Origin of the sequence: Tatumella sp. JGM118 (assembly GCF_018257515.1) — a bacterium.
Taxonomy (GTDB): Bacteria; Pseudomonadota; Gammaproteobacteria; order Enterobacterales; family Enterobacteriaceae; genus Tatumella; species Tatumella terrea.
Window position 1 is genome coordinate 115,343 of the sequence record NZ_JAERJR010000002.1, and the last position, 230,686, is coordinate 346,028.

Consider the following 230,686-nt stretch of genomic DNA (forward strand, 5'->3'; position numbering starts at 1 on the left):
TATCCTCGATACCCGCTATGGTGGCCCGGAGTACGGATTACCCAGCGAAGGGACGCTTGAAGCGATCCGCTTATGTGCCCGCACCGAAGGTGTGCTGACAGACCCTGTCTACGAAGGTAAATCGATGCATGGCATGATCGATATGATCCGTAACGGGGAATTCCCGGAAGGTTCCAAAGTGCTGTATGCCCATCTGGGCGGTGCTCCGGCGCTGAGTGCTTATAGCTATATTTTCCGTAACGGCTAATCCTACGGTTCCGGAAGGGGGGCGGTGACATGCCCCCATGCTCCTGGTGGTGCTGCAGCGCTGAATACTTATCGCTATATTTTCCGTAATGGCTAATCACCAGGTCGCAAAAGGGGGAAGGTGACATGCCCCCATGCTCCTGGTGGTGCTGCGGCGCTGAGTGCTTATCGCTATATTTTCCGTAACGGTTAATCCTCCGGTTCCGGAAGGGGGGCGGTGACATGCCCGCCATGCTCCCGACGATGCTGCGGTGCTGAATGCTTATCTCTCAATGAGTTATCTCAGCGATCACCCGGCCAGGGAATACCTTACGGTCAGCATATTTCTCCCTGGCAATGCCCCGGAAATGATTACAGGCCGCAGATAAACAGGTCTGCCGTCATTGACCATCCTTCACCGGGTCACCGGTCAGCGCCACAATGCTATAACGTAGCGCCTGCAGGCATCGTTTATTCTCTGAAAGACTTCCCTTAGCGCAGAGAGCGCCCCTGCGCTCAGTATTTCCCCTTCTGTTTCCCGGCGTGGGGTGTATATCCGCTACTCACGCGGGGACCGGAATACTCAGAGGTATCCCTGTTGCAGATCTGTCTGCTGTTCTGCCGCGCTCTGCGACGGGACAGAATGTCCAAGGGCGTGAGCAATTGTCTCGCCGATTTCCGCACTTACCGTCAGGCCCTGAATAAAAGGCCTGTCATGCATCAGGTAAGGTATTGCACCAAACGCAATACGCCCGCGGGCAACTGCAGGTTCAAGCAAGGTAAAATTGGCGGCCACCTGCGGTATTTCTCCTCCGTGGCATAACATCTGTCTGCGTAAACCGGGAAACGGCAGATCGCGCGTTTTCAGGGGTTTTTGCCCCCGCGCATCGATAAAGATATCGTAGGTATGGCGCGCCCCTCCGGCAAAAATCACGGTACGATTGCCGTCTTTGCGGGCGCGGTAATCCTGGCCTAGCGGCAGGAGGGTGAGAATACCGGCATCATGTAATGCCAGCAATCGCCGCAGCGATTGTGGCGGTATGGCCGCATAATTATCAATAAAGACCCGTGCCAGCCCGGACGCGAAACGGGTACTGTCTCGCGGGTCAAGATGAGGGACTATTCCGGCGATCACTTCATGCAGACGCAGGATCACATACCGCCAGGGCACCGTATATTTGGTCAGGGTATTCAGGCGAGTATCCTGCAGATTTTTTCTGGCGTGGATAAAAGGATCCTGCTGCTGCCGTGCCGCAAACCAGGCATCACAAAAATTATCGGCGTTCAGCCGGGCAAGCCCGGTCTGACGGCTCCACAGAGGGTCAGCGAGGGTGATTTCCTGCACCATCAGCCCGAACGCCCGGTCCAGTAATCCGGCACTTCCGTCGGCAATCAGGGCCGCAATCGCCTCCGGAGTCACCCGTTGTAAAGGCTGGTAGGGAATAGGGCAATAAAAATCGGCTTCAGGCAGCATGCCGGCACGTGACATCAGGACTATCTGCAAAGACCGGCTGCTGTCACGCAGAATAAATTGTGAGCCCCCGGCAGTGTTTTCGCAAAAATGACCGTGCTGTGTCACCACAGCCATTGCCGCATCGATCGCACTGAGCGATGTTCCGAGGATCCCCACCCGACAGGCCGGTACGCTGGCTTTCATCAGGCCGGACCAGGGGCTCGGGAAGAAGGTATGCGGTCGGGTATTTTCTGCAGGCCAGACATGGCCGGTGGCAATCACGACAAAATCGAATAATTCAGCCTGCGGACGGCCCTGCGCTGTCACGGTGACCCCGCCTCCGGCTGCCAGAATATCTGTGACCTGGCAGGAGGTATGAACATGCAGGATAAACCCCTGACTTTCCCCCTTGTGTAGCAGCTGTAAAAACTGCTGCCGGAAGTATTCACCCAGCAGGATCCTCGGTAAAAACTGCCGTTCATGAAGGGATCCGGCCGTCACACCAAACCCTGCCAGCATCTCAGGACATTGTGCCTGCAACCACGCAATGTAGGTCGTCATGACCGGTGGGATCTCAATACTGGCGATATTGGCCAGCATAATCGGTGAGCTGGCCTCCCGACGATAGGGCATGCCAACCCCGGCCTCGGCGGCCTGTTCAAAAATAGTTACCGAACAGGGCGGGTGATCGTTGACCAGCGATAGCAGCGTGTAGATGCCTGTCGGACCGGTACCGATAATTGCGACTTTTTTCATTCCTTTCCTCTGCTGTTCTTGCCGGAGAACCGGCGTTAACTGACCGTGTTGTCTGCCGCAATTCTGCTGAACCGGGTGGCTTATCCAGTAAGTGTGGCTGAAAAACCGGCATTGGAGGAAATATTTATCAGGGGTACTGTTTCCGGACCGACGGGCGGGGGGAAGTGATGAACTGCCGGCAGATTCCGACACTGACGAGCGGAAAAACTCACTTGTTATGATCAGTGTCGCGGCTCCCCCGGGATGATTAATACAGCTGCAGGCCAGGTCCCCGGGGAGGATGACAGCAGGCTCCGGCGGGAAACACGGCAGAATCCGGGAGAAGGCAGATTTTTAGGGTGCCCCGGGGCGGGCGGTGTGGCAAGCGGGGTGGCGGGAAAGGAAGTGCGTGAATGCCGGTACGGGGTGTACCTTTCCTGTCGTCTTACCTGCCACCAGACCTGCCACCAGAGATATTTACACTAAAATAAGCGTTTTTTTCGACATCGCTTATAACCGGAAGTTCCTGAATCCTTTATTGCAACACTAATTAAAATGATTATACTTCTCATTCTCTTTACATTCCGCATCTGTTTTTCCGGGTTGCAGGTCACTCAGAAAAGGCGTTATGTCAGCGTTCTCCGGACAGGGAGAGGCCTGCCTTACGATGTCGCCTTTCGGATACCCGTACGCTTCCGGCTTTCAGGCAGGATGAAATAATAAAATATATTTGAGGATGATAATGTTTGCTGCCAGTTGTTCCGCAAGGCGGGTTTCCCGCACCGGTCGTCTTACCCGTATGCCGGCTTTGTCTCTGCTGAGTGTTGTTATCGCCGCTGCGTTACAGGTGCCGGTCAGTACGGCTGCCGACAGCGACAACAGTCAATCCACGACGCTGGTAGTCACCGGCAGCGAAAATTCCATGGATACGCCAAAGTCTGCCGATTATGCGGTGCCGGTGACCCGGGCCGCGACCGGCCTGGCACTGACCAACCGCGATACGCCGCAGTCGGTCAGTGTGATCACTCAGCAGCGGATGCAGGACCAGCAGCTGGAAACGCTGAACGATGTACTGAATAACACCACCGGACTTTCAGAATCTAATTCCGGGGCTAACCGCAGTAACTTCTATTCCCGTGGCTTTATGGTGGATAACTATCAGGTCGACGGCGTACCGGTACTGGTGGATTCATCCTGGAATCTGGGCGATACCCTGTCGGATACGGCCATTTATCAGCGCGTGGATGTCGTGCGGGGGGCTACCGGCTTAATGACCGGTGCCGGAAGCCCTGCCGCGTCGGTGGATATGGTCACCAAACAGGCTGACAGTAAAACCTTTACCGGGGATCTGAATACCAGTTACGGCAGTTGGGGAAATCAGCGCTATGTCGCCGACCTTTCCGGGCCATTGAGTGAGTCCGGGAATGTTCGCGGGCGGGTGGTGGCCGGGTATCAGCACAGTGGCAGCTGGCTTGACGACTATCATACCCAAAAGAAATTCCTCTACGGTGTGGTGGACGCGGATCTGAACGATGCAACTACCGTGTCGCTGGGGTATGACTATGAAGAAACCCATGTTAACGGGGCGACCTGGGGCGGACTCCCTACCTTCTATCGGGATGGCAGTAAAACGGATTATGCCCGCAGTACCCATCTCGCGCCTGACTGGGCATACAATGATGTGCAGTCGAAACGGGTCTTCGCCGGTCTGAAACACAACTTTGCCAATGGCTGGCAATTCACACTGAATGGCAGCCATACGGAAGCGACCATGGACAGTAAGTTGCTGTATATCGACGGGTATTTTGATAAAAATACCGGGGTGGGTATCGGGCCTTATGCCGGATATGATCTGCTGGGCGGCACCGGATACAATACCGCGAAACGCAGGGAGAATGCCGCCAGCGCCGTGCTTAACGGCAACTATGAGCTGTTCGGACGTCAGCACGAACTGATGACCGGGGTGACCTATATCCGGCAAAATAACCGTTATTACAGTGCCTATACCAACCTGACGTCAGCAGACGTCGGTGACTTTAATGACTGGGGTAATTATCCGGAGCCGGACTGGGATCCGCAGACACTGGCCGGAGATGACACTATCCACCAGAAGTCAGCCTACCTCGCCACCCGCATTTCGCTGGCTGACCCGCTGCATATGATCCTCGGAGCCCGTTATACCCGTTATACGGCGGATACGATGACCGAGAATATGGTGAAGAATAATATCACGCCGTATGCCGGACTGGTGTATGACATCAATGACACCTATTCTGCCTATGCCAGTTACACCTCTATTTTCAAACCGCAGACCTACCGCAATGCCGACGGTGCGTATCTGAACCCGGTCACCGGGAAAAGTTATGAAACCGGGCTGAAAGGTGACTGGTTCAATAGCCGCCTGACGGCAACATTGTCTCTGTTCCGGATGGAGCAGGATCATTTAGGGGCCACAGATTATGCGCTGGTGAAAGGCAGTAATGATTATGCCTATTATGAGCAGAACGGCACCGTCAGCCGGGGGGTAGAATTTGAAGTCAACGGCGCAGTGACGGATAACCTGCAAATGACCTTCGGTGCTACCCGCTATATCGCCAAAGATGGCAGCGGAGCCGCACTGAATCCGACACAACCGCAGACATCGTTTAAACTGTTTACCAGCTACCGTTTACCTGTGTGGCAGGATCTGACGGTGGGTGGCGGTATCAACTGGCAGAACCATACCTGGGACAGCGTGGCAGGGCCTGACGGTGCAACAAACCTGTATGCCGACCAGGGGAGCTACGCGCTGGTGGATCTGTTCAGCCGCTATCGCGTGACCCGCAACCTGTCGGTACAGGCCAACCTGAATAACCTGTTCGACAAGACGTATAATATCGATGTCGGTCGTAATACTGTCTACGGAGAGCCGCGCAATATCTCTGTGTCAGCCAGCTATCATTTCTGATCTCTCTGTTAAATGCCCCGTCAGGGGCATTTTTATCTCAGGACGCGGGCTGGCTGACATTGATCAGCTTGTCGACCGGGAAGCCCAGTTCCTGTGCCAGCGCGATATACCGCTGTCTGACCGCCTGAGGCATATCAGGGGTACGGGATAACAGCCACAGATAGCTGCGGTTCGGTCCGCTGACCAGCGCATAGCGATAGTCATCATCAAGGGCAATGACGTTATAACCGCCGTAGAAAGGGCCGAAGAAGGAGACTTTCAGCGCGGCAATGTCACGGGCACCGGTGAAAAATGCTTTTCCTTCACTGGCTTTCCAGCGTTTCGATTGCGGATCGTAACCCCGGTTCACCACACTGATCCCCCCATCCCTGCGCTGACCGTAGGTCGCTGTGACCTGCTGCAGACCGTGCTCAAAGCGGTTGTCCAGCCTGGCCACTTCATACCATTTACCCAGATAGCGGCTGGCGTCGAAATTACCGATTGGCGTGACCCCTTTCGGCGGGACCGGGGACTGACATGCGACCAGCGTCAGCGATAAGGCAACCCCTGTCAGTACGGGCCATACTTTCATCATCACTCCTGTTTATTCCGGGATTATTGACCGCCATCACTGCGGTGCTCCTCCGTACAGCATAGCATCCGCAGCGCGCCGGGCCAGCGGAACGCGCTGAAAATCTGGCGTACTGCACGGGGTACGGGCTACCCGCCCCGGGGGTGGATCGCTCCGGCTTGTGACCCGCCACTCCCCGTGGCGGCGGACTGCGGACCGGTAAAAAACCGAACATCCACCGTCATCGCCCCTGACCGGAAGGCCGAAAGCGGCCCGTATCATGCAGATCATAAACTGAGTGCCCGACAGAAAAAGTATTTCCCCGGGGTCTCTCATCTTTGCCGGGACGACGGCCTGCATCAGGCCGTGGCCGGACCCGATGCCAGTCATGCCACGGTTTAAGATCTCCTCTGTTCTCAGCCGGTGGGGTGCCATAAGGAAAATCACCCTCCGTCGTCAGCGGGTAACCGCCGGGTTGTGCTGCTGACCGGAGAACAGCATCCGGTGGAATCTTCCTGTGCGAAACCGCCACACTGAGGAGAGACAGATTCCCGGAGGGTTAACGATGACAGACACTATTATTTCTCAGCAACTGACCGTAAACGTTCCTGCAGACTATGCGGATATCCAGTCGGCACTGGATGCGTTTGCAGACAAAATAATCACCGGGGGGGTGAATATCCAGGTCGCGGATGGGGAGTATCAGATAACCGCGCCCCTGGTCTCGCGTATTCGTGATTATGACAAACTCACCTTGCGGGGCAATGAGCAGGATTGTTCGAAATGCGTGTTATATATTGATAACTCAGCCAATAAAGACGGTTTTTTGTTTGAAAACGGTTTCGGAATTTCCTGGCTTAACGGGTTTACTCTGGCCGGGGTGAAGGGATGGACCGCGTCCGGGGTCTGGAATGATCAATGTTACGGGGCGGGGATTCGGGCTACCGGCGGGGGCACGGTGATCCTGGGGGCGGCGCTGAGTATTACCAAAATGTATTATGGCATCCGTGCCATGGACGGTGCATTTATCTCCAACGAAACCGTACCACAGTCCGGCCAGCCTGGAGGCGGGATTAAGGTCAGTAATGCGGGAGATGTGGCGTTTCATGCCTATGCGGCAACTCTGAAGGTAAATTGTGCCGAAGCCTGGTATACCTCGCACAGCAGTGAGTCGCTGGGGTTTGGGTTCTGCGCCGAAGCGGGAGGGTTCCTGCAGTGTGAGTATGCTGTTTCCGGGGGGAATGAACGTGCCGGTTTCTATGCTCTGACAAACGGCACGGTCTGGGCCCACGGGACGACGGCGCAAAACAATCGTTACGGTGTACTGGCCTGGGGAGGAACGATCGAATGTAATTCTCTGGGTGAGTCTACCTCCTCGTTTTCTCTCAACTCTGAGGCCGGGATCTATGCGACCTATAACGGGTTTATCGGCGCCAATACGGCCAGGTGCTTTCAGAATACCCACGGAGTGATGAGTGACAACGGCGGTCTGGTTGATATCACCTATCTGCGCAGTGAGAATAATAGCGGAAACGGATTTTACGCCCGACAGCGGGGAATGATGACCGGGGGATACTCCACGGCACAGAATAATCAGAATAATGGCTACCATTGTGAGTACAGCAGCTGTATGGCGGTGAGTCATGCGGTCGCGAACGGTAATACCAACCACGGATTTTATGCCCTGAAAAACAGCGGGATCTATTGCGAGGGGTTTGGCGGGACAGGTAATGGGTATTTTTGTTCTCCGGTGCAGATGAGTATCAGCGACAGCACCGGAAACAGTGAGGCTTATATCGACGATACCCTGTGAGCCGGCTGCGGCGGGAGGGGATCGGATATACTCTGTAGTCCGCGCCTGAGCCCCCGGTCAACTGTCGCGAGCCACCTGCGTGGCTTACGCGCATTTTCAGAGCCGGGGCGCATTGATGCCAGAGAGGAGGACGACCGTTCCCCGGATGACCTCCGCCCGGAGCCGGTTTGAGGTATCCCCATGAACGATGAAAAATGTTGCTGCGATACTTACCCGGCTGGCCTGCAAGCCAGCGGGCAATCAAGGGCGACGCTTTGAATGTTCTCCGTCGGGCAGTCTCTGTTACAGGTGCTGGCGGAAGATCCATTCGCGCAATGGTTCAATGGTATAGGCAATACGCCACGTATTACGATGGCCCGAAGCCCCGGCAGTGGACTCCCCGGCCGGGACGTTCAGCAGGCGGGAGAGGCCGTTCACGTCAGAACGGCCCTCTGCACCGGGCGGGGTTCTGCAGGATGCTCAGAACAGGACACCCAGCCTGATACTCACTGTTGAATCCTGTCTGAAGCCTTGTTCCACCTTCAGGTCACGCCCGCCGGAGATCTGCAACTGAACGGACGGCGTCAGAAAATGCGAGGCGGAAAGCCGGATATAACGGCTGTTTAGCCGGTCCTGTTGGCGTGTTCCGTTTACCGAGCTTTCAGCCCCGGTCACCCAGCCGCCGCCTGCCCCCAAACGTGTCGCCGGCGTCAGTTGATAACTGAGATAGGCCTGATACTCATAACGCGGGCTTTGCCGCAGAGTCGCGTTGCCCGGTCCGTACTGGTTATCCGGAGTGGTCCACGACACATCAGCACCACTCTCTAATGCCCATTTGTCGCGGAAATGGTGTATCCATACCCCTTGTAGCAGATAGCGCCAGCGGTTTTCTCCGATATTGAGTGCGTGCTGATTATCGTAGGCACCGGTAGGCGCATACACAAAGGGAGCCAGTGAGAAGATGTCACGTCCTGCGGATCCCGGCGAGAATTTGAAAGGAATGCCCAGAATAATGTCGCCGGCCCCGGACGCTTGCTCTGTAAAGGGGGTGTTCATCTCGGCACGAACCAGCGGTACGATAATCTGTGGTTCAATACTGAGATTATCCTGCGGACGAAAGCCATGAATAAACCTCAGTAATGTCGCTTCCGTCTGCAACCGGTTTTCACCGGGGACTTTTTTCCCTTGTGAATATAACGCATCACTGTGGGACGTCTGAAAATAGGCCAGCATCAGGCTTTTATTCGCCGGCAGCATTTCATAATCGCCCGGTGAAAATTCAAGCGCGGCTGCCGGGAAACAGAACGGTAGTGTCAGACCGCCGGCAATCAGTGCGCCTGTTCGTTTCATAATGTTCTCCCGTCAGGTTGTCTCAGCAGGCCGGTATCCGGATGACAGTTGATATATTCAAAGTGTTGGGCACTGGCGGGCACCACGATAATTTCGTGCCATAAACGAAGGGCAACCTTAAAATTCAGCGCCTGTACGTACTCGGGGGCTGCCCGGCAGCAGCCGTGTTTTTGTCTGCAGGGCTGCCGCAAAAGCAGGGCCACCGTTGTCATCTGCTTCTTTCTGGCTGACGGGATACCCCGGGGGATTGCCTGCCAGGGGAACAGGGCAGCCAGCCCCGGCATATCGGTGAAAAAGCATTGTGACAGAACGGGCACTGTTTGCCGGAAAGGTGCACCGCGTCTTATCGAAACACCCGGGCCCGGCGGCGGTGTCCGGCCTGTGAAAGATAGTGAAGGGGGGGATTTGCCGGACGTTCCGGTTATGAGTAATACCAGCGGATGGCTTTTTTAATTAACTCCTCCGTGGTATCGATATATTTCTCAGGCTGCTTTCGGCTCAGGTCATGGAGGATAAGCGGTATTTCTGTGCAGCCCATAATAAAATGTTTAGCCCCTGAATCTTCCAGTTTCACCAGGCAGGGGAGCAGGGTTTTATAAGCCAGTTCACTGTTGCCAGATTTATAAAGCAGGATGCTTTTCATTATTTCATCCTGGTCTTTTTCGTCCGGAAGTAAATAAGTTGCTGCGGATTTCGCCAGTTTATTCTGATAAAGCCGCGTGCGGATAGTGGCTGTCGTGGCTAATATAGCAACCGGCTGTTTATCTTCTGATATAATACGCTCGCAAGTGGATTCTATAATGCTGATAAACGGAATTCCGCTGTGTTTTTTAAGCGCATCATACCAGTAATGTGCTGTATTACAGGGCATGATAATACAGGAGGCTCCTGCTTCTTTTAATATATTCAGTGAATTGAGCATCGCCGGTAAAGGCGAGACTCCCGAATGAATAATATTTTCTGTCCGGTCCGGAATGTCCGGCAAAGAGGCGACAATCACAGGGATATGTTCCTGATCTTTTCCGGCAGGTGTCCTGGCAACCAGTTTTTCAAACGCATCCGCGGTTGCCCCCGGTCCCATTCCTCCGAGAATACCGATAATCTTTTTCATTACGACTGCCTCAAATAAAAAGGATCATGTCATAATTTTTCCGGGACGTAATTGCAGACTTTAAAAGCCTCATGCTAAAATTGCATAGTGAATATAACCCCGTCCGGAGTAAACAGATGTTAGGCAATATTGAAATTAAATGGATTTACGATATTCTTGCCCTTGAGGAACTCCGTAGTTTTACACTGGCCTCGGAACGCAGAAATATTTCTCAGTCCTCTTTCAGCCGGAGAGTACAGGCGCTGGAATCGGCCGTCGGATTTGAAATATTCAACCGGGGCTCGACGCCGCTATTGCTGACCTCTGAAGGGAAGAACTTCATTGTTTATGCCAGGAACCTTATCGATGATATGGATTTCCAGATCAATAATATCAAAGGTGTGAATAATATTAAGCAGAGGATCAATATTGCCGCCGCGCATTCTCTGGCGGTATTTGTCCTGCCTGAGTTTATCTCGGAATTTTCGGGAAAAAACGACAATATCTTCTTTGTTGAATCTATCAATGTGGATGAGGCGGTCTACAATCTGAAAGAGGGGCGTTGTGACTTTATTCTCTCTTTTTCCAATGAAGAACTGATGTCGTTCCCTTTTCTTCACCATGAAGTTTTCCAGACCCAATTGCATCTGGTTTCTCCCTGCCATAAAAACGGTGAACCAGTCTACAACGTTAGTGATGAAAATATTCCGTTAATGAAATATGCGGATGAAAGTTATATGGGCCGTCAGGTCAATCAGTTACTGACCCGGGAATCAGCGCTGTCATTTTCTCTTTCCTTTGTATCTTCCATGAGTGACGTTCTGAAAATGATGATTATGAAAGGCAATGGCGTTGGCTGGTTACCGGATTATTCTATCGCTCAGGAACTGGAATCCGGAAGTTTGTCCGTCATGGATCCTTCATTGTCCATCAGAATGAGCGTTTATATTTACCGGACCAGTGGCCGGTTAAACCTTTCGTCAGAACGCTTCTGGCAACAAATGAAATCCCGGATTTCATTGTGCTGATAGCGGGTGAAAAATTTATCCGCAGTTAGCGCGCCGCCCGAAATATCCGGGTCTGCCGGGGAGCATCTGTGGCTGATACTGCAACCTGCCATGTCAGTTGCCCGTCTGTCATTCCTGATGAAATAACAGACGGGCACGACCTACTCTGACCAGGCATTGCCGGAAGGATGTTTACCCTGGCAGGAATTACCGGACAGTATTTTTGGTTTTTTTTCTGTCTTCCAGTTTGGCAATCACGGCTGCTGAAATACTGTTGCCGACCACGTTTGTCGCTGTTCTTCCCATATCAAGGAACTGGTCGATTCCGAGGATTAATAAAATACCGGACTCCGGTAAATTAAACATGGGTAGCGTTGCGGCAACCACAACGACCGATGCACGTGCCACTCCTGCCATGCCTTTACTGGTCACCATCAGGGTTAACAGAATAAGCACCTGTTCAGTAAAGCTCAGCGGGATGTTATAGGCCTGAGCAATAAACAACACGGCAAATGCCTGATACATCATTGAACCATCGAGGTTAAAAGAGTATCCCAACGGTAATACAAAACTGGATACTTTTTTAGGTACGCCGAATTTAGTCAGTGCATCCATTGTCTTCGGATAGGCTGATTCGCTACTGGCGGTAGCAAAAGCCAGTGCCGTGGGCTCGTAAATCAGTTTTCCCAGCGTAAATACCGGTTTTCCCAGGAATAAATACCCTACGGCAAACAAACATGCCCAGAGTACAACCAGCCCCAGATAGAACAGACCAATTAATTTCCCGTAGTCATAAATCAGTCCCAGACCTTCAACCGTAATGGCAGCAGCAATGGCTGAGAAAACGGCAAACGGGGTGAACTTCATCACATATTCGGTCACACGAAACATAATTCGCGTCAGGTCTTCGATAAACACAATTATCGGATGGTTACCGTCTTTACTGATAAAGGAAAGTGCAGAACCAAAAAAGACAGAAAATACCAGGATCTGAATAATATCATTATTCGCCATCGCCCCGGCGAAGCTGGTTGGAAATATCTGGCTGATAAACGCTTTCAGTGAAAAGGCAGAGGTACTCAGGCCAGTGGCTACATCGGTATGGGGAATAACCATATTCAGGCCGACACCGGGCTTAAAAATATTGACCAGTGACATACCAATAAATAGTGAAATAATCGCAGCAGAAATAAACCAGGTCATGGCCTTCAGTGCAATACTGCCCACAGAAGAAGACCCTTTCATGGAAACAATACCTGAGACGATTGTTGCAAAGACCAGTGGCGCAATGATCATTTTAATCAGTTTCAGAAAAACATCGGTAATAATGCTGAAATAAGAAGCTATCTCTTTGGCATTGCCCGGCGAAGAAGCATAGTGATGACACCCCCAGCCTGTCACTATTCCGAGCCCGATCGCGAAGAGTATCTGTTTCATCAGGTTATTTCTGCTCATCTCAAAAGACCTCTGTATTGTAAGGATGATTTCGTTCACCTCCGGTGCGGATTACCGGTTCGGGTAAAAGAGTCTTCTGACAATATTCCCTTTTTCGCAGAGCATGAGAAATGCAAATGGGCGCATCGTCATGCAAAAAATGCATAACGGCACGTTTATGTACGTAATTGTTTTTAGGTATGATTTTCCCGATACCCATCTGGTTCCCTTATAGATGTTTTGCCTGCGTATGCATCCGCAGTCTGCCGATTGTTCTCTCAGTCAGCGAAACCGGGTCATATTCGCGTGTGGCAGGGGCGGGGCAAGCGATATTACTCCGCCGGAGAAATGATGCCTGTTGCACATTTTCAGAGGAAATAGCCCTGCAAAATCTGCTATAACTGGCCGAAAAATGTACCAGTAACAGGCGGGAAAAGCGGTTGAATCGGGGCTGCCGGTGGGGGGGAGAAAGTGGCGGATCTCTCCCGGCGGCGATGTTTTTGAACGAAGGAGGGCGGAAATCCCCGTCCAGAGTCAGACTGCAGGGCAGAAAAAGCAGGAATAATGGTATTATCGTCAGCAGCGGCTGCAGGCAGTCGCCGATATCCACTCTTACCCCGGGAACAGATTATGAATAACGACGTATCGCTTAAATATTATGACATCGTGGATGAGTACGCGACAGAGACCGAAAAAGCTGTTGCCGAAAATGAGCGTGATGCACTGGCACATTATTTTCAGTTGCTGATCACCCGTCTGAATGACAATGAAGAAATCAGTGAACAAGCCCAGCAAGAGATGGCCCGGGAAGCAGGCATCGCCGAAGAGCGAATCGATGATGTCGCAGATTTCCTCAATCGCTGGGGCAATGAGTAATCACTGTCTGCATAGCGGTTAAGCCGCGGGGGGTGACCTCCGCAATCCCTGGCCTGTCCTTACCAGGTATGGGCTGAGCCAGGCTATCCTGTCTTCTGTTGCGGGAGATCCCGGCGGGCTAATAGCTGTTTTGATGCAGCCAGGGTGAAGAGGATGCTGATTGACGGTGCATTTTCCCTAAAAATCACCGCTTACCGCCGATTTTCGTGGTACAGACGCCAAAGACGTGGTCATTAGCGGCATTGTATTTTACACTGCGCGCTACGAAACTGAGTAGACAGAAGATTAAGCAGGTACTGACAGCGATGAACGGAACGATCACAACATGGTTCAAAGATAAAGGTTTTGGATTTATCAAAGATGAGAATGGCGATAACCGCTATTTTCATGTGATTAAAGTCGCTAATCCTGATTTGATCAAAAAGGATGCGTCGGTAACTTTTGAGCCGACCACCAATAATAAAGGCCTGTCCGCGTATGCGGTGAAGGTGCTGCCGCCAAGCCAGTACCTTTATATTGCCGGTGAGCGGGTGAAACTGACGTCGATTCGCTCCTTTGTCGTTTATAACGAAGAAGTGCCTGCCGATGCTCCGCTGGATAAAGAAAAAAATGTCCTTTCTGTGGGCGCACTGCTGAGTAATATCCGGCCGAAATCTGATATCAAGCCAGGTGAAATGCGTTCACTGAAAAAGCTGGCGATCACCACCTTCCAGGGAAGCACATTGATCTTCTCGGAAGATGAAATCGATATCGATTACACCGTTAAACTGCTTAAAGTCTGATACGGACCTCCCGGTGTTGACCTTTGACGGCCGCACCGGGGGCGCTGAATCACAACCCGCCGCAGGATGCCACCTCTGTCCGCCGCGGCAGGGGCATTACGTTTATTCTGCGCTGACAAGGTGAAATCTGCAGGGAAAACTATCTCCTGTCACGCTTGCCTGGCAGCAACCGATTGATATTTTCCTGCCTGACTGCCTGACTGCCTGACTGCCTGACTGCCTGACTGCCTGACTGCCTGACTGCCTGACTGCCTGACTGCCTGCCAGGTTTAACCGATGGTCTGAACCGGACGGCGGTGTTTCTGTTCTGAAAGGTCTGAGTCAGGTCCGTAAATAACTGCGGCCCGTGAGGCCCTGATGACCGGTACAGGTTTTCTGCAGGCAGGGTGCAGGCGGGTCTGCGGGAAGCTTTGTTGCCAGGGGCAGGCTTCCGCCGTCAGAAGGGAGCGGGACAGTGGATCTGCAGAGGGGTGCCATTATCCGGGTGAATAATATTCAGGCCACTGGCGTGCAGCATCATTCGCGGGACATTTTCGGTGCCCGGCAGCTCTTTTCCTCCGTACAGATCACATCCCAGAATAGGATACCCTGCGGACTGACAGTGAATGCGTAGCTGATGTGTTCGCCCGGTTTCAGGCAACAGATCGACACGGGTCACCGGCACCCCTTGCTCCGGTGACAGTGGATAAGTAAACCGTCCGGTCACCCGGTAACGGGAGCGGGCAGGTTTGCCATGCACTTCACACAGCGTCATACGCGGAAACTGTGCCGGATCTTTTGCAATCGCGGCGGTGATCACGCCTTCATCCTCCGGCAGATGGCCGCAGAGCAGTGCCGTATAGCTTTTACTGACAGTACGTTCACTGAACTGCCGGCAGAGGGCCGCATTAATACGTTTATTACGTGCCACCACCATAATACCGGACGTCCCGAAATCCAGCCGGTGTACCAGCGTGCAGCCGGGAAACTGCTGTACCAGCCGGTAATGCACCGAATCATAGTTTTCCGGGTTTTTGCCGGACAGACTCAGCAACCCTGCGGGTTTATTGATCATCACCATCTGCTCATCCTGCCAGAGGATCTCAATCTCATCCGGGCATGGCGGGGCAATAAAAGTATCAGTAATTTCAGTCATCGGATCACCGGAAAAATCATCGGGGACGGAGTGTAACCAATTTTACAGAGTCAGGCGACTAATCCTCTTTTTCGGCCGTCGAACGGCAGAGACAGACCGGGCCTCAATGCAGCAAGATCATCGAATTACCGGAAATGCTAATGACTTCTATTGATTTGTCTTTCCCCTGCCAATCATCGATATTTTACTGAATATTATTCTCTCTGACAGGCGATATGGCAGATAAAAAGACGGTGTATCTGAACCTCCGGCAGCAGGTCTGGGTTAAACAACAACAGGAACGCTGGCTGTGGCGCAGTGAGCTTCCGACCTGGGGACTGATAGTCGCTATCTATGCGGGCTGGTTCGGGGTGTTTGCCCTGCACAAGACGCTGGGACTGTTACTTACCACACTTATTCTGATCTGGTTCACGGCCTGGTATATGTCATTACAACATGAACTGATCCATGGCCATCCCACCCGGTATCGCTGGCTTAACCAGTTATTCGGGCTAACGCCACTGACAGTGTGGTTTCCCTATGGGTTATACCGCGATTCCCATCTGGCTCATCATCGTAATGAATCGCTGACCCATCCCGGGACTGATCCGGAAACCTATTATTTTTCTGCCGGGGCGTGGCAACAATTTGGTCCTGTACAGCGGGCGCTTATCCGCCTGCGGAATACCTTTCCCGGCCGGTTACTGATCGGCCCGTTAATCGATATTGCCCGCACACTAAAACAGCTGTTATCCGATATCTGCGGCTTACGTTTCCGCGCGCTGGGGATGTGGGCGGTACATGGCAGCCTGTTACTGTTGGTGTTTCACTGGGTCAGGTTGCATGATTTTTCGGTGATCTATTATTTACTGGCGGTCACATATCCGGCGCTGGCACTTACTAAAGTTCGGTCGTTCTTTGAACATCGTGCTGCCGACGATCCGGCCGCACGCTCAGTCATTAATGAAGCGGGCGTGGTCTGGCGATTACTCTTTCTTAATCTGAACTATCATTCGGTACATCATGATCTGCCAGGAGTGCCCTGGTATGGGTTACGAAAACTTTACCAGCGGGACCGGGAAAATTATCAGCATAAGAACCAGGGGTTTGTGGTCGCCGGGTATCGTCAATGGTGTAAACACTATCTGCGTCAGCGGGTGAATGTTGAAGTCCATCCGGCAGAGCAGGGAGGGGAGCATGATTAGTCTGCCCATGTATGACGTCTGGCCGGAAGATACGCAGTCACTGACGCGTGAAATCCAGCACCGGTTGCGGCTGCAGGGGTTTGCGGATAACGAGACACGGCGCGTCCGGCCCGGGGATCTGCTGGCGCACTGGCAGTCCGGCAGGCTGTTACTTTCTCAGGCCTGTGGTTACCCGCTGGTGACGCGGCTGCGCAGTGTCCGTACCGTTGGCTGCTTTCATTATACGGCTGCCGGCTGCCACGGCCCGCAGTACCGTAGCTATTTTGTGGCCAGACTGGCTGACCGGCACAAAACGCCGGAAGATTTTGCCGGACAACGGCTGGTCTGTAATGCGCCGGACTCACAGTCCGGCTATAACGTGTGGGTCAGCCGGTTAACGGCGGAAAAACCGCTGACCGGCTTTTTCTCCGCGGTCAGCTTCAGCGGCGGCCACCGCCATTCCTTACAGGCAGTCCGGCGTCAGTCCGCCGATATTACCGCCATCGATTGTGTGTCGCTGGCTTTGCTGAAACGGCATTTTCCGCAGGAATCAGAAGGGCTGGTGATCGTCGGCGAATCCCCGTTGACCCCGGGGTTACCGCTAATCACTGCCGGCAATACGTCAGATCAGCAACTGGTCCTCTTAAGAACAACGCTACAGGCAATAGTCAGTGACCCGTCCTGCCGGCCACTGTGTGATCGTCTGCTGATTCAGGGCTTCAGCGCTATCGAACGGCAGGCGTATCCGGCGGTCCCGGGGGCGATTTAACCGCGGCGGAGTTTAACGGATGGTGGCTCAGGGGAAGGGGCATCGTTGTCCGTGAACATTGCCGGTACGCCGTGCTGGGAGGCCCGACATTTCTGCCGCCCCCGGAGAAGCAGATATAGGCCACCGCGTCCCCGTGATGGTGGCCGGGAAGACGGGCAGCGTGACCGCTGCCCTGGCGTTTAAAGATTGCTGTTGACCCAGTCACCGGCCACCGTTGCCGGATCGGCGTGCTCAATATCCACCTGTTGATTGAGTTTTACCAGCGCGCTGTTATTCAGTTTTGCCGACACCTCATCCAGAACTCCGCTGATTTGTGGGGTCAGGACCGCTTTTCTGACCAACGGCACCACGTTCTGGCTGGGTTGTTCCTGTTTATCATCCTGTAACACCACCCAACCCTCTTTCGCCAGGTTCCCCTGGGTGGACACCACGGTGGCGACATCAATGCGTTTAGAATTCAGCGCCATCCGCGATAACGGCCCGCCCATATCCAGCGATTCAAAATGCTTAAACTTAATTCCGTACACCCGGGCCAGACCCGGTAAACCCAGCGCCCGGGTGGCGACTTCCGGTGGCCCTCCCACCACTAACTGGTCAGACACTTTCGCCAGGTCTGACAGTGTTTTCAGATGGTATTTTTTTGCGGTATCCGGCCGTACCGCCCAGGCGGTGGTGGACTCCGCAGACGAGGCCTTCAGCAAGGTAAACTCTGACGGTAGTGCCTTCTTCAGTGCTGCCTCCACATCCTGTTGTCGGGTGACTTTTGCCTGCGGATCGTAGTAATTCAGTAATGCACCCAGATATTCCGGCACAATATCTATCTCGCCACTTTTCAGTGCCGGGATGATGATTTCGCGGTTGCCGAGATTCAGCCGGGTCTTCACCTCAATGCCTTTTTTTTCCAGCGCTTTGGCATAAATATTGGCCAGCACCGATTGTTCTGAAAAATTTGCACCACCGACTGTCAGGGGTTGCGCAAATACCTGCGCTCCGGTCAGCATCAGGCTGGCACCGAGTAACGACAGGCTGAATGTTTTGCCGGTTAACGACAGTTTTTTATTCATAGAGACCTCAGCAGTAAAGGGAACGGGGACAACCTGTTATTTCTGATAAGAAACGGGTGATGCATGTTTAAAAAACAGACGCCGCAGGGCCATCAGCAGCACATCGCAACCGATGGCCAGTAGCGAAACAATTAACGCGCCGGAGATGACCTGCGGGATATCCTGTTGTCCAAGCCCGTCGATCAGAAAGCGGCCCAGTCCGCCGGCCCCGGCATAGGCAGCTATGACTGCGGTAGCGATTAATTGCAGCAGAGCGGTACGAAATCCGGCAAAGATCATCGGCATCGCTAACGGTAGTCGCAAAAGGATCAGGCTTTGCCAGCCGGTCATCCCCATCGCCCTGGCCGCATCACATAGCCGTTTATCCGCATAGAAAATACCGGCATAGGTGTTGGTCACTATCGGCGGGATTGACATCGCGACCAGCGCGATAAATATCGGCAAATCGTTAAAACCAATCAGCAGAATAAACAGCAAAATCAGACCCAGTGACGGAATGGCGCGGCCGGCGTTAAACAGGTTGATAAACAGAAAGGCCATTTTAGGGCGGTAGCCGAGAAAAATGCCCACCGGCACGCCTATCGCCGTGGCGATAACGATACTTACCGACACGTACCAGACGTGTTCGGTGATCCGCTGCAGAATGCCGGATTCCCCTGACCAGTGTGAGACGTCGGTCAGCCAGTGAAAGGTAGTAATGAAAATAGTGGTTAATTGTTCCATGGCGTAATCCACTGACCGGTCCGTGCAATCACAAAGTCGAAAATAAACGACAGCACCAGGCTGAGCAGCAGGCTGACATAGATCGGGGTCAGGAAATCCTGGTTAAAGCCCGCCAGCAGTAACTGACCCAATCCCCCCTGGCCGATCAGCGAGGTCACGGTCACCAGTCCTACCAGGGTCACCGACGCGATTCTGAGTCCGCTGATCACGGCCGGCAGGATCAGATAAAATTCGACATCAATAAACCGGTAAATCCGCGTATAGCCCAGTGCCCTGCCGGATTCCAGCACATCTGCAGGGAGTTTTTCCATGCCTGCCAGTACATTGCTGAGAAGGATCAGCAGGGAATAGAGGGTCAGGCCTGTCACGGAGGTGGTAACGCTTAATCCGGTGAAGGGTATTAATAAAATAAACAGTGCCAGTGAGGGAATGGTAAACAGCACGCCGCAAAATGACACTATCGGCTGTGCCGTTTTCGGCCAGCGCAGGATAATCAGTAAAAACAGTGCGGTCAGCAACGTACCGAAGAACAGTGAATAGAGCACCATCTGTGCGTGCTGCCAGCTGAGCCCGAGGATCATTGACTGATTATCTGCAATCCATCGCCAGTCAATCATAGGTGTGTTGCTCCCCGTGGCGGTGCAATACCTGGTTCAGTAGCGCCAGTGACAGGACACCGCAATAGCGACCGAGGGCATCGGTCCTGACCAGCAGGCCAGCCGGTGCCGTCAGTAACTGGTTGCAGGCATAACGCAGGCTGTCATCGGGGCCGATGGTCTGCGGAACCTGTTCCGCGTCCTGCGTAGCGGGGGACTGCCAGCGGACAGGACGATGATCGTCATCCAGCACCAGGCCGAAATCGCTGTCAATCTGTGAAAAGGTCGCTGTGATGGGAGTCCCCCGCTGGGTCATCAGCCGGACATCATAACGGGGGACATCCGCGACCCGAAGGCGTTCAAGGCGACGCAGATTCGCCTCCGGCCCGATAAACTGGCGTACAAAGTCACTGGCCGGGTGAGCCAGAATTTCATCCGGGGGGGCAAACTGTACCAGCTCGCCGCCCTGCCGGAAAATAGCAATTTTATCACCCAGCCGGAGTGCTTCATTAATGTCATGGGTGACCAGCACAATGGTTTTTTTCAGCCGTTGCTGAATCTCTAATAATTCACCCTGCAGTTTATCCCGCACTATCGGGTCAATGGCCGCAAAGGGTTCATCCATCAGCAGAATAGGGGGGTCGGCCGCCAGCGCTCTGGCAATAGCTACCCGGCCCTGCTGGCCGCCGGAAAGTTCATGCGGATAGCGTTGCAACAGCCGCCTGTCCAGCGACATCAGGTCAACCAGCTCATCGATCCGGTGGCGGGTTCGTGCTTTATCCCAGCCGCAGAGGCGCGGGACAGTCGCAATATTCTGTGAGACAGTCCGGTGAGGGAATAGCGCGGCGCTCTGCATCACAAAACCGATATGTCGCCTGACCTGGATAATATTGCTGCCAGACAGTAAGACCCCGCCGACCCGGACCTGGCCGGTGTCTGGACTATCCAGCTGATTAATCATGCGCAGAATCGTGGTTTTGCCGCACCCGCTCGGGCCGACAAAGGTACAAAATTCACTTTCGTTGATCACCAGGTTTAAATTTCTGACCGCAGGCTGATCGCTACCCGGATACGTTTTAGATATTTGCTCGAGTCTTATCATGTCCCGGTGTCACTTATAAGGTGAATATAATAAACCAGTATAGGTGAGATAGTAGTGACGCGCTGCCCCGCGGCGAAATGCCGAATAGTTGTTTAGATATGCAGATAGCGGCAAAGACTGGCCATCGTAGAGACCGGACGGCCTGTCACCACAAGCTGGCCCGATAGCGGACCCTGTACGGAGATCTTATCGCCGACCGCAGGGACAGTTCTCAGGAACTAACTCATTAATTTAATATTATATTTTAGGGGGTTAATAAATATGGGTAGCAATGAATTAAAGGTGGAGCTTCATAAAATATCAAGGTTGCCCTGAAGAAATATCAATAATAATTTTCTAAAGCCTCAGGAAATCGGGTCGATAACCTCCGGATATATTATTCTGTTCTGATAAAAGGCTTATATGACTATCACACAGCGGTTATTACTGGCATTTACTTTGCTGGCGCTATCTCTCATCTCAATGGTTGCCGTATCACTTACCGTGATTTCCGGGTTTCAATCCCGCTTTGAATATGTTCAGCAGAGTGCGATACCGAGCATTAAGAATCTTAACGCATTGCTCAGTAACACGAATCAGCTGGCCATTGAATTATACCGTCATCAGACATCTTCATCGAAGGATAAGAAGGAAGTTTCCAGAAAAGCGCTTAATGGTCTGGTGGATAAACTTAAAACGTTGACGGCGTATTATGAGGCGAATGATATTTCCAGCGAAGAAGACCGGGTAATGATAAAGAAGGCTATTGTTGATGTCGACGCGATCCGTTCCACGCTGCCCGCTTTTTTAGCTGCTTCTGACAGAAATGACAATGTGGCATCACTGGCGGAGATGAAAGGTGAAAATGGGGTGGGGGCGCCGACGAGAGATTTAGAGGCGGGATTTAAAAAACAAATTGATTTAAATATTCAGATTGGCGACAAGCTGAGAGTAATCAATAAACGAATTTATGCCGAGACATGCTGGATAATGACCACGGTGTCTCTGGGGATCATTCTTGTGCTTGGATTCTTTTCGGTTCGTATCATCCTGGGGATCAGGTATAGCCTGAACAGTATGCAAAATACGATGGCCGACGTCAGTAATAGTCTGGATTTAACACGGCAGGTTCCGGTACTCAGAGATGATGAGATCGGGCAAACGGCTTCCGCATTTAACCAACTGCTGAATAAAGTCTCCGCAACACTGATATCGGTAAACCATTCCGCACAGTCTGTCAGCACGGGTTCTACACAAATCGCTGCGGGTAACGAAGACCTCTCATCACGTACCGAGCAGCAGGCGGCGTCTTTGGAACAGACGTCCGCAAGCATGGCGGCGTTAAGCGATACAGTCAGGCAGAATGCGCAGGGCGCAGTGCAGGCCAGTGAGCTTGCGAACAATGCGAATCAGTTATCCAGCCAGAACGGCGAGGCCGTCAGCCGGATGCTGGGAACGATGTCCGACATTCGCGGCAGTTCGGCTAAAATATCCGAAATTACCGGCCTGATTGAAGGTGTGGCTTTTCAGACAAATATTCTGGCACTTAACGCGGCGGTTGAGGCGGCGCGTGCAGGTGAACATGGCAGAGGATTTGCCGTAGTGGCTTCAGAGGTCCGTAACCTTGCACAGCGATCTTCATCTGCTGCGCGTGAAATAAAAGATCTGATTTCACTTTCTGTTTCTCAGGTTGAACAGGGACTTGAACAGGCCACTCAGGTGGGAGGTAATACAGAAAATGTCAGCACTGCTATTCAGCAGGTCGCTGACCTGGTCAATGAAATTGCCACGGCAACCTCCGAACAGAGTGCAGGTATTGAGCAGGTGCATCTGGCTATCGGGCAGATGGACGAAGTCACACAGCAGAATGCCTCGCTGGTGGAACAAGCCTCCACGGCATCACGATCGCTGCAGGAACAGGCGGAAAGCTTATCTGGCCTGGTCTCTTCGTTTACTCTCGAAGAAACCGTAAATTATGCCGCGGCAGCGGACGTGGTGCTGCTCTGACCGATGCGATATCGTTGTCAGACAGCGAATCGCCTGATAAGCAGGCCGGGTGCCGTCGGGAACAGGCGATATATTTAACCTCGCCCGGCGGCTTCCACCGGCGCTGATTGATCAGCGCTTTTCCGCGAGTTGCCGTCAGACCCTTCCTGTACCGGCATTCAGCCGGTTCACTTATCAGGTCTCTCCCGTAAAAAAGCCATTGCGATTTCCGGTTTTGCCGCCGGGGGTGCTGTAATGCGTGAAAGATCCCCCCGACAGGAACACCGAAATCTTTAACAGACCCGGCCACAGGCCGGGCAGGAATATGCGGCCTCAGTCCCTCAGAACATCAGAATATCAGAATACTGAGTTATCCTGCGGATCAAAGAGGCTGATTTCATCGGTGAGGTGGGTGTCAGGCCGGTGTCAGCTGCAGACGCTATGGCTTTCCTGCGCTGATTCAGTAACACTGGTCCCGGTTTAGTGTGGCAGTCTACGGTCAGGCGGATAGGGTCATAGTGAACAGAGACACGCTGTTGTCGGTAAGGGGTAATACCGGCAGAAAAGCAAAAAACCCGCCTAAGTTTCCTTAAGCGGGTTTCTTAAATATGGCTCCTCTGACTGGACTCGAACCAGTGACATACGGATTAACAGTCCGCCGTTCTACCGACTGAACTACAGAGGAATTGTCGTGAAGACGGGGCGAATATTAACGAGCCACGAGGGCCTTGTCAAAGCACTTTCGTCATCTTTGCGTCCGTATGCCGAAGATTTCACCAGAAAGGCCGTAAAACAGACTGTTTGTGTTTTTACTGTGCAGAACGGCGCAGGCTTGCCGGTGGCCAGTGAGGGAGGTATCCCGGCACGGCTTACCGTGGATATTTGTCACCAGGTCAGGGAGGGCGGTCGCCCGGGTCAGGCGAGCCTGATCCGAGCGCACTTTATTACCGCCGGGGACTTTCATAGACGGCGCAGTGTCTGCTGCGCGGCCTCAGGCGAACCTGCACATCCCTGGCTCAGAGGGTTTGCTGAGCATAGGCACAAAGTTTATTACCGTACGGGTCCCGCAGATAAGCGATAAATTTACCATCTTTACGCAGGTGGGGGGCGCTTTCGGCCGATTTTCCGCCGGATCCAACGCCTGCCTGGTGCCAGGCCTGAACATCTTCTGCACTGTTTAGCAGGAACCCGATAGTCCCGCCATTGGCATAGGTTGCGGGTTGACCGTTTATCGGCAGGGTAATAATGAACCGCTGGTCTCCCTTACGGTAAAAGGGACGATTAAGGGCGTCAATACCGGCATCATCAATGCCGGTAAAACGAAAAATAGCATCATAAAATTTTTTAGATAGCTGAAGGTCATCAGAACCCACGACCACATGACTGAACATAATTATTGTCTCCTGAAATGTCAGATCCGTTTTTTTTCACTGATTGCCGGGCCGCGATGATCCGCTATATTTCCGGCGGAACCTTTTTTCACCGCCTGTTGTACCCGTATTGCGTGCCCGGCCACACAGGACGCACTGTCACGCCTGTATTGTCAGGCAATGATGAATGACTTCCCCGGCAGGCGGAGACCCGTTACCGGGATAAATCTTCGGTGGCAGGGTTGCCGTCTGCCTGTTGTGCCATACGGATATATTGCAGCCCTTTTTTTTCGAACGGTGCTGAGCAAGGTGAAAAGCCCCGCTTCCGGTAGAAATCTGCAGCACTCAGTCTGGCATCCAGTTCAAAGCGCCGTGCGCCTTCCTCTGTGAGCAGTGCGATCACCTGGTTCAGTAACGCACTGCCGGCACCCTGGTGTTGCCATTCCGGCAGAGTGGCAAATTTACGTATCTGCCAGCAATGTTCCTGCTGATAAAAAACAGACAGGCAGCAGATGAGGGTCCCTGCATGGGTGATCCCGAAATGGCGGGCAGAGTCATCCCCCGGCACGCGGGAAAAGGACAAAGGTTTGTCCGGCCAGAGCACGCGTTGTCTGAGTGCCAGACAGTGTGTGTAGCTGACCGGACCCAGGGTGGTCGTGCTGTCAGAGAACGAATATTCACCGGTCCCGTTTTCGGCCCGGGGGGGTATTAACATCTGCCGGCTCCTTTCTGGCGCGGTATCACCGTCACGTGGCAGAGATCCCTGCTGTATACAGGCTGAACAGTCGATACCAGGCGGGTTGCTGATAGCTTTTAATATCAGTGCTGACGCCGAAAGTAAACCCGGGATCATGCACCGGTCAGGTTAACCAGAGCGGTGAGGGACAGGTAACGGTGTTGAGATGCCGGATGGTATGGGTAGCTGAGGGGACAAGGTACACCCGGCTACCGATATCTCCGGCTCGCTGCCTTTGCCTCGGTGCGGCAAAGGGATGACGTTGATGAAGTTCTCACCGTCTGACAGGGTCGCACGGCGACTGAGGGCGGAACTCAGCGGGGGACACGACGGTTGCGCCCGGTCAAGCCTGCCATGACGAAGGTCAGCCGGATTTTTCGCTGATACCTGCCATAAACTGTGAGCAATTCGAGCCGGCAGAAGCGGCATTGATCTGTTGCTGATCCAGCCGGAACGCGCTGATGACCAGTGAGTTCTGCAGTTTTTGGGCGGTTAACTGCCCCAGCGTACGGACCTGATCAGGGGCCAGCAGGTGGTTATCCACGGCAACATTCAGTACCGAGCAGGTAGAGTTAATAATATTAAACCGGGCAACGGTGGCATTATTCACAGAGAATCCCGCCACGCCGCCAATCACCATCAGCCCGACCCACAGTAATATTTTTTTCACTTTCATTGGTATAGCCTCTTCGTCGATAAGCTGACAATGTTACCTAAGATCTGTGCTGACGTAATAAAAAATCTTATATCTTTCCACTGCCCTGCGGAATATTCATTGCCCTCAGACAGCGGTACCGGCGGCTATTGAATATGACGGAGTACGTAGAAAAAATGCTGATTTATAGTGTGTTCGGACGATATATCGGGGTACGCCGTGAACAGGACCGCTGGCTGGTGTTTCGTATCGATATGACAGAGCGTAAATATTCAAGGCTGCGGGAGTGTGTTATTCCGGACACCCTGACGGAAGATGAAATCCCCCGCTGGCTGGACGATATATTCCATGAGTCAGCCACGGAAAAGCATCCGGGGGTTATTCGTATTGAATAAGTCAGGTCGTCCTGTGGCGGGGCCTTTCCCTCCGTGATGAAACGTGAGAGACAGGCCAGAGACCTGGCCCATCGGCGGGTCAGCGGCCGGCGGGTGACACCACTGGTGGCGGCAGGGGGTGTGTTGTCTGACGTCGCCCCGAATATATCCGTTCAGCGAGGTACAGTAATGCGCCCAGCGTACCGACAAAGAAACCTGGCGGCCAGTCAGTCAGCCATGAGAGTGCTATCGCACTCCAGACGATGATCAGAGCCACCGCGACGGAGAGCAGTAAGGCAGGGAGCGGCCGCCGGCTCAGTGAACGGGCAATCGCCGGAGGTGCAATCATCAGGCTGAATACCAGAAGCGATCCGACAACCGGAACGGCGATGCTGGTGGTCAGGGCCAGCAAGGCAAGAAAGCCGAATTCGGTCCCCCGCACCGAAACACCGCGTACCACCGCCAGCTCAGCGGAGAAGGAACTGAGCAGCAAACGCCGGAACAACAGAATAATCAGTAACAGGGTAATGGTGGCCGCAACCCCGAGCGGGACCAGCTGTGCCCGGCTGATACCCAGTAAATCGCCAAATAGCAGTGAATAGACCGAGCGGGAATAACGCCCGCTCAGGCTAAGCAGGAGAGTACCTGCCCCCAGTAACGTCACCAGGCAAAGCGCGGTCGCGACTTCATGACGGTGCTGGCGGCCGAAGCTATTGATCCCCAGTGCGCCAATCGAGGCAAACAGCAGAACGCCATAGAAGGGGTTAATCCCCAGCAATACCGCCGCAGCGGCACCGGGGAAGGCTCCCATCGGCAGGGCATGGGCGGTAAAAGATGCACCGCGCAGGATCACAAAAAATCCGACCATGCCGCAGACGATGGCGACCAGCGTCGCCGCGATCCAGCTGGTAAACATAAAACCGCTAAACATATTTTCTGTTCCTGAATCTCTGCCGGCGCGAACCGGCTTGCGGCACAATGATCCGTGCGAGGACGCCGCTCATCGCCCATGCGATAAAAATAATACTGACGATAAAGAAGCTGACCGGCCAGCCCTGACTGTGAGGCCAGTAGAAGCTTTCATACGCCAGCCATACGCCCAGCCAGACGGCTGACAACCCGGTAATAGCGGAGAGCACGACGGCAGACAGCGGCGAGCGGGCAAATTTAAGCGCAATCGCGGCCGGCCCGGTCAGTAACGCCGTGGATAAGATCGCTCCGACGGTCATGGACGATAAGGCGACGGCCAGCGCCAGCGCAGACAATTGCAATACACCGATCAGTCTGACATTGATGCCGCGTATCCTCGCCAGATCGGGGTCAATGGCACTCAGCAATACCGGGCGCCAGATGAGCGATAACAGCAGCAGCGCACATCCTGCCGTCAGCAGTATCCAGGGGATAATCGATGCCGGTAATGTCCAGATGGAGCCGAACATCACCGACAGCGTTGCGCCGGAAGCATTCTGTTTTTTGACCGCCAGCCAGAGAAACAGTGCAGAACAGCCCAGTCCGGCACCGAGGACAATGCCGGTGGACAGGCTCCGTTCCCGCTGGCGGCGCGTCGCACTGAGCTCGATACCTGCAGCCCCTGCCAGAGCCATCAGAATAAAACCGGCCAGCGCATTCATGCCCAGTAAAAAAGAGGCCGCGCCGCCGGCACTGCTGATGTCAGACAATGCATGCCCGGCAAAGGCATGACCGCGCATTAATGCAAAGACCCCGGTGACCCCGCAGACGATGGCGGCACCACCGCCAACGGTCAGTGCGGTCTGTACGGGAGTACTGCTGAAAAATCCGTGGCTGATAAATAAGGAGAACATCCGCGTCATCCTTCAGGGAACAGGAATAATATGTGGCGGCTGACATGCGTCCGCTTCAGCTATCGCGGGATCACCGGCCACCACCAGAATACGGCCGTGTACCCGGATAACATCGATATGATAGCCGTAGAGCTGACTCAGCACGCCGGTACGGATAACCTCGCCGGTCGGGCCACTGGCCGCCCGGCCGTTAGCCAGATACACCACCCGATCCATGGCCGGTAATAGCGGGTTGATATCATGGGCGGAGAGCAGCACAGACACTTGCTGCTCACGGACCAGTCGTCTGAGCAGACTGACTATCTCAGCCGCTGCGGCCATGTCCAGGTTCGCCAGAGGCTCATCCAGTAACAGCAGGCGCGGACGACGGATCAGTGCATGGGCAATTAACACCCGCTGTTGCTGCCCGCCGGAGAGGCGGCCAATCCGCTGTCCTGCAAAAGGCAGCGCATCCACCGCGTCCAGTATTTCATCGATACGCTGCCGGTCGCGGCGGGGACGCAAACTTATCCCGGGCCGGTGACCATCCAGACCAAGCGCAACGACATCACGGGCAGTGAGAGGAATATCCGGATCCAGACTATTCTTCTGGGGAACATAACCGACCGCAGAGATCCCCTGCCTGACATTACCACCATTGAGTGTGATCTCCCCGGCTGAAAAATCCTGTAAACCCAGTAGCGCGCGAAACAGGGTGGTTTTTCCGCAACCGTTCGACCCGATAAGGCCACAGAATTCCCCGTGGCCGATGTCAAAACTGACATCCTGAAGTACCCGTCGGCCAGGGTAGTTAACCCCCAGCTGACGGACACGTAATACCGGTGAGACGGGGATCATGTCACTGTTTACCCGCGATCAGTGATTCGGTAGACACCCGATCACTCAGCGCCTTCCGCAAGGCACTGACTTCAGCCAGCATCCATGACTGATAGTGATAACCGGGTTCCGGCATCGTCTCATACACACCCACCACCGGAATCTGGTTTTTGCGCGCCAGCGCCAGGAAATGGCTGGTGATCGGGTCGGTGACCTGCTGGTTATAGACAAAGACCCGTACCTTACGTTGTGCCAGCAATTCATTCTGTTCACTGACTAGCTGTGGCGCGGGGTCGATATCATTCATAATGCCGTATTCCAGTGCTGCAGGGGTGAGGTTCTGAGTCCCCATCGCTTTCAGCAGATAGTCGGCCACCGGCTCAGTCACGGCGACCGGGGTAGCAGGAAAATCGCGCTTAAAAGCAGTGATTGCTGCATTGACCGGTTCCATGGACTGACGGAATTTACCGGCATTTTGCCGGAACTCTGCCGCATGTTCCGGCATTTTACTCGCCAGTTGTTCAGCAATGGCATCGGCAACCACAGGCATGGTCTGAGGGTCATACCACAAATGCGGGTTGGCGGTATCCGCGGGTAATTTCAGCAGTGAGTGGACATTGATTACCTGACGCCCGGCATTCGGTGAAGCCGCAATCAGTTTGTCTGCCCAGTCATCATAACCGGCGCCGTTTTCGACAATCAGGGTGGCATGCGCTATCTGACGGGCAATGCCGGGGCTGGCTTCAAACGAGTGCGGATCGGTATTCGGATCTGAGATTAGCGAGGTGACTTCCACGTATTTGCCGCCGATCTGGCTGATGATATCTGCGTACTGATTTTCAACACCGATAGCATGGATATGAGGGTGAGGGGGCTCTGCGGCCAGGGTCTGCGGGCTGACACTCAGCAGAGCCGTCATGGCAGCCAGTACTCCCATCGCGTTGAGCCGCAGACGGCTCCCGCGCGGCGCTGTGTTTTGTTCACTCATTGCGTGTTTTGCTGATTTCCTGCTGATATGCATCGTGATCCCCATCCTGAATTCGCAGATATAAATGTAATGTTATAATATAACAATTGCTGTGCAGGCTAATGCTATACCATCCGGAGAGAGTGTCAAGGGTTTGACGATGTGGGCGAATAAATCTTTCACCTCCGGGTCGCGGAGCAGAAACGGTGCTTCACGGGCCCCGGCGGGCTCAGCGCACACAGCGTCGCGCTGAGCAGCAGTGTAACGCCTTTCGGACAGTGGGATTTTCTCCGCGACCTGTGGTTCGTAGCGATAAGGTCCGCATACGTCTGGCGGCGCAGAAACACCGGGTACCAGTGAAGTCTGCAGAGGTTTTTTTACGGGATAATGGCGGCGGGGCGGCGTAAGCCGGCCCCTTTCAGGGGCTGAGCAGTGTCCCTCTCCGTCAACCCGGCAGAAGATGTTTAAGACACATCCTGTACACACTGCATCAGTGTGCCATGACGGCGGAATATAACGGAACCCGTCCTGTGGAATGGCGATTTCTATGCGGTGAAGGACAGTAAAAACAGAAGCGGGAGAGAGATGACTCCCTCAGGCGCACAGGCCAGAGGGAGCAGGGCCGGGACTCGGGGTCAGGCGCGGCGGGGTTTCATAAAAATTGCGACCAGCAGGGAGATCAGACAACCGGCCGTCAGATAGAGTGCCACACTGTGCCAGGCACCTTCTGACCAGGTGACCAGCGCGGCGGCGATAAACGGTGTGAAGCCTCCGCCGACCACGCTGGCAACCTGATATCCGACGCCGGCGCCGCTGTAACGGTAGCGGGCACCGAACATTTCGGTAAACATTGGCTGCTGAACACAGACCACCATATCGTGAGCAATATTCGCCAGCATCAGGGAGAAGAAAATAATACCGGCCACCGAACGGGTTTCTAAGGCCATAAAGAACGGAATCGCGCTCAGGGTACCGATGAGCGCACCGGCGATATAAATGCGTCTTCTGCCATATCTGTCCGCAAGCCAGGCAAAGCAGGGAATGGTGATGCAACTGACCGCCCCCACCAGCAGACCGATATTCAGAAACAGCTCGCGCGATAACCCCAGACTCTGGGTGGAGTAGTTCAGGGCAAAGGTCGTCACGATGTACATCGTCAGTAATTCACATAACCGCAGCGCGATAATCTGCAGGAAGGCGCCCGGGTGACGAAGCATCGCCTGGATCACCGGCAGACCGGCAGAGGCTTCCGGGGCCGAGGTCTGCTGTAGTGTCGCCTGTTCAAACTCTTCAGACTCCTGCATACCACAGCGGATCCAGAGCGCGACGGCCACCAGTAATACACTGAAAATAAACGGCAGACGCCATCCCCAGCTCAGAAACTGCTGATCGCTGGTAAAGTGGCTGATCAGCGAAACCAGCCCGGTCGATAGCAGCAGTCCGACGCCGTAGCCCACCTGAACACCGCTACTGTAGAAGGCTTTCTTCTTCTCGGGGGCACTTTCGACAGATAACAGGGCCGCGCCTCCCCATTCGCCACCAACGGCAAAGCCCTGAATGGCGCGTAGTGTGACCAGCAGCACCGGAGCCAGCCAGCCTATCTGATCAAACGACGGCAGCAGGCCAATGGCTGCGGTCGCACACCCCATGATCCAGACGGTCAGCATCAGCATACGTTTTCGGCCCAGCCGGTCACCGAAATGACCGAAAATAATGCCCCCCAGCGGGCGGAACAGAAAACCTACGCCAAAGGTGGCAAACGCCGCCAGCGTTCCCATCGCAGGGCTTATCTGTGGAAAAAATGCATGGTTAAACACCAGAGCCGCGGTGATGCCGTATAACAGAAAGTCATACCAGTCGACAACGGCACCGGCGAAACTTCCCCAGGCTGCCCGCTTCGCCCGGGACAGCGCATGGAGAGTATCCCCCGGGCGCTCTGATGTAAGTGTTGAGTCCATAATTGTCCTGCCAGAAATTAGTTTTTATTATCACAGAGGCATGTTATTGGCCGTGGCATTCGGATGTCACTGAGGCCGGAAAGCATGCAGGGGTTAGAGACTAGCGCGACAAGCGGTCTGTGAAAACAGTTTTACTGAAGATTCAGGCAGAAAATATAAAATAAAGTTATAACGCCCCGCAAAATTGTGTGATCCCGCAGGCGTCAGTGTTTTTCGCTGGCTGAGATACGCTAACCGGCCGGAAATACAGGACAAATAACCGGCAGGATATTGAGTTTGTTACATTAAAAGTGACAGGATAGCAGGCTCAGACAGCAAAGCTGTCATATGCTTAATGCAGGACAGGAGTGTGATGGTCAGACAGAGGAGCAGCAGGATGAAAAAATTAAGTGACTGGCAATCAGCGTTTGACCAATGGTTTCGGCTTAACTGGGATCATGAAGATAAAGCACACGATCTGGCACATTTACAACGGGTATGGGCCAGCGCACGTAAAATTATGCAGGACAGTGATGCAGACCCGCTGGTGGTGCTGACGGCCTGTTATTTTCATGATGTCGTCAATTTACCAAAAAACCACCCTGAACGGCACCTGGCCTCGGGCTATGCGGCGCGCGAGACCCTGAGAATACTGGCGGCTGATTTTCCTGACTTCCCGCAGGCACTGTATGCGGCTGTCAGCCATGCGGTGGAAGCCCACAGTTTCAGTGCCGGAATCCCGGCCCGGACGGCCGAAGCGAAAATTGTTCAGGACGCGGACAGACTGGAATCACTGGGAGCCATCGGGCTGGCGCGTGTCTTTTATACGTCCGGGGCGCTCGGTCGTCCGTTGTTCGACAGTCAGGATCCGTTCGCCCGCGAGCGTCCGCTGGATGATACCCGCTGGGCACTGGATCATTTTCAGACTAAATTACTGGGGTTACCGGCGACCATGCATACGGACGCCGGCAGAGCACTGGCGGAGTATCATGCTGCCTTTCTGGTGGAGTATATGGCCCGTCTGAGCGATGAACTCTTTCCTGAACAGCAACCTGCCGGAGAGATCCGCCGGGAATTTATGGAACGGTTAAAACCCTCCTGAAATCCCGTCAGCCCCGGCCCATGGCCCGGGGCTGACGTCCCACGTCGGGCCTCCGTCAGCTTTTCAGCGATATCACATCTTAACGGACGCCATTTATCCCGGGCCGCCCGGACTTCGGCGGCAAAAACGACTATCCGGCGCCTGATAACAAGTGATTCCCGGGCACGATACTGTGACGGCCCGACCGAATATCAAACACAGCCTCTCAATACGACAGTTCAACACCAACGATACCCGGCCTGTTATTTATTGATTTTAGCCGGGCAGGTCATCCCCCGGGCACGATACTGTGACGGCCCGACCGAATATCAAACACAGCCTCTCAACACGACAGCGCAATAGCAACGATGCCCGGCCTGTTATTTATTGATTCTAGGCCGGGCAGGTCATCCCCCGGGCACGATACTGTGACGGCCCGACCGAACATCAAACACAGCCTCTCAACACGACAGCGCAATAGCAACGATGCCCGGCCTGTTATTTATTGCATGGGGTAACACCCCGCCCCTATCCGCAAGGGATAGCGCAGCAGAGAGATCACGACGCGGCTCCGGGCGATAAATCCTTTGCCGGAATTTGCGTGACCCCTTAACAATTGAGTAAAGTGACGAACGATAATCTACACTCACTCTCAGGATCTTAATGATGGCCAGTATCAAACTGACAGTCAGGCGGCTTTACGCCTTACAGAATGAGCGGATGGTGAGCACCCGAGCCACAGCCAGTATCTATGTGGGGGATCAGTTGATTGCCAGTGAGGAGATCAGCGGTCTGACGGAAAGCGCTGTCAGCAAATATATCCATCATGAGTTACCTGCCGGTCAGCCGGTCAGGGTTGAGTGGCAGACGCCAGGTATTGCCGATATGACGGTCACCGAAGTCGAGATCTGTCCCTGCTGCCGGCACGAACCTCCTGAGCTGTGAGCTACGACACTGCCATGATGACCGGTCCCGACATACACAGATCCTCTGCGCGAGCGGATAACAGATAATAAAGGAACATCCTTTGGCCGGAACCAGCTTACTTGCATTACTTGATGATATTTCTACCTTACTGGACGATATTTCCGTGATGGGAAAGGTCGCGGCAAAAAAAACGGCCGGGGTGCTGGGGGACGATCTGTCGCTCAATGCCCAGCAGGTGACCGGTGTTAAAGCTAATCGCGAGCTGCCGGTGGTGTGGGGGGTGGCGAAAGGCTCCTTCCTGAATAAAGTGATTCTGGTTCCGCTGGCGCTGGTGATATCTGCCTTTGCTCCCTGGCTTATCACACCGCTGCTGATGCTGGGCGGGGCTTATCTGAGTTATGAAGGGGTGGAGAAAGTTCTGCACTGGTTAACCGCGGATAAGCAACGTAAAAGCCCTGAACAACGTCGCAAACGCTTAGAGACACTGAGCCAGCAGGATGCGGTCAGTTATGAGAAAGACAAAATCAAAGGGGCGGTACGAACCGACTTTATTCTGTCTGCTGAAATTGTGGCGCTGACGCTGGGGATTGTCGCTGAAGCACCGCTGCTGAATCAGATTCTGATCCTGGCCGGGATAGCGATACTGGTGACGGTGGGCGTCTACGGTATTGTGGCGCTGATTGTCAAAATTGATGACCTGGGATACTGGCTGGAAGAGAAACGCTCTGTGGTCGCCCGCAAGATCGGTGCGGCATTGTTGTTTCTGGCGCCTCTGTTAATGAAGGTGCTGTCGGTTGTCGGGACGCTGGCGATGTTTCTGGTCGGCGGGGGAATTGTTATCCATGGCGTTCCCTGGTTGCATCATGTGTTAAGCGGGGTAACCCGACATACCCATGGCATGCTGCTGACCTTACTGAGCGATATTCTGGCCCCGCTGATTGTCGGTGCCATCATTGGGTCGATTGTGCTGTTACTGGTAAAACTGTTTGGAAAATTGACCGGTAAGCAGGTATAACAGCGCTCAGCAATCAGTACAGGAGAATGACGATGAGTGACGATATTTTTGAATTTGACATTGATGCACAGCTGGCCGACGCTGAAGCCAAAGCTCAGGAAAAAGCCAGTGCCGTTCCTGTCAGTACTGAAGATGAAGGCGACTGTGAAAGCTGTAAGATCTGATACCGGGACGCACTGAGTCAGCGTGCTATACTCACACAGGACAACCAGCCGGTTGTCCTGTGTTGTTTCCGGCGTCCGGCAGAGTGCAGGGGCGCTTTTCGGTAAGGAGAAACCGTCATGCAGGTGGATGAATGGGTCAGTGTTAAAACGGCCGGCGGATCACCACGGACAGGGAAAGTTCTCGCGGTCGAAACGTTCAGTGAAGGGATAATGTATCTGGTGGCACTGGAGGACTATCCGCGAGGTATCTGGTTCTTCAATGAAAACACGAGCGCTGAGGGGATCTTCGTTCAGCCGGCGCAGGCCCCGGCAGGGGGATAACCGGTGTCCTGCAGGGACACCGGCCAGCGTTCAGCAGCTGGTGTTCAGCCCGCCGGTCAGCGTTTCGCTGATTTTCATCAACTGATGGATCACCAGCTTATTACGCGTATTTATTTTCTTCTTAATATTCCCTTTATGTGAAGAGATTGTCTTCACTTTTATCTGCATCCTGTCTGAAATCTGCAGGGTATCGCAGCCTGACATCCACATCCGTAACATATCGGTTTCGGCCCGGCTGAGGGCAACCGGCTTAATGGCCTGCTTTCGCAACCGGCGCTGGTTATTCTTTACACTGTTCAGATGCGGGGAAAGCAGACGGTCCAGGTTTTCGCGTTCCAGCGCTTTGGAGGTGACGATAATGTTTTCCCGCAGATACAGGTAACCATTGAAGTGTCCGTTAGGCAGCGTCAGAAAGATAAAGAACAGAGTCTCCGGATGACGGGCGATGACGTCTTCCATCTCGCGGTTTTCAGGACAAAAATTATCCACACAGTGACCGGAAATAAAGACGAAGGAGGGCGTCTGTTGCCCAAGAATGTCACTGAAGTGTTTCGGTGTGTCTATTCCGTTATAGCATTGGCTATCGATACGATGGGAAAGCAGATATTCCCTCAAGCCCTGTCGGGTAAAACAACAAGGGTCAATGATAACACTTGACATACTGATTCTTCCTGCCTGGATCAATTATCGTTTCATGACACGCTAAGAGACGACGGATAATTATCATATCTGTCTTCTCCGCTGAAGGTCGTTACAGAATATCCGGTGTTAAAATATAAAACGCAAAATTTATTGCCAGGCCCGCCGAAAAATTACGGTCATAATAACGTTATCCGCAAGGCAGCTAACTGATTATCAGGGTGTTAATCTGCGACACCATCGGCATTGTTATCCTGATAACGCCTTATTTTAGCTGAGGATATCAGTCCCTGACGTCGAGCACCAGTCATTAAAGTAATAACTTTGTCAGCACACTGAATGTCTGGTTCATCAGCTGGTGGCTGTAAGAAATAAACCACGGAAATAACCAGCGACAGCTGAGGATCCCGAATGTCAGGGTCAGAGGAAAACCTATCACAAATACAGACAACTGTGGTGACATACGGTTCAGTAATCCCAGAGTCATATTCATGGTCAGTAATAAAAGAATAACCGGTAATGCGAGCCTGAGGGCACTGCTGAATATAAGCCCGGCCATATCACAAAGCCCGGTAAAAAAAGAGACCTGATGATTGTCGTTGCCGACAGGTAACGCGATAAAGGTCTCGGTCAACAGGCGCAGTAATACCAGATGCCCGTCAATACTGAGAAAAAGCAAGAGTGCCAGTGTATTCAGTATTCTCGCCAGCACAGAAACGGAGCCGTGACTGGCCTGGTCATAGAAAGACGCAAAAGATAACCCCATTTGCAATCCGATCACTTCGCCCGCCAGACGGATGGCCGCAAAGACCAGCGTCATCCCCCAGCCCAGCGCCATGCCCAGCATTAACTGGCAACATAATGTCAGCAAACCCGGCAGCGAGAACAGCGGGATCCCGCTGCTTTCGAGCAGCGGCGTGATCAGCATGCTGATGCACAGCGCCAGCCCGATCCTCACCCGGTTATTCACACTTTTGTCGCTGAGTATCGGCGCCGTGCTGAACAGCGCCAGAATCCGGCAAAAGGGCCAGAAATAATCACTGACCAGCGCCACCGCCGGGTACCCGGCAATGCCGGTCATCCTGCGCCGCTCCCGACAAACGCAATCGAGCTGAACATCACCTGAATATAGCCCAGCAGCAGATTCAGCATCCACGGCCCCGCGACCAGCAGAGTCAGTGTGACTGCGATGATTTTAGGAATAAAAGAGAGCGTTTGTTCGTTGATCTGGGTTGCCGCCTGTAACAGGCTTATCACTAATCCGCTGATAAGGGCGGCCAGCAGCGGCGGGGTTGCCAGTGAGAGTGCGACTTTCATCGCACCCTGGCCCAGTGACATCACAGCTTCCGGAGACATTGACAGTTCCTTATGCAGTCGCCGGCATCGGATACCGTCCGGCAGGGGCAGGATCAATGGACAAAACTTTGCGCCAGTGACCCGATTAACAGCTGCCAGCCATCAGCCAGCACAAACAGCATCAGTTTAAATGGCAGAGAGATACTGGCCGGCGGCACCATCATCATTCCTAACGCCATCAGGACACTGGCCACCACCAGGTCGACGATCAGGAAGGGAATAAACACCGTAAAACCGATGCGGAAGGCGGTTTGCAGTTCACTGGTGACATAGGCCGGGATCAGGATCCTCAGGGGGATATCCTCAGGGCGTTTAAACTCCGGGTGTTTAGCCAGTTGCATAAACAGCGCCAGATCCGACTCCCGGGTCTGTCTGAGCATAAATGCCGCCAGCGGTTTGCTGCCGGTTTCCAGTGCCTCACCGGCGGTGATCCGGTTTTCACTGAACGGTAACCAGGCCTGCCGATACACCTGATCCAGTGTCGGAGACATAACGAAAAAGGTCAGAAACAGGGCCAGCCCGAGCATCACCTGATTTGGCGGTGCCGAAGGCGTTCCCAGGGCATTACGTAACAGTCCGAGGACAATAATGATGCGTGTAAAACTGGTCATCATCAGTAATGCCGCAGGCAGCAGGGTCAGGGCACCGATAAAGACCAGAGTCTGCACCGGCAGAGGCCAGTCCGGGCTATTAATGGTCAGTGACTGAATGGGCAGGGTAGCAGCGTGCGTGGCAGCGTTTGCCAGCGCGGGGGCCGGAAGGGTGAAAGAGAGTAACCAGCGGGTCTGTTTCATTTGTGCAGCGCTCTTTTTTCCAGTAACGCCCGTAGCCTGTCGGCAAATGGCATGCCGGCCGCAGAGCCATCTTCCTTTCCCGGTGTCCCTTCCGCGGCCGGTAACGTATGAAGGTGGGTGATCTGTTGTGCGGTGATCCCCAGCAGTAACTGGCAATCCGGCAGCGCCAGTAGCACGATTTTTTCACGTGGTCCGACACTGAGGCTGGCAGTAATATTCAACGGGCCATAAGTCCTGCCCGGCCGTTGCTTTCTGATAAGCCACCCGACCAGTACCAGTAAGACGATGATCAGCAGGAGTGCGGTGGTGGTTTGCAGCAGCGGCACGGCAGAAAGTGCAGAACCGGCAGATGCGGTTTTTTCTGCGGGTAAGGTCAGTGCCATGGTCAGCGGCTCAGACGGCGGACACGTTCAGAGGGAGTAATAATGTCGGTGATCCTGACGCCGTATTTATCATTCACCACCACCACTTCACCCTGAGCAATCAGATAATTATTGATCAGAATATCCAGCGGTTCCCCGGCCAGCCCTTCCAGCGGCACAATCGACCCTTGCGTCAGACGCAGCAGCTCTTTGATTGTCATCCGCGTCCGGCCCAGCTCAACGGTCATCCGTACCGGAATATCCATGATCAGGCTGATGTCCTGTGCGCCTTCCGGCATCTCAGAAGAGGCAGACCCTTCAGCGCTGTCAGCCGCCGTCTGTTCCTCCATGGCTTCAGCCCACAGATCGTCTTCAGAAGTACGGGTTTCTGAAGGGCGCTGGCTATCACTCATCGGTTTTTTCCTCGTGCAAAGATTGTAATATCGGATTCATCAGTGTCCTGACACGAAGCGCATACTGGTGATTAACGATCCCGTGATCGGCAGTGAATACCGGGACATTATCAACGTGCATCGTGACATAGGGCGGTTTATCTATGGGCAGAATATCCCCGCAGGACAGGGCCAGGATCTGCGACAGAGGCAGGGAAAGGTCGGCAAAATGTGCGGTCAGTTCCAGTTCGGAATGCTTCATCTCGCTGACCAGTGTCTCCCGCCACTGATGATCTTCCATACGCGAATTTTCCAGCGGCGGATTGACCAGCAATTCGCGTATAGGCTCTATCATAGAAAAGGGGATACAGATGTTGAATTCGCCGACCAGATTGCCGATTTCGACCTGAAACGGCGTATTGACCACAATATCATTGGGAGAGGTAGTGATATTGGTGAATCTGACCTGCATTTCTGAACGTACATAGTCGATGGTCAGCGGGTAGATCCCTTGCCAGGCTTCACTGTAGCTTTCCAGCGCCAGTTTCAGCATCCGGTTGATCACCCGCTGTTCGGTATATGTGAATTCGCGGCCTTCCACTTTGGTCGGAAAACGACCATCCCCGCCGAACAGATTATCGACGGCGATAAACACCAGGCTTGGCGAAAAGACCAGCAGTGCTGTCCCCCGCAGGGGTTTCAGATGGATCAGATTCAGGTTGGTCGGAACCGGCATATTGCGGGCGAACGCCTGATACGGCTGGATATTAATCATCCCGACACTGATATCCGGACTCCGCCGTAATAAATTAAACAGCCCCATTCTGAACTGGCGGGCAAACCGCTCATTGATAATTTCCAGCGCCTGCAACCGTTCCCGCACCACCCGTCGCTGGGTGGAGGGATCATAGGTTTTGACGCTGTCTTCACCGGCTGACGCGGTATCTGCAGGGCCGTTGCCGGCGCTGTCACCGTTGAGCAACTGGTCGATTTCGGCCTGAGAGAGAATAGTATCCGCCATGGTGTTATCGCAGAATAAAGGAGGTAAATAACACGCCTGTGATCGCCTGTGGTGGCTGATTACTGGTAAAAGGCGGTGCCAGAACCTGTTTGATTTCGTTGATCAGAGCCTGTTTTCCTTCTTCGGTGGTCAGCGCCTTCTGGTCCTGTCGTGTCAGTAACAGCAACAGGCGGCTGCGGACTTCCGGCAAATACTGATCCAGCCGTTCGCGGGTAGCATCATCCGGCAGACGCAGTGTAAAGCCGGTATAGAGCACCCGATCATCTTCCTCAGGGGATCCGTGAAGATTGACCGTAAAAGGCTCCAGTTTCAGAAAAACCGGAGTTTGTGCAGGCTGGACCCCCATCGTATTCGTCAACGGTGACGCCGCTGCTGACCCCGGATTTTTCATCCGGTAATAACTGTATCCGGCGATGCCGCAGGCAGAGACGGTGATCAGCAGAAGTATCGGTATCAGGAGGGAGGTTTTGCCGCTTTTTTGTTTCAGTGTAGCCATGAGTTTCATCAATTCCTGTGATAAACAGCGTTTCCGGGGAGAATTATCCTGAGATCACCGGCAGCCAATGGCCGGAAAAGAGCCCATTTACGGCAGAAAATCCTGCGGAGTCATTACCGGTGGCTATCCCGGCGGGCAGCCACCGGCCGGGAATTCCCGGCTCAGGCGAAGAGATCGACCCCTGATATTGACGGCGGATGCCCCTGTAATGAGGGTTCGGGAGAAAGGTTGTGTCCGGCGAGACTCTCCGGTTCCTGCCGGGCAGCGGCTTTGGACTGCGGCTGGTCAGGTGAGTGATCGGACTGAGTAAAGCCGGAGGACGGAGAAGGGGGCTCACGCCCGATATGACTCTGCCCGAGGCTGATCCCGCTTTCGGCCAGCGCATGACGCAGATGAGGAAGAGCCGCTTCCAGTGCGCTCCTTACCTGACTATGGTCTGACATAAAGGCCAGGTCGGTCCTGTCATTATTCATCACCAGAGAAATCTTCAGGCTGCCCAGTTCACGCGGATGTAGCCGCAGTTCCGCGGTATGGACTCCATTACGCCGCATAAACAGAATCTGCTGGTCCAGCGGGGTCTGCCAGTACGACTGACCGTTAACCGGTGCAGAAAGACTGACGGCACTGCCGGCAGCGGGAGCATTCTCCGGCAGGCTTTCCGGTAACGTCCCCGGTGAAAACGGCGGTAGTGTTACGGTGCCGTGGGCCTCCTGCCGGCCCTGACGGATCCCGGTTGCCGGCGGCGATATCACGCCCGCAGGCAGGGAAAACGGCACATTGCGGGATGTCTCTGCCGTTGTTTTCTGCCGGGGGGGGATCGGCACACTGTTGTCATCCAGCCGGTTTCTCCGGGACGCTGACGTGGGCCGTGAGGACGGCCTGGTTTCGGGTGGGAGAGACGTGGCGGGTGGCCGCGCCCCGCCGGCGTGCTCTCCTGGCGCGGACAGAGGGGCAGGGAGCGGTAACTTTCCGCCAGGTCCGGCGTCGGTGGCGGGTTTTCCGGCCCCGGTAATCGCCGTGGCCGCTCGTCCGCGCAGGGCGCTGCCAGCAGCCTGTGCGGTCAGTGCCCGTAGCCCGCTCATATTCAGCCTGGAAGGTACGGGGGCACTGTCAGGCGTAATCAGCAGTATTTGCGGGGAAATGTCTGCCGGAGTGACGGCGGGTTTATGGTTTTTTTTGTTTTTTACCTGCGAGGCCGGTGTCAGCGCTGAGTCCGCCGGCACTCCGCCTTTTCCGCTTAACTGTCGTACCTGCTGAAACAGTGAAGCAAAGAGCGGCGACGGGTTGGAGGGCTGAGCCTCTGGCGAATCCGGCCGGGCCACAAGCAGCTCCGCCGGAGATGTCGCATGATTAATTACAGGCATAACGTGCCTCCGGCGGATCGGCGGGATGAAAATTCATCGGTCTGCTTCTGTTCCTGACGTGCTACCTGTAACGCCTGCCGTTTTGACTGACGTTTCAGCAGGGTTTCCAGCGCATGCAGACGCTGTTTCTTTTCATGCCATTGCCGGCGGCATTGTTCCAGCTGTTGCTCACTTTGTTGCAGGACCTGTTGCTGTAACTGTAATGAGTGCTGCAGAAAGGGCATAAACTGCTGATAATCTTTCCAGTGATTAAAAGTGATCCCCGGTAAGGCACGTTGACGGAGATGTTTCTGGTAATCCTGATGATAATTTTCCAGTAACACCTTCTGCTCAAACGCCTGCTGTTGGGCCTGTTGCAACCGGCCCAGCCTGACGGTCATCTCAGCCAGGGCTTCCCGGGCCAGGTCACAGACGGTTGTCAGAGCAAGATCGTTGTTCATTGCACATCCTCAGATGAAGTAAAAAGCTGCTGTAACTGTTCACAGGCTGACTGATAGCTGCAATGTTCACCGATCCCCTGCTGCAGATAGGCGGACAAGGCTGACTGATGAGCGATGGCCTGATCGAGCAACGGGTCGCTGCCGGCCACATAGGCGCCTACGTTGACCAGGTCGTGATTACGCTGCCAGACAGAAAGCAGTTGTTTACAGTAACGCGCCTGGTGCAGTCGCGATCCACTGACTAACTCATACATTACGCGGCTTATCGAGGCTTCAATGTCGATCGCCGGATAGTGACCGGCTTCGGCGAGCTGGCGGGAAAGCACAATATGTCCGTCCAGGATGGCGCGGGCGGCATCAGCGATCGGGTCCTGCTGGTCGTCGCCTTCCGTCAGGACGGTATAAAATGCCGTGACCGATCCCTGATCGGTATCACCGTTTCCTGCCCGTTCCACCAACGCCGGCAGGCGGGCAAACACCGAAGGCGGGTAACCTTTGGTGGCCGGGGGTTCACCGATGGCCAGTGCGATCTCACGCTGAGCCATGGCGTAGCGGGTCAGTGAGTCCATAATCAGTAATACGTGTAAGCCACGGTCACGAAAATCTTCCGCTATTCGCGTCGCGTAGGCCGCGCCCTGAAGCCGTAACAGGGGCGAGACGTCGGCCGGCGCAGCAATCACTACCGACCGGCGCAGCCCCTCCGCGCCCAGAATATTTTCGATAAAATCTTTGACCTCACGGCCACGCTCACCAATCAGGCCGACCACAATAACATCGGCCCGGGTATAACGTGCCATCATGCCGAGCAGAACACTTTTCCCGACCCCGGACCCGGCGAAAAGCCCCATACGTTGACCGCGCCCTACGGTTAACAACCCATTGATGGCCCGGATACCGGTATCCAGCACATGTCTGATCGGCGCACGCTGTAACGGGTTTAAGGGCCGGGTGGAGAGCGCCCCCTTGTCTGTATTTGCGGGTAAGGGCTGGTTATCCAGCGGGTGACCGGCACTGTCGAGGATCCTGCCGAGCAACTGCGGGCCGAGAGGTAATGTTTTACTCTGTGTCGCGTCCTGCTGTTCTGAGGCAAACACGCGCGCCCCGGGGGCCAGTCCGTCGGTTTCTTCCAGCGGCATCAGGAACAAACGATGTCCGCTGAAGCCCACGACCTCACAGATAGCCGGAGGGGCCGCCCGGCGTTCGACCCGACAGGAGGCTCCCAGCGGTAACGAGAGCCCGCTGGCTTCCAGCACCAGCCCGGTGGCCCGGGTGAGTGAGCCGCTGCGACGCACCGCAGGCAAAGATGCGAGTGACTGCTCGAAGCGGTCCAGCTGTTGCGGCCAGTTCAGGGGAGATGAGGTCATCAGTAGGCTCCTGACTGCGCCCGCTGGCAGAGTGCCAGCCAGCGGGTTGACAGGCTGCTGTCAAGTTCACCTTCCTCGCCCTGTAAACGGCAGTCTCCCGGTCGCAGGGTGGCGTCTGCCACCAGTTGCCAGCCGTGTTCGCTGATTTGCGTACCGAATACCTGTTGCGCGACATCCAGATCCTGCGGGTGAACACGCAGGCAAGGCGTGCCGCTGAACAGCGGGTCCTGCGCCAGCAGTTGACGGATGTTTTCGGTCAGCAACCGCGTGTCGCAGGCGACATTGTCACCGCAAATCTGCCAGGCAATCTGCAACGCCAGCTGCAGTAATCGTCCCGTCACCATGCCATCAAACATCGCCAGTGAACGGGAGAAACCAGCGGCCAGTCCGGATAATTGTTGTTGCATCTCTTCCGTTTTCTGCGCGCTTTCCTGCTGTGCCTGCTGCAACGCTTCGTCAATGCCACGCTGGTGGCCCAGCATTTCCCCCCGGGCCATGCCTTGCTGATAACCTTCCTGCCAGGCCTGTTGTTTCTCTTCTTCCGTCAGTGACACCGGACACGGCGCTGAGGGCGGCGGGGCGCTGTGCCGGGGGGGAGCCTCCCCTTCAGGGGCCGGGGCGGGCGGCTGCGCGATGTCAGGTTGCGGGAGGCTGGCCGTGATAATTTCGCCAGTCAGATCAAATTCCTCAGGCTGCCAGTTCTTCCACAGCTCAGCCGCAGGGATATCAGACATAAGTTTCATCCGCACCTCCGATAACAATATCACCGGCTTCGGCCAGACGACGGACAATCAGCAGAATGGCTTTTTGTTCAGACTCTACCGCAGACATACGCACCGGTCCCCGGCTGCTGAGATCATCACGCAGTATGTCGGCCGCCCGCACAGACATATTTTTCAGGAACTTATCGCGTAACGGCTGCTGTGCCCCTTTCAGCGCCACCAGCAACTGCTCGGAATCTACTTCCTGAAGCAAGCGCTGTATGCTGCGGTCGTCCACGTCGACCAGATTTTCGAACAAAAACATTTCATCGATAATTTTCTGTGCCAGTTCATTATCGAAATCGCGCACAGCTTCAATCACGGACTCTTCCTGCCGGGCATTCATCAGGTTCAGAATCTCTGCCGCGGTACGGACACCGCCCATTTTCGCCCGCTTGAGATTTTGTCCGTCCAGCAGGTTGTTCAGTACCTCAGTCAGCTCGGCCAGCGCCGCCGGTTGCACCCCCCCGAAGGTTGCGATACGTAACATTACGTCATGGCGCAGACGCTCATCAAACAGCGCCAGAATATCTGCAGCCTGTGACCGTTTCAGATGGACGAGGATCGTGGCGATGATCTGCGGATGTTCGTCACGGATTAAATCGGCTGCCGAAGGCGGATCCATCAGGTTCAGGGTATCCATACCGGAGCTGGTATCCCGTGTATCAAAGATATCTTCCAGCAGGCTGCTGGCACGTTCCTCACCCAGGGCTTTGATCAGCACCGAGCGCAGGTAATCACTGTTATTCAGGCTGAGAGCAGAATACTGTTCTGCATCCTTCTCAAACTGCTGCAGGACCTGGGTCAGTTGCTGATGTGAAATCTGTTTCATTGCAGCCATGGCCGCGCTGAGATGCTGAATTTCACGCTGGTTCAGGTGGCGGAAGACTTCCGCTGCCCGCTCTTCGCCCAGCGTCATCATCAGGATGGCGCTTTTATCGGTACCGCTAAGAGTCATAATTCATTCCCCATCCATCCGCGGATCACCAGGGCGACTATCTGAGGATCATTTTCTGACATCTCGCGTACGCGCTGGCTAAGGATCTCGCTGTTAATTCGTTGTTGTGCCTTACGTGCCGTCTCCTGCATGCCATTGTCCTGAGGTTCCTCAGGTGGCGGAGTTGTTTCAGCTGCGGCATTTTCCTCGTCTCTGATCTGTTTCTGCTTATCAATGACTGGTCGTACAACTTTGCGATAGAGCAGAAAAGCGACCAGCGCCACGACCAGCCAGCGACCTGCAGAGATCATCTGCGTCATAAATTCCGGCTGCTCCCAGAACCGGCCGACCTTATCTTCATCCGGGGTGAACCGGGCATTGACCAGGTTCAGCGAGTCGCCGCGTTGTTCGGAAAATCCCATGGCCTCCCGGGTCAGCGCCTCGATCTGCTTCAGCACCCCGGCCGGCAGAGGGCGTGGGGCGCCTTTGTCATCCTGCTGATAGTTCACCACCACCGCCACCGAAAGCCGCCGGAGGGTTCCACTGTTAAGCTGGGTGTGCAGCACGGTTTTATCCAGCTCATAATTAGTGGTGGCGTCATGACTGGATTGCTGATTGATCGCGACGGGATCCTTCGCCGTGGTGGACGTTTTCACGGCCGGCGTAGCTGCTTTCCCCTGCGCACTGGCTGCGCCAGTTGCGGGTACAGGCGTAGTGATGGGGGCCGTCGCGGCCGGTGACGGCTGATTCGTTAATGCCCCCGGAACACCGCCCGGTAATGCGCCCCCGTTTTGCTGATTGTCACTGGTCTGTTGCGAACGGATGGCTTTTTTATCCGGCGTCGCGTTGGGGCCGTAGCGCTCTTCCGTCTGTTCCTGACGGTCAAAGTTGATTTGCGCGGTGACCTGTGCCCTGACATTGCCGGCACCGACCACCGGTGCCAGAATATTCTCGATACGCTGGCGGATATTTCGCTCGACTTCGGCCGCATATTTCAGACGTACCCTGTCGGGTCCCTGACCGTTGAGACCGGGGCTGGTCAGCAGGTTACCATTCTGATCAATAACAGTGACATTACCAGGCGGTAGCCGGCTGACACTGCTGGACACCATATGCACAATGGCATTGACCTGACCGTCATCCAGTGCCCGCGCAGGGCGCAGTTCCAGCGTCACCGAGGCCGACGGGAGTTGTTCTTCGCGGATAAAGACCGACGGTTTGGGAAGAGCCAGATGGACCCGTGCCGTTTTTACGGCGGAGAGACTCTCGATAGTCCTCTCCAGTTCCCCCTCCAGCGCACGCTGAAAATTAACCTGTTCGCTGAACTGACTGATACCAAACTTTTCATTATCCAGTAATTCGAACCCGTTTGACCCGCCTTTCGGCAACCCTTGCTCTGCCAGTTTCAGACGCAACTCACGTACACTTTCGGCCGGAACCATCAGCGCACCACTTTTATCATCCACTTTATACGGGACATTCATCTGATTCAGGCTACTGATAATCAGCCCGCCGTCCTGGTCTGACAGCGTGTTGTACAGCGCTTTATATTCCGGTGCCTTAGCCCACAGAGCCAGTACCACGACCAGTGCCACGGAGAGTGCTCCGGCAAAAATGAGCGGGATCCCTGGCAGGGTACGTAGCTTTGACTGGAGTTGTTGTCGCCAGGCGTTAAATGATGAGGTAACGGTGGCCGGACTCAGGGTCATAGGATCTTCCTGTCGGCCCGAAGAGGACAATATTCAATTAACAACACGACATACTCCCAAAAAACACAGAAAAGTTGCGGAGAAATATCGCGCATTATTGACTTCCTTCCCGTGAATGATGGCTGAAACAGTCAGTATTTTAAGGGTTAGTTTTCCGCTTCATTCCTGTCGCGGCAGGGTAGATTATGAGGCTCATCGGGCAGAGAGGAGATAAGGTATGAATAGTCTGCTTCAGCAAATCGACCGCGGGATTATTCCGGTATCTGCCGGGACAGGGCGTCTGTCAGGCGTCGATACGCAGGCGGGGGAGTTTTCCGGCATATTGCATCAGGCGCTGAATAACCTGAGTGAACGCTATCAAAAAGCGCAAAACAAAGCAGAGGCGTTTGAAGCCGGTATCCCGGGTGTGTCATTGAATGATGTGATGATCGACCAGCAAAAGGCTGCGCTTTCTTTACAGATGGGGGTTCAGGTTCGTAATAAACTGGTGAGCGCTTATACCGACATTATGAATATGTCTGTGTGATGTAGTTAATGTATTGTTTTAACTCGTTAATTATTCATTGCTATTCCATCGTGGAACAGTGTGGGACTAAAAATATTTAATTTTTCGTTCAGAGTCGCTCTCTGTGACTTCTCGTTATCCGGCATCGCTATCCTGTGACCGTAGTCTGCCCTCCGGACAATGGCAGGGTACGCTTCGCGCTATGCGGCGATCAGAATCTGTTCCTGCATCTGACTACCCGCCGGTATAAAAACAGCTGCACGAGTAAACCTCTCTGGCTGTTGTCCCTGCCTGGTCAAGGCTGCTTTCCGGACGACGGAGTGATTGCCGGTGGCGTGCGTTACCCCGATGATCGACGACAGAATAAGAATACGATAATCATCGTCCTCCCACACGACACCAAAAAAGGGTCGTCTGCGGGCGACTGTTCCCGGCTGGTGCAGCGATCCCCAGGGGCTTCCGCTCTGACACTTTTCCCGGGGCCGGCATTATTCCCCGTACCGCCGGATAGCCCGGGATATCAGATCCTTTCTGAACATGAGGGGCTGGTTTATATCTCCGGTGACTCATCTAAGGGATAACGTCACCGGCCCGTCGACGAAAACGGTAACTCACCGGAGAATCAAATAAATTCTTACCCGGTAAATGTTTGTCTGATAAAGGCGGACACTCCGCGGTGATGCCGGAAGGTGTACAGGATTTTCTGTATTATCTGATGCTGAATCCGCGTCAGCAGCAGACCACAGGATAATGCTATCAGATACTTCAGAATAAAATGCATGTTGCTTTGACTCATGGAGAAATAAGTCACCACCGGAATATGCCAGAGATAAATCCATAGCGTGTTGGATGAAATAAAACGAATAATCTCTGGTGGTGATTGTTCTTTATCAGTGAACCGGTATAAAAAGTGATAAACCAGGCAGGTCATTGGGATAGCATAGGAGATAAAATAGAATCCGGGCGGATATTTATCATCCTGAGGATAGGGGAATGTGCCGTGAACCACTTCGCGGTACACAATGAATCCCAGGGTGGTTGCGGTAAAAGTTATAAAGCAAAACATCCGTTCACTTCGCTGCATTGTCAGCCACTTAACACCTGAAATAAACATCGCGCCATAGGTCAGTGACGGGATAATCATCTCCGTGATCAGATAATTAATCATATCCGTACTGATATTATCCCCGTGCGGTTGCAGGGCAGGGAGTATGCTGGCTGTCAGCAGAGAGATCAGTACCACTATCGTCAGACTAACGCCGGAAAGGTACTCTGACGCCCTGAAATACAGAGGAGAAAGCACTGAGAGTAGAATGAAGATTTTTATTATCCAGAAAAACCCAAACCCGCTCAAGGCAGCGGAGCTGATGATGGTCTGTAACGACACCAACGGATACAGGGAGGCAGGTTTTACAATGAAAAGAGCCAGGAAAAAAAACAACTGAAATGCCCAGACGGGATAAACGAGCCTTTTTACTCGAGAAAGGGCATAAGATGTAAATTTAACTTTTTGTTTTTCCGCGCAGTAAAATGCCATGCCGGAAATAAAAGCCATCATCGGAACGTCAAACGTTCGTAACTGGAACAAAACGAGAGGCGGGGAAATATGAGCGAAGATAATTAAAGCCATCCCTAAACAGCGCATATAATCAATAACAGGGTTTCTTTTTATTTCCATTATGACGTTATGTCCGGTGATAAGATCAGCAGGGGATATTACCGTATTTATCTGTGCCCTCGCCGGATGAGTATTATTTTTTTGATCTGCGTAGGGTAATTTTAATTAATTTATGGATGCCGGCGACCTGCATCTGAATATGACTATACTCTCCAGGCCGTTTATTGTTTTGTGACTCCTGACTCCTGACTCCTGACTCCTGACTCCTGACTCCTGACTCCTGACTCCTGAACCCTGAACCCTGAACCCTGAACCCTGAACCCTGAACCCTGACTCCTCAACCCTGAATCCGCGTTTGACTAAGACGCAGCGGTCTTAACATACCGGTACGGTAAAAAAGTACGGCATTTTGATGGCGATATTCCCGTATCCCCGCCTTAGCCGCAGTACCCTCTGCCGGTAGCAGATATTTGCGGCGGATACGGAAGCTGGTTATGCTACTGCGAATGAACTCAGTCCCGGGCGAAAAAGCGACAGGTCTTTTATCGGTCCTGCCAGATTCTCCGGGCGAAAAACAGGTTCAGGAAGATACCCTTGCTGCGATGCGCGGGTCAGATCATTTACCGGCTGCCTGAGCCATCCTGCCCCGGTGTATATGGAGATCCCCAATGGTTATGCTGCCGTGCGGCCCGTTTTCCCTGTCCAATATCCCTGTCCTTACCAGGCTGTCGTCCTCCGGCAGTCATCACGATGCAGACCCTTCCGTGGCAGTGGCAACGGCAACGGCCGGGGGCGGGTACGGAGTGGCCGGATGAACAGAGCCTCTTCCCGTATTCCGGGCCCGCTCCGCTGGTTGCTGCTGGTCCTGTGCTCTGCAGGGGCCGTCATCGTGCTGGAGTACTTTCATCTGCCGGCGGCCTTGCTGCTGGGGCCGATGTTTGCGGCGATAATTTTTGCAGCGTCCGGCCAGCCGTTGGCGTTAGCACCCCGCTGGCAGCGACTGGCACAGGCTGTTGTCGGCAGTATGATTGCCAGGGCGATGCCGTCCGGTGTATTTACTGAAATGCAGCATCACTGGCCTCTGTTCATCCTCAGCGTTTTCAGTGTCATTATCGCCAGCACCTTGCTGGGCGGAATACTGGCAAAACTCAGGGTGCTGCCGGGCAGTACCGCGTTATGGGGCTCTTCTCCCGGCGCGGCAACCGCCATGACCCTGATGGCCGGTGATTTCGGGGCCGATACCCGGCTGGTTGCGTTTATGCAATATCTGCGGGTATTGATGGTGGCATTACTCGCGACGCTGGTAAGCCACTTCTTTACCGAAAACAGTGGCCAGGCGATACCGGTACCGGTGTTTTTCGCGCCACTGGATCTGCATGCCTTTCTGCTGACTCTGGCACTGATCGCGGGTTGTACCTTACTGGCGGGAGTTATCCGTCTGCCGGCAGGCCCGATGCTGTTAAGTATGTTCTTTGCCTGCCTGTTGCAGAATTTTTTCGGATTCCGGATTGAGCTGCCGCTTTGGTTTCTGGCTTTGGCCTATACGGTCATCGGATGGGCTATCGGATTCCGGTTCACGCGACAGATCCTGCGCTACGCGCTGCATGCATTACCCGGCGTTCTGGTATCGGTCTGTACTTTATTACTGATTTGCTGTGGTTTTGCATGGCTGCTGGTGCATTACGCCGGTATTGATCCGCTGACAGCCTACCTGGCCACCAGCCCCGGCGGGGCGGATTCGGTCGCTATCATTGCGTCATCGAGTCATGTGGATCAGCCCTTTGTGATGTCGATGCAGACAGGGCGGTTTATTGCGGTGTTGATCCTTGGGCCGCTGATGGCAAAGTGGATGGTTCGCTGGGTGTAGGTGAAAGGTCACAGGCGGGTGATTGCCTGTGACCTTATCCGCTTTAGCGGAAGGCGTAGCTAACGTTCAGACCGACACCGTAATTACGGCCCGGCGCAGATTCGTAATAACGACCATTACTTTCGTTAACAATGACTGAACCGACATACTTGCGGTTAAACAGGTTGTCGATGCGCCCGGAAAGATCCACCGTCCAGTTGTCGACCAGCCATTTATACCCGGTGTTTAGCGAGCTGACGGTGTAAGACGGGGCACTGACGGTATTTTCGTCATTGGCTTCGATATTACTCATATAGCGAATATCGGCACCGCCGTACCAGCCGGAATACGGTGCATACTCCAGCCCGAGGTAACCCATGTTGCGGGCAATCCCCGGGATCCGGTTCCCGGTACAGTCACTGCCGGAGCAGGCATTACTGCGGTAGCGGGCATCCAGCACCGTCCAGGAGGTGGTCAGCTGCCAGTCTCCGGCAAATTGCTGTTCAAATCCAAGCTCCATCCCCCGACGCCGGGTCTGACCGGCATTTTTGTAGGTGGCGCGCCCGTTGCTGTTATCTGCCGATACGATTTCGTTACGGGTATCTGTCTGGAAGACAGCCGCATTCAGCAGACCGTAACCGATACGTTTTTTGGTGCCCCATTCAATGGTCTTATTGGTGGACGGTTTCAGCCCCAGGTTCAGACCGCTTTGCCCGTCAGGACGGTTAGACAGCTCGGTAATAGTAGGGGTTTCGAACCCTTTTCCGGCGGAGAGGTAGGTGTTCCAGCTGTCATCGATGGCATATTTTAGCGAGGCTGCGGGTAACCACTGATGATAACGTTTATCACCGCTGTCATCGCCGTTCGCCAGGTAATGGTCATCCGAGTCAAAACTGATGGTACTCAGACGTACACCCGCATCCAGTGACCATTTATCGGAAAGCTGCCAGGCCGTCTGGAAGTACGGGTCCAGATTCCACATCAGGTTTGTTTCATCACGGCGCAGAGCCCCTTTCTGACCTAAGTCAGTGTAGCTGCTGCCACTCTGTGAAAAGTTCTGATAACCTTTACGCTGCTCCGACATCGTTTCATAATCCAGGCCGACGGTGGCGCTGACCGGCAATGAAAACAGGGTATCACGGTGCGTCCAGCGGGTGTCGATGCCCTGATAGTGGCGGGTCAGGTCGATCACACCGAACTTCTGACTTTTGGTCTGCGCGGTGTAAGGAATTGACTGGTACTGTGTGGTCTCACGGATCCCGGCATAAGTCATGACACTCAGGTCATCGTTATCCCCGAAAGAACGTTCATAATGCAGGCCGGCCTGTGTCTGATCGACGGTTTTCCGGGCATTGTACAGGCTGACGTTAGACGCGACCTGTTCAGGGTTCGACCGCCACTCTTCCGGCGTCAGCCCGCCCGGGTCATCGGCCTGAATATGGGTGCTGTTGACCAGCAGAGTCAGGGTACTGTCATCATCGATCCGCACCCCCAGCCGGGCATTGGCCAGATTCTTGCTGGCACCGCTGTGGTCCCGGTAGCCGTGGGTAGTAAAACGTGACACAGATGCCGTGTAATCGACATCGCCGGCATGTGTGCCGTCGCCGGTTGACCCGCTGGCCTGCAGGCTGTTCCGCCAGCTGCCATAGCTGCCATACCAGCTACCAACTTTCAGGGTATCCGGTTGCTGGCCTTTTTTGGTCACCACGTTGATGACCCCGCCAGAACTGTTGCCATAAAGGGCGGAGAAAGGACCACGCAGCACATCCACATGGTCAATCGACCCGATATCAATATTCGATGTCTGGCCTTGCCCGTCCGGCATGGTGGCCGGAATCCCATCCACATAAATACGGATGCCACGGACACCAAAGGTGGATCGGGAACCAAAGCCGCGGATCGAGAGCTGTAAGTCCTGGGCATAGTTCTGGCGGTTGAGGATTTGCAGCCCCGGAACCCCGGCCAGACCTTCAGAAAGGTTTACCTGAGGCTGGGCTCTGCGCATATCTTCACCGTAGACGACACTGACGGCCGCCGGGGTATCCAGTTCAGACAGACCGTGGTTGACCGGAGTGGCAGAAACGATCATCACCGGCGATGAAGTCTCCGTCCGTGACGGGGTGGCAGCCAGGCCTGCCGCCGGGAAGATAACCGGCAGGATCAGACTGGCTTTAAGCTGTGGTAGTTTAATTTTCATTATATTAAAAGCTCGCAACAGGTTAATGCGTAGCAGGAAATATTAAATTTCACTGAATCGTCGGCGATGTTACCTCTTTTTTCAGGGCTTGTTAAAATGTAATCGGTTTAAGGAGGAAAAAAATACCTTCCGGCGGCAATTTACTTTTAAATGCAGCATACTATTCCATAATCTTTCGCGATACAGAGACAAAAAACCGGTCCGCCTGACCGGGGATCTGGTATACAAAATGGACAGTACGTTCACTATCTTCAAGGGTTGTTTGTGGTTACGATGTCAGAGGCTTAGAGGAGGGATATCGTATCCCCAAAGGCATAGTCCCCTCAGGAATAAACAGGGATATAGTGGCGGGGAGCGGATGGAACCTCCGCCTGCTATCGTGACGAAGGTCGCTACGCTCCCAGTGATTTTTATATTCCCATCAAGGGTGAATTAGGTATTCTTTTGTCAAAACGAACCATCCACCAAAGGGGAAATAATGAGAAGTGAAGAAATAACGCTGCTTTTACCTAGAGAGGATCGTGAGTTATCTAAGGCGCTACTTGATGCTGAAATAAAATATGAAACGCCAGCTAGAGACCGAATGACGTTCGATTCGGGTGATGTGGTGTACACCTACATAAGCCTACTGCTGTACTCCATGCCCTTAGCAAGGGTTCTCATCGCTTATATCAACAAAAATAAGCATAAACGCATTGTTATAAGACGAAAAAATGGCGATAAAATCGATATGATTGGGTACAGTGCCAAAGATGCTGAAAAGCTTATTAAAAAAGGTGATGTTATAAGTGTCGAGGATAAAAAAGGTTAAGCGTTATTTATCATAAGGTCATCTTACGCGCGCCGCTCAGACGGCCTCAGAGCTATTCTGGGGCCTACGCTGTAAACCCTGTGTCTTTCCCCCCTAAAACCTTCCAAACTGCACTGGTGAATCTTGAGGGATGAATCTTTATGCATCCGTATGCCAGGCAGAAATTTTAGCGGCTCAAATCCAATGAAATGCCCAAAGCAACACGGTTTATAACCTGTGCGATTCAAGCGGAGAACTAGTACTCACAATCTCGATATTCAGATATTCTTTCCGAAGATGCATGGTCTAGCTCTCTGTATTTATTGGTATAATCAGCCGCTATTGCTTGTTTTTGTTCAAGAGAGATCGATGGGTCATTGAATGATGTCATGTGTAGCTCATAAAGCCGATCGACTTCTTCTTTCAGTGCCATAAATTCAGCATCATTCATCATCGTGTACCTCCTATTAACTAAAAAAATGCATATAAAAACTGGGATCGGTCGGATAAATTTTTTTATCTGGGCGTGAGGCGCTGGCAGGATGTCGGGACGCAGTAATGACTATCCGTTTTGGGTGCCGGCAAAAAGTGGCAGTGTTACAAAACATATCCTGTCCCGTGGTTCATTTTCACAAAACATAGCACATGATGTATTTTAAAAAAAACAGGAAGGTTACGCTGACTGGGTTTTAAATAAGCTTTCTGCAAGCACAGGGTAGTAAGGCGTAATCTTTTAAAGAATGCGAATCGTTTTTAAAAGATTGCGAACTTACTACTATCCTGCATGTGTTTGTCAGACTGGGCATACACCACGCCGTTATAAAAGGTAACTCAGAAAGTCTTTTACCGTCGACCAAGTAAGCCTACGGTGAGTGAGGAATAAATCCCGCAACCGTAGTCCCTTAATATTCACAGGCGCAGGCCGGTAACTGTTGAATAACAGTAGCTACCGCCGGCGTCCTTTGCCTTGCAGGCTTCCCGCCGGATTTGTTCGCTCTGAGGCACTGTCGGTGGTATTCGTGCTAAGTGTCGGGTCAGCGGGCATCTTGCGCGAAACGACGATATCGCTTGTCAGGGTAACACTGTCAGTGCTCTGCTACAGTCAGATACAGCATCTGCAGGGGGGAAGCCTGAACAGACGTGCTGAAAGGGTGTTACGTACAAATCCTTCTTACCTGATGACATTGAACAGAGAGTAAAAAACAGAACGGCTTCTGTTTCCCGGGAGAAAACGCCGACAAGAGTTTCGAAAGCGCGCTCCGCATCGTTGAACTTGCCGTGACCCCGAGAGGTACAGGTCAGTCCTAATGTGGCTTCAAAGTAATCGTCGTCAGATAATGGTTCATTCAGGGCCAGTTTATCGTATTTCAGGATACTTTCTTCTGAACCCCCGGTATCGTATGACAAAGCGCCACATCGCTCAAACCGCTAACCCGTCCGATGATTGCATGTGATAGAAACGTGAGTAATAAAACTTGCGAGGAACGACAATGATCACAGCAATAGTTAAAGGATGTATCCGTGACGGTAAGCAAGATGAACTGAGGCGCATAGCTAATCTTCTTCAGCATAAATACTCAGTTAAAGAGGATGGCTGTATCCAATATGAATCTTACATCGACGGGACAACATTTATCACTTTGGAGAGATGGGCGAACCAGGCAGCCTTAGATAAACATCTGGCTCAAAGTCACGTAAAAAAATACGTTCCCCTGATGAGAGAGTGCGTAGAAAACGGAACGTTTGATGTGCTGTTTATCAATGGCGGTGAAATTGAGGCCGTTACAATCTAATCCCTGTTTACCCTGATGAAGTCTTACACGCTTCGGGTCATCAGGCCCGTTATCACCGGGCCGTTACCCCGGCGGATGACTTCCGGTGACGGAAACGTCAGTGATTAAACCTGCGCGGAAACCCATGATGCCGGTTCGTTAGTGTCAGCAGAATAACCTCCCACAACCGGCGCAAACGTGAATTAATCTCTGGCTGTTCGCATAATTCTGCGGCAGACAACCCGGGAATAATGTAAGGCTCAGTCAGTGTGGCAACAGGGCTGCATTCCTCGCTATAGTGCGCGCCCATGACCGTGATTATTTCGATTAGCTGAGCATGCGCGATTCCGGCCCGGGGGGAGAGGTTGGGGATCGATACCGGTTTATCTGTGAATTCTCCACTGGATACACTCCAGTCGAGTGCATTTTTAATGACACCGGTGACCCCATGAGCATATTCAGGACTGGCAATAATGACCCAATCCGCGGCCTGCAGGTTGCTTCTCCAGTCTGTAACCTCAGCGACAGGTATTGTCTCATTATCAGGATTAAACAACGGGAGCGAGCCCAACCCTGTCTGAAAATGAAGGTTGATATTGTCTGGTTTCAGTCGGGCCAGGGCGTGTAAAAAGTTACTGTTAACAGATGCCTGTCTCAGGCTTCCGGAAACGGCCAGGACATTGAATGTATCAGGCATGCTGTGTCATCCTGTGAAATAAAAATTCGATCAGTCTCTCTACTATAGTCAGTAATGACTTAGCACAGAACGTTTTTTTGCTACACCTGCCGGGCTGTGACCTCACCGGGACAGTGCGCTGGTTCTCCTTAGCGTGACGGGCCGGGTTCGTGAGGTTATCCTCAGACGCTGCCAAAGGAAGAAACAATCGCTGCCCGGTAAGACAGGGCGGGTTTACTGATTTCATTACGCTGTGCCGTCACGCACTGGCGACAGGGGATTTGTTAAAGGATGTGTTGTTATATTTTATGGAAATAAATCTTATCGGCTTTCTGCCTGCATTACTGCCGGTAGCGTTGACCCCCGGGGCCAGTTTTACACTGGTGATGAGCAGCGCATTATCGGGCGGACGCCGGGGGTTATTCAATACGCTCGCCGGAACCGCATTGGGGATCTACACCCATGCGCTCCTTATCGGATTAGGGATATCGGCGGTCATTGTCGCGGTACCGGCACTCTTTGCAGTACTGAAAATCGCCGGTGCTCTCTGGCTGCTCTGGCTGGGGGTCGCACTAATCCGCAGCGGGATGAAGGCCACGCAGGGCGTTCTGGCGGAGGCCGCGCAACCGGTCAGTCTGCGGGGCGCGTGGACAGCCAATATCCTTAACCCCAAAGCGATCATTTTTTATCTGACCGTTGTTTCACAGTTTGCCGGACAGCAGGGGGGCGTAAGCCATTATCTGATGCTGGCTTCCGTCCATGTGATCGTCATGAGTCTCTGGCTGGTCGCAGTTAGCCAGGTGCTTGTATTTTCTGCAACAAAAACGGATACCCTGGTATTAAAAAAAGTCATTAACATGGCAGGCGGTGTATTGCTTATCGTATCGTCCCTGCACAGTCTCTTCTGCTGAACGGCCGGTATGGGTAATCATTTCACCACACTGTTTGCTCAGCCACGAGACCAGTATACCGGCCGGAAATGATAGCCTTCAGACCCGGACATCACAGCCGGTGAAAGCCAGCATTCTGTGTTATTTGAGAGAGATCGCCGACCGCAAAGGTTTGTTGACAGAAGTGCTTGAGTCCCGTTTTGGGAGGTGTATAGTCAATCCCATATTGGGACTCAGGGACTGAATATGAATGTTGTAGCAAAAAGGATATTGGCAGACTTCTGTACGATACATGCTGACGCAAAAGGGACGGTGTCGGCCTGGTACCAGGAAGTCAGTAAAGCACACTGGCATTCACCGCAGGACATAAAGCGCCAATACCGCTCAGTTGATTTTTTAGAACATAACCGTGTTGTTTTTGACATCAAGGGCAACACTTATCGGATCATTGGTAGCGTTGCTTATGCCCAACAAGCTGTATTCATTAAGTTTGTTGGCACTCATGCTGAATACAGTAAAATTGATGCAAAGAAGGTGACACTATGACATATCAGGTTAAGCCTATCCGCAATGAGACGGATTATCTTAACGCACTGGCGCTCATTGAGCCGTTGTTTGACTCTCAGCCAGAGCCAGGCACCGAAGAGGGTGACTTTATGGAAGTGATGGTTACCCTGATCGCGGCCTATGAAGATATCCATTACAAAATTGCACCTCCCACCGCGGTTGAGGCAATTAAGTTTCGTATGGAGCAGCAGGCGTTGAGTGTGCAGGATGTCGCCCGAATGATCAGGGCGACATCTTCCCGGGTCTACGAAATACTCAACGGAACCCGTCAGCTTTCCAAGGCACAGATTCTGGCACTTCACCAGCAAACAGGGATCCCGTTAGAGTCGCTGTTGTCTGATGTTCAGGTCGCCAGAGACCGGCAGCGCCGCACGGCAACGGGCCTGACACTACACGCCTGAATGACCTTAATGTAGCGTGGGTCCTCCCGCCGGGAGGGCCTGCTGACAGGGGCTTCGGCCCAATCAACGAGTAACGGAGGTCATATGAAACAACCTGAAGTCGCAGTACTGGGACTGGGTGCCATGGGGCACGCCTTTGCCGGTAACCTGCTGAAAAAGGGGTTTGCCGTTTATGGCTGGAACCGTAGCCCGGAAAAGGGCGAAGATTTAAGACAACCGGGTTTCACGCTGGCGGATTCTCCCGCCGCGGCAGTCAGCCAGGCGTCGGTGATCATCACCATGTTACCGGACGAAAAGACGACCCATGAAGTACTGACCCAGGCACTGCACGCGATACCGCAGGGAGCGACCGTCTGTCAGATGGGGACCCTCGGTGTGGAAGGGACGGAAAAGTTACATCAGCTGCTGAGCGAGCAGCGTCCGGATATTCTTTTTCTCGATGCGCCGGTCTCCGGCACCAAAGCCCCGGCGGAAAATGCGCAGATTACTGTACTGGCCAGCGGTGACCGTTCGCGTGCCGGGGCAGCAGAACAGGTGTTTGCGGCCATCAGTAAAGCCACGCTCTGGCAGGGTGACGCCGGGGCCGGTTCACGGATGAAGCTGGTGGTGAACAGCTGGCTGATAGGTCTGATGCAGAGCCTGGCAGAAAGTGAACGTCTGGCAGAAAGCCTGGGGTTTGGTCCGCAGGACTTCTGGCAGGCCCTGGAAGGGGGCCCGCTGGCTGCACCCTATGCGAAAGTTAAACTACAGATGATCGAAAGTGGTGACTTTTCGCCGCAAATGCAGCTTATCTGGGCATTAAAAGATGCGAAGCTGGCCGTTAATGCCGGTAATGCCGCACAGTTACCGGCACTGGAGAACATTACCCGTCTCTGGCAACAGGCGGTGGATGACGGACTCGGTGAGCAGGATCTGGCAGTGATCAGCCGCTATCTGGCTGAACGTCAGTAAATTATCCCGGAGCAGGGGGATCACAGCCCCTCTGCCTTCCTATGGATCAGACAGTATGACGATAACGACTTATTTTGATGGCCATAACGATTTACTGATGCAGTTGTGGCTGCAACATCCGGAAAATCCGGAACATTACTTCTTCCGCACCGGCTGCGACGGTCATCTGGATTTTAGCCGCATCCGCCAGGGCCGGTTAGGGGCGGCATTTTTTGCTCTCTTCGTCCCGCCGGAAAGTTATGTCGCCAGGCATTTTCCACAGCGCCTTGGGGCATTAAGTGACAGTGTCACCGTCATGCGCGAACAGCTGGCGATTCTCGGTCGTCTGGAACAGTTTTCAGACGGTCAGGCCAGAATCTGCCGCACGGCCGCAGAGGTGCGTCACTGCCTGGAAAACGGTGTACTGGCGATGATTGCCCATATTGAAGGGGCGGATGCGCTGGATACGGAAGGTGTGTTACTGAACGAGTTTTATCAGGGTGGGGTTCGCAGTGTCGGTCCGTTCTGGAATAACCCCAACCAGTTCGGCGAGGGTGTGACCGGCAGTTTCCCGGGTTCACCGGACAGCGGACCGGGGCTGACGGACAAAGGGATCGATTTTATCCGCCAGCTCGGTGCGCTGAACCTGATCATCGATGTCTCGCATATGAACCAGCAGGCATTTTTTGACACCGCGCGCTACAGCCATCAGCCACTGGTGGCGACCCATTCTAATGCCCATGCACTCTGCCCCCAGCCGCGTAACCTGACCGATGAGCAATTACGTATCCTGGCAGAGAGTGGCGGGGTGGCAGGTATCAATTTCGGTAATGCTTTTCTGCGACCGGACGGTCAGCGCAATGACGATACCCCGGCAGAACTGATCACCCGACATATCCGTTATATGATCAACCATGCCGGTGAAGACCATGTGGCGCTGGGCTCAGACTTTGACGGCGCCAGCGTACCTGCAGCCCTGAAGGATGTCACCGGGTTGCCGGCCATCGAAGAGAGTCTGCACCGGGCAGGGCTGAGCGGGGCAGTGATCGACAAAGTCTGCCGTTATAACTGGTTACGTATTGTTGAACATTTTATGACAGCTTAAAAGAATTTAGTCATCTTTTCATTGACCTCTGCTTGACAAAGGCGCAACATTTGTCGGCCTTGTGAGGGTGTGGATTGCGGGGAAACCGGGCCGCATCCGGTCACAGGCTATGTTTCGGACATTAACATTCTAAGTATTAAGGTCATAATTATGTGGAAAAAACCTGAATTCGTCGATATGCGCCTGGGTATGGAAGTGACTCTGTACATTTCCAACCGTTAATTATCCGGTGTCATAAGTGGCCGCTTTCGGGCGGCACTTACCTTTAGTAAAGAGTATTTTATGTTTATCAAAGTGCTGGGCTCTGCTGCCGGTGGTGGTTTCCCGCAGTGGAACTGTAATTGCAGCAACTGTAAAGGGCTGCGTGACGGTACCATCAATGCTCACGCCAGAACACAGTCTTCCATCATCGTCAGTGATAACGGTGAGGACTGGGTCTTATGTAACGCCTCTCCGGATATCTCCCGACAAATTTTCCTGACCCCTGAGCTGGTAAAGCAAGGTGCACTGCGCGGTACCGCCATCGGGGATATTATTCTGACCGATAGCCAGATAGACCACACCACCGGGCTTTTAAGCCTGCGTGAAGGCTGTCCGCACCGCGTCTGGTGTACAGACGAAGTCCATCAGGATCTCAGCACCGGCTTTCCGGTCTTCCCGATGTTGAAACACTGGAATGGTGGTCTGCAGCACCATGCTATTCGTCCGCTTGAACCTTTCAGCGTAACGGTCTGCGGTAACCTGACATTTACCGCGGTGCCTATTCTCAGTAATGCCCCCCCTTATTCACCTTACCGTGATCGTCCTCTGCCCGGACACAATGTCGCGTTGTTCATTGAAAACAGAGCGAATGGCCAATCGTTATTCTACGCCCCCGGACTGGGTGAGCCGGATGACGTGATCCTGCCGTGGCTGAAAAAAGCCGACTGTCTGTTGATCGATGGCACCGTCTGGCAGGATGATGAATTACTGAGCACCGGCGTCGGTAAAAACACCGGCCGGGCCATGGGGCATCTGGCACTCGCCGAAGAGCAGGGGCTGATGACACTGCTGGCATCGTTACCTGCCAGCCGCAAAATTCTTATTCATATCAACAACACCAATCCCATCCTCAATGAGGATTCGCCACAACGCCGGTTCCTGCAACAGCAGGGCATCGAGGTCAGTTGGGACGGAATGGCGATACAGCTACAGGATTAAAACATGACGATAACCACCCCCCTGAGCAGGCAGGCTTTTGAACAGGCATTGCGGGACAAAGGTGCCTGTTACCATATTTATCACCCTTACCATATTGCCATGCACAACGGTCAGGCGACCCGTGAACAGATCCAGGGCTGGGTTGCGAACCGCTTCTATTATCAGACCAACATTCCGCTGAAAGATGCGGCAATTATGGCGAACTGTCCGGACCCGGCGACCCGGCGCAAGTGGGTGCAGCGTATTCTTGATCATGACGGTGCAGACGGCAGTGAAGGCGGAATCGAAGCCTGGTTACAGCTTGGCGAGGCGGTGGGGTTATCGCGTGAAGAATTACTGTCTGAAAAACATGTCTTACCCGGCGTTCGTTTCGCGGTGGATGCGTATGTGAATTTTGCCCGGCGCGCCAGCTGGGAAGAGGCTGCCTGCAGCTCTCTGACGGAACTGTTTGCTCCGCAAATTCACCAGTCCCGTCTGGACAGCTGGCCTCAGCACTATCCGTGGATCAAAGAGGAAGGTTACTTCTATTTCCGCAGCCGTCTGAGCCAGGCCCGCCGCGATGTTGAACACGGTCTGGCATTGGCGCTTGACCACTTTGACACCGCAGAAAAACAGAACCGGATGCTGGAAATTCTGCAGTTCAAGCTGGATATTCTCTGGACGATGCTGGATGCCATGACCATGGCCTACAGCCTGCAACGCCCTCCTTATCATACCGTGACAGATCAGCCGGTCTGGCACACAACCCGACTGGTATAACCATGAGTTTTGAACAATCGGTGGTCATTTTCCGCCGCGGATATCGCATGCAATGGGAAGCCGCCCAGGATTGTCATGTCATTCTTTACCCGGAAGGTATGGCGAAACTGAATGAAACGGCAGCGATCATCCTGGAACAGGTGGACGGAAAGCGGACAGTGGCGCAAATCATCGACCTGCTGAACCAGCGTTTTCCGGAGGCCGGCGGCGTGGATGACGATGTGACCGATTTCCTGCAGGCGGCCGGTAAGCAGAAATGGATTATGTTCCATGACGCAAATTAATCCTGAGATTAAAGCCCCGCTCTGGCTACTGGCAGAGCTGACCTATCGCTGTCCGCTGCAGTGCCCGTACTGCTCGAACCCGCTCGACTTTGCCAGAGAGCAGTCTGAGCTGACCACGGAGCAGTGGCTGACCGTTTTTCGTCAGGCACGCGAGATGGGCAGTGTACAACTCGGTTTTTCCGGCGGAGAGCCTTTAGTCCGTAAAGACCTGCCGGAACTGATTGCCGGGGCGCGTGAGCTCGGGTTTTACACCAATCTGATCACGTCCGGGATCGGGCTGACCCGCAAAAAACTGGATACTTTTGCCGAAGCGGGGCTGGACCACATCCAGATCAGCTTCCAGGCCAGTGATGAAACGCTGAATGCCGCCCTGGCGGGCTCGGAAAAAGCCTTCCATCAGAAACTGGAAATGGCGAAAGCGATCAAAGCCCATGGCTATCCGATGGTGCTTAACTTTGTTCTGCACCGGCATAATATTGATCAGATCGACCGCATCATTGAGTTATGCATTCAGCTGGAAGCGGATGATGTTGAACTGGCCACCTGCCAGTTTTATGGCTGGGCCCAACTGAACCGCGAAGGGCTATTACCGACCCGGGATCAGATTGCGCGGGCGGAAGCGGTGGTAAAACGTTATCGCGGGAAGATGCAGGCCGACGGCAATCTGACCAATCTGTTATTTGTGACGCCGGACTACTATGAAGAACGCCCGAAAGGGTGCATGGGGGGCTGGGGCGCAATTTTTATGAACGTGACACCGGACGGTACTGCGTTACCCTGTCACAGCGCCCGTCAGTTACCGATAGAGTTTCCGTCGGTGCTGGATAACAGCTTGCAGCACATCTGGTATCAGTCCTTTGGCTTTAATCGCTACCGTGGCTATGACTGGATGCCGGAACCCTGCCGCTCCTGCGATGAAAAAGAGAAAGATTTCGGGGGCTGTCGCTGTCAGGCCTTTATGCTGACCGGTAACGCAGACAATGCGGACCCGGTGTGCAGTAAATCGCCTCACCACGATAAAATCCTGCAGGCGCGGCGTGAAGCCGATTGCAGTGATATTCGTGTCGCCCAACTGCAGTTCCGTAATCAGAAAAACTCGAAGGTGATCTTCACCTCCCGCGGGTAACCGGATGAGTGAGTCCACGTCGCTGCATTATCTCAGCAATGGTATGGCGGTTCAGCTGCAGCCGGTGGCTGACCTGTCGGCCGCGGCGGTCTGCCTGCGGGTGGACGCCGGCAGTCACCATGAACCTGACCGGTGGCCGGGTCTGGCGCATCTGCTGGAGCATTTACTGTTCCAGGGAGGGCAGCGTTTTCCCGGTCCGCAGCGGTTAATGCCCTGGGTGGCAGCCCGCCAGGGACGGGTCAATGCCACCACGGAAGCCTGCAGGACGCTCTATTATTTTGATGTCCGATCCGAAGAACTGAGTGAAGGTATCGCCCGGTTACTGGATATGGCATTACTGCCGGAATTCTCTGCTGACGCGATCCGCCGCGAAATTCCGGTTATCGATGCGGAATATGGCATGCTGAGTCGCCATACACCGACCCTGATCACTGCCTTACTGGCGACCGGTATCCATCAGCCGCCGGCGTTCCGTCGTTTTGTGGCCGGTAACCGGCAGAGCCTGGACGGTGATCTTCCCGCCCTGCGCGAGGCGTTACTGGCTTTCCATCGGCAATATTACTCTCCCGGTCGTCTCTGCCTGATCATCCGTGCACCGCTGTCGCTGGCTGACCTGTCCGCAGCCCTGAGTCAGGCTCTCTCACAGACCGGGTCCCACCAGCTGATGCCGCTGACGGCCCACCGCTCGCTACCGTTACCCGACAGGGCCCCGGTGCCGGTGAACGAACGGCAGACTTCAGGGGTGTTACATATGGACGGAGAAGGTCAGCACTGTCTGAGCTATCTGCTGGCCGACCCGGACAGCCGGCTGCGTGCCGCGGTCCCTTTATTACAGGTGTTGCTGAGTGATGCGGCGCCAGGGTCCTTTATCGATGCCGGGCGCAGACAGGGGCTATGTCATCATGCCTCTGCGGAGGTGGTGAGCGCAGCCCCGGGCTATCTGTGGCTATTGATCCGGCTGACGCGACCCGCGGGGCCGGCACACCCGGCCGGCCGATTCAGTCGTCTGTTCCGTCACTGGCTGACGCAAATTCGTCATCTCAGTGCGGATCGGCAGGCTCATTACCTCCGGCTGGCCCGGCAGGATTTTCTGCGTCTTAGCCCGATGGAACAGGTGAGAAAGGTTGCCAGCGGGGAGGTTGTTGCCGGGGAACCCGACAGCGCGGCACTGGCAGAGGCCATGCTTAGTGCGTCCCCCTGTGAATTACAGACTGAACCGTCTGATGGCGGGCAGACCCTGGCAGCCCGGGGCTTCCTGTGCCGGTGGTCGCCGGCCCCGGAGAGCGAAGACGGTTCCCCTGAGTCTGTACCGGCTTTTGTTTTCTATCCGCAAACCGCAAGTCCGGCCGGGGCCCGTTGGCTGCCGGAAGCGACTCCGCTTCCCCCGGCCACCGTTCCGCGCTGCTTTCGTTCAGAAACGGCTGGCCCGGAGGCGGGGATCATCCTCCGGCCTCTGCGCGGCAGCACTCTGACCGGGGGGCAATTATCACAGCTCAGATACAGTCTGCATCCCTGGATAAGCCGCGTCAGGCATGCCGGAGGCGAGGCCAGTGTGGCACTGCACCAGGGCGTCCCGCAGATCAGGATGATGCTACCGGTTGCCGGGGAGGCTCTGGAACTTATCCGGCTGTTGTGCTCGCTCTGGCCGGATCTTTCTGCGGCAGGAATCGCTGAAGACTCGACACAGGAGATCCTGATCCGTCGTTTACTGGCAGAGTTTCCGCAGCGACTGGCCGTCACACAGCAAACCCCCGTCTGGTCCTGTATTATCCGTTGTCAGGAGGACGCCCTTTTTTCGCGGATCAGCCACTCGCTGCAACAGACATTGCTGCTGCAACGGCAGCAGCCTGCTCTGTCCCCCCTGGCGGGGGAAGCACGCCATCTGCCGGTATCGGACGGGGATAATGCGGTGCTTTACTTCCTGCCTCTGGGTAGCGATGATCCTCAGGCGCTGGTGGCCGCCCAACGGCTGGGAGCCATTTATCAGCCTGCGTTTTATCACTGGTTACGGGAAGAGCTCTCGGCAGGGTATGTGGTTTCCTGCCGTTTTGAACAGTTTGCGGATCGTCAGGGGATCCTTTGTGCATTGCAATCGCCACGCTATGATTGCGCGCAACTGATCGCATGGTGCCGTCAGTTTTTTGGCCGTGTCCGTGAGCAAATCATGCAGATGACCGACGGTGACGGGCTGCCAGCAGAAGCGTCCGTCAGTAGCCTGCCGGCAGACGCGCTGGCCAGCGAATTGCAGAATCAGATGGCCGGGGGGCTGCGACCAGCATTAGAGGAACCCGTATCTGTGCGGCAACTGCAACAGTTACACCGGCGCTGGGAAGACGCCGTGGGTCGGGCGGTGATCCTGAGTTGCGGCCGGTAGCCCCAGCCGCAGGCAGAACCGGCAGCGGTTACTGACCCCAGAATTTTTTACGACTGGTTTTACCGATCCCCGGGTTGCAGGTATTGGTAGGATCAAGTTCACGCCAGTGTTGCTCATGTTCACAGGATGCCTGATACAGATGCCCGACATTGTGCTCGGCAGGGTATCTCGCGCCGCGCTGTTCCAGATACTCCATCACCTCCTGTTTAAATTGCTTCGCATCCACACCGGCTTTCAGAACGTAATCCTGGTGGTTCACAAAACAGAAGAAATGCCCGCAACAGGAGTCCGCCTGGACCTGTGCCGCGAGATGCGGCGGCAGGTGGATCCGCCACTGGTCATCATTACGACGCAGAGCCACATCAAAGGCAATCAATCGCTGATTGGTATCATAGCCGAGGTAGTCACAGTAAGAGATGGTACAGCCACCCACCGCAAAACGGATCAGAAAGGCGTCGGCAGCTTCCCGGTCATCGCACAGGAAATATTCCCCCGGGCGCTGGCTGAAATACTCTTCGAGTAATGCCGTCAGTTGTTCCGCCTGACGGGCTTCGATTTTAATCATCAGATGATGCACAAAGCGCCGGCGGTAATCCATGATACGTGGCGCGATAAACGAGGGGGTCACCTGGTTAAAGCCCTGAATCAGTTTATCGGTGAAATTGTGCGGCAGAAAACGGGCATGCCTGATACGCACATCCCAGCGCGCTTTATTAGCCATTAACCCGGGGATCGCCTGCGGCCCCAGTTTACGGATCGCCAGATACATGTGTTTTGCGTAACGCAGCGTCAGGTCAAACGCGCCGGCATGAATATATTCCGCCTGTAAGGGCAGTTCATCCATATTTTCCAGCAGGAAGCGGCGTAAACCGATCAGTTCGCTTTCATCATTGCTGCCGATATAAAAGGTCCGGGTGGCTTCGCTGGCGGCAAAGGTCGGTAACCGTGCGGCGAAGACGACCACTTTACCGGCGCATCCGGCACTGTCATACAGATAGCGTTTGTCGCCGTTGAATCTGGCCGGAGACGCCGCCTGTGTATCGCGCAGTTGTTCTGAATAATCATCTGCCCAGATTTTGCCTTGCCAGTCGGCAGCATCGCCGGTCGTGTACTCACGTGTTTCCAGCGCATGGATCATTTTTTCCGGGGTCTCCCCCAGTTCGATGCCCAGATGGTTGACCAGCTCAAGGCGCCCGTCATCGGTAATGCGGGCAAACAGCGATTTTTCGGTAAACGCCGGGCCACGGCGGATCAGCGAGCCGCCGGAGTTGTTACATAAACCGCCAATGACAGAAGCACCGATGCAGGAAGAACCGATCACCGAGTGGGGTTCGCGCTGTAGAGGCTTCAGGGTGTCTTCCAGCTCGGTGAGGGTCGTGCCCGGGAAGGCGATGACCTGCTGGTGATCATCAATGACCTGAACCCCGGTCAGCAGACGGGTGCTGATAATGACAATATCGCGGTCGTAATCATTGCCATCCGGCGTGGAGCCTCCGGTGACGCCGGTGTTTGAGGCCTGCATCAGAATGATCACATCTTCGGCCACACAAACTTCTAACAATTGCCAGAGCTGTAACAGCGTCTGTGGCAGTACTACGGCCAGGGCTTCACCCTGACCGACACGGAATCCTTTGGTGTAAAAGGCTTTGTCGTCTTCACTCAGTAAAACCTGTTTTTCTCCCGCGATTTCGTGCAGCTTGCGGGTCAGCTCCTGACGGTTATTCATCTATCCTTTCTGCCTTTATTTTTCATTCTGTTTCAAGCCTACAGCCGGATTGAGGTGAGACTGGCCGGTTACACCAGGTGTGATATTTTCTGCGATCTGCAGTGCGATAATTTACCGGCTTACAGGTATATAAAAGCGCGTTTTTCACTGGCTGGAAAGGGGCAAAATAAAAAAAACTTATTACGCTCAGGCGATAATCAGGCTTTACTGAGGATGACAGTATTTTATGTTGTTTATCAGTCACCATTAAACAAACCGTTAACATTTCTGAGGGCGGATCCTTTAACCCCGGCCTCCGGGAGAACCTATGACCGGGAAGCGGGGGCAGAACCTCCTGCAGAGAGTGAATGGCCGGTAACGGGAGAGCAGCGCGCCGGACGCAGGGATAAACTTAGTCGGCGGGCGGGTCATCACCGGATACCATCGACGTCAGGCCTCCGCTTACCGGGGGTGGGCCGCGGAGGCCGGTACGGGCGGCATTCCTGCCGAAGATTTGGCAGCGTGTGGACAGGTTCCGCAGCTTATAACTTCGGTCAACAGGGCAACAGGGAAATATAGCTGCATAGTGGCGACGGTATAACGGTTATCAGGGACGCCAGGGAGGAAACCGTGACAACAGATGGCCGGTATTCATTGGCGTTATATTGAGGCAGGGCAGCAAGCCACCCGGCAATCCGGGGCAGTGTACGCCAGCGGGAACAGACGGCCTTCCGGCCAGAGCTTTGGCCGCATCCGCAGAGGCTACGCAGAACAGAGCATCAGTCAACAGGTCAATATTTCGGGCGACGGTATAACGGTTATCAGGGACGACCAGTGAAGAGAAATACCGGCAACAGCTGAGCGGGAGGAACAGGCGCTAATATAAGGCAGGGCAGCCAGTCAGGGCGGTGCAGTATATAAGTCAGGTATTCAGGCCGCCCCCTGCAGGGCAGGGAGCGGCGGGCAATTACAGACGCGTGATCACCGTTTCTTCACTTAAACGTGATTTTGGCAACGACGCATTAAAGTCTTTCTCACTGTTATGGCCGATAGCGACCACGGCCAGACTGTGCAGCCCTTTTTCTTTCAGTCCCAGGCGTTCATCCAGCAGTGCAGGATCAATACCTTCGATCGGTGTGGCGTTCAGCCCCATCGCTGCGGCACCCAGCAGCAGGAACCCCATAGAGATATAGGTCTGCCGTTCCATCCAGTGACGAAGGTCGTCCTCAGACCCGCCATACGCGGCGATATAATTGCGACGTCCTTTATCGTTGGCGTTTTTGCTTTCTTCATCCTTAAAGCGCCCATCCGCAGCTTCCTGCTGCTGTACATTGCTGAATTGCGCATCATCCAGAGTGTCTTTGCTGGTGAAAACAACGACCATCGCCGAATCGCGCACTTTTGCCGCGTTAAAATCACGGATCCCCGGAAGGATTGTCTCTTTGCCTTCATCGCTGGTGATGGCAAAAAAGTGCCATGGCTGCAGGTTCAGGGATGACGGGCTGTAACGCAGGATATCCAGTAACTCCTGTTCCTGCTGTGCGGTCAGCTTGCGGGAAGCATCGTAGGCTTTGGTAGTAAAACGTTGTTTAACGACTTCAACAATAGACATAATAATCGCCTCAGAAAACAGTCAGTATTCAGTAATTATCTTAATTCGGAGGCTGTTACAGTAACATCCGGACCCGGCGACAACCAGCCCGAAACGGACCGGTCGCATTTAGGGTTAAATGTGGCATAACCGGCGGTCAGAAATACTTATTCGCGATAGTTTTCAGCGTAATATTGTATTTCAGCGAGACCATCCGGATCAGGGTGCAGACAAATATCGACAGCAAAATACTGTAGCGTTCCGGGATAATGTTGGCCGACCCCAGCAGTTCAATGGCTGCCCCAATCATTGCCGCACTGGCATAGATCTCTTTCGTGAAGATCACCGGCGTCTTACCGACCAGAACATCCCGCAGGCAACCGCCGCCCACCGCACTGACACAGCCTAACAGAATCGAAAGTTGTACGCTGTGGGTATAAAGCCAGGTCTTATTGGCCCCGAATGCCGCGAAAAACCCCAGACCAAGCGCATCGAAAAACAGTGACGGTTTCCCGAATGAGAAAACCAGTTTCTGGAAGAAGGAGAGGGAGGCGATCGCCAGAACGATGCAAAAAAAGTACTCAATATTCACAAGCCCGGGCGGGGGGGTGGCACCAAGACAAATATCCCTGATACAGCCGCCGCCAATGGCGGTGACACTCGATAGTGCAAAAACGCCGAATAAGTCGAAACGGTGTCTGACGCCGACAATGGCGCCACTCAGGGCAAAGACAAAGGTCCCGAACAGGTCGATAAAGTGTAAAAATAAGTCCATAAATTCCCGACGTTACTGCACGACAATGGTTAAAAGCACGCCTGACTGAAGCCTGATGACGTCCGCCCGGTTTGTCAGACGCAGGAACAATAAATGTTTCAGCGGCATTGCGCAAATGCTTTCCCCGGTAATCACCGGCAAAGGGCAGCACCTGTGGCCTGAGCCTTCCTGTCGGCAGAAACATTGACCGTGCGGGGGGCCGGGATATCCACGGGGCACCGCTGAAGGTCAGTGGCGACAGAACGCACAGGGCGGTTGAACCCGGTCCGGACGGAATGGGGGGCCGCCAGTACGACGCAGGACGGTGTAAGATAGCGACGGGGGCTGTCTCTTTTGTACGATAGATGCGCTTCATCACGTTCATTATTCTCATATTGAGTAAACTCAACTACGCTTCGCAATATAATGCGTCAACAAGGGAGTCAGTGATGCAGCCAGAAAGCCTGCGTTCGGAGGAGTTATTTTTTACGGTACCCCTTACCGGCTGGTCCGGGGGAGAACCGTTCAGCCAGTCTGCATTAACAGCGCTGGAACAGGGACAGATTATCAGCCTGCCGGAACTGGGGTTCCCGCTGAATGCGAAAGAGATGCGCTGCCTTAATGAAGGCACCGTGAAACAAGGGCGTAAAAATATCAGTTACCGCGCGCTCAGCGGAAAAATAACCGGCGTTGCACATCCTCAGGACGAAGATCTGATCCGCGGTTTGTTACAACGTCACCATCAGGCCTGTGAGACCCTGGTCCGAAGCCTGTTGCCGCATTACACGGGGGCACTGCACACCCCCGTCAATACCCTGAGAGTGCATCCCGTTACGGCCTGGAAAAAGGGGAGTTCCTGGCGAAAGGATGATACCCGCCTGCACGTGGATGCGTTTCCCTCCCGGCCGATGCAGGGCGAACGAATATTACGTATTTTTACTAACATTAATCCGCACGGAGAATCCAGAGTCTGGCGGGTCGGGGAACCGTTTACCGCCGTAGCAACCCGTTTTCTGCCGAAAACCGGTCACTATTCTCCGTGGCTGTGCGCTCTGCAACACAAACTAGGGATTACCAAACGGTATCGCACCCGTTATGACCACCTGATGCTGGGCTTACATGATGCCATGAAGTCGGATGCGGAATATCAGTTGTCCGGCCTGCAACTGGAGGTGCGCTTTCCGCCCGGCAGCAGCTGGATTTGTTTCTCTGATCAGACACCGCATGCCGCTATGTCGGGACAGTTTATGCTGGAACAGACTTATGCACTGCCCGCAGAGGCGATGGCGGACCCGCAAAGCTCCCCGCTGAAAATACTGGAAAAACTGACAGGGGCACGGCTGCTCTGATCGCCGCCTTCCTGCCCGTCGCTGCCGGCGGGGAAAGCCTGAACTGTGATCGGTGCAGGAGTTAATCGAAATGTGACATGGTAACGTCGTTAACTCCCACCGTTTCTTACAGGATGTTTCCTATGGGCATAAAACTTTCAGCGTTACTGGTCTCGGCATGGCTGCTGAGCGGGACTCTACAGGCCGCCATCCCGGCTGGCGATGATGCCACCACCCGGCCTGAACTCTACTACCTGACGAACAGTCAGGCGATTGACAGTCTGGCCTTACTGCCGCCGCCGCCCGCCCCCGGCAGCCTGATGTTTCTCAACGATCAGGCGATGTATGAACAGGGCCGGCTGTTACGCGAGACGCCACGGGGTAAACTGGCCGCCGAAGATGCGAACCTCAGCAGTGGCGGGGTTGCCACGGCATTCTCCGGGGCGTTTGGTCGTGAAATCAGTGCCACAGCCACCCCGCAGCTGTATAAATTACTCACCAATATGATTGAGGATGCCGGTGATCTGGCGACGCGGTCTGCAAAACAACACTATATGCGCATCCGCCCCTTTGCTTTTTATCAGGTAGCGACCTGTAATACGCGTCAGCAGGCAGAACTGGCGTCTAACGGCTCTTATCCTTCCGGACATACGGCCATCGGCTGGGCAACCGCACTGGTTCTGGCCGAAATCAACCCTGCGCGACAGAATGAGATCCTGAAACGCGGGTATGAACTCGGACAGAGTCGGGTAATTTGCGGGTATCACTGGCAGAGTGATGTGGATGCGGCAAGGCTGGTGGGGGCAGCGGTGGTGGCAACGCTGCATACGTCGCCGCAGTTTGCGGCTCAGTTACAAAAAGCGAAGGCTGAATCCGGCGGCCCTCAGGCCTGACCGGACTGCGTTCACTCTGTTTGCTGCAGGCAGGGTCATTGCCGGTGATTTTTTCACCGGCTTAATATTAATTTAATCATTGCCTGAAATACTCTGCTGACACCCCCTGACAGGAGAGTAATGATGGAGAATAAAGCGGCTTTTTCCGCAAGTGAACTCAGTGTGACCTTGCTCAGTCTGTGTACCGTGGCGCTCTTTCTGCTGGTCTGGTTTACCAGTTTCTAAGCCGTAGTGTCTCCGCTTAACGGATAAATGACCGAGGCCCGGCAGCCCTGACGATCTGTCCGGTTAGTCAGGGTAAAACGGGCATGATGCAGCTGGCAGATACGGCTGACAATACTCAGACCCAGGCCACTGCCTCCGAAGCGGCTATCCATTCGCACAAATGCCCGGCTCAGTTCACTGGCCCGGGTTTCATCAATACCTGGCCCTTCATCTTCCACCGCCAGCTCAACCCCCGGTTTTCCTTCTTCTGTGACAGCAGGCTGCAGACTGATGCTCAGAGTACTGTGTTCCGGACTGTAACGATGGGCATTTTCGGTCAGGTTGCGCACAATCAATTGCAGTAGCGTCGGGTCGCCCTGCACGCTGAAATCACGGTCCCCGTCCGGCAGGATCAGTTGCTGGTGGCGTAATTTAATCATGGTCAGCAGACTGTCCCGTAACGGAAAAATTACGGTTTTACGCAGTAACACCGGCTGGTCATGGCCTTCCGTCAGGGACTGACTGATCCGCGCCAGTTGCAATAACTGCGACACGCTACTGGTCATCTGATCCAGCCTCAGGATCAGCGAGGACATATCCAGTTTGTGCTGGCGTGCCATCAGTTCCAGATGGAGACGTAGCCCCGCTAATGGCGTGCGTAGCTCATGGGCCACGTCCGCGGTAAATAACCGTTCCCGGTTCAGGGTGTCGGTCAGACGGGCGACCATATCATTAATCGCATGGGTGACGGCGTCAATTTCGGTGATCCTGCTGTGGAATTCCAGCGGCCCGGCAGAAGACCCGGAGCGTTTCTCCAGTTGCAGACAGAGATCAGACAGGGGCTGAGTGATCCGTCGCACCGCCTGCCAGCAGAGCACCAGTGCCAGACTGATCATCACAACACTGGGGATCGCCAGGCTGGCCAGTGCTTCATGGATCTCTTTGTCCACATGCCATTGCTCATTCTGGTGGTTCAGTACACCTTTCACCAGTAAATCTATCTGCTCTTTGCTTTCATGCCATAGCCACAGCACGCTGATGGCCTGACAAAACAACAATATCGAGCCTACGGTGATCAGCAGCCGGCGACGTAACGTGGTCGTTTTAGGCGATATGTTCAGGATGCGGCTCCTCAGGACGGTTTTTATTCTTCATCAGGACATAGCCAAATCCACGCAGAGTCCGGATCGATGACCGGCCGATTTTCTTGCGCAGATTATGGATATGCACCTCCAGGGTGTTAGTGGCAGGCTCGCTGTCCCAGTTATAGATATCGTTATACAGGACTTCACGATGCACCGGCATGCCAGCCTTCATCATCAACCGGGACAGTAACGCGTACTCCTTCGGGGTCAGCTCCAGACGTTCGCCTTCACGGAACACCTGACGATAGGTGACATCCAGCACCAGATCATTCACTATCAGACGATTATCGCTCTGATTATTATGCCGGCGGATCAACGCACGGATACGTGCCGTCAGTTCCTCCAGCGCAAAAGGTTTAATCAGGTAGTCATCGGCACCGCTGTCAAGTCCGGAGATCCTGTCACTCAGCGTGTCGCGGGCAGTAAGCACCAGCACCGGTAATGCCATTTTTTCGCGTCTCAGGCGTAACAACAGTTGTAAGCCGTCTTCATCCGGTAAGCCGAGATCGAGGATCATCAGGCTGTATTGCGACGTTTTCAGGCTGTGTTCCGCACTCCGGGCGCTGCTGACACCATCACAGGTATAGCCTTCCTGTTGCATGGCCTGCATCAGTCCCTCAAGCAGCAGGGTATCGTCTTCGACAATCAGTATTTTCATCCGTGGCTCCGGCAGAAGGCCGCCCGGCACGGCCAGTGTGGAGGGGATCTCCGGCCAAACCGACCGGACAGTGTCCCTGGCGGGCGCTTCTGCATATCTGTGTTGTTAATAACCCTTTTGCTGAAGGGTTTACTGATACGCTGACCCCGTCACCGCCTGAAATTACGGTGATATCAGCAGATCAGCTTGTCATTCGGGGCGGGGGGCGCTCTGTGTCTCTGTGGCCCCGCATTCATCCTGCCATTGACGCTGACCGGTCAGCAATGCTGTTATGGATCTTTCAGTCCGGGGTTAGTCAGCCTGCGACGATGCCTGGCGGTCAGCAGAGGGCAGTGTTACCGCCGCAGGGCAGAATCCGGCCCCCGGGCCAGATATCGCAGATTAGCATCTGCATACCCGGCGTCGCAGGAGAAGGCGCGGAGAGTTCCGCCGGTATGAGGCCGGGCAGGTATCTGTCAGCATAAATAATGTCGCTGTCAGTGCCGCGCCCGCGGGCTTACCGGCCACGACCCCGAACAACGCGGCTATTGTGCGGGGGAAGTATTAAGGAAACCTTAAGCTGATGTTACTTAGTCATCAGTGATGGCCGACAGTTCACTGCCGCTAGCCGCAGTTTGCCGTCAACAGAGGAGTGAAGATGGCCGATGTCCATAACCGTGAGACCCGCAGCAAAAACATGCGGGCTATTCGACACTGTAATACCGGTATCGAACAGCGTTTACAGCAGTTACTGACGGAACTGGGGCTGGAAGCGCGGCTGCAAGCCCGGGATCTGCCAGGCCGGCCTGATTTTGTGCTGGACAGGGCGCGGAAGGTAATTTTCACCCACGGGTGTTTCTGGCATCAGCATCATTGCCACTTGTTCAAACCCCCGGCAACCCGCACGGATTTCTGGCTGGCGAAAATCGGCCGCAATCTGCAACGGGATAAAGAAAATCTGCTGGCGCTGCAGCAGCAGGGCTGGAAGGTACTGATCATCTGGGAATGTGCCCTTAAAGGCAAAACGCAATTGCCGGCGACCGCACTGGCGGAGCGACTGGAAGAGTGGATCTGTGCCGGTGAGTCTTCGGCAGAAATTGATCAGTTCGGGATCCGATGGCTGGAGATTGCGGAAAATCCGGCGACCTAGCCGCCGGACTTGTGGGAGACTACGATTTTTTCTGAGCCGCCGCCACACTGCTGGCAATACGGTCGCCGATACTCTGATCGATCTTCCGCCAGTAGTCGAACACCCGGGACAGTACCGGCTCACGGACGCCATTCAGCAGGTGACCGGTGACATTATTGACCAGACGGTCACGGGCCGCATCATCCATGACCCGGGTGACCAGCGCATTGGCTTGTCCGAAATCATCATCTTCAGCGTGTAATGAATAAGGCTGACGCACCAGTGCGCCCTGGGTTTCCCAGGAGGAGTCGGTGGGGTAACGTTCGCCGTCAGCGACAGATCCGCCTTTCGAATTCGGGGCATACACCGGGTCGCTGACCGGATTGATACGCATTGCACCATCTTTACTGTAGCTGTTCACCGGCGATTGCGGGGCATTGACCGGAATTTGCTTATAGTTAACGCCCAGGCGCGCCCGGTGGGCATCCGCGTAGGCGAACACCCGGCCCAGTAACATTTTATCCGGACTCAGACCGATACCCGGCACCAGGTTATTCGGCTCAAACGCGGCCTGTTCGATTTGCGCGTGGTTATCGGTCGGGTTCTTATTCAGGGTGAGTTTACCCACTTTAATCAGCGGGTAGTCGCTGTGTGGCCACACCTTCGTCAGGTCGAACGGGTTGAAACGGTAGTTTTCCGCATCTGCGAACGGCATTATCTGCATATACAATGTCCATTGCGGAAATTCACCGTTATCAATGGCGTTGTACAGATCCCGGACGTGGAAATCACCGTCGGCCCCGGCCTGTTTATCCGCCTCGTCCTGAGTCAGGCATTCCACGCCCTGATCGGTTTTGAAGTGATATTTTACCCAGAATTTCTCACCTTCAGCGTTGACCCACATATAGGTATGGCTGGAGTAGCCGTTCATGTGCCGCCAGCTTTTCGGGATCCCGCGGTCACCCATCAGCCAGGCGACCTGATGCGCCGATTCGGGGGACAGCGTCCAGAAATCCCACTGCATGTCATTATCGCGCAGGTTGTTGTCTGCACGGCGTTTCTGGGAGCGGATGAAATGCTGGAATTTCATCGGGTCACGGATGAAGAACACCGGCGTGTTGTTGCCCACCAGATCATAGTTTCCTTCGGTGGTATAAAACTTCATGGCAAAGCCGCGCGGGTCACGCCAGGTGTCCGGACTGCCGCGTTCGCCCGCGACGGTGGAGAAGCGCATCAGGACGTCGGTTTTTACCCCTGGCTGAAACAGGGCGGCACGGGTGTAACGGCTGACATCTTCGGTCACTTCAAAATGACCAAAGGCACCGCTCCCTTTAGCATGTGGCTGCCGTTCAGGGATACGTTCGCGGTTAAAGTTCGCCATCTGTTCGATGAGATAGTGATCATGGAGAACCAGCGGGCCATCGGGGCCGACAGACAGCGAGTGCTCGTTACTGGCTACCGGTACGCCCCCATCGGTGGTGGTTATTTTTGGTTTATTATCATTGCTCATGCCTTTCTCCTTGATAAATACAGGGTTTAATTCCGCACCCGATAAAGCATAGCTGATAATTATCATTACGCCGGGAGAATCCCTTCCTGCAGAAAAATGCCGTGCCCGCAGGGGATTCACGGGAGGGCGGAGGTCTTATGACCGCTGTTCATCACATTGGCTTGCCCGCAGGAATCAGTTATGCTGGCGGCCTAATAATAACGCTACTCATTTTTCCGGAGCACACTTATGGACTCTTCTTCCGGGGAGCCTTCATCGCGCATTTTTCATCACACGGGGTTTCGAGCCTATGTGACGGCACAGACCTGTTCCTCACTCAGTTTTCAGATAATCTCACTCGCCGTCAGCTGGCAGCTGTATTCGATGACGCACAGTGCATTTATGCTCGGCATGATAGGGCTGATGCAATTCGTCCCTTCGGTGCTGCTGGCCTTACCGGCCGGCCATCTCGCCGATCAGTACAACCGAAAGTCGCTGATCCTCGGGGGGCAAAGTGTCGAGTTCCTGGCGGCTATCGGTCTGATCCTGATGTCATTTCTGATGCCCGGCAGTGCCGTGCTGCTGCTGTCGCTGGTATTTATCTTTTCGCTGGCCCGGGCGTTTGAAGGCCCGTCGATGACCTCGCTGTTACCGGCTCTGTTACCCGCCAGTATGCTGTCAAAAGGTATGGCAACCAACCAGGTGTTTCGCGAGGCGATGGTGATTGCCGGGCCGATGGCCGGAGGGCTGTTATACGTGGTTTCCCCGGCGCTGGCCTATGGCACGGCGGCGGTCTGTTATCTGATTTCGTTACTGGTCATGATGCGGCTGAAATACCAGCATGAACCGCTCAAACCGTTACCGATGACCCTTCGTAACCTGTTCGCCGGGCTGGATTTTATCGTTAAACGTAAAGATGTTCTCGGGGTAATATCGCTGGATTTATTCGCGGTACTGCTGGGGGGAGTTACCGCATTGCTGCCGGTATTTGCCCATGACGTTCTGCACACCGGGGCCTGGGGACTGGGCGCGCTGCGTGCGGCACCCTCCGTCGGTGCGCTGGTGACCGGGATCTGGGTCAGCCGCAACAGCTTTCACCGGCATACTGGTCTGATAATGTTTGGCTGTGTCGCCGGTTTTGGGGTGGCTACCGTGGTCTTCGCGTTATCCCATAATGTGGTTCTGTCGCTGCTGGCACTGGTTGCGCTGGGCGGCTTTGATATGGTCAGCATGGTGATCCGCGGCGCAATGGTCCAGCTGGATACCCCGGACGCTATGCGCGGACGGGTGAATGCGGTGAATTCTATCTTTATTAACACGTCGAATCAGCTGGGTGAATTTGAGACCGGCGTGCTGGCCAGTGCCATCGGGGCCGTGCCGGCGTCGGTGATCGGTGGAGTGGGAACACTGGTGGTGGTTGGGCTATGGATGGTGATGTTCCCGCAGCTACGCCGTCGTCAGCAACTTTCACACAGTGAAATGACAGAGAATGTCTGAACCTATGCCGGGTGCTGTAGGCCCGGTATTCTATTGTACCGGCTAATCAGGAGGGCCTGTGACAAAAGAACATTATACATACCAGCCCCGTCAGGGGCACGGTCTGCCACATGATCCCTTAAATGCGATTATCGGCCCGCGGCCAATCGGCTGGATAAGTTCCCATGACGGGCAGGGGAATCATAACCTTGCCCCGTACAGCTTTTTTAACTGTTTCAATTATTCGCCACCGGTGATTGGCTTTGCCAGCAGCGGCTGGAAAGACAGTGTGGCCAATATCACCCGTACCGGAGAATTTGTCTGGAACCTGGTGACACGGCCGTTGGCGGAAGCGATGAATGCCAGTTCGGCCGCACTGGCGCCGGAGGGTGATGAATTTACCTATGCCGGACTAAAAACGCTGCCTTCTGTCGAGGTTGCGGCCTGCCGTGTCGCGGAGAGCCCGGTCCATTTCGAATGCCGTCTCACGCAATGTCTGCGGCTGCAGGATGCGGACGGTCGTGAACTGGACAGCTGGCTGGTGCTCGGTGAAGTGGTGCGTATTCATATCGCTCCCCGTTTACTGACCGATGGTGTCTATCAGACCAGTCAGGCACAGCCGGTGTTGCGTGCCGGCGGACCTTCAGCCTATTACGGGATCAGCGACGAACAGCGGTTTGATCTGTTCCGGCCACAAGTCCCGTGAGCCGCGTGACCATCCCCTGAGCGCTAAGTCACCGGCGGTGAATTGGAATTTCCGCCGGTTTGACGCTATACCTGTAGACTCAGGCGCGCATTGAGTCGTGGAGAATGCTTTCTGCATGGCTGAGTGCATCATTCACTGGAGTCAGGAGAATGCATGCAACATCAACCGCAAGGGGCGACAGGTGCCCTCCATCCGTTAATTCGAAAACTCATGCATACCGCAGGTGTTCGCAGAGAAGAAGTCTCGCTGCTGCTCTGGAGTATGCTGTATATTTTCTGTGTATTATCGGCGTACTATGTGATCCGTCCGATACGCGATACGCTGGGTATTGACGGGGGAGTGAATAATCTGCAATGGTTGTTCGCCGCCACCCTGGTTGTCATGATCCTGCTGACCCTGCCATTCTCGGCGTTATCTTCCAGGCTTCCCCGACGGCGCTTTATTCCCTGGGTCTACCGGTTTTTTATCATCCACCTGCTTATTTTTGCCGCGCTGATGATTTATCTGCCCCGCGGCGATCATCGCTGGCTGGGACGGGTATTTTTTGTCTGGGTCTCTGTCTTTAATCTCTATGTGGTGTCGGTCTTCTGGTCGCTGGTGGCCGATATCTTTACCCGTGAACGTGCCAGCCGGTTATTTTCGCTGATGGCTGCGGGGGCCACCCTGGGGGCGGTGATAGGTTCGTTGCTGACCACCACGCTGGTCCGCTGGCTGAATATGAGCGGACTTTTTCTGCTCTCAGCCGTGTTGCTTGAAGTCGCGGTCTTCTGTGTCCGTCAGTTGAATACGCAGGTGCGGAAAAATCCCCTGTCTGACACCGAAGATCCCGACAGGGCAGCGGCTCAGGCGGATGACGGCCCGGTGAAGGGCGGTATTTTCGACGGCATATCGGCCATTGCCCGCTCCGGATATCTGCTGAACATCTGTCTGTATATGTTGCTTTTTTCTATCACCTCCACCTTTGTCTATTTCCGTCAGGCGGATCTGGTGCATCAGATCTTCAAAAGTGATGAGAGCCGCACCACCTTTTTTGCCGCCAGTGATCTGTCGGTCAATATTCTGACACTGGTCAGCCAGTTACTGATCACTGGCCGCCTGCTCAGTCGCTACGGGACCCGGCGGGTCCTGGCGATCCTGCCGCTGGTCACGCTGGCCGGATTCCTGATGCTGAGTGTCTGGCCGACGCTGGCGGGCCTGTTTATTTTCGCTGTCCTGCGTCGGGCAGGGAACTTTGCCTTTGCACGCCCGGCCCGGGAAGTCCTGTTTACCGTGCTTTCGCGGGAACAAAAGTATAAGGCGAAAAATGTCACTGACACCGTCGTCTACCGCGCCGGCGATCAGGCCGGCGCCTGGAGCTGGACGGCAATGAATGCGGTAGGTCTGAGCGGCAGCCTGATCGCCTGGCTGGCGATCCCGCTTTCTTTATTGTGGCTTATCAACAGCCTGTGGCTGGGGAAAAAACAGAAACTACTGGAAAATAATCAACAACCGGGACGACCCCCGGTATCAGGAGGGTAATCATGCATACAGTGGCGCTGAATGGTCAGCAGCTTCCTGCCGTCGGCATGGGATAACCTTTTGTCAAGGGTCATCCTGAGCCGTCGCCTCCATACAACAGGAGAATGCAACAAGCGTAGCCAGTTTCTTTTTTTCGGGTAAGCGCTGTTGTTTTGGCCGTTGAGGCACAACGTGGCAGGGCTGCAATTCGGGTATCCGAAACTGGCGTCATTGCTGGTAATGTCACGCCCGGGTTACGTATTGTCGTTTCTCTGCACGCCCCGGAGCTGACAGAAAAGACGTTATCAACCCCATTCTTTCTATAAAACAGGCATCCCCGTGGAAATAAAAGGAATAAGTTAATGCTTGATTATATGGTTGAGCAGTTCAGCTGGCTGCCTGTTGACTCCGGGTTACTCAGGAACGGCATGAAAGACTATATTGATGAACAGCTTCTCTGGTGCGAGGACAGCAATTTTTCATCAAACTTCCCTTTCCGGGAGACCGGGCTGCCTCAGGATTTTTTTCTCCAGAAAATCGTTTCCTGCGACGGTAATGACTACCTCACCGGACCACGATACAGAGGCGGCGATTTGAATAAGCCGTTCATTGATCTGGTCGCCAGCTCTGCTCCTCTGACCCGGCGTGCTATGGCCTCAATATTGGATGTATGGCATCCCATGGGCGCACATTCAGTCCGCGTTCTCCGGCCCGTGTCTGAGGATACGCGTGGCTGTGCCGATCAGTTTTTCTATGTCGGCAAAAGCATGCATGAAAAAAATGAAGCGGCTATCAGCGTCCAGACTGTCCGCATTGAGCGGGCCTGCCTGCAGTCAGTTGAATGGTGCCTTCAGGCTCTGGAACTGGCTTATGCCGGGACGTATTCCCGCTATCCTTTTCTGAAGGATAAGGTGTTTCCTGCAGATGAAGAAGACATTCGCGATGCCATTCAGGATGGAGGCCTGTTCATCATAGTTTATGAGGGGGCGCGTGCCGGTTTTATCATCTGTGAGAACGGACGGCGGGCTTTTGTATCCGGACTGTGGATCACCGAAGAGATTGTTATTCCGCGCTTTCGCGGAAAGCACGTTGCGGGTGCCGCACAACAGGCCTTACTTTCTTTTCTCAGCATACACCGCGCACCGGCATTGCTATGGGGAACCATTGAAAGTAGTAACTATCCTTCAATACGTGCCGCTGAGCGTGCCGGGAGAAAGCGGGTGATGGAGTATGCTTTTCTGGGGGGGAATGTGCATGATTAAGAGCTTCCGGCATCTTACACTATGTTTTTTCAGATTGTTGGCTACACGCGATTTTTGCCTTTATCTGGTTTTTTTCCTTTTATCTGCTGATACCGTCCTGCTTTTTCTTTTGCTTGCCTTTAATGTTGAAAAAATACAGGTCGCTGCGATAAGGAGAAGTTCACTGCGCGAGTTGATTAGGGATGGGAAGGCCCTGCACCGGAATTAACGGGCCTTTACTCTGTGCAGAGCCCCGTCAACGGGCTGTGGCTGGGGAAAAAACAAAAATTACTGGAAAATAATCAACAACCGGGACGACCCCCGGTATCAGGAGGGTAATCATGCATACAGTGGCGCTGAATGGTCAGCAGCTTCCTGCCGTCGGCATGGGAAGCTGGCGTCTGGGGCAGGGACGCCATGCCCGTCAGCAGGAAGCCGACGCATTACGTTTCGGGTTATCTCAGGGGATTAGGGTGATCGATACCGCCGAAATGTACGGAGACGGCCAGTCTGAAACCCTGATCGGCGAAGCACTGAAGGGGATCCGTGAGCAGGCATGGCTGGTATCCAAGGTTTATCCGTGGAATGCCTCACGCGGTACAATGCAGAAAGCCTGCGAGGATTCACTGCGCCGGCTGCAGACAGATTATCTTGATCTTTACCTGCTGCACTGGTCATCGGAACATCCGCTGGAAGAAATTATCGAAGGGTTCGAACGGCTGAAAGCGCAGGGTAAAATCGGGGCCTGGGGGGTATCCAACTTCGATACCCGCGCCATGCAGCAGCTCTGGCAGACGCCGGGAGGGGATCAGTGTGCGGTGAATCAGATTTTCTATAACCCGGCCGCCCGTGGGGTGGAATATTCATTGCTCCCCTGGTGCGCCGGACACGGGGTCACCGTGATGGGCTACTCGCCGCTCGGCGGGCATGGCAGTGAATTACTGCACGACCCGGTCGTGCAGGCATTGGCGGAGAAGTATCAGACAGGAAGTGCGGATATTTTGCTGCGCTGGGCTATCCGGCAGGGGAATATGCTGGTGATCCCTGAGTCCGGCAGTACTGAACATACCGCCATCAATGCTGCTGCCTTAACAGGCGAGCTGATGGACACGGACCTGCAATTACTGGAGAGACGCTTCCCTGCGCCACAGCGGGAAACCCCGCTGGAAATCCGTTAATCAACGCTCTGCATCGCGGTTTAGCGGTGCAGGGCCCCTATAGAGCCATATCCTGTTGCGGACTGGCCGTGTGTTCTGCTGACGGGGTTGATGTCTGCGCGGCGGCCGGGGCGGCGATCACCGGCGGTTTGGTCAGTTGTAACGTCTGAGCCGTTTCATCCCACACCTGCTGAGTCAGCGCCACATCACCGTTCAGCTTACGGCCATAGCTCGGTACAATGGCACGGATTTTCTGCTGCCATTCCGGCGTCTTCACTTTATCGCTGAACAGCTTTTCGATCACATTTAAGGTGATCGGTGCGGCTGTTGACGCCCCCGGAGAAGCCCCGAGCAGCGCGGCCAGCGTATTCTGCTGATCGGTGACGATCTCGGTGCCCAGTTTCAGCACGCCGCCTTTACTGGCATCTTTCTTCACGATCTGCACCCGCTGACCGGCCTGCCACAGACGCCAGTCTGACGGTTTCGCGTCAGGGTAGTACTCTTTCAGCGCGGCAAAACGGTCTTCATCAGACAGCATGACCTGGCCTATCAGATATTTCACCAGATCGAAGTTATCAATCCCCACATGCGCCATTGGCATGAAATTGTGAACAGTGGTCGCATTCAGCAGATCAAACAGCGAACCGTTCTTCAGATATTTGGTCGAGAAGGTCGCGAAGGGCCCGAACAGGACCACTTTTTTACCGTCCAGATTGCGGGCATCCAGATGCGGTACGGACATCGGTGGCGCACCGACCGAGGCCTGGCCATACACTTTCACCGGATGATGTTCGGTAATGGCCGGGTTTTCTGTCACCAGGAAAGAGCCGCCGACCGGGAAACCGCCATAGTTTTCTGCTTCCGGAATTTTCGTCTGCTGCAATAACTTCAGTGAGGCCCCGCCCGCACCGATAAAGACATAGCGGGCATCAATTTCATGGGTCGTATTGGTTTTACGATCATTGACGGTCACATGCCAGGAATTATCGGCATTACGTGAGAATCCGGTCACTTCAGTAGAGAGTTCCAGACTGAAATTAGGCTGTTTTTTCAGGCTACTAACCAGCTGACGGGTAATCTCTCCGTAGTTGACATCGGTCCCCAGCGGTGTCCAGGTGGCGGCCACTTTTTGCGCAGGGTCACGGCCTTCGATGATTAACGGCGCCCACTGACGGATCTGATTCTGGTCGGTAGAAAATTTCATTCCCTGGAACAGGGTACTGGTCTGCAGGGCCTCATAGCGTTTATGCAGATAATCCACATTGGTGTCGCCCCAGACAAAGCTCATATGCGGCGTGGAGTTTATAAAGGAGTGCGGGTTATTCAGTACCCCTTGTCTGACCAGGGAAGACCAGTATTGTCTTGAAATCATGAAGGATTCATTGATTTCCAGTGCCTTACTGATATCGATGCTACCGTCAGCACGTTGCGGCGTATAGTTCAGCTCCATATTCGCAGAATGGCCGGTACCGGCATTGTTCCAGCCATTCGACGACTCTTCGGCCACACCGTCCAGTCGTTCCACCATGATCTGCTGCCAGTCCGGTTGCAGTTCATGCAACCAGGTCCCCAGCGAAGCACTCATGATGCCGCCACCTATCAGCAGGACATCGGTTTTTTCGGTGGCTGCGGCCACACTTTGGCTGAAGGTGGCCGCGGATAACAGGGTAAGACTGAAAGCAATTTTCTTTGAATACATCATAATACGCCTGGTCATTGGTAAAAACTGGCCGAAGTGTAACGCCTAATGTGACCAAATGTGAATGGTTTTGTGTAATAATATTGAATTAAATCTGTTATTTAATTGTGGGGTAACTGGCAACTTGTTGATTGTATTATTAAATATACCAGACATTAAAATGGAAAGGCAGGTAAATATTTAACATGTGTAATGCCGGGCGACCTGAATGTAACAGTAAGTGATTAAATACTACACCGCAGCGGGGGGGCGTGCGGGGAGAGGGATGGCAATTTCTGAGGTCAGACTTGAGAATTATTGTATAATCGTCAGACCGCTAACCACCGCCGACATCCGCATGATTATCCGAAAACCTCAGCACTGGTTTATCCGCTTATTTGACTGGCATGGTTCAGTCCTTTCAAAGATCTCGTTCCGTCTGAGCCTGAATGTACTGATGTCCCTGCTGGCCTTACTGAGCCTGCCCTGGTATGAGAGTTTGAACGTGCGACTGACTACGGCACCGTTCAGCCTGCTGGGCATAGCCATCGCGATATTCCTGGGCTTTCGCAACAATGCGAGTTATGCCCGCTTTCTGGAAGCTCGTTTACTCTGGGGGACACTGCTGATTAACAGCCGTATTATGTTACGTCAGCTTCATTCCCTGTTACCGGCCAATGCCCCGGAATTAATCAGCTTTTCTCAATTATTATCGGCCTATGCGTATGCGCTGAAGCATCAGCTCAGGGGCAACGACCCGGGACCGGATTTACAACGTCTGCTGCCGGAAGCAGTGTATCAGCAGGTGATCCGTAGTCCTTTTCCCGCCAACCGGGTGTTGCTGTGTCTGGGGGAGTCACTCGGAAAAATGCGTCGTGAAGGGAAACTGTCAGATATTCTGTTCGCTGAACTGGACAAGCCGTTGCGTAAACTCGAGAGCATACTTGGGGGATGTGAACGGCTGGATAACACCCCGATCCCTTTTGCCTATACGCTGATCCTGCACCGCACCGTCTATCTTTTCTGTACCCTGTTACCGTTCTCGCTGGTGACAGAATTGCATTATATGACCATTCTGGTGTCGGCATTTATTTCCTATACTTTTCTTTCACTGGAGTCGCTGGCCGAAGAACTGGAACGGCCGTTCGGCACAGCCTCTAATCAGTTACCGCTGGATGCGATCTGTCTGACCATTGAACGCCATATGCTGGAAATGAACGACCTGTCGCCTTTGCCCCCGGCGTTACAGCCGGACCGGCATTTTAAACTGACCTGATCGGTACGTGCAGAAGCTGACGGCTGATCGATACTCTGTACCGGCTCAGCAGGCCAGTTAATATGCCGTGCTGAGTGGTGACCTGAGTTGATAGCGGGGTGCATCTCCGTCCGGGGAACCTGCGGCCTGGCGGGGATGCTATTCGTTATGGAACAGCCCACCGGGTTTATTTTTTACAAGGCTCATTACGTTAATGCTGATGAATGCCCCGACAGGACTCCGCCGTTAGCAGGGTACAGATCTGCCGAAGTAAACTGAGGCCCGACGGGGCTGAGTTCGTGACGGGACCGAAACACGGCTCACTTATCTTTTACGACGCGTAATGCCCGGAACGCCTGGTGCGGGTCAGCAAGCCTGAGCTGGTGGCGGGGCGCATCTCTCGCCGGGGCTGAGTTCGTGACGGGGCCGAAACACGGCTCACTTATCTTTTACGACGCGTAATGCCCGGAACGTCTGGCGCGGGTCAACAAGCCTGAGCTGGTGGCGGGGCGCATCCCCATCTGCGGCCCGACGGGGCTGAGTTCGCTACGGGGCTGCAACCTGCCCGGCTTATCTCTGACGGTATTTATTCGGCTTCTTTCAGCGTGCCAGCCCGGCCGGCGCGCCGGAAGGTCAGGCTAAGGTAAATCAGGTTCAGCAGGATCACCACCGCCGATGCCAGAAAGACCCAGCGCATTCCCAGCGATGCGGACGTTACGGCACCCAGCAGCGGGCCGGTAACATTCCCCAGGTTCATAAAAGACTGATTGTAACCAAATACCCGCCCGGAAATTTTGGCCGAAGAGTGACGCAACAGCAGCGACTGGATGGCGGGAAACATGGCGCCGTCGGCAAAGCCCAGCAGAAAACGCAGCAGAGAAAATTGCGTCACACTACTGACCAGAGACATCAGGGTCAGCAGCAGGATAAACATGATAAAGGCGACAGAGATGATCCGGCGGGGGCCCAGAGTATCGCTCATTCGTCCCCAGACAGGGGCGGAGATCAGGGCCGACATCCCCGGCAGAGCCGCGATAAACCCGCTGATAAAAGCAATATTATGGCTGTCGGGGGAGAGATGCTGAACATAAAGAAACAGGATAGGGTTTACCGACCCGTTACATAACTGAACCGACAAGGTGCAGAACAGCAGGCTCAGTATCACGCTGGCAGAAGGGACGGTCTGCCAGACAGAAGGCGGTTTACTGACCGTGTTCTTCTGCCGCGGGGGTTGCGGCTCTTCTTTGATCAGAAAAAAAGTCACCAGCGTGGCAATGACCAGCAAGCCGGTCGTCACCTGAAACACCGGGCGCAGACCAATGGTATCTGCCAGATAACCTCCGAGTAACGGCCCGCAGAGAAAACCGCTGATCTGGGCGGTAGAAAGAATGCTGAGTGCCCAGCCACTCCTGCCTTTCGGCGCCTGAGAGGCGACCAGTGCCATGGCATTCGGGATATAGCCGGAAGCCAGTCCCATAATGCCGCGCCATAAAAACAGCTGCCAGACATGGGTCACCAGTCCCTGGAAGAAAATAGCGATCGCCATGCCGATAGCCGCCCGGATCAGCATCAACTTGCGGCCCTTGCTGTCTGCCAGTCGTCCCCACATAGGCGAGACGATAGCCGACACCAGAAAGGTAATACTGAAGGTCAGGCCTGACCACAGGGTGAGGTCCGCCGTGCTGTAGTGACCGAGTTGTGAAATGTAGAGCGGCAGAAAGGGCAGAATCTGGCTAGTACCTAAACCTGTAATAAAACATCCCAGCCAGAGGGAAAACAGGTTCTTCTTCCAGGAGATCATAAGCAGAGGGCGATTATCTAAGCAGTCGGAGGAAAAAGTATACGCCAGCCGACGGCACAATGGCAGCCTCAACCGGTAATAACCCGTTGAAATTACGGGTGCCGGAGCAGAATTCGCATTTTTGATCCGCCTGCAGCCATTGTCCGTACGGCCGGTCACCCTCCCGGAATAACGTCTTTCTGTGATCAGGCAAGGTCATATCGGTCAGATTATTTTCCATAATCTCACTACCCCTGACGGACAGGAAAAAGGGTAATTATTTTTCAACAGTTGCGCGGGATGGAAATATTCTTATTTACCGTTCAGTTGACTATGACCGCAGTCACAATACTGAGTGAACAAAGCAAAATACGCTTTCACTCATTCCGCCGGGTGATACAGTGAGCAGACGCGAGGAGTAGCCTCTATTCAGTGGGTTACGTAAAATCGCTGTGCCTGAACACAGTCTCCGCCAGCTTTCTGAGGTATGCGAATACGCAGTAAAACCGCCTGACGCAGAGGCAGTGATATCGCTGCGTATTGACTTCGTTAGCTGGCGTTATTACTGGATATTGTTAATTCGGGCTTTAGTGTTATAGCACCGTCAATGGATAACGGATAACGGATAATCTTTCAGGATGAGAATATGGATAACTCAGGGAAATACGGCCCTTTTAAACCTTCAGTCATCATTACGGCATTATTTTTATCTTCTTCAGCGCTGGCAACCGTCCCGGATTACAGCGTTCTGGGGTTTGAAGCGCCCCGGGAAGGCTTGCTTGGCGATTTGGGAGGCCTGCGTTCGGGACTGCAAGCCCGCGGCTTTACTTATTCTCTCGGCTACCTTAGCCAGACAGCGGTCAATATGGCGGGCGGCTATAACAGCCACAGTAAAGCGGAATATATTGATCAGTTCTCACTGACCTTTAACCAGGATCTGCAAGCCCTGACCGGTATTCCGGATGCAGCGATTGAAGGGAACATCGTCAATCGTAACCATAACAGTAACCTGACCGTCTCGCGTCTGCAAAATCCCTCGATTCCCTTTAACGACCTGGCTCAGGAAAGCTGGGGCGGGCAGTCGATAACCCGTCTTGGCTGGCTGACGTTCTCGCGCAGTTTCCTGGACCACCGGCTCTCCTGGCGGGTGGGGCTGATCAATAAGGTTCAGACCTTTGACCAGTCTATCCCGTGTGATTTTCAGGTATTAAGTCAGTGCGGCGGGAAATCCGCCAATGCCATGCTGTGGAATAACTGGAATGTTCATAGCTGGGGCACCACACTGGCTTATAAACTGACACCGGAGTGGACCCTGAAAGCCGGGGTGATGGAACAGAACCCGCGTGTGGCGGATCGCAGCCATGCCTGGAGCTGGTCAACCCGGGGCAGCCGCGGGGCATTATTCCCGGTCGAGGCGGAACTGAGAACGCAGGTCAACGGACTGCCCGGCGTCTACAATCTTGGGGCCTTGCTGACTAATGCCCGTCAGCAGCATCTGTCCCGGGGCGTGTCGCAACAGGATGGCAGCCGCGACCCTCAGGGCTACCTTTCGTACAGTACCACCGGGTTTATCTGGGCATCGGCAAACCAGCAGGTTACCCGTCACCCGGATGATGCGGCCCGCGGGATGAGCGTTTCCTGGAGTGGCAGCTTTTCGGATCAGCGGACTAATCGTGTGCGTATGAGCACTTCTGTTTCGATGCGTTATCGCGGGTTACTGGATGCGCGTCCCGAAGACTGGCTGGGTCTGGGCGTCAGTTACATTAAAATGAGCGGTTACGCGAACGAGCAGTTACGGTTTGCCAGTCAGGGACTGCCTCCGGGCGTAAACGGATATCCGGCGATCGGTCATTCGGTGAACGCCGAGCTGTATTATCGTATCCGCGCGACATCCTGGCTGGAACTGCAGCCGGATATTCAGTACTGGCATAATCCGGGCGGTGCCGGCAGCACGCCGGATGCCTGGGTAGCCGGGCTGAAAACGGTGGTGTCTTTCTAGAGTGATATCTCCCGGCCAGCCCTGCCGGGAGAGCCGAATCTCTTCTCCATGCTTAGCCGTTTCCTGTCCGGACAGAGCTACCCTCAGCTCTGCCGGACAGAATTTTTCCCGGGAGTATCTCTGCCGGAGGCGCAGGCCTTGCGGGATCCCCGTAACGGCGATCGGCCATCCTGTGCCGCCCGCTATTTCTGTTCGTCCGCGGCAACCCTCTGTCTGTTATCCACCCTCGCTTCCGTACAGTGCGGGCAGACAGGCACCAGGTGCTCAGTCGTTACCCCCGGCAGGTTACCCGGCGGCAATCCTCTGTCTGTTACCCACACAGTGCTTCCGGACAGCGCAGACTGACAGGCACCAGGGCGCTTAGCCATCAATCCTGGCAGTTTACCCGGCGGCAACCCTCTGTCTGTTATCCACACAGTGCTTCAGGACAGCGCAGACTGACTGGCACCAGGGCGCTTAGGCGTTACGTTACCCCCGGCAGTTTATCCATGGGCAATCTTCTGCCTATTATCGGCATGTGCTTCCGGACAGTGCAGACAGACAGGCACCAGGGCTTAGCCGTTACTCCCGCCAGTTTATCCGTGGGCAATCTTCTGCCTATTATCGGCACAGTGCTTCCGGACAGTGCTGACCGGTTATCACCCGTTGCGTTTTCTGCCACATAGCAACCCGATAAACAGCGGAGTACCGAGTAACACCGCCATGATCCCGGCCGGGATCTGAAAAGGAAAAATCACCAGCCGGCCGAGGGTATCGGCCACCATCATCAGTACCGCGCCTGTCACTGCCGCGACCGGCAGCGCTACCGTCATCGAACGCAGACCCGTCTGGCTTACCATCCGCGGCGCCAGTAAGCCGATAAAGCTCATCGGCCCGAGCAACAGTGTGGCGCAGGCACTGAGTACCGCACAAAAGATCAGCAATACCGCGGTGACCGGCTGCAGGGCAATGCCCAGCGAGGAGGCGACCTCACGTCCCAGCGTCAGAAGGGTCAGCCAGCGGGAAAAGAGCAATGCCACCGGCAGAGCGACCACCAATAGTAACAGTCCGGTCAGTGCCATCTGCGGCATTGCCCCCCAGGAAGAGCCCGACAGCCAGCTGATGATCTGGCTGGCATTCGGCGCACCACTTGCCAGCAGGATGCTGATAACGGCTGCCGACAGTGCACTCAGCGCGGTGCCGGCCAGCAGGATCCGCGAAGAAGAGGTCTGCCTGCCCAAAGCAAAGCAGATGATGATCCCCAGGCTCAACAGTGCGCCGGCGAGTGCCGCCGGGAACATGGCTATCCCGGCCGATGCCGGGAAGAACAGCAGCATCAGTACCACCCCGCAGGCCGCACCACTGTTTACCCCCAGCACTTCCGGACTGGCCAGCGGGTTAGCGGTCAGGCGCTGCAGGATAACCCCGGCAATGGCTAATAAACCGCCACAGCTGCCGGCGACCAGGGCCCGCGGCCAGCGGAAAGCCAGCGGATCCTGGAGACTGAAGGTCAGTCCGCTGGCATTTCGTTGCACAGCAAAACAGAACAGTGCCACGCCGACCATCAGCAGTACCAGTAGCGTAACCTTTTTACCGTTCATCGACAGTGTCCGGCGGATCGGTGTCTGCAGGTCCGGCGCGGTCACAAAACGCGCCCGGGCGATGATCCACAACATCAGCGGAATACCGCCGATAGCCGTGATATTGCCGGCCGTAAACTGATATCCCGCCGATTCCGCCAGTATCGATAGCTGATCGCAGATCAGCAAAATCAGCGCGCCAAACAGCATCACCCGGAGCATGTGACTGATAAACCGTTGATGCGGGTATAAGCGACAAATCTGCGGGGCAAACAGGCCAATAAACCCGATGATTCCGGCCTGACTGACCGTCCATCCGCTTAACAGTGTCACCAGCGCTAACCCGCCCAGTCGTATCTTCTGACTGCTGCCCCCCAGACTGTCGACGAGGGTATCGGAAAGACGCAGCAGGTTCAGCGCCCGGGAAAACAGTAGTGCTACTAAAGTGGTCAGGACCAGCACCGGTGCCAGTCGGCGCGCTACCGACCAGTCGTTCTGTGCCAGGTTACCGCTGCTCCAGATAAACAGATCCTGCAATTGTTCATGCCGGAACAAGGTCAGCCCGTTTTGCAGGGCAGAGCAGAACAGGCCGATCAGCAACCCGGTCAGTAACAGGGTCAGGGTGGATAACTGACGCTGACGGCTGAGTGCAAAAATAATCAGCATACTTACCGTGGCCCCGGCCAGCGAAAATCCCTGACCGGCCAGCACGCCGCCACCCAGCAATGTGGCCAGGGTCAGCCCCAGCTGGGCACCGGAGGCAATCCCCAGCGTGGCCGGTTCCGCCAGCGGATTTTTCAGCAGTAACTGGCACAGCCAGCCGGCAAGGCCCAGCGCGGCCCCGGCCAGCAGAGCAACGGCGATACGCGGCAGAAAGCTGTACTGAAACAGCAGATGCTGTTGCAGCAGAAGATCGGCGGCGGCCGCTGGCGTGAGTTGTGTCATTCCGGCCGGGTGAATGTAATGCAGGGTATTGGTGAGCAATAAGCCCGCGGCACTCAGACACAGCAGAAAAATAAGGAGGATCCCGACAGGTTTACGCATGCCACTCTCCGGCGCTGCGGGCCAGTGCTCCGGCGAAACGCAGGGCAGAACAAAGGCCGCCATACAGCCATACCGGGTCCAGCAAATAGCGCCGGTGCTGCTGATTAAACGGCATCTGCTGCCAGAGAGGTGAACCGGCAAGGGCGGAGGTGACCGATGCATCATTGTGTGAAAACTGTAAAGCAATATCCGCCTGACAGGTCAGTAACTGTTCGGTCCCGACAATCACACTGCCCCACAGGCTGGTGGCACCCTGCCAGGCACATTCCAGTCCGGTGGCGGCAAGCACTTCCCCGAACAGGCTGTCCTGTGTCAGCACCAGAACCTGACGCGGAGAAATCAGGGTGAACATCAGGATCTTTTTCCCCGCCATCGGTGCCAGCTGTTGCCGGTATCCGGCCATCTGCTGCGCGAAACCGGCAAGGAACTGTTGTGCCTGAGCCTCCCGGTGAAGGCGTGTGGCCAGTTGCAGGATATTATCCCGGGCAGCATTAAGCAGACTTTTACCCGCCACACGGAAGGCATATTCCCATACCGGAGCAATCTGCTGCAGGCGGGAGACAGGCAATGGCGAGTGTTCCGGCAGGATCAGCAAATCCGGGGCGAGGCTGGCCAGCAGTTCCAGATTCGGTTCGGTACGTAACCCGAGTTCGGCCACCTGTGGCGGCAGAACCGGTGCCCCTACCCAGTCATCATAGCCCTGAATATCGCTGACAGCGACAGGAGTGAGCCCGAGCGCATACAGGGTTTCGACGGCCGACCATTCCAGCGCGGCCACCCGTGGCACAGCTGCCGGAGGGGCTGCAGCAACAACGCCGGCGGGGAGGGCGGCTGCGGCCAGTAACAGCGCCGATTGGCCCAGCATCTGACGGCGGGTCAGCATCGGTGTGTGGTGGTCAGGCAGGTGATTATCTGACATAACTGATGAGATCCCCGTTCTCCGGCTGGCTGATGATGCCCATGGCAACACCATAGATGTGTTCCAGTTGCTGTTCTGTCATCAGTTCACTGACACCGCCCTGGAAGATTTTTTCGCCCTGGCGCAGCGCAATAAATTCATCACAAAAGCGTGCTGCCATATTGATATCGTGCAGCACCATGATCACGGTTAACTGCCGCTGCCGTGAGAGATCGCGGATGACGGACAGCACCTCTTTCTGATGGGCAATATCCAGCGCCGACGTGGGTTCATCCAGCAGCAGGCAATGGCTGCCCTGAACCACACACATGGCAATCCAGGCCCGCTGCCTCTCCCCGCCGGATAACTGCTCGATCGGATGGCTGGCCTGCCGGGTCAGCGATACGCTTTCGATGGCCCGGGCGATGATCTCTCTGTCTTCATCGGTGACCCGGCCGAGCGCCCCGTGCCAGGCATAGCGCCCCAGAGCTACCAGTTCAGTGACGGTCATCCCTTCAGTTACCGGCAGGTGTTGGGGAAGATAGGCCACCTGACGGGCGAATTCGCGGGCACCCCACTGGTGAAGGGGTTTGCCCCGCCAGCTAATCTCCCCGCCGAAGTCCGGATTCTGCCGGCTCAGCAGTTTAATCAGGGTCGATTTCCCGGAGCCGTTATGACCGATTAAACCGGTTACTCGCCGGGGGGTAAATTCCAGGGACAGGGGGCTGAGTAACTGCCGGTTATCCATCGATACCTGGGCCTGATGCAGGCGAAATGTCGCTTCCGGCTGTGCCGGGGGGATACTTTTCACGGGGTCTCTCCGGAATTAATGTTTACCGCATTTTTCCAGCGGGCAGGAGGCACATTTACTGTGTTCATCCAGCCGGAAGATCAGACAACAATGGCGGCGTTCGGTTTTATCTCCGCCGTCAGGCGTTTTCACCGTGCGTAAGGGGGCTTTCAGGCGGTTAATACTGCCGTCGGCGAAATGGCTGGCAGAAAACAGATTCTGTAATATCCGCACATCGGCCGCTTTACTGTCGGCCTGCTGCATACCCTGCCATAAGCGCACCGCGGCATTGCTCCAGAACACCGTCAGATTATTCCCCGCCAGCGAAGAGAGGGTCTGACACACCGGGGCAATAAACTGACAGATTAACTGGTCCGTCAGCTGATGTTGCTGAGCCGATGTCAGCCCGCACAGCGGTTCCCCCCGCAGGTGCCAGCGTTCCGGACAACCCGCGGCATTCAGCGCCAGCTGACCATTAAACTCCCACAGCGGGCAGGCCTGCTGCTGACTGCATAATTGGTCGGCCCAGCTGATCAGTGCATCCGCAAAAAACCATTGCGACCACAGCGACAGCCAGGCGACTTTACGGGCAGGGGCGCTGGCCGCCCAGTCGCCCGGAAGCAGGGCCTCAAACTGATGCGGGTGGCAGAGAATACTGGCCGGAACGTCAGTCAGTGCTGCGCTCGCAGAAGTGTGGGGTAAAGGCATGACGTTATTCCATCACTGACGGTAAATATCCCGGAATAATAATGCAAATGATAAAGAGTTACATTACTATCTTGGCGTTTACAGCACTTTTCAGGGACTTTGTCGTGGCGGGACGCCCCCGGACGACAAAATATTTTCCAAAACATCCAGTTCGCAGGTTGAAACAATGTACAAAAATTCCCCGTTCTTCCGCCCGCATGCCCTCCGTCAGGCGATGCTGATTGCACTGATACCGGTCAGTCCCCAGGTTCTGGCCGCCGGTAGCGACACGCAGGCCCGGCCTCAGACCCTGGTCGTGACCGCCAGACCGCAGGCCGTGGGGACGAATAACGGGCAGGATCCGGTACCGGCGTTCCTGGACGGGGGGATTGCCAACGGTGCAAGGCTGGGGGTGCTGGGAGAACAGAAATCGCTGGATGTTCCTTTCAGTGTGATCAGCTATACCTCGACGCTGCTGGACGCTCAGCAGGCCCGCACGCTGCAGGACGTGGTGAAGAATGACGCCTCTGTCCAGAGTGTGCGTGGTTATGGAAACTTTTCACAGGGCTTTCGTATCCGTGGATTTGATCTGTACGGGGATGATATCAGCCTGAACGGGTTATATGGCGTTTTACCCCGGCAGATCCTGCCGCTGGAGGATGTGGACAGGGTGGAGCTGATAAAAGGGGCCAGCACCTTTATGAACGGTGTCCCGGCCGCCGGGACCGGGGTCGGAGGGATCATCAACATTGAATCGAAACACGCCACGGCCTCTCCTGTCCGTCGCCTGAATGTGGACTATAACTCGCGCAGTCAGCCCGGGATCAGTGCCGATGTCGGTCAGCGGTTCGGGGACAATGACCAGTTTGGCGTCCGGGCGAATGTGGTTCACCGGGAAGGCGAAACCGCAATCCGTCATGAAAAAGACCGGACCACGGCCGCTTTTCTGGGCCTGGATTACCACGGCGACAGGTTCGACAGTTCACTGGACCTGGGGTATGTGGAGTCGACGATCCATAATGGTCGTGCCGGGATCAAACTGGATGAGACCATGACCTCGTTGCCGGCGGCACCGGACCCGCGAACCAACTATGCACAGCGCTGGAATTATGCCGACCTGACCACCCGTTATGCGATGCTGAAAAATGACTATCACCTGACGCCGGACTGGGTGTTCTACAGTGCCATTGGCGGCAGCCACACCAACGAATGGTCCGCCAGTGCCTCTCCGGTGGTCTATAACCTGGCCGGTGATTCTAAGATGTCCCTGCTGAATACTCATTACACCGCAGATACCCTCAGCGGGATGGCCGGTGTGCGCGGGAAATTCCATACCGGCGACGTCAGTCACCAGGTCAACCTCGGGTATTCCGGGATCTATAACCGGGCAGGTAATGCTTACCAGATGACCGGGAACTTTACCGGGCCGAATATTTATCATCCGTCTGAGGTGGAACCGACCGGAATTATTTATACCGGCGGCAATATGTCGGCGCCTTCGGTCCGCAGCCGGACGGCGAATAACGGTATGTCGTTCTCCGATACCGTCGGGGTGCTGGATGACCGCCTACTGTTCACTGCCGGGGCCAGATACCAGAAATTACGTATCCGCAACTATGAATATACTGGCGCAGAAGACCCGAACGCCGCATTCGACGCGCACCGCTGGTCGCCGGTGTATGGTGCGGTCTGGAAAGCCCGTGACTGGTTATCGTTGTATGCAAACCATATCGAGGCCCTTCAGGCCGCGAATGCCGCGCCTTTTAATGCCTCCAATGCCGGGAAGATCACCGGTATCGGCCGCACCCGGCAAAATGAGGTCGGGCTGAAAGTTCAGGGTGACCGGTTCGGTGGCAACCTGGCGCTGTTCGATATGCGCAAAATGGCCGGCGTGCTGGGCAGTGACGGGGTGTACCGTCTGGCCGGAGAGCAGCGTAACCAGGGGGTGGAACTGAATGTCTTCGGTGAACCGGTGCTGGGCTGGCGGGTGAATGCCGGCACGACCTGGCTGAAGCCGGTAATGAATAATATTTACGGACCGGCAAACGGTAAGGATGCGGTGGGTGTACCGCGTAACCAGTGGCGGCTATATACGGAGTATGATGTGCCGGGTCTGCAGGGCGTGACGGTTAACGGCACCCTGATGCATACCAGCCATCAGTATGCGGACAGTGAGAATAACCTGCGTATGCCGGCCTGGACGCGGCTGGATCTCGGCGTTCAGTATGCGATGCCGTGGCAGCAAACACGCCTGACCTGGCGTGCCGGGGTAGAAAACGTCACCAATGCGAAATACTGGCAAACCATTGGTCAGGACAGTGGCTATCTGACCCAGGGTGGCCCTCGTACCCTGAAGTTATCGCTGAGTGTGGATTTCTGATCACTGCATTGATTATCCTTTCTCTTCCCGCCCGCCTGTGCTGGCGGGAATTTTTTGCAGAAGACTATGTTATTACTTAAATGTTGTTACTTAAATCGGTTCTGAAACATCATCTGCCGGCGATGACCGGGATTATCCTGCTAAATCTGCTCAGTGCCTGTCTGGGTATTTTTACCATCTCATATATTAACCAGTCGCTGGTGCAGGAAAGCTCACCACAAACCGGGCTCGCAAAACTGGCTGGCTTACTGATCGCCTTATTGCTGGTGACGCTGGCGGCCCAGTGGACACTGACCGCACTGGGACACCACTTTATCTGGAAGAAACGCAGCCGGATGGTCCTGCAACTGCTGGGCATGTCTCCGGACAGGCTGGAGCAACAGGGCCACGGCGAGTTGCTGTCGATGCTGGGGCCGGATATCCGTAACATTACGCTGGCATTTGTCCGTCTGCCGGAGCTTATTCAGGGGATCGTACTGGGGGTCGTCGCTATCGGCTATCTCGGCTATCTTTCTCTGCCGGTGCTGGCCATTGTCATGGTCTGGATGGGGCTGACCTTTTATTCCGGTTACCGGATGGTGGCGCGGGTTTACCTGCACCTGCGGGAAGTACGCAACTATGAAACCGATCTGCAGGATGTCTTCCAGGTGGTGATCCACGGTAATAAAGAGCTGGCGCTCGATCCGGCCCGGGCCCGGCATTTCTATGAAAACGACTACCAGCAGGCGGCGCTCGGCTACCGGCAGCATATTATCCGTGCCGACAGCTTCCACCTCTCGGCCATTAACTGGTCCAATATCATGATGCTGGGGTTGATAGGCCTGATCTTCCTGGCTTCACAGGCCATGGGCTGGATTTCCGGCACCGTGGCAACCTCGTTTTCCCTGACGGTATTATTCCTGCGCTCTCCGCTGCTGCAGGCTATCGGGGCCTGGCCGACATTACTGAGCGGTGAACTGGCATTTAAAAAAATTGGCGGGATGCTGGCAGCGGATCAGGAAACACTGCCGGACACAGACGTGTCGCTGCCTGCCGGCTGGCAGACCCTGCGCTGGGAGAATCTGAGCTGGCATTACCCGCAATCCGGTTTCAGTGTCGGGCCGGTCACGACCCGGCTGAATCGTGGTGAAATCGTGTTTATCATCGGGGCCAACGGCTCCGGAAAATCGACCCTCAGTCAGATGCTGACCGGCTTGTATGCCAGCCCCGGGGCCGGCGTGTGGCTGGATGATCAGCCACTGACTACCGCAGCGCTGAAATCCTTGTTTTCGGTGGTATTTACCCGGCCTTATCTGTTTAGAACCGTGTTTGTGTCGCCGGAAAGCGAGGATGACGCGTCAGCTGAACTGTGGCTGGATAAACTCGGCCTGGCGGGAAAGGTCAGTATTGAAAATAATCAGCTGTCCACGCTGGACCTGTCGCAGGGCCAGAAGAAGCGGGTGGCGCTGTTGCTGGCCCTGGCCGCCCGCCGCGATATCCTGTTTCTTGATGAATGGGCCGCCGAGCAGGACCCGCAGTTCAGACGCTATTTTTACCGCGAGTTATTGCCCTGGTTCCGGGCGCAGGGCAAAACCCTGATGATTATCAGTCACGACGATGATTATTTCGATGTTGCCGACAGGGTCCTGGAAATGCATCAGGGGCAGTTACGTGAACTGACGGCGGAACAGCGGGACAATGCCTCGCGGGACGTGATTTCTCAACTGGGGCGATAGGGCAGACTGCCCGACAGGCGATATCCTCCCGGCCGGAGGGCGTGGCGACGGCGGCTTCCGGGAGGGATCAGAGCCCGGAGGCTATCAATATAACCCCCTCAGAGCGATAAATATTAAAATCATGGGTCAGACAGATTACACTGCCGGGGTAAGGCTTTGACGTCCTGTGTTTTAGCCAGATCCGGAGAGAGTGCTTATTGCTTAAAAAATTTGTCTATCCATTCTTACTCTATCGGGGATTACCGACCGATATCTATTTCCTCGCGCTGGCAAGATTTATACTGGGGCTGGGTAATTTTATTATCCCCTTTCTCTTCCTGTTACTTACCCTGACGCTGGGTTATTCAGCGACAACCGCCGGGGAATTAGCGATGGGGGTAACGTTATTCTATTTGATCGGCAATTTTTCAGGGGGGAAGCTTTCTGATGCCCTGGGCCATAAAATCGTTATGGTGTCTGGCGAATTCACCGGTTCGGCGGTACTTATACTGAGCAGTTTTTTCCATGACTGGCATCTGATGCTGCCTGTCTGGCTTTTTATCAGTTATTTTTTCTTCGGAATTGCACTTCCCGCGAGTAATGCGCTGGTGGCAGATTTATCGACCGCGGAAAACAGAAATGCCGTGATATCTTTAAGCTACCTTTCTTATAATTTAGGTTCGGGAGTGGGACCCGTCGTGGCGGGGTATCTGTTCCGCAGTCATCCGGGCTGGATTTTTTTCGGCAATGGTTTGGCCGGAGTCATCGGTATTTTGATCGTTTTATTGGGTGTCAGTCGGCGACGCGATCCTCAAATGACACCCGGCTCAGACCCGGCAGACCCTGAAAAAGCGATCGGGGGGCCGGTATGGCAGGTATTAAAAGCGCGGCCCTGGCTACTGGTTTTCGGCGTTTTGTGCACTTTTCTCTGGTTTACCTTAAATCAGATGACGATAACCACCCCGCTTTTTCTGGCCCATCGTTATGGTGAGAACGGTCCCTTGTTATTTGGTCAGCTGATGACCTTTGCCAGTCTGCTGGTGGTGATTATCACTCCGGTGCTGATAAGAATGACCCGGAATACATGCGAAATAAAAAGCCTTGCGGTTGCCGGTATTCTTTTTGCCGCAGGCTACTTACTCGTCATGTTATTTAGCCCGATCGCGATGCAGTTTGTGGCATGGTTTTTCCTCTCTGCAGGTGAAGTGTTGCTGTTAACGAAAGAGGGCGTGTATTTAGCTAATCAATCCCCGGTGAGTCATCGCGGGCGTATAAACAGCATAATGACGACGATGCGGAGTTTAGGATTGATGCCTGCCTGCATTCTCATGGGGGCCTGCATTCAATATTTCGGATATATTGCGACCTGGTGGGTGATCATCATCATTGCTCTGATTACAGCGGCGGCTTTACTTCTGTTGTCACATCATCAAAAACAATCCGGATCTGCCGGTTCGCCGGAAGATGTTAATTAACCGGAATACGGTGATGTCATCAGTAATACCGGCCTCGCTGAGTAACATTGAAATTACTGCGGATGAGGGTCGGAAATATCCTGCCCTCTGTCATAGGTTTTTCTTCTGACGACGCGTGGCTCATCTGCCGGTAGCTGGATAACTTTTCTGATCCCCCCCCCTCAGACTGACAAATTGTTCTTACGTTTTTATCGCGGACTGTTATTGTGAACCGGACAGAAAAACAGAAAGATCATTCTAAGAGAGAGCACAATGTCTGAAAATATCATCCCGGGAATCAAAGCGTACGAAGACGAAATGGTGGCCATACGCCGTCATCTCCATGCACATCCGGAACTGAGCCTGCAGGAATTTGCCACCAGCCAGTTTGTAGCAGATAAACTCAGCGAATGGGGTTATCAGGTCACCCGGGAGATAGGGAAAACGGGGCTGGTGGGAACGCTGAAAAAAGGGACTTCCGATAAGGCCATAGGGTTACGTGCGGATATGGATGCGCTGCCGATCCATGAAACCACGGGGCTAAGTTATGCCAGTACCCGGCCGGGCGTGATGCATGCCTGCGGACATGACGGTCATACGACGATTTTACTCTCGGCCGCCCGGTACCTGGCCAGTGCGGAATGTGAGTTCAATGGTACCGTTCATCTGATCTTTCAGCCGGCAGAAGAGGCCATCGGCGGTGCAGATTTAATGATCCGCGACGGACTGTTCAGTCGTTTCCCCTGCGATGCGGTCTATGCGCTGCATAACCGCCCGGGTTTACCGGCGGGGAAACTGGGGTTCTATGCCGGTCACTTTATGGCGTCTGCTGATACGGTGAAAATTATCCTGAACGGCAAAGGTGGTCACGGTGCTCACCCGGCAGGGACCATTGACCCGATCGTGGTGGCGGCATCACTGGTGATGTCGTTACAGACGATTGTGTCACGTAACGTTACCCCGGGAGAGACGGCGATTGTCACGGTCGGTACCCTGCATGCCGGCATTGCCTCCAACGTGATCCCGGAAACTGCCGAAATGGAACTGACGGTCAGGGCGATGAAGCCCGAAATCCGCGACCTGCTGATCCAACGGATACACACCCTGGCCACCTCAACGGCGCAAAGTTTCGGGGCGACGGCGACGGTGGAAGTCTATGAGTCCTATCCGGTGCTGACCAACAGTGAAAAAGAGACGGCAGACGCCCGGGCATTAGCCATTGAAGTTTTCGGTCCGCAGGCCGTGGAAGAGTCTATCCGGCCTTCCACCGGCAGTGAGGATTTTTCGTTTATGCTGGAAAAACGGCCGGGCACTTATTTCCTGCTGGGGAATGACGGGGAAGAGAAACAAGGGTGCTTTTTGCATAATTCCGGCTACGACTTTAATGACGGGATCATCTCTGTAGGGGCCACGTTCTTTGTCAGCCTGGTTCGTCAGCACTGCCGGTAATACCTCCGGGAACGGGCACTGGCCAGCCACCGTTTCGTGTGGCCGGCCAGGACTATTACATTTTCGGGTAGACGCTGAACGTAAAGTATTTCTTCTCGATACGCTGATACTCCCCGTTGCTATGGATTGCAGCGATGGCATTATTAATCAGTGTCATGCGTTGAGTATCCCCTTTGCGAAGCCCGACACCGGAACCTGTGCCGAAAAAGGTTTTATCATCAGGCTGTGCGCTGACGATGAAGCCTTTGCCCTGCGGGGTGTTCAGAAAACCGGTATCTGCCGTGACGGCATCGGTCAGGGTGCCGTCCAGCCGGCCGGCCAGCAGGTCAGGGTAGATCTGCCCCTGGTTCGGGTAAGAGACCACCTGTACGCCTGCCGGAGCCCATTTCGCCTTCGCCCAGGCCTCCTGGGTGGTGCCCTGGGCGACACCGATAGTTTTACCTTTCAGGCTTGCCAGGTTATCGGTGATATTGCTGCCTTTAGCGACCTAACGGTTTAATGGCCCGGTTTTCGAAAAAGAGAAAGCTGTCCGTATTCACAGACCGGGGGGGTATTAAGCGCGATCAGCCTGAATGACAGCCGGTCATGGCTAACGCGGTATTTGTTCCGGAGAGATTAATAACGGTTTCGCGGCCCGATGATCGAAAAGAGAAAACTGTCCGGAGTCACAGGCCGGGGTTATTGAGCGCGATCAGTCTGAATGACTGCCAGCCTAACGCATTACTTATTCCGGAGAGGTTAATAACGGTTTCATGGCCCGATGATCGAAAAGAGAAAGCTGTCCGTATTCACAGACCGGAGGTTATTAAGCGCGATCAGCCTGAATGACAGCCAGCCATCGCTGCCGTGTTGATGATTACCGCGTTTAAGTAACAGGGCAAAGTGGTGTTGTACCCGGAAGATTGACTGACGGTTCGGTCAACAGGATGTCACCGTGCGTCATTCCGCGGCCCGGCACCGTTATCTGTTCGCGCCAACGGTATAAAATACAGTGTTACTGCGGTATAGGGAGACGCTATACAGACCGTAAACCCCATACCCGGGATACCGGAAAACCCGGCGCGGAGTATAACGCCCCGGGTCTGGCACCGGAATCGCGGGCCGTATAAGCTGCTGTCAGCGGGCGATAAAGAGAGCTTTCCTGATCCGGATCCCACGCGGAGCCAATCTCTCCGCGTGGAGTTCGTCACAGACTCTGACTTACCGATGCCGGCGACGTGACTTCAGTATCCCGCCGCCGATCACCAGCAGAATAACCACCACCAGCAGGGCGATCATCCCGCCTTTCGCTATCGCCAGTAACGGGGAAGTCGCCCCCCCGTTACGCAGTGTGTTCACCCGTTCCGGCGTGGTCCGGACGCCGGCATCCCCGTCATTTTTAAATAAATAATTCACCAGTGTTGCCACTTGCTGATCATTCATGACCGTTCTGAAGGCCGGCATGGCTTGTCCGCTGGCGGGCGTTAATCCGTCGAGGATCGCCATTACCGCATTATCCGCGACGGGGCGGTGAAAGGCAGCATTATTGTACAGCGCCGGTAATCCGTGACTGCCCTGACCAGACACCTGATGACAGGTGGAGCAATGTTCCGCATACAGTCGGGCGCCTTGCGATGCGCTCCCGTTCATCAGTCCGACATCAGAGATCAATGGCTGCGTGGCAGCAAGGCGTCCCGGGGGCGCATTGGCAGACTGCGGCTTCACTCCTTGCAGATAAGTGACGATCGCATGAATATCGGCGGCGGATAATTTGCTGAAACTCTTATCAATGGCTTCCAGCATCGGGCCACCTGCCTGCGACCCGGTTGGCGAGCGTCCGGTCTGCAGGTAGCTGGCAATATCACCGGCTGACCACTGACCGATCCCGGCCTGTTTATCGGGGGTGATATTGGGGGCAAACCAGGTGCCCAACGATGCCCCTGCCAGTGCCTGACCGGACTGTTCAGCCATCAGGAAATTCCTGGGGGTATGGCAGGTTGAGCAGTGTGCCAGCCCCTGAACCAGGTAGGCTCCACGGTTCCATTCGGCAGAGTGACCTGCATCGGCCACAAAGGGCGCGGCCCGGGCATACAGACTATTCCACACGGCCATAGAGAACCGGAGATTAAACGGAAAAGGCAGGGCGGTTGTCTGTGGACGGACGTCAACCGGCGCAACGCCCTGCATAAAATAGGCATACAGTGCTTTCATGTCACCGTCGGTGATCACCGCATAGGAGGTATAAGGCATTGCCGGATAGAGATGAGCCCCGTCGCGGCGTATTCCCTGACGGACCGCCCGTTCAAAGTCGGTCAGTGAATACCGGCCGATACCGGCCGCCTGCGAAGGGGTGATATTGGTACTGATAATGTTACCTATCGGGGTGTTAATCGCCAGACCGCCGGCAAAAGGTTTACCTCCCGGGGCGGTGTGACAGGCGGCACAGTCCCCGGCGACCGCGAGGTATTCTCCCTGTTTTACCAGAGCCTGACCGTCGTTATCCGCCGCACCGGCGGGTTGCCCGAACAGGATCCCGCTCAGTGCGGCGGCAATACTCAGAGAAAGCAATTTTTTCATCGGAGCCTCCCTTAAATTTTGCCGAGAATCGCGTCTGCGGTACGTAACCCCAGCGCACAGGCGGTGAGTGTCGAATTGGCGGTGGCGACGGTCGGCATCACCCCGGTAGAGACCATATAAAGATTGTCATACTCCCAGGCCCTGCCGACCGGGTTGGTAACCGATGTCCGTTCATCGCTACCCATCGCCAGCGTGCCGGTAATGTGCTGGTTATTGCTATAGACCCCGGGCGCGGAATAACGCACATTAGTGGCCCCCAGCATGGCGGCGATATCCGCATATACCGCCAGCGAGTGCTGCATACCTTTATGCACATAATCATCGAAGGAATAGGAAAATGCCGGCACAGGCAGGCCGAGTGCATCCTTTTTGCGGGTGCTGAGCAGAGTACGGTTTTTCGGGTCCGGCAACTGTTCCAGTACATTTTTAATACTCAGTTCATGGGAGGCGCGGTAAGTGATCGCGTTGTCCAGTGCTGCACCGGTCAGCCCCTCCTTAATAGCCCCGGCGGTGACACCGGCCACCCGGGACGAGTTAGAAATATCGATACGGAAAGCCGCAGAGTCGGTACGGAAGGCCCCGTCACGCAGTTGCTGGATAGATGACGGGCTCATCGGACCGCGGCCCGGCCACAGAGGTTCATCCACATAAAATGTTGCTGAATTGGAGGGGTGATCCATCAGATGACGGCCGAGCTGATCGTTGTTGTTACACAACCCGTTAGGATTGCGGGCGTCTGCCGATAACATCAGAATACGCGGGGTTTCGATAGCGTTCGCCGCCAGCACAAACACTTCGGCCTCAACCCGATGTGAAACCTTATCCCAATCGTAATAGTGCAGTGCGGTAATCTTCCCTTTATCGTTATGCTCCAGTTTGTACACCACGGCATGAGTTTTCAGTGTCACTCCGGCCATTTCAGCCGCCGTCGCGGCGATCCCGCCATGGTATTGGGCATCGATCGGGCAGATGGGCATACAGTTATTATTACCGCAACACTGCGGCCGGCCGTCATAAGGGACGGAATTACGGCCGGTGGTATTCGTCAGCACTTCATACTTAGGGGCCAGTCGTGCCATGACCCGCTGTTCCAGATAAGAGGGGGTCACCCCCTCCATAGGATAAGGATGTTTGCGCGGTGAATATTTTGCCATTGCTGCCGGCCCCGAGACGCCCCACAGCAATTCCGCCTCGTAATAATAGGGTTCCAGATCCTGATAACTGATAGGCCAGTCACGGCCCACCCCGTATTGAGATTTAATGCGGAAATCATTCGGGACTAAGCGCCAGGCCTGGGCAGCCCAGTGCCAGCTGGTTCCCCCGACGACGCGCAGATATTCCGGTTTATAGTCCTCCGGCCCGGTTTGATCCAGATAGCCATTATCCTGCGGTTTGTAATCGGGAAACGGGGCGATTTCTGAATTCGGGTAGGGGGCGACAAGGTCATCCTTACGGGCGGAATGACGAAAGTTAGTGACAATCTGGTCGCGCTGGATACGTGGCCCGGCTTCCAGCATCAGTACCTGCCGGCCGGCGAGGGCCAGTTTTCTTGCGGTCAGTGCCCCGACAACACCGGAGCCGACAACAACAACATCGGTTGAAAGAGTTTCAGACATGCTCAGTTCTCTGTTTAATCAGAAGAGGACGCGGCGAAAGAGGCAGCGTCAAAAAGGTTTGGCCGCCCAGCTGCCATACGTACCGTAGGCGTAGGTCGGCGGATTCAGGACGGGGGCGACATCCTGATTGGCCAGTGCGCTGGTATAAGCCACACAAATTGCCCGGGCACCGCTACCGGCAATCCCCAGGTACCAGCCGGTCAGAATGAGTGCCGGCAATCCCGCGAGGTCGCTGACCTGACTGTCTGCCGGTAACCGGCGGCTGATCTCTGCCGCCGGAACAGAATTGCGGGTGATCCACTGATTCAGCCGGCTAAGCTGTTGCGGAAAATCAGCATCGATTTTCACAAATGCATCAAACAGTGCCGTACCGAAATCGTCAGGCAGGGTATTTCGCCCGGTCAGATAGCGGGAAATAAGCGCAAAATCATCATTCACAGGACCGGCTGCGTACGCCGGTAACATCCCCGCGGGCAATAATGCAGTGGCGGCCAGTGCGCCCATACCCTGTAACATTCGCCGTCGCGACAGATGTGCTAAAAATTCCATGATCAGGACCCCTGAGTCAGCTAAGGTTAAATATTAAAATAATTAATGACGCGGCATTTATCAGCGGGCTAATAATTCCCACAAAAATAGTCACCATTAAAAGTATAAGCCCCCCGGAAGCGTGAGGTTATTATTTTGTTAACACAGTAGCCGTCCTGACAGGTCCGGATGAGAATGGATACCATCCTGCAGGGAGAGGGCATTGCCGGGAAAAAAACCTTTCGGGGAATTATCTGATAAAAATAAGAGAGTTAATCTGACAGGTGTCATGGGTGTCTTCCGCTACCATAACGGGGAGACAGCACCGCAAGCAGTTAATAAAAATGTTACATTTCATTGCCGATCCGGTCATAACAGTGGGATTGACCGTCTGGTACTCGCTGGAAAAAATTCATACCGACGGCATATCAGGCCGTTAACGTTAACACTCCTGTTTGTTATTTATAAATTAACCTTAACAATATATGCGGGATATTGATGCGAAAGGTACCAGCGCCGGGCGCCTTTGGTATAGAAATTCTGTGCTAAGAGCAGGCTGCCCCTGCGGCGGACACAGAAACGGAGCCAGGATGACAAGATGATAGCCGGCAGGCGATGGCGCAGATCCAACCGCAACACATTCTGTCACAGAAGGCAGATAGCAGATGATTCAACTCCGCCAGAGAATGACCAACGGGCTGCACGCGACTACAAATTCAGCGGTACCCGGCAGCAGATAAATTGTAAATATTGAGGAACAGTATTGAAACTTTTCGACTATCTGAAAATGGTCATTCCGGATCTGACCCCTGACAACAGTAAAGTACATCTTGCGCAACTGAATGATTATAAAGAGGACCCTCTGGTTAAATTCCGTGAGGGGACTTTCGATGCCTGGCAATGCTGGCAGAAGCGCTTAGAGTTTAGCCGCAGATATGTCGTCTCACTGATCCGTGTACCGGGAACCGGGACCTGGTTGTTTGCGGGCGTATTCCTGCAGATCGGTCATTCTGAAAAACAGGCCTGTCCGGACCGTGAAGAACGGTATTATCAGTACCGTCTGCAAAATGTTCCCGCGGGTGAGGAATATGCGGGAAGAATGTATATCAGTTTCAGGAACACAGCCCGCAACTTTATTCGTCGTGGTGAAAGTATTGATAACGATCTGATCGTCAATGAAATCTCTCCGGTACGTCTGACCTTCGGTGAATTCCCCGGTTACCGGAATGTGATCTTGGATATGAACAGTATCGGTGCAATCCTCCGCCTTAATCTGCAATCCTGGCGTACTGCACTCTCTGTGGTTAAAGGCATCTATGTATTGACCGACAGGGACGAGGGAAAGCTCTACATAGGGCAAGCCGGAGGAAGCGAAGGGATTTGGGGCAGGTGGAAAGACTATTTTGCTTCCGGGCATGGCGGGAATGTCGGGCTTAAGGAAACATTCGGGCCACGTGATGAACAGCGCCTGCAGAATATCACCTTTGCAATCCTGGAAGTACTCGATCCTAATGCTGAAGACGGCGAAATCAACCGTCGCGAAACGCACTGGAAACAGATCCTGTTATCGCGGGAGTTTGGCCATAACCGTAATTAAGCGGGTGAAGATAGTTTACTGAGTATTCAACCTATCCTGGCACCTGTGCCTGAGGCTACCGCAGGTCATGCCTGTTGCGGGTGGCGGACAGATAATCCTGACGAAACCTCCGGCACCGGTTACCCTTATCTCCGGTAAAAGGCGGCAGGGTCTTTCCATGAAGGATTCCTTCAGAGCCATCATATCCTCTGACGACCTATGATGATGACTCCTGTCCGGGCTGGCGGTTAATCCATCGTCCTGTCCTTGTTGACCAGGCAACCGGATGAGATGAAATTTCCGTCAGACAATGCCCGGAAGAGCACAATGCACACCCCCTGGTATATATTTCCCCCTTATTTCCCCGCAGAGAACGGTAATAACCGCTCAGGACCCACAGCGATAGTAAATTCTTATCTGTGAACCGTTATATCAATCTTTAATCTGCGGGGGAGTATGTCCGGTAGCAGGCGGTTTAACGGCCCACAGGGGCGTTTAATTATTTTCCGGGCAATAAGCAACGCACAGATACTTTTCTTATTTATAAATCCTCATTCTCGACGAATTTTTCTGCCGACAGGCCACAGCGCACCCTGCCGGTGCAGTGTTGCACAATGTGCTATCAGATGATGATTTTAAAAATAATATAAAAATCATCAGCTTATAAATAGCTAAAAATTTACCGTTAACTGGCTTCAGGATTCGGCATTAAATTTTTTTTCACCGGGGGGGAAACGCATTAAATTTTTTTAAATAGCTGGCATGCCTTCTGCATTAATCACAGGGAAGACAGCGGCGTAATGAATTCTCACTTTCATCTCCTGTTTAAAATAAAGGTAAATATATGCTGAGTTTTGATCCGGATAAAATTGATATCCCTGAAGGGAATTTTATTGGCGGCGAATACCTCAAAATGAAAGAGGGCAGTCTCGCGGTCAATCGTCCCTCAGATGGCAAAACTTATGCCTCACTGTCAGAAGCCGGAATTAACGACGTCGATGATGCGGTGAATATTGCCGAAAATGTCCGTCAGCAAAGTGGCTGGTCGGCCTGTTCCCCCCGTGAACGCGGTGCGGTGATGCGCCGCTGGGCCGATCTGATTGAGCAGGACAGCGAGTATTTAGGGCAACTGGAGGCGGCAGGATCCACCCGCCCGGTGACGGAGGTGATGCAGCATGAAATCCCGTTTACTGCGGCGGCTATTCGCTTCTATGGTGAATGCGCCGACAAATTCAGTGGCGACCTGGTGCCAACCGCCAGCCACACTCTCGGCATGATCATTCCTGAGCCTTACGGGGTGGTCGGCGCGATCACTCCCTGGAACTTTCCATTATCGATGGCCTCCTGGAAATGCGGGCCGGCCCTGGCGGCGGGCAACGCCGTGGTACTGAAACCGTCTGAGCTGACCCCGTTTTCGACCGCCCGGATGGCAGAACTGGCCGTCAGGGCGGGGATCCCGGCCGGGGTGCTGAATATCGTTCAGGGGCGTGGTCATCTGACCGGCAGCGCGCTGGTGAAGCATCCGCTGGTCAGAAAAGTCTCCTTTACCGGGTCGACCGCCACCGGCGCACGGATAATGAGCGATGCGGCGATGCATGGTATGAAACCCGTCACCCTCGAACTGGGCGGCAAAAGTCCGCAACTGGTGTTCGATGATGCCGGGGACCCGCAAGCCATCGCACTGCGCATCTTCCGCGGATTTACCGCCAACGGCGGTCAGGCCTGTGTTGCCGGGACCCGGCTGATCATTCAGCGGGGTATCGCGCCGGCGGTCACGGATCATCTTATCCGGTTATGCCGTCAGGTGACGCCGGGCAATACCTGGCTGGAAAGCAGCCGCTATTCCCCGTTAATCGATCAGCGTCAGGGCGAAAAAGTTGCCGGAATTGTGGCCCTCGCCCGGCAACAGGGGGCCGAGGTGCTGGCCGGCGGTGAGCGATTTGACGCTACCGGCGAAGGCTGGTTTTACCAGCCCACGCTGCTCAGCAGGGTCAATGCCGGAAATTGCGCGGTGCAGGAAGAGATTTTTGGTCCGGTACTCACCCTGCAGTTGTTTGACGATGAAGAAGAAGGGCTTGCGCTGTGCCGGCACGAGATTTATGGCCTCTGTGCCGGCGTACATACCTCAAACCTGGCGGTCGCGATGCGCGCCATAAAATCACTGGATGCCGGCACCGTCTGGGTCAATCGCTACGGCCGGAGCGGAGACTTCATTATTCCGACCGGCGGTTTTATGGGCTCCGGGATAGGTAAGGACCTGGGTAAGCAGGCTTTCCAGGCCTGTCAGCGGCAAAAAAGCGTTTTAATCGATTTCTAACTCACTACCTCAAGCAGGAGAATATCATGGGCGTTTTTAAACCTAAATTTATCACGTTTGATTGTTATGGCACGCTGATTAATTTCGATATGGCCGGGGCCGCCTCACGGCGATTCGCCGACAGAGTCCCGGCGGAGGTGATGCCTGCCTTTATCCGCGATTTCTCCTCCTACCGGCTGGATGAAGTTCTCGGGGCGTGGAAGCCCTACTACGATGTGGTCAGCCAGGCCCTGCAGCGTGCCTGCAGAAAGTGGGGCGTCGACTGGCAGCCGGCAGATACCGATTACATCTACAGCGACTGTGCCACCTGGGGGCCGCATCCGGATGTGCCGGAAGGGCTGGCGGTACTGGCGAAAGAATTCCCGTTAGTTCTGCTGACCAACTCTATGAAAGACCTGATCCCGCACCATATCCCCCGGCTGGGCGCGCCGATCCATATGGCGATCACCGCGGAAGAGACCGGTGCCTATAAGCCACATATGCAGGGCTTTGAATACATGCTGAATAAACTGGGCTGTGGTCCGGAAGAAATCCTGCACGTTTCCTCCAGCTTACGTTACGACCTGATGACGGCGGATGACCTGGGGATCACCCACAAAGTCTTTGTTAATCGCGGACATGAACCAGGTAATCCGGGCTACCGCTACACAGAAATCAATGGCATCAACGAACTGCCTGCGGTCGTTGGCATGTAAACCGGGAGCTGACTGATGAAACTGGAATCTTTCTGGCAGGCCAATGCCCCGGTATTTAAAGGGGCAGCACAAACGCCTTTGCCTGAACGGGCGGATGTCGTGATCATCGGCGGAGGATTCAGCGGGATCTCTGCGGCCCGGAGTCTGGCGAAGCAGGGGATTGATGTCGTGGTGCTGGAAAAAAGCCGCATTATGAGCGAAGCCTCGGCCAGGAATGGCGGCCATTGCAACAGCGGTGTTGCTAAAAGCTTCGCCGACCTGGTGGCCAGAAAAGGACTGGAAAAAGCCTCTGAAATGTACCGCGCCTACGATGCTGCGGTGAATTATGTCAGCGGGATCGTTAAAGAGGAAGGCATTGACTGTGACTTCAGGTTTTGCGGAAAACTCAAGCTGGCCAGTAAACCGGCCCATTTCGACGGATTACGGGCAGCCTTTGAGCTGATGCGTAAAACGGTGGACCCGGAGATCGAGCTGATCTCCGCGGCAGACATTGGCCGGGAAATTGACAGCAAGGTGTTCCACGGTGGCTTGCTGCAACAGCGCGGCGCCAGTATGCATATGGGTAAGTTTGGGGTCGGTCTGGCAGAAGCCGCTGTCCGCCACGGCGCACGTATCTATGAGCATCACGCGGTCACGGCAATGACCCGCCTTTCCGGTCAGCGCCACCGGATTTCCACCGCCCGGGGGGAGATAGTTGCCGATAAAGTCTTACTGGCTACCGGCTGTTCATCTGACGGGCCTTTCCCCTGGGTACAGCGCCGTATCGTGCCGGTGGGCAGCTTTATTATTGTGACCGCGCCGCTGGCGCCGGATCTGCTGCACCGATTGCTGCCTCATGACCGTACCTACGTTAACTCAATGAATATCGGCAATTATTTCCGAACTACTGCCGATCACCGGCTGGTATTCGGTGGCCGGGCACGCTTTGCCATCAGTAATCCGGCCTCAGACAGCCGTAGCGGAGAGATATTGCGCAGTGCGATGGGCAAGGTCTTTCCGGCACTGGCCTCTGCACCGGTGGATTACTGCTGGGGCGGGATGGTGGATATGAGTGCCGACAGGCTGCCTCATGCCGGCGAAGAAAACGGTGTGTATTACACCATGGGGTACAGCGGCCATGGCACACAGATGTCGGTGTGGATGGGGAATGTCATGGCAGACCTTATCAGCGGCCGCGCAGATAACAATCCCTGGAATGATAAACCCTGGGCCCCGGTGCCTGGCTATTTCGGCAAACCCTGGTTTCTGCCACTGACCGGGCTGTATTACAAAGCGAAAGATCGCCTGTTCTAACTGAATCGTTCCAATTGCGGAGAGAGTCGATGAGCAAAGATGATAAAGATTTTCCGAACCAGCATTCCTTAACACGTTCCCTGAACCGGGGATCACTTTCCCGGCGTGACCTGATCAAGCTCCTCTCTGTCGGTGCCGTGGTCGGCAGCGGTCTGCCAGGTTTCTCTGCCAGTGCCCTGGCGGCAGAAGTGCCGGTCAAAGGCGGCAAAATGCGGGCGGCGATGTCGAACTCGTCGGCGACCGATACGCTGGACCCGGCGAAAGCCAATAACAGCGCAGACTATACCCGTCAGTTTATGTTTTATAACGGGTTAACCGAAATTAACCAGACATTAGTCGCCACACCGGCGCTGGCGACCGCACTGCAATCGGATGACGGCATTCGCTGGCAGATTACCCTGCGTAAAGGGGTCACCTTCCATAACGGTAAAAGCCTGACCGCGGACGATGTTATCTGGTCTTTATCCCGGCATAAGGATCCTTCCGTCGCTTCCAGCGTGTTCAGCCTGGCGCAACAGTTTAAAACGCTGACCGCCGTCAATCCGCAGCAGGTCGAGATTGTCCTGCAGGGGCCGAATTTTGACCTGCCGCTGATGCTGGCGATGCCGGCGTTCCTGATCGTACCGGCAGAGACCACCGATTTTAACAAAGGGATCGGCACCGGGCCGTTTATCTGTCAGGCGTTCACCCCCGGGCTGCATACGCTCGGAAAACGTAATCCCGGCTACTGGAAACCCGGACTGCCTCATCTTGACGAAATCGAACTGCTGGGGGTCCCGGATCAGGCTGCCCGCGTTAACGGGCTGATGTCCGGTGATTTACATGTCTGTTCAGCGATCAGCGCGGACTATGCTCAGCGGTTAAAAAACAGTGGCGGTCAGTTTGGCGTGCTGGAAAGTAAATCGGGCATGTATACCGACCTGATTATCCGCACAGATATCACCCCCGGCAAAAATGAAGATTTCGTGATGGCGATGAAATATCTCCAGCCGCGGGAGATGATGGTCAATACCGCGTTACTCGGCTACGGGACTCCCGGCAATGATACCCCCGTCCCGCCCTGGCACCCGCTTTATAATGCCGACCTTAAGCCACGGCCGATCGACACCGATAAAGCCCGCTTCTATCTGAAGAAAGCAGGCATGAGCGGGGCCAGTGTTGAAGTGGTTACCGCACCGACCCTGGACGGGGCCGTGGAAGGGGCCCTGATGATGCAGAATATTGCCCGTAACGCCGGTCTGAACATTAATGTGCGCCGCGTCCCTTATGAAGGCTACTGGTCGACACACTGGATGAAGGATCCTATCGGCTACGGATCCGTTAACCCGCGTCCCACGGTCGATCTGCTGTTTTCTCAGTTTTATCTCTCGACGGCAGCCAATAATGAATCGAAATGGCATAACCCGCAATTTGATCAGCTGGTAGTGGCCGCGCGCGCCGTTCGTGATCCGGCGAAGCGTAAACAGATGTACGGCGACATGCAGACGTTGATCTACAACCATTGCGGCACTCTGGTTCCCGCGTTTGTCAGTTCACTGGATGGTTACAGCCACCGGGTGAAAGGGCTGTCATCCAGCCCGTCGGGCATGATGATGGGATACCGTTTCCACGAAAATGTGTGGCTGACCGCCTGAGTCATAAGGAGAAGCCCATGAACCGTTTTATGATGTTGCTGATCGCCCGACGGGTCGGGTCGGGCATTCTGACGCTGATCATCGTTTCTATGGTGGTGTTTTTTATCACCAGTTTACTCCCCGGTGATGCTGCACAAATGATCCTCGGACAAAATGCGACACCTGAGACGGTGACGGCTTTACGCCACCAGTTAGGGCTGGATCAGCCCTTGCCGGTGCGCTATTACCACTGGTTTACCGGACTGATGCAGGGGAACTTCGGGCTCTCTTTCGCCAGCCGGTTACCGGTTTCTCAGCTGATTGCCTCGCGGATCCCGGCCACGCTCGAACTGGCCGCGGTCACCACCCTGGTCTCTGTCCCGCTGGCGCTGTTTATCGGTTTTACTGCCGCGATGCAGCGTGATAAGTGGATCGATAAGGCGCTGGTCACCTGCACTATGGCGACGGTCGCAGTGCCTGAGTTCCTGATAGCCACCGTCGCGGTGATGGTGTTTGCCGTCAGACTGCACTGGGTTTCCGCCATGTCGTTCGGCAGCCCGAATGTGGATTTGTTAAGTTTCATTCAGGCCTACGCGCTGCCGGTGCTGACTTTATGTTGTGTACTGACGGCGCAGATGGCCAGGATGACACGTTCGGCAATTATCAGTCAGCTCGACAGCCCCTATGTGGAGATGGCGTTACTCAAAGGTGTCTCTCCGGCCAGAGCCGTGCTGCGCCATGCCTTGCCCAATGCGGCCGGGGCTATCGCGAATGCCATTTCCCTCAGCCTCTCTTACCTGTTTGGCGGCGTGATCATTATCGAGACGATCTTTAATTATCCCGGACTGGCCAGTCAGCTGGTGGATGCGGTCAGTAACCGGGATCTGCCGGTGGTACAGGTCTGCGTCATGCTGTTTGCCGCCTGTTATCTGCTGTTGTTGCTGGTGGCGGACATCATCACTATCGCGTTTAACCCGAAGTGGAGGAGCTCATGAAATACCTTTCCACCGCATGGTCTTTTTTTCAGTCGCTCCGGTTTTCCGGAAAGCTGGGGTTACTGATCACGTTGTTCTGGATAGTGATGGCGCTGGTGGGCAGTAACATCGCCCCGTATCCGGTGAATGATATCGGTGGCGGGCCACTGTTCAGCGGCTTTTCGGCCAGGTTCTGGCTGGGGACCGATTATCTGGGGCGCGATATCCTGACCCGCATCCTGTATGGCAGCCGCTATACGCTCGGGCTTGCCCTGACGGCGGCCGTACTGGCCAGTGCGGTGGGTACCTTACTGGCACTGCTGGCGGCGGTCAGTGGCCGCTGGCTGGAAGAGATCCTCGGACGGGTCAATGATGCCTTACTGGTTCTGCCGGGCAAGGTCTTGTCGCTGATGATTGTCGCCGTCTTTGGTTCATCGTTGCCGATGCTTATCATCACGGCGGTATTTACCTACTGGCCCGGCGCTTACCGGATAGCCTTTGCTCTGGCAAGCCAGTTACGGACCATGGACTATGTCAGGGTGTCGCAGTTACGCGGAGAAAGCCGGGCCTATATCGCGCTTTTTGAAATTCTGCCGAATATGATCCATCCGATGCTGGCAGATTTTGGCCTCAGATTTATTTATATCGTCCTGCTGCTGAGCGGGCTCAGCTTCCTGGGGCTGGGCGTACAGCCCCCCCAGGCCGACTGGGGCACGCTGGTCCGCGAAAACATGCAGGGATTATTTGACGGTTCACCGGCGGTCCTGATGCCGGCGCTGGCGATAGCCAGTCTGACCATCGGGGTTAACCTGTTTATTGACAGTCTGCAAAGCCGGCGTCCGGCGGCGCTGACGCTGGCGAAGGAGGGGGTATGACAGTGTCTTTCTATCCTGAAAATGCGGTCGTGTCGGTGGATAACCTGCAGGTGTGTGCCATCAACCATGGCGTGGAAACCGGACTGGTCAGCGGGATCAGTTTCTCAGTCAAAAAAGGTGAAGTACTGGCACTGATCGGTGAATCCGGCTCAGGCAAAACGACCATCGCCATGGCACTGATGGGCTATGCCCGCCAGGGGTGCCGCGTCACCGAAGGAACGGTCCGGGTGGCAGGCAGTGATGTTCGTGCGTTGTCACCGGCACAATTACGGGCCTTTCGCGGGGATAAAGTGGCTTATATCGCGCAAAGTGCCGCCGCCTCGTTTAACCCGGGCATCAGGATTATCGACCAGGTCACCGAACCGGTGCTGATCCACGGAAAAATGAGCAAAGCGCAGGCGCGGGAAAAAGCGATTGCGTTGTTCCGGGAGCTCGCCTTACCGGACCCGGAAACTATCGGTCAGCGCTATCCGCATCAGGTATCCGGCGGGCAGCTCCAGCGTTTAATGACGGCTATGGCTCTGATGGTTGACCCTGAGGTGATTATCCTCGATGAGCCGACCACCGCACTGGACGTGACTACCCAGGTGGAAGTGTTGAAACTGTTTCGCCGGATCGTCTCCGCACGGCAGATGACGGCCATTTATGTCAGCCATGATCTCGCGGTCGTCGCGCAGATGGCGGACCAGATTATGGTTTTGCAGCGCGGAAAAATCGTCGAATACGGCCCTGCCGCACAACTGCTCAGCCATGCCACCCAGCCCTATACCCATCAGCTGATGGAGGCTGCACAGCAGGCAGAGCGGCCCGGCGGCTGGCGGCGGGATCACGGGGATGTGCATCCGTTACTGGAGGTGCGTGATTTGTGTGTCGGTTACGGGCCACGGAATAATGAAGGTGTCCCGAAAATCCGCATCAGTGAGAATATACAGCTCAGGCTATGGAAGGGTCAGGCCGTGGGGATCATCGGTGAATCCGGGTCCGGCAAAACAACCCTGGCACAGGCCATCGCCGGCATTAATCCGGCCTGGTCCGGGCACCTGCTGTTTAATCATCATTACATATCCCGTGACCTCGGACAGCGCAGTCTGCAGGAGTTACAGCAGATACAGTATGTTTTTCAGATGGCGGACACGGCCCTGAATCCGGCACAGACCGTGGCCGCGATCTTAAGTCGTCCGTTACAGTACTTCTTTAAGCTGCGCGGGGAGGCACTGGAGCAGCGGATCTCGGAATTACTGGCGCTGGTCAGACTGCCGGAGTCCGTACGCCATCGCAAACCTGCTTCACTGTCAGGCGGTCAGAAGCAACGGGTCAATCTTGCCCGTGCGCTGGCCGCCAGGCCGGAAATCATCATCTGCGATGAAGTGACGTCAGCCCTGGACACCGTGGTGGCGGCAGCGATCCTGGACCTGATCGCCGACCTCAGACGCCGGTTTAATCTGTCGGTGTTGTTTATCAGCCATGATATGCATGCGATCCGGGCGGTATGCGATGACATTGTGGTGATGCAGCAAGGCAGAATTGTGACGCAGATTGCCGGAGAGGATTACGCAAAACCGTCCTCTGAACTCTATTTTGAACGGCTGAAACGGGCTGTCCCGGAACTTCGCCAGGGCTGGCTGGATGACCATCAGGATGTCGTCAAAAGCGGTGTAACGGCTTAACAGAGGATAATTTTTTCATGCCCGCATTTATCAGATATGTACAGGACAGCGCCCATTTTCCGGAGAGCGCCGATGTGGTGATTATCGGCGCCGGTATCTCCGGTTCGGCGGCGGCCTGGGAATTAACCCGCAAGGGACTGAAGGTAGTGATCATCGAAAAAGGGCTGGTCGGGGCCGAACAATCCAGCCGTAACTGGGGCTGGTGTCGCCAGCAGAACCGCGATGAACGGGAGTTACCGTTGATCATTCATGCGTTACAGCGCTGGCAGGAACTGAATGCGGAAACCGGCGAAGAGCTCGGGTTCCGCCGCTCGGGGCTGGTGTATGCCAGCCGTGACCCGGCAGAAATTGCCGCCTGGGAAGACTGGGGAAAAATGGCCCGCAATTATGATATCCGCAGCCACATTCTCGACGCCGCCGGGGCGAAAGCCCTGACCCCGGGCAGCACGACATCCTGGCTGGGGGGCGTCCACTCACCCGACGACGGCTATGCGGACCCTTCACAGGCCGCCCCGGGACTGGTGATAGCGGCCCAGCGCCAGGGCGCGCAGGTGTTTCAGCAATGTGCGGTACGCGGTCTGGATATTTCTGCCGGTAAAGTCAGCGGCGTGATCACTGAGCGGGGACTGATCAAAACCCGGGCCGTGATCTGTGCCGCCGGGGTCTGGACCTCGCTATTTTGCCGCCGGCATGGCCTCGAATTGCCGCTGGGGAATGTGATAGGCACGGCTTTCCGTACCCATCCCATTGACCAGGTGGTGAAAGCACCGTTTTATACCGGCAGTTTCGCCTGCCGGCCACAGGCGGATGGCGGTTATACCGTCTCTGTCTCCGGGAAAGGGCGGCTGGAACCGGGTTTCCAGGGGCTGAAGTACAGCCGGCAGTTCCTTCAGACGTTCCGCGCACGCCGTAAAAATTTAACCGTCTCGCCGGGGTTGTCTGCGTTTATCCGCGGTCCGGAAACCCTGGCGCGCTGGTCAATGGAGGCGGTCTCACCGTTTGAGGCCGTCAGGATCCTCGATCCGCAAGCCGATCATGACATGGTCAGACAAGGGCTGGCGGCGATGGTCAAAGAATTTCCTGCCTTACAGGGGCTGCGTGTGTCACAGTCCTGGGGCGGGATGATAGACAGTACCCCGGATGCTATCCCGGTGATCTCAACCGTCAGGCAGATCCCGGGGCTGGTCCTTTCCGCCGGCTACAGCGGCCACGGCTTCGGTATCGGTCCGGGCGCGGGCCGGCTGGCTGCCGATTTAGTGACCGGGGATACCCCGATTGTTGACCCCGCACCTTATCGCTACTCACGTCTGGTTGACGGCAGTGATCTTGATGCACCGGGAATGATGTAAGGAGAAAGAATGAGCATTGTATTGCGTCAGATGAATGAAAACGATACGGAAACCGGCTACCAGCTGAGTCAGCAGGTGAAATGGCCCCACCGCCGGGAAGACTGGCTGCAGGCGTACCGGTTAGGGGAAGGGCTGGTGGCAACCGAGGCCGGTAAAACGGTCGGCTGTGCCCTGATCTGGCACTGGGGCGGATCTCATACCCTCGGGCTGGTGATTGTCGACCCTCTGTGTCAGGGGCGTGGCATCGGTAAATTATTGATGGAGGGGTTACTGGAGAAAGCGCCCGGGGGCATGGTCCGGCTACATGCAACCGAAATGGGTAAAGGTCTGTACGAAAAATACGGGTTCAGGCAGCAGTCACCCATGCATCAGCATCAGTCAGCCTCTTTACCGCCGTTTCCGGCCGCGACCCTCGCGCCCGGGCAGCGGTTACGGGCGGCGACTGCCGATGATTTACCCCGTCTGATTGACTATGACTACAGTGCCCACGGATTACGGCGGACAGCACTGTATGAGGATTTAGCCGGCTCTGCAGAATTCATCACCGTACTGGAGAGCGGAGATGAGATGGCAGGCTTTGCTGTGGTCAGACGCTTTGGCCGGGGTTACGTGGTCGGTCCACTACTGGCCCGTGACGAAGCCGCCGCCAGAACCCTGTTCTGTGACTGTGCCGCCAGATTACAGGATGAATTTGTACGTATCGATACGCAGGGCGAATGGCCGTTCTCCCTCTGGCTGAAGGCTCAGGGGATGCCGGTGGTGGATGCACCGGTGATGATGATCCGTGGTACCCCCTGGCAGAAGCAGCCGGATGCCTTTCTCGATTTTGGACTATTTTCACAGGCGTTGGGCTAATGAGTATTGTCTATTATTCAGATCAACAACGCGGCCTTATCTGGAAAGCCTGGCTGGCGGAGCACGCACCGGATCTGCCATTTTATCTCTGGCCTGAGACCGGCGACCCGCAACAGGTCAGTTATCTGGTGACCTGGACGGTGCCGGAAAACCTGAGTGAGCGTTTCCCGAACCTGAAAGTGATTTTCTCGGTGGGCGCGGGGGCGGATCAGTTTGATTATTCCCGTCTGCCCCCGGACGTCCGCGTCGTCAGGATGATTGAACCTGGCATCGCACAAAGTATGACGGCGTATATCACTTTCTCGGTACTGGCGCTGCACCGTGAAATACCGATGTATCTTCGCCAGCAGCAAAATAGGGAATGGAAAAAAGGACGGATCCTTCCGACAGAGACCCGTCGGGTCGGTATTATGGGGCTGGGGACTCTGGGGGAGGCCGCCGCCCGGCAACTGCTTTCTCTGGGGTTTCACTGTTCAGGCTGGAGCCGGACACCGAAGTCGGTCAGCGGGGTGACCTGCTGGTCGGGCGATGATCAGCTGCAGCCATTTCTGGCAGAGAGTGACATCCTGGTTTGCCTGTTACCGCTGACTTCCCGTACCCGCGGTATACTCAACAGCGATGTCTTTCATCAGTTACCGGCGGGGGCCGGGCTGATTCATGCCGGTCGGGGTCAGCAACTCAATCATCAGGATTTGCTGGCCGCACTGGACAGCGGCCAGCTCAGTCAGGCGATTGTGGATGTCACCGACCCGGAGCCCTTACCGGAAGATCATCCGTTCTGGACGCATCCGGCGCTCTGGTTAACCCCGCATATCGCCAGCGAAACGCAACCGGAAACCTCGGTCAGGGTATTACTGGAAAATATCCGCTGTCATCAGCGGGGAGAGCCGATAGCAGGCCTGATCGATCCGCAACGGGGGTATTAGTGCAATGACGACAGACAAATGGCGACAGCTCCGGCAAAGGCTGCATCAGCATCCTGAAACCGGCTTTAAAGAGTTTCAGACCTCAGAGATCATCGCTGACCAGCTGAATCGTCTGGGGATAGAGGTTTACCGGAATATCGGTAAGACCGGCGTGGTCGGTCTGCTGAAGGGGCGTGACGGGCCGCGGATGATTGGTTTGCGCGCCGATATGGACGCCTTACCGATGAATGACGAGGGGAAACAGCCCTGGGCCAGCCGGCAGCCGGGGGTAGCCCATGCCTGCGGGCATGACGGACATACGGTGATGCTGCTGGCCGCTGCCGAAGCCCTGGCGGCGGAACCGGACTTTACCGGCAGCGTCTGCTTTATATTTCAGCCGGCAGAGGAGGGACTGGCCGGGGCCAGAGCGATGATCGAAGACGGTCTGTTTGAACGATTCCCGTGCGATGCCGTATACGCTATCCATAACTGGCCGGAATTACCGGCCGGGGAGTTCCGTAGCCGGGCCGGGCCGATCATGGCTGCCGGTGACCGGTTTGATATCACCCTCAGCGGGACCGGAGGACATGCGGCGCAGCCTCACCTGACCCATGATACGTTACTGGCGATCAGTGAACTGGTGGTGGCGCTGAATACCCTGGTCTCACGGGCATTAGCGCCCTATGAACCGGCGGTATTGACGGTGACCCGGATTCAGGGCGGGCATTCGCATAATATGATCCCCTCAGAGGCCTCGATCACCGGTACGGTCCGCACGTTCAGCCCCGGGGCGCAGGACATTATCGAGCGCCAGTTACGGCAGATGACCGGACATATCAGTGCGGCCCACGGGCTGACGGCTGAGGTGAATTACCTTCGTTATTATCCGGCCACCTGCAACAGTGCCCGGGAAGCCGGAATCGCTCTGCAGGCTGCAAAAGCCATCGGCCTGTCCACAGAAACTGCGGAATACCCGGCGCTGACCTCTGAAGACTTCTCCTTTATGTTGCAGCAAAAACCGGGGGCCTATGTCTGGCTGGGCTCGGGTCCCGGCCCGGCATTACATCAGGCAGAATATGATTTCAATGATGACGTGATCCCCTATGGTGTCCGCTGGTGGCGGCAGCTGGTCGCGCTCGAGCTGGGCGGAGAATAGGGTTCCGGTCGGATATTTTCAGGCACAGGATCTCTGCCGTATGCAGGACAGCGCGGAGTTCCTGAGAGCATTTTGTCATCGTTCTGACGGGTGACTCATCAGTCGGGGGAAACAGGATATGAGCGAAGTAATGACCGACTTTCAGGCCAGTAATGAGCACTGGCTGGATGCGCACCACAGAGAAATTCCCGCCGGACTCCTGACCGCCCATCGGCTGGTGATCGAAAAGGGCCGCGGGGCCGAGGTGTGGGATGTCGAGGGCAGCCGTTATCTCGATTTTGCGGGCGGAAGCGGGGGACTGAATGTCGGGCATAATCACCCGGCCGTCGTCTCGGCCATTACCCGGCAACTGAACGAATTCACCGGTGACTGCTTTCGTGTGGCGGCCAGCCCCGCGTATATCCGTCTGGCCTGCCGGCTTAATCAGCTGGTGGGTGACGGCGAGGCTTTTCAGACGGTGTTCTTTAATTCCGGGGCTGACGCGATGGCGCAGGCGATTAACAGCGCCCGCGCGTTTACCGGACGTCACGGTATCATCACCTTCGAGGGGGCGTCTCATGGTCATTCTCTGGCAGACTGCCGGCTGACCAGCCATAGTCCGCCCGGGCAGGCGGATTCAGCACAAGGGGCCAGCGATATCCGTTCACTGCCGTATCCGGATATTTCCAGAGGGATTACGGAAGCAGACTGCAGGGCGGCCCTGCAACACTGTCTGCGGGGCGGAGACCAGGCCGGTGCCGCGATTCTTCTGGAGCCTGTTCAGGGGGAGGGGGGGATCATCCCGGCCCCGGCCTCGTTTATTCAGTACCTGCAGCGGATATGCAGGCAGTACGGTATGTTACTGATTTGCGATGAACTGCAGAGCGGTTTTGGTCGCACCGGCGAGATGTTTGCTTATCAGCAGTCAGGGATCAGGCCGGATCTGGTGATCAGCGGAAATTCCGGCGCAGGGTTACCGATAATGGCCGTTACCGGGCGTACCGCGGTGATGAGTGCCCCCCGGCCGGTCAGTCCTCAGGGGGGAAGTGTCCTGGCCTGTGCTGCCGCACTGGCGGTCCTGGATGTCCTGGGTAAGGAAGACCTGCTGAACCGCAGTCTGATGCTGGGTGAACGGTTGTATCAGCGGTTAGTACAAATGCGCGAAAAATATGCCTGCCTGCGGTATGTGCGTGGTCGCGGTCTGATGCTGGCGGTCGAAATCATTAACCCCGAGACCGGTAAACGGGATGCCGCGCTGGCGCAGGCTATTCTGGATGCGGCCTGTATCGAAGGATTATTGCTGATCCGTTGCGGAATAACCCGGAATGTTATCCGGTTTCTGGCGCCGCTGGTCACCACCAACGCCCAGCTGGAAGAAGCCTTTCACCTGTTCGAACTCGCGCTGGCCCGGGCAACAGGGAGGTTATAACGTTATGATTTTCATATTTAAAACAGTAGCCCTCCTGCATTAAGGCGTGGTATATCAGTAGTGACAGATAGCGCCTGATGGACACGCAGAGGATTTTATGAACGGCTTACTGAAACTGGATCGCCTGGATATTGCTATTCTTTCACACCTGCAAAAAGACGGGCGGATCAGTAATGTGAATCTGGCCGAGGCGGTAGGGTTATCTCCCAGCCCCTGTCTGCAACGGGTAAAACGGCTGGAAGCCGCCGGATTTATTGCCGGCTATGAGGCCCATATTAATCTGGCGAAAATCACCGGGTCGGTCAGCGTTTTTACCGAAGTGACGCTGGCCGGACACCGTCGGGAAGACTTTCAGCGTTTTGAGCAGCGTTTAGCGCAGGTCAGAGAAATCATGGAATGCCATGTGATCACCGGGGGATACGATTACCTGCTACGTTTTATGACCCGCAGCATTGAGCACTACCAGCAGGTGATTGAGGGATTACTGGATGATGATATCGGAATCGAAAAATACTTCAGTTATATCGTGATTAAATCACCGATCCTCAAAAGCAGTATGCCGTTGCAAGATCTGCTGGGACATCCGGAAAAGGCGGATAACGAGGAAAGCCCTGCCGGCCGCTAAACGACCGGCTGACGGACACCGGCCAGTGGCTGACCGGTGTCCCTCCTGAATCAGGCAATTCCCTCGGTCAGAACGACCCGGTATTTTGCACCTTTCAGACGATGCTCTTTAGCGGCCTGGTAAGCCGGGCTGTGATACCAGGCGCGGGCGGCAGCCATATCCGGGAAGCTCAGCAGCACAACCCCTTCTGCTGCCGGGCCTTCCAGCCCTTCGGCCTGACCATAGAAGGCCAGCGGGGTTATCGGATGATCGCCACGCGCTTCTGACGCTTTTTGCGCATATACGTCCATCTCATGCTGATCCAGCGTTTCATCGCGGATAAAAATAATATATGCACTCATACGGTTAGCCTTTCAGTGCCTGCAGCAGAGCCCGGGCCGTTGCGGCAGAAGACCCCGGGTTCTGACCGGTGATCAGCAGACCGTCGGTCACCACATAAGATCCCCAGTCCGGGCCTTTACTGTATTCAGAACCGTTTTCTTTCAGCATATCTTCCACCAGGAAAGGCACGACATCGGTCAGTTGCACGGCGGCTTCTTCGCTGTTACTGAACCCGGTGGTACGCAGACCACGAACCAGGGGTTCACCGTCCGGCTTTTTGACGTCACGCAGTACGCCCGGGGCATGGCAGACCGCTGCGACCGGACGTCCCTTCGCCAGGGTCTGTTCGATCGCGCTAATGGAGTCTTTATCGGTAGCCAGGTCCCATAACGGGCCGTGACCCCCCGGGTAGAAAATAGCGTCGAATTCGTCGACGTTGACCGACTTCAGCGCGACAGTGTTCGCCAGCGCGGCTTTTGCGGCCTCGTCACTTTCAAAGCGATGGGTGTCGTCGGTCTGAAAATCAGGCTGATTACTTTTCGGATCCAGAGGTGGTTGTCCGCCGAGAGGCGAGGCCAGCGTCAGGTCCGCACCGGCATCTTTGAAGACATAATAGGGCGCGGCCAGCTCTTCCAGCCAGAATCCGGTTTTTTCGCCGGTATTACCCAGTTTATCGTGCGAAGTCAGTACAATCAGAATTTTCATCGTTTATCCTTTTAAGCGGGTTCAGTCATCGTATGCAGGTTTAATCATCCGCCAGCCGGATCACCAGCTTACCGAAGTTGTGACCCTGTAACATTCCGCTGAGTGCCCCCGGGGCATACTCCAGGCCATCGATAACCTGTTCGCGATAATGAATTTTTCCCTGACGGATCCAGTCCGTCATCAGCGTGCGGAACGCCGGGAAATGCGGGGCATAATCATCAAAAATGATAAAACCCTGCAGACGAATACGTTTTTTAAGCAGCGTACCGATAAAAGCCGGCAGGCGATCCCCGCCTGCAGCGGTACCGGTGTCGTTATAATGCGCCACCGTGCCACACAGGGGGATACGTGCTTTCGGGTTGAGTAGCGGTAGCACAGCCTCAAAGACCGCACCGCCAACGTTTTCAAAGTAAATATCAATCCCGTCCGGGCAGGCAGCTTTCAGCTGCTCTGCAAAGTCAGGATCTTTGTGATTCAGGCAGAGATCAAATCCGGCGTGTTCAACGGCATCGCGGCATTTATCTTCACTTCCGGCGACGCCCACCACACGACAGCCCTTTAACTTCGCTATCTGTCCGACGGTACTGCCGACGGGACCGGTCGCCGCGGCGACGACCAGCGTTTCCCCGGCAACAGGCTGCCCGATATCGGTCAGCCCCATATAAGCGGTAAAACCGGGCATGCCGGTCACCCCCAGCGATAGGGATGGCTGCTGCGGATGCGCGCCCAGGTTAATGACGCCTTTACCGTCGGACAGGGCATAGTCCTGCCAGCCACCGTAAGCCAGTACCCAGTCATCTTTTTTAAATTCCGGATGCAGCGAACTCACCACACGACTGATGGTGGCACCGACCATCACATCACCGATGGCAACAGGTGCTGCGTAAGAAGGCGCATCACTCATGCGGCCGCGCATATAAGGGTCGAGAGACAGATACACGGCACGCAGCAGCATCTGTCCTTCAGCCGGTTCAGGCAGTTCGGCATTTTCGAGGCGGAAGTTTTCCGCCGTCGGAATGCCGACAGGACGCGAGGCCAGTACCCAGCGGCGGTTTGTGTGAGCTGTTTGTTGCATATCTGTCTCCGGAGATTAAATCAGACCTGTCGTCTGGATATTAAAAGGGCAGCCGTCATCAGTGTGGAAACCTGAAATACAGTTAAACAGTTTTTCACCGGACCTGAAATTAGACCAGTCGTCTGGATGGTAAAGTAAAACTGAGTCACTGATAAGAGAAGCCTCCCTGAAACGCACATATTAATAAAATGATTATAGCTGCAATAAGCGTTTTGTCAGGGGCATCGCCGAGGCTAACGGAGAAAGGCTGCCGGTCATTTTCCCCATCAGACTGGCCCCCAGCCACAACTGATACAAGGCCCCGGCAAACACCAGGCAACCTTCCGGCGGGGGGACGAAGCTGTTTTCCGCCGCCATCCGTTCAAGCTGCCCGGCCAGCCGTTGCACAATACGGGTGGTGCCTTGTTCCAGCGCCAGGCGCATCGGTTCGGATAAATCGCTGACCTCGGCGCCCAGTTTTACCGCCAGGCACTGATATCCTTTGGGAGTAGGGCCATCGTCGGTAGCGGTCCAGCTGTGCCAGTAGTTCATCATGGCCTGTGTGGCATCGGGGACAGAGCTGAGCAGTGCTTCCATCGTCTCCAGATAGCGCGCGAAGTAGTCTTCCAGCATCTGAGTGCCGAACGCTTCTTTGGAGGCGAAGTAATAATAAAACGATCCTTTGGGGATCCCGGCGGCAGTCAGGATCTCATTCAGGCCGACGGCAGAGAATCCTTTGCGGCTGATAATTTTTCTGCCGACCTCGATGACCCGCTGGCGATTATCGTTAAGAGTGCGTGATGATTTCATGGCAGGGGTATCCCGTCTGAGCCGTGGGCTAATCACCGTCTGCCGGCGGGCAGGCGGTAAGAGTGGTTAGTATAAAGAGCGCCCCGGAATTCATCTACCCCCGGCAGGGTTTCGCCACTGCGCCAGGTTCGGAGGTGGTGCGAAGGGATGTGGGCTCAGAAGAGAGGGGCAACAGTAATTGAAGCGGATAACCGGATAAACCTGGAAAAGGAATAAGGTCGCGTCACTGCCTCCGGGCTGACGGGGGTTTAAACTTTAAGACAGCTCCGGTGAATTAAATGGCTGAACAGAGGCAGTTGCTGGTATTAAAGAGGAAAATGCATACCGCATTTACTGCTCTGAAAAATAAATGAGCAGACCTGATTGAGTGGCTATTAATTAGTACCGGGTCAGGCACCATCCTCTGACTTCAGATCCGGGCTGGTTAAATGTACGCGCAGGCCTGATATAAAGTTACAGTGTAACTCTGTGTCATGAAATGCAAAAAGTGTAATGATAACCTGCCATCGCAATGATCTGCGTCGCGGCAGAAATGCTGCGGCGTGAAGAGAAGTCGCTAACAACGTCGCGCCAGCGAGACTCAATATCTTTATCCTTACCCCCTGAAATAACTTCAGAAAGCTGATGCAAATCTGTCATAGTTCACGCGCCAGCCGGGTTCTGGTTGAAAAATGCCTGTCATTATCTCTTAAGGACTCAGGGACTATCATGGCAGAAAATGACTGAGGGCACCGTTTACGGTGCCTCAATGCCCCGGCTAACCGGGCTGTTACTCATTGCATGCGTGCAGGTTTCCTGGCGATGAAGCCGGCCAGACTCACCCCCATGACCGATAAAACAGCCAGCGCGCTCGCCGGAGCCAGCACAACCCAATACGCGCGTTCAAGATAAGACATGCCTTCTGCAAGCACCCGGCCCCATTCAGGCGCAGGGGGAGAAGCCCCCAGTCCCAGGAATCCCAGTGAAGCTAATGCCAGTGCGATGCCGGGTAACCGTAACATGGCATGGCGGAAGAGAGGCCCGATAAGGGCTGGAAAAACGTAAACAATATTTTGACGCAACCCGCCAGTCCCTAAAACGGGCAACAGACTGATGTACGATCGGGCCCGGATCTCGGAGGCCAGTGCGGCAGTGTGTGTCGCCAGAGGAGCCCAGCCGACAGCCGCTATCGCAATAGCCGCGCCCGCACTACCGGTACCGCTGACGGAAACGACAAGCAGGCCAGCGATAACAGGCGGTAATGCATTCGCTATCTCGGTTGGCCCGACAAATACACGCGGAAAAAGGCCAATCACTAACCCCAGAACCAGACAAACGAGCGAGACAATCAGCGCCAGAATGCAAGTATGCACAGTGCCGTGTGCAACCCTCGCCAGTAAATCGCGTCCCATGGCGTCGGCACCAAACGGCAGTGAAGAGGACGGTGGAGCCAGCCGGAGAAAATCGGACGCGTAAGGATCACGGGGTAAGCCGGTCAGCAGAAGTACGGCCAGCGCGACGGCACAGATCACCGGCAACACAATCCACCTCCGCCGGGAACTGTTGCCCGGTTCATTTGTGACCGGCAGAGAGGATGTCAGTAACGCCCGACCAAGAATGAGGTATCTGATCCCCGTCGCCAGAATGCCGGACATAAATGCCATGATCAGCAGGAAGAGAATGCCGGTTTGCAGTGTGGGAAGATCCCGGGCAACAACCGCTCCAAGCGTGGCTCTGCCCAGTCCGGGGATGGCAAACACTTTCTCGACCGCCACGGCGCTCCCCGTCAGTGATACCAGAATAAGGCCGAGCAGTGGCATTACCGTAGATAAGGTCCGCCGGAGTACCGCACAAAGAATATGCCAGCGCGAAATCCCTGAGACTATCCAGGTAATCACCCAGTTTTCGCTGAACGTCGCGGCTAACGCGTCCGAAAATATCCGGCCCAGATATCCTCCCGCAGGGATCCCCATGGCCAATGCGGGTAATACAGCATAGTGCATACCGTTCCAGCCATAAGGAGGAAACCACTTCAGCCAGACCGCGCCGACAACCAGTAAAAAGGAGGCCAGAAGAAAGTCGGGTAAGGACGTCAATATGGACGCCAATACTCCTGTTGAACGGTATGGCCGGCCCTGCAGTCCGCGCCGGAACGTCGGCAGACAAATCATCGCTGCCAGTATCAGTGCCACCGCAGCAGACATCATCATCAGCGTCAGCGATACTTGTGCTGCCTGCAGCATCCCGGGCAGTACCGGACGACCTGAAATCCAGGAGTTGCCGGCATCCCCCTGCAGAAGGCCACTGAGCCAGTTAATAAGCAGGTTAACGGGACCCTGATCAAGCCCCAGTGACTGACGGATCGCTGCCAGGGCTTCCGGCGTCGCTTCCTGTTCGGCAGAACGGGCACGCAGCAATGCCATTGCCGGATCGCCACCCGAAAGCCACGGCAGCATCCCGATCAATACAATGATGCCTGTTAATGTCATAAGCCGCGACATTAACGCCATCAGTAAACCATGTGGCAGGTAACTCGCCCGTTGAATTCCGGCGCGGGTTCTGCAGTACAGGGATTCTCTCATCGTTCAATAGCCTTAATTAATTACAGTGCGCCCGTATTCTGGTCGCCGGAGACTAACTGCGTCTTGCCGTCGATGAGCGTACGTTCGCGCGGGTCGCGTTGCGCATTTTTTAGTACCGCGCTTTCCCCCTGAATAACCCGCTCATGCAGCAACGGAATGGTGGCATCACTGGCCAGAATAAGGTTTTCAGCCTCCATAATGGCCTGACGACGGGCCTCACCGGCAGGTATTTCACCGGCTTTGATTAACGCAGCATCAATTTCAGGGCGGCATAACTGAGAAATATTGAACGAACCTTCGCAGGAAAAATCGCTGTACATATAGGCGACCGGGTCACCGGAATCAAGGACAGTTGCCCTGGAAAGAATAAACGCATCGAACTTTCCAGCCAGCGCGTCCGCTTCAATCTGAGCATATTCACGAACCACTTGTTTCACAGTAAAGCCGGCAGCGGCCAGTTGCTGCGCGAGGTAGACCGCGACCTCTGGTAATTCCGGGCGATCGCTGAATGTTGCCAGCGTGAGGGAAGCCCCGTCGGGCGTACCCGCAGTTCCCGGGTCTGCCACCGGTTTACGGAGTTTAGCCGCCCAGGGTAATGCCGGACCCAGCAGTCCCTGAGCAACATCGGCGTGATGTTCATAGACATTATCGACAAGTTGCTGGCGGTTAACCGCGTCGCGTACCGCGGCACGCATCGCAGGATCTTTCATAACGCCCCGGGCCGTGTTGAGATACAGCGTATTGGTTCTTGGCATGGGCACTTCATGCACCAGCGACGGTTCCAGCAGCGGAGCCTGAGAGACCGGGATCGCTTCAACGACATCCGCCGTACCGGTACGTAATGCGGCCGCGCGCGCGGTCCCGTCCGGGACAAAACTGGCGTCGATCCCGCTTGCCTTCGCCTTTTCACCCCAGTAGCCCTCAAAACGGTCAAGTGATGCACTGCTGGTGCCATCCACGCGTCGTAAAATAAATGGCCCTGTCCCGGTATTAACCGGATCCACCACGCTATTTTCTTTGTAGGCATTCAGAGACAAGATCGCCAACTGAGGGCTGGAAAGACGTTGAGGCAGAAGGGCATCTTTGTTCGCCGTTGTCACCAGTACTGTGCTATCCCCCTCTGCTTTTGCCGTAAGTTTTACACCATCAAGGATACGGGGTTTTGGTGTGGCGTTGGCAGCAACGTTCAGGGCATTTGCAACCACCTGCGCAGTCAGTGTGCTGTCGTCATGAAACCTGACGTCCGGGCGCAGTTCAAAGCGCCAGGTTGTATCATTTATTGGCTGCCATTTTGTCGATAGTGCCGGCTGCGCCTCACCGGCACTGTCGAGGACGACCAGCGTCTCCGCTGTGCTCCAGCGCGATAACTTAAACGCATCATCACTGAGCGGCGTCAGGCCGGAACGAGGTGGCTGAAGATGCGCCACTCTGATCCTGCCTTCGTTGCCACTGACCGGTTCATCCTGCGTTTCATTAAAACAGCCGGTAAGTAATAAGGTTGCAGACAAGAGCCCGCAAACAGGCCGGAAGGTTTTACCCGTATTCATGTGTATCCCTATTAATATGCAAAGGCGTGTTATTAAAGCTCACGCCAGACTCTGATGTGTATTCAATCCCGTCCGCGGGAAGGGCCGGAGAACACAGACCAGGTACCGCGTTCAGGAGCTGGCGCGTATGCGGATGATGGGGCAAATACAGCATTTCCGGAGTTGGCCGATCCTCAATAATTTCACCCGCCTCCATGACCAGCGTTCTGTCACATAACCCTGCCAGCAAAGAAATATCATGGGAGACAACCAGCAGCCCCATGCGGTTCTCTTCAGTCATTCGAAAAAGCAACGATTTGATTTGTTCCCGCAGAGGAAGGTCAAGTCCACTGACCGGCTCATCGGCCAGTAGAAAATCGGGCTGAATGATCAGCGCCCTTGCCAATGCGACCCGCTGGGCCTGGCCACCTGAAAGAGCGCCTGCTTGCTTATCGAGGATCTTCGGGCTTAGCTCCACCTGTTCAAGCGATGCGGAAAGATCGGTAGGCGCGTGACGACGATGGCCTAAATGTCTCAGCGGCTCATTGAGGATATCCCGGACGCGCATTGCCGGAGGCAACGTGCTGGCGGGTTCCTGGGGAAGGTACTGGACCTGCCGGCGATACCAGCGTAATGTGCGGGCTGGACCCGGTCTGACCCGATTTCCGTTGCAATATATTGCTCCGCTATCGACAACATCGAGCGCCAGGATAGCTCTGAGTAGCGTTGATTTTCCGCATCCCGAACACCCGAGAAGACCCACACGTTCATGCTGGTGCAGCGTTAATGAAAAATCATCAAGAATAGCGTTTGCAGATGTGGCCTTCTGCCAGGGAAATACGTGCCGGTTGCGGTAACGGGAAATCCTGTCGACCTGGATGAAAGCGGGAGAGGCCGTATCTAACGTCGTGCTCATCCGGCGAGTGCCTCACCGGGATGTACTTTCAACACCCGTTCAGCCGCGCGTGCTGCCTGTAACAGTTTGCGTGTATACGGATGTTGCGGCGCATTCAGAAGCTGAGCCATTGTGCCACGTTCCACAATCTGACCCTTCTCCATCACGAGACCACGCTCGCACAACTGCGTAGCCACGGCGATATCGTGAGTAATAAAGAGCAGAGCAGGGGGATCAACCAGGGCTGCACGGTGGCTCAGTACCTGCAGAACGTGCTGCTGGCTGATCACATCCAGCGCCGTCGTCGGTTCATCAGCAATCAGTAAACGGTTATTTGCCATCAGAGCCATGGCGATGCAGATGCGCTGACGCTGCCCCCCGGAGAGCTCCGCAGGATAACGGGAAAGTAACTGCGGAATATCGCTCAGCTGTAGCGCATCCAGTAGTGATGGCAGCTTAGCTTTATCCTCCTCGTTTAGTGCCAACTTAAGCTGGGAGCCCACGGGCATCAACGGATTCAGCGCGACAGATGAGTCCTGAAAGACGGCTGAAACCCGTGCGTGTTGAGGTCTTCGCGAGGGGTGAACTCCGCCGACACCGGCTCCGTTAATACGGATACTTCCCTGAAAGGTTAGTTCTGCGGACAGGGTACCGATAATAGCCTTCGCAGTCAGCGACTTACCCGAGCCGGATGAACCAATAATACATACGCGTTCGCCCCCATAGAGGCAAAAACTGCATTCGTTGACCAGTACATCATGACCACTGGAGATTTTGACGTTTTCGACGTCAAGAACGGGGATCGCATCCGGGGAACGGTTATTCATCGAAGACCATAGAGAGTGTTGTGTTATGTAATAACATAACACTACTGCGCGCCTTGTTGCAAATAGCGACGAGTTGTAAGTTTTTGTATATCCAGGCGCTATCGCTGATATGAAAATACCGCCATGGCGTGTCAGCAAGCCATTATGTGAAGTCATCCATTCTTTAATAGACGATTTCCATGCAACTGAATGAATTCCGGGGCGAAATCTAAGCCGCTAATGACTGACCAGGGACTGATTTGTTCCCCCGGCCGGTGACGCTATCGGGTCTCCGGTGAGCCACTCTGTACGATTATAGTGGGTACCATTGAACCGACAGACAGGCGGGTGCTGAGGTAAAAGAGGAAGGGGACGGGTGACCCCGGGAAGGATCACCGTAAATCTCAGACAGTAAACCCGGAACCCTGGCAGGATACTGCGCAGAGACCGGTAAATCACTCCGCACAGTAAAACTCGATACGTATCCCGCCGGGTTCATAGCACATCATATGCATTGCTGGCCCTTCTCCCAGGAGCGTGGGTTCAAATTCTATTTCGATATTATTTTCCTTTAATATCGCATAAATCCGCAACAGTTCCTCTCTGCTGTTAACCCTTAAGGCCAGGTGATGCAATCCGATGTTTGTTTTACGGTTAAAGTTAACGGGCTCTTCAGTCTGCGTTTTCCACAGCGTAATCATTATCTCATTATCTTTTACAAAGATGGCCGGATAATCGTCCCGTCGTTTTACTACCACCCAGCCGAGCAGGCGGGTGAAAAATTCAGCGCTTTCTTCGGGGTCAGCTACCGTTAAACCAATGTGATGTACGCCGGTGGTCAAAGTCATGATGATGGCTCTCCTTCAGAGGCTGATGCAGCGAATCATCACTATGAGCTAAACCTTTTTCACTCTGCAACAGCAAATAGTGCCCGCATGGAAAAACGTATCGGGTCACAACTGCCGCGGGCAGATCTTTCAGCGCATGAGACAGATTTTTCCGTAATCCTTGCTCGGGGTGACAGCCGGCTGTCACTCAGACAACGATATCTTGAGGGGGTAGTCAGTGCCTGATACCGGCGTTCGCCGGTTTCAACAGAAACAACGGCGGTTAAATGATTAGCCTGACATTACCGACTGGCAGCAATATTTTTCCCGTAAACAGCAAACAGCAAACAGCAAACAGCAAACAGCAAACAGCAAACAGCAAACAGCAAACAGCAAACAGCAAACAGCAACCCGTAACCCACAACCCGTAACCCACAACCCGTAACCCACAACCCGGTAGCCCGGGCTGGCACCGGAGATTATCAGCGTACAGACGTTCAGAGGGGCGTGAGCCTCCCCGCCAGACTCTCTCCGTGAACGGACTACTGTTTATAACAGCAGTAATCACCGAATTTTAATGGCGACCTGATCGCTTCCCCTACATTGCTCTTCCAACAGTAACCTTTACCGTATTATCGGGTGAATCAAACCGGACACTTATATTTGTATTGCGGGCGATGGGGAATAATCTTATTAATATTGAGTGGGTTATTCGTGGCCGTACTCTGGCAAATTAAAATTATAAAAAGGATAGATTATGACAACCAGTTCTGCGGCTGAAGAGGGGCCGGCGCCTGGATTATTCCGGACGCTGAAAACTTTTCCGCTGGCTGTTCACTCGCTGCTCTTTTTCACGCTGGTGATCCGTTTCAGCTATTTTATGGCCTGGCCGTTTATCGCAGTGATCATGACACGGAATTATCATATGTCGCCGATCGCCATCGGTCTGGCAATGACCAGCAGCGCACTGTTCTCGGCGGTGCTCGGTATGTACGGTGGGCATATTTCTGACCGGCTCGGGCGGCGGGTTATCCTGATGCTGGGCTGTGCGTTTTCTGCGCTGGGATATATCCTGCTTGCTCAGGCAAACGGCATCGTGCTGTTTATTATCGGCCTGATGATCATCGGCGTCTCGTTTGCATGGGTCGACCCGCCGTTGCGGGCACTGATGAGTGATTTACTGGGGGATCGCCGTCGTCGTGCACTTGCCCTGCAACTGCGCTATTACCTGATCAATATCGCGGCCGTTTTTGGCCCGCTGGTCGGGATTGCCTTTGGACTGACCTCTCAGAAAGGGACATTCCTGATCACCGGACTGTCGTATGTTCCGTTCTTCGTCTATGTGCTGCTGTTTATCCCTGCGGGTAAATTACAGAAGGGCTCACAACAGGACAGCGGCGTGACGATTAAACTCCATACCGTCACAGGGATTATTGCCAGGGATAAAATCTACATTGCCGCGCTGCTGTGCAGTATTTTGTGCAGTATCGTGTTCATGCACTACGAAGCCATACTGCCACAGTATATCCTGCGATTTAACAGTAATGCCGCGGTCAGGCTGATCACCCTGATCCTGGTCACGAACGCCTGTACTGTGCTGTTTTTCCAGACCTTTATGACGCGATTTCTGACAAATATACCGCTGCCGAAACGTATTCTTTTGGGCGGAGCCATATTTGCGGTGTCACAACTCTGTTTCTTTTGTGTACGTACGCCGGATATCTGGCCCTGGCTGATGGTGACCGCGGTGTTCAGTGTCGGAGAAGCGATCCTGATGCCGAACCTGAACATTTTGCTCGATCAGCTGGCACCTTCAGAATATCGGGGGGCTTATCTCGGCGCATCAATGCTGTCGACATTAGGCATTGCTGCCGGGCCATTAATCGGCGGGGTCATGCTGGCGTTAACCGGTGCCGGGGTCTTTATCTGTACGATGCTGCTCAGTCTGTTATTGTGCGCGATTATTTACGTTTGCAGGGTCAGTATGCTGGCGCGGCTGCAGGAGCCCTGAGCACAGGGAGCACTAAGGCAGGGGTTTGCAACCTCTGCCTTAATGCGAAGAAACAAATATCGTAGCCGGTTGCTCCGGCGGAACGGCGAAGTGCTGCTTCATACGTTTAATCTCTTCTGCCGGGGACAGGCCAAACAAGCGTTTGAATTCACGATTAAATTGTGACGGACTTTCATAGCCGACCGCATAACTTGCGGCTGCAGCAGTGATTTGCTGACGCACCATCAGCATCCGGGCCTGGTGAAGCCGGACCGATTTAACATACTGCATCGGCGGCATTTGAGTAATGGCTTTGAAATGACTGTGAAACGTCGGCACACTCATCCCGGCATCCTGCGCCAGTTGCGTGAGGGTTAGTGCCCCGGCATAGGAGGCGTGGATATGCTGCAGCACTTTACCGATTTTACCGAATTGCCCCGCCAGGGTTAGCGCGGCGCGCATGGCATTGCCCTGTGCCCCCGTCAGCACCCGGAAATAGAGTTCCCGCACCCGGCCCGGCCCGAGGATTGCCGCTTCAGAAGGATGATTCAGCACCTCCAGTAACCGCAGTACGGCAGTATTTACCGTCGCGTCCATCGGGCTGGACATCATGCTTTGCGGCGCGGCGGCGGCAGGATAGGCACCCTGCTGTTCAATCTGCAATATCAGTTCAGCGGCCAGCTGAAAATTCAGGTGCATATAAATCGCCAGTAACGGATGGTCTGCAGATGCGCGGGTTTCCATCTCAAACGGTACCGGCACCGACACCGCCAGGTAGTGCAGTTCATCATACACATAGGTCTGTCGGCCGAAGTAGCCGCGTTTACTGCCCTGACAGACAATCACTATCCCCGGGTCGTAGAGCACCGGTGTTTTTGAAAGGGGGCGGTCGGCACGTAAAATCCGTACATCAGGTAACGCCGTGAGGTTATACCCCTCCAGCGGCGCGAGGGATTTAGTCAGGGAAATAATGCCGGACATGACAGCCCCTCATAAAATCAGGCAATAAAAAGAGAAGATACGGCCTGATAATGTGGCAGAACACAGAATATCCTGCAAGCTGTACTGTTCAACGGAGTATCATGATGACAACTGCAAAAACAATTCTGATCACCGGCGTCAGTAGCGGCTTTGGCCGGGCACTGGCACAGGAAGCCCTCGCGGCGGGCCATCGGGTCATTGGCACCGTGCGCAGCCAGCAGGCACTGGAGGCTTTCGAAGCACTGCATACCCACGCTTACGGCAGGCTGCTGGAAATCACCGATTTCGGGCGTATTAATGAGGTGGTGGCCGGGGTGGAATCTGCCATTGGTCCGGTGGACGTGCTGGTCAATAATGCCGGGTACGGTCATGAGGGCATCATGGAAGAATCCTCGCTCGCAGAGATGCGCCACCAGTTTGATGTCAATGTGTTCGGTGCCGTGGCGATGATCAAAGCCGTACTGCCCGCTATGCGCCAGCGCCGCCGCGGTCATATTATCAATATTACGTCGATGGGTAGCTTTATTACGATGCCCGGCATCAGCTTCTACTGCGGCAGTAAATTTGCTCTGGAAGGGATCTCAGAGACCCTAAGCAAAGAAGTTGCGCCTTTTAATATCCGGGTGACGGCGGTCGCGCCAGGCTCGTTCCGTACCGACTGGGCAGGCCGCTCGATGGTGCGCAGTGCCCGTAGTCTCGCGGACTATGACGCGTCATTTGATCCCATTCGTCAGGCACGCGAGGAAAAAAGCGGTAAGCAGTTGGGCGACCCGGTGAAAGCGGCGCATGCCATACTGACATTAATCGACAGCCAGACGCCGCCTGCGCATCTGTTATTAGGCAGTGATGCCCTGGACTTAGTCCGTCAGAAACTGGCGGCATTAGGCCAGGAAATCGATGACTGGGAATCACTGACCCGCTCAACCGATCATTAAGCCGTCTGGCAGATAAACGGCCCCTGACCCGGGGGAAGCTGGGGGTACTAAAGGGTTACCCCGGCAGGAGGCTGATACGGTTGCCGTTCGCTGCTTTCGGGCATGCGGCCCGGACAGAAGGCGTGGCGATAAGGTGTGTGACTCTGCGGAATGATACACCTTACCCCTCTGTTTTAGCCTGGTCTCTGGATTTACAAACAGAGCCATCGCCATTACAGGGAACGCGACCCGGCCAGATCTGCCTAAGCCGGGACGGCGATATCAGCTGTCCGAACGGGGCCTCCGGACAGGGGGCTTTGAATTTTCACTTCCTCTGAAGGAGCGTTATATGTTGTCCGGAATTAATCACATCACCCTTGCGGTGAGTGATCTGAATGTAAGTTTCGATTTTTACGTTGGCACACTGGGTTTTACCCCCGAAGCGAAATGGGCCAGCGGTGCTTACCTTTCTTCAGGGGGATTTTGGTTATGCCTCGCACTGGATAAACCCGCAGCAGGAAATGACGGCACACATTATGCCTTTAGCGTCTCCGGCGAAGCGTTTGATGTGTTTGCTGAGCGGCTAAGATCCTCCGGGATAACGGAGTGGAAGATAAATAAGAGTGAAGGAAAGTCCGTCTATTTTTTGGACCCTGACGGGCACAAGCTCGAAATCCACGATGGTGATCTGAAAAGCCGTCTTAGCGCTTGCCTGGCTGAACCGTATGAAGGTATGGAGTTTTATTAATTTGCAGTGATCTGCAGGCTATCACTGAAGAAAATCAGGCTGGAAAGCCGCGGCACCGGTTATCTGTGATGCTTATAAGAACAAATTTCAATCACTTCCGGAGTTGAGTGAGGACCCGCGTAATGCCTGTAAAATATCAGAAAGTGGATCCGCAAATGGATCTGTTTGAGGTCTATAAAGAGCATATGCAGCCTTTTATACAGGAGCTTTTTGGCTGGGATGAAGAATTTCAGAAACAGGGGTTCAGCCGTGCTCTCCGGCGTGAGGATTTTCGCTGGGTTATCATTGATGACGTAAAAGCAGGCATTATTCACCGGCAGGCAGAAAACGAAATCATAAAAATTTCGCTGCTGGTGATCTTCAGGCAATTTCAGAGGAGAGGGGTTGGCTACCGGGTAATGACCTCTTTAGTTGACAGTACCGGGGCCGGAAAAACTCTGACCTGGAACTGCCTGAAAAATAACGCGCCTGCGCTGGCTCTGTATAACAAAATTGAAGGTGCTGAGTGCACAGAAGCTGACTATTTCTACTGTTACACATATCAGAATCCGCGCCTGGCACGCGATCAGTAAGCCGGGACTTCCTTCCTGGTGATAAAACCTTCGGCGCAGGGGCAGAGGGGGGCAGGCTTTGTTATCCACCGGACCGCCGGAGTGCATGGCCCGCGGGACGCACCACAGCCACTTCACGGGGAATTGGCGGCCCGGTTGTATAACTCTCGGGAATGCATACGCCCCTGCATGGATTAAGCACCGGGAATGCATCAGTCCCGGCATGATTTACGGAGATAAGTAGTTGCGCCGGAATGCCCGGGCTTCTGCACTCAACGATCCCTAAGCCGGTCTCTTAACCCTTCGCAGGGGCGGGGAGGGGCTAAGAGAACAGAGCAGAGGTCGGATTATCCACGGGGATACCTGGCATAGAAATCGAACAGGGCACGGACGAGTGCCGTCGGGGCTTCTTCAGGAATATAGTGCCCGCACTCAATCAGTGTGGCTTCCAGCCGTTCACAGCGGTCCTGCAGGCTGAGCTGGAGTTTATGACCGGCGCCCTGTGCTGCGCCCCCGGTGAGGACCGGCAGGGTCAGTGTTTGTTGTGAACGCTGCTGTGTGCGCGTTAACTCAGTTTCACTGAAGGCCTCGCGATAGTAACTGAGAGCCGCGCGCAGTGCTCCCGGCCGTGTGTTGACCCGCAGATACTCCTGGCGGTCCCGGGCATCGATAGCCAGCGGGTTACGGGTTTTATTATCGAATAACCAGTCCAGAAACTGCGCTTCACGTCCCGTCAGCAATATTTCCGGTAAATCGGCCAACAGGTTAAAACTGAAATGCCAGCTGGCGGCGGCCTGTTTCGCCGGAGACGGGGCCGGATCGCTACCGGCAGGCACCGGCAGCCCCGGGATCAACGCATCAAACAGCGCCAGACGCCTGACCCGCGCCGGATGATCGCAGGCCAGCGCATAACTGACCCAGCTGCCGACATCATGGGCCACGATATCTGCCGGAGCCTCTCCCAGACTGGCGATCAGGGCCGCGAGGTCGGCGGCCAGCGTCCCGGTATCATAGCCCCGGGTGCCGACCGATGAGTCCCCCATACCCCGTAAATCGACCGCAATTACCCGTCGTCCGGCATCCGCCAGCAGGGGCATCACATAGCGCCAGCAGTACCAGCTTTGCGGCCAGCCAGGCACCAGCAGCAGTGGCTCTCCCTCACCCCCGGCGACATAATGCAGCCGGGTTTCTCCGGTATCAAAGGTGCCGTGGGAAAAACGGTTAAAAAAGGTGGTGGCATCAAACGGGGTAATGGCGGTGTCATTCATCAGTTTATTCTCTCAGTGAACCGGAAGGTCATGATTTCCGGCGTCGCTCCGCAACAGGCCCGTTGCCGGGCCGTAAAAACTTCCGGCCGGGATAGACTGCCCCGGCGGAAAACGCCAGACAGATAACCCAGGTATAGGATCCGGCCGGTGAAAATGGCGTGCCTCAGCGGTGGCAATCGGCTTCACGCAGGATGCGGGCCAGCGACGGGGAACCCCGGGGGCGGTTAATCAACAGACCTTAGGCGAGGATCGCCGGACGATCAAGGTGAATTAATGATATCAGGAGGCAGAAGCCTGCTTCAGCGCCTCCGGCAGTCTGCCGGTGATTTCCTGCAGATGCCGGCTCAGTTCACTGCGTAATAAACGGATGGCCGGGGAAAATTCTTTACGGTGCGGACATATCAGATACAGCGGGGCGGACTCTCCCGGAATATCGGTAAGCAACAGCTTAAGTCGTCCGGCAAGCACGTCTTCACTGACATCAATCCACGACTTATAGGCGATACCGTGACCCGCTACCGCCCAGCGCCGCACCACATCGGCATCATCACATAGCCACTGACTGGTCAGCGCGATGCGCTGCATGCCTCCGGCCTGCGGAAACGCCCATTTATCATAAATATGGCCCTTCAGGCTGTAGAGCAGACACACGTGATCCACTAACTGCTCAGGGATCCGGGGCTGACCACAGCGCGCCAGATAATCCGGCGAGGCCACTACCACCCGGCGATTCTCTTCCGTCAGGGGTTGTGCGATGTAGTGGCGATTATCCGGAATACCGTAACGAATAGCGATATCGACCGGGTCGCGGAAAATATCACTCATCTGATCAGACAGGGACAGCTGTAACGTCAGTTCGCGGTGACTGCTGCAAAAATCACTGATCCAGGGCAACAGCAGGTTACGGCCACAATCTGAAGGCAGGGCAAGGCGCAGGGTGCCCCGTAATTCGTTGTCACGGGGATGCAGGATCTCTTCACCCGCCTGCATCACCGACAGAATTTCTTCCGCATACGGCAAATATTTTTCTCCCTCCGCACTCAGACGTAAGCTGCGGGTGGAACGTGCAAACAGCCGGGTATTGAGCCGGGTTTCCAGCCTCTGGATAGCCGCACTGACCTGGCCCGGTAACAGGCCAGCCTCACGTGCCGCGCGGGAGAAACTGCCCAGCGCAGCCACCCGCAGAAATAACCTGAGATCTTCAGGACGAACCATCGCTGCCTCCGTTATCGTGCCATGCTGACGGGCCGGATTGCCCCGGTTTCTGACGGTAATCGTAGCCGTTTTCACAAAAATTGTGAAAGTCTTACTCTGCAAAGGTACTGTTTCTGCTGCCGGCCGTCGGCCAGAATGTAGGCAGACAGCAAAGGCTGTGACCCGTATTCAACCTGAGGAGTGCAGAAATGAAAGCTATCGTATATCAGCAGGCAGGTTTACCGTTAACCGATCCGCAATCGCTGTATGACACTGAACTGGAAAAACCACAGCCCTCCGGTCATGACCTGCTGGTGAAAATTAAGGCCATCTCGGTAAACCCTGTCGATACGAAAGTACGTCACGGCGATAATCCGTCCTCACCCAAAGTGCTGGGCTGGGATGCCTGCGGGGTGGTGGAAGCCGTAGGTGACAGTGTCACATTATTCAGCCCCGGAGATGAAGTTTTCTATGCGGGGTCACTAATCCGTCCGGGCACCTATGCGGAGTATCACCTGGTGGATGAACGTATTACCGGCCGTAAACCCGCCAGCCTGAGTGCGGCAGAAGCCGCCGCACTTCCGCTGACCTCCCTGACCGCCTGGGAATTGTTATTTGACCGCTTACAGGTCGGAGGGGGCCAGGGGAAAAGCCTGTTGATCGTCGGTGCAGGCGGGGGTGTGGGCTCCATTCTGACACAGCTGGCCAGCCGGCTGACCGGCCTGACGGTGATCGGCACGGCTTCACGCCCGGAAACCCGTCAGTGGGTTGAATCGCTGGGTGCCGATCATGTTATCGACCACCGGCAGCCGTTCAGTGAGCAACTGGCGGCAAAAGGTATCCGTTCGGTCGATTATGTGGCCAGCCTGACCCATACCGATGATTATTATGACCAGCTGGTTGAAATACTGACCCCGCAGGGGCGGTTGGGATTAATCGATGATCCAAAAACGCTGGATGCCATGCCGCTGAAGCGTAAAGCGATTTCGCTGCACTGGGAACTGATGTTTACCCGTTCGCTGTATACCACGGAAGATATGATCCGTCAGCACGAGATCCTGAATGATATTGCATCACTGATCGATAACGGAACCTTGCGGACCACCCTGGCTGAACATGCGGGTAAAATTACTGCCGCCAGCCTGCGGGAAGCACACCGCAGGATAGAAAGCGGACGGTCACGCGGTAAGATAGTGCTGGAAGGCTTCTGATACTGCCACGCCCGGCGGCGCTGGCCACGGGCAAACCCCGCCAAAGAAGGCATCAGTCCCCGGCCGGTGCAGCCTCCGGAAATGCGGGGCCGTGAGAGGCTCTGTCCCGGGGGCAAATACAGTCGTTCCCGGCCCCAGGTTTCCAGGGGCTCCATCGAATAACGGCATTAGCTAGTGCGGCTTCCCGATGCGCGGGGCTGTTTGAGGCTCTGTCCCTGGGCAAATACAGTGATTCCCGAATCGGTCTGGTTACCGGTATCCCTGAAGAATAACAGCATCCGCCATTGACCAATGCGGCTTCCCGAAATGCGGGGCCGTGAGAGGAGCTGTGCCCCGGGGTAAATACAGCCATGTCCGAATCGGTCTGGTTACCGGTGTCCCCGCAGAATAACGGCATCAGCCATTAGCTAGTGCGGCTTCCCGATGCGCGGGGCCTTTTGAGGCTCTGTGGCGGGGGCAAACGTATTCATGCCTGGCCCGCTTCGGTTACCCGGGCCCCTATCGGATACGGTTACCAGACTTTCCATAGAATAATGGCATCAGCCATTAACCAATGTGGCTTCCCGAAATGCGTGGCCGTTACAGACTCTGTTCCGGGGGGCAAACACAGTTATCCCCGGCCCGCTTCGGTTAGCGGTATTACTCCCTGTCTGATCGGGCGGAAAGACGCTTTCTAAAGCCGTTCCCGGGATGATCGGGCAGGGGCAGTATTCCGAAGCCACTGGCGGACAACATTCACCGAAGTTTTTGCTACACTGGCGGTAACGGCACGGCAATACGTGTTGCCTGGCGATTTTACCCGGGCCGACCCGTGCTTATCACCGGGCGGCTGGTCTGCACTGGAACCAACGCGGGCAGGGGCTTCCGGACGTGCCGTATTTTCTGTTTATCTGCCGCAGGTCCGGTCTGCACCGGGGCTTCCGGGGCCCGGGCTCCGTCATCCGGTACCTGCAAAACAACTGACATCGATTTTATTTGAATGACACACTGACTCCGACGGGCAGTGTGCCAGCCGGGCCTGGCTGATGCGGGCCGGGACTGTGAGAGGACAACTATGAGCAAGCAAATTGTAATTCTGTTACACGGCGTAGGCAGTAATGGTGCAGACCTGCAGGGATTGGGAGATTTCTGGGCGGAGTCGTTTCCGGGACTGACCTGCATCGCACCCGATGCCCCTTTTCCTTGTGATATGGGGTCCGGCTATCAGTGGTTCAGTGTCAACGGGGTAACCGATGAAAACCGTCCGGCGCGGATTGCCGAAGCCAGAACGTCGTTCGATGCGGCCCTGCAAAAGATTTTCAGTCAGTACGGTATCACGCCGGAGGATGAAGTGGTCCTGACCGGTTTTTCTCAGGGCAGTATCATGGCACTGGATGCTCTGGCGAGGGCGGCATTTCCGCTGGCCGGTGTGATCGCATTTTCAGGACGTCTCGCCTCTCCGCCGCCTCTGCACCCGGCCCCGGGCAGTAAAGTGTTGCTGATCCACGGCCAGGACGATCAGGTGATCCCGTGGACCGAAAGCCGCCATGCAGAGCAACAACTGACCGCGGCCGGGGTGGAGGTCACCTCGTTCTATCAGCCAGGCGTTCCGCATACGATCTCCGGTGAAGGTGTCGCAGAGGCGACGGACTTTATTCAGCAGTGTTTTGATCTGCCGGACGACGAATAAGCGACAGTATAGTTAACCAGGAGGCTTCCCCTGGTATGCTGAACAGTGACATGGCCCCCCTGAGTGGGGGGTTACACGAGACCCCCGCAACAAGGCTTCACCCGCCAATCTCTTTCAAAGCTCCGTGCTATCCCGCTGACACACCCGCTTTCCGGCATCTGAGAGTGCCGCTGCTGCCATATTATCCGCTTACCGAAGATAGGAAATAGGATCGCCGGTCATCATCGGCTGCCCCTTGTTTAATGGCGTCTGACAACTTCATTTAAGAAAATCTCTGTCGTCCCGGCGAAGGGTCTTGTCATTTTACGGGGCAAACATGCCCTGATGTGGCGCATCAGGCGTCCGTGGTCGCAGAGAAATACCGCAGGATCAGGGGATTCGAAGATGGCACATAAAATGCAATATCATATATGGTATCCGATATCTTATGTCAGTCCGGCACAGCGAATTAATCCGTGGGCCTTAACCGGTGTAAGAGTGAAAATCGTTACCGGGGTAATGAGCCCCGCTCGGGGAACAGACCGGTTCTGTTACCACGCCAGCAATACCGGCTGAGACCCTGTCCGCCAGGATAATGACTCTGCCTGTGGTCATCTGCCGGCGGGGGATCTCTCCGTTGCGGAGAACGTTTACTGAGATGACTTTTAACAGACAGGAAAAAGTGATGAAGCGTATTTCGATTATCGACTCGCATACCGGCGGGGAACCTACCAGGCTCGTCATCGATGGTTTTCCGGATACCGGTAACGGGTCGATGAAACAACGGATGGATATACTCTCCGCCCGGCATGATGACTTCAGGCGAACATGCATTTTGGAACCCAGAGGCAACGATATTCTGGTGGGCGCTTTACTCTGTACTCCTGTTGACAGTACCGCCTGTGCAGGCGTGATTTTCTTTAATAATACCGGCTATCTGGGCATGTGTGGACACGGAACCATCGGGCTGGTGCGTTCGCTGGCCTATATGGGAAAAATTACGGCGGGTAGTCATAAGATTGAAACACCGGTCGGGACGGTGACGGCCATTCTCCATGAGGATCATTCTGTCAGTGTCCGTAATGTCTCATCCTGGCGTTTTAAGAAAGACGTTGACGTTCAGACACCGTCTTTCGGCACCATCACGGGGGATATAGCCTGGGGCGGTAACTGGTTTTTCCTGGTGAATAACCCAGGTATGGCCGTTTCAAAAGAAAATATTCCTCAGCTGACGGTGTTATCGCTGGAATTGCAGAGCGAGCTGAAGCGGCAGGGGATTTGCGGAGAAAACGGGGCGCTGATCGATCATATCGAACTTTTTGCGGCTGACGCTATGGCCGATAGCCGCAATTTTGTGATGTGCCCCGGAGGAAGCTATGACCGTTCGCCGTGCGGTACAGGGACCAGCGCAAAACTGGCCTGCCTGGCAGCCGACGGAAAATTAGCACCAGGAACACTCTGGCGACAGGCCGGCATCACCGGCAGCGTGTTCGAAGCTTACTATGAGGCCGCCGAAGAAGGCATACAGCCGGTGATCCGCGGAAATGCCTGGGTCTGTGCAGAAACCACTCTGCTGATGGATGAGGATGACCCTTTTGCGGGGGGGATCGTATAAACCGGAGACGAGGGCGGTCCAGTGGTAAAGATGGCCGGGAAAGCCCCTCCGTCAGGGGGTTACTCATCAGTTAGCCGGGTAAAAAGTCGTGCAACACTGTTAACTGCGACACTTTATTCTGCAACAGACCGGACGTGCCGAGGATTTTGCTGCCGGAAGGGCGCTGATGCACCTTCCTGTAAATGCCGGCACGGAATAATATCAGAGGCTTAGCTATGAAAAAAGTGACTGTCATCGGTGCCGGCATTGTCGGCCTTTCCGTGGCTTATCACCTGCAGAAACAGGGCGCAGACGTTACCGTAATCGATAAAGACCCTGCCGGGGATAAGGTGTCCTTCGGCAATGCCGGCTCGATTGCCGTGATGGAAGTGAATCCGGCGGCCATGCCGGGCGTGTTTATGAAAGTGCCCGGCTGGATGCTGGATCCCCTGGGGCCATTGTCGCTGCGTCCCGCACACTCACTGAAAATGTTACCGTGGCTGTATCGTTTTTATAAAGCCGGCCGAAAAAATGCCGGGCTACCGCTCCATCAGGCGCTGGCTGCGCTTAACCGACGGGCGTTTGATGATTTACAATCCATGCTGGCAGATACGGGGCTGAGCGGCGAGTTACACCGTAAGGGGGCATTGATCGTCTATGAGAGTGACGCCGGGTTTGAGGCGGATAAATCGGTCTGGGAAATGCGTAAGCGAGCCGGTGTGGAAGCTCACTCTCTGTCGTCGGAGGAAGCCCGGCAGCTTGAGCCTGATCTCGGCAGCCGGGTCCGTCATGGGGTATTTGCCCCACAGGCCGGAGTGGTCAGTGACCCGAAAGTACTGACAGATAAACTTCGTGAATGGCTGGCGGGCCATGGGGTCAGGATCCTGCGGGGGGAAGTGACGGGGATCAGGCCTGCTGCGCACGGAACTCAGCAGGTTCTGCTGAGTAATGATCTGCGGATTGACGCCGATGATGTCGTTATCGCGGCGGGAGTCTGGTCGCAAGCGTTAACCCGTCAGCTGGGGGAGCAATGTTGCCTGGAAAGTGAACGGGGATACAATACGACGCTGAAGGACCCTCAGGTCTCGCTCTCCCGCGAAGTTATTTTTGCCGAGCGGAAATTTGTCATCACCCCGCTGAGCTGTGGCCTGCGTATCGGCGGGGCAGCGGAATTCGGGGGGATCTCCAGCCCGCCGAATTACCAGCGTTCAGAGGCATTGGTCACGCTGGCTAAAATGTACCTGCCGGGCCTGGATTCCGGGCGAGGGATACCCTGGGCAGGGCACCGGCCAAGTACGCCGGACAGTCTGCCGGTAATCGGACCTTCGCTGGCACATAAACATGTGTTCTATGCCTTCGGCCATGGACACCTCGGGTTAACGCAATGTGCGACAACCGGACAGTTAATTGCAGATTTAGTCTATGGCCACCCCCCCGCCGTCGATCTCACTCCCTATTCGATTGCGCGATTTCAGTAACGGACAAACGCCGGATTACCGCAAGGCTCCTGCGGCTGAACGGTGGTCTGTACGGGTTGACAGGAGCCCGATCAGGAAGCGTTTTACCGCACAGCCGTACGGGGAGAAATGAACGATTTCAGTAACGAACAAACGCCCGGATGACCGGAGGGCTCTGCGGCTGAACGGTGGACAGGCTGTACCGGGGACTGTTCAGGAAGCGTTTTCACGTACCGGCCTCTGAGAGCGCAACCAGGCCAACGGATGTTGCCTTTCGGTTCGGTGCTGAAAATCGTTAAAAATGGAATGATCTGTATTCCCTTTTTCGTCTACGGAAATCTCACGGGCAGGCCGGGGGTTCCGTAAAGCTTTCAGCGTTGGGCCGCAGATAAAAACCCCTTTTGATTTGTTAAACCCCCTTGCGGTCTGGCAACTGCAAAGGTTTAACAGGACATCAAAAGGGGGGCCCGGTGAGGACCGAAAAGAGCTTAGCGTATATCCGATGGCACTGTAAATATCACAGCGTTGTCGCCCCTAAGTACCGAAGACAGATCTTTTATGGAGAGCGGCGAAGGCAATAGGGAAAATATTAAGAAAGCTGTGTGAATAAAAAAAGTGAATATCCCGGAAGCAGAATGTCGCTTCATATGTTTTTGGATATCCCGACCAGGATGAGTGTATCTAATCCAAAATATACGTCAGGTTGCGATGCGCCTGTCAGGACGCTGCGGGTAAGAAAGCCTGACAGGCGCATTTGAAAAATCTCCGTCTGTGCCGGAGGATATTTATTACCTGGCGGTGGCTCCGGCCAAAGGCCGGCGAACGTGCCTAACGGCGGGTCAGCGCCAGGCGGATCCCTAAACCGATAAAGGCGGTCCCCACGATCCTGTCCATCACCCGCTGCAAACGCTGATTTCCTGCAAATTTATCAGAAGCTCCGCCGGCCAGCAGCGCGCAGGAGATATCGACCATAAAGGCGACCAGGGCATAGGTCATGCCGAGGATCAGGAAAGAGGCGGTCTGATGCGCACCATGCGGTGTAACAAACTGCGGGAAGAAAGAGATAAAGAAAAGTAATACTTTAGGGTTGGTCAGTGTGGTGATAAAGCCCTTACACAGCAAACTGCCGGCGGCAATGCCGTTCACCGGAACCACTGTTTCTGCAGGGGATGAGGCCTGTTTCCTGAAGGTCGACAGGATCATCTTTGCCCCGAGGAAGACCAGATACAAAGCACCGAGGAATTTCACTATCGAAAACATCAGTGGTGACGCGGCGATCACCGCAGTCAGTCCCAGGGTACTGGCCAGCGCATGGGTACAGCTCCCCAGCGCTACGCCGCTGGCAGAAAAGAATCCGGCACGTCGGCCATTGACCACACTTTGTCCGATCACATAAGCCATATCCGGGCCGGGGGTGACTGACAGCAGAAAAACAGATAACACAAAAACGCTATAGCTGGTGATATCGAACATCGTGTCCTCAGTAAGACAGAAGGGGCCTGTGCAGGATACTATCGCAGAAAGTTAACTAAATCTTAATTAACGTCACCGAAAATTTCTTACCGCCCCGGGGTGAAGCGGTAAGAAACGGCGTGGAAACGAAGGTTATCGGGCACGGCCGGGGAGGCTGGCATCTTGCCCGGTTTTTTTACGCGGATAACTTAAGAAGGCATTAAGCAGGATGGCGCCAAAGGTGGCCGTACCGATACCGCTCAGGGTAAAGCTGCCGATATTCAGGGAGAAGTTACCGGCACCCAGCACCAGCGTCACTGCGACCATGATCAGATGGTTATTACGACTCAGGTCGACCTGATGCTGTACCCAGATACGCGCCCCGGAAACCGCAATCAGACCGAAAACGACCACCGAGGCTCCCCCAATCACCGGTGCGGGAATGGTGTGGATTAAGGCCCCGAACTTCGGTGAAAAACCGAGTAACAGTGCGATCACGGCCGCCGCGACAAAGGCCAGCGTGGAATAGACTTTGGTGATCGCCATCACGCCGATATTTTCGGCGTAGGTGGTAACGCCACAGCCCCCGACTGCGCCGGATAACAGTGTCGCCAGACCGTCAGCAAAAAAGGCGCGCCCGGTCCAGGGGGGCATATCATTACCGGTCATACCGGCGACCGCTTTCAGATGACCGAGGTTTTCGGCCACCAGGATGATCGCCACCGGCGCAATCATAATCATCGCCTGAAGGTCGAATACCGGTGCCGTGGTCGCCGGTAGCCCGAACCATGGTGCTGAGGCCAGCGCGGAGAAGTCCACCGGTTTCCCCAGCCCCAGACCGTTGGTCAGCAGGGCATAGATGGCCCAGGCCAGGCAGAGGCCGGTCAGCAGTAATAACCGCTGTACAATTCCGCGGGTAAAAACCGCTACCAGGCCGATACAAACCACCGTGATCACCGCCACCCAGCTATCAAACCCGGATCCGGACACACTATGGATAGCGACCGGTGCCAGATTAAGGCCGATTGCCATGACCACGGCACCGGTGACGGCCGGCGGCATCAACTTTTCTATCCAGCCCGCGCCGGTTTTCATCACGATAAGCCCGATAACGGCATAGACGGCACCACAGGCAATTATCCCCCCCAGCGCCAGTCCCAGATGCGGATTCAGCCCCTGACCGGTAAATCCGGTGACGGCTATCACCACACCGACAAATGAGGCACTGGACCCGAGATACGCGGGCACCCGGCCACGGGTGATCACAAAGAATAACAGCGTACCGATGCCGGACATCAGGATACTCAGGTTCGGATCCAGCCCCATCAGCAGGGGCATCAGCACCGTGGCACCAAACATCGCCACCGCGTGCTGTAACCCGAGGATCAGGGTCGGGCCGGCCGGCAGGGTTTCATCGGGGGCGATCACGCCACCTTCGGGTAATGCCGTTTTTTTTCGCCAAACAGGAAACCAGTTCATAGACGCTGTACTCCGTGAGAGTGGAAAAGCAATGAACCCCGAAAACGGGCAATGTTAACAGGCATCCTGCCGGATAAGCGGGTGGTAGCGCCGGTCAAACCAGACCAGGCCGTGGGTCAGCGGGTCACCGGCCAGTGCCAGCACCTCGCAGAACAAAATTTCATGCGTACCCACCGCCACGCTATGGGTAATTTTACAGTCGAAGGAGACCACGGCCCCGGTCAGCACCGGCGAACCCGTGGTCAGTACAGACCATTGCGCGGCCCGGAAGCGATCTTCCATCGGGGTTTTGCCGCCAAATAACCCGGAAAGTGTTTCATGGTCACTGGCCAGCGTGTTCACACACAGCACATCATTTTGCTGAAACACCGGCCAGACCGAGGCCGACCGGTTCAGACAGACCAGCAGTGTCGGCGGGGTATCGGTCACACTGCATACCGCCGAGGCGGTAAATCCGGCACGGCCTGCCGGACCGTCGGTGGTAATAATATTAACAGCGGCACCCAGCCGGGACATCGCATTCCGGAACTGTTGTTGTTCGATAGGGGGGATCGTCATAGTGATTTCTCCGGTGGCTGTCACCTGCTCCGGGCAGGCCCGGTCAGACGGTGGCATGCTGCTGCAGCCAGGGCAGCAGTCGTTGGTTGAACTCTTCGCTGCAGGTCACACTCATGGCATGACCGCCCCGCGCCATGGCGATACACTCTGCCTGCGGTAAGGCGGCCTCCAGTTCAAGGGAGCAGCCCCAGGGCACCAGCAGATCATCCTGGCTGTACATCAGTAACACCGGCAGTGTCAGCCCGGCGGCCATTGCACTAAAGTCTGCGGCCATCAATGCCGACAGTCGTCGCAGCAGATTACCGGTTCCCTGAAAATGTTGCAGATGATGGCTATCGGCGGCCTCTGCCTGTTCCTGATGTGCGGCCAGCCAGTCTGCAGGGTAAAGAAACAGGGGCTGAGCACGGACAAAGGCTTCCACGCCACTGTTCAGCAGCAGATCCTGACGGACCCGGAAACAACGCCGGGTATGGGCATTCAGGGTCAGCCACCCGTTCACCACCACCAGGCTTATCACCCGTTCAGGATAGTCCGCCGCCAGCTGCATACCGATCAGTCCGCCAAGGGCATGCCCCAGCAGACTGAAACGTTGAATACCGTGGGCCGTCAGCGCATCCGCCAGCTCCCGGCTCATCTCCTGCAGGCTGTATGGCTCCGGCAGTGTGGCCGGATTATTACCGGTGCCGTAATGATCATAGGTCACCAGCCGGTAGCGGGCCTGCAGGCTGGCCCGCTGGGGGGCCCAGAAACTGCCTAGCCCCCCCAGTCCTGCAGAGAGTACAAGCACCGGGACCCCGGGGGAACTCAGCCCGCTGATTTCAATCTGCATAGGCGTGGCCTCTTAGTGACTGATATGCGCGATAGTCGCAATCTCGACCAGTGCATCGGGTTTTACCAGACCACACTGAATGCAGTAGCGGGCCGGCTTTTCGCCGGGGAAGAACTCCGCATAAACTTCATTGACCGCGGCATAGTTCTGCCAGTCGGTAATGAAAATGGAATTAAAAGTCACGTCATCCATACTGCCGCCGGCGGTTTCAATCACGCTTTTAATGATGGTCAGCACATGCCGGGTCTGGGCCGCTGCATCCCCGACATGGACAACATTATTATGTTCATCAAACGGAAGGGTCCCGGAGACATAGACCACGCCATCCGCCAGGGTGCCCGGCACGAACGGTGCCAGAGGGGTACCGGTACCGGCAGGGGTAATGACAGTTTTTGGCATCGTAGTTTCCTCATTTTTACAGTAAAAAAAACGTTCAGGCAGCGGTGCCGGTCAGTCCGGCGGCGGAGGTCTGTCCCAGCGCAGAGCACAGGCTGCTGACATCTGACACCCAGCCAAAGAAGGTACGGATATTAAAAAGGGCAGCATCATGGGCCGATGGGGGACCGGCCTGATAGGTAGCATCCTTCAGGACGATGCCGAAATACTCCAGGAAGAAGCCGTCGCGCAGGGTCGACTCCACACAGACATTGGTGGCAATGCCGGTAAAGATCAGGTGGCGGATCCCCCGGCTGCGCAACATGCTGTCGAGCGGGGTGTTGTAAAAGCCACTGTAGCGGATTTTGGGGATCAGAATATCCTCCGGTTGCGGGACCAGTTCATCCACCAGCGCATAATCCCAGCCGCCTTTGGCCAGTAACCTGCCCTGCAGTTCGGGCTGACGGCGCATGGTCTTCAGTGCATTGGATTTATGGAAGTTGGGCGAACCGGCATCACCGGCCTCCGCATACTGATCATCCCAGCCATTCTGCAGCCAGATGATTTTAATACCCGCCTGTCGGGCGGCGGCCACGGCCGTTTTAATATTGGCGATCACCGGACGGGTGGCAGACACATCAAATCCGGCCAGGTCCAGATAGCCGCCCGGCGTGGCATAGGCATTCTGCATATCGACCACAATCAATGCGGTCTGCTCCGGCGGAAAGGCGATCGCTTCCGGTTCGGCGGTAAGCACGACATTATTCAGATGACGGGTGGTTGGACAGTTCACAGTATTCATCAGGCTACCTCCTGCATGGCATTAACAGCACCGCTGCGGCTGGTCATCAACGGCTGGATTTCCCGGCCAAAATTTTCGATACCCTGCACAAAATCGTCGAATGTCAGCAAAATGCCTTCAGTGCCGGGCACGGTGGCCACTTCATCCAGCAGTCGGGCGACGGTGGCGTAGGAACCGACCAGCGTGCCCATATTGATATTGACGGCGGACGTCGGATCTGCCATTTGCCGGACATTGGTGTCCTGGCCGGAACGGGTGTCCTGCTGGCTCTGGGTGGTCAGCCATGCCAGGGCCTCCTGATCGGCCCCGGCCTTATAGTGCTCCCATTTGGCGCGGGCGGCGTCGTCGGTCTCATCGGCGATGATCATAAACAGCACATAGGATCCCACCTCGCGGCCGGCGGCCTCTGCGGCACTACGCATCCGCTGAGCCGTCGGTGCAAAGGCGGTGGGGGTATTCACGCCTTTACCAAAGCAGAAGTTATATTCAGCATGGCGGGCGGAGAAAGCCATACCGGCATCGCTCTGACCGGCACAGATCACCTTCATCGGTTTCTGCGGCTGAGGCTTCATCCGGCAGTCATTCATGGTCAGAAAATCGCCTTTAAAATCGGACTGACCGGTGCCCCACAGGTCACGTAATACCGTGACGTATTCGGTCAGATAGTCATAACGGCGGGAGAAATACTCTTCACCGGGCCACAGGCCCATCTGGTCATATTCCGGTTTTTGCCACCCGGTCACCAGATTGACGCCAAAGCGGCCGCCGGAAATGCTGTCGATGGTGGTGGCCATCCGGGCGACGATGGCCGGAGGCAGGGTCAGCGTGGCGGCGGTTGCATACAGTTCAATGCGGGAGGTTACGGCCGCGAGGCCGGCCATCAGGGTGAACGATTCCAGGTTGTAATCCCAGAATTCGGTCTTGCCGCCAAAGCCGCGTAATTTGATCATTGAAAGCGCGAAATCAAACTGATAATGCTCGGCCTTCTGCACGATGGTTTTGTTCAGTTCAAAATCCGGCAGATACTGGGGAGCATTTTCAGAAATCAGCCAGCCATTATTACCAATCGGGATAAATACGCCTATCTTCATGCCACACCTCGTCTGAAAGATGATCACGGGTTTAACCTACTGGCGGCGGTGCATCCTGCAACTCCGTACTGTCGTCGCGTAAAAGTTAATGCAAGGCGTATGCCATGTTTTAAAGATTAAGTAAAACAAAGAGATGTAAAAACAATGCAAACAGACGAGGGTTAAAGTGGACCATTTGGTAAAAAAGGATGCACGATTTTCAGGCGACTGTGCAAAAAAAGGGCAGCCCTGCGATGGGAGGGCACCGGGGGATTCTGTTATGATGCGGAAAAGTCAGAAATTACGAGGTCTGAGTGAACGCTGTAGAAAAAAATTCCGGGCGCCGCCGCCGGACGACCGCGGAAAAACGTTCTGCCATTACCGATGCGGCTCTGATGCTGTTTTCTCAGTTTGGCCTGCATGGCACGCGGCTGGAACAGGTCGCAGTAGCCGCCGGGATCTCTAAAACCAATCTGCTCTACTACTTCCCCTCTAAAAAGCAGCTCTATCTGGCGGTACTGCAGGATCTGCTGGCGGTCTGGCTGGCCCCCCTGCGGGCATTGCAGGCCGATCAGCAGCCGCTGGAGGCTATCCGTCAGTATATCCGCCTGAAGCTGGAAGTTTCGCGGGACCATCCCCGCGCTTCGCGATTGTTCTGCCTGGAAATGCTGCAGGGCGCACCGGTACTGAAAGAAGAACTGGCCGGGCCGGTGAGAGCGCTGGTGGACGAAAAAGCCGCGCTGATCCGCCTGTGGATCGAACGTCAGCAACTGACCGCTATCGACCCCTGGCATCTGATTTTTATGTTGTGGTCGGTCACTCAGCACTATGCCGATTTTGCGACCCAGGTAGAGGCGATCACCGGAAAAACGTTACAGGATGCGGTGTTTTTTGAACAAACCCTGGACAGTATTCAGCAGGTGATCACCGAAGGGTTACGCCCCCGGTGAATGGCCAGGGGGGCAGGTAGTAATGCGATTTTAGTTCATAACAGCGATAAATTTGATATTTCCCTTAAGGCGATTTTCAGGCTGTACTGGTGTTATCAGAACACAGCGGGGAACTATCATGGCATCGGTTTTATGGCAGAAGTTAAAACGACTCTCCGGTCTGGCAACACGGAGTCCGGCGGCGGAAAGAGCAAGAGACAGTCATTTGCTGCTCGAGTCGATGATCCCGATCATGGGGTTATACGGCATTGGCCCGGGATATCTGGATCCGGCCTGGACAAATGATGAACAGAAGTAAACAGCAACGGCTGTTGCGGTTATCCTACTGGAATGAGCTGTGCGTATTGTGGCCGGAGGATCTCCCGGACAGCGGATTCACTTCGCTCTCCGGGCGGTTTTTATCAGGCAAAACGGCAGGCGTCGTCGAAATCCAGACGCGGTAAGCGGCCATGCAGTTTCGAGTCATCTCCGTAGCCAATATTGATCAGCAGATTGACCTGCCAGTCACTACCGTGAAAGAAAACTTCGTTAATTTTCTCCGCATCAAACCCTGACATCGGACCGACATCCAGCCCCAGCGAGCGCGCAGCCACCACCAGATATCCGGCCTGCAGACTGCTGTTACGAAAGGCGGTTTCCCGTGCGAGGCTTTCACTGCTGGTAAACCAGCTGCGGGCGTCGGCATGAGGGAACAGGCCAGGTAACTTCTCATAGAATGCCATATCAGAGGCCACGATCACGGTGACCGGTGCGGCCATCGTTTTTTCGATATTCCCGGAAGAGAGGGCGGGTTTCAGTGCCTGTTTGCCGGCCTCGGATCTCACAAACACGAATCGGGCCGGGGAACAGTTGGCCGATGTCGGGCCAAGGCGGGTGAGTTCATACAGTCTTTGCAGAATATCATCCGTTACCGGTTTATCCTGCCAGTAACTGTGGGTACGTGCCTGATGGAAAAGTGTATCAAGAGCAGATCTGTCAACCGGTGTACTCATCGCATTCTCCCTAAATGAACCACTATTTTTCTCTGCCGGCCCGTCCGGTCATCGGTGCGGCCTGTTTGCAGGGCCACTGCACCAAACCTGTCTGTCGCAGATGACTTCCGGGTGTACACTGCGGACCCGGAGGCCCGCAGTGACAGACGGCGAATGCCGGTAAAACTTATTCGAAACAGGTACCCGGATTTTCTGCCAGCGACACAAACTTTTTGCCGCCGCGATCCAGTGCCTGAACTTCACCACTTTCAATATCATAAACCCAGCCATGCAGGCGGATTTTTTCATTGCGCAGGGCCACAGCCACGGACGGGTGAGTTTTAATATTATTCAGCTGCGCGATCACGTTTTCCCGTACCATCGCACTGACTTTATGCTCTTCATCCGGGTAGTCGTTTTTGTCCACCACGGCTTTCGCCGCATCGGCATAACGCAGCCAGTGCTCGACGGCTGGCATGGTGTGCATATCCTGACATTTGGCGATAGCCCCCATCGCACCGCAATTCGAGTGACCGCAGATAATGATATCGCGGACACCCAGCGCGACCACAGCATACTCGATGGTGGCAGACACACCGCCCGGTTCCGGACCGAAGGACGGCACAATGTTGCCTGCATTACGAATGACAAATAACTGGCCCGGTTCCTGCTGAGTCACCAGCTCAGGAACCAGACGGCTGTCTGAACAGGAGATAAACAGAGCTTTTGGATTCTGGCTGGCCGCCAGGCTATGGAACAGCGCTTTACGCTCCGGATAAACTTCTTTCTGGAAGTTCAGAAACCCTTCAACAATCGTTTTCATAACACGCCCAAATAATAAAAATTCGGCTTAATCATAGAACGATTACCGGTACGGGGAAAGTCCCTGCAGGAAAATGCCCCCGGAGGCGGCGATAAAACAGTCAGCGCCCGGAATGTGGCCCCGGGTTGCGGCCTGTACTGCACGGAATACGGGGCTTGTCTGACCGCCCATTGCCCGGCAGGGAGGGGCTGGGTTGTGTGACGGTGTCACGTTATTCCGGGGTGGCTGCCAGCCGGCGCATTGCCCGGATAATAAGGTGGTTGTGATAGCCACGGTTTCCGGCTATTACTATCCGCAGAAATAACCGTGACACAGGGAATTTTATGGCACAGTCAGCAGTGATCATTATTCAGACCGGGACACCCCCGGAAGCTATCCGTCAGCAGTACGGGGATTTACCACAGTGGTTCAGCCAGGCCATGGGCCTGCCGTTATCTGCCATCCAGGTGGTACGGGTATTTGAAGGGGAAGCGTTACCGCCACCGGACCCCGCGCGGCTGGCCGTTATTACCGGTTCCTGGGCGATGGTGACGGATCGGCTGCCGTGGAGTGAGGCCACTGCCGAATGGATACGCCAGGCGATAATCGCAGAGATGCCGCTGATGGGGGTCTGCTACGGACATCAGCTGATGGCTCATGCCCTGGGTGGCGAGGTGGGGTATCTTGACTGTATCCGCGAAACCGGATGTTTACCGGTCAGCCTGACCCCCGCCGCAGCGGCCGATCCTCTGCTGCAGAATTTACCCGCCACCTTCCCGGCGCATCTGACACATATGCAATCGGTGACCCGGCTGCCGGCAGGAGCTGAGGTGCTGGGCCGGTCGGCTATCGACCCCCATCAGATCATCCGTTACGGAAAATATGCGGTTTCCACCCAGTTTCATCCGGAATTCCCGGCCGCGGCCGCCAGGGCGATGACAGAGAGGAACCGGACGGTCTTCGGCCAGGAAGGAAGGGATACCGATGCCATTCTGGCGCAGATGACGGAAACCCCGGAGGCGACCGGGATCCTGCAGCGTTTTATTGCATATCATCTGCCGGAAGGAAGTACGGAAGGCTGCTGACCGGACAGGTCACGCGCGGAACCCCGCGACCCGTACCGGTCACCCCCGGGAGGACCCGGGGGGTGAAGCATCAGGGACGACGAATGCGGCTGACGCTGACAATAATCGCAATCAGACAGGACGTGACGGCAACCCACAGAGCAATATGCACGGCATGGCTTTCACTGTGCAGATCCTGCTGGCTGAACAGCGCGAGGATCACACCGATGGCGGCACTGCCCATGCATTGCCCGAACATCCGCATAATGGCCAGTGTTCCTGAAGCATAGCTGCTGTTTTCCCGCGCCACGTTGGATAGCATTTCGCGGTTGTTCGGGCTCTGGAAACAACCAAAACCGATACCGCACACCAGGCTGCGCAGACAGATATTGAGGACACTGGCATGTTCCGGCAGGGTAGCCAGCAGGGCCAGACCCGTCACAAAAATACAGAGTCCGGTGGTGGAGATCAGTGCCGGCGGAAAGCGGTCAGACAGACGCCCGGCATGGGGTGCGGCCAGGATGATGCCGAGAGGCCAGGGGGTAAACAGTAATGCTGAGATAAACGCGCTATAGCCGTACACGTTCTGGAACAGGAACGGAAGTGCGATAAACGTGATCCCCTGACTGATAAATGACGCCATCGAGGTCAGGGCCGCCAGTGAAAAACGGGATGATGAGAAGATAGACAGCGGTAATAACGGTTTACTGGCCCGGCGTTCACAATAGATAAACGCGGCCCCGGCGGCCAGTGCAAGTGCCAGGAAACCGGCGGCATGCAGTACGTTATCTGCGGTTAATGACTGCCCGCCGTGCCGTGCGAAACTGTCCGCGGCCATGATCAGGCTGCCGGGCACAATGGCCGACAGGAAAGCCCCCGGCATGTCGAAAGGCTCGGTAATTTTTTTTGCCCGCTCAGGCAGTACACGCATGGCCAGAGTAATGGCCAGAATACCCGGCGGCAGGTTAATGGCAAACAGCCACTGCCAGCTGAACGCTGAAAGCAGGGTACCGCCCAGTAAGGGCGCAATGGCGGTTCCTGAGGCAACCAGCAGCGCATTCATACCGAGAATACGGCCCAGTAACCGGTTAGGGAACACCGAACGCAGCACGGCCGGCCCGATACTCAGGGTCGCGGCAGCGCCGATCCCCTGCAGAATGCGCATCGCTATCAGCGTGTGCGGGGTATCGGATAAGGCACATCCCAGCGAAGACAGTGTAAATACCAGCAGGCCGCAGGGATACTGAACACGGTAGCCCACCCGCGGGGCCAGCGCGGCGAAAATAGCCAGTGTCATGGCGGCGGCTAACAGATAGCCGTTGGATACCCAGATAATTTCAGAGGCCCGGACATTCATCGCGCGGGCAATTTGTGGCAGGGCAACATTGACCATCGATGCATCAAAGACGGTCATCGCCGTGGTCATCATCACCGCAATCATTGCCAGCCGGCGTTGTCGTCCGGGCAGCCCTTCATCGCCCGGCATATCAGAAAAAAGCATGCTAAATGTCTCCGCGGTTACTTCTGTTGCGACCGGAAATGCAATCCGGTCTGCGCATTGATTTGTAGAGGTGGGGAATATACTCTCTCAGGATAGCAGGCGGAAGGTGCATTCTTTGCAGTTATATAGTGCACGCAACGCCATGATTAAAATATCGACAGGAAAACGCACGATGGCCGAGGCTGATTTTAATCTGTTAACCGCGCTGGATATGCTGCTGACGACCCGTTCGGTGGCCGGTGCCGCCCGCCGGCTCGGGCTGAGTGCCTCCGCAATGAGCCGTACACTGAGCCGTTTACGTTCGGTGACCGGCGACCCGTTACTGGTCAGGGCCGGACGGGAGATGGTGCTCACGCCCTATGCCGAGGAGATCCGTGAGCGCACCCGGAAAACGGTTTCTTCCGCCAGAGAGTTGCTGCGCCCGGACACCACGGCGCTATGCCTGCCGGAACTGGAGCGTACCTTTATTCTGCGGGCCAATGACGGCTTTATCAGTGCATTCGGGGCGGCATTGATTGCGGTGGTCGCGCAACAGGCCCCGGGCGTTCGCTTATGCTTTATTCCAAAGCCGGAAAAAAATGTCAGTCAGCTGCGTGAGGGACAGGTGGATATTGAAATCGGCGTGGCGGGAGAGACGGGACCGGAAATCCGCCTGCAGGCCCTGTTCCGTGACCGGTTTGTCGGGGTGGTCAACAGCCATCATCCGCTGGCACAGCTCCCCCGGATCACGCTGGAGGACTATATCCGCTGGCCGCATATTGCCTCATCCAGACGGGGGAAATACAGCGGGCCGATAGACAGTGCACTGGCCGAACTCGGCTTTCAACGGGAAGTGGTCGCCGTGGTGCCGGGCTTCGCGCCGGCACTGGCGGTGGTCACTGGCTCGGAACTTATCGCCCAGGTACCGGCCTCCTTTTTACAGAATTACCCCGGAATTTCCGCATTGCCGGGTGAAGGGACCCTGCGCCGGTTTGAACTTCCGGTGAAAGTCCCGGGGATCACGGTATCGCAGATGTGGCATCCTCGCTCGGATAAAGATCCCGCCCACCGCTGGCTGCGTGAGCAATTACGCACCGTCTGCTGGCGGGAACCACTGGCTGAGTTCAGTCACCAGTAACCGGAGTCTGGCCTCGGTGCCACGGCGCGCCGGGTAGAGCAGATGCATTTTCTGGTCCGGAAAGTGATAGCCCGGCAGCACGGGCCGCAGTTGCTGACGCCGGAAATAGCCCGCTAATGCTTGCCGGTGGCCGGCCAGAATACCCTGTCCTTCGGTGGCGGCCTCTGCCAGGGCTCCCCAGTCATTGATCACCAGTGGCGGACTGACGTCAGTGTGACAGGTCTGACGGCCATCGGTCAGTGTCCATTCCTGTATCTCGCCGGCCAGCCACGGCGAAAAGCCCAGGCAACGGTGCTGCGGTAACTGTGCCGGAGACAGCGGGGCCCCGTAGTGATCGAGATATGACGGAGCCGCGGCAAGGATCAGCCGGTACGGAGTCAGCGGTTTTGCCACCAGCCTGAGTAACGGATCCGGCTCACCGATGCGGATCACCGCATCCATACCGTTGTCCAGCGGTGAGATCACCGTATCAGACAGCGTCAGTTCGATACGGATCTGCGGGTAACGGCGCATAAAATCGGCGATAAACGGTATCAGAGAATAGCGGCCAAAGGTCACCGGGCTGTTAATCCTTAAGGTTCCGGCGGGCTGAGTGACGTCGAATTTCACCTGTCTTTCAGCATCCTCGACCGCTCCGAGGATAATTTCACAGCGCCGGAAGTAGTCGGCCCCCGCGGCGGTCAGGCTCTGTTTCCGGGTGGTACGGGACAGTAACGTAACCCCGAGCTGCTGTTCCAGGGCGGTGATATGCCGGGCCACCATCTGCGGGGACAGACCGCGGACACCGGCTGCAGCAACAAATGAACCAGTCTTAACGACATCAACAAAGACCTGCATTCCGGTCAGTTTATCCGGCATTAACAACTCCTGGTAGTTTGTGAAAACAAATAATGGCTATTTTAACCACTGGTTTGAGCTTATTACACTGTGGATCCTGTCATTGAGGAGGTAATTATGATTTTTGTAGTCAGAATGGAGCACCCGGACGGTGAGGAGTGGGGGCAGTATGTTGCTGAGCATGTCAGCTACCTTCGCGGGCTGATCACCCGAGGGCATCTGCTGGCATCGGGGCCGGTGAAAGGGTCAGTGCTGCGCGCCGGGTTACTGATTTTCAGGGCGGAGAATGAACAGCAGGTCAGACAATGGATTGAAGATGATCCGTTCAGCAGGGAGAACCTGATCGTCACGCTGGATATCTGTCAGTGGGATCCCTTGTTCGGTTGCCTGTCAGAGGTCTCTTCCGGCGTATTACCACCTGTGTTGCAGGACCAGACCGCAGGCTGATAACGGGTGTATGACGGACCCCGGACCCGGGGCCGTTGTCCCTTCGTCCGCTGGCAGAGGTTTACGGGCGCCCGAAGTCCTCCGGGATGCATCGCAATCACCGCTTTTATTTAACGAAAAGTTAACAATAACAGGGCGGGTGGCTAATTATTATCAGGGACAGTTAATCGGTAGCGGATTAAACTTTTTGTTGCCGTCAAAACCGCGCTTTACCGGGGAGTTTTATTTTAATCTCTTCATTTTTCAGTAGTTAATGTTATCAGCGGGCCGGTTTTGCAGGGGGATCAACTATTGTTGATCATTTAAAAAATAATTATATTTATCAGTGAGATGTGGTCATCATTGCCGGTAAGGCCGGGCGGATTAGACGTAATATGTTCAACTGAAAGCATTTTCCTGCTGGATCTGCTGCGCCACAATCGTAATAATATGGGGACCCTCACAATCATAAGAAAACTAAATTACTATGCAGTTATGCAGTTTTAAAATTAATAATAATGACCAGCACAGTTTCGGTCTCATCCGGGAAGACGGTATCATTGATGCTGGTAAATATGTGGATTACAGCGATCTTAAAGCAGTACTGACTGCCGGCGCCTTAGCCGAAATTTCTGCGTTATCTGATAAACCTGCAGATTACCAGGCAGACGAAATTACTTTTTTACCGGTGATCGAAAATCCGGGGAAAATTCTCTGTGTCGGGATGAACTATTCCGAAAAGCGTAAAGAGTTTGGCGAAACTAACCCGGCACCGACGCTGTTTGTCCGTTTTGCCGATACGCTCTCCGCACATAACACACCGCTGCAGAAACCTGCCAGCAGTGAGCAGTTCGACTATGAAGGCGAGCTGGCCGTGATTATCGGAAAAAATGCACATCAGGTTCCGGCCAGTGAGGCCCTGCAGTATGTGGCAGGCTACAGCTGCTTTATGGATGCTACGGTACGTGATATGCAGTTTACCTGGTTCACCGCCGGTAAAAACTGGCCGGCCACCGGCGGTTTTGGTCCGTCGATGACCACCACCGATGAGATCCCGGACCCGCAGCAGCTGGATATCAAAACCTTCCTGAATGATCAGCAGGTACAGCATGACTCCACGGCCAATATGATCCATACCGTGCAGGACATTATTGCTTACGTGACCTGTTTCACTCCTCTGGCGCCAGGCGATGTGATCATCACCGGCTCTCCGGGCGGTGTGGGTAAATCGCGTACCCCGCAACTGTTTATGTTCCCGGGCGACCATATCTCGGTCGCAATCAGCAAGATTGGTACCCTGGCTCACACGATTGCCTGACCCTTTCTGCGGTAAATGCTCTGTTATCTGAAGCAGGGCATCCTGTCCGGCCAGCGGCTATATTACGGTCTCTGGCCGGATTTTTTTGCCGCCGATTAGGTCACTGGTCCGGCAAAACATTTGCGACGCAGAGGCGGGCAGAGGATGTTGACCGGAAATAGCCTGCGATTTTCCCTGTAGTGTCCCGTACAGTGCCGGTTATTTCCATGGTCTGTCCCGAACCTTCCACAAAAACACTTATGACGCAGAGGCGGGCAGAGGATGTTGACCGGAAATAGCCTGCGATTCTCCCGGTAGTACCCCGTGTGGTACTGGTCATCTTTGTGGACCGTCCTGAACCTTCCGGCAAAACATTTGCGACGCAGAGGCGGGCAGAGGTTTCTGACCGGAATAGCCTGCGACTTTCCCGGGGAGTGTCCCGCGCTGCGCCGGTCATCTGTCTGCATTACCTGCACTGACGTCCTTTGTGATTTCTGACCGGATTCTCTGACCGCAGACGCTGCTGCGGGTTTCATACGCTTATATCGCCCATTGCAGCCCTGGCGGCGATGATCGGTATCCGCTGCCGCCCGGGATAACAGCCTGCCTGGAAGTCACCTTTAGCCAATCGTCCGGCCCGGCCCGTATGGGGTATGCACTGTCTTCACCGATGGGTTTCATGATCCCCGGTTACAGGACACAGCATCACTCAATATGATTACTGTATATATATACAGTGCGTCGTAAAAACCTCATTTATACGGGTGTACGGGGCATGATTGCCTGATATATGAACGCCTTTTGACGAAATACTGTCCTTTGCTGACAAGAATTCTCTGATCCTGCCGCTATGGGCTTCCCGGCGGAGCGGAAGGATTCTGCACAGATGCAGGGATGCTATTAATCTCAGCAAAGCATGAAATCCCCGTGATATCTCACTTAGGGTCTGTGACAGGAAACTGAGGTTATCGCGGGTTACCGTAATTATCGTTTACATGGACAGAGATTAAACAGACACACAGATCGGGTTCTCCACCGGGACGTGTGCGTTATTACCGGTATCCGTGACGCCGGTTGCCAAGACTGCGGCCATCACTTATCCCTTTCGCTTTCCGCGTAAAAGAAGTGACGGCAGGCGCGATGTACGATGAAAGGTTTTGTTCCATTGCCTCAATAAGTGTTCTGTTACCTGCACAAAAGCGCTGGTGGAAATGCTGTAGACGATTAGACGCGGTAAACCCGGGGCGTGAGATAAACTCCGCACAACGCTCCCTAACGACCAGCACAATGGCAGTGGCTTCCGTTTTCTCACCCTGACTGTCAGACATACTCCCGGGCATCCCCGCAGTGATTGCGGGTCAGGCATCAATAATAAACAGGGTACGCCCCGATCGCCGCGCCGGCAGGTGTCAGTAATCAAAAGGGGGGTAACTGTGATGAGTCAAAAGTGTTAAGCATTAATTATGTGTTTATTTTGCGTGCAGTTGTTATCGGAAATATCATCCAGCAGATATGCTGAATAATTAACCACGTCTCGATAAAAAGACAGGAAATAACAACGGCCTGTGAGATGTTTTTATTTCCTTGATTATCAGTAGATTATTGATGTGTGTAAAATTCAACCACCCATAGCAAGTAACTTAAAATTCACATTGATGTTTTTTCGTTAACTTTAAATGTAATTTAATTTATGTATTTGTAAGTATATCGTTACTTTTTGAGATTTTTACTTGTCCATAAGGATAGTATGGTGATGCGTGAGTATTGTTGGCGCTGTTGAATCATACAATAAGCATCAAGGAAATTTATGGACAATAAAAAAAATCCCGCCACAGAGCAGACTCTGAGTGAGGAAGGGTTACGTCGTCGCCGTCTTTTCGGTCAGACCGGGGGGCTGGTAGCCAGCTTTGCTATCGGCTCTGCCATCGCCGGAACAACTCTGGCCAACAGTGCCAGTGCTGCACCCGCTCCCCCTCAGCCGGATAGCGCAACACTGAATCAGTTTCTGAAGACTTCCCGTTTTCTGACCGGTCATCAGAGCCTGGATGTGACCTTAGGTGAGCGTCTGTATATGGCTTTCAGCGAGCAGGACCCTGCCTTTGTGACCCGGCTGGCCAGCCTGAACCAGTGGATAGCCGATAAGCAACCGCAGGATGTGGAAGCCCTGGATACTCAGTTACAGGGCCAAGCCCTGCATGATCTGATGATGTCTGTGATCAGGGGCTGGTATCTGGGAGTTACCGATAACAGCCATCACGCGAAAGTGTACGGCTACCAGAATGCGCTGATGTATCAGGTACCGCGTGACGGTATGGTGATCCCGACCTATGCCCATAATGGCCCGGATTACTGGACTGCAGATCCTCCCCCGGTTGATCGCCTGCTGAACTTTTAAATAAAACAAAAAACCTTTCCGGCCTGACAACCTGAACCGGGGTTGATCTCTGTCTGTCACGGATCAGTCTGCAACTGTTACCCGTAACAGTCTGGTTGAAGGCAGAATTTTATGCGGAGTGAATGTGAAATATCAAAAGTCGATAAGGAAACGCGCCACGGGGAACTTTCGCCGAAAGCTGCTGGCGCTCTGCCTTGGCTGTGGCGTGACAGGGGCGTTGCCGGTCCATGCTGCTGAAGAAGTGCCGGTTCATCAACCTGCGGTCGAAAACAGTGCCGATGCCTTGCTGAAACAGGGGCAGTATCTGGCGGTCGCGGCAGACTGTGCGGCCTGCCATACGGATCCACAGACTAAAAAGACCTTCGCCGGGGGATACGCCATCCATTCACCGATGGGGGTCATTTATTCCACCAATATTACACCGTCGAAAACCTACGGTATCGGTAACTATACCGAAGCGCAGTTTGAAAATGCGGTACGTCACGGTATTCGTGCCGATGGCAGCCATCTGTATCCGGCCATGCCTTACACCTCCTATGCCGGTCTGACCGATCAGGATGTGCATGCCCTGTATTATTACTTTACCCACGGTGTTCAGCCCGTCGAACAACCTAACCGCATCACCTCCCTGGGCTTTCCGTTTAACCTGCGCCAGGCGATGTGGGGATGGAACCTGCTATTCCTGAAACAAAAACCTTTCCAGCCGGATCCGTCACAGAGCGCCGCCTGGAACCGCGGTAAGTATCTGGTGAATAACCTGGAGCACTGCGGCGAGTGTCACACCCCGCGCAATATTATGATGGGCACAGAAACCGGCAGTGCCGAACTCAGCGGTGCCGCACTGGGCAGCTGGTATGCGCCTAATCTGACATCCGACCCGCTGAGTGGTATCGGCAGCTGGCAGCGTGATCAGCTGATGACTTACCTGAAAACCGGTCATGTGGAAGGTAAAGCACAGGCGGCCGGTCCGATGGCGGAGGCGGTCACCAACAGTCTTCAGCATCTGAGCGATGATGATATCAGTGCCATCGTCACCTATCTGCAAAGTCTGCCGGCGGTGAGTCATCCGGGTCAGGCGAAAGCGACCGGCGATTTCGGCAGCCCGGCGGGGATGGCAGGGGATTCGGATGTTCGCGGAACGCAGCCGATGGGCTCCGCTCTTCCGGCAGATATTACCGGTAAAGCCCTGTATGACACCACCTGTGCCAGCTGTCACCAGACCTCCGGTACCGGCACGGCCGATGGCTTCTATCCGTCGCTGTTCCATAACACGGCGACCGGCGGAAATACCCCGAATAACCTGGTGTCGGCCATCCTGTTTGGTGTGCAGCGTGAAGTGAACGGCAAAGAAGTGCTGATGCCGGCATTTGGTCCGGGCTCGGATGTTCAGTCCCTGAATGATGACCAGGTGGCGAAACTCAGCAACTACATCTTTAAGCAGTTCGGTAATCCGCAGCTGTCTGTCACTGCAGCAGAGGTTAAGACCCTGCGCGAAGGCGGAGCGCAACCGTTCCTTGCACGCTATGCCGCGGCCGGTTCGGTGATCGGCGGCATTATCGTGCTACTGATCATTGTCCTTATTGTGGTACGGCTGTCACGCAAACGTCGTTGATCGTGCCGTCATTTTACGAATTTGTAGTATTTCGAGGTGGTTATGTCTGAGCAATATAGCGCTGATGTGGTAGTGGTAGGCGCGGGGATTTGTGGTGGTACGGTAGCCAAAGAGCTGGCGGAAGCCGGGCTTTCGGTACTGGTGCTGGATGCCGGTCCGCGCTGGGAAAGGGGTGAAGTGGTCGAAAACTGGCGTAATATGCCGCCGGTGAATAAATCAGAATCCGATTATGCGACGCCTTATCCGGCCGAGCCCTGGGCGGTACATCCGCAGTTAAACCCTTACAATAATTATCCGGAAGTCTCCGGTCCGGATGCCTCTGCTTTCCGTCAGGGAATGATCAAAGGGGTGGGGGGAACCACCTGGCACTGGGCGGCGTCATGCTGGCGTTTCCTGCCGCATGATCTTCAGTTACATACCACCTACGGGGTCGGGCGTGACTGGGTGGTGACCTATGATGAGTTAGAAGATTATTACTACCGTGCCGAAGTGTTGATTGGGGTCAATGGCCCGAATGACACAACGCTGAAATATGTCGCACCGCGTAAGAAGCCGTTCCCGATGGAACCGATGCCTTATGGTCCCGCCGATCGCCGCTTCACCGAGGTGGTCGCCACCGCCGGGTATGAAAATACGCCGGTCCCCCAGGGCCGTAACAGCCGGCCATATGACGGACGTCCGCAGTGCTGTGGTAATAACAACTGTATGCCTATCTGTCCTATCGGTGCCATGTTCAATGGTATCCATACGATTGTGAAAGCCGAGAAAGCCGGTGCAAAAATTCTGCCTAACGCGGTGGTCTACCGGTTTGAAACCGATGAGCATAATAACATTACGGCTCTGCACTATTACGACCCGGACAAGAACTCCCACCGTGTGACGGCACGAACCTTCGTGCTGGCCGGTAACGGTATCGAAACGCCGAAACTGTTATTACTGGCAGCCAATGATCGTAACCCGAACGGTATTGCCAATAGCTCGGACATGGTCGGCAGAAATATGATGGATCATCCGGGGATCCTGATGAGTTTCCAGGCCTCAGAGCCTATCTGGACCGGTGGCGGTTCCGTACAGATGAGTTCCATCACTAACTTCCGTGATGGAGACTTCCGCAGTGAGCATGCCGCGATTCAGATCGGGATGAACAATACCTCACAGAACCATAAAGCGGGAGTGAAAGCACTGCAGATGGGGCTGGTGGGTAAAAAACTGGATGCGGAAATCCGTCGCCGTGCGGCCTGCGGTATGGATATCTATGTTAACCATGACGTGCTGGCCAACCCGGACAACCGTCTGACCCTGAGCACTCAGCGTAAAGACAGCCTGGGGATCCCGTATCCGCATGTCACCTATGATGTGGGGGATTATGTACGTAAAGCGGCGGTATCTTCCCGCCAGCACCTGATGCAGATTGCCAATCTGTTCGGTGCGACAGAAATTGAAATGACGCCGTACTTTAACCCGAATAACCATATTATGGGCGGGACTATCGGGGGGCATGATCCGAAAGATTCCGTAGTGGATAGCTGGATGCGTACCCACGATCACCAGAACCTGTATATTGCCTCCGGCGGGGCGATGGCAGCGGCCGGGACAGTGAACTCGACGCTGAGTATGGTGGCGCTTTCCCTGCGGGCAACCGACAGTATTAAACGCGATCTGCTGCACGGTTAATTTTTTCTTTTCTTAACGATACAGGCCCCGTTATCGGGGCCTGCTGTGGAAGAACCATCCCGTGTTACCGGGCTAAGGCTTTACGCAGCGTCTTCACCTCACTTGCATGTGGCAGGAGCGGACGTTGGAGAAAGCATCAGATGTTAAGAATGAGAAGCCAATAAGTATAAAAAAATAAAATTCGTTTATAGTTTTCTGATAGTGCATGAATACAACAGAATATTATGAGGGATGGATGAAAAATAATGACAAGACTGAAGTTAGCGAAGATGTTTTTGGGAAAATATCCGATAAGGCTGACGAGCTAATTCTTACTGGTAGCTCCTTTGAATTGTCAGAATTCGTAAAAGAATTAAATGATAGCTCTATGGATTTTGAAAATTCAATAGATGAATCTAGATTTTTATATGTGGTGGGTAATTGTTATCAGGCTCTTTATAAGCATAGGGAAATGGAATGGTATTCTGACGACCTCAGTAAGGCCGTGATAGCATTTAGAAAATCATTAAATGTTGTAAGTAAATTAAAGCATCCAAGCAAAGAAATCCTTTACTTTAAAAGTTGCATTGAAACAAACCTTGCAAATTCACTAAGTGCTCAGGGGCGAGCATTCTGCTGTATTCCATTATGGGATAAAGCCATCAGCCAAAACAATCCTATTTCAATGATCTGTAAGGCACAGAACGAGTTATATTTAGCTAAGGTTTTGTATGACCCAGGCCATCAAGAATACCATTGCTTTGTTGCTTACAAACTTATCGTTCAGGGGTTGAAATACAAAAGTTATTTATATGAAGATCAGCAAGTTGCTTTTCATGTGGATGGTGACCTTATGAACTTCAAACATTGGTTTGAAAATAATTTCACTGAATCTTCTTTTTACGAGTTCGAACAACAAAGTTACGACTTTGACTCAAGAAAGCAGGAGCATTATCTTGCATGGTGTGGAAAAAACAAGCTTTTTATCAATGATTTAAATGATGTACTTTGTTCTGCTGTTACTTATCAAGATATAATTACGCTTCCTAGCTTCAGTTATAAATTGAATCAATCTTTGTCCATGCATGAAACGTTAATGTATCATGGTAATTTTGATGAGTTAAAAAACGATTTTTGTTATGCTCGTTATCTTTACTACACAGCGGTAAACATTCCTCAGTATACAAGCCATTTTTTTAACGACACATATCCTCATGTTGAAGACATGTCACACTCATTAACCAATTTAAAAGCAAATCATTATAAAAGTGCATTTAGGACTTTGTATTCTCTATTTGATAAAGTGTCTTATTTTCTTCACAGGTTTTTAGAGCTTAATGATATCAAAGATGATAACAAAATATCTTTTGATGCAATATTTAGAGATATTTCAAAAAAGAACATGTGGGTGCCTCACCCACGATTGAAAGATAGTAAAAATCAGTTCATCCATGCCTTGTTTTATATTTTAAAGGATATCAGAGATGTTAAAGATGCAACACCCACAACCCGTTGGCTTGACCCCGATGCGAAATCATTTTCTGATATAAGAAACTCTATTGAGCATAGATCATTGAAAATTGTCGATGATTTTGGATATACATTAATACAATCAGAAAAAGAGAGTATCTCAACTCAATTAAAAAAGTACATAATCGAAAAGGAACAGTGTGAATTGGAATTAAAAAATTTGTATCATGAGGAAAAGAACATAAAAATTGATAGCAATTCGGATGATGTGACAACTCTAGCTGAGAGAAAATCAGAATTAGAAATTAAGAAGAAGAAACTTGAATCATTAATAGATGAGAAACATAGAATGTCCACACACTCTTTGCTCATAACAATTAGTGAGTTTGAGTCCAGGACTTTAACCCTTATGAAACTTGCAAGGAATTCAATCATATATTTATCATTAGCACTTCACTTAGAAGAACAAAGTAAACCACGAACAGACGGACTAATTATGCCAACTGTTGTACCGTTAAAGTAATATTTCTTAAGGCTGAAATCATTAGGTCCGTTCCTCGCTCACAGCAGCCCATTATGCCAGCTCAATAAAAAACAGGTTTAATGTAGGATATTTTTGGTTTTCCAGGCGCCCCCCTGAGTCGCTGGCTATACCTTTTACCGCAACATATAGTCGGGAATGACAGGGGTTTATATCGTATCCCTCCGGCACGCAGGTAGCGTTGTGCCGGAGGGAGGGCAGGAAAAGACGGTGAGTCTTAGTTTGTGGCTTCCTGTTGTGCAGGGCGCTGCGGGGAACGTGACGGATGACGGTAATTAATGCCGATAGCAATGGCAATCAGACAGCAGCCTGCGATCAGCCTCAGCACAGGAACATCATTCCCCCATAACAGCATATTAATAATCAGTCCGACCGGCACATGCAGTTCATTGAATACCGACAGCGTCGCGACCGAGACGAGCGTACTGCCTTTTGCCAGCCAGTAACTACCCAGCGCCGTCGCCACGACACTCAGATAAACCAGCACCGTCCATTGGGCACCGGTTTGTGGCAGATGGCCCTGCTGACCGAAGAAGTAATAGAGCGGAGCGGTAATGATCAGCGCGCCCAGGAAGAAGTGACCAAACAGCTTAGGCAACGGAACATCCGGCTTATATTTCAGCAGCAGGCGACGACAGATCACCTGTCCGGCGGCAAAGGTCAGGTTCGCCAGCTGTAACAGCCAGAACCCTTTCCAGAAATGCCCGGTGAGCGGATGGTAGTGAATGACAATACCGCCGGAGACCGCAAACAACGCAGCGACCAGCGTCCAGGGATTAAACCGTCGTTCCAGTGCATTGTTCAGCAGGCTGATGTAGAGCGGTGTCTGGGTGGTAAACAGCAACATCTCCGGCACCGTCAGCATTGTGTAGCTCTGATAAGAGAGCGCATAAGTGACGCCGAACTGAAGGGCACCGGCGAACCATAACCCGGCAATTAACCGCGTCGGCAGATTACGCCATACCATAAAAGGAACAAAGATCAGGGTGCCTGCCAGCGTCCGGAAGAATACGGCGAAATAGCTGTCAACTTGGCCAGCCAGGAAATGGCCGGTCAGACTGAATGAGGATCCCCAGAGGAAGGTAACGATCGCGAGATACCACACAGAGTTGTAAACCTATATTAAAAAAATTAGTTGACGATTATGTGATGGCTGGCCGATTTACGCAAGCCCCGCTCAGAGGGAAGGTCGGTCACCGGGGATTATCCGGCCACAGTGTGACCTGATAACCGGGCGATAGTTGTGCAGTTTGCCTTGTTATTCTGCTGTCGATGATACGGCCAGTACGACGCTTACCCGCAGGTGACAACCGGCAATTCTGCCAGGCGCCGGGCGGCCTTTTCGGCCAGCATAACTTGTAAGGCTGTAGTCATAAAAATAGTTTACAGCTATACTCGGCCTACGTCGTCAGATTACCGTCCTGCGGTGACTGCCGCTCATTTACGTTGTCTCTTGTTCAGGTTGTATTTCCGATGCGCAATCCCCGTAATCCGTTGTCAGAATTACTGACTCATCGCCATTCCTGTCGTGCCTTTCTTGATGATCCTGTACCGCTCAGCGATATCAGGCATCTGTTACAGGCGGCCCGTCGTGCCCCCAGCGGCGCCAATCTGCAACCGGGCATGTTTCATGTCTATACAGGAGAACCGCTGGCAGAGATGAAAGCACAGCTTACGCTGATTGCACAGCAGCCCCCTGAAGAGGAGCTGTATAGCTATTTTCCCCGGCCGATGCCGGAGTTGCTTAAACAACGTCAACGGGATGCGGGCTATGCGCTTTATCAGGCGCTGGATATTCAGAAACGCGATACAGAGGGACGACGGCGTCAGTTTGCGGCAAATTATCGTTTCTTTGATGCTCCGGTCGGGATTGTGGTAACACTGCACCGGCAGATGGGTGCCGGTTGTTTTATGGATCTTGGCATGGCACTGATGAGTTTCTTTCTTGCTGCTCAGGAACTGGGTTACGGGACCTGCGGTATCGGGGCACTGGCAAATTATGGCCGTGCCATACATCGTCTGATGGCGTTACCTGACGAGGAAACGGTGGTCTGCGGTATCGCCCTGGGCCGGCCGGATATCACAGCGGCGGTGAATAACTTCCGGACCTCCCGTGCGCCGGCTGAAGAGTACTGCACTCTGCATGGCTTTACCGGCGGGGAGGGCGAATGATGACGACGATGGCACGTCTTCGCTATCAGGGCGTGGCGCTGGATAAGGCTGACGGCGAAGTGGCCGATGCCTTGCAGCGGGTGGTAAGGGCTTATACCACCGGCCGGACGTTTCGTGCGGTCAGTCAGTCGCCCTGGATTGAAACCGGTCATGATAGCGGGCATATCGAATGCACGACCTGCGGCAGCAGCGGTATCCCCAAAGTTGTCCGTCGGCCCTATATGACATGGCAGAAAACCTTTGAACTTAACCGGCAGATTTTCGGCCTGACCGCCGCGGATCGCAGTGCCATCTTTGGCGGACTGAATCATTCACTGGCGCTGTACGGTGTCTGTGAATCGCTACATCTCGGGATGGAATGTGATTTTGTCACCGGTATGCGTCCGCGTGCTCAGGCCATGCAGTTACAGGCTGCCGGCACAACGGTGCTGTATATTACCCCGACCCAACTGCGTTTGCTGACCGGTAGCGGGGAAACTCTGCCGTCGGTGCGGCTGATCCTCTGCGGAGGCGGTAAACTCGATGCGAAGACCCGTGAACGTGCCGGTCGTTATTGTCCGGCGGCGACGATCCATGAGTTTTACGGGGCCTCTGAGACCAGTTTTATTACTCTGGCCGATGCCGGGACACCGGAAGGATCGGTGGGTAAAGCGTATCCCGGCGTAACTATAGCGATCCGAAACGCTCATCAGGGAGTGGGTGAGGTCTGGGTGAGCAGCCCGTATCTGTTTTCCGGATATGCCGCCGGCGGCAGTGAAGAAACCCGGACAGACGGGGATTTTATGACGGTCGGTGAACTCGGATTTCTGGATCCGTCCGGGCATTTATGGCTGTGCGGTCGTCGCAGCCGCATGGTGACTATCGCCGATAAGAATGTGTACCCGGAAGCGGTCGAAGCGTTGCTTAGCCAGTATTCGGACAGCGGGGTATGTGCGGTGATCGCCGCCCCGGATGCCAGCCGTGGCCATATCTTACATGCGTTTATTCAGGGACATCCGGATCCGCTACAGGAGAAGACCTTGCGCAGGCTTATCACTGAACAACTCGGCAGCGGGATGGTGCCGCGCCGGTTCTGGTTTCTGCCGGAATTTCCGTTGCTGTCAGCAGGTAAAGCCGACCTGAAACGTCTTGAGGACTATCTTAAAACGTGAGCATGATTATTGCAGCCCTGCGTAGCGCGGTGATCCCGCGGGGTGGCGCGTTTGAGTCGCTGAAGGTTCACCAGCTGGCCGCGCCGGTGATCTCCGCGCTGTTAGCGCAGAACGGCATTGCTGCCGGAGAAGTGGATCAGCTTATTCTGGCTAATGCGCTGGGGGCCGGCGGAAATCCCGCCCGGGTCACGGCTCTGGCCGCCGGGATGCCGGGGGTTTCCGGAATCACTATCGATACCCAGTGTGCAGGGGGGCTGGATGCTGTCGCACTGGCTTCTGCGCTGGTGGATTCGGGGGCGGCGCAGATCGTGATTGCTGGTGGCGCGGAAAGTTATTCGCGACGTCCGCTCCGCGGGGAGACTTATACCGACGGGCGTCCGGCACGTTTTTACACCCGGCCGCCGTTCAGCCCGGATCCCGCGACCGATCCGGATATGACGGACGCGGCAGATGCCCTGGCAGTGAAATATTCTCTGACCCGGCAGGCCCAGGATGGCTGGGCGATTAACAGTCACCGAAAGGCGATGGCAGCGCAGGACAGGCTGCGGCAGGAAATTGTGCCGGTGGCAGGGGTCGTCAGTGATGGTTACCCCCGCCGGATGAGTGAGCGGCTGGCGGCCCGTTCGCCTGTACTTTCCGGGTCGGTCAGTCTGGTGTCGACGGCGGTGGAAGCGGACGGTGCGGCTTTCTGTCTGGTGGTTTCCGATGCTGTTGCTGGCCGACTGAAAGCCAGGGAGGGGCTGACCATACGCGGTTTCGTCAGCGCCGGTGCAGACAGCCGTCTGCCAGGCTATGCTCCGGTGGTCGCACTGCGGCAACTGTTCGCTAAGTTCCCGCAGGTCGCCCCCGGAGACTGTGTCACTGAGATGATGGAAGCCTATGCTTCACAGGCGATGGTCTGTGTTCAGGAAAGCGGGCTGAATGTGCAGCAGACTAACTGCGGGGGCGGGGCACTGGCCAGAGGCCATCCTATCGGTGCGTCGGGGGCCATTCTTATTTGTCGTCTGTTTTATGAGCTGCAACGTTCTGAACTCAGTGATGGGGTGTGTGCGATTGCGGCCGCCGGCGGCCTGGGCAGCGCGATGTTGCTTTCGAAATGTGCTAACCCGTCGTCCTTCCCGACGGGCTGAAAACAGCCACGAAAGAGGGGGCCGGGACACGCTAATCCGCCGATTAGCGATCAGGATATCGCCTTTATTAAAGCAATACTCAGAAGATAACAGAAATACTGTGTCCGGAGACCGGCGATAACCGTCGGTCACCGCCCGTCATTCAAAGGGGATCTGAGATGAAAAAAGCCTATACATTCGATGCGGAGTGCTTCGCCCTGGCGTCCATCGCCTGGGCCGGAGCACACCAGGAAGAATATAATCCGGAGCTGACTAAGAAGAAGCTGCAGGATGGTCTGACGCAATCACCTATTACTGCAGGCAAACTGGATAATGTGGTCTGGGGCCCGGCCGTTAAACGGATACCGAAAGTCCGGGAGGGTGCAGATACCTGGGATGACTATATGTTTTTTGTTGTCCGGAACCGCCTTGACCCATCGGATTATCGCGTGGCTGCCCGCTCTACGGTCTCTTCCCTGAACGGGCAGGAAGATATCGCGGTCTTTGAACTGGCTGACTGGCAACAGTTCGACGCCACTGCCCCGGCAGAGGCCAGAATTGCCTCCGGTATGGCGGAAGTGATCGGTGATCTGTCAGAAATGACCTCAGACGTCGCGCCGGGTTCAGGGACCACGCTGGCAGAATTCCTTAATACGACACTGAATGACGGCGATACGCTGACCTTTTGCGGCCATAGCATGGGCGGTACCTTCACCATTCCCTGGGGGGTCAGCGTTAAGCAACAATCAGAAAAAAATATTCATGTTCAGGTACGCAGTTTTGCCGGCGCCACGGCCGGGAATTCAGCTTTCGCCACCCACGCGGAAAACGTGTTGGGGAGCGGGCTGAAACGCATCGTCAACACGCTGGATATTATCCCCAAGGCATGGAATGCCACGTCCTTAAAAGAGATTGCCACTCTGTATGAACCGGTTATTGTACTGCCAGCGCTCCTGCGCATATTGATTATCTCCTTCGCCGAACTCGTGATGGCGGGTTATGACTATACTCAGGCCGGCGAGCCTGAAACCTTCTCATTCGGTGTGGATCCTGAGCTGACCGGTTTTAAGGAACAATACGATTACCAGCACGATAATGCTTACCTGCTGTACTACGATCTGCAGATGGGGAAAGATATTATCTATGACATCAGTTAACTTTCTTCTCTGAACTCTCCCCTGACCGCGAAACCCATCCCCTCGATGGTTTGACTTCTGCCGCGGAATTCACTGGCAGGCTACCGGTCATCCTCTGGTCACGACTGCGCTGTGGCGTGCCGGGACGGGTTATCGGCAGATTATCCCGCCATCTCTGCCCGGATATCCTGAGCCGGGCAGCCTGTTCGCCGGGGGATACCAGGCATTTTTCCGCCTTCAGAAAGTCTTCAGAATGTTATGCCACCCGTCGCAAAGGAAGTCCTCCCGGAGTGGCCCGGTTCCGTCGGTTGACAGTGAATACCCGCAACCAAAGAGTGGGTAATTTCCCGTTAGCGATTAACCCTTCATCAATGGGCCGGGGTTTAGTTACAAAACTGATCACTCTGTAAGACAGGAAATCCTGATTTTACGTTGATTTATAAAGGAAAAGTCCGAAAAACCGGAAAAGTAAAAACAGTTGTAACGTCCACTGAAAAAACTTATATTAGCCGCGCTTTATAGACCCTGTTTTTTTAACCTTTTATCCAATCCGGCACAGAGCTTTTCCGGGTTGTAGGAGTGATATGATGACGGATAAAGTCCGTATGAATACTTTGAATGCGCATTCATTACCACAAAGCAATGAAAACTTCTTAAACAGACAGTCTGAGTTTGAATCAAACGTCAGAAGTTATCCGCGTAAATTGCCGCTGGCGATCGCTAAAGCCAAAGGTGCGTGGATCACGGATGTTGAGGGTAAAGAATATCTCGACTGTCTGGCCGGTGCCGGTACCCTGGCGCTGGGTCATAATCATCCGGAAGTGCTTGAGAGCATCCAGAGTGTTATCACCAGCGGATTACCGTTACATACACTTGACCTGACCACCCCGTTAAAAGACGAATTCTCGGCTTACCTGTTATCGTTATTACCGGGTGAAGGGAAAGAATACTGCTTACAGTTCACCGGACCTTCCGGTGCCGATGCTGTTGAAGCCGCACTGAAGCTTGCGAAAAAAGCGACCGGCCGTAGCGGTATTATCAGCTTCTCCGGCGGTTACCACGGGATGACCCACGGTGCACTGTCCGTAACCGCGAACCTGTCACCGAAAGAAGCGGTGGATGGACTGATGCCGGAAGTGCAGTTTATGCCGTATCCGCATCTTTACCGCTGTCCGTTCGGACTGGGCGGCGAAGCCGGTGTTAAAGCGATCTCTTACTACTTTGAAAACCTGATCAACGACGTTGAAAGCGGCGTGCGTAAACCTGCGGCCGTGATCCTTGAAGCCGTTCAGGGTGAGGGCGGAGTCAACCCGGCACCGGTCGAATTCTTACAGCGCCTGCGTAAAGTGACCGAAGAACACGGTATTTTACTGATCCTCGACGAAGTACAGGCCGGATTCGCGCGTACCGGTAAGTTCTTTGCCTTTGAACACGCAGGCATTGAGCCGGACATCATTGTCATGTCTAAAGCTGTCGGCGGCAGTCTGCCACTGGCGGTACTGGGCATCAAAAAGCAGATTGATGTCTGGTCTCCGGGACACCACACCGGCACATTCCGTGGTAACCAGATGGCGATGGCCACCGGTCTGACCACGCTGAAGATCCTGAAACAGGAAAATATCGCAGAGCAGGTCGCTGAGCACGGTGAATGGCTGTCCGGTGAACTGCGTGCCCTGCAGAAACGTTATCCGGTGATCGGCCAGGTGCGTGGCCCGGGCCTGATGATCGGTATCGAAATTGTTGACCCGTCAAAACCACAAGATGCGATGGGCTCTTACCCAGCCGACGGACAGCTTTCTGCACTGTTGCAGAAAAAATGTTTCGAAAATGGTCTGATCCTGGAGCGTGGCGGGCGTGACGGTTGTGTTCTGCGTCTGCTGCCATCCCTGCTGATCACCAAAGAAGAGCTGGGTATTTTCCTGCAGAAATTCGAACAGGCTCTGCTGGACGCCGGTGTTCAGCCTGTATAACGGAGTCAGTTAATGTCTGATATCAATCCGATCCTTTCCGGGTCGGCTGAAAGTATTGCCGCCTACCAGGCGGCTATTGAACAAAGTACCGCCGCTGTCGTTGAGTGGCTGAAACAGCCTGAGATGTATCAGGGGAAAACGGTTGAGCAGCTACGTGACCGTATTTCGCTGAACTTTACTGAGCAGGGGCTGGGAAATGAGGCGGCGATTGGCCGTGCGGTTGAATATTTCCTGAAAGACAGCCTGTCTGTCCATCACCCGCAGTGTGTGGCGCATCTGCATTGCCCGAGCCTGGTGATCAGCCAGGCCGCCGAAGTGCTGATTAATGCCACTAACCAGAGCATGGACTCCTGGGATCAGAGCCCTTCAGCGACGCTTATCGAGATGAAGCTGATCGAATGGCTGCGCGCCTCGGTCGGTTATCCGGCCGGTGATGCGGGCGTGTTCACCAGCGGGGGAACCCAGAGTAATCTGATGGGGCTGATGCTGGCCCGCGATGCCTTTTTTGCGCGCCAGGGCCATTCCGTCCAGCAGCAGGGGCTGACCGGCGACCTAAGCAAAATCAAAGTATTCTGCTCGGAGCATGCGCATTTTTCTGTTCAGAAGAATATGGCGCTGATGGGGCTGGGCTATCGCTCGGTGACGCAGATCAAAACAGACGCGTTCTCCCGGATGGATATGAATGACCTGGCCGCAAAACTGACCGAAGCGAAAGCGAAGGGTGAGCAGGTTATGGCCATCGTCGCGACAGCCGGAACGACCGATGCCGGTGCCATCGATCCATTAAACGAGATCACTGCGCTGGCAGCAGAGCAGCAGATTTGGGTTCATGTGGATGCCGCCTGGGGCGGGGCGTTATTACTGTCTGAGAAATATCGTCACTTCCTGGATGGCCTGGAAAAAGCTGATTCTGTGACCCTGGATTTCCATAAACAGTACTTCCAGACCATCAGCTGTGGCGCATTCCTGCTGAAGGATGCCCGTCACTATGAACTGATGCGTTATCAGGCGGCTTATCTGAACTCCGGATTCGATGAAGAGCAGGGGGTGCCTAACCTCGTCTCTAAATCACTGCAGACAACCCGTCGTTTTGACGCACTGAAACTGTGGATGGGACTGGAAGCGCTGGGCCGGAAGAAATATGCCGAAATCATCGATAACGGCGTAACTCTGGCTCGCGAGGCAGGGGAGTATGTGGCAGAACAGTCCGATCTGGAACTGGTTATGCAGCCACAACTGGCCAGTGTCTTATTCCGTTATCGTCCGTCAGACGATGTGCAGGGCGGTATTGCCTTACTGAACCAGCGCATCGGAGACGAACTGCTGGCCAGTGGCAGCGCCAATGTGGGTGTGACGGAAGCCGACGGTATCACCTGTCTGAAACTGACCTTACTGAACCCGGTAGTCACGCTGGATGACGTTAAGGTTCTGCTGAGCAGCGTACAGCAAACCGGTCGCCGCTTAAGCGCATAACCGGACGTTCTGAACCGATGACCTGCGGGTTGTCGGTTTTTTTTACTTCAATTTAGTTACAACATACAATAGGGTTTATAGATAAACAGGGTGCGAACCTTAATAACAGAAACACGATCATGATATTAAGGCGTTCACCTCATGTTTGTCAGAAGATTCAGGTGGTTATTGGATGCCGGATGAAACCCTATCGATAAGAGGAAGAAATTCACTACTAAGGGCTCTACGCCGGAACCGCCGAAATTTCCGTTAAGTCAGTTTCAGTCCGGCTACCAGCGTATCCAGAGCGATAAGTTCATTGCTGCTCTGGAAGTTATAATGCCCGTTCAGCAAAATGGTTTGTTCAGGTCAGCAATAGTTGCATTACCGGGTTGTTCCGCCAGTATACGCACCTGTCACTGTCTTTCTTCAGAAAGAACCCGGCTCACAAGCTCCTGAAGCCTGGTATAACCGCGCCAGATAATTTTATGTTCGTTGAGCCAAATAATCAGCTCTGTGACAACAAAACCTGGGGTTACAATCCCTGTGAACAATGTGAGCGGCCTGCTGTTCAGGCTGTGAATACAGCGAAGATGACCACGAGCGGTAACCAAACAGTGCATATTTACCACGCATTGTCATCCTGACCCCGATTAATCATATCCGTAAGGGGATCGCTCCGCGGACATTCAAAAATGTGTCTGGTATCTGCGGAAAATCAGGCATAAAGTCATCTCATAGAGACAGTACGTTATCAATCTCTTTCATGGCTCCTGAATCGTACATATAACAATTGAAATACGCATAGGCTATGGACGTACCGTAAGCCAGGATCTGGCTGCGCAACAGGAAGCCCTGACCAGTCAGGGCGTTTCTCACGACCTGATTTACACCGATAAAGGACTTACAGGCTCATATCGCCAGCGACCCGGTCTGGAGAAGTGAACCAGGGAGACACACTGGTTGTACCAAAGCTGGACCGATTGGCCCGTTCAGTCCCGGATGCCAGAGCGATTGCGGACGATCTCCGGGCCTGGGGAATGAAACACCATCAGAGGCGAGTACAGCAAAATGGTAACGATAAAAAAAAATCCTCTGACATTTTTATCGCCATTAATAGTTGTTTTTATTATTACTGCGTGTAGTCAGGAAGGAAAAGTAAAAACACTGACTGAAATCGAAACCGGGCAAACGCTTGAGTGGTCATCAGAAGATGCAACCATTAAAGAGGATTGCAGTAAATTCCAGCCCACCCGTGAACAAATACTGAGTTTTTTTAACGAAGCCCAGCCTGTTGAAGGGTTTGTAGTGACTAAAGATCGTTATACCCCTTGCTTCACTTCCGGTCAGCTGGTCTGGCGTGACGGCACCAGCGCCAGCTGGAACTTATACTCCAGCGGAACAGCCAGTCTTTTGCTGAATAATGGTGAAACAATACATCTGTATCAGCGGGATTATCATTGGATTGACCCAATGGAATGCACTTATGGCTTGGGTGATGAAGGAGAGTGTTAATCAATTTTAACCTTTAACTATAAATCCGGAGCAGACCCGGACAGGTAAGTGACAGGTTTATTCGCATATTCGCATTACTGGCCGGAATTTCGGCGGTTCCGGTGTAGAACCCCTGTGCGAGATTTATTCGAACTAAGACGAAACCTTTTAAAGAATGCAAACTTACTACTATTCTTAATGTGCTTGTCCGACTGAGCAGGCGCCACACCGTTTTAAAGGTTACTGAGGAATTCTTTCACCATCGACCTGGTTACCGAACCGATCAAAATGCATCCGCTTTGTACCCTCCGGGAACACCTGCCAGATTTCACCATTGGGATAAGTTTTGCTGTACACCTGAGATTTGAGCAACAGTTTTACGCGACGATCTACCAGCGTCTTAAAATCAGCATCATTCAGCCAGCCATGATCGGTAGGGTTGAGTAACAAAGATTCCTCTTCCGTCGGATTCTGAACAGCATTGGCTAAAAGGTCAGGATATTTTTCATGTTCGGACACGGGTACCACCTTAATTTTTCATGCACGAATTATTGAAAGGATACACGGACAAGTAACAGATAATCCTCTGTTTATCGTGAAGAAGATGCATCAATAAAGTTCTCCCGCGATAACGTGTTCAGGCATTGTACTCCATCGATGACGGTCGCGGGTCCTTCAGCATCACTGTCCGGATGGCATGCCCGCCGTTAAGTGGTAATGAAGATACCCCCGGCTATCAGCGATGACAACGCCGGAATGTCCTTTATAAACGCGCAGCGTCCCAGAGTTTCATTATCTGCGGGATAGCTTTTAACGTCTCTTCCAGCGGGACATTGTCCCGGGCCAGCGTCGATATGCCCAGCAGAAAACTGTCGAAACAGACGGCAAGTGCGTGGGTATCTTCATTATCAATAAGTTCACCCTGATCTATGCCTCTTTGCAGACACTGTCGGATCCCTTCACGCGTCTGTTGCCTCGACGCTGCAAGTGGTTTCAGGATATGACTTTCGTCAGGCGGGCAGGGGAAGGCAACGCTAAGCGCCACCATACATCCACGTGGATGGCCTGCTTCATACTGCATTTTTGCCGAATTTATTAATGTCATCTCAAGCGCCTGACGCGGCGGAAGCCCGGCATCCTGCAGCGATGATGTCACCTGAGCATGTGAATTCAGATAACAGTTTACCGCCTCGCTAAAAAGTGCCGCCTTCGAGCCAAAAGCAGCATAGAAACTGGGCGCTGTTATCCCGTTTCCTATCGCAGCCTTCAGTTGCGCAAGCGATGTCGCCTCATACCCCTGTTCCCAGAAAAGATGCATTGCCTTTATGACGGCGTCGGTTCTGTCAAATTGCCTTGGTCTGCCTGTTCTCATGGTAATTCCTCCATACATATATACTAACCGATACATAAAAGTTGACAACAGGAATCTCTGCACTCAACATATATACCGATCGATACATTATTAATTCTCAGCTATTCACAAACCACACCTCTGGAGTCAGGGCTCCTTCAGGGGGCATATTAAGGGGCTGTTTTCTATGAAAGAAACCGGAGTTAACGACACATCAGGATTACCCGTGCCGGCACTGCTTGCACTGGCGATGACCGGCTTTATTTGTATACTGACCGAGACCATTCCTGCAGGGCTTTTAGCGGGTATCAGTGCAGGTCTTCATACTTCCCCGTCAGTTGCGGGTCAGGTAGTGACCGCTTATGCGGCGGGTTCACTACTGGCGGCCATTCCTCTGACTCTCCTGACCCGGACGTGGTCCAGACGAACAGTATTACTCTCAACGGTAGGCGGCTTTCTGCTCTTTAATTCCCTGACCGCGGTATCCGGAAGCATCGCTGTGATCATGGTTGCACGATTTCTTGCCGGTGCGGCAGCGGGTCTGGCATGGAGTTTGATCGCCGGGTATGCAAGACGTATGGTCTCGCCTTCATTACAGGGGCGGGCGCTGACACTGGCCATGAGTGGAACGCCTGTTGCACTTTCCCTCGGCGTCCCTGCCGGAACCTGGCTGGGTGATCTCATGGGGTGGCGTCTGACTTTTGCGGTGATGTCTGCGCTTTCTGTGATACTGATAGCCTGGATTATACTGGTGGTGCCTGATTATCCCGGACAGACTCTACGGCAAAAAGTACGGCTGACATCGGTCCTGTTTATTCCCGGTATTCGTCCGGTTTTGGGGGTGGTGCTGACCTGGATGATTGCGCACAATATCCTGTATACCTACATCTCGTCTTTTCTCTCACGATCCGGTCTGTCATCTGAGGTGGATATCGTTCTGCTGATTTTTGGTCTGGCGGCGATGGCCGGAATTTTTATTACCGGCAGAGTGATAGACCAGGGCCTGCGGATTGCCGTACTGCTTTCACTGTCACTATTCGCCCTGGTTTCACTTATCTTCGGTATTTCTTCCACGTCTCCAGGAGTGATCTATTCCGGGGTCGCCGTATGGGGATTGACGTTCGGTGGGGCAGCAACATTATTGCAAACCGCCCTGGCAGATGCTGCCGGTGAATATGCTGATATTGCGCTTTCGATGAATGTGGTGACCTGGAACTCCGCAATCGCGCTGGGTGGACTGACGGGAGGGCTTCTGCTGAGAAATGAAGGAGCAGGCAGTTTACCTGATGCTCTGGTTATTCTGTTAATCATTGCACTGATCATTGCCTTTCGTGCCAGCAAGCATGGATTTCCGGCGGGGAATCGCTCTTCATAACAGTCTGAATTATCTTACGGTCAGGGAGGAGAGTTTGATCCTGACCGTCATTTCCCGTCAGTCGTCTGGCGATGGGTATGATAAACCGTAAGACATTGCTTAGTTCGGTCATACCCTGAGCTTCATCAAAACGACGCTTTTGGACCGTTTTTTGCAGGTATTTACCGGTTTTTCCGGTGAAAGTCAGCGTGTCAGCCCTGTGGAAATACGCTTTCTGATATCAACTCCAGGCTTTGCAGGGTCATCGGACTCTGTGAGTGTTTAACGCAGCTGGCTATCTTTACTTCCGCGCCGGTTATACCCACTCGCGATGGCATTTTTTTTATCTTCTTTCGCCTGGCAATTAACACAATAGCGGACACCGGCCAACGCCCGCCGTCTGGCTTCAGGAATGGGCTCACCGCATTCATCACAGAATTCTGCGCTTTCACCCTGACCCAGATGATCTCTTGCGCGAGCGACAGCATCTTCAATGGTGGCATCAATTTGCTTATTAACGGCACCGTCATCAGACCAGCCTCCGGCCATAAATTATCCTCCTGTCTTCCCGGTAACACTGAAGTATAGACGAAAATGACCGGAAGACACTCCCGGCCCGGACGATGAACCTCAGAGTGTTTCTCTGCGCCGACAAAAAAAGGTGAAATATCACACAAAAATGATGGCGTCGCTATGTGAAATCTGGTGAAAAGAGCAGGGGGGCTATGGCTGTTTTTCGCGTAGCGATACCTGAGATTTACCTGCCTGTTTGCGGCAATTGTGGCTGACCGGGAATAAATGATGAATTTGACAACATATTTTCAGTGGTGACGATCAATTGATGCTGACAATAACCATTATCATTGGCTATGTCATCTTTCAGCATCCGGGGCTGATGACGGTTTTACTGAATGACACTACAGAGAATTCCTGCAATTGATCAATAGAGGATAGCTTATGCTTATTAATATTGCGTCGTTGAATGTATGTACTTTTTATCCGTTTGCCTGGAGCCCATCAGTCGATGTTGAACTACCCGACCGGGGGGATGACGAGAAAATAGAACATTATGCGGAAAGAATTTTCTCTGAAAAAGTCAATGTATTTAAAACGGGATTGAGTAAAGCCGTGAATAATAGTCAAAGAAAAGGCGAGTGTCTTTTCTTTAGTATGCCAGAATTTTACTGGAACCTCAGTCCGTATGCCTTCTGGAGTAAAGAGGATGTTGCCGGTGCCGCTGAATACTATATGGATCATATACCTGACATCATTACCCGTGTAATAGAAGATTATCCTGTCGGGGATTTCGGGAAAATTATCCTGCTTTGTGGATCCGCGGGGACACTTATTGAAACTGAGAAAAATTATGATGCCATCAACTATTTACTGGCAATTGATAATTTTAACTTCAATGCTGATGGAACACATTGCCTTTCGATGTGGCCAAAAACACAAGTCGCTACCTATGATTACGGGTACAGTGGTGGGGAACAGGAGGTTATGCACTTTTTTATGGGAATGCCGGGGCATCCTCTTGGTCTGAATGTGAATGGTCAGGGAACCAGTGTGGCCGAACATAATACTAACTCCGGCTATGGCCCCACATTTGATAACGATATTCTGCCCGACGTTCCTTTTGCCATTAGCCTGTGCGCAGATTATGCAAAAGATGATGATTTTCGAAAGGAAGAATGGATGGATAAAAAACCAAAAATTCATTTTTTAATCGCGTCAGGAATGGGGTTATCAGCATCAAGAGAATATGGTCCTTCCGTTCAATATGCTATCCGTAATGACGGATACGGGGGAACGCTGGAAAAACCACATGCCGGCGGGTGTGACGTCATGGTGGTTGAATCGGGACACATCACCCGGGGTATCAGCCCGCTTTCTGTCGAAGATGATGTTTATTTCTATGAGCTGGAGGTAGTGTAAATCCGGATATGATATTGTCGCCAATGATGCTTACAGATTGCTGAAATACCATTGCAGAAACAGTTACCTGGTATTTCCCTGATATCAGTCAGCTAAACGTTTTAGAAATACAGGTTCATAATGTTCCTGGAGAAATAAACAGGGTTAAATTATATACACCACCAAAGGCCCGAATTTCCGGGCCTTACTTCTTAAGTAACCGGCATGAGTCGTTGCCCGGATTTTTCAAATTTATTTATATTACGTGCCCGATGACCGGGTTGCCCGCCTGAGAGAATATGCAGCATACCCTAAGTAACGCAATTAGGATTGGGGGGATCGGGTTGTTAATTATCGTAAAAGCGAAGAGGCGTTCCGCACATCCAATCGAACCTCCGGCATAGCGTTCTGCTGATAAACAGCAACACACCCCGGAATCATTCTGATACTGAGTCAGAGGGGCGTATCACTTCGGAACCTGAAAAAATTCTACTCCCGGCCGGCAAAGAGTTTCCTGTGATCCGGAATCACCTCAAGTGCCGCTTCACTGTTTTCATTGAGAAATGAATGATTGCCAGCAAGTCTCCGGGAACAGGATCTGACACTCCGGGTCTCCCTCCATGATGGAGATAAACCGGCGAAATATCACTCAAAAATAATGGCGTCGCTACGTGAAATCTGATGAAAGAGCAGGGGGTAAGGTGCCGATTTTTCGCGTAGCGTCACCGGTGATTTACCTGCCTGTCTGCGGTAATCGTGGCTGACCGGGAATAAATGATCAATCTGACATCATATTTTCGGCGGTGACGCTCAATTGATGCTGACAAAAACTATTATCATCGCAATGTCATGGCTTTGCGGCGGGTGTGAATGGCAGCAGTTAATCGGGTAAGCACACGGATTTGAGGATAGACAGAGAGCAGCTTTACTCAAATTCTTCAGGAGACTCTTTTAACGGTTGAGAATTTACAGCGACGTGTAAGAGATATGTCTGACATTGCATGCTGCGTCAGACTTTCATCTTCAGACATGATGTATTATCCCTCCATGCTCCATGCTCCATGCTGAGTGGGCTGGTATTTTGTGTACAGAAGCCTGATGACACTGAATTTTCTGTTAACCTCATTTAACTTTTGACTGGACACTATGAAAAAGACCTTTGTGATGACGTTGATCCTGATAAGCCTGACGGGGTGCGTTGGGTATCAGTGGGTTAAACCCGGAACCGACAGGCAGCAGGCAGAGATGGCTGAAACTGAATGTAAAGCTCAGGCGCTCAGGGATTTACCACCTGACAATCAAATCACGGGTAAATACACCTCTAAAAATAAAAAATATAAAACGACCGATACCAGCTACTCAACGAGTGACCAAAATGCGGGTCAGCGAGGTATTTTGGTGAAAGACTGTATGTATCGTAAAGGCTGGACACGTATCAAAGTCCAGCAGTAAATAAACGATGCTTTCCGGAAGTGGCTCAGGTCGTGGACTAACTTTCGGCGGCGGCCGGCGGTAATGACGTATCAATCTGTCCGGCTAAATACTGAAGCGGTGGTATTCAGAAACCGTCGGGCATCAGGGGTATTCTCAATGTCTGTGCGGGAGTTTTAATTCTAAGGCGCGAGTAAATATGGCACAGTCGCATTAAGGAAGATAATGCCGGGTAAACCACGAATAATGCGCCACAAATAGTACCGCATCGAGAGCAGTAACGTTGCCATGGATACCGGAGATGACGGCTAATTTCATTATTCACCAGAGAACAGGATGATCTGCGTCAGCAGACAAAAGTTATATTGAGTAAAGTAACGAGTAAAGATGACGGCCGCAACCAGGAAGGTGAGGCCAGGTGAAACAACAGGATTCAGGTGCGGGTATTCAAGTTTGTGTGGGTCCAGTGATTATAATATCCTATTTAACATAATATACATTATGCGAACCAGAGTAAGCCAGGCCGGATAATGATGGTTCCGTGTAATCTTAATCGCCGGCATCTGAACCTGCCTTTGGTGATGACCGATAACTGAGATCTTCGACCATTGTGGCAAGCCGATCAGTATCCAATGTTTCAACTCAGTTTTCATAACGTTCTGCAGTAACGTAGCAAAACCCTGGCTGGCTATGTTTCAGAGCTCCTCCTGGTGCTTTTGGTTTAACCCTGCGTTGAGCAGATATCAGGGATATTTGACGGGTAAACAATGTCGCCAGTATTTCTCAGTTCATTGAGATCCCACCAGTGATAATTATCAATGACTGATTTTTCATTTTCAGTCCATCCGTGGGTGCTGATATCTTCATTATCTATTCTGATTAAATAAAATCTCTCATATGCCAGAACCTGCTCACCGCTGGGTAGCGTCATTTCAAAAGTTCTTTCAGTTAACGATTGGCCCACATCGCCAACATCAATACCGGTTTCTTCTTTGAGTTCCCTGGTGGCGGCCTGCTCAAAAGTCTCTCCTGGTTCCACACCTCCACCGGGGGTCGCCCAGTATGCTTTACCTGCCAGCGCATCATCTTCATGCCTGAACCTGAATAATAAAACCTGATTGAGGGAATTGATGATAATCAAACGTGCGGAATGACGTGTGCGCAAAGGATGATTCCTTTTCTGTTTTCAAGGTAAGACAGAATAACTGATTTTGTGGATAAACATAAAACAGGATCGATTTTAAGTCACATTTCATTGCAGGCTATCAGACGTTTCAGGTTTACCCGAAACCGGTCATCTCCGGATACACGATCAGTACCGGTAAATCCGACGTTTACTCCCCTTTCCTTCTGGTGTCGCTACGTGAATTCTGATAAATCACCAGGAGATTACCCCTGTATTTTTTACGTAGCGTCGCCAAGATTTAAGGGGGGAAATGGCTGTATACGGATATTAACCGGCAGTTAAATGTCTTTCTGACACATGTTTTTTCTGCGTAATCCTGCTTGCCCCGGTAGCGGCCCTTATATGGTATGATGTCGGCCAGACCTCTTGTTATCCAGTATTTATGAAGCCATTAAAGTATCTTCAGGGATATCCTCCTGACATTCTCCGCCAGATCCAGGCCATCGCTGACCAGGGAAAACTGGGTCGCTGGCTGACCAGCAAATACCCCGACCGGCATGATATACAGAGCGATAAGTCTCTGTATCAGTATGTCGATGGCTATAAACAGCGCTATGTACGGAACGCATCTTCGCTTTCGAAGGTGTATTACGATAATAAACAAAACCCGATCACCGGAACCTTAGGCACAAATACCTTTGTCTCACGGGTTCAGGGCGGAAAACTGAAGGCAAATAACGAAATCCGGATTGCGACCTTGTTCCGTGATGCACCGGAAGCCTTTCTTCGCATGATCGTGGTTCATGAACTGGCGCATCTTAAAGAGAAAGAACACAATAAAGCGTTTTATCAGCTGTGTTGTCATATGGAACCGGATTATTATCAGCTGGAGTTCGATATGCGATTATGGCTGAACTGGCGCGATCAGCAGGCCTGATCCCTTAGGCCTGTTGACTATTGCCGTCGGGGTTTTCACTGATTTGTACACTGCACTTTCCGACGGCTCTGTTATTTACAAAACCTCTAGTGTATGTTGTAACTAAATAGGCCTCTTACAGGCCCTGTCTTTCGAATAAAACCGTACGTTGTACAAAGGTATACGTCCCTCTGCGCGATTTTCTTCGGATTAATCTCATGGCCGGTTATTTTATGAAGTTCGAAGTCATTAAAGACACCGGCCACGCAGAACGTATATTATCTTTTTCAGGAACAGTCGTTATTCACGCCCTGAGGGACTTTATTTCAATAACGATAAGTGAATCTCACCACCCGCTATTATCTTGTCCCTGCCCGTAATATTGTATTAACCGAAGAACCTTATGCTGCTTTTTATTCTAATAAGACATTGTGTAAATAAATACAATCTGCGAAGCCTGAATAGAGTTTCCCGGGGAGTTATTTGAGCAAGTTCTCCCTGCTACAGAAACAATCGCCAGTTAACGTCCCGGGCTGCACGCCTGATGGCGGGAAGATGAACACACAAAGAACAATGTAATAACTTTGTTTCCATTGTTTACATTATGGTTACAAGCGTGATTCATTTTCTGGCTCACTGAGCAGCCGTGCGTGGATGACCACAGAACCAGTCCCCGGGGGGGGAAACATCAATCGACTGATTTATATTAGTATTTTTTATTTCACTTTAAATTCAGAAATAAACAGTTGATAAAAAAAGTAAAGGCTAATAAATTAATCAAAGAAGAGGTTTTCAAAGGAAAAATCTATCATTGATACCCTTGACTGTAAGCAGTAATTGTTTTGATACCTCTGCCCTTTATTTTCAGGTTGTCTTCTTTATTCACGGTGACTGGCAGCACGGTTCTGCTATTAGTTGAGAGTTATCATTATCTGAATTCAATTTATTAATTTCTTCGATGACTGAATGCCAATACATTTTATGCACGGAGTAATAAATGAAAATATTCAGCGTTGGGATCAATGTAGTTCTATTACTTTCCTGTTTCAGTAGTTATTCCAGAGACGGAACCATTAACTTTACAGGGTATATTTATCAGTCTGCATGTGGTTACGACTCCTATAAAAGCGTATTTAATTGCCCGAAGGCCATCCGGACTGCGGCGACTCAAACGTGGCATAGGCTGACGACCGCCACGCTTCCACCGGATTTCGGTACCAGTCAGATGAACTGGCTAAATACCACCCATTCACGGGGCATTATGACCCTTTCTTATCGTTAAACTCCCCCGCACGCTTTGCGGTTTTTTACCCCGGGCGTCACGCTTCAGGCAGGCAGATGAAACCATCGATTCATAATGCCTGCTCGTAGTGCATCTTCCCGCCCATCCGCGATCATTGCACTTTCTGCGTGCATCTCACCGTTATATACCATCTTATTCAAACCATTGATTTTACTTGCTTTATCTATACCTCGTGAATAAATCACCCTATCCCCCGGGTTGGTACAAAAGTTGCAGCCATTCCCCTGTCCGGAAAAGGAGAGAAGAATGAAAGCAATAATTATTGGCGCCGGTATTGGCGGGATGAGTGCAGCCCTGGCGCTTGGCCGGTGTGGTTATGATGCTGAAGTCTATGAAGCCGTCAAAGAGATCAGGCCAGTGGGTGCCGCCATCTCTGTCTGGCCAAACGGGGTAAAATGCCTCAATTACCTTGGCCTGCGTGATCCGGTAAAAGCACTGGGCGGCAATATGGCCTGGATGGCTTACCGTGATTATATCAGCGGGAACGATATGACCCGTTTCAGTATGGCGCCTCTGGTGTCGCGTGTCGGTGAATCCCCCTATCCGGTCGCCCGGGCCGAGCTTCAGCAGTTGCTGATTGAAAGTTACCCTGCAGAAAAAATCCACTTTGGTAAGCGTGTCTGCCGGATAGAACAGGACGCAGAAGGTGTCAGCGTCTGGTTTGATGACCAGAGTCATGCCAGAGGAGATTTTCTTATCGCCGCCGACGGCACTCACTCCGTGGTACGGGAATATGTGCGGGGTTTCCCTACCGAGCGTCGCTATGCCGGTTATGTGAACTGGAACGGACTGGTGAGCATCGATGAGTCGATTGCGCCCGCGGATCAATGGACAACGTATGTCGGTGAAGGTAAACGCGTGTCCCTGATGCCGGTCAGTGATAACCGCTTCTACTTCTTTTTTGATGTTCCGCTGCCGAAAGGCTTACAGGAAGATCGCAGTACGGTCAGAGAAGACCTGAAAGGCTACTTCCGCGGATGGGCACCACCGGTGCAACGGCTGATCGATGCTATTGACCCGCAAACCACCAACCGGGTGGAGATCCACGATATAGAACCTTTCATGGAGTTTGTTAAAGGTCGCGTGGCACTGCTGGGCGATGCTGCACACAGCACGACGCCGGATATCGGCCAGGGGGGCTGTGCAGCCATGGAAGATGCCGTGGTACTGGCCTCGGTACTGGCATCGCATTCACTGAGTCTGGAAGACAGTCTGTTACGTTATCAGCAGCGCCGGAATGAGCGCGTTAAAGACCTGATCCTGAAAGCCCGTAAGCGCTGTGATGTCACCCACGCCAAAGACCCTCAGGTCACCGAAGCCTGGTATCAGGCACTCACCCGTGAAGATGGCGTCAATGTGCTGGCCGGAATGTGTGAAACCATCGAAGGCGGGCCATTGGGCTGATAATGGGACCTGTAGCTCCGGACCCGTACCGTACCATGCCGGTTATCCGCCGGCATTTTACTCCATGATGCCGGACGTCCCCGGCATCGTCAGCAGGCTCAGTGAGTCACCGGATGTCATCGCGTACACTCGCGATAGCTGACTAAACCCGTCCCGGAATAGCTTTCCTTACAGCGTCTTTCACAGATAACTTTCTGTACCGTGAGACGCAACGCTTAAGGCTCCTTAACGGGATCAGGAAAGATACACTAAACCGGGCTACGCCTGGCAATTCTCTGCGGCCCGGTATTCCGGGCTTTCAGCGAATAAAATGGCTTAGCCGCGGTCCTTCTGGCATTCAGCAATATACACTAAACCAGGCTGCGCCTGGCAATTCTCTGCGGCCCGGTATTCCGGGCTATCAGCGAATAAAATGGCTTAGCGGCGGTCCCTCTGGCATTCAGCAATGTGCACTAAACCAGGCTGCGCCCGGCGACTCTCTGCGGCCCGGTATTCCGGGCTATCAGCGAATAAAATGGCTTAGCCGCGGTCCTTCTGGTATTCAGCGATAATTTCTCCGGCAATGGATACGGCGATCTCCGCCGGCAGTTTACCACTCACTTCGGCGATCCCGGCCGGACAACGCATCGTCTCCAGTTCTCCGGCAGTCATCCCCTTGCCTTCCAGCCGGTAGCGAAATCGCTGCCGCTTAGTCTGTGACCCAATCACCCCCAGATACCGGCAATCCCCCCGGCGCAGCACCTTCTCTGCCAGCTGTAAATCCAGGTCATGGTTATGGGTCATCACCACAAAGTAGCTGCCGGGCGCGGCCGCCGTTACCACATCGGCTAATTCCATTTCACAATAACAGCGCACCCCCTGAGGGGCATGCTGTAAATATTCTGCCCGGCTGTCCGCCCAGACCAGCTGGCAGGGTAAGGTCGCCAGTAAGGCAATCAGTGCCTGTCCGACATGACCGGCCCCCAAAACCACAACCTGCGGACGTGAATTCCACAGCGGTTCAAAAAAGACGGAAACCGCCCCGCCACAGCATTGCGCAAATCTGGCTCCCAGCGAAAACTGCTCATAACGGGGCTGGGATTCCCCCTGTTGCAGCATTTCACGGGCAATTTCCATGCAGCGGAATTCCAGCTGTCCTCCGCCGATGGTCAGCCAGCTTTGCTCTCCGGTAATGATCATCTTACTGCCGCCGCCACGGGGAACCGAACCACGTTCCCCCATCACGGTCACCAGCACACACGACATCCCCGCCTCGCGCAACTCCGCAAGCCGGGTGATCCAGTCGTCATTGTCCATTCCCGGCCTCCCGCAGTTTTTGTATCCCTGCCAGCACGCGCTCCGGGGTCGCCGGGCTGTCGGTCAGTGGATAATGGCGGTAGTCCGCCGTCGCTGAAATCGCATCCTGCAGGGCACAGAACACCGCGATTGCCAGCATAAAGGGGGGCTCCCCGACGGCCTTGGAATGGTAGACCGTCGGCTGACTATTCTCTCTCTCTTCCAGCAATTTGACCCGGAAATCGATCGGCATATCGCTGACGGCCGGGATCTTATAGCTGGCCGGCCCACGGGTCATCAGTTTACCGCTGTTGTCCCGGAACAACTCTTCGCAGGTCAGCCAGCCCTGGCCCTGCACAAATCCCCCTTCAATCTGGCCAATATCCAGGGCAGGATTCAGTGATGCACCGACATCATGCAGAATGTCTGTCCGCAGCAGGCGATATTCTCCGGTCAGAGTGTCGATGATCACCTCACAGCAGGCGGCACCATAGGCAAAATAGTAGAAAGGTTGTCCGCGACCCGCGGCACGATCGTAGTGAATTTCAGGGACTTTATAATACCCGGTGGCGGATAATGGCACCTGACTCAGCCAGGCCATCTGCGCAACATCCGCAAAGCTGTAATAGTGATCAGCGGCACGTACCACGCCATTACGGAACACGATCTCTTCGCCACGGCATTGATGTTTCTCTGCCAGCATCTCTGTCAGACGTGTACGTAAGGTGGTGGCCGCAATTTGTGCCGCTTTACCGTTAAGATCGGCCCCGCTGGAGGCTGCCGTCGGTGAGGTATTCGGGACTTTACTGGTATCGGTGGCCATAATACGGATCTTCGACGGGCTGATTTGCAGTACCTGCGCCACCACCTGAATCACTTTGGTGTTCAGCCCCTGTCCCATCTCTGTGCCACCGTGATTCAGCTGCACCGTACCGTCGGTATAAATCAGTATCAGTGCCCCCGCCTGGTTGAGAAACCCGGAAGTAAAAGAAATACCGAATTTGACCGGGGTCAGGGCCAGTCCGCGCTTCAGCCTGGTATGGCTTGCATTAAATGCACGGATGTCTTCACGTCGCCGGTGATAATCGCTGTCGCTGATCAGCTGCCGGGTGATTTCCGGCATCCGGTCATGCTTAATCTGCTGATAATAATGGGTGGTGTTACGTCCTTCGCCGCCATAGTAATTAAGCTGACGGATAGCCAACGGGTCACACCCCAGAAATGTGGCGATATGCCCCATAATATGCTCAATGGCCAGCATCCCCTGCGGGCCACCAAACCCCCGGTAGGCGGTATTAGACGCGGTATGGGTCCGGCAGCGGTAACCGGTGACACAGGCATCCCCGAGGTAATAGGCGTTATCCGCATGAAACATCGCTCGGTCCACAATCGAACCACTTAAATCCAGCGAATAACCACAGTCTGCCGCCAGGTCGATGTTCACACCGCTGAAGCGGCCCTGTTCGTCGATACCCACGTCATAACGGACATAGAACGGGTGACGTTTACCGGTGATCTGCATATCGTCACTGCGGGATAAGCGCATTTTTGCCGGCCGTCCTGTCAGGCGGGCAACCACCGCACAGAGACAAGCTACCCCGGCGGCCTGGGTTTCTTTCCCCCCGAATCCGCCCCCCATCCGGCGCATATCGATCACCACATGACTCATCGGGATATCCAGTACGGAAGCCACCAGCTTCTGTACTTCGGTCGGGTTCTGGGTCGAAGAGTAAACGGTGACACAGTCGTCCTCGCCCGGCAGAACCAGTGCCGTCTGGGTTTCCAGATAAAAGTGTTCCTGCCCCCCGATGGAAAACTCTCCCTGCAACCGGTGTTTTGCGAGGCCCAGGGCCGCCGCGACATCTCCGCGCTGGTGACGATGCGGCTCCTGCACATAAAACTCCTGAGCCAGTGCCTGACGCACATCCAGCACAGCCTCCATCGGTTCGTATTCAATTACCGCCCGCGCCGCCGCCTCAAAAGCCGCTTCACGGGTTTCGGCCGCGACCACCAGCACGATCTGCCCGTGGTAGAACACTTCGCCATCGGCCAGTAACGGATCACCGGCTTCTAACGGACCAATATCATTGACCCCCGGCACATCCTGGCAAGTGATCACCCGGACCACCCCCTCCACGTCATAACAGCGGCTGACATCCAGCGTCATAATCCGTGCACGGGCATGTCCACTGAGCCGCGGAGCCAGATGCAACGTCCCGGCCAGACAGGTTTTATCATCGATGTACAACGCATCACCGCAGACATGCTTTTTAGCACTCTCATGGATTAGCGGACTGCCGACCGTGGCCGGACTTTCAGCGTCAAACAGTGCTTTCAGGGCTTCCCGGGAGAGCGCGACAGAATTATGAGACATAGTCGGAGATCTCCGTCAGGTCAGAAGGATCGCTATAGCGGAAATACCAGCGACGTAACAGATTTGCCGCCACATCACGGCGGTATCCGGCACTGGCCCGGAAATCACTCAGTGGCTGAAAATCTTCAGACAGTGCGGCACAGGCCTGCTCGATCAGTGCCACGGTAATGACCTGCCCGGAAAGTACGGCTTCACAGTGACGCGCCCTGCAGGGCGTCGCGGCCATTCCGCCGTAGGCGATCCGCACAAACTCCACACGCCCCTGAGGGTCTGCAGAAATCGTCATTGCGGCGAAGACAGCAGAAATATCATCATCCATCCGTTTTGAGACCTTATGCAGGCTGATTTTTTGTGACAGTGTCACGGATGGAATGATCACCGAGTGTATAAACTCTCCCGGCTGAAGGCGCGTTTGCCGGTAACCGGTAAAAAATTCTTCCAGAGGCAGCTGACGTTGCTGCTCCCCGCATTGCAGTATCAGCTGTGCATCCATTGCCAGAAGCACAGGCGCACAATCACCAATCGGTGACGCGTTAGCCAGATTACCGCCGACCGTGCCCTGATTACGGATTTGTAAGGATGCGAATCGGCTGAACAGCGCCTTCGTCGCCGGAATATGTTGTTCCAGAAATGTGGCAACCGTGGTCAGGCTGGCGGCCGCACCGATGATCAGCCTCTCTCCCTGACGGTAACACTGTTTCAGCTCCGGTACATGGCTCAGCGCCACCAGCACCGGGAACCGCTGATGAGACTGGGTAATGGCCAGCGACAGATCGGTCCCACCGGCCACCAGCACGGCATCGGGATGCTGCTGACAAAGTCCGGCAAGCTGTGTCACATTCTGCGGCAGATAACAGACCCGTGCCTCTTGTTGCAGGACCTGTATTTCCGGTGTCTGTATCGCATTGAGCTGTTTTTTCGTCAGCGCCTGCTGACGCAGAAACTGATCCTGCCCCGTCCCCTGACGCATAATATCACTGGCGGCCTGCAGGATCGGGCGATAGCCGGTACAGCGGCAGAGGTTACCGGCCAGCGCCTGTTCCGTCTCTGTATGTCCGCCGGGACCCTTGTGTTTCATCAGGGCAAACAGGGACATCACAAAGCCCGGGGTACAGAAACCGCACTGAGAGGCATGGTTATCGACCATGGCCTGCTGTACGGGGTGTAGCTGCTGTCCCTCCTGCAGGTCTTCCACGGTGATCAGTTGTTTGCCATGTAAGGCACTGACCAGTGTCAGGCAACTGTTCACCGTCTGATACTTCAGTTCATCCTCTTCCAGTGAAGCCACCACCACCGTACAGGCACCACAGTCGCCCGAGGCACAGCCCTCTTTGGTACCGCACCGCTGTTTCTCTTCCCGCAGATAATTCAGCACCGTCATATTCGGGTCCAGATGACTGACCGTAATCAGCTGCTGATTAAGCAAAAATTGCATGGTCGTTCTCCTGTGTCTCACCCTGCGCCCAGACACATTCGCCGTTAACCCAGGTATGGGTGATATTACGTTCGTCTCCCAGTGTCATCAGGACAAAAAGCTGATCCGTAATATCCTGACTTCCGGCACAGCGCAGTTTCTGCAGCGGTGTGGCCTTCAGGTCAACCACAATAAAGTCAGCTTCTTTCCCCGGTGCGAAGTTACCAATAACATTATCCAGGTCCAGCGCATGAGCGCCGCCGAGCGTGGCATGATAAAAAGCTTCGCAGGCATTCAGTTTATAGCTCTGTAATTGCTGCACCTTATAGGCATCCCCCAGTGTACGCAGCAGACTAAAACTGGTTCCGGCACCGACATCGGTACCGATCCCGACCGGAATTTTCCTCGCCTTCGCTGCAGACAACTTAAACAGACCGCTGCCGAGGAACAGATTAGAAGACGGACAGAAAGCTACGGAAGAGCCGGTCTGTTGCAGACACGTCCATTCCTGATCCTGCAGATGAATACAGTGTGCAAAGACGCTGCGTTTCCCTGTCAGCCGGTAATGGTCATAGACGCCGAGGTAACTGTCATGTTCCGGGTAAAGCTCACTGACCCACTCAATCTCCCGTAAATTTTCACTCAGATGGGTCTGCATCCAGACATCCGGATATTCACGGCGCAGAGCGCCCGCCTGTTCCATCAGTGCCGGTGAGGAGGTAGGAACAAATCTCGGGGTGATGGCGTAACCCAGCCGCCCTTTTCCATGCCAGCGTTCGATCAGTTCGCGGGTCTGCCGGGCGCTTTCGGCCGGATCTTCCTGTAAAGCCGCGGGCACGTGCCTGTCCATCATGACTTTACCGGCAATAATACGCATGGCGTACTTCTGAGCTTCCCGGAAGAGCGCATCCACAGATTCCGGATGCACAGAGGCAAAGACCAGCGCAGTGGTCGTGCCATGGCTGAAAAGCTGACGGATAAAAAAGGCCGCCATCGCACTGGCATACTCACTGTCGCCGTACTTGCTTTCCACCGGAAAGGTATACTGTTCCAGCCACTCCAGCAGTTGTTCCCCGTACGCGGCAATCATCTCTGTCTGTGGATAGTGAATATGGGTATCGATAAAGCCGGGCATAATCAGCCGGCCCTGATAGTCGGTAAACACGCAGCCTTCCGGCACATCCTCCCTGCCGGTCCAGGGAGCCAGCGAAACGACCTTCCCGTCGGCAATTAATAGCAAGCCATCGGGCAGATAACGCAATTGCCCTGCAATTTCATCACTGTGGTGAGCCACTCCCGCATAATGGATAAATGCGGCACGGAATCCCTGCAGGCGTTTTTTTGACATCATAGTTTCCCGTCTCCTTTCCGGTCTCTTTCCCGAAATCTGCTGATAACCCATCCGTTATCAGGATACTATTGCAAGTAACATGCCAGAGTATTTTTTGTCAAAAAGTTATTTATTTTCAACAGGTTAACCTGATTATGCTCGGGTGTTTCCCGGGGCATGCCGCTTTACGGGTTGAAATAAAAGCAACCGGTTGCTTTTATCCGGCAACCGGTTGCGTTGATAATCATTCCCGGTGACGAACGGTTACCGGCATCAATACTGCACTGTCAGAGTGCAGAGGGGTTGCGGGTGCACAACGAAAGAGCGCATGGCTGATGCGCAGATAACCGCTACCCGCTGCCATTGATAAGCGATAGGCATGTGTCAGTTTTCAATGCTATGTTTAGGGGACATCTCAGGAAAATAAAAGGAATAAAACATGATTATTTTGGTGACAGGCGCGACAGCAGGATTTGGTGAAGCTATTACCCGTCGTTTTATCGAAAACGGACATAAAGTGATTGCCACCGGACGTCGGGCCGACCGCCTGCAGCAACTGAAAGACACTCACGGCGATAGTCTGTATCCCCTCCGGCTGGATGTCCGCGACAAAGACGCTATCGATAACGCCCTGAGCGAATTACCCGAGGCATGGCAGGCTATCGATATTCTGGTCAATAATGCCGGGCTGGCGCTGGGCATAGAACCGGCACAGAATGCCAGTACTGACGACTGGGAAACCATGATAGATACCAATGCCAAAGGTCTGGTATTTATGACCCGGGCCGTATTACCGGGTATGGTAGCCCGTAATAAAGGTCACGTGATTAATATCGGGTCCACAGCCGGTAACTGGCCTTATATGGGCGGCAACGTCTACGGTGCCACGAAGGCCTTTGTCCGTCAGTTCAGTCTCAATCTGCGTACCGACCTGCAGGGCACGGCGGTACGGGTCACCAATATCGAACCAGGGCTGGTCGGCGGTACTGAGTTTTCAAACGTCCGCTTTAAAGGCGATGACAGCAAAGCCAGTTCTGTCTATGACGGGACACAGCCGCTGACAGCCGAAGATGTGACCGAATCTGTTTACTGGGTGTCTACCCTGCCGGCCCATGTCAACATTAATACCCTGGAAATGATGCCGGTCTGCCAGGCCTATGGTGGACTGAAAGTGATAAAGAATGGCTGAGTGACCCGTGTGCCCGATCACCGCTCCGGACAGAGGCTGGCAGGTCAAGCCGTTCAAATGTTATACTGACGGAAGCAGGTACAGCTAAGGCCGGCTGTCCGTGATTGAGAGTAAAGGAACTCAATATGAAAAAGATTTCTGGAATTTTACCGGTGCTTCTGTGTGCGGTGATGGGTTGCGGAACGCTGGCAGCAATACCTGCCGCCCGGGCGGCGACTCAGCACATTGTTATTGATAACGGCGATAATGCGCTGACAAAAGAAGAAGCGCGTGAGCGCCAGCAGCAGTGGGACGAGACCCGCTCACTGCGGCATAAAGTGAATCGCAGGGTTGAGAAAGAGTTTGATAAAGCAGATAACGCTTTCGATACCCGTGATAAATGTGAGCAGAGTGCAAATCTCAACGCTTACTGGGAGCCAAACACCCTGCGCTGTTTAGACAGGCGTACCGGGCGTCCTGTCACTCCCTGATGATAATAACAATTGCGTCTTTACAAAGAAAAGGAACTACCTATGAAACGTAAAATTCTGTGGGCCGGTGCCCTGTTGTTTGCCTGCCCTTTACTGGCTCAGGCCTCCTGTGAGTCGGTCAAAGCCGATATCAGCAAAAAGATCATTGCTAACGGTGTGCCTGAATCCGGCTTCAGCCTGGATATCGTGCCAAGCGACCAGGCCGATCAGCAAGGCGGTGTGGTTGTCGGACATTGCCAGAACGACAGCCAGAAGCTGGTCTATAAGCGTCTGAGCGACAGCAACAGCCCGTCTTCCGCCGGCTAATCCGTTACAGGAGCAGGTCCCCTGCTCCTGTCTCATCTCATCTAAGCCTGTAAGCCTGTAAGCCTGTAAGCCTGTAAGCCTGTAAGCCTGTAAGCCTAAATTACCGCCTCTTCCGCCCGTGACAAATCCAGATATCGTGTCAAATCCCGTTGTTCTGCTCTGGGCAGGTACGGAATTTCGCCCAGTAAAGGGGCACCGATCTGTTTTTTCAGTACGTCAATAATACTGGCATATTCCGCCAGCCCCGGATTGATACGGTTGGCTATCCACCCGTAAAGCGGTACACCATCACTAAGGATCGCTTCGGCGCTGAGCAGTGCATGATTAATACACCCCAGCTTGATCCCGACCACCAGGATCACCGGTAATTGCTGACTGACGACCCAGTCTGACAGCGGTCTTTCGTTATTCATCAGGCAGTGCCATCCGCCGGTACCTTCCACCACCACGCAGTCAGACTGTGCACTGATGTTATTCAGTCCGGCGGTCAGAACCTCATAATCCACCCGGCACCCCGGGCTTGTGCTGATCTCATCGCCGGAAAGCGGAAACGGATTAATGACGTCATAGGGAAGCCCGACGCTGCTCGCCTTTTGTAATAGCAGTGCGTCGTTGTTACGCATCCCCTCCTCCGTCGGCCGGGCATTCTTCGCGACGGGCTTATATCCCACACAACTTTTTCCCTGTTGGGTGGCTGCCTGCAACAACGCCAGTGAGACGACTGTTTTACCTACAGCTGTGTCGGTGCCTGTAATAAACACTTTTTTCACGTAAGCTCCCTGGATGAACCATTACGGATATATCAGTTAATTGAATGTAAATCACATTTTAGGGGATCGCCGGGGGGGAGGAATTGCGTTAACGCAAGTTTAGGGTAACTTAACCTTGTAAAAGCTGAAGCAACAGTTCCCCGCTGTATAAAGCATCTTTAATCAACGCGGTTCCCGGGCGGGTGTCTGCCGGGCTAAAACTGGCAGGTCTGATGATAAGCAGGTCTCTGCGGCTGGCCACAGATTCATTTTTTATCGCGGAATACAGCGCGGGATAAAGAATTTCCGCTGCACTATTCAAGGCAGAATCTATCAATATATATTCAGGATTGAACAGATTGACCAGCATGGCCAGAGCACGACCCATCTGTTGGCCGCAGTCTCGGATGATCGCCTGTGAGGGCAGATGGCCGGAAAGTGCTGCATGACATAACCCCGGAATATCAGCTTCCGGCAACGCAGTATGCCCGGAGGCCATCCATGCCTGCTGCCAGCGCTCTGTCAGCGGACCACTTCCCGCCAGCGTATTCAGACAGCCATAATGCCCGCACTCACAACGATGGCCTCCCGCCGCCATTACCGTATGACCAATCTCTGCCTGCGTGGTGCTGTCCTTGTGCAGGAGTCTGCCTGAGCTTATCACCGCGGCCTCAATCTGCCGGCCCGCCACCAGCTGGATAATATCCCCCGAGCCGCGGGCTGCACCGAAGTAATGCTCAGCCAGCAGGCTGGCTTTGACATCCTGCTGCACATAAATCGTAAGCCCGGTCCGCCGATGCAGGATCTGCCCCAGTGGAATGTCTTTCGCATCATAATAAGGTATACGGTGTAGGGTTCCGCTGGCGGCATGGATGATGCCCGGCAACAGGAGGGTGATCGCTGTCAGGCGTTCGGTCAGTGCGTGATTGCGGGAAAAAAAGTCCCCAATCACTTCAGAGAAATAGTCGGGAAGAGAGGTCGCGGGATCGTCGGGCAAAGACTGCCGGGCACTGACCACTTCCCGGCCACTGAGATCCCGCAGCGTCATCTGCAGGAACCGTCCTGTCATCCGCAGCACCAGAAACTGCCAGCTATCACAGTCCAGTACCAGACCGGTTGCCGGGCGCCCCCGCAGGCCCGCATCGGTCAGCGCACACTCCCGGACCAGCCGCGCCTCGAGCATATCCCGGATAATTTTGGTGATACTGGCCGGCGCCAGCAGAGAAAGGCGTGACAGCTCGATTCTGGACACCGGCCCGTAACAGTCAATCAGGCGATAGACTATCCCGGCATTCACCTGCCGGATCAGGTCGATATGTCCTGGCTGATTTGCGTACACTCGCCGCCTCCCTGTATTTTCGTTACCCCCTGAATCAGAATGATTATGGGGGATTTACCGGGGGGCGGACGGCAACAAATAAGGAAATGTGATTGACTTCACACAAGATTATCTCAGGATAGCGTAGCCAGTAACTCCAGCATATGACGTAACGGGGCCGTTACCTGCCGGTGCGCTGACCAGACCATCCATAATTCAGAACGGGCATCGGTTTCGGTCAGCTCCAGCCAGACAACTTCACTGAGCCGTGCCCGGCGGAATGACCTCGGTAAGATAGACACTCCGAGGCCGGTTGCCACCAGCCCGAGAATGGCCATGGCATCCCCGACCTCCAGCGTGATGTTCGGCGTCACCTCATAGCGTTGCAGCAGGCTGAGGATTTCACTGTACAGCGCCGTCCCCCCCTGATGATCAAAGAAGATAAACGACTCATCCCGTAACTGCTGCAGAGAAATTTTTCGTTCACCGGCCAGGGGATGGTCCTTATGGACCACCGCACACATGGTTTCGGTCTGGAGTAAGCGGTACTGGAGATCATCCGGCAGCGGCGTATTACGCATGATCGCCAGATCAATCCGCCCTTCCTGGAGCGGAGTCAGCAACTGCCGGCTGTTTCTGTCCTGCAGGTGCAAATGGACATCCGGATAGCGTCGGCGAAACTGGTAGACCACGTCAGGTATTTGTTTGATAAGCGGTGCTGAAGAGGTAAAGCCGATACGTAACTCACCGCTGTCGCCATAATGCAGACGGGAAGCCCGTTCGCTGGCCTGATCCACCTGCAGCAGGATAGCCCTGGCATCGGTCAGAAACTGCTGACCGGCGGTTGTCAGCTCTACCCGCCGGTTATTTCGGACGAACAGACAGGCATCCACCGCGTCTTCCAGCTGACGGATCTGCTGACTGAGCGGCGGCTGAGAGATATTCAGCCGCAGTGCCGCGCGTCCGAAATGCAGTTCTTCCGCCACCGCAATAAAGTAGCGCAGATGCCTTAACTCGATATTCATATGTAAATCATCTTATTTGAGATTATTAATATATTAGACAACTTATTTACGGTTTCCTAGAGTATCTGCACCCGAACAACAGAGGATCTTTCATGAACAGTACGTCCCGGGCGACGACGCTTCCGTTAACGGAAGAAGAGAGCCCTGCCCAACCGCGAAGTAAATCCCCCTATATTACTCGCGGCACCCGGGCCTTCCTGCAGGTCACCCTCGCCCTGTTTTCTGCCGGCCTTGCCACTTTTGCCCAACTCTATTGTGTTCAGCCGATACTTCCGGTGCTTTCCCATCAGTTTGATATCACTCCTGCGATGAGCAGCGTATCGCTCTCTGTCTCTACCGCCTGTATGGCGATCGGTCTGCTGATCACCGGGCCGATTTCGGATGCGGTAGGCAGGAAGAAAATGATGGTCGGCGCGCTGATCCTGGCGGGGTGCTTCACTATCGCCTCTTCGCTGATGACAAGCTGGACCGGAATGCTGATGATGCGCGCCCTGCTCGGATTATCACTGAGTGGTGTGGCAGCCGTAGCAATGACCTACCTGAGCGAAGAGATGCACCCCGGGGTACTGGCATTTTCCATGGGACTTTATATCAGCGGCAACTCGATCGGTGGAATGAGCGGCCGGTTACTGACCGGGGTGATCACCGACATCGCCAGCTGGCGGATAGCCATTCTGAGCATTGGTTGCTGTGCCCTGGCCGCCGCAGTGATGTTTGCCAAAATTTTGCCGGCTTCACGCCACTTCCGCCCGGTCGCCCTGAAGCCAAAAGCGCTGTTCATTAATTTCCGTCTGCATTTCCGTGATAAAGGCCTGCCGCTGCTGTTTATCATTGGCTTCCTGGTGATGGGGGCGTTTGTCACTCTGTTCAACTATATCGGCTACCGGTTGTTAAATGCCCCGTATTCTATGAGTCAGGCCACCGTCGGGTTGATCTCCATTGTTTATCTGGCCGGTTCCTGGAGTTCACCCAAGGCCGGAGCCCTGAGTGCACGCTTCGGCCGTGGCCCGGTGTTCCTCAGTTGCGCAGGCCTGATGCTGACAGGTGTACTGCTGACACTGTTCCCTACTGTGTGGCTGATCCTGCCGGGTCTGCTGATGTTCACCGGCGGCTTCTTTGCGGCACACTCTATTGCCAGCAGCTGGATAGGCATCCGTGCCCGTCGCGCCAAAGGCCAGGCCTCCTCGATGTATCTGTTCTGCTATTACGGTGGTTCGAGCATTGCCGGTACCTCCGGCGGGATCTTCTGGAAACTTTACGGCTGGCCGGGTGTGGCCGCATTTATCGCCGTGCTCTTATGTCTGGCGCTGTTTGTTGGCTATAAACTGATGCGTCGCCTGCAACCTGTGACCTGACGACACGACCTCAGCGCCCTGTCACGGGCGCTGAACCCTTCCTGTGCCTGCCCGCCGCTGTTTCCCGTCCTGTTTAATGACTACTTCCGCCACGTTTTATCTTATACTGTCTGCTCTTTTTCGGTCCGGCCTGACACCCATATCGCGGACCCGGGTATATTAAATCTGCGGAGAAGATGATGTCCGAAAACTATCAGGGGGGTTACCACCGCTGGCAAATCCGTTTGCACTGGTTAACATTGATATTGCTGGTAATTGTGTACGCGACCATCGAGTTGCGGACCATGGCCACCCGCGGGTCTTTAGAGGGCAGGATCCTGACCGGCACCCATATGAGTTGCGGTGTGCTGATTTTAACCGCGATGGTCGTACGCCTGGCCTTACGGTTCGTCTTTAAATCGCCGCAGATTACGCCCCGCTTACACTGGCTGAATAAACTGGTTTCCTGGCTGGGGCAATGCGCGCTCTATCTGCTGTTTATCGGTCTGCCGGTGATGGGAATAACCTCACGTTATTTGCATGGGATCCCCTGGCAATTATTTGGTATTCCGATGCCACAGTCGCCGCACCCCGATGTTGTACTGAGCCATCAGATTATCCGCTGGCATGAGATCCTGGCACTGTCCGGATACTGGCTGATTGGTTTACACGCGATGGCCGCTCTGGCTCACCATTTTCTGCGTGAAGATAATGCCCTGCAAAATATGCTCCCACGGCGGTGGCGGACAGTAAAATAATCGTTCATTTCTTCAACAGACAGGACAATTAATGGTTCCATCTGCCCGGTAAAGTCGTCACAATTGTTCTATAGTGTGATTTAGATCACTTAACAGCTAAGGTAAAAAGCATTTTTTATGACAGCAGATCCGCAAACAATGCATGAAACCCCGGGCCACACCTCCAGGAAAGTTGCCTGGTTACGGGTGCTACTGATGGCTATTGCAGCCTTCATTTTCAATACCACAGAATTTGTCCCTGTCGGGCTGTTGTCCGATATTGCGGCCAGTTTTAATATGAAAACGGCGGATGTCGGGATCATGCTGACGATTTACGCATGGTGTGTCGCCCTGCTGTCGTTGCCTCTGATGCTGGTTACCCGCAATATCGAACGCAGGATCCTGCTGGTCGGCTTACTGGTCATTTTTATTGCCAGTCACATTCTGTCCGCTTTCGCCTGGAGCTTCAATGCTCTGCTGATTTCCAGGATCGGTATCGCCATCACCCATGCGGTGTTCTGGTCGATCAACGCCTCTCTGGCTATCCGTATTGCTCCGCCGGGTAAAAAGACCCAGGCGCTGAGTATGATAGCGACCGGGACCGCTCTGGCGATGGTACTTGGGGTGCCGCTGGGACGGATTATCGGCCAGACCATGGGCTGGCGTACCACCTTCGGTCTGATCGGCGTCGCCTCGTTCGTACTGATGATTATGCTGGCACGGCTGCTGCCAAAAATGACCAGCGAACACACCGGCTCCCTGAAAAGTCTGCCGGAACTGTGTCGCCGTCCTGCCCTGATGAGTATGTATCTGCTGGTCACCCTGGTCGTGACGGCGCATTACACGGCCTATAGTTATATTGAGCCGTTTATGCAGCAGATCGCGCACCAGGATGAAAACTTTACCACCCTGCTGTTATTACTGTTCGGCGGCGCGGGGATCTTCGGAAGTGTGCTGTTCAGCGCCCTGGGGAAACGTCTGCCTTCTGCATTACTGGCCGGGGCCATCGCGGCGATTACCCTCTGTATGGGTCTGTTGTGGCTGACCGCCGCCCACCCGGGTGAGATCAGCCTGTTGTGTATTGTCTGGGGGATCGCGATGATGTCGATCAACCTGGCGATGCAGGTCCGGGTATTGTCCCTGGCCCCGGATGCGACAGATGTGGCGATGTCTCTGATGTCCGGTATTTATAATATCGGTATCGGTGCCGGCGCACTGATCGGTAATCAGGTCAGTGGTCATATCGGAATGGCCGCGGTGGGTTATGTCGGTGCAGCTTTTGGTGCCGTGAGCCTGTTATGGTGTCTGTACAGCCTGCGTAAATACCCGCAACTCCGCTCTAACTTCTGAAAATCTCCCCGGCATCCCGGGGAGAGTCACTCGTTCAGCGGGCCGGAAGCTCAGTGATCTGACTTTCCGGCCCGTTTTTTTTCACCGACTCAATGCCTTTGTCCCGTGCGGCAGTCGAGCTGTAAAGCTCACTTTTCCCAATCACCTGATGATTGGCCGAACGCAGCGTAAAATAAGGTTCGCCATTTTTGGCCGTCAGATGCTGAAAATACTGATCATCGGCACTGTGTTTCTGAACCGAAGCAATCCCGTTGTGACACGCACTCTTTGTCGTATATCCCTCGCTGCTGAGGATAATCTCACCATTGGCGGCTTTCAGACGGAAATAATATTGCTGATCTTTCCCCTGGAAGACCTCATACTTTCCACTCATGTTCGCTCCTTTATCGGGTTAACCGTTTTAAGTGTTTGCCCGATTGACCAAAAAATCAACAAAGAAAAAGCAGAAAGGTTATCACCGCTCAGCGAAGCGCTGTGTCGGCTTAATCACCGTCTGCACCACTGCGGGTAATGGCGGCGTTATTCCCCGACACCCGGGCCGGTATCACTGCACCTGACTAAGCACTAAGCACTAAGCACTAAGCACTAAGCACTAAGCACAGTATCATCCGTGATCGTTATTACCACAGTGCGTTATCACAATAGTTAATAACATAACATAATTAACATTCATGGTGCTTTTATCGCCACCCCCTCCCGCCCGGACAGCATTCATTAGCCGGGGGCTTTTCCGGAGAACCGCTCTCTGTTGTCGTTCCGGCAGGCTTCTGTTTTTCTGAGAGAAACATACATCGCCCCGCTTCCGCCATCACGCGGTGCAGCCATACAACTGGCCTGGACCTCCGCTAATTCAGGCAACCACATCATCAGATAACTGCGTAATACATTTGCCGGTCCGGTCATCTCACGGGATTTGCCATGGATAATAAGAATATTACGGCCACCGCGCCGTCTGACCTCGGCGATAAACCGCAATAATTGCAGACGGGCATCTTCCGGCCGCACCCGTAACAGCGAAAGTGATCCTTCCGGCCGGTAATGCCCCCGCCGTAATTTATCCATCACACCCGGCTGGGATCCGCGACAACGATATTCCGGCTCTGCGGTTAATGGTAACAGTGTCAGGGGGGACAGCGGCAGACTCTCTGCCGTAATGCCTTCAGCCCCGTGCGACGGCGCCTGGCTTACCGGACGCGACAAATACCGTTTGTCATTGTTTTTAAGCGGATTAACGTCCGACATTGCGTTTATAAACGCTTCATGATCATCGTGAAGAGTCATTATTCCCCCTCGCCAGCCCGGAACCGGTTACCGCGGATCCCCGACGCCGCTATTGCCGGGCCGGGCTTTTATCGCAGATAACCCTGAGTAAATTCTGAATCTGTGATCACTTTAAGGTAATCTATACCCCTGCTTAACCTGTGGAGATAATTTAGTTTATACTGCCACCGGTGAATAACCTGATGAATTCACGAAATATTTTAAAAATATTTTTTAAAATTTAAAATAATTTAGTAACAGATGCCTATAAACCTGTTTTTCTTCGCGAAAAATGTTAAAATCTTTGTCAGTTAATCACTACCGGAACTGAATTATGATTCCAGAAAAAAGGATTATTCGTCGGGTTCAATCTGGCGGTTGCGCGATCCACTGTCAGGATTGCAGTATCAATCAGTTATGCATCCCTTTTACCCTGAATGAACATGAGCTTGACCAGCTGGATAACATCATTGAGCGTAAAAAACCCATTCAGAAAGGCCAGTCACTTTTCAAAGCGGGTGACGAATTAAAATCACTTTATGCCATTCGTTCCGGCACGCTGAAAAGTTATACCATTACCGAACAGGGTGATGAACAGATCACCGGTTTTCATCTGGCCGGCGATTTAGTCGGTTTCGATGCCATCATTACCAGCCATCATCCCAGCTTCGCTCAGGCCCTGGAAACCTCAATGGTCTGCGAAATCCCGTTCGAAACCCTCGATGACCTGTCAGGCAAAATGCCGGCCCTGCGCCAGCAGATGATGCGCCTGATGAGCGGGGAAATCAAAAGCGATCAGGACATGATCCTGCTGCTGTCGAAAAAAAGTGCCGAAGAACGTCTGGCCGCTTTTATCTGGAATCTTTCCCGCCGGTTTGCCCAGCGCGGTTTCTCTCAGCGTGAGTTTCGTTTAACGATGACCCGTGGAGATATCGGTAATTACCTCGGGCTGACCGTTGAGACCATCAGCCGGTTGCTGGGACGTTTCCAGAAGAGCGGTATGCTCGCCGTGAAAGGAAAATATATCACGATTGAGAACCATGCCATGCTGACCGAGCTGGCGGGTCAGACCGCCCCCTGCAGCTAACCGCTGCAGGCGCGTTCCTTCCGGATGACAGGCGTGGCCCGGAATGGCCATGCCCTGTAATAACTTTTCTTCTCCCTGCGAATAACTTAGGCTATCTTTAGTCAATCAGAGGTTTTCCGTGGAGATGTCAGAGATGTCCATCTATCAGAATGTGCTGGTCGCTATTGACCCGGAGCAGGACGATCAACCGGCGTTACGGCGTGCGGTCTATCTTAATCAGCGTATCGGCGGAAAAATTAAAGCCTTTCTGCCTATCTATGACTTTTCCTATGAAATGACCACCCTGCTCTCGCCGGATGAGCGCACCAGTATGCGGCAGGGAGTCATTAATCAGCGGAGTGAATGGATCCGGCAGCAGGCGAAAGCTTATCTCGATGCCGGGGTCAACATCGAAATCAAAGTGGTCTGGCACAACCGCCCTCATGAAGCCATCATTGATGAAGTGATGGAATACCGGCATGACCTGGTTCTGAAGATGGCGCATCAGCATGATCGGCTGGAATCGGTGATCTTCACCCCCACAGACTGGCATTTACTGCGCAAGTGCCCAAGCCCGGTCTGGATGGTCAAAGATCAGCCGTGGCCGGAGGGCGGTAAAGCTCTGGTGGCGGTGAACCTTTCCAGCGATGAACCCCACCACGATGCTCTGAACCAGAAACTGGTCCGGGAAAGTCAGCGACTGGCGGAGATGGTCAACCACACCGAAGTACATCTGGTCGGGGCTTATCCGCTGACACCGGTCAATATTGCGATTGAACTGCCTGACTTTGATCCTGAAACCTACAATGAAGCCATCCGGGGTCAGCACCTGATTGCGATGAAGGCCCTGCGTCAGCAGTTTTCTGTCGGTGATGAATTCACCCATGTGGAAAAAGGCGATCCTGAAGAAGTGATTCCGGCGACCGCGACGCAACTGGATGCCGGGGTCGTGGTTCTCGGTTCCCTTGGCCGTACCGGACTCTCCGCGGCCTTCCTGGGAAATACCGCCGAACAGGTGATCGATCATCTGCGCTGTGACCTGCTGGTCATTAAACCTGATGACTTCGTCGCCCCTGAAACGAAAAACGACCCTCAGCCAGAAAATCAATAACTCCCCTCCCGGCTTCCCTCCGCCCGCAGGGAAGCCATTCATCAGATGATCATCCTGCCGTAATATCCTGTTCAGCCATCATTGTCAGCTGTGCTGGCCGTGGGGCCGGGACATTTTTATCTCTGCCCGGCGTAATGATTAAATTGACTGAGACAGCACATTTATTACATGTAATAATCGTCGGCAAACAGGCTATTTATTAATATCCGGCATCGTTTCGACTCATTCAGGCGTAAGGGAAAGGATTATTTGTTTATGAATCTAAAGAAAACTTTTTTAGTTGCGGCGCTTTTCTCCGTAACCACGGTAAATGCTTTCGCAGCTCAGGTACTGACCCCGGAAAAAGCCGCTCAGCTGGAACCTTTCACCCGCATCACTATCACCGGTCACTTTAATTCACTGGGAGATGCCAGTGATGCGGTTTCCCGACGGGCGGATGAATTAGGTGCGGCGGCATTCTATGTGGAAGGTGTGAATGATGCCACCGGCAACAGTGGTAACTGGCGTGTGACTGCCGCGCTGTATCACAGCAATGCGGCTCCGGCCCCTAAAAAAACCGGTTTCCGTACCATTAACGGTGTTCAGCAGTTACCTAAAATGGAGGCTTACCGGCTGGTGCCTTATGATACCGTGACGGTCAGCGGCTATTTCCCGAGTCAGCCGGATGTGGTCGATGCCATTACCCGTGCCGCTAAAGCGAAGGGCGCAGCCTCGTTTTTTATCGTGCGCCAGATAGATGCCAACAATGGCGGCAACCAGTATATCACCGCCTATATCTATAAAGCCGATGCCAAAACCCGCCAGGTACAGAGCCCGGATGCCATTCCTGCAAATTCTGAAGCCGGTAAAGCCGCATTAGCGGCAGGTGGCAGTGCTGCGAAGAATGTCGAAATCCCGGGGGTTGCCTCTTCCGACACCCCGGACAGAAGTATCGGCCGCTTCTTTGAGACCCAGTCCTCGACCGGAAAACGTTACACCGTCACGCTCCCGGATGGCCGTACCGTCCAGGATCTCAGCGCGCTGACGGCGGCACAGATGACACCGTTTGATACGGTGACCATTACCGGACACTTCGGAACACCGACAGAAGTCTCGGATGCCATCGGGCGTCGCGCCGCAGAGAAAGGCGCTAAGTTCTACCACATCACCCGTCAATGGCAGAACCAGAGCGGTGGTAACCTGACCGTGACGGCAGAACTGTTTAAATAATGCCTTATCCGCCTCCGCGGGGAATATTATTTACCCGCGGAGGCCGCTGTTCCCCCGCTTTGATCCTTTTTCGCATTGCGTTCCCTTGCCCCACTCCGTAGAATCACCGCCCGGCCGTATCCGGTGATAAATTTCATCTGAATTTCATTCGCCAGCAGCTTCTTCTGCTTATCGCGTGAAACGGCGTAACAGGTACTATTTTAATCAGGAATGTCATGTCAGAGAAAAAATTAGGGTTTGGCGCATTAACAGCCCTGGTACTGAGTTCGATGCTGGGGGCCGGTGTCTTCAGCCTGCCACAAAATATGGCCGCCGTCGCCGGCCCCGCCGCGTTACTCTGCGGGTGGCTGATCACCGGAGCCGGGATCATCTTTCTTGCACTGGCGATGCTGTTACTCAGCCGGATGCGCCCCGACCTGGATGGCGGCATCTATACCTATGCGCGGGCTGGTTTTGGCGAGGTCGTGGGTTTCTGTTCGGCATGGGGCTACTGGCTGTGTGCCGTCATCGCCAATGTGTCTTACCTGGTGATCGTCTTTTCGGCCCTCAGTTTCTTTACCGACAGTCCGGGACACATTATCTTCGGTGAGGGAAATACCTGGCCTGCCATTGCGGGTGCCTCATTATTGCTGTGGCTGGTCCATTTCCTGGTCCTGCGGGGCGTTCAGACCGCCGCCAGTATCAACCTGCTGGCTACCCTCGGGAAACTGATCCCGCTGTTTCTGTTTGTCGTACTGGCGATATTTGCGTTCCGCTTTAACAACTTTGTCCATGATTTCCGCGGACTGAGCCTGGGCGTCCCCCTCTGGTCGCAAATCAAACAGACGATGCTGATCACCCTGTGGGTATTTATCGGGGTGGAAGGTGCGGTGGTGATCTCAGCCCGCGCCAGTCACCGGCGTGATGTCGGCCGGGCAACGCTGTGGGCTGTGCTGGCGGCTCTGCTGGTGTATCTGCTGGTAACATTATTATCGCTGGGAATTGTGCCGCGTACGCAGCTGGCTGAGATGCATAACCCGTCGATGGCCGGGCTCCTGTCCGCGATGATCGGCCACTGGGGCACGGTCATCATTGTGACCGGACTGGTACTCTCTGTGTCGGGGGCCTATCTGAGCTGGACCATTATGGCCGCAGAGATCCCTTTCCTGGCAGCACGCACAGATTCCTTCCCGCGTATTATCTCCCGTCAGAACCGGCATGATGCCCCGTCCGCCTCTCTCTGGCTGACTAACGGCAGCGTTCAGGTCTGTCTGCTGATTATCGGGCTGACCCATGCGGATTATAATAACCTGCTGAATATTGCCTCGGAGATGGTGCTGGTTCCGTATCTGCTGGTGGGGCTGTTTCTGATTAAGACCGCCGGGCGCAGAATGTCCGCGGCACTACTGACCGGCATCGGCGCGTCGGTCTATGGATTCTGGCTGCTGTATGCTTCCGGGCCGGTCAACCTGGTGATGTCGCTGATGCTGTACGCGCCGGGACTGTTTCTGTTTATCTATGCCCGTTATACCGCCCCGCAGAGCATTGCGCTGACGCGCAGGGATAAGTTGCTAATCACCCTGCTGCTGCTTGCTGCTCTGGGCACCGGCATCCTGCAACTGCGGGTCTGAAAGGCCGGCAACCGTTAAGGCTCAGGTAAGCACGATACTCAGACAATCGCCGGCTTGTCTGAGTATCAGCGGTTTGCGATACTCTTCATAAATCCCGGCTAATTGCCCTTCAGAGAGCGGGTAAGGCAGCTGAATATCAAAACTCACAATTTTCTGTTGTTCCGCGAGCGCAATCAGCCGTGCGATATTGATTTCATCACTGACCTGAGTTGAAATAATCTGCAGGGCCATCTCTTTAAAGAGCTCGGCATCCGTAACCTGAGGATCGTTACGCAATGTTTTGCGTGTCACTATTCCGAAAACCGGTAACACGCCATAGATTGCATCAACAAAGCTCCACTGTTTTTTACAGGATGAAGAGAGATAATCGCTGTAATTAAAACAGATGCATTGATTATGTATGCCCGAGGCTAATTTATCATCAGACACTCAACCCCCTTGTAGAAGCGTTCCTTCGGTGACTCACATATCCGAAAATAATAATGGCATATTATGTAGGGAATGCACCAGCAACAGATACCTTTTTCGTGCTAACGTATCAGATATTATTGAGGCAGGTTATTTACGTGTTAAATATAAATAATTATTGTTAATTATGAATAAAATAGTTTACGTAGAAGATGAACCGGAAGTAGGCGAATTGATCGCCGCTTACCTGGGAAAACATGATTTTGACGTGGTTGTCGAGACCCGCGGCGACCGCGCCGAACAAACTATTATTTCAGAACAACCAGACCTGGTGATGCTGGACATTATGCTGCCCGGAAAAGACGGTATGACCTTATGCCGGGATCTCCGTACCAGCTGGAACGGACCGATTGTGCTGCTGACATCGCTGGACAGCGATATGAATCATATTCTTGCGCTGGAAATGGGTGCTAATGACTATATCCTGAAGACCACACCGCCTGCCGTGCTGCTGGCCAGGTTGCGTCTGCATTTACGGCAGTCCCAGCAGAATCATTCCGTGGAGGAACATTCCAGCGGAACTGCCCCCGCCAGGCTTATCCGTTTCGGGACGCTAACCATCGATATGCTGAACCGTGAAGTGACGCTGGCGGATGAACAAATTCCCCTGTCCACGGCCGATTTTGATCTGCTCTGGGAACTTGCCAGCCATGCCGGTAAAATCCTTAACCGTGATGCACTGCTGAAAACCTTACGCGGTGTCAGTTATGACGGAATGGACCGCAGTATCGATGTCGCTATCTCGCGGTTACGTAAAAAACTGCATGATAACGCGACCGAGCCTTTCCGCATCAAGACCATCCGTAACAAAGGATACCTGTTCGCTCCTCAGGCCTGGGATACCCACTCAGAATGAAGAAATTGTTTATCCAGTTTTATCTTCTGTTGTTTGCCTGCTTTCTTGTCATGACATTGCTGGTCGGGCTGGTCTATAAAATGACCGCAGAGCGGGCCGGTCGCCAGTCGATGAATGACCTGATGGCCAGCTCTCTTTATTTAATGCGCACTGAGCTGCGGGAAATCCCGCCCCATGACTGGAATAAGACCATTGATAATCTGGATCTTAACCTGTCGTTTAAGCTGCATATTGAGCCGATGAGCCGCTACACCCTGACGCCGGAGAATATGCGCAGGCTTCGTGCCGGAGAGATTGTGGCGCTGGATGACCAGTACACCTTCCTGCAGCATATTCCGCGCAGCCATTATGTGCTGTCTGTCGGCCCGATCCCTTACCTTTTCTATCTGCACCAGATGCGGCTGCTGGATATTGCGTTGCTGGCGTTTATCGGCATGTCGCTGGCACTGCCGGTGTTTATCTGGATGCGGCCACACTGGAAAGAGATGCAGAAACTGGAACGTGCAGCACAGCGTTTTGGTCAGGGGGATCTCGACTCACGTACTCACTTCGATAACACCTCCAGTCTTTACCGGTTAGGGATTGCCTTTAACCAGATGGCTGAGAATATCAAGCTGCTGGTCGCCAGCAAAAAACAGCTGATTGACGGTATTGCTCATGAATTAAGAACCCCGCTGGTACGCCTGCGCTACCGGCTGGAGATGAGTGATAACCTGACAGAAAACGAAGCAGCCGCACTGAACCGGGATATCAGCCAGCTGGAAGGATTAATAGAAGAACTGCTGACCTACGCCCGGCTGGATCGCCCTAAAGTCGATCTGAAGATACAACATATCGACCTGGCCCATTGGCTGACCGGGCGCATCGATGATGTCCGCTCTCTGCATCCGGAACACAGCATCGAGCTCGATATACCGCAACAGGAGAATCAGGGATACGCCGATTTACGCCTGATGGAGCGGGTGCTGGATAATCTGGTTAACAACGGGCTACGGTATTCGGTACGCCGGCTGCGTATCAGCCTGTGGTTTGATGGCTCGATGGGGATGATGCAGGTCGAAGATGATGGTCCGGGTATTCCGCCGGAAGAACGTGAACATGTATTTGAACCCTTTGTCCGGCTGGATCCGAGCAGAGACAGGGCCACCGGCGGATGCGGACTGGGCCTGGCCATTGTTTATTCGATTGCCCAGGCATTCCGCGGAACGGTAACCATCGACAGCAGCCCGCTGGGTGGCGCGTCGGTACGCTTCTGCTGGCCGGTCACACAAGCCCCCCGGACGTCCCCCCCGGCACTTTTAAAAGGAAGCTCAAATGAATAACGCCTATACCCGATTGTGTCAGCGCTTTCGCCGCCTCTCCCGTTTCAGTCACCTGTCGGCGATCGCTGGCTGGGATATGCAGACCATGATGCCTGCGGGCGGAAGTGAAGCCCGTGGCGAAGCCCTGGCGGAACTGAGTTTATTACAGCATCAGATACTGACCGGTAAAGAAACCGCCGAACTGTTACAGGCTGCCGCCGATCTTTCCCTGACACCGGATGAGCGTGCCAACCTGCGGGAGATGACCCGTCAGTGGCAACAGGCCGCACTGCTGCCGGCAGAACTGGTGGAAGCTAAATCGATCGCCGGAATGCGTTGTGAGCATGCCTGGCGAACCCAGCGTCAGGCCAATGACTGGCAGGGATTTTCACAAAACCTGCGTGAGGTCGTGCGTCTGTCGCGTCAGGAAGCCGATATCCGTGCAACAGCCAATGGCACATCGCGTTATGATGCCCTGCTGGATCTTTACGAGCCCGGGATGGATTGCCAGCAGCTGGACTCTGTCTTTGATTACCTGAAACAGTGGCTACCGGAATTATTAGCCCGCGTGGTGGAAAAACAGTCCGCCAATCCGCCGCTGCCTGCGAGCGGCCGCTTCCCGGTTCCTCTGCAGAAGCAGCTCGGCCTGCAGGTGATGCAGACGCTGGGCTTCGACTTTAACCATGGCAGGCTGGATATCAGTGCCCATCCCTTCTGCGGCGGCGTACCTGAAGATGTCAGGATCACCACGCGTTATGATGAGCAACACATGCTGAGTGCTCTGATGGGGGTGATCCATGAAACCGGACATGCGCGTTATGAGCAGAATCTGCCGGCACAGTGGGCAGGACAACCTGCCGGCCTTGCCCGCTCCACCGCTATCCATGAGTCACAGAGTCTGTTTATGGAAATGCAGCTGGGCCGCAGCCGCGAATTCCTGCAGTTTATTCAGCCTCAGGCGGCGGCCATCTTCGGGCCTCAATCAGCGCTGGAAAAAGACAACTTTGTGGCATTGGCACAACAGGTAAAACCTGGCTTTATCCGTGTTGATGCCGATGAGGTGAGTTACCCTGCACACGTTATGCTGCGATACGATATCGAAAAAGCGCTGATTGAAGGTGAGATCGAGGTGGAAGATATCCCGGCCCTGTGGGATGAAAAGATGCACCACTACCTGGGGCTCGATACCCGCGGGAATTACCGTCAAGGGTGTATGCAGGATATTCACTGGACGGACGGTGCCTTCGGGTATTTCCCGACCTATACTCTGGGCGCCCTGTATGCAGCCCAGTTATTTGCGGCGGCGCAACAACAACTGCCGGGCATGTCCGGGGATATCGCCCGCGGAAATCTGCAAACTATTTCCGGCTGGCTGAACGACAATATCTGGCAGCACGGAAGTGTACTGACAACAGACGAACTGCTGATAAAAGCGACCGGTGAGCCCCTGAATCCGGCCTTTTTCCGCCAGCACCTCGAACGACGCTACTACCGCTAACCCCCTGTCCGGCGGTTGTTTTTTCCGGCCGCCGGCGTTTTCTTCCGCGTGCTTAGCGCGACTGTACAATCGGTTACACAACGATACCATTCACCAACGGACGGCCCCGATTTATTCTCATATAGTGATTTCACCGGCCCCGCAGTGGGCTAATAAATGAAAATGAATTCGAGGAATTTGCAATGAAAAAATTATTTGCACTGGTAGTTGCCGCTGCTATGGGTCTGTCTTCAGTAGCTTTCGCTGCAGACACCACGACTGCTCCTGCACCTGCAGCTGCAACCACTGCTGCTCCGGCAAAAACTGAAGCTCCAGCTAAGCATGTTGCTCACAAACATAAACATCGTAAGCACCACAAAAAATCTGCTGCTAAAAAAGCTGCAGAGCAGAAAGCTCAGGCTGCTAAAAAGCACCACCACAAAAAAGTAGCTAAGAAAGCTGCTGCACAGAAAGCTCAGGCTGCTAAAAAACATCACCACAAAAAAGTAGCTAAAAAAGCTGTTGCTCAGAAAGCACAGGCAGCTAAAAAGCATCATCACAAAAAAGTAGCTAAGAAAGCTGCTCACTAATTGATAATCAGTACCTGACACGTCAGGACTCTCCTGAACACGCGTCAAAGTGATTAAAACACCCGGTTATCCGGGTGTTTTTTACCGGAGTAACCCGCATGGTACGTCGTTATCGCTTCGAAATCATTCTGATCAGCGTAATCATTTGCGGCATTATCGCTGCCAGCTTTTTTATCTAGTATCTTCCGGTAAATACTCAATATCTCTCCCTTTTTTCTGCTGTACCGACTATATTACTCATTCTGTACCCCAACGTTTACTCTACAGACTCCTGCCATTGAGAGAATTATGCGCCTGCTGACTGTAATAATTTTAAGTACTTTTTGTTTCAGTGTGCAGGTTCACGCTGACGATGATGATGACACCCCCACTGCCAGCGAAATAAAAACCTTATTTTTTGGTAAAGATCACCGTAAAGAGATCACCGATGTCACTGCTGCCCCGTGGGATGCCATTGGTCAGGTAGAAACCGACAGCGGTAATTTATGTACGGCCACCCTGATTTCACCGCACATCGCCCTGACCGCCGGCCACTGCCTGCTGACACCGCCAGGTAAGTTCGACCCGCCGGTCGCTATCCGTTTTATGGCGTTTTCCGGCGGCTGGCGCTATGAAATTCATGATATCGATGCTCGTGTGGAACCCTCACTGGCCGGAAAACTGAAGGCGGATGGTGATGGCTGGATTGTGCCGCCCTCTGCCGCGCCTTACGATTACGGCATTATCATTATCCGTAATCCGCCGTCGGTCATTACCCCGATCCCGCTGTTTTCCGGAAGCCGCTCAGACCTGATTGCCGCATTAAAGACCACCGGTAATCAGGTAACGCAGGCAGGATACCCGGCAGATCATCTGGACAATCTCTATGCACATCAGGATTGTCAGGTCACCGGCTGGTCGCAGAAAGCCGTACTGTCCCATCGTTGCGATACACTGCCGGGCGACAGTGGATCCCCGCTACTGCTGAAGACCGACAATGGCTGGCAGATTATCGCGGTACAGAGCTCAGCTCCGGCGGCCAGAGATCGTTATCGCGCCGACAACCGGGCTATCGCCGTCACTTCATTCTATGACAAGATTCAGGCATTGAGTCAGTAAAAGGGTTTGAGGGTCAATGATGTAAAAAACCACGTTTGTGAACTCACTGGTTGATATACAGAAACCTGTACGGTTGGCCCTCGCCCCCTCTGACCGGGGTTCGCTCTTCTCTCGTTCAGTCGTGGGAACAGGGGTTAAGAACTCAGGCGGGTGCAGTGTTAAAACTGTTGCGCGTCATCGACGCGTGAACCTGAGTTTTAAACGGGGTTTGAGGTCCAATCGTGTAAAAAACCACGTTAAGAAAATTTTAGAGTGAGTCGCTCTTAAACCCGGCAAACGAACCACCGTTGGTAGCGGTGTTTTTTTGTTTACAGGGCAAAAGATTACGCGTACAAAAAAAGATCTCAGTAAGATCCTTTCTATCCCAGAGATATATCAATTTAATCAGCATGCTCACGTCGATAAATTTCAACACTCACCAAATCTAATTCAGACAAGCGGTAAAACGACACAACATCTTTACTCCGTGGAGATCGCCAACATTCAGCTTCTGTTTGACATTGTTTTTGCTGTTTATAGCCTTCGGCTATCAGGTATTCACAAATTTTACTGGTATCGGTCGTGCCATTGAACTGAATGCCATAGACAAAAGCTTGTGGTCCACTGATATTGCTATAACTGAACTCGTAATTGTCAGAGATACGAGGCATTCTTTTCAATAAATCAGGCGTGTAATACTCGTACTCCCGGGTATCCATCCGGGTATAATGGGCGCTACTGGCAAACCCCATCTGTATATGCGGCCATACGACAGCCAGTGCAAAAACACTAATGACAGCAACACTGAGCAGAATAATTATATTTCGTCTCATAACCTCATCCTGTTGTTACCAGAGCCTAAGACCAAAAAAGTCTTATCGTGCTGAGGCAGAATGACGTTTCCAGACAGAAAATCGTTATAGGGGACGACCGTTCGCATAAAAGGCGGCAGCATCCCTTTACGAGGGCGGGAATACGGGAATTTTTCAGGATCGGGGAACAGTAGCGGCTGAAATGTTTCATTCTTCCAGCTGCCGATTTTGCCGTAGTAGTCCCGGCGTTTTAGGGCTTCATCCTTGCTAACAGGCAGGAGCTGAGGAAAAGGATTCTGAATCGATACTACCCGATAAAAGCCCGGCAAAGCGGAGACCAAATCCTCACCGCTGAAACCGCTGTCCGTCACTAAATTATGGGGAAACGATCCCTGAAACGCTTCAAATTTGCGGGCCATCGTCATCATCATCGCCAGGGCAATGCTCTTCTGTTCCCAGTGAGGTCTGCCGCGCCGTATCCGCCAGGTCATCACTTTTCCTGACCGAAGTTGCCCCTTAGACCAGTCATTCCCTGTGCATACCTGACATCATAAAATTCCTTCCCTGATGATTCACCTTGAGCTATTAATCTCAAAAGCTCCCGGATATCCGGGCCCTGAGCATGCCCCAAATCCACCCATCCCAAAACTTCCGTATAAACAATACCTCTTTTCCATAAGGTGCCTGAGCACCATCAATAATTTCTGATCGCTTACTCATCCTGAGTATCCCGTCCCGTATTAATGACGGTGACCTAATTTACCATAACACCTATTTATCTCTCCGCAGCAAGTATACACAAAACCCCCGGGCAAAGTTGGATCATTAAAACCATTATGTGGGTGGTTTTTAACATATAAAACAGGATGTTATCTAATTATCGTGGTTTTTTACACGACTAGCCCTCAAATCCCGTAAATACCGCAGGGAAGCGGTAAAGGTTACCGCTGCCCTCTGGCCTTCAGAGTTCTTTCTGTTCCATCGCCTGCTGTATGCGTTTTTCCGAAACCGGATACGGGGTACCCAGCTGCTGGGCAAATAGACTGACTCTGAGTTCTTCCAGCATCCAGCGTATCGCCATCACATCTTCATCGTCACGGTGTTTCGGCGGCAGCTTAGCGCGCCATTGCTCCCAGCTCTGTCCGATGTTCTGAACCTTCAGCATCCGCGCCCGGTCACTGTGCGGGTCGACCGGCAACTTGTCCAGCCGCCGCTCGATGGCCTGCAGATAGCGTAGCGTATCCGCCAGCCGCTGCCAGCCATTGCCGGTTACGAAGCCACGGTAGATCAGCCCACTCATCTGCGCTTTGATATCAGACAGTGCCAGCGCCTGGCTCATATCCACCTTGCCTTTCAGCCGCTTATTGATCCTGAACACCGCGGTCAGTATCTGTTCAACCTGAATCGCGATGGCTACCACGGTCTCATTCAGTCCGGCACGGATGATCTCTTTCAGACGGAAAAAGTCCTGCTCAGTCCAGGCCGGGCCACCATGTTCAGCCATCAGCTTATCGATACCGCAGGAGATGCAGTCATCGATCAGTTCCGGCACTTTCCCATAGGGATTAAAATAGAGTCCCAGCTTCGATTTATTCGGTAACTTCTCATGCAGGTATTTGACCGGTGACGGAATATTCAGCCACAACAGACGACGCTGACCCCGCCACATGCTTTTCTGCTGTTCAGCCTGGCTGTCAAACAGCCGTATCGCCACACTGTCTTTTTCATCCACCAGCGCCGGCCAGGCCTGTAACTGATAAGTTCCCCGCTTTTGCTGATAGCTTTGCGGCAGGTCGCCGAAGCTCCACACATGCAGTCCCTGCTGTTCCACCCCGTCATCAGCCACGTCCGAGAGCGTTTCCTGCACTTTCTCCTTCAGCGAGGCCTTCAGGGCGGTCAGATCTTTTCCTTCCGCCAGTTTCTTATTGTGTTCATCCACAATACGGAACGTGATTTTCAGATGATCGGGCACCGCATCCCATTGCCAGTCTTCGCGGCTGACCGTGACCCCGGTCATTCGTCTGAACTCGCGTTCCAGTGCATCTGTCAGCGGTTGTCCGCTGTCGGTGACCCGCTGCAGGAACGCATCCGCATAATTCGGCGCAGGGACAAAGTTACGGCGTAACGGCTTGGCCAGCGATTTGATTAATGCGATCACCAGCTCACGACGAATGCCCGGGATCTGCCACTCAAAGCCGCGGTCACTGACCTGATTCAGTAACGGTAAAGGAACATACACCGTGACCCCGTCGGCATCTGCCCCGGGTTCAAACTGGTAACTGAGACGCAGTTTCAGGTTATCCTGATGCCAGAAATTCGGGTAATCCAGCTGACTGACCTGGCCTGCTCCTTCCCTGATCAGCATCTGCTTATCAAAGCTGAGCAGCTCCGGCTGCTCGCGGCCGGCCTGCTTCCACCACTGATCAAAATGGCGTGCCGAAACAACATCATGACCGATACGCTGATCATAGAAGGCGAACAGGGTCTCATCATCGACCAGAATGTCCCGGCGACGTGATTTATGCTCCAGATCTTCCACTTCATTCAGCAACTTGCGGTTATTACGTAAAAACGCATGCCGGCTCTGCCAGTCGCCTTCCACCAGCGCATGCCGGATAAAGAGTTCACGCGAGACCTGCGGGTCTATCTTACCGTAATTGACTTTACGTCCGGCAATCACCGGCAGTCCGTAGAGCGTGACTTTTTCCGTTGCCATCACCGCACCCTGAGACTTCTCCCAGTGCGGTTCACTGTAATGATATTTCAGCAGATGTTTTGCCAGCGGTTCGATCCATTCCGGATCAATTTTCGCCGCAACCCGCCCCCAGAGCCGGCTGGTTTCCACCAGTTCGGCGACGATCACCCACTTCGGCGGCTTTTTAAATAAACCGGAGCCCGGGAACAGGGAGAACCGCGCATTGCGGGCGCCGGTGAATTCCTGTTTTTCCACATCTTTCTGGCCGATATGGGAAAGTAACCCGCACAGCAGTGCACTGTGAACTTCCCGGTACGGCGCCGGTTCACTGTTAACCGGCAGGCGCAACTCTTTCACTACCTGCCGTAACTGGGTATAGATATCCTGCCATTCACGTACCCGCAGATAATTCAGATAGTCGGTTTTACACTGACGGCGGAACTGATTGCCGGAGAGCTGTTGCTGCTGTTCCTGCAGATAATTCCACAGGTTAACCCAGGCCAGGAAGTCGGATTCTTTATCCGCAAAGCGCCGGTGTTTTTCATCCGATGCCTGCTGCCTGTCAGACGGCCGTTCCCGCGGGTCCTGGATGGATAAGGCGGCAGTGATAATCATCACTTCACGAACACAGCCAAACTGTTGTGCGGCAAGCACCATGCGGGCCAGCCGTGGATCGACCGGCAACCGGGCCAGGTCCCGGCCCAGATCCGTCAGTTTCACCTTTCCGCCCTCAGCCGGCAGGATCCCGCCCAGCTCTTCCAGTAAACGAACGCCATCCTGGATATGACGCTTATCCGGGGCTTCCACAAAAGGAAACGCCGAAATATCCCCCAGGCCGAGCGCGGTCATCTGCAGAATGACCGATGCCAGATTGGTACGCAGGATTTCCGGGTCCGTAAACTCCGGACGATTCAGAAAATCGTCTTCGGAATAGAGCCGGATACAGATCCCCTCCGAGACCCTGCCACAACGGCCTTTTCGCTGATTGGCAGAGGCCTGAGATATCGGTTCAATCGGCAGGCGCTGTACTTTCGTGCGGTAGCTGTAGCGGCTGATCCTGGCCGTGCCGGGGTCGATCACGTATTTAATGCCGGGCACCGTGAGTGAGGTTTCTGCAACGTTAGTCGCCAGCACAATACGGCGCCCGCTGTGCGACTGGAACACACGGTTCTGTTCGGTATTGGACAAGCGGGCATACAGCGGCAGCACTTCCGTATGACGTAATTCTCTGCGGTTAAGGGCATCGGCTGTATCGCGGATTTCCCGTTCACCGCTCATAAAAATCAGGATATCCCCGGCAGGTTCGCGCATCAGTTCGTCGACCGCGTCAAACACAGCCTGTAACTGATCGCGATCACCGTCACTGCTATCTTCACTGACCGGCCGGTAACGGACTTCTACCGGATAGGTACGCCCGGAAACTTCAATTACCGGTGCATGATGAAAGTGACGTGAGAAGCGCTGCGGATCGATGGTCGCCGAGGTGATGATCACTTTCAGGTCCGGCCTGCGGGGCAGTAACTCACGGAGATAGCCGAGCAGGAAGTCAATATTCAAGCTGCGTTCATGGGCTTCGTCGATGATCAGGGTGTCATATTGCATCAGCAGACGGTCCTGCTGGATCTCTGCCAGCAGTATCCCGTCGGTCATCAGTTTGATCCGGCTGTTGTCACTGACCTGGTCATTAAACCTGACTTTATAACCGACCACATCGCCCAGCGGACTTTTCATCTCTTCAGCAATACGGGCAGCGACCGTTCGCGCCGCCAGACGGCGTGGCTGGGTATGACCAATCAGGCCACGGTTACCCCGGCCGAGCGCCAGACAGATTTTCGGGATCTGGGTGGTTTTACCGGAGCCGGTTTCACCGGCAATGATCACCACCTGATGCTGACTGATCGCCGCAGCGATGTCCTGTTGCTTCTGGCTGACCGGCAGGTTATCCGGGAATTCGATGATCTTCGGGGCAGATGCCTGCCGCAGGGCCAGGCGCGTTTCCGCTTCAGCAATATCCTGTTCAATCTTACTGGTTATTTCAGCACGCGCTTGCGGGTTCTTCACCTTTTCCGCACCGGTCAGACGACGCCTGATTTTCTGACGGTCCCGCAGCATAAGCGGTTCCGTTCTGCTGAACAGCGATGAAAGCGGTGAGAAATCCTGAGATGACATAATAATGTGTTACCTTGATTTTATATGACAATTTGACCGGCACTCTGCATCAGCGGGCAGGAAATGTCCGTCTGTCTGCGATTGCGCCTGATTGTAACATACTCACTGACGGGCTGTTATTGCCGGACAGGTTTTCGCAACAACTGACTCATTCAATTTTTTCGAATATAGCCCTCGAAATTATCAACTTTTATCTGCCGGTTTATCCCCGTACAGTGAGGTCACGTCGCGGAAGATTCCGCCCTAAATGACAGGAAAAACAACCATGAGCAAAGTACTCATTCTGAAATCCAGTATTCTGGCCGGCTATTCACAGTCAGGGCAGTTAGCCGACTTTTATGCCGAACAAGCTACCGCCAAAGGTGACACTGTCACTGTTCGTGACCTGGCAGCACAGCCGGTGCCGGTACTGGATGGCGAACTGGTCGGTGCCCTGCGCCCGTCAGACTCCCCGCTGAACCCACGTCAGCAGGAAGCCCTGGCACTGTCTGATGAACTGATCGCCGAATTACAGGCCCATGATGTGATTGTCATTGCCGCGCCGATGTATAACTTTAATATCCCGACCCAGCTGAAAACCTATTTCGACCTCATCGCCCGCGCCGGTGTGACCTTCCGTTATACGGAAAACGGCCCGGAAGGACTGGTGACCGGTAAGCGTGCGGTGATCATTTCCAGCCGCGGTGGTGTGCATAAAGATACACCGGCTGATCTGCTGACCCCTTACCTGAAATTATTCCTTGGCTTTATCGGCATCACGGATGTGAATTTTGTGTTTGCTGAAGGCTATGGGTATGGCCCGGAAGTGGGCGCCAAAGCCACGACCGATGCGAAAGCGGCTATCGAGTCGGTTATCGCTGCCTGATGTTCTGCTGCCGGTCTCTGCAGGCCGGCAACCTCTTGCTGGCGTCCTGCATCTGTGGGTTGTCTGGCACAGCGCTGCAATAGCCTCAGGGCTGACAGCCCTCCCGCACCCGCTGACTCTTACAACATCCGCATAGCACCTTCCCCGCAACCGGTGACGGATACGGGGAGTTCTGCCACAGGAAATCTGCCTTCCTTACCTCCTGCATCTGCTCCTTGCCAGCTGAAATATTCAGCAAGCCTCAGGGCTGACAGCCCTCCCGCCCCCGCTGACTCTTTTAACACTCCGCATAGCGCCTTCCCGGCAACCGGTAACGGATACGGGTCGCTCTGCCACAGGAAATCTGTCTTTGTCTGCGCATCTCTGTATCTGCGTTTATCAGTCGCTGAATTCATTCCACCGGACGGATGCTCTCTGCGCAGTCAGGCGGCAGGTAGCAGGCCTACGGATAAAGAAGGATTCATCGTTCCGTTTGCGCGCCCGGGGCTGATCACCTCTGCCGGCGTTATTATGAGCGGGTCGCAGCGATCTTCCGGCCTGAGCCGGAATGACGGGCAGCTATTGGGGTTTTTTCAACAGAGTATTAATGTCTTTATCTGCTTTAACCGTAATCTGATGATCAATTTTGACATTCATATTGATCGTAATCGGTTCTTTTGGCGCTGCGACCTCAATGCGCGGTGTACACCCGCTCAGGATCAGGCCTGACATCAGGCAGATAAGCAGGTTACCGCTTTTCATTGTTGTTTCCCTCCGCTCGCGGATATTTCAGTTGCTGCGATAACAGCGACTCCAGATTACTGCCGAAATTCAGACTCTCCCAGAGCCTGAAAATATTTTCCTGGTGAGTATAATTCAGATTCACCCGCTGATCATGGTTACTGAAACGGCTGGTGCCCTGAACGGTCGATTTCATCATAAGTTCACCGTCACTGCTCAACTGTAACGTCGCCTGCGCGCGACCAATCTCCATATACCGTAACCAGTCAATGGCCACACCGGCCGCCATATTATTACTGGTAATAGAGTCAATCATATCTTTATCCACCCGCAGGGTCAGCGGCCCGTCGTTACTGACCCAACCGTCACGGATGATAAAATGCGGATCACTGACCCATAACGGCAGCTCACCACTGACCAGCCCCGACATCGCTATCTTGCCGGGGTGTAATGCGGTAATTAAGCGGCTCAGGTTAATTTTATCGGCTTTCAGCAGTGCGGCCTGCCGCTGCGGAAGCCGCAACTCCGCCAGGCTCAGTCTGCCGCCCGAGACTGACAGACTGACATCGGATAACCGCAACGGTTTTTTCTGGCTCCAGGGATAGAACCCCTGCAGACTGGCGGTGACCCCGGACAGACCGATTTGATTGACAATGCGGTCGATGGTCAGACGGACAGGCTGGCGATAACCTAACTGCCAGCGCTGTTGCTGATAACGGAACGGTAAAGAGAAGGCGGCTCCCTGAATCTGATTGTCCGGCATCCAGGCGCTGCCGTCGGTGATCACCCAGTGACCGCCCGCCCGGAAACCACTGGCCGCCGAGGCAGAAAACGCCACCTGCGCCCGCATGTTCCCGCCGGTAATTTTCATTTTCATGTCCGGAGGCAGTAACGGTTCGACCACAGACAGTGGCTGAGTCGCCCACCAGGCCTCACCCCGTAAACGCTCGCCATCCCAGCGGCCACGCAGGGCCAGCGGTCCCAGCTTTCCGGCACTCAGGCGGGCCTGGTAGAGGAAATCCCGGGGAGAGGTGCCGGAAACCGAAAACGGCAGATGCAGTGCCGGCAGCCTGCCGCCATAACTGAAAAGTGTGTTGCCGGCCGTTAAGGCGAATGCCGCTGTCAGTTTCGGGGCGTCGGCCTGCCGGGCCCAGACCAGTGGCGAGGTCAGTCTCAGACGCGGAGAGACGACCCGCACTCCGCCGTAGCGGAGCTGATTAAAACCGGTCGACAATGTTTTCAGGGTGATCTGCTGGCCCTGCCAGTCACCGGTACCCTGCAGATCCCAGGCGGCCTTCAGCGGGAACAGATCTCCGCTACCCCAGTAACGCCACTGCCATTGCCCCTGGTCCGGCCAGAAATCCCGCGCCTGACCGGCCAGTTGCAAACGATAACGTCCGGAGTTCCGGTTGTGTACCTGCAATATGGCCTGTAATGGCCCGTTGATCCCTGCAACAGACAAGCGGACGCCGGCCAGCGGCCAGCGGGCTTCATCCACCTGGAAGGTATTCAGCAACTGACCGCGCATTCTGAGCAACGACCCGCTCAGAAAGCGGATTTCCGGTCCGGTCAGCGGCCCGGTGAGCTGCGCCGGCAGTCCGGCAAAAAACTGCAGGTCCGGGCTGTTCGCCGTACCGGTAAGACGTAATGGCAGTGCGCTGTCGGTCAGACTGAGTTTGCCCGGCCCCACGCTGAGTACCACGTTCCCTTTACCGCCGTGTCCGGAGGTTAACGCATTAAGCCGTCCGGAAATGACGCTCTTCTCGGGGCCTTCCCGCCAGTGAGTAACCTGCAGCGCAATCCCCCCCTGCAGTGGCTGGGAGGCAAAAGGCCACTGCCATTTCCCTTGTTGAATTTCAAGCTGTTGCGGCGTGGCGGTCCAGGGTAACTGCAACAAGGGTGCCGTACTCTCCGGGGTCAGGACGGTCAGCATCCCCTGCTGCTGTTGCCAGTGCAGATTAAAGGTTAGCGGCCTACCGGTCAGAGACAGTTGTCCGTGCAACCGGCCCTGTTCAGGCCATTGCCCGATCTCTGGCGCCAGCCCGACGCTGCCCTGCAGCGTGAGCGGTGGCGCGCCGCCCGGCGGTGTGAATTGCAGCCGCTCAAGGTTCAGTGTCCGTCCATCGAGCACTGCGCTCAGCTGAATATCACGGCTGTTAAAGGTCAGTGACTGCCGCTGATGCTGGTTCGTCAGTGACATACTTCCTGCATACTGACCCCGGGGCAGAATTTCAAGCTTATCGGCTTGCCAGTGACCGGCCGGCAGCAGTGCCTGCCATTCTGCCAGTGTTTTCTCCGGCGTAGTGGAGGATGAGGAAGGGATCGTCGCCAGACAGTCGGTATCAAGCCGTACATCGGAGGCATGCCATTGCCACAGGTGATCGCGATACCCCACAGAAAGACCGCTTACCGAGAGCGCCTGACAGTTCCCCGCCTGTAACGCGATGCCGGGCAGACTGAGTCTTCCGGCGTGCGGACGGATGTGACCGCTGAGCGACAACCGCGTTCCTTCCGGCAACCAGTGTTGTACCAGGGGTGGCAGCCAGACATCGATGGCAGACACTGCCAGACCGGTGATCAGCAGCCCCGGCACGATGATCGCCAGTGCTACCCGCCGCTTGTCTGTCATAGATAATTCACCGTATTCTCCCGGTACCCTCAGCGAGGAAACTCAGTAATGATTCCGTTTTCGTCATGCTCCGGCCTATACTAAAATCAGCGTGTTACACGTATGCGATCTATAGTATGTAAGATTATAACAAAACGCTAATAACACCGGCATTCCCTGCAAAGTTACTCCGGAGAACCGTCATGAATATCGCCGTCTATAGTACGAAACACTATGATCAGCTCTCTTTAGAAAAAGCCAATCAGGCCTTCGGTTTTTCATTCACTTTCTATGATTTCAAACTCGACCTGCACACCGCCAAAACTGCACAAGGTTTTGACGCCGTCTGTCTCTTTGTCAATGACCTCTGTTCTGCAGAGGTCATTGAAGAACTGGCCGCCGGCGGGGTACGTTTTATCGCCCTGCGGTGTGCCGGGTTCGATAATGTGGACCTGGCGGCCGCAGATCAACGGGGGATTCAGGTGGTCCGGGTCCCGGCGTACTCCCCGGAAGCGGTTGCAGAGCACTCGGTCGGGCTGATGCTGGCCCTTAACCGCCATATTCACCGCGCCTGGCTGCGTACCCGGGATGCTAACTTTTCGCTGGAGGGGCTGACCGGCTTTACGATGCAGGGGAAAACCGCCGGTGTCGTCGGAACAGGGAAGATTGGTCTGGCGGCACTGCGTATTCTGAAAGGCTTCGGGATGCGTTTACTGGCATTTGATCCTTATCCGTCCGATGAGGCTCTGGCGCTGGGCGCAGAATATACCGACTTTACCACCCTGTTACGGGAGTCCGATATCATCTCCCTGTATTGCCCGATGACACCGCAAAACCATCACCTGCTGAATGCGGCAGCGTTCAGCAAAATGAAAGACGGAGTGATGATCATCAATACCAGCCGCGGCGGACTGATTGATTCACAGGCCGCCGTGGAAGCGCTGAAACAACAAAAAATCGGCGCGCTGGGGATGGACGTGTATGAAAATGAGCGGGATCTTTTCTTCGAAGACAACTCGAATGATGTTATCCAGGACGATATCTTCCGCAGACTCTCCTCCTGCCATAATGTCCTGTTTACCGGGCATCAGGCCTTCCTGACCAATGAAGCGCTGGCCACGATTGCCGAAACCACCCTGAGTAATCTGCAGGAACTGTCTCTCGGTCAGACCTGTACTCACCGGGTCTGTGCCGGACAATAAACCTGTCCGCGGTGGCAGAGAAAAAAGGTCCCCTGCCGGTCAGGGGGCCGTGTGGTTAACGGGCGCAGTTACCATTGATCAGCGCCACTTCGCTGCAACGTTTGCCATTGCTTAACTCACACATGCCGATCCGGCTACCGTCAAGCTGCCGTGAATAGGCCAGAATACCGCCTGCACCGGCGCAGTCAGACTCTGCCAGAGAAGACATCACCACGGGCTGGATGTGCGCAGCCGTTGCCTGCTGCGGGGGTTCATTATCATCGTTATGGCTACTGCAGGCAGAGAGTAAAACGGTGGCACTCACCAGCATTAGGGCGGCTATTTTCATTAATCAGGCTCCGGGCATATGACTGTGGGTTGTCCAGAATATGCCAGCGACGGCGGCGGGTCGATATCTGTTACTTTTTTTTACCAAATAATTCCCGGCTAAGTGGCAACCTCGCTATCCGCCCCCGCAAAAACACGAGGCTGACGGGGGGGGGGGACGGCAAGGTTCCAGCACCGGGGGGTTCCGCTGGCCGTCCCCCCTCCTGTCGCCTGATCGTCAGGGCATTTTATGACCTTCCCTCCCGCAATACTCCGCAGTAGCCTCCGGCACAATGCCCCGCCGTCATCGTGTAAGTTCCGGCCCCTCCCGCAGACTGCGATCCACCGAATGCCGGGCGCAGGCAGTAACGCATCCTGCCGTTGTCAGCCCTGCAGAGGGTGCAAATTACCGGAATGTGCTGATGACAGGGGAATTTTTTGTATATCCACCAGAGGCGCATTAGGATAATCGGGACAGCAATAACCTTTAACCGGCAAACAATATAATTTCTGAGGTATTTATGACTAATATTGCGATCATTTATCACAGCGGCTACGGACATACCGAAGAAATCGCCAAATCGGTGGAGTCCGGGGCGGCCTCTGTCGCCGGGGTAACCACCCGACTGATTCCGGCTGGCGATGTCGGGTCGTACTGGCAGTACCTTGAAGACGAAGCCGATGCGATCATCTTCGGCTCCCCTACCTATATGGGTAGCGCCTCTGCCCCGTTCAAAGCCTTTATGGATGCCAGCTCAAAATACTGGGGAAAATGGCGCGATAAACTGGCCGCGGGATTTACCTGCTCCGCGTCCCACAGTGGTGACAAACTGGCAACGCTGCAGCAACTGAGTATTTTTGCTGCGCAGCATCAGATGATCTGGGTCAGCCTGGGACTGATGCCCGGCAATAACAATTCGAAAGGTTCTGAAGATGATCTGAACCGCCTCGGCTCTTTTTTAGGCGTGATGGCGCAGGCAGATGCCGATAAAGGTATTGAAGGGATTACTCAGTCAGATAAAGAAACTGCAAAAATTTTAGGTGAGCGGGTAGCCCAGGCCTCACTGCGGTGGAATAAATAGCGGAAAGCTGGCGGTTCCCCCGGGGCAGTTTCTCTACGGGCAGGATACCGCCTGACACCACTGCGCTCCGGCACTTTTCAGCCCCGTAATACAGAGTGACATAAGCCTTGTCACGGGGCTGTTATCCGGGCCGCCTGCTTCTTCGATTGATCCCCGCGATGTACATGGCCTTCATAGCCTCCCCGCGAATATCCCCCCTGAGACGACTAAACCGACCGGAATTGACGGGCTGGTTACCACGCAGGATCCCGTCGCGCGGCACGCTGATGTTTCTGACGCCATCCGCTGAAACACCGATTCGCTGATCGGTCGTCAGGAGAATACGGCCAGCGGAATGTAGCGCTTTCTGCGTTTCACACCGGGAGTAAACCGTTAACATGCCTGATGAAAGCAAACATAGCTGATCCAACGCACGGGTAATTTGTTATCGCCGGTTTAGAAACGACCCACCGGTAATTTAAGCTATTGCGGGAAGCGTCCTGTCGTCGCTACATCGGGAGTAAACCGTTAACACGCCTGATGAAAGCGAACATAGCTGAT

General features: G+C 54.2%; 207 protein-coding genes, 1 tRNA gene and 4 pseudogenes (1 of these 212 only partly in view). 109 read left to right on the top strand and 103 right to left on the bottom strand.

Translation table 11 applies throughout. The annotated features are described in order from the left end of the window. A protein-coding gene (locus JK223_RS02990; RefSeq protein ID WP_025903503.1) for a 1-aminocyclopropane-1-carboxylate deaminase crosses the window boundary here: on the top strand, positions 1–247 show its final stretch. The gene continues 770 nt to the left of window position 1, outside the view; only the last 247 of its 1,017 coding nucleotides appear in the window; its start codon lies beyond the left edge, outside the window; it ends in the stop codon at positions 245–247. Positions 248–808: 561 nt separating this feature from the next. Here the strand turns inward: JK223_RS02990 and JK223_RS02995 are convergent. Continuing rightward, positions 809–2,434 (bottom strand): FAD-NAD(P)-binding protein, encoded by a 1,626-nt coding sequence (locus tag JK223_RS02995; protein WP_212712734.1) that lies wholly within the window; start codon positions 2,432–2,434, stop codon positions 809–811. A gap of 715 nt (positions 2,435–3,149) precedes the next feature. On the opposite strand from JK223_RS02995, the gene fhuE reads away from it, so the two are divergent. Continuing rightward, complete coding sequence (gene fhuE, locus JK223_RS03000) at positions 3,150–5,360, top strand: ferric-rhodotorulic acid/ferric-coprogen receptor FhuE (RefSeq protein WP_371813046.1); 2,211 nt, start codon at positions 3,150–3,152, stop codon at positions 5,358–5,360. Between the two features lie 37 nt (positions 5,361–5,397). On the opposite strand, the gene blc is transcribed toward fhuE, so the two are convergent. Next, positions 5,398–5,931: an outer membrane lipoprotein Blc gene (blc, locus tag JK223_RS03005; protein ID WP_212712736.1), complete on the bottom strand. Its 534-nt coding sequence runs from the start codon at positions 5,929–5,931 to the stop codon at positions 5,398–5,400. A 544-nt stretch (positions 5,932–6,475) separates the two neighbouring features. Here blc and JK223_RS03010 point away from each other — a divergent pair. Further along, positions 6,476–7,723, top strand: a complete 1,248-nt coding sequence (locus JK223_RS03010; RefSeq protein ID WP_212712737.1) for a hypothetical protein — start codon at positions 6,476–6,478, stop codon at positions 7,721–7,723. 282 nt (positions 7,724–8,005) lie between these two features. On the opposite strand, the gene JK223_RS17020 is transcribed toward JK223_RS03010, so the two are convergent. The 4 genes from JK223_RS17020 to JK223_RS03025 form a co-directional block, all read right to left on the bottom strand. Next, entirely contained in the window at positions 8,006–8,140 is a 135-nt protein-coding gene (locus JK223_RS17020; protein WP_256437063.1) for a hypothetical protein, read from the bottom strand. A 42-nt stretch (positions 8,141–8,182) separates the two neighbouring features. After that, positions 8,183–9,052, bottom strand: a complete 870-nt coding sequence (locus tag JK223_RS03015; RefSeq protein WP_212712738.1) for a transporter — start codon at positions 9,050–9,052, stop codon at positions 8,183–8,185. After that, on the bottom strand, positions 9,049–9,336 hold the full coding sequence (locus JK223_RS03020) for a phenylacetaldoxime dehydratase family protein (RefSeq protein ID WP_212712959.1): 288 nt from the start codon (positions 9,334–9,336) through the stop codon (positions 9,049–9,051). The genes JK223_RS03015 and JK223_RS03020 overlap by 4 nt, the downstream gene beginning before the upstream one ends. 137 nt (positions 9,337–9,473) lie before the next feature. After that, on the bottom strand, positions 9,474–10,163 hold the full coding sequence (locus tag JK223_RS03025; protein WP_212712739.1) for an aspartate/glutamate racemase family protein: 690 nt from the start codon (positions 10,161–10,163) through the stop codon (positions 9,474–9,476). A 116-nt stretch (positions 10,164–10,279) separates the two neighbouring features. Here JK223_RS03025 and JK223_RS03030 point away from each other — a divergent pair, with 116 nt between their 5' ends. Then, positions 10,280–11,170: a LysR substrate-binding domain-containing protein gene (locus JK223_RS03030; protein ID WP_212712740.1), complete on the top strand. Its 891-nt coding sequence runs from the start codon at positions 10,280–10,282 to the stop codon at positions 11,168–11,170. 186 nt (positions 11,171–11,356) lie between these two features. On the opposite strand, the gene JK223_RS03035 is transcribed toward JK223_RS03030, so the two are convergent. Further along, positions 11,357–12,604: a dicarboxylate/amino acid:cation symporter gene (locus JK223_RS03035; protein ID WP_212712741.1), complete on the bottom strand. Its 1,248-nt coding sequence runs from the start codon at positions 12,602–12,604 to the stop codon at positions 11,357–11,359. Positions 12,605–13,213: 609 nt separating this feature from the next. On the opposite strand from JK223_RS03035, the gene JK223_RS03040 reads away from it, so the two are divergent. Continuing rightward, positions 13,214–13,459 carry a DUF2543 family protein gene (locus tag JK223_RS03040; RefSeq protein WP_212712742.1) on the top strand — a complete coding sequence of 82 codons (246 nt, stop codon included), beginning with the start codon at positions 13,214–13,216 and terminating at the stop codon, positions 13,457–13,459. Positions 13,460–13,764: 305 nt separating this feature from the next. Continuing rightward, the gene (locus JK223_RS03045; RefSeq protein ID WP_212712743.1) at positions 13,765–14,241 is read left to right on the top strand and encodes a cold-shock protein; all 477 of its coding nucleotides are present in this window, start codon (positions 13,765–13,767) and stop codon (positions 14,239–14,241) included. 436 nt (positions 14,242–14,677) lie between these two features. Here the strand turns inward: JK223_RS03045 and JK223_RS03050 are convergent, their stop codons facing one another. Continuing rightward, the gene (locus JK223_RS03050; RefSeq protein ID WP_212712744.1) at positions 14,678–15,376 is read right to left on the bottom strand and encodes an RluA family pseudouridine synthase; all 699 of its coding nucleotides are present in this window, start codon (positions 15,374–15,376) and stop codon (positions 14,678–14,680) included. A gap of 215 nt (positions 15,377–15,591) precedes the next feature. On the opposite strand from JK223_RS03050, the gene JK223_RS03055 reads away from it, so the two are divergent. Next, complete coding sequence (locus JK223_RS03055; protein WP_212712745.1) at positions 15,592–16,560, top strand: fatty acid desaturase; 969 nt, start codon at positions 15,592–15,594, stop codon at positions 16,558–16,560. Continuing rightward, positions 16,553–17,308 carry a phosphate/phosphite/phosphonate ABC transporter substrate-binding protein gene (locus tag JK223_RS03060; protein WP_249213446.1) on the top strand — a complete coding sequence of 252 codons (756 nt, stop codon included), beginning with the start codon at positions 16,553–16,555 and terminating at the stop codon, positions 17,306–17,308. Before JK223_RS03055 ends, JK223_RS03060 begins: the two co-directional genes overlap by 8 nt. A gap of 179 nt (positions 17,309–17,487) precedes the next feature. Here JK223_RS03060 and JK223_RS03065 read toward each other — a convergent pair whose 3' ends face one another. The 4 genes from JK223_RS03065 to JK223_RS03080 all read right to left on the bottom strand — a co-directional run bounded on the left by JK223_RS03065 (position 17,488) and on the right by JK223_RS03080 (position 20,793). Further along, on the bottom strand, positions 17,488–18,309 hold the full coding sequence (locus JK223_RS03065) for an ABC transporter substrate-binding protein (protein ID WP_249213464.1): 822 nt from the start codon (positions 18,307–18,309) through the stop codon (positions 17,488–17,490). 99 nt (positions 18,310–18,408) lie between these two features. Next, entirely contained in the window at positions 18,409–19,095 is a 687-nt protein-coding gene (locus JK223_RS03070; RefSeq protein ID WP_212712748.1) for an ABC transporter permease, read from the bottom strand. Continuing rightward, positions 19,083–19,712 carry an ABC transporter permease gene (locus tag JK223_RS03075; protein WP_212712749.1) on the bottom strand — a complete coding sequence of 210 codons (630 nt, stop codon included), beginning with the start codon at positions 19,710–19,712 and terminating at the stop codon, positions 19,083–19,085. Before JK223_RS03075 ends, JK223_RS03070 begins: the two co-directional genes overlap by 13 nt. Continuing rightward, on the bottom strand, positions 19,705–20,793 hold the full coding sequence (locus JK223_RS03080; protein ID WP_212712750.1) for an ABC transporter ATP-binding protein: 1,089 nt from the start codon (positions 20,791–20,793) through the stop codon (positions 19,705–19,707). Before JK223_RS03080 ends, JK223_RS03075 begins: the two co-directional genes overlap by 8 nt. Before the next feature lie 402 nt (positions 20,794–21,195). On the opposite strand from JK223_RS03080, the gene JK223_RS03085 reads away from it, so the two are divergent. Further along, complete coding sequence (locus tag JK223_RS03085; RefSeq protein ID WP_212712751.1) at positions 21,196–22,779, top strand: methyl-accepting chemotaxis protein; 1,584 nt, start codon at positions 21,196–21,198, stop codon at positions 22,777–22,779. Between the two features lie 588 nt (positions 22,780–23,367). On the opposite strand, the gene JK223_RS03090 is transcribed toward JK223_RS03085, so the two are convergent. From JK223_RS03090 to JK223_RS03105, 4 genes are all read right to left on the bottom strand, one after another. After that, positions 23,368–23,443 (bottom strand) — tRNA-Asn (locus JK223_RS03090). A 331-nt stretch (positions 23,444–23,774) separates the two neighbouring features. After that, positions 23,775–24,149: a VOC family protein gene (locus JK223_RS03095; RefSeq protein WP_212712752.1), complete on the bottom strand. Its 375-nt coding sequence runs from the start codon at positions 24,147–24,149 to the stop codon at positions 23,775–23,777. Positions 24,150–24,342: 193 nt separating this feature from the next. Further along, on the bottom strand, positions 24,343–24,843 hold the full coding sequence (locus JK223_RS03100) for a GNAT family N-acetyltransferase (RefSeq protein WP_212712753.1): 501 nt from the start codon (positions 24,841–24,843) through the stop codon (positions 24,343–24,345). Between the two features lie 385 nt (positions 24,844–25,228). After that, on the bottom strand, positions 25,229–25,540 hold the full coding sequence (locus JK223_RS03105) for a hypothetical protein (RefSeq protein ID WP_212712754.1): 312 nt from the start codon (positions 25,538–25,540) through the stop codon (positions 25,229–25,231). Positions 25,541–25,695: 155 nt separating this feature from the next. Here JK223_RS03105 and JK223_RS03110 point away from each other — a divergent pair, with 155 nt between their 5' ends. Continuing rightward, positions 25,696–25,914, top strand: coding sequence for a hypothetical protein (locus JK223_RS03110; protein ID WP_212712755.1), 219 nt, complete (start codon positions 25,696–25,698; stop codon positions 25,912–25,914). Between the two features lie 79 nt (positions 25,915–25,993). On the opposite strand, the gene JK223_RS03115 is transcribed toward JK223_RS03110, so the two are convergent. The 5 genes from JK223_RS03115 to shiA all read right to left on the bottom strand — a co-directional run bounded on the left by JK223_RS03115 (position 25,994) and on the right by shiA (position 31,457). Then, positions 25,994–26,824, bottom strand: a complete 831-nt coding sequence (locus tag JK223_RS03115; RefSeq protein WP_212712756.1) for a metal ABC transporter permease — start codon at positions 26,822–26,824, stop codon at positions 25,994–25,996. Beyond that, positions 26,817–27,716 (bottom strand): metal ABC transporter permease, encoded by a 900-nt coding sequence (locus JK223_RS03120; RefSeq protein WP_212712757.1) that lies wholly within the window; start codon positions 27,714–27,716, stop codon positions 26,817–26,819. Before JK223_RS03120 ends, JK223_RS03115 begins: the two co-directional genes overlap by 8 nt. 12 nt (positions 27,717–27,728) lie before the next feature. Then, positions 27,729–28,553, bottom strand: a complete 825-nt coding sequence (locus JK223_RS03125; RefSeq protein ID WP_212712758.1) for a metal ABC transporter ATP-binding protein — start codon at positions 28,551–28,553, stop codon at positions 27,729–27,731. Between the two features lies 1 nt (position 28,554). Then, complete coding sequence (locus JK223_RS03130) at positions 28,555–29,520, bottom strand: metal ABC transporter solute-binding protein, Zn/Mn family (protein ID WP_249213447.1); 966 nt, start codon at positions 29,518–29,520, stop codon at positions 28,555–28,557. A 614-nt stretch (positions 29,521–30,134) separates the two neighbouring features. Beyond that, positions 30,135–31,457, bottom strand: coding sequence for a shikimate transporter (shiA, locus tag JK223_RS03135; RefSeq protein ID WP_212712759.1), 1,323 nt, complete (start codon positions 31,455–31,457; stop codon positions 30,135–30,137). Positions 31,458–31,833: 376 nt separating this feature from the next. Here shiA and JK223_RS03140 point away from each other — a divergent pair, with 376 nt between their 5' ends. From JK223_RS03140 to dsrB, 5 genes are all read left to right on the top strand, one after another. Next, positions 31,834–32,538 (top strand): phosphohydrolase, encoded by a 705-nt coding sequence (locus tag JK223_RS03140; protein WP_249213448.1) that lies wholly within the window; start codon positions 31,834–31,836, stop codon positions 32,536–32,538. A 645-nt stretch (positions 32,539–33,183) separates the two neighbouring features. Next, the gene (locus JK223_RS03145; protein WP_212712962.1) at positions 33,184–33,462 is read left to right on the top strand and encodes a hypothetical protein; all 279 of its coding nucleotides are present in this window, start codon (positions 33,184–33,186) and stop codon (positions 33,460–33,462) included. Positions 33,463–33,544: 82 nt separating this feature from the next. Then, a complete protein-coding gene (locus JK223_RS03150) occupies positions 33,545–34,459 on the top strand; it encodes a DUF808 family protein (RefSeq protein WP_212712760.1) in 915 nt (304 codons plus the stop codon). A 32-nt stretch (positions 34,460–34,491) separates the two neighbouring features. Continuing rightward, positions 34,492–34,623 (top strand): hypothetical protein, encoded by a 132-nt coding sequence (locus tag JK223_RS17025; RefSeq protein WP_256437052.1) that lies wholly within the window; start codon positions 34,492–34,494, stop codon positions 34,621–34,623. 117 nt (positions 34,624–34,740) lie between these two features. Further along, positions 34,741–34,944 (top strand): protein DsrB, encoded by a 204-nt coding sequence (gene dsrB, locus JK223_RS03155; RefSeq protein WP_212712761.1) that lies wholly within the window; start codon positions 34,741–34,743, stop codon positions 34,942–34,944. Between the two features lie 30 nt (positions 34,945–34,974). On the opposite strand, the gene rcsA is transcribed toward dsrB, so the two are convergent. The 14 genes from rcsA to fliF all read right to left on the bottom strand — a co-directional run bounded on the left by rcsA (position 34,975) and on the right by fliF (position 46,579). Beyond that, positions 34,975–35,604, bottom strand: coding sequence for a transcriptional regulator RcsA (rcsA, locus tag JK223_RS03160; RefSeq protein WP_212712762.1), 630 nt, complete (start codon positions 35,602–35,604; stop codon positions 34,975–34,977). Positions 35,605–35,893: 289 nt separating this feature from the next. Further along, positions 35,894–36,664, bottom strand: coding sequence for a flagellar biosynthetic protein FliR (gene fliR, locus JK223_RS03165; RefSeq protein WP_212712763.1), 771 nt, complete (start codon positions 36,662–36,664; stop codon positions 35,894–35,896). After that, on the bottom strand, positions 36,661–36,939 hold the full coding sequence (fliQ, locus tag JK223_RS03170) for a flagellar biosynthesis protein FliQ (protein ID WP_212712764.1): 279 nt from the start codon (positions 36,937–36,939) through the stop codon (positions 36,661–36,663). The genes fliR and fliQ overlap by 4 nt, the downstream gene beginning before the upstream one ends. Before the next feature lie 53 nt (positions 36,940–36,992). Continuing rightward, positions 36,993–37,733, bottom strand: a complete 741-nt coding sequence (gene fliP, locus JK223_RS03175; RefSeq protein ID WP_212712765.1) for a flagellar type III secretion system pore protein FliP — start codon at positions 37,731–37,733, stop codon at positions 36,993–36,995. After that, complete coding sequence (locus JK223_RS03180; RefSeq protein ID WP_212712766.1) at positions 37,730–38,116, bottom strand: flagellar biosynthetic protein FliO; 387 nt, start codon at positions 38,114–38,116, stop codon at positions 37,730–37,732. Before JK223_RS03180 ends, fliP begins: the two co-directional genes overlap by 4 nt. Before the next feature lie 2 nt (positions 38,117–38,118). After that, entirely contained in the window at positions 38,119–38,508 is a 390-nt protein-coding gene (fliN, locus tag JK223_RS03185) for a flagellar motor switch protein FliN (RefSeq protein WP_212712767.1), read from the bottom strand. Further along, the gene (fliM, locus tag JK223_RS03190; protein ID WP_212712768.1) at positions 38,501–39,508 is read right to left on the bottom strand and encodes a flagellar motor switch protein FliM; all 1,008 of its coding nucleotides are present in this window, start codon (positions 39,506–39,508) and stop codon (positions 38,501–38,503) included. The genes fliN and fliM overlap by 8 nt, the downstream gene beginning before the upstream one ends. A 4-nt stretch (positions 39,509–39,512) precedes the next feature. Further along, positions 39,513–40,004: a flagellar basal body-associated protein FliL gene (fliL, locus tag JK223_RS03195; protein WP_212712769.1), complete on the bottom strand. Its 492-nt coding sequence runs from the start codon at positions 40,002–40,004 to the stop codon at positions 39,513–39,515. Between the two features lie 161 nt (positions 40,005–40,165). Then, on the bottom strand, positions 40,166–41,368 hold the full coding sequence (locus JK223_RS03200) for a flagellar hook-length control protein FliK (RefSeq protein ID WP_212712770.1): 1,203 nt from the start codon (positions 41,366–41,368) through the stop codon (positions 40,166–40,168). Continuing rightward, positions 41,359–41,808 (bottom strand): flagellar export protein FliJ, encoded by a 450-nt coding sequence (fliJ, locus tag JK223_RS03205; protein ID WP_212712771.1) that lies wholly within the window; start codon positions 41,806–41,808, stop codon positions 41,359–41,361. Before fliJ ends, JK223_RS03200 begins: the two co-directional genes overlap by 10 nt. Next, complete coding sequence (gene fliI, locus JK223_RS03210; RefSeq protein ID WP_212712772.1) at positions 41,805–43,172, bottom strand: flagellar protein export ATPase FliI; 1,368 nt, start codon at positions 43,170–43,172, stop codon at positions 41,805–41,807. The genes fliJ and fliI overlap by 4 nt, the downstream gene beginning before the upstream one ends. Then, on the bottom strand, positions 43,172–43,906 hold the full coding sequence (locus JK223_RS03215; RefSeq protein ID WP_212712773.1) for a flagellar assembly protein FliH: 735 nt from the start codon (positions 43,904–43,906) through the stop codon (positions 43,172–43,174). The genes fliI and JK223_RS03215 overlap by 1 nt, the downstream gene beginning before the upstream one ends. Beyond that, positions 43,899–44,894 carry a flagellar motor switch protein FliG gene (gene fliG / locus JK223_RS03220; protein ID WP_212712963.1) on the bottom strand — a complete coding sequence of 332 codons (996 nt, stop codon included), beginning with the start codon at positions 44,892–44,894 and terminating at the stop codon, positions 43,899–43,901. Before fliG ends, JK223_RS03215 begins: the two co-directional genes overlap by 8 nt. Continuing rightward, positions 44,888–46,579: a flagellar basal-body MS-ring/collar protein FliF gene (fliF, locus tag JK223_RS03225; RefSeq protein ID WP_212712774.1), complete on the bottom strand. Its 1,692-nt coding sequence runs from the start codon at positions 46,577–46,579 to the stop codon at positions 44,888–44,890. Before fliF ends, fliG begins: the two co-directional genes overlap by 7 nt. A 217-nt stretch (positions 46,580–46,796) precedes the next feature. Between fliF and fliE the strand changes: the two genes are divergently transcribed. Further along, a complete protein-coding gene (fliE, locus tag JK223_RS17030; protein WP_212712775.1) occupies positions 46,797–47,105 on the top strand; it encodes a flagellar hook-basal body complex protein FliE in 309 nt (102 codons plus the stop codon). A 613-nt stretch (positions 47,106–47,718) separates the two neighbouring features. Here fliE and JK223_RS03235 read toward each other — a convergent pair. Then, positions 47,719–48,762, bottom strand: a complete 1,044-nt coding sequence (locus tag JK223_RS03235) for an acyltransferase (protein ID WP_212712776.1) — start codon at positions 48,760–48,762, stop codon at positions 47,719–47,721. Positions 48,763–49,513: 751 nt separating this feature from the next. Here JK223_RS03235 and JK223_RS03240 point away from each other — a divergent pair. Next, positions 49,514–50,569, top strand: a complete 1,056-nt coding sequence (locus tag JK223_RS03240) for an AbrB family transcriptional regulator (protein ID WP_212712777.1) — start codon at positions 49,514–49,516, stop codon at positions 50,567–50,569. 43 nt (positions 50,570–50,612) lie between these two features. Here the strand turns inward: JK223_RS03240 and pqqU are convergent, their stop codons facing one another. Continuing rightward, entirely contained in the window at positions 50,613–52,745 is a 2,133-nt protein-coding gene (gene pqqU, locus JK223_RS03245) for a TonB-dependent receptor PqqU (protein WP_212712778.1), read from the bottom strand. Positions 52,746–53,223: 478 nt separating this feature from the next. Between pqqU and JK223_RS03250 the strand changes: the two genes are divergently transcribed. Then, positions 53,224–53,556 (top strand): hypothetical protein, encoded by a 333-nt coding sequence (locus JK223_RS03250; protein WP_212712779.1) that lies wholly within the window; start codon positions 53,224–53,226, stop codon positions 53,554–53,556. A 235-nt stretch (positions 53,557–53,791) separates the two neighbouring features. On the opposite strand, the gene JK223_RS03255 is transcribed toward JK223_RS03250, so the two are convergent. Then, a complete protein-coding gene (locus JK223_RS03255) occupies positions 53,792–53,989 on the bottom strand; it encodes a hypothetical protein (RefSeq protein WP_212712780.1) in 198 nt (65 codons plus the stop codon). Positions 53,990–55,025: 1,036 nt separating this feature from the next. Between JK223_RS03255 and JK223_RS03260 the strand changes: the two genes are divergently transcribed. Beyond that, the gene (locus JK223_RS03260) at positions 55,026–55,328 is read left to right on the top strand and encodes a putative quinol monooxygenase (RefSeq protein WP_212712781.1); all 303 of its coding nucleotides are present in this window, start codon (positions 55,026–55,028) and stop codon (positions 55,326–55,328) included. Between the two features lie 97 nt (positions 55,329–55,425). Here JK223_RS03260 and JK223_RS03265 read toward each other — a convergent pair whose 3' ends face one another. After that, positions 55,426–56,004 (bottom strand): NADPH-dependent FMN reductase, encoded by a 579-nt coding sequence (locus JK223_RS03265; RefSeq protein ID WP_212712782.1) that lies wholly within the window; start codon positions 56,002–56,004, stop codon positions 55,426–55,428. Between the two features lie 287 nt (positions 56,005–56,291). Here JK223_RS03265 and JK223_RS03270 point away from each other — a divergent pair, with 287 nt between their 5' ends. From JK223_RS03270 to pqqF, 11 genes are all read left to right on the top strand, one after another. Continuing rightward, complete coding sequence (locus JK223_RS03270) at positions 56,292–56,894, top strand: LysE family translocator (RefSeq protein WP_212712783.1); 603 nt, start codon at positions 56,292–56,294, stop codon at positions 56,892–56,894. 225 nt (positions 56,895–57,119) lie between these two features. Next, entirely contained in the window at positions 57,120–57,419 is a 300-nt protein-coding gene (locus tag JK223_RS03275) for a type II toxin-antitoxin system HigB family toxin (RefSeq protein ID WP_212712784.1), read from the top strand. Further along, positions 57,416–57,841 carry a type II toxin-antitoxin system HigA family antitoxin gene (locus tag JK223_RS03280; RefSeq protein WP_249213450.1) on the top strand — a complete coding sequence of 142 codons (426 nt, stop codon included), beginning with the start codon at positions 57,416–57,418 and terminating at the stop codon, positions 57,839–57,841. The genes JK223_RS03275 and JK223_RS03280 overlap by 4 nt, the downstream gene beginning before the upstream one ends. 42 nt (positions 57,842–57,883) lie before the next feature. Next, positions 57,884–58,792, top strand: a complete 909-nt coding sequence (locus JK223_RS03285) for an NAD(P)-dependent oxidoreductase (protein WP_256437059.1) — start codon at positions 57,884–57,886, stop codon at positions 58,790–58,792. 55 nt (positions 58,793–58,847) lie between these two features. Continuing rightward, entirely contained in the window at positions 58,848–59,876 is a 1,029-nt protein-coding gene (locus JK223_RS03290) for a dipeptidase (RefSeq protein WP_212712786.1), read from the top strand. 150 nt (positions 59,877–60,026) lie between these two features. Beyond that, entirely contained in the window at positions 60,027–60,098 is a 72-nt protein-coding gene (gene pqqA, locus JK223_RS03295) for a pyrroloquinoline quinone precursor peptide PqqA (RefSeq protein ID WP_071846626.1), read from the top strand. Positions 60,099–60,158: 60 nt separating this feature from the next. Continuing rightward, positions 60,159–61,076 carry a pyrroloquinoline quinone biosynthesis protein PqqB gene (pqqB, locus tag JK223_RS03300; protein WP_212712787.1) on the top strand — a complete coding sequence of 306 codons (918 nt, stop codon included), beginning with the start codon at positions 60,159–60,161 and terminating at the stop codon, positions 61,074–61,076. 3 nt (positions 61,077–61,079) lie between these two features. Continuing rightward, positions 61,080–61,835 carry a pyrroloquinoline-quinone synthase PqqC gene (gene pqqC, locus JK223_RS03305; protein ID WP_212712788.1) on the top strand — a complete coding sequence of 252 codons (756 nt, stop codon included), beginning with the start codon at positions 61,080–61,082 and terminating at the stop codon, positions 61,833–61,835. Positions 61,836–61,837: 2 nt separating this feature from the next. After that, a complete protein-coding gene (pqqD, locus tag JK223_RS03310; RefSeq protein ID WP_212712789.1) occupies positions 61,838–62,119 on the top strand; it encodes a pyrroloquinoline quinone biosynthesis peptide chaperone PqqD in 282 nt (93 codons plus the stop codon). Beyond that, positions 62,106–63,245 (top strand): pyrroloquinoline quinone biosynthesis protein PqqE, encoded by a 1,140-nt coding sequence (gene pqqE / locus JK223_RS03315; RefSeq protein ID WP_212712790.1) that lies wholly within the window; start codon positions 62,106–62,108, stop codon positions 63,243–63,245. The genes pqqD and pqqE overlap by 14 nt, the downstream gene beginning before the upstream one ends. A 4-nt stretch (positions 63,246–63,249) precedes the next feature. Further along, entirely contained in the window at positions 63,250–65,619 is a 2,370-nt protein-coding gene (gene pqqF, locus JK223_RS03320; protein WP_212712791.1) for a pyrroloquinoline quinone biosynthesis protein PqqF, read from the top strand. 28 nt (positions 65,620–65,647) lie between these two features. On the opposite strand, the gene dld is transcribed toward pqqF, so the two are convergent. Beyond that, on the bottom strand, positions 65,648–67,345 hold the full coding sequence (gene dld, locus JK223_RS03325) for a D-lactate dehydrogenase (protein WP_212712792.1): 1,698 nt from the start codon (positions 67,343–67,345) through the stop codon (positions 65,648–65,650). Positions 67,346–67,964: 619 nt separating this feature from the next. On the opposite strand from dld, the gene JK223_RS03330 reads away from it, so the two are divergent. Further along, complete coding sequence (locus JK223_RS03330; protein ID WP_212712793.1) at positions 67,965–68,162, top strand: hypothetical protein; 198 nt, start codon at positions 67,965–67,967, stop codon at positions 68,160–68,162. 129 nt (positions 68,163–68,291) lie between these two features. Here JK223_RS03330 and nfsB read toward each other — a convergent pair whose 3' ends face one another. Both nfsB and JK223_RS03340 read right to left on the bottom strand, forming a co-directional pair. After that, entirely contained in the window at positions 68,292–68,936 is a 645-nt protein-coding gene (gene nfsB / locus JK223_RS03335; RefSeq protein WP_212712794.1) for an oxygen-insensitive NAD(P)H nitroreductase, read from the bottom strand. A gap of 136 nt (positions 68,937–69,072) precedes the next feature. After that, the gene (locus JK223_RS03340; RefSeq protein ID WP_212712795.1) at positions 69,073–69,690 is read right to left on the bottom strand and encodes a trimeric intracellular cation channel family protein; all 618 of its coding nucleotides are present in this window, start codon (positions 69,688–69,690) and stop codon (positions 69,073–69,075) included. 428 nt (positions 69,691–70,118) lie between these two features. On the opposite strand from JK223_RS03340, the gene JK223_RS03345 reads away from it, so the two are divergent. Both JK223_RS03345 and phoC read left to right on the top strand, forming a co-directional pair. Continuing rightward, entirely contained in the window at positions 70,119–71,018 is a 900-nt protein-coding gene (locus JK223_RS03345) for a Kdo hydroxylase family protein (RefSeq protein ID WP_212712796.1), read from the top strand. A gap of 122 nt (positions 71,019–71,140) precedes the next feature. Continuing rightward, complete coding sequence (gene phoC / locus JK223_RS03350; protein ID WP_212712797.1) at positions 71,141–71,890, top strand: acid phosphatase PhoC; 750 nt, start codon at positions 71,141–71,143, stop codon at positions 71,888–71,890. Between the two features lie 221 nt (positions 71,891–72,111). Here the strand turns inward: phoC and pmrB are convergent, their stop codons facing one another. Together pmrB and pmrA are read right to left on the bottom strand one after the other, a co-directional pair. Further along, positions 72,112–73,215 carry a two-component system sensor histidine kinase PmrB gene (pmrB, locus tag JK223_RS03355; RefSeq protein WP_212712964.1) on the bottom strand — a complete coding sequence of 368 codons (1,104 nt, stop codon included), beginning with the start codon at positions 73,213–73,215 and terminating at the stop codon, positions 72,112–72,114. Continuing rightward, positions 73,199–73,897, bottom strand: a complete 699-nt coding sequence (gene pmrA, locus JK223_RS03360) for a two-component system response regulator PmrA (RefSeq protein WP_212712798.1) — start codon at positions 73,895–73,897, stop codon at positions 73,199–73,201. Before pmrA ends, pmrB begins: the two co-directional genes overlap by 17 nt. Positions 73,898–74,534: 637 nt before the next feature. Between pmrA and JK223_RS03365 the strand changes: the two genes are divergently transcribed. Then, positions 74,535–75,026 carry a very short patch repair endonuclease gene (locus tag JK223_RS03365; RefSeq protein ID WP_212712799.1) on the top strand — a complete coding sequence of 164 codons (492 nt, stop codon included), beginning with the start codon at positions 74,535–74,537 and terminating at the stop codon, positions 75,024–75,026. A gap of 19 nt (positions 75,027–75,045) precedes the next feature. On the opposite strand, the gene JK223_RS03370 is transcribed toward JK223_RS03365, so the two are convergent. Then, the gene (locus JK223_RS03370) at positions 75,046–76,515 is read right to left on the bottom strand and encodes a catalase (RefSeq protein WP_212712800.1); all 1,470 of its coding nucleotides are present in this window, start codon (positions 76,513–76,515) and stop codon (positions 75,046–75,048) included. 228 nt (positions 76,516–76,743) lie between these two features. Between JK223_RS03370 and JK223_RS03375 the strand changes: the two genes are divergently transcribed. The 5 genes from JK223_RS03375 (at position 76,744) to JK223_RS03395 (ending at position 82,592) form a co-directional block, all read left to right on the top strand. Further along, entirely contained in the window at positions 76,744–77,991 is a 1,248-nt protein-coding gene (locus tag JK223_RS03375) for an MFS transporter (RefSeq protein WP_212712801.1), read from the top strand. A 58-nt stretch (positions 77,992–78,049) separates the two neighbouring features. Next, positions 78,050–78,676 carry a flavin reductase family protein gene (locus JK223_RS03380; RefSeq protein ID WP_212712802.1) on the top strand — a complete coding sequence of 209 codons (627 nt, stop codon included), beginning with the start codon at positions 78,050–78,052 and terminating at the stop codon, positions 78,674–78,676. Between the two features lie 153 nt (positions 78,677–78,829). Beyond that, positions 78,830–80,194 carry an NTP/NDP exchange transporter gene (locus JK223_RS03385; protein ID WP_249213451.1) on the top strand — a complete coding sequence of 455 codons (1,365 nt, stop codon included), beginning with the start codon at positions 78,830–78,832 and terminating at the stop codon, positions 80,192–80,194. A gap of 341 nt (positions 80,195–80,535) precedes the next feature. After that, positions 80,536–81,435 carry a GNAT family N-acetyltransferase gene (locus tag JK223_RS03390; RefSeq protein WP_212712803.1) on the top strand — a complete coding sequence of 300 codons (900 nt, stop codon included), beginning with the start codon at positions 80,536–80,538 and terminating at the stop codon, positions 81,433–81,435. A gap of 320 nt (positions 81,436–81,755) precedes the next feature. Then, entirely contained in the window at positions 81,756–82,592 is an 837-nt protein-coding gene (locus JK223_RS03395; RefSeq protein WP_212712804.1) for an aldo/keto reductase, read from the top strand. A 37-nt stretch (positions 82,593–82,629) separates the two neighbouring features. On the opposite strand, the gene mqo is transcribed toward JK223_RS03395, so the two are convergent. Then, positions 82,630–84,273 carry a malate dehydrogenase (quinone) gene (gene mqo, locus JK223_RS03400; protein ID WP_212712805.1) on the bottom strand — a complete coding sequence of 548 codons (1,644 nt, stop codon included), beginning with the start codon at positions 84,271–84,273 and terminating at the stop codon, positions 82,630–82,632. A 334-nt stretch (positions 84,274–84,607) separates the two neighbouring features. Here mqo and JK223_RS03405 point away from each other — a divergent pair, with 334 nt between their 5' ends. Further along, positions 84,608–85,525 (top strand): bestrophin family protein, encoded by a 918-nt coding sequence (locus JK223_RS03405; RefSeq protein WP_212712966.1) that lies wholly within the window; start codon positions 84,608–84,610, stop codon positions 85,523–85,525. Between the two features lie 565 nt (positions 85,526–86,090). On the opposite strand, the gene JK223_RS03410 is transcribed toward JK223_RS03405, so the two are convergent. Together JK223_RS03410 and JK223_RS03415 are read right to left on the bottom strand one after the other, a co-directional pair. Next, positions 86,091–87,305, bottom strand: a complete 1,215-nt coding sequence (locus JK223_RS03410; RefSeq protein WP_212712806.1) for a multidrug efflux MFS transporter — start codon at positions 87,303–87,305, stop codon at positions 86,091–86,093. Between the two features lie 13 nt (positions 87,306–87,318). After that, a complete protein-coding gene (locus tag JK223_RS03415; protein WP_212712807.1) occupies positions 87,319–87,525 on the bottom strand; it encodes a hypothetical protein in 207 nt (68 codons plus the stop codon). A gap of 405 nt (positions 87,526–87,930) precedes the next feature. Between JK223_RS03415 and JK223_RS03420 the strand changes: the two genes are divergently transcribed. Further along, positions 87,931–89,283 carry a carbohydrate porin gene (locus JK223_RS03420; RefSeq protein WP_212712808.1) on the top strand — a complete coding sequence of 451 codons (1,353 nt, stop codon included), beginning with the start codon at positions 87,931–87,933 and terminating at the stop codon, positions 89,281–89,283. Positions 89,284–89,921: 638 nt separating this feature from the next. On the opposite strand, the gene fhuB is transcribed toward JK223_RS03420, so the two are convergent. From fhuB to fhuF, 4 genes are all read right to left on the bottom strand, one after another. Continuing rightward, positions 89,922–91,886, bottom strand: coding sequence for a Fe(3+)-hydroxamate ABC transporter permease FhuB (gene fhuB / locus JK223_RS03425; RefSeq protein WP_212712809.1), 1,965 nt, complete (start codon positions 91,884–91,886; stop codon positions 89,922–89,924). Next, on the bottom strand, positions 91,879–92,805 hold the full coding sequence (gene fhuD / locus JK223_RS03430; RefSeq protein ID WP_212712810.1) for a Fe(3+)-hydroxamate ABC transporter substrate-binding protein FhuD: 927 nt from the start codon (positions 92,803–92,805) through the stop codon (positions 91,879–91,881). The genes fhuB and fhuD overlap by 8 nt, the downstream gene beginning before the upstream one ends. Continuing rightward, the gene (locus JK223_RS03435; RefSeq protein WP_212712967.1) at positions 92,795–93,532 is read right to left on the bottom strand and encodes an ATP-binding cassette domain-containing protein; all 738 of its coding nucleotides are present in this window, start codon (positions 93,530–93,532) and stop codon (positions 92,795–92,797) included. The genes fhuD and JK223_RS03435 overlap by 11 nt, the downstream gene beginning before the upstream one ends. Positions 93,533–93,610: 78 nt before the next feature. Further along, positions 93,611–94,282 carry a siderophore-iron reductase FhuF gene (fhuF, locus tag JK223_RS03440; RefSeq protein WP_212712811.1) on the bottom strand — a complete coding sequence of 224 codons (672 nt, stop codon included), beginning with the start codon at positions 94,280–94,282 and terminating at the stop codon, positions 93,611–93,613. 166 nt (positions 94,283–94,448) lie between these two features. Between fhuF and JK223_RS03445 the strand changes: the two genes are divergently transcribed. The 4 genes from JK223_RS03445 (at position 94,449) to JK223_RS03460 (ending at position 101,238) form a co-directional block, all read left to right on the top strand. After that, positions 94,449–96,641 carry a TonB-dependent siderophore receptor gene (locus JK223_RS03445; protein WP_212712812.1) on the top strand — a complete coding sequence of 731 codons (2,193 nt, stop codon included), beginning with the start codon at positions 94,449–94,451 and terminating at the stop codon, positions 96,639–96,641. Between the two features lie 80 nt (positions 96,642–96,721). Next, positions 96,722–98,356 carry a multidrug ABC transporter permease/ATP-binding protein gene (locus JK223_RS03450; protein WP_212712813.1) on the top strand — a complete coding sequence of 545 codons (1,635 nt, stop codon included), beginning with the start codon at positions 96,722–96,724 and terminating at the stop codon, positions 98,354–98,356. A gap of 197 nt (positions 98,357–98,553) precedes the next feature. Next, positions 98,554–99,810: an MFS transporter gene (locus JK223_RS03455; protein WP_212712814.1), complete on the top strand. Its 1,257-nt coding sequence runs from the start codon at positions 98,554–98,556 to the stop codon at positions 99,808–99,810. 252 nt (positions 99,811–100,062) lie between these two features. Then, on the top strand, positions 100,063–101,238 hold the full coding sequence (locus tag JK223_RS03460; protein WP_212712815.1) for a M20 aminoacylase family protein: 1,176 nt from the start codon (positions 100,063–100,065) through the stop codon (positions 101,236–101,238). A gap of 55 nt (positions 101,239–101,293) precedes the next feature. Here the strand turns inward: JK223_RS03460 and JK223_RS03465 are convergent, their stop codons facing one another. From JK223_RS03465 to JK223_RS03480, 4 genes are all read right to left on the bottom strand, one after another. Next, positions 101,294–101,602, bottom strand: a complete 309-nt coding sequence (locus tag JK223_RS03465; protein WP_371813059.1) for a transporter substrate-binding domain-containing protein — start codon at positions 101,600–101,602, stop codon at positions 101,294–101,296. 836 nt (positions 101,603–102,438) lie between these two features. Then, the gene (locus tag JK223_RS03470) at positions 102,439–103,794 is read right to left on the bottom strand and encodes a cytochrome c (protein ID WP_212712816.1); all 1,356 of its coding nucleotides are present in this window, start codon (positions 103,792–103,794) and stop codon (positions 102,439–102,441) included. 11 nt (positions 103,795–103,805) lie between these two features. After that, complete coding sequence (locus JK223_RS03475; protein ID WP_212712817.1) at positions 103,806–105,410, bottom strand: GMC family oxidoreductase; 1,605 nt, start codon at positions 105,408–105,410, stop codon at positions 103,806–103,808. Positions 105,411–105,458: 48 nt separating this feature from the next. After that, positions 105,459–105,959 carry a sugar dehydrogenase complex small subunit gene (locus tag JK223_RS03480; protein WP_212712818.1) on the bottom strand — a complete coding sequence of 167 codons (501 nt, stop codon included), beginning with the start codon at positions 105,957–105,959 and terminating at the stop codon, positions 105,459–105,461. A 742-nt stretch (positions 105,960–106,701) separates the two neighbouring features. Here JK223_RS03480 and JK223_RS03485 point away from each other — a divergent pair. From JK223_RS03485 to JK223_RS03550, 14 genes are all read left to right on the top strand, one after another. Next, complete coding sequence (locus JK223_RS03485) at positions 106,702–107,535, top strand: GIY-YIG nuclease family protein (RefSeq protein WP_212712819.1); 834 nt, start codon at positions 106,702–106,704, stop codon at positions 107,533–107,535. Between the two features lie 823 nt (positions 107,536–108,358). Further along, complete coding sequence (locus tag JK223_RS03490) at positions 108,359–109,831, top strand: aldehyde dehydrogenase (RefSeq protein ID WP_212712820.1); 1,473 nt, start codon at positions 108,359–108,361, stop codon at positions 109,829–109,831. Positions 109,832–109,857: 26 nt separating this feature from the next. Further along, positions 109,858–110,526: a haloacid dehalogenase type II gene (locus JK223_RS03495; RefSeq protein WP_212712821.1), complete on the top strand. Its 669-nt coding sequence runs from the start codon at positions 109,858–109,860 to the stop codon at positions 110,524–110,526. Positions 110,527–110,541: 15 nt separating this feature from the next. After that, positions 110,542–111,819 carry an FAD-binding oxidoreductase gene (locus JK223_RS03500; protein WP_212712822.1) on the top strand — a complete coding sequence of 426 codons (1,278 nt, stop codon included), beginning with the start codon at positions 110,542–110,544 and terminating at the stop codon, positions 111,817–111,819. A gap of 29 nt (positions 111,820–111,848) precedes the next feature. Then, the gene (locus tag JK223_RS03505) at positions 111,849–113,453 is read left to right on the top strand and encodes an ABC transporter substrate-binding protein (protein ID WP_212712823.1); all 1,605 of its coding nucleotides are present in this window, start codon (positions 111,849–111,851) and stop codon (positions 113,451–113,453) included. A gap of 17 nt (positions 113,454–113,470) precedes the next feature. Beyond that, positions 113,471–114,427, top strand: coding sequence for an ABC transporter permease (locus JK223_RS03510; RefSeq protein WP_212712824.1), 957 nt, complete (start codon positions 113,471–113,473; stop codon positions 114,425–114,427). Next, entirely contained in the window at positions 114,424–115,281 is an 858-nt protein-coding gene (locus JK223_RS03515; RefSeq protein WP_212712825.1) for an ABC transporter permease, read from the top strand. Before JK223_RS03510 ends, JK223_RS03515 begins: the two co-directional genes overlap by 4 nt. Beyond that, entirely contained in the window at positions 115,278–116,948 is a 1,671-nt protein-coding gene (locus JK223_RS03520) for an ABC transporter ATP-binding protein (protein WP_212712826.1), read from the top strand. Before JK223_RS03515 ends, JK223_RS03520 begins: the two co-directional genes overlap by 4 nt. Positions 116,949–116,965: 17 nt before the next feature. Beyond that, on the top strand, positions 116,966–118,297 hold the full coding sequence (locus JK223_RS03525) for an FAD-binding oxidoreductase (protein WP_212712827.1): 1,332 nt from the start codon (positions 116,966–116,968) through the stop codon (positions 118,295–118,297). Between the two features lie 9 nt (positions 118,298–118,306). Continuing rightward, complete coding sequence (locus tag JK223_RS03530; protein ID WP_212712828.1) at positions 118,307–119,152, top strand: GNAT family N-acetyltransferase; 846 nt, start codon at positions 118,307–118,309, stop codon at positions 119,150–119,152. Then, positions 119,152–120,078, top strand: coding sequence for a glyoxylate/hydroxypyruvate reductase A (locus JK223_RS03535; protein WP_212712829.1), 927 nt, complete (start codon positions 119,152–119,154; stop codon positions 120,076–120,078). Before JK223_RS03530 ends, JK223_RS03535 begins: the two co-directional genes overlap by 1 nt. Before the next feature lie 4 nt (positions 120,079–120,082). Then, a complete protein-coding gene (locus tag JK223_RS03540; protein WP_212712830.1) occupies positions 120,083–121,213 on the top strand; it encodes a M20 aminoacylase family protein in 1,131 nt (376 codons plus the stop codon). A gap of 118 nt (positions 121,214–121,331) precedes the next feature. Further along, positions 121,332–122,621, top strand: coding sequence for an aspartate aminotransferase family protein (locus JK223_RS03545; RefSeq protein WP_212712831.1), 1,290 nt, complete (start codon positions 121,332–121,334; stop codon positions 122,619–122,621). Positions 122,622–122,718: 97 nt separating this feature from the next. Further along, entirely contained in the window at positions 122,719–123,246 is a 528-nt protein-coding gene (locus JK223_RS03550; protein ID WP_212712832.1) for an Lrp/AsnC family transcriptional regulator, read from the top strand. 50 nt (positions 123,247–123,296) lie between these two features. Here JK223_RS03550 and JK223_RS03555 read toward each other — a convergent pair whose 3' ends face one another. From JK223_RS03555 to JK223_RS03600, 10 genes are all read right to left on the bottom strand, one after another. Then, the gene (locus tag JK223_RS03555; RefSeq protein WP_212712833.1) at positions 123,297–123,587 is read right to left on the bottom strand and encodes a DUF1330 domain-containing protein; all 291 of its coding nucleotides are present in this window, start codon (positions 123,585–123,587) and stop codon (positions 123,297–123,299) included. 4 nt (positions 123,588–123,591) lie between these two features. Then, positions 123,592–124,272 (bottom strand): type 1 glutamine amidotransferase domain-containing protein, encoded by a 681-nt coding sequence (locus JK223_RS03560; RefSeq protein WP_212712834.1) that lies wholly within the window; start codon positions 124,270–124,272, stop codon positions 123,592–123,594. A gap of 40 nt (positions 124,273–124,312) precedes the next feature. Continuing rightward, complete coding sequence (locus JK223_RS03565; protein ID WP_212712835.1) at positions 124,313–125,347, bottom strand: NADP-dependent oxidoreductase; 1,035 nt, start codon at positions 125,345–125,347, stop codon at positions 124,313–124,315. A gap of 192 nt (positions 125,348–125,539) precedes the next feature. Next, on the bottom strand, positions 125,540–126,136 hold the full coding sequence (locus JK223_RS03570) for a TetR/AcrR family transcriptional regulator (protein WP_212712836.1): 597 nt from the start codon (positions 126,134–126,136) through the stop codon (positions 125,540–125,542). Between the two features lie 471 nt (positions 126,137–126,607). Further along, positions 126,608–126,775, bottom strand: a complete 168-nt coding sequence (locus JK223_RS03575; RefSeq protein WP_212712837.1) for a hypothetical protein — start codon at positions 126,773–126,775, stop codon at positions 126,608–126,610. Positions 126,776–126,909: 134 nt separating this feature from the next. Beyond that, on the bottom strand, positions 126,910–128,697 hold the full coding sequence (locus tag JK223_RS03580) for an ABC transporter permease subunit (protein ID WP_212712838.1): 1,788 nt from the start codon (positions 128,695–128,697) through the stop codon (positions 126,910–126,912). A 20-nt stretch (positions 128,698–128,717) separates the two neighbouring features. Continuing rightward, entirely contained in the window at positions 128,718–130,244 is a 1,527-nt protein-coding gene (locus JK223_RS03585) for an ABC transporter substrate-binding protein (protein ID WP_212712839.1), read from the bottom strand. After that, the gene (locus JK223_RS03590) at positions 130,231–131,139 is read right to left on the bottom strand and encodes an ABC transporter ATP-binding protein (RefSeq protein ID WP_212712840.1); all 909 of its coding nucleotides are present in this window, start codon (positions 131,137–131,139) and stop codon (positions 130,231–130,233) included. The genes JK223_RS03585 and JK223_RS03590 overlap by 14 nt, the downstream gene beginning before the upstream one ends. Next, positions 131,136–131,945 (bottom strand): ABC transporter ATP-binding protein, encoded by an 810-nt coding sequence (locus JK223_RS03595; RefSeq protein WP_212712841.1) that lies wholly within the window; start codon positions 131,943–131,945, stop codon positions 131,136–131,138. Before JK223_RS03595 ends, JK223_RS03590 begins: the two co-directional genes overlap by 4 nt. A 434-nt stretch (positions 131,946–132,379) precedes the next feature. Beyond that, positions 132,380–132,772, bottom strand: a complete 393-nt coding sequence (locus tag JK223_RS03600) for a VOC family protein (protein WP_249213452.1) — start codon at positions 132,770–132,772, stop codon at positions 132,380–132,382. A 736-nt stretch (positions 132,773–133,508) separates the two neighbouring features. On the opposite strand from JK223_RS03600, the gene JK223_RS03605 reads away from it, so the two are divergent. After that, positions 133,509–134,762 carry an MFS transporter gene (locus tag JK223_RS03605; protein WP_212712842.1) on the top strand — a complete coding sequence of 418 codons (1,254 nt, stop codon included), beginning with the start codon at positions 133,509–133,511 and terminating at the stop codon, positions 134,760–134,762. Between the two features lie 39 nt (positions 134,763–134,801). Here JK223_RS03605 and JK223_RS03610 read toward each other — a convergent pair whose 3' ends face one another. Further along, on the bottom strand, positions 134,802–135,722 hold the full coding sequence (locus tag JK223_RS03610) for an AraC family transcriptional regulator (RefSeq protein WP_212712843.1): 921 nt from the start codon (positions 135,720–135,722) through the stop codon (positions 134,802–134,804). A gap of 104 nt (positions 135,723–135,826) precedes the next feature. Between JK223_RS03610 and JK223_RS03615 the strand changes: the two genes are divergently transcribed. The 3 genes from JK223_RS03615 to JK223_RS03625 all read left to right on the top strand — a co-directional run bounded on the left by JK223_RS03615 (position 135,827) and on the right by JK223_RS03625 (position 137,956). Then, positions 135,827–136,657 (top strand): oxidoreductase, encoded by an 831-nt coding sequence (locus tag JK223_RS03615; RefSeq protein WP_212712970.1) that lies wholly within the window; start codon positions 135,827–135,829, stop codon positions 136,655–136,657. 328 nt (positions 136,658–136,985) lie between these two features. Then, positions 136,986–137,384, top strand: coding sequence for a VOC family protein (locus tag JK223_RS03620; protein ID WP_212712844.1), 399 nt, complete (start codon positions 136,986–136,988; stop codon positions 137,382–137,384). A 122-nt stretch (positions 137,385–137,506) separates the two neighbouring features. Continuing rightward, the gene (locus JK223_RS03625) at positions 137,507–137,956 is read left to right on the top strand and encodes a GNAT family N-acetyltransferase (protein WP_212712845.1); all 450 of its coding nucleotides are present in this window, start codon (positions 137,507–137,509) and stop codon (positions 137,954–137,956) included. Between the two features lie 326 nt (positions 137,957–138,282). On the opposite strand, the gene JK223_RS03630 is transcribed toward JK223_RS03625, so the two are convergent. Both JK223_RS03630 and JK223_RS03635 read right to left on the bottom strand, forming a co-directional pair. Further along, the gene (locus JK223_RS03630) at positions 138,283–139,203 is read right to left on the bottom strand and encodes an alpha/beta fold hydrolase (protein ID WP_212712846.1); all 921 of its coding nucleotides are present in this window, start codon (positions 139,201–139,203) and stop codon (positions 138,283–138,285) included. A 279-nt stretch (positions 139,204–139,482) separates the two neighbouring features. Then, entirely contained in the window at positions 139,483–140,418 is a 936-nt protein-coding gene (locus tag JK223_RS03635) for a LysR family transcriptional regulator (RefSeq protein ID WP_212712847.1), read from the bottom strand. Between the two features lie 188 nt (positions 140,419–140,606). Here JK223_RS03635 and JK223_RS03640 point away from each other — a divergent pair, with 188 nt between their 5' ends. From JK223_RS03640 to JK223_RS16870, 5 genes and pseudogenes are all read left to right on the top strand, one after another. Beyond that, entirely contained in the window at positions 140,607–141,608 is a 1,002-nt protein-coding gene (locus JK223_RS03640; protein WP_212712848.1) for a zinc-binding alcohol dehydrogenase family protein, read from the top strand. Between the two features lie 1,054 nt (positions 141,609–142,662). Next, complete coding sequence (locus JK223_RS03645) at positions 142,663–143,277, top strand: alpha/beta hydrolase (RefSeq protein ID WP_212712849.1); 615 nt, start codon at positions 142,663–142,665, stop codon at positions 143,275–143,277. Between the two features lie 664 nt (positions 143,278–143,941). Continuing rightward, a complete protein-coding gene (locus JK223_RS03650) occupies positions 143,942–144,871 on the top strand; it encodes a 4-hydroxyproline epimerase (protein WP_212712850.1) in 930 nt (309 codons plus the stop codon). Positions 144,872–145,053: 182 nt separating this feature from the next. Continuing rightward, the gene (locus JK223_RS03655) at positions 145,054–146,328 is read left to right on the top strand and encodes an FAD-binding oxidoreductase (protein ID WP_256437055.1); all 1,275 of its coding nucleotides are present in this window, start codon (positions 145,054–145,056) and stop codon (positions 146,326–146,328) included. Between the two features lie 449 nt (positions 146,329–146,777). Beyond that, positions 146,778–146,990: pseudogene (locus JK223_RS16870) on the top strand (transposase); the annotation flags it as partial. 145 nt (positions 146,991–147,135) lie between these two features. Here JK223_RS16870 and JK223_RS03660 read toward each other — a convergent pair. From JK223_RS03660 to rutA, 7 genes are all read right to left on the bottom strand, one after another. Beyond that, positions 147,136–147,780: a LysE family translocator gene (locus JK223_RS03660; RefSeq protein ID WP_212712852.1), complete on the bottom strand. Its 645-nt coding sequence runs from the start codon at positions 147,778–147,780 to the stop codon at positions 147,136–147,138. A gap of 132 nt (positions 147,781–147,912) precedes the next feature. Further along, positions 147,913–149,238 (bottom strand): solute carrier family 23 protein, encoded by a 1,326-nt coding sequence (locus JK223_RS03665; RefSeq protein ID WP_212712853.1) that lies wholly within the window; start codon positions 149,236–149,238, stop codon positions 147,913–147,915. Between the two features lie 54 nt (positions 149,239–149,292). Next, positions 149,293–149,796, bottom strand: a complete 504-nt coding sequence (gene rutF / locus JK223_RS03670) for an NADH-dependent FMN reductase RutF (protein ID WP_212712854.1) — start codon at positions 149,794–149,796, stop codon at positions 149,293–149,295. A gap of 43 nt (positions 149,797–149,839) precedes the next feature. Further along, entirely contained in the window at positions 149,840–150,625 is a 786-nt protein-coding gene (rutD, locus tag JK223_RS03675; RefSeq protein WP_212712855.1) for a pyrimidine utilization protein D, read from the bottom strand. 12 nt (positions 150,626–150,637) lie between these two features. Further along, on the bottom strand, positions 150,638–151,024 hold the full coding sequence (gene rutC, locus JK223_RS03680; protein ID WP_212712856.1) for a pyrimidine utilization protein C: 387 nt from the start codon (positions 151,022–151,024) through the stop codon (positions 150,638–150,640). A gap of 34 nt (positions 151,025–151,058) precedes the next feature. Next, positions 151,059–151,802 (bottom strand): pyrimidine utilization protein B, encoded by a 744-nt coding sequence (rutB, locus tag JK223_RS03685; RefSeq protein ID WP_212712857.1) that lies wholly within the window; start codon positions 151,800–151,802, stop codon positions 151,059–151,061. Then, positions 151,802–152,893 carry a pyrimidine utilization protein A gene (gene rutA, locus JK223_RS03690; RefSeq protein ID WP_212712858.1) on the bottom strand — a complete coding sequence of 364 codons (1,092 nt, stop codon included), beginning with the start codon at positions 152,891–152,893 and terminating at the stop codon, positions 151,802–151,804. The genes rutB and rutA overlap by 1 nt, the downstream gene beginning before the upstream one ends. A gap of 293 nt (positions 152,894–153,186) precedes the next feature. On the opposite strand from rutA, the gene rutR reads away from it, so the two are divergent. Further along, positions 153,187–153,822 (top strand): HTH-type transcriptional regulator RutR, encoded by a 636-nt coding sequence (rutR, locus tag JK223_RS03695; protein WP_212712859.1) that lies wholly within the window; start codon positions 153,187–153,189, stop codon positions 153,820–153,822. 118 nt (positions 153,823–153,940) lie between these two features. Next, entirely contained in the window at positions 153,941–154,120 is a 180-nt protein-coding gene (locus tag JK223_RS03700; protein ID WP_212712860.1) for a hypothetical protein, read from the top strand. Between the two features lie 103 nt (positions 154,121–154,223). Here JK223_RS03700 and JK223_RS03705 read toward each other — a convergent pair whose 3' ends face one another. Then, positions 154,224–154,814: a malonic semialdehyde reductase gene (locus JK223_RS03705; RefSeq protein WP_212712861.1), complete on the bottom strand. Its 591-nt coding sequence runs from the start codon at positions 154,812–154,814 to the stop codon at positions 154,224–154,226. Between the two features lie 166 nt (positions 154,815–154,980). Beyond that, positions 154,981–155,616 (bottom strand): carbonic anhydrase, encoded by a 636-nt coding sequence (locus tag JK223_RS03710; RefSeq protein ID WP_212712862.1) that lies wholly within the window; start codon positions 155,614–155,616, stop codon positions 154,981–154,983. Between the two features lie 323 nt (positions 155,617–155,939). Here JK223_RS03710 and JK223_RS03715 point away from each other — a divergent pair, with 323 nt between their 5' ends. Then, on the top strand, positions 155,940–156,680 hold the full coding sequence (locus JK223_RS03715) for a glutamine amidotransferase (RefSeq protein WP_212712863.1): 741 nt from the start codon (positions 155,940–155,942) through the stop codon (positions 156,678–156,680). Between the two features lie 70 nt (positions 156,681–156,750). On the opposite strand, the gene JK223_RS03720 is transcribed toward JK223_RS03715, so the two are convergent. Continuing rightward, positions 156,751–158,160 carry an MFS transporter gene (locus tag JK223_RS03720; RefSeq protein WP_212712864.1) on the bottom strand — a complete coding sequence of 470 codons (1,410 nt, stop codon included), beginning with the start codon at positions 158,158–158,160 and terminating at the stop codon, positions 156,751–156,753. 172 nt (positions 158,161–158,332) lie between these two features. On the opposite strand from JK223_RS03720, the gene JK223_RS03725 reads away from it, so the two are divergent. After that, entirely contained in the window at positions 158,333–159,277 is a 945-nt protein-coding gene (locus JK223_RS03725) for a LysR family transcriptional regulator (protein ID WP_212712865.1), read from the top strand. Here the strand turns inward: JK223_RS03725 and JK223_RS03730 are convergent. Then, the gene (locus JK223_RS03730; protein WP_212712866.1) at positions 159,227–160,135 is read right to left on the bottom strand and encodes a LysR family transcriptional regulator; all 909 of its coding nucleotides are present in this window, start codon (positions 160,133–160,135) and stop codon (positions 159,227–159,229) included. The genes JK223_RS03725 and JK223_RS03730 overlap by 51 nt on opposite strands. Before the next feature lie 96 nt (positions 160,136–160,231). Here JK223_RS03730 and JK223_RS03735 point away from each other — a divergent pair, with 96 nt between their 5' ends. Together JK223_RS03735 and JK223_RS03740 are read left to right on the top strand one after the other, a co-directional pair. Next, positions 160,232–160,561: a YciI family protein gene (locus tag JK223_RS03735; protein WP_249213453.1), complete on the top strand. Its 330-nt coding sequence runs from the start codon at positions 160,232–160,234 to the stop codon at positions 160,559–160,561. Positions 160,562–161,027: 466 nt separating this feature from the next. Further along, on the top strand, positions 161,028–161,858 hold the full coding sequence (locus JK223_RS03740) for a fumarylacetoacetate hydrolase family protein (RefSeq protein ID WP_212712867.1): 831 nt from the start codon (positions 161,028–161,030) through the stop codon (positions 161,856–161,858). Between the two features lie 1,031 nt (positions 161,859–162,889). Here the strand turns inward: JK223_RS03740 and JK223_RS03745 are convergent. After that, on the bottom strand, positions 162,890–163,165 hold the full coding sequence (locus JK223_RS03745; protein ID WP_212712868.1) for a hypothetical protein: 276 nt from the start codon (positions 163,163–163,165) through the stop codon (positions 162,890–162,892). Between the two features lie 479 nt (positions 163,166–163,644). Between JK223_RS03745 and JK223_RS03750 the strand changes: the two genes are divergently transcribed. The 4 genes from JK223_RS03750 (at position 163,645) to JK223_RS16875 (ending at position 169,490) form a co-directional block, all read left to right on the top strand. After that, on the top strand, positions 163,645–164,232 hold the full coding sequence (locus tag JK223_RS03750) for a sugar dehydrogenase complex small subunit (RefSeq protein WP_212712869.1): 588 nt from the start codon (positions 163,645–163,647) through the stop codon (positions 164,230–164,232). A gap of 217 nt (positions 164,233–164,449) precedes the next feature. After that, a complete protein-coding gene (locus tag JK223_RS03755; RefSeq protein WP_249213469.1) occupies positions 164,450–165,844 on the top strand; it encodes a cytochrome c in 1,395 nt (464 codons plus the stop codon). Between the two features lie 42 nt (positions 165,845–165,886). Beyond that, a complete protein-coding gene (locus JK223_RS03760) occupies positions 165,887–167,518 on the top strand; it encodes a GMC family oxidoreductase (protein ID WP_212712870.1) in 1,632 nt (543 codons plus the stop codon). 205 nt (positions 167,519–167,723) lie between these two features. Then, positions 167,724–169,490: an LA2681 family HEPN domain-containing protein gene (locus JK223_RS16875; protein ID WP_249213454.1), complete on the top strand. Its 1,767-nt coding sequence runs from the start codon at positions 167,724–167,726 to the stop codon at positions 169,488–169,490. A gap of 235 nt (positions 169,491–169,725) precedes the next feature. Here JK223_RS16875 and JK223_RS17105 read toward each other — a convergent pair whose 3' ends face one another. Further along, positions 169,726–170,613: an EamA family transporter gene (locus JK223_RS17105; RefSeq protein ID WP_212712871.1), complete on the bottom strand. Its 888-nt coding sequence runs from the start codon at positions 170,611–170,613 to the stop codon at positions 169,726–169,728. A gap of 368 nt (positions 170,614–170,981) precedes the next feature. Between JK223_RS17105 and JK223_RS03775 the strand changes: the two genes are divergently transcribed. The 6 genes from JK223_RS03775 to JK223_RS03800 all read left to right on the top strand — a co-directional run bounded on the left by JK223_RS03775 (position 170,982) and on the right by JK223_RS03800 (position 178,519). Continuing rightward, positions 170,982–171,680 (top strand): nitroreductase, encoded by a 699-nt coding sequence (locus JK223_RS03775; RefSeq protein WP_212712872.1) that lies wholly within the window; start codon positions 170,982–170,984, stop codon positions 171,678–171,680. Further along, entirely contained in the window at positions 171,677–172,831 is a 1,155-nt protein-coding gene (locus JK223_RS03780) for an AMP-binding protein (RefSeq protein ID WP_212712873.1), read from the top strand. Before JK223_RS03775 ends, JK223_RS03780 begins: the two co-directional genes overlap by 4 nt. A gap of 2 nt (positions 172,832–172,833) precedes the next feature. Further along, on the top strand, positions 172,834–173,961 hold the full coding sequence (locus JK223_RS03785) for a thiolase family protein (protein ID WP_249213471.1): 1,128 nt from the start codon (positions 172,834–172,836) through the stop codon (positions 173,959–173,961). A gap of 158 nt (positions 173,962–174,119) precedes the next feature. Continuing rightward, positions 174,120–175,097, top strand: a complete 978-nt coding sequence (locus tag JK223_RS03790; RefSeq protein WP_212712875.1) for a hypothetical protein — start codon at positions 174,120–174,122, stop codon at positions 175,095–175,097. 563 nt (positions 175,098–175,660) lie between these two features. Continuing rightward, positions 175,661–177,046 carry a diaminobutyrate--2-oxoglutarate transaminase gene (locus JK223_RS03795; RefSeq protein WP_212712876.1) on the top strand — a complete coding sequence of 462 codons (1,386 nt, stop codon included), beginning with the start codon at positions 175,661–175,663 and terminating at the stop codon, positions 177,044–177,046. 12 nt (positions 177,047–177,058) lie between these two features. Continuing rightward, complete coding sequence (locus JK223_RS03800; protein ID WP_212712877.1) at positions 177,059–178,519, top strand: aspartate aminotransferase family protein; 1,461 nt, start codon at positions 177,059–177,061, stop codon at positions 178,517–178,519. Between the two features lie 398 nt (positions 178,520–178,917). On the opposite strand, the pseudogene JK223_RS16880 reads toward JK223_RS03800, so the two are convergent. After that, positions 178,918–179,137 (bottom strand): annotated as a pseudogene (locus JK223_RS16880) (DUF4158 domain-containing protein); the annotation flags it as partial. A gap of 147 nt (positions 179,138–179,284) precedes the next feature. On the opposite strand from JK223_RS16880, the pseudogene JK223_RS16885 reads away from it, so the two are divergent. Next, positions 179,285–179,544: pseudogene (locus tag JK223_RS16885) on the top strand (recombinase family protein); the annotation flags it as partial. A gap of 25 nt (positions 179,545–179,569) precedes the next feature. Beyond that, a complete protein-coding gene (locus JK223_RS03810; protein WP_212712878.1) occupies positions 179,570–180,013 on the top strand; it encodes a hypothetical protein in 444 nt (147 codons plus the stop codon). A gap of 219 nt (positions 180,014–180,232) precedes the next feature. On the opposite strand, the gene JK223_RS03815 is transcribed toward JK223_RS03810, so the two are convergent. Next, a complete protein-coding gene (locus tag JK223_RS03815) occupies positions 180,233–180,511 on the bottom strand; it encodes a hypothetical protein (RefSeq protein WP_212712879.1) in 279 nt (92 codons plus the stop codon). Positions 180,512–180,755: 244 nt separating this feature from the next. Further along, a complete protein-coding gene (locus JK223_RS03820) occupies positions 180,756–181,364 on the bottom strand; it encodes a TetR/AcrR family transcriptional regulator (protein WP_212712880.1) in 609 nt (202 codons plus the stop codon). Between the two features lie 166 nt (positions 181,365–181,530). On the opposite strand from JK223_RS03820, the gene JK223_RS03825 reads away from it, so the two are divergent. Beyond that, a complete protein-coding gene (locus JK223_RS03825) occupies positions 181,531–182,718 on the top strand; it encodes an MFS transporter (RefSeq protein ID WP_212712881.1) in 1,188 nt (395 codons plus the stop codon). Between the two features lie 261 nt (positions 182,719–182,979). Here JK223_RS03825 and JK223_RS03830 read toward each other — a convergent pair whose 3' ends face one another. Further along, complete coding sequence (locus JK223_RS03830; protein WP_212712882.1) at positions 182,980–183,246, bottom strand: DksA/TraR family C4-type zinc finger protein; 267 nt, start codon at positions 183,244–183,246, stop codon at positions 182,980–182,982. A gap of 408 nt (positions 183,247–183,654) precedes the next feature. Between JK223_RS03830 and JK223_RS03835 the strand changes: the two genes are divergently transcribed. Both JK223_RS03835 and JK223_RS03840 read left to right on the top strand, forming a co-directional pair. Further along, positions 183,655–184,632, top strand: coding sequence for a hypothetical protein (locus tag JK223_RS03835; protein ID WP_212712883.1), 978 nt, complete (start codon positions 183,655–183,657; stop codon positions 184,630–184,632). Between the two features lie 1,224 nt (positions 184,633–185,856). Then, on the top strand, positions 185,857–186,063 hold the full coding sequence (locus JK223_RS03840; protein WP_371813061.1) for a hypothetical protein: 207 nt from the start codon (positions 185,857–185,859) through the stop codon (positions 186,061–186,063). 700 nt (positions 186,064–186,763) lie between these two features. Here the strand turns inward: JK223_RS03840 and JK223_RS03845 are convergent. Next, positions 186,764–187,207 (bottom strand): NUDIX hydrolase, encoded by a 444-nt coding sequence (locus JK223_RS03845; RefSeq protein WP_212712885.1) that lies wholly within the window; start codon positions 187,205–187,207, stop codon positions 186,764–186,766. A gap of 403 nt (positions 187,208–187,610) precedes the next feature. On the opposite strand from JK223_RS03845, the gene JK223_RS03850 reads away from it, so the two are divergent. Beyond that, positions 187,611–188,105 (top strand): M48 family metallopeptidase, encoded by a 495-nt coding sequence (locus JK223_RS03850; RefSeq protein ID WP_212712886.1) that lies wholly within the window; start codon positions 187,611–187,613, stop codon positions 188,103–188,105. Positions 188,106–189,633: 1,528 nt separating this feature from the next. Next, positions 189,634–190,791 (top strand): FAD-dependent urate hydroxylase HpxO, encoded by a 1,158-nt coding sequence (hpxO, locus tag JK223_RS03855; protein WP_212712887.1) that lies wholly within the window; start codon positions 189,634–189,636, stop codon positions 190,789–190,791. Positions 190,792–191,310: 519 nt separating this feature from the next. Here the strand turns inward: hpxO and xdhC are convergent. Genes xdhC through guaD form a run of 4 tightly spaced genes read right to left on the bottom strand, consistent with a single transcriptional unit; the run spans position 191,311 to position 197,202 of the window. Further along, positions 191,311–192,087, bottom strand: a complete 777-nt coding sequence (gene xdhC, locus JK223_RS03860; protein WP_212712888.1) for a xanthine dehydrogenase accessory protein XdhC — start codon at positions 192,085–192,087, stop codon at positions 191,311–191,313. Then, positions 192,077–194,440 (bottom strand): xanthine dehydrogenase molybdopterin binding subunit, encoded by a 2,364-nt coding sequence (gene xdhB / locus JK223_RS03865; protein WP_212712889.1) that lies wholly within the window; start codon positions 194,438–194,440, stop codon positions 192,077–192,079. Before xdhB ends, xdhC begins: the two co-directional genes overlap by 11 nt. Next, positions 194,430–195,875 carry a xanthine dehydrogenase small subunit gene (gene xdhA, locus JK223_RS03870; RefSeq protein ID WP_212712890.1) on the bottom strand — a complete coding sequence of 482 codons (1,446 nt, stop codon included), beginning with the start codon at positions 195,873–195,875 and terminating at the stop codon, positions 194,430–194,432. The genes xdhB and xdhA overlap by 11 nt, the downstream gene beginning before the upstream one ends. After that, the gene (gene guaD / locus JK223_RS03875; RefSeq protein ID WP_212712974.1) at positions 195,859–197,202 is read right to left on the bottom strand and encodes a guanine deaminase; all 1,344 of its coding nucleotides are present in this window, start codon (positions 197,200–197,202) and stop codon (positions 195,859–195,861) included. The genes xdhA and guaD overlap by 17 nt, the downstream gene beginning before the upstream one ends. 421 nt (positions 197,203–197,623) lie before the next feature. Between guaD and ydfG the strand changes: the two genes are divergently transcribed. From ydfG to JK223_RS03890, 3 genes are all read left to right on the top strand, one after another. After that, positions 197,624–198,373, top strand: coding sequence for a bifunctional NADP-dependent 3-hydroxy acid dehydrogenase/3-hydroxypropionate dehydrogenase YdfG (ydfG, locus tag JK223_RS03880; protein WP_212712891.1), 750 nt, complete (start codon positions 197,624–197,626; stop codon positions 198,371–198,373). A gap of 125 nt (positions 198,374–198,498) precedes the next feature. Continuing rightward, positions 198,499–198,843: a DUF1283 family protein gene (locus tag JK223_RS03885; protein ID WP_212712892.1), complete on the top strand. Its 345-nt coding sequence runs from the start codon at positions 198,499–198,501 to the stop codon at positions 198,841–198,843. 42 nt (positions 198,844–198,885) lie between these two features. Beyond that, complete coding sequence (locus tag JK223_RS03890) at positions 198,886–199,149, top strand: DUF1161 domain-containing protein (protein ID WP_212712893.1); 264 nt, start codon at positions 198,886–198,888, stop codon at positions 199,147–199,149. Between the two features lie 95 nt (positions 199,150–199,244). Here JK223_RS03890 and bioD read toward each other — a convergent pair whose 3' ends face one another. From bioD to JK223_RS03905, 3 genes are all read right to left on the bottom strand, one after another. Further along, a complete protein-coding gene (bioD, locus tag JK223_RS03895; RefSeq protein WP_212712894.1) occupies positions 199,245–199,919 on the bottom strand; it encodes a dethiobiotin synthase in 675 nt (224 codons plus the stop codon). A gap of 109 nt (positions 199,920–200,028) precedes the next feature. Further along, a complete protein-coding gene (locus tag JK223_RS03900) occupies positions 200,029–201,237 on the bottom strand; it encodes an ROK family protein (RefSeq protein WP_212712895.1) in 1,209 nt (402 codons plus the stop codon). Positions 201,238–201,350: 113 nt separating this feature from the next. Then, positions 201,351–202,241 carry a LysR family transcriptional regulator gene (locus JK223_RS03905; RefSeq protein WP_212712896.1) on the bottom strand — a complete coding sequence of 297 codons (891 nt, stop codon included), beginning with the start codon at positions 202,239–202,241 and terminating at the stop codon, positions 201,351–201,353. Positions 202,242–202,333: 92 nt separating this feature from the next. On the opposite strand from JK223_RS03905, the gene JK223_RS03910 reads away from it, so the two are divergent. The 3 genes from JK223_RS03910 to JK223_RS03920 all read left to right on the top strand — a co-directional run bounded on the left by JK223_RS03910 (position 202,334) and on the right by JK223_RS03920 (position 205,662). Continuing rightward, positions 202,334–203,596 carry an MFS transporter gene (locus JK223_RS03910; protein WP_212712897.1) on the top strand — a complete coding sequence of 421 codons (1,263 nt, stop codon included), beginning with the start codon at positions 202,334–202,336 and terminating at the stop codon, positions 203,594–203,596. Between the two features lie 179 nt (positions 203,597–203,775). Continuing rightward, positions 203,776–204,333, top strand: coding sequence for a cytochrome b/b6 domain-containing protein (locus JK223_RS03915; RefSeq protein ID WP_212712898.1), 558 nt, complete (start codon positions 203,776–203,778; stop codon positions 204,331–204,333). 138 nt (positions 204,334–204,471) lie between these two features. Then, the gene (locus JK223_RS03920; RefSeq protein WP_212712975.1) at positions 204,472–205,662 is read left to right on the top strand and encodes a sugar transporter; all 1,191 of its coding nucleotides are present in this window, start codon (positions 204,472–204,474) and stop codon (positions 205,660–205,662) included. A 34-nt stretch (positions 205,663–205,696) separates the two neighbouring features. Here the strand turns inward: JK223_RS03920 and JK223_RS03925 are convergent, their stop codons facing one another. Together JK223_RS03925 and JK223_RS03930 are read right to left on the bottom strand one after the other, a co-directional pair. Beyond that, positions 205,697–206,035: a YegP family protein gene (locus tag JK223_RS03925; RefSeq protein ID WP_212712899.1), complete on the bottom strand. Its 339-nt coding sequence runs from the start codon at positions 206,033–206,035 to the stop codon at positions 205,697–205,699. A gap of 341 nt (positions 206,036–206,376) precedes the next feature. Then, the gene (locus JK223_RS03930; protein WP_212712900.1) at positions 206,377–206,943 is read right to left on the bottom strand and encodes a Smr/MutS family protein; all 567 of its coding nucleotides are present in this window, start codon (positions 206,941–206,943) and stop codon (positions 206,377–206,379) included. Positions 206,944–207,256: 313 nt separating this feature from the next. Between JK223_RS03930 and JK223_RS03935 the strand changes: the two genes are divergently transcribed. From JK223_RS03935 to JK223_RS03950, 4 genes are all read left to right on the top strand, one after another. Then, positions 207,257–208,009 carry an FNR family transcription factor gene (locus JK223_RS03935; RefSeq protein ID WP_212712901.1) on the top strand — a complete coding sequence of 251 codons (753 nt, stop codon included), beginning with the start codon at positions 207,257–207,259 and terminating at the stop codon, positions 208,007–208,009. A gap of 133 nt (positions 208,010–208,142) precedes the next feature. Next, positions 208,143–209,099 (top strand): universal stress protein UspE, encoded by a 957-nt coding sequence (gene uspE / locus JK223_RS03940; RefSeq protein WP_212712902.1) that lies wholly within the window; start codon positions 208,143–208,145, stop codon positions 209,097–209,099. 255 nt (positions 209,100–209,354) lie between these two features. Next, positions 209,355–210,308, top strand: a complete 954-nt coding sequence (gene ydgH, locus JK223_RS03945; protein ID WP_212712903.1) for a DUF1471 family protein YdgH — start codon at positions 209,355–209,357, stop codon at positions 210,306–210,308. Positions 210,309–210,523: 215 nt separating this feature from the next. Continuing rightward, complete coding sequence (locus JK223_RS03950; protein ID WP_212712904.1) at positions 210,524–211,918, top strand: basic amino acid/polyamine antiporter; 1,395 nt, start codon at positions 210,524–210,526, stop codon at positions 211,916–211,918. Between the two features lie 21 nt (positions 211,919–211,939). Here JK223_RS03950 and JK223_RS03955 read toward each other — a convergent pair whose 3' ends face one another. After that, positions 211,940–212,347: a hypothetical protein gene (locus JK223_RS03955; RefSeq protein ID WP_212712905.1), complete on the bottom strand. Its 408-nt coding sequence runs from the start codon at positions 212,345–212,347 to the stop codon at positions 211,940–211,942. 166 nt (positions 212,348–212,513) lie between these two features. Between JK223_RS03955 and rstA the strand changes: the two genes are divergently transcribed. From rstA to JK223_RS03980, 5 genes are all read left to right on the top strand, one after another. Then, positions 212,514–213,242: a two-component system response regulator RstA gene (gene rstA, locus JK223_RS03960; protein WP_212712906.1), complete on the top strand. Its 729-nt coding sequence runs from the start codon at positions 212,514–212,516 to the stop codon at positions 213,240–213,242. Next, a complete protein-coding gene (rstB, locus tag JK223_RS03965) occupies positions 213,239–214,564 on the top strand; it encodes a two-component system sensor histidine kinase RstB (RefSeq protein WP_212712907.1) in 1,326 nt (441 codons plus the stop codon). The genes rstA and rstB overlap by 4 nt, the downstream gene beginning before the upstream one ends. After that, on the top strand, positions 214,557–216,041 hold the full coding sequence (locus JK223_RS03970; RefSeq protein WP_212712908.1) for a carboxypeptidase M32: 1,485 nt from the start codon (positions 214,557–214,559) through the stop codon (positions 216,039–216,041). The genes rstB and JK223_RS03970 overlap by 8 nt, the downstream gene beginning before the upstream one ends. 182 nt (positions 216,042–216,223) lie before the next feature. Beyond that, a complete protein-coding gene (gene asr, locus JK223_RS03975) occupies positions 216,224–216,610 on the top strand; it encodes an acid resistance repetitive basic protein Asr (RefSeq protein ID WP_212712909.1) in 387 nt (128 codons plus the stop codon). A 288-nt stretch (positions 216,611–216,898) separates the two neighbouring features. Next, on the top strand, positions 216,899–217,708 hold the full coding sequence (locus tag JK223_RS03980; RefSeq protein WP_212712910.1) for a serine protease: 810 nt from the start codon (positions 216,899–216,901) through the stop codon (positions 217,706–217,708). A 380-nt stretch (positions 217,709–218,088) separates the two neighbouring features. Here JK223_RS03980 and JK223_RS03985 read toward each other — a convergent pair whose 3' ends face one another. The 3 genes and pseudogenes from JK223_RS03985 to hrpA all read right to left on the bottom strand — a co-directional run bounded on the left by JK223_RS03985 (position 218,089) and on the right by hrpA (position 223,363). Further along, positions 218,089–218,520, bottom strand: coding sequence for a hypothetical protein (locus tag JK223_RS03985; protein ID WP_212712911.1), 432 nt, complete (start codon positions 218,518–218,520; stop codon positions 218,089–218,091). Then, positions 218,517–219,219 (bottom strand): annotated as a pseudogene (locus JK223_RS03990) (hypothetical protein). Before JK223_RS03990 ends, JK223_RS03985 begins: the two are co-directional and overlap by 4 nt. A 241-nt stretch (positions 219,220–219,460) precedes the next feature. Then, positions 219,461–223,363: an ATP-dependent RNA helicase HrpA gene (gene hrpA, locus JK223_RS03995; protein ID WP_212712912.1), complete on the bottom strand. Its 3,903-nt coding sequence runs from the start codon at positions 223,361–223,363 to the stop codon at positions 219,461–219,463. Positions 223,364–223,628: 265 nt separating this feature from the next. Between hrpA and azoR the strand changes: the two genes are divergently transcribed. Next, positions 223,629–224,228: an FMN-dependent NADH-azoreductase gene (azoR, locus tag JK223_RS04000; protein ID WP_212712913.1), complete on the top strand. Its 600-nt coding sequence runs from the start codon at positions 223,629–223,631 to the stop codon at positions 224,226–224,228. A gap of 558 nt (positions 224,229–224,786) precedes the next feature. Here the strand turns inward: azoR and JK223_RS04005 are convergent. Continuing rightward, positions 224,787–224,969 carry a YnbE family lipoprotein gene (locus JK223_RS04005; RefSeq protein ID WP_212712914.1) on the bottom strand — a complete coding sequence of 61 codons (183 nt, stop codon included), beginning with the start codon at positions 224,967–224,969 and terminating at the stop codon, positions 224,787–224,789. Beyond that, positions 224,956–227,577 carry a YdbH family protein gene (locus JK223_RS04010; RefSeq protein WP_212712915.1) on the bottom strand — a complete coding sequence of 874 codons (2,622 nt, stop codon included), beginning with the start codon at positions 227,575–227,577 and terminating at the stop codon, positions 224,956–224,958. The genes JK223_RS04005 and JK223_RS04010 overlap by 14 nt, the downstream gene beginning before the upstream one ends. A gap of 182 nt (positions 227,578–227,759) precedes the next feature. Between JK223_RS04010 and JK223_RS04015 the strand changes: the two genes are divergently transcribed. Continuing rightward, positions 227,760–228,758, top strand: coding sequence for a 2-hydroxyacid dehydrogenase (locus JK223_RS04015; RefSeq protein WP_212712916.1), 999 nt, complete (start codon positions 227,760–227,762; stop codon positions 228,756–228,758). A gap of 55 nt (positions 228,759–228,813) precedes the next feature. Here JK223_RS04015 and JK223_RS04020 read toward each other — a convergent pair whose 3' ends face one another. After that, positions 228,814–229,086: a DUF333 domain-containing protein gene (locus JK223_RS04020; protein WP_212712917.1), complete on the bottom strand. Its 273-nt coding sequence runs from the start codon at positions 229,084–229,086 to the stop codon at positions 228,814–228,816. A gap of 499 nt (positions 229,087–229,585) precedes the next feature. Between JK223_RS04020 and JK223_RS04025 the strand changes: the two genes are divergently transcribed. Next, entirely contained in the window at positions 229,586–230,146 is a 561-nt protein-coding gene (locus JK223_RS04025; protein WP_212712918.1) for a flavodoxin family protein, read from the top strand. The last annotated feature ends 540 nt before the right edge of the window (positions 230,147–230,686 follow it).

Excerpts from the sequence above, each read along its gene's own strand:
- JK223_RS02995 (WP_212712734.1), bottom strand. The coding sequence starts at position 2,434 with ATGAAAAAAGTCGCAATTATCGGTACCGGTCCGACAGGCATCTACACG.
- fhuE (WP_371813046.1), top strand. The coding sequence starts at position 3,150 with ATGATAATGTTTGCTGCCAGTTGTTCCGCAAGGCGGGTTTCCCGCACC.
- blc (WP_212712736.1), bottom strand. The coding sequence starts at position 5,931 with ATGAAAGTATGGCCCGTACTGACAGGGGTTGCCTTATCGCTGACGCTG.
- JK223_RS03010 (WP_212712737.1), top strand. The coding sequence starts at position 6,476 with ATGACAGACACTATTATTTCTCAGCAACTGACCGTAAACGTTCCTGCA.
- JK223_RS03015 (WP_212712738.1), bottom strand. The coding sequence starts at position 9,052 with ATGAAACGAACAGGCGCACTGATTGCCGGCGGTCTGACACTACCGTTC.
- JK223_RS03020 (WP_212712959.1), bottom strand. The coding sequence starts at position 9,336 with ATGCCGGGGCTGGCTGCCCTGTTCCCCTGGCAGGCAATCCCCCGGGGT.
- JK223_RS03025 (WP_212712739.1), bottom strand. The coding sequence starts at position 10,163 with ATGAAAAAGATTATCGGTATTCTCGGAGGAATGGGACCGGGGGCAACC.
- JK223_RS03030 (WP_212712740.1), top strand. The coding sequence starts at position 10,280 with ATGTTAGGCAATATTGAAATTAAATGGATTTACGATATTCTTGCCCTT.
- JK223_RS03035 (WP_212712741.1), bottom strand. The coding sequence starts at position 12,604 with ATGAGCAGAAATAACCTGATGAAACAGATACTCTTCGCGATCGGGCTC.
- JK223_RS03040 (WP_212712742.1), top strand. The coding sequence starts at position 13,214 with ATGAATAACGACGTATCGCTTAAATATTATGACATCGTGGATGAGTAC.
- JK223_RS03045 (WP_212712743.1), top strand. The coding sequence starts at position 13,765 with ATGAACGGAACGATCACAACATGGTTCAAAGATAAAGGTTTTGGATTT.
- JK223_RS03050 (WP_212712744.1), bottom strand. The coding sequence starts at position 15,376 with ATGACTGAAATTACTGATACTTTTATTGCCCCGCCATGCCCGGATGAG.
- JK223_RS03055 (WP_212712745.1), top strand. The coding sequence starts at position 15,592 with ATGGCAGATAAAAAGACGGTGTATCTGAACCTCCGGCAGCAGGTCTGG.
- JK223_RS03060 (WP_249213446.1), top strand. The coding sequence starts at position 16,553 with ATGATTAGTCTGCCCATGTATGACGTCTGGCCGGAAGATACGCAGTCA.
- JK223_RS03065 (WP_249213464.1), bottom strand. The coding sequence starts at position 18,309 with ATGCTGACCGGAGCGCAGGTATTTGCGCAACCCCTGACAGTCGGTGGT.
- JK223_RS03070 (WP_212712748.1), bottom strand. The coding sequence starts at position 19,095 with ATGGAACAATTAACCACTATTTTCATTACTACCTTTCACTGGCTGACC.
- JK223_RS03075 (WP_212712749.1), bottom strand. The coding sequence starts at position 19,712 with ATGATTGACTGGCGATGGATTGCAGATAATCAGTCAATGATCCTCGGG.
- JK223_RS03080 (WP_212712750.1), bottom strand. The coding sequence starts at position 20,793 with ATGATAAGACTCGAGCAAATATCTAAAACGTATCCGGGTAGCGATCAG.
- JK223_RS03085 (WP_212712751.1), top strand. The coding sequence starts at position 21,196 with ATGACTATCACACAGCGGTTATTACTGGCATTTACTTTGCTGGCGCTA.
- JK223_RS03095 (WP_212712752.1), bottom strand. The coding sequence starts at position 24,149 with ATGTTCAGTCATGTGGTCGTGGGTTCTGATGACCTTCAGCTATCTAAA.
- JK223_RS03100 (WP_212712753.1), bottom strand. The coding sequence starts at position 24,843 with ATGTTAATACCCCCCCGGGCCGAAAACGGGACCGGTGAATATTCGTTC.
- JK223_RS03105 (WP_212712754.1), bottom strand. The coding sequence starts at position 25,540 with ATGAAAGTGAAAAAAATATTACTGTGGGTCGGGCTGATGGTGATTGGC.
- JK223_RS03110 (WP_212712755.1), top strand. The coding sequence starts at position 25,696 with ATGCTGATTTATAGTGTGTTCGGACGATATATCGGGGTACGCCGTGAA.
- JK223_RS03115 (WP_212712756.1), bottom strand. The coding sequence starts at position 26,824 with ATGTTTAGCGGTTTTATGTTTACCAGCTGGATCGCGGCGACGCTGGTC.
- JK223_RS03120 (WP_212712757.1), bottom strand. The coding sequence starts at position 27,716 with ATGTTCTCCTTATTTATCAGCCACGGATTTTTCAGCAGTACTCCCGTA.
- JK223_RS03125 (WP_212712758.1), bottom strand. The coding sequence starts at position 28,553 with ATGATCCCCGTCTCACCGGTATTACGTGTCCGTCAGCTGGGGGTTAAC.
- JK223_RS03130 (WP_249213447.1), bottom strand. The coding sequence starts at position 29,520 with ATGAGTGAACAAAACACAGCGCCGCGCGGGAGCCGTCTGCGGCTCAAC.
- shiA (WP_212712759.1), bottom strand. The coding sequence starts at position 31,457 with ATGGACTCAACACTTACATCAGAGCGCCCGGGGGATACTCTCCATGCG.
- JK223_RS03140 (WP_249213448.1), top strand. The coding sequence starts at position 31,834 with ATGAAAAAATTAAGTGACTGGCAATCAGCGTTTGACCAATGGTTTCGG.
- JK223_RS03145 (WP_212712962.1), top strand. The coding sequence starts at position 33,184 with ATGGCCAGTATCAAACTGACAGTCAGGCGGCTTTACGCCTTACAGAAT.
- JK223_RS17025 (WP_256437052.1), top strand. The coding sequence starts at position 34,492 with ATGAGTGACGATATTTTTGAATTTGACATTGATGCACAGCTGGCCGAC.
- dsrB (WP_212712761.1), top strand. The coding sequence starts at position 34,741 with ATGCAGGTGGATGAATGGGTCAGTGTTAAAACGGCCGGCGGATCACCA.
- rcsA (WP_212712762.1), bottom strand. The coding sequence starts at position 35,604 with ATGTCAAGTGTTATCATTGACCCTTGTTGTTTTACCCGACAGGGCTTG.
- fliR (WP_212712763.1), bottom strand. The coding sequence starts at position 36,664 with ATGACCGGCATTGCCGGGTACCCGGCGGTGGCGCTGGTCAGTGATTAT.
- fliQ (WP_212712764.1), bottom strand. The coding sequence starts at position 36,939 with ATGTCTCCGGAAGCTGTGATGTCACTGGGCCAGGGTGCGATGAAAGTC.
- fliP (WP_212712765.1), bottom strand. The coding sequence starts at position 37,733 with ATGAAACAGACCCGCTGGTTACTCTCTTTCACCCTTCCGGCCCCCGCG.
- JK223_RS03180 (WP_212712766.1), bottom strand. The coding sequence starts at position 38,116 with ATGGCACTGACCTTACCCGCAGAAAAAACCGCATCTGCCGGTTCTGCA.
- fliN (WP_212712767.1), bottom strand. The coding sequence starts at position 38,508 with ATGAGTGATAGCCAGCGCCCTTCAGAAACCCGTACTTCTGAAGACGAT.
- fliM (WP_212712768.1), bottom strand. The coding sequence starts at position 39,508 with ATGGCGGATACTATTCTCTCTCAGGCCGAAATCGACCAGTTGCTCAAC.
- fliL (WP_212712769.1), bottom strand. The coding sequence starts at position 40,004 with ATGGCTACACTGAAACAAAAAAGCGGCAAAACCTCCCTCCTGATACCG.
- JK223_RS03200 (WP_212712770.1), bottom strand. The coding sequence starts at position 41,368 with ATGCCTGTAATTAATCATGCGACATCTCCGGCGGAGCTGCTTGTGGCC.
- fliJ (WP_212712771.1), bottom strand. The coding sequence starts at position 41,808 with ATGAACAACGATCTTGCTCTGACAACCGTCTGTGACCTGGCCCGGGAA.
- fliI (WP_212712772.1), bottom strand. The coding sequence starts at position 43,172 with ATGACCTCATCTCCCCTGAACTGGCCGCAACAGCTGGACCGCTTCGAG.
- JK223_RS03215 (WP_212712773.1), bottom strand. The coding sequence starts at position 43,906 with ATGTCTGATATCCCTGCGGCTGAGCTGTGGAAGAACTGGCAGCCTGAG.
- fliF (WP_212712774.1), bottom strand. The coding sequence starts at position 46,579 with ATGACCCTGAGTCCGGCCACCGTTACCTCATCATTTAACGCCTGGCGA.
- fliE (WP_212712775.1), top strand. The coding sequence starts at position 46,797 with ATGAATAGTCTGCTTCAGCAAATCGACCGCGGGATTATTCCGGTATCT.
- JK223_RS03235 (WP_212712776.1), bottom strand. The coding sequence starts at position 48,762 with ATGGAAATAAAAAGAAACCCTGTTATTGATTATATGCGCTGTTTAGGG.
- JK223_RS03240 (WP_212712777.1), top strand. The coding sequence starts at position 49,514 with ATGAACAGAGCCTCTTCCCGTATTCCGGGCCCGCTCCGCTGGTTGCTG.
- pqqU (WP_212712778.1), bottom strand. The coding sequence starts at position 52,745 with ATGAAAATTAAACTACCACAGCTTAAAGCCAGTCTGATCCTGCCGGTT.
- JK223_RS03250 (WP_212712779.1), top strand. The coding sequence starts at position 53,224 with ATGAGAAGTGAAGAAATAACGCTGCTTTTACCTAGAGAGGATCGTGAG.
- JK223_RS03255 (WP_212712780.1), bottom strand. The coding sequence starts at position 53,989 with ATGATGAATGATGCTGAATTTATGGCACTGAAAGAAGAAGTCGATCGG.
- JK223_RS03260 (WP_212712781.1), top strand. The coding sequence starts at position 55,026 with ATGATCACAGCAATAGTTAAAGGATGTATCCGTGACGGTAAGCAAGAT.
- JK223_RS03265 (WP_212712782.1), bottom strand. The coding sequence starts at position 56,004 with ATGCCTGATACATTCAATGTCCTGGCCGTTTCCGGAAGCCTGAGACAG.
- JK223_RS03270 (WP_212712783.1), top strand. The coding sequence starts at position 56,292 with ATGGAAATAAATCTTATCGGCTTTCTGCCTGCATTACTGCCGGTAGCG.
- JK223_RS03275 (WP_212712784.1), top strand. The coding sequence starts at position 57,120 with ATGAATGTTGTAGCAAAAAGGATATTGGCAGACTTCTGTACGATACAT.
- JK223_RS03280 (WP_249213450.1), top strand. The coding sequence starts at position 57,416 with ATGACATATCAGGTTAAGCCTATCCGCAATGAGACGGATTATCTTAAC.
- JK223_RS03290 (WP_212712786.1), top strand. The coding sequence starts at position 58,848 with ATGACGATAACGACTTATTTTGATGGCCATAACGATTTACTGATGCAG.
- pqqB (WP_212712787.1), top strand. The coding sequence starts at position 60,159 with ATGTTTATCAAAGTGCTGGGCTCTGCTGCCGGTGGTGGTTTCCCGCAG.
- pqqC (WP_212712788.1), top strand. The coding sequence starts at position 61,080 with ATGACGATAACCACCCCCCTGAGCAGGCAGGCTTTTGAACAGGCATTG.
- pqqD (WP_212712789.1), top strand. The coding sequence starts at position 61,838 with ATGAGTTTTGAACAATCGGTGGTCATTTTCCGCCGCGGATATCGCATG.
- pqqE (WP_212712790.1), top strand. The coding sequence starts at position 62,106 with ATGACGCAAATTAATCCTGAGATTAAAGCCCCGCTCTGGCTACTGGCA.
- pqqF (WP_212712791.1), top strand. The coding sequence starts at position 63,250 with ATGAGTGAGTCCACGTCGCTGCATTATCTCAGCAATGGTATGGCGGTT.
- dld (WP_212712792.1), bottom strand. The coding sequence starts at position 67,345 with ATGAATAACCGTCAGGAGCTGACCCGCAAGCTGCACGAAATCGCGGGA.
- JK223_RS03330 (WP_212712793.1), top strand. The coding sequence starts at position 67,965 with ATGGCCGGTATTCATTGGCGTTATATTGAGGCAGGGCAGCAAGCCACC.
- nfsB (WP_212712794.1), bottom strand. The coding sequence starts at position 68,936 with ATGTCTATTGTTGAAGTCGTTAAACAACGTTTTACTACCAAAGCCTAC.
- JK223_RS03340 (WP_212712795.1), bottom strand. The coding sequence starts at position 69,690 with ATGGACTTATTTTTACACTTTATCGACCTGTTCGGGACCTTTGTCTTT.
- JK223_RS03345 (WP_212712796.1), top strand. The coding sequence starts at position 70,119 with ATGCAGCCAGAAAGCCTGCGTTCGGAGGAGTTATTTTTTACGGTACCC.
- phoC (WP_212712797.1), top strand. The coding sequence starts at position 71,141 with ATGGGCATAAAACTTTCAGCGTTACTGGTCTCGGCATGGCTGCTGAGC.
- pmrA (WP_212712798.1), bottom strand. The coding sequence starts at position 73,897 with ATGAAAATACTGATTGTCGAAGACGATACCCTGCTGCTTGAGGGACTG.
- JK223_RS03365 (WP_212712799.1), top strand. The coding sequence starts at position 74,535 with ATGGCCGATGTCCATAACCGTGAGACCCGCAGCAAAAACATGCGGGCT.
- JK223_RS03370 (WP_212712800.1), bottom strand. The coding sequence starts at position 76,515 with ATGAGCAATGATAATAAACCAAAAATAACCACCACCGATGGGGGCGTA.
- JK223_RS03375 (WP_212712801.1), top strand. The coding sequence starts at position 76,744 with ATGGACTCTTCTTCCGGGGAGCCTTCATCGCGCATTTTTCATCACACG.
- JK223_RS03385 (WP_249213451.1), top strand. The coding sequence starts at position 78,830 with ATGCAACATCAACCGCAAGGGGCGACAGGTGCCCTCCATCCGTTAATT.
- JK223_RS03390 (WP_212712803.1), top strand. The coding sequence starts at position 80,536 with ATGCTTGATTATATGGTTGAGCAGTTCAGCTGGCTGCCTGTTGACTCC.
- JK223_RS03395 (WP_212712804.1), top strand. The coding sequence starts at position 81,756 with ATGCATACAGTGGCGCTGAATGGTCAGCAGCTTCCTGCCGTCGGCATG.
- mqo (WP_212712805.1), bottom strand. The coding sequence starts at position 84,273 with ATGATGTATTCAAAGAAAATTGCTTTCAGTCTTACCCTGTTATCCGCG.
- JK223_RS03405 (WP_212712966.1), top strand. The coding sequence starts at position 84,608 with ATGATTATCCGAAAACCTCAGCACTGGTTTATCCGCTTATTTGACTGG.
- JK223_RS03410 (WP_212712806.1), bottom strand. The coding sequence starts at position 87,305 with ATGATCTCCTGGAAGAAGAACCTGTTTTCCCTCTGGCTGGGATGTTTT.
- JK223_RS03415 (WP_212712807.1), bottom strand. The coding sequence starts at position 87,525 with ATGGAAAATAATCTGACCGATATGACCTTGCCTGATCACAGAAAGACG.
- JK223_RS03420 (WP_212712808.1), top strand. The coding sequence starts at position 87,931 with ATGGATAACTCAGGGAAATACGGCCCTTTTAAACCTTCAGTCATCATT.
- fhuB (WP_212712809.1), bottom strand. The coding sequence starts at position 91,886 with ATGCGTAAACCTGTCGGGATCCTCCTTATTTTTCTGCTGTGTCTGAGT.
- fhuD (WP_212712810.1), bottom strand. The coding sequence starts at position 92,805 with ATGTCAGATAATCACCTGCCTGACCACCACACACCGATGCTGACCCGC.
- JK223_RS03435 (WP_212712967.1), bottom strand. The coding sequence starts at position 93,532 with ATGGATAACCGGCAGTTACTCAGCCCCCTGTCCCTGGAATTTACCCCC.
- fhuF (WP_212712811.1), bottom strand. The coding sequence starts at position 94,282 with ATGCCTTTACCCCACACTTCTGCGAGCGCAGCACTGACTGACGTTCCG.
- JK223_RS03445 (WP_212712812.1), top strand. The coding sequence starts at position 94,449 with ATGTACAAAAATTCCCCGTTCTTCCGCCCGCATGCCCTCCGTCAGGCG.
- JK223_RS03450 (WP_212712813.1), top strand. The coding sequence starts at position 96,722 with ATGTTGTTACTTAAATCGGTTCTGAAACATCATCTGCCGGCGATGACC.
- JK223_RS03460 (WP_212712815.1), top strand. The coding sequence starts at position 100,063 with ATGTCTGAAAATATCATCCCGGGAATCAAAGCGTACGAAGACGAAATG.
- JK223_RS03470 (WP_212712816.1), bottom strand. The coding sequence starts at position 103,794 with ATGAAAAAATTGCTTTCTCTGAGTATTGCCGCCGCACTGAGCGGGATC.
- JK223_RS03475 (WP_212712817.1), bottom strand. The coding sequence starts at position 105,410 with ATGTCTGAAACTCTTTCAACCGATGTTGTTGTTGTCGGCTCCGGTGTT.
- JK223_RS03480 (WP_212712818.1), bottom strand. The coding sequence starts at position 105,959 with ATGGAATTTTTAGCACATCTGTCGCGACGGCGAATGTTACAGGGTATG.
- JK223_RS03490 (WP_212712820.1), top strand. The coding sequence starts at position 108,359 with ATGCTGAGTTTTGATCCGGATAAAATTGATATCCCTGAAGGGAATTTT.
- JK223_RS03495 (WP_212712821.1), top strand. The coding sequence starts at position 109,858 with ATGGGCGTTTTTAAACCTAAATTTATCACGTTTGATTGTTATGGCACG.
- JK223_RS03500 (WP_212712822.1), top strand. The coding sequence starts at position 110,542 with ATGAAACTGGAATCTTTCTGGCAGGCCAATGCCCCGGTATTTAAAGGG.
- JK223_RS03505 (WP_212712823.1), top strand. The coding sequence starts at position 111,849 with ATGAGCAAAGATGATAAAGATTTTCCGAACCAGCATTCCTTAACACGT.
- JK223_RS03510 (WP_212712824.1), top strand. The coding sequence starts at position 113,471 with ATGAACCGTTTTATGATGTTGCTGATCGCCCGACGGGTCGGGTCGGGC.
- JK223_RS03515 (WP_212712825.1), top strand. The coding sequence starts at position 114,424 with ATGAAATACCTTTCCACCGCATGGTCTTTTTTTCAGTCGCTCCGGTTT.
- JK223_RS03520 (WP_212712826.1), top strand. The coding sequence starts at position 115,278 with ATGACAGTGTCTTTCTATCCTGAAAATGCGGTCGTGTCGGTGGATAAC.
- JK223_RS03525 (WP_212712827.1), top strand. The coding sequence starts at position 116,966 with ATGCCCGCATTTATCAGATATGTACAGGACAGCGCCCATTTTCCGGAG.
- JK223_RS03530 (WP_212712828.1), top strand. The coding sequence starts at position 118,307 with ATGAGCATTGTATTGCGTCAGATGAATGAAAACGATACGGAAACCGGC.
- JK223_RS03535 (WP_212712829.1), top strand. The coding sequence starts at position 119,152 with ATGAGTATTGTCTATTATTCAGATCAACAACGCGGCCTTATCTGGAAA.
- JK223_RS03540 (WP_212712830.1), top strand. The coding sequence starts at position 120,083 with ATGACGACAGACAAATGGCGACAGCTCCGGCAAAGGCTGCATCAGCAT.
- JK223_RS03545 (WP_212712831.1), top strand. The coding sequence starts at position 121,332 with ATGAGCGAAGTAATGACCGACTTTCAGGCCAGTAATGAGCACTGGCTG.
- JK223_RS03550 (WP_212712832.1), top strand. The coding sequence starts at position 122,719 with ATGAACGGCTTACTGAAACTGGATCGCCTGGATATTGCTATTCTTTCA.
- JK223_RS03555 (WP_212712833.1), bottom strand. The coding sequence starts at position 123,587 with ATGAGTGCATATATTATTTTTATCCGCGATGAAACGCTGGATCAGCAT.
- JK223_RS03560 (WP_212712834.1), bottom strand. The coding sequence starts at position 124,272 with ATGAAAATTCTGATTGTACTGACTTCGCACGATAAACTGGGTAATACC.
- JK223_RS03565 (WP_212712835.1), bottom strand. The coding sequence starts at position 125,347 with ATGCAACAAACAGCTCACACAAACCGCCGCTGGGTACTGGCCTCGCGT.
- JK223_RS03570 (WP_212712836.1), bottom strand. The coding sequence starts at position 126,136 with ATGAAATCATCACGCACTCTTAACGATAATCGCCAGCGGGTCATCGAG.
- JK223_RS03575 (WP_212712837.1), bottom strand. The coding sequence starts at position 126,775 with ATGACAGATTTGCATCAGCTTTCTGAAGTTATTTCAGGGGGTAAGGAT.
- JK223_RS03580 (WP_212712838.1), bottom strand. The coding sequence starts at position 128,697 with ATGAGAGAATCCCTGTACTGCAGAACCCGCGCCGGAATTCAACGGGCG.
- JK223_RS03585 (WP_212712839.1), bottom strand. The coding sequence starts at position 130,244 with ATGAATACGGGTAAAACCTTCCGGCCTGTTTGCGGGCTCTTGTCTGCA.
- JK223_RS03590 (WP_212712840.1), bottom strand. The coding sequence starts at position 131,139 with ATGAGCACGACGTTAGATACGGCCTCTCCCGCTTTCATCCAGGTCGAC.
- JK223_RS03595 (WP_212712841.1), bottom strand. The coding sequence starts at position 131,945 with ATGAATAACCGTTCCCCGGATGCGATCCCCGTTCTTGACGTCGAAAAC.
- JK223_RS03600 (WP_249213452.1), bottom strand. The coding sequence starts at position 132,772 with ATGACTTTGACCACCGGCGTACATCACATTGGTTTAACGGTAGCTGAC.
- JK223_RS03605 (WP_212712842.1), top strand. The coding sequence starts at position 133,509 with ATGACAACCAGTTCTGCGGCTGAAGAGGGGCCGGCGCCTGGATTATTC.
- JK223_RS03610 (WP_212712843.1), bottom strand. The coding sequence starts at position 135,722 with ATGTCCGGCATTATTTCCCTGACTAAATCCCTCGCGCCGCTGGAGGGG.
- JK223_RS03615 (WP_212712970.1), top strand. The coding sequence starts at position 135,827 with ATGACAACTGCAAAAACAATTCTGATCACCGGCGTCAGTAGCGGCTTT.
- JK223_RS03620 (WP_212712844.1), top strand. The coding sequence starts at position 136,986 with ATGTTGTCCGGAATTAATCACATCACCCTTGCGGTGAGTGATCTGAAT.
- JK223_RS03625 (WP_212712845.1), top strand. The coding sequence starts at position 137,507 with ATGCCTGTAAAATATCAGAAAGTGGATCCGCAAATGGATCTGTTTGAG.
- JK223_RS03630 (WP_212712846.1), bottom strand. The coding sequence starts at position 139,203 with ATGAATGACACCGCCATTACCCCGTTTGATGCCACCACCTTTTTTAAC.
- JK223_RS03635 (WP_212712847.1), bottom strand. The coding sequence starts at position 140,418 with ATGGTTCGTCCTGAAGATCTCAGGTTATTTCTGCGGGTGGCTGCGCTG.
- JK223_RS03640 (WP_212712848.1), top strand. The coding sequence starts at position 140,607 with ATGAAAGCTATCGTATATCAGCAGGCAGGTTTACCGTTAACCGATCCG.
- JK223_RS03645 (WP_212712849.1), top strand. The coding sequence starts at position 142,663 with ATGAGCAAGCAAATTGTAATTCTGTTACACGGCGTAGGCAGTAATGGT.
- JK223_RS03650 (WP_212712850.1), top strand. The coding sequence starts at position 143,942 with ATGAAGCGTATTTCGATTATCGACTCGCATACCGGCGGGGAACCTACC.
- JK223_RS03655 (WP_256437055.1), top strand. The coding sequence starts at position 145,054 with ATGCCGGCACGGAATAATATCAGAGGCTTAGCTATGAAAAAAGTGACT.
- JK223_RS03660 (WP_212712852.1), bottom strand. The coding sequence starts at position 147,780 with ATGTTCGATATCACCAGCTATAGCGTTTTTGTGTTATCTGTTTTTCTG.
- JK223_RS03665 (WP_212712853.1), bottom strand. The coding sequence starts at position 149,238 with ATGAACTGGTTTCCTGTTTGGCGAAAAAAAACGGCATTACCCGAAGGT.
- rutF (WP_212712854.1), bottom strand. The coding sequence starts at position 149,796 with ATGACGATCCCCCCTATCGAACAACAACAGTTCCGGAATGCGATGTCC.
- rutD (WP_212712855.1), bottom strand. The coding sequence starts at position 150,625 with ATGCAGATTGAAATCAGCGGGCTGAGTTCCCCCGGGGTCCCGGTGCTT.
- rutC (WP_212712856.1), bottom strand. The coding sequence starts at position 151,024 with ATGCCAAAAACTGTCATTACCCCTGCCGGTACCGGTACCCCTCTGGCA.
- rutB (WP_212712857.1), bottom strand. The coding sequence starts at position 151,802 with ATGAATACTGTGAACTGTCCAACCACCCGTCATCTGAATAATGTCGTG.
- rutA (WP_212712858.1), bottom strand. The coding sequence starts at position 152,893 with ATGAAGATAGGCGTATTTATCCCGATTGGTAATAATGGCTGGCTGATT.
- JK223_RS03700 (WP_212712860.1), top strand. The coding sequence starts at position 153,941 with ATGGCATCGGTTTTATGGCAGAAGTTAAAACGACTCTCCGGTCTGGCA.
- JK223_RS03705 (WP_212712861.1), bottom strand. The coding sequence starts at position 154,814 with ATGAGTACACCGGTTGACAGATCTGCTCTTGATACACTTTTCCATCAG.
- JK223_RS03710 (WP_212712862.1), bottom strand. The coding sequence starts at position 155,616 with ATGAAAACGATTGTTGAAGGGTTTCTGAACTTCCAGAAAGAAGTTTAT.
- JK223_RS03715 (WP_212712863.1), top strand. The coding sequence starts at position 155,940 with ATGGCACAGTCAGCAGTGATCATTATTCAGACCGGGACACCCCCGGAA.
- JK223_RS03720 (WP_212712864.1), bottom strand. The coding sequence starts at position 158,160 with ATGCTTTTTTCTGATATGCCGGGCGATGAAGGGCTGCCCGGACGACAA.
- JK223_RS03725 (WP_212712865.1), top strand. The coding sequence starts at position 158,333 with ATGGCCGAGGCTGATTTTAATCTGTTAACCGCGCTGGATATGCTGCTG.
- JK223_RS03730 (WP_212712866.1), bottom strand. The coding sequence starts at position 160,135 with ATGCCGGATAAACTGACCGGAATGCAGGTCTTTGTTGATGTCGTTAAG.
- JK223_RS03735 (WP_249213453.1), top strand. The coding sequence starts at position 160,232 with ATGATTTTTGTAGTCAGAATGGAGCACCCGGACGGTGAGGAGTGGGGG.
- JK223_RS03740 (WP_212712867.1), top strand. The coding sequence starts at position 161,028 with ATGCAGTTATGCAGTTTTAAAATTAATAATAATGACCAGCACAGTTTC.
- JK223_RS03745 (WP_212712868.1), bottom strand. The coding sequence starts at position 163,165 with ATGTCTGACAGTCAGGGTGAGAAAACGGAAGCCACTGCCATTGTGCTG.
- JK223_RS03750 (WP_212712869.1), top strand. The coding sequence starts at position 163,645 with ATGGACAATAAAAAAAATCCCGCCACAGAGCAGACTCTGAGTGAGGAA.
- JK223_RS03760 (WP_212712870.1), top strand. The coding sequence starts at position 165,887 with ATGTCTGAGCAATATAGCGCTGATGTGGTAGTGGTAGGCGCGGGGATT.
- JK223_RS16875 (WP_249213454.1), top strand. The coding sequence starts at position 167,724 with ATGAATACAACAGAATATTATGAGGGATGGATGAAAAATAATGACAAG.
- JK223_RS03775 (WP_212712872.1), top strand. The coding sequence starts at position 170,982 with ATGCGCAATCCCCGTAATCCGTTGTCAGAATTACTGACTCATCGCCAT.
- JK223_RS03780 (WP_212712873.1), top strand. The coding sequence starts at position 171,677 with ATGATGACGACGATGGCACGTCTTCGCTATCAGGGCGTGGCGCTGGAT.
- JK223_RS03785 (WP_249213471.1), top strand. The coding sequence starts at position 172,834 with ATGATTATTGCAGCCCTGCGTAGCGCGGTGATCCCGCGGGGTGGCGCG.
- JK223_RS03790 (WP_212712875.1), top strand. The coding sequence starts at position 174,120 with ATGAAAAAAGCCTATACATTCGATGCGGAGTGCTTCGCCCTGGCGTCC.
- JK223_RS03795 (WP_212712876.1), top strand. The coding sequence starts at position 175,661 with ATGATGACGGATAAAGTCCGTATGAATACTTTGAATGCGCATTCATTA.
- JK223_RS03800 (WP_212712877.1), top strand. The coding sequence starts at position 177,059 with ATGTCTGATATCAATCCGATCCTTTCCGGGTCGGCTGAAAGTATTGCC.
- JK223_RS03810 (WP_212712878.1), top strand. The coding sequence starts at position 179,570 with ATGGTAACGATAAAAAAAAATCCTCTGACATTTTTATCGCCATTAATA.
- JK223_RS03820 (WP_212712880.1), bottom strand. The coding sequence starts at position 181,364 with ATGAGAACAGGCAGACCAAGGCAATTTGACAGAACCGACGCCGTCATA.
- JK223_RS03825 (WP_212712881.1), top strand. The coding sequence starts at position 181,531 with ATGAAAGAAACCGGAGTTAACGACACATCAGGATTACCCGTGCCGGCA.
- JK223_RS03830 (WP_212712882.1), bottom strand. The coding sequence starts at position 183,246 with ATGGCCGGAGGCTGGTCTGATGACGGTGCCGTTAATAAGCAAATTGAT.
- JK223_RS03835 (WP_212712883.1), top strand. The coding sequence starts at position 183,655 with ATGCTTATTAATATTGCGTCGTTGAATGTATGTACTTTTTATCCGTTT.
- JK223_RS03840 (WP_371813061.1), top strand. The coding sequence starts at position 185,857 with ATGGCTGAAACTGAATGTAAAGCTCAGGCGCTCAGGGATTTACCACCT.
- JK223_RS03850 (WP_212712886.1), top strand. The coding sequence starts at position 187,611 with ATGAAGCCATTAAAGTATCTTCAGGGATATCCTCCTGACATTCTCCGC.
- hpxO (WP_212712887.1), top strand. The coding sequence starts at position 189,634 with ATGAAAGCAATAATTATTGGCGCCGGTATTGGCGGGATGAGTGCAGCC.
- xdhC (WP_212712888.1), bottom strand. The coding sequence starts at position 192,087 with ATGGACAATGACGACTGGATCACCCGGCTTGCGGAGTTGCGCGAGGCG.
- xdhB (WP_212712889.1), bottom strand. The coding sequence starts at position 194,440 with ATGTCTCATAATTCTGTCGCGCTCTCCCGGGAAGCCCTGAAAGCACTG.
- xdhA (WP_212712890.1), bottom strand. The coding sequence starts at position 195,875 with ATGCAATTTTTGCTTAATCAGCAGCTGATTACGGTCAGTCATCTGGAC.
- guaD (WP_212712974.1), bottom strand. The coding sequence starts at position 197,202 with ATGTCAAAAAAACGCCTGCAGGGATTCCGTGCCGCATTTATCCATTAT.
- ydfG (WP_212712891.1), top strand. The coding sequence starts at position 197,624 with ATGATTATTTTGGTGACAGGCGCGACAGCAGGATTTGGTGAAGCTATT.
- JK223_RS03885 (WP_212712892.1), top strand. The coding sequence starts at position 198,499 with ATGAAAAAGATTTCTGGAATTTTACCGGTGCTTCTGTGTGCGGTGATG.
- JK223_RS03890 (WP_212712893.1), top strand. The coding sequence starts at position 198,886 with ATGAAACGTAAAATTCTGTGGGCCGGTGCCCTGTTGTTTGCCTGCCCT.
- JK223_RS03905 (WP_212712896.1), bottom strand. The coding sequence starts at position 202,241 with ATGAATATCGAGTTAAGGCATCTGCGCTACTTTATTGCGGTGGCGGAA.
- JK223_RS03910 (WP_212712897.1), top strand. The coding sequence starts at position 202,334 with ATGAACAGTACGTCCCGGGCGACGACGCTTCCGTTAACGGAAGAAGAG.
- JK223_RS03915 (WP_212712898.1), top strand. The coding sequence starts at position 203,776 with ATGTCCGAAAACTATCAGGGGGGTTACCACCGCTGGCAAATCCGTTTG.
- JK223_RS03920 (WP_212712975.1), top strand. The coding sequence starts at position 204,472 with ATGCATGAAACCCCGGGCCACACCTCCAGGAAAGTTGCCTGGTTACGG.
- JK223_RS03925 (WP_212712899.1), bottom strand. The coding sequence starts at position 206,035 with ATGAGTGGAAAGTATGAGGTCTTCCAGGGGAAAGATCAGCAATATTAT.
- JK223_RS03930 (WP_212712900.1), bottom strand. The coding sequence starts at position 206,943 with ATGACTCTTCACGATGATCATGAAGCGTTTATAAACGCAATGTCGGAC.
- JK223_RS03935 (WP_212712901.1), top strand. The coding sequence starts at position 207,257 with ATGATTCCAGAAAAAAGGATTATTCGTCGGGTTCAATCTGGCGGTTGC.
- uspE (WP_212712902.1), top strand. The coding sequence starts at position 208,143 with ATGTCCATCTATCAGAATGTGCTGGTCGCTATTGACCCGGAGCAGGAC.
- ydgH (WP_212712903.1), top strand. The coding sequence starts at position 209,355 with ATGAATCTAAAGAAAACTTTTTTAGTTGCGGCGCTTTTCTCCGTAACC.
- JK223_RS03950 (WP_212712904.1), top strand. The coding sequence starts at position 210,524 with ATGTCAGAGAAAAAATTAGGGTTTGGCGCATTAACAGCCCTGGTACTG.
- rstA (WP_212712906.1), top strand. The coding sequence starts at position 212,514 with ATGAATAAAATAGTTTACGTAGAAGATGAACCGGAAGTAGGCGAATTG.
- rstB (WP_212712907.1), top strand. The coding sequence starts at position 213,239 with ATGAAGAAATTGTTTATCCAGTTTTATCTTCTGTTGTTTGCCTGCTTT.
- JK223_RS03970 (WP_212712908.1), top strand. The coding sequence starts at position 214,557 with ATGAATAACGCCTATACCCGATTGTGTCAGCGCTTTCGCCGCCTCTCC.
- asr (WP_212712909.1), top strand. The coding sequence starts at position 216,224 with ATGAAAAAATTATTTGCACTGGTAGTTGCCGCTGCTATGGGTCTGTCT.
- JK223_RS03980 (WP_212712910.1), top strand. The coding sequence starts at position 216,899 with ATGCGCCTGCTGACTGTAATAATTTTAAGTACTTTTTGTTTCAGTGTG.
- JK223_RS03985 (WP_212712911.1), bottom strand. The coding sequence starts at position 218,520 with ATGAGACGAAATATAATTATTCTGCTCAGTGTTGCTGTCATTAGTGTT.
- hrpA (WP_212712912.1), bottom strand. The coding sequence starts at position 223,363 with ATGTCATCTCAGGATTTCTCACCGCTTTCATCGCTGTTCAGCAGAACG.
- azoR (WP_212712913.1), top strand. The coding sequence starts at position 223,629 with ATGAGCAAAGTACTCATTCTGAAATCCAGTATTCTGGCCGGCTATTCA.
- JK223_RS04005 (WP_212712914.1), bottom strand. The coding sequence starts at position 224,969 with ATGAAAAGCGGTAACCTGCTTATCTGCCTGATGTCAGGCCTGATCCTG.
- JK223_RS04010 (WP_212712915.1), bottom strand. The coding sequence starts at position 227,577 with ATGACAGACAAGCGGCGGGTAGCACTGGCGATCATCGTGCCGGGGCTG.
- JK223_RS04015 (WP_212712916.1), top strand. The coding sequence starts at position 227,760 with ATGAATATCGCCGTCTATAGTACGAAACACTATGATCAGCTCTCTTTA.
- JK223_RS04020 (WP_212712917.1), bottom strand. The coding sequence starts at position 229,086 with ATGAAAATAGCCGCCCTAATGCTGGTGAGTGCCACCGTTTTACTCTCT.
- JK223_RS04025 (WP_212712918.1), top strand. The coding sequence starts at position 229,586 with ATGACTAATATTGCGATCATTTATCACAGCGGCTACGGACATACCGAA.